The organism is Arthrobacter sp. P1_D12 (assembly GCF_056406175.1).
In genome coordinates this window covers 168993-398465 of record NZ_JBFUAR010000005.1, presented here as the reverse complement: position 1 = coordinate 398465, position 229473 = coordinate 168993, and the positions used below count along the sequence as shown (strand labels likewise).

215 protein-coding genes, 3 tRNA genes and 3 pseudogenes (2 of these 221 running past the window's edge) are annotated in these 229473 nt (G+C 66.0%); 76 read left to right on the top strand and 145 right to left on the bottom strand.

Going from position 1 to position 229473, the window contains the following annotated elements; translation table 11 throughout:
- From AC1DZV_RS06340 to sigE, 3 genes are all read right to left on the bottom strand, one after another.
- Positions 1–16: the start of a twin-arginine translocase TatA/TatE family subunit gene (locus tag AC1DZV_RS06340; RefSeq protein WP_028275671.1), read on the bottom strand. 380 nt of this gene lie to the left of the window's left edge; 16 of the gene's 396 nt are visible here — the first part of the coding sequence; its start codon is at positions 14–16; its stop codon lies off the left edge, out of view.
- An 81-nt stretch (positions 17–97) separates the two neighbouring features.
- Positions 98–1393, bottom strand: coding sequence for a hypothetical protein (locus tag AC1DZV_RS06335; protein ID WP_476953249.1), 1296 nt, complete (start codon positions 1391–1393; stop codon positions 98–100).
- Positions 1394–1497: 104 nt separating this feature from the next.
- Entirely contained in the window at positions 1498–2151 is a 654-nt protein-coding gene (gene sigE / locus AC1DZV_RS06330) for an RNA polymerase sigma factor SigE (protein ID WP_028275673.1), read from the bottom strand.
- A gap of 272 nt (positions 2152–2423) precedes the next feature.
- Between sigE and AC1DZV_RS06325 the strand changes: the two genes are divergently transcribed.
- Positions 2424–3056: an O-methyltransferase gene (locus tag AC1DZV_RS06325; RefSeq protein WP_018773821.1), complete on the top strand. Its 633-nt coding sequence runs from the start codon at positions 2424–2426 to the stop codon at positions 3054–3056.
- Between the two features lie 110 nt (positions 3057–3166).
- On the opposite strand, the gene AC1DZV_RS06320 is transcribed toward AC1DZV_RS06325, so the two are convergent.
- From AC1DZV_RS06320 to AC1DZV_RS06305, 4 genes are all read right to left on the bottom strand, one after another.
- A complete protein-coding gene (locus AC1DZV_RS06320; RefSeq protein WP_079550332.1) occupies positions 3167–3334 on the bottom strand; it encodes a DUF3117 domain-containing protein in 168 nt (55 codons plus the stop codon).
- A 253-nt stretch (positions 3335–3587) separates the two neighbouring features.
- Positions 3588–4889, bottom strand: a complete 1302-nt coding sequence (locus AC1DZV_RS06315) for a hypothetical protein (protein ID WP_476953268.1) — start codon at positions 4887–4889, stop codon at positions 3588–3590.
- Positions 4890–4990: 101 nt separating this feature from the next.
- Positions 4991–5347 carry a DivIVA domain-containing protein gene (locus AC1DZV_RS06310; RefSeq protein WP_476950010.1) on the bottom strand — a complete coding sequence of 119 codons (357 nt, stop codon included), beginning with the start codon at positions 5345–5347 and terminating at the stop codon, positions 4991–4993.
- 48 nt (positions 5348–5395) lie between these two features.
- Positions 5396–6295 carry an LOG family protein gene (locus AC1DZV_RS06305; protein WP_028275677.1) on the bottom strand — a complete coding sequence of 300 codons (900 nt, stop codon included), beginning with the start codon at positions 6293–6295 and terminating at the stop codon, positions 5396–5398.
- Positions 6296–6502: 207 nt separating this feature from the next.
- On the opposite strand from AC1DZV_RS06305, the gene AC1DZV_RS06300 reads away from it, so the two are divergent.
- From AC1DZV_RS06300 to AC1DZV_RS06285, 4 genes and pseudogenes are all read left to right on the top strand, one after another.
- A complete protein-coding gene (locus tag AC1DZV_RS06300) occupies positions 6503–7258 on the top strand; it encodes an amino acid ABC transporter ATP-binding protein (protein ID WP_028275678.1) in 756 nt (251 codons plus the stop codon).
- A gap of 58 nt (positions 7259–7316) precedes the next feature.
- Positions 7317–8109, top strand: a pseudogene (locus tag AC1DZV_RS06295) (glutamate ABC transporter substrate-binding protein); the annotation flags it as partial.
- Positions 8110–8192: 83 nt separating this feature from the next.
- Complete coding sequence (locus tag AC1DZV_RS06290) at positions 8193–8843, top strand: amino acid ABC transporter permease (RefSeq protein ID WP_476953267.1); 651 nt, start codon at positions 8193–8195, stop codon at positions 8841–8843.
- Positions 8840–9676, top strand: coding sequence for an amino acid ABC transporter permease (locus AC1DZV_RS06285; RefSeq protein ID WP_028275681.1), 837 nt, complete (start codon positions 8840–8842; stop codon positions 9674–9676). Before AC1DZV_RS06290 ends, AC1DZV_RS06285 begins: the two co-directional genes overlap by 4 nt.
- A gap of 105 nt (positions 9677–9781) precedes the next feature.
- Here AC1DZV_RS06285 and dapE read toward each other — a convergent pair whose 3' ends face one another.
- Positions 9782–10879: a succinyl-diaminopimelate desuccinylase gene (dapE, locus tag AC1DZV_RS06280; RefSeq protein WP_243181144.1), complete on the bottom strand. Its 1098-nt coding sequence runs from the start codon at positions 10877–10879 to the stop codon at positions 9782–9784.
- 209 nt (positions 10880–11088) lie between these two features.
- On the opposite strand from dapE, the gene dapD reads away from it, so the two are divergent.
- Both dapD and AC1DZV_RS06270 read left to right on the top strand, forming a co-directional pair.
- The gene (gene dapD, locus AC1DZV_RS06275) at positions 11089–12123 is read left to right on the top strand and encodes a 2,3,4,5-tetrahydropyridine-2,6-dicarboxylate N-succinyltransferase (RefSeq protein WP_476950012.1); all 1035 of its coding nucleotides are present in this window, start codon (positions 11089–11091) and stop codon (positions 12121–12123) included.
- Positions 12124–12234: 111 nt separating this feature from the next.
- Positions 12235–13086, top strand: a complete 852-nt coding sequence (locus tag AC1DZV_RS06270; RefSeq protein WP_476953248.1) for a hypothetical protein — start codon at positions 12235–12237, stop codon at positions 13084–13086.
- Positions 13087–13151: 65 nt separating this feature from the next.
- Here AC1DZV_RS06270 and AC1DZV_RS06265 read toward each other — a convergent pair whose 3' ends face one another.
- The 5 genes from AC1DZV_RS06265 to fdxA all read right to left on the bottom strand — a co-directional run bounded on the left by AC1DZV_RS06265 (position 13152) and on the right by fdxA (position 17504).
- Positions 13152–13763, bottom strand: coding sequence for a hypothetical protein (locus tag AC1DZV_RS06265; protein WP_028275685.1), 612 nt, complete (start codon positions 13761–13763; stop codon positions 13152–13154).
- A 47-nt stretch (positions 13764–13810) separates the two neighbouring features.
- Positions 13811–14458 carry a TetR/AcrR family transcriptional regulator gene (locus AC1DZV_RS06260; RefSeq protein WP_476953266.1) on the bottom strand — a complete coding sequence of 216 codons (648 nt, stop codon included), beginning with the start codon at positions 14456–14458 and terminating at the stop codon, positions 13811–13813.
- Between the two features lie 46 nt (positions 14459–14504).
- Positions 14505–15788: a citrate synthase gene (locus tag AC1DZV_RS06255; RefSeq protein ID WP_028275687.1), complete on the bottom strand. Its 1284-nt coding sequence runs from the start codon at positions 15786–15788 to the stop codon at positions 14505–14507.
- Positions 15789–16022: 234 nt separating this feature from the next.
- Entirely contained in the window at positions 16023–17165 is a 1143-nt protein-coding gene (gene dapC / locus AC1DZV_RS06250) for a succinyldiaminopimelate transaminase (RefSeq protein WP_476953247.1), read from the bottom strand.
- A gap of 12 nt (positions 17166–17177) precedes the next feature.
- Positions 17178–17504, bottom strand: coding sequence for a ferredoxin (gene fdxA, locus AC1DZV_RS06245; RefSeq protein WP_028275689.1), 327 nt, complete (start codon positions 17502–17504; stop codon positions 17178–17180).
- A 150-nt stretch (positions 17505–17654) separates the two neighbouring features.
- On the opposite strand from fdxA, the gene AC1DZV_RS06240 reads away from it, so the two are divergent.
- Positions 17655–17903: a putative acetyltransferase gene (locus AC1DZV_RS06240; RefSeq protein ID WP_043434852.1), complete on the top strand. Its 249-nt coding sequence runs from the start codon at positions 17655–17657 to the stop codon at positions 17901–17903.
- Positions 17904–18396: 493 nt separating this feature from the next.
- On the opposite strand, the gene AC1DZV_RS06235 is transcribed toward AC1DZV_RS06240, so the two are convergent.
- From AC1DZV_RS06235 to typA, 3 genes are all read right to left on the bottom strand, one after another.
- Positions 18397–19206, bottom strand: coding sequence for a type IV toxin-antitoxin system AbiEi family antitoxin domain-containing protein (locus AC1DZV_RS06235; RefSeq protein ID WP_476950015.1), 810 nt, complete (start codon positions 19204–19206; stop codon positions 18397–18399).
- Positions 19207–19437: 231 nt separating this feature from the next.
- The gene (locus AC1DZV_RS06230; RefSeq protein ID WP_476950016.1) at positions 19438–19824 is read right to left on the bottom strand and encodes a hypothetical protein; all 387 of its coding nucleotides are present in this window, start codon (positions 19822–19824) and stop codon (positions 19438–19440) included.
- Positions 19825–19851: 27 nt separating this feature from the next.
- Positions 19852–21780: a translational GTPase TypA gene (gene typA, locus AC1DZV_RS06225; RefSeq protein WP_079550304.1), complete on the bottom strand. Its 1929-nt coding sequence runs from the start codon at positions 21778–21780 to the stop codon at positions 19852–19854.
- Positions 21781–22062: 282 nt separating this feature from the next.
- On the opposite strand from typA, the gene AC1DZV_RS06220 reads away from it, so the two are divergent.
- Positions 22063–22980, top strand: coding sequence for an SGNH/GDSL hydrolase family protein (locus AC1DZV_RS06220; protein ID WP_476953246.1), 918 nt, complete (start codon positions 22063–22065; stop codon positions 22978–22980).
- Between the two features lie 158 nt (positions 22981–23138).
- Here the strand turns inward: AC1DZV_RS06220 and AC1DZV_RS06215 are convergent, their stop codons facing one another.
- The 5 genes from AC1DZV_RS06215 to AC1DZV_RS06195 all read right to left on the bottom strand — a co-directional run bounded on the left by AC1DZV_RS06215 (position 23139) and on the right by AC1DZV_RS06195 (position 30785).
- Positions 23139–24860 carry an ABC transporter ATP-binding protein gene (locus AC1DZV_RS06215; protein ID WP_476953245.1) on the bottom strand — a complete coding sequence of 574 codons (1722 nt, stop codon included), beginning with the start codon at positions 24858–24860 and terminating at the stop codon, positions 23139–23141.
- Between the two features lie 11 nt (positions 24861–24871).
- Complete coding sequence (locus tag AC1DZV_RS06210) at positions 24872–25870, bottom strand: ABC transporter permease (protein ID WP_476953244.1); 999 nt, start codon at positions 25868–25870, stop codon at positions 24872–24874.
- A complete protein-coding gene (locus AC1DZV_RS06205; protein ID WP_018773796.1) occupies positions 25860–26789 on the bottom strand; it encodes an ABC transporter permease in 930 nt (309 codons plus the stop codon). The genes AC1DZV_RS06210 and AC1DZV_RS06205 overlap by 11 nt, the downstream gene beginning before the upstream one ends.
- 223 nt (positions 26790–27012) lie before the next feature.
- Complete coding sequence (locus AC1DZV_RS06200) at positions 27013–28653, bottom strand: peptide ABC transporter substrate-binding protein (protein WP_028275696.1); 1641 nt, start codon at positions 28651–28653, stop codon at positions 27013–27015.
- Between the two features lie 305 nt (positions 28654–28958).
- On the bottom strand, positions 28959–30785 hold the full coding sequence (locus AC1DZV_RS06195; RefSeq protein ID WP_028275697.1) for an ABC transporter ATP-binding protein: 1827 nt from the start codon (positions 30783–30785) through the stop codon (positions 28959–28961).
- A gap of 78 nt (positions 30786–30863) precedes the next feature.
- Here AC1DZV_RS06195 and AC1DZV_RS06190 point away from each other — a divergent pair, with 78 nt between their 5' ends.
- A complete protein-coding gene (locus AC1DZV_RS06190) occupies positions 30864–31493 on the top strand; it encodes a PH domain-containing protein (protein WP_028275698.1) in 630 nt (209 codons plus the stop codon).
- A gap of 24 nt (positions 31494–31517) precedes the next feature.
- Here AC1DZV_RS06190 and AC1DZV_RS06185 read toward each other — a convergent pair whose 3' ends face one another.
- From AC1DZV_RS06185 to AC1DZV_RS06160, 6 genes are all read right to left on the bottom strand, one after another.
- A complete protein-coding gene (locus AC1DZV_RS06185) occupies positions 31518–32636 on the bottom strand; it encodes an ABC transporter permease (protein WP_028275699.1) in 1119 nt (372 codons plus the stop codon).
- Between the two features lie 26 nt (positions 32637–32662).
- A complete protein-coding gene (locus tag AC1DZV_RS06180; protein ID WP_476953243.1) occupies positions 32663–34204 on the bottom strand; it encodes an ABC transporter permease in 1542 nt (513 codons plus the stop codon).
- Positions 34205–34383: 179 nt separating this feature from the next.
- A complete protein-coding gene (locus AC1DZV_RS06175) occupies positions 34384–36165 on the bottom strand; it encodes an ABC transporter family substrate-binding protein (RefSeq protein ID WP_028275701.1) in 1782 nt (593 codons plus the stop codon).
- Between the two features lie 426 nt (positions 36166–36591).
- Positions 36592–37296: a class I SAM-dependent methyltransferase gene (locus AC1DZV_RS06170; protein WP_028275702.1), complete on the bottom strand. Its 705-nt coding sequence runs from the start codon at positions 37294–37296 to the stop codon at positions 36592–36594.
- 119 nt (positions 37297–37415) lie between these two features.
- A complete protein-coding gene (locus AC1DZV_RS06165) occupies positions 37416–37847 on the bottom strand; it encodes a hypothetical protein (RefSeq protein WP_476953242.1) in 432 nt (143 codons plus the stop codon).
- 1182 nt (positions 37848–39029) lie between these two features.
- Entirely contained in the window at positions 39030–39650 is a 621-nt protein-coding gene (locus AC1DZV_RS06160) for a hypothetical protein (protein WP_476953241.1), read from the bottom strand.
- 261 nt (positions 39651–39911) lie between these two features.
- Here AC1DZV_RS06160 and fdh point away from each other — a divergent pair, with 261 nt between their 5' ends.
- From fdh to nrfD, 3 genes are read left to right on the top strand one after another with little or no spacing between them, the layout of a single operon-like run.
- On the top strand, positions 39912–43199 hold the full coding sequence (fdh, locus tag AC1DZV_RS06155) for a formate dehydrogenase (protein ID WP_476950022.1): 3288 nt from the start codon (positions 39912–39914) through the stop codon (positions 43197–43199).
- Complete coding sequence (locus AC1DZV_RS06150; RefSeq protein WP_476953240.1) at positions 43200–44210, top strand: 4Fe-4S dicluster domain-containing protein; 1011 nt, start codon at positions 43200–43202, stop codon at positions 44208–44210.
- On the top strand, positions 44207–45298 hold the full coding sequence (nrfD, locus tag AC1DZV_RS06145) for an NrfD/PsrC family molybdoenzyme membrane anchor subunit (RefSeq protein ID WP_243180963.1): 1092 nt from the start codon (positions 44207–44209) through the stop codon (positions 45296–45298). The genes AC1DZV_RS06150 and nrfD overlap by 4 nt, the downstream gene beginning before the upstream one ends.
- A gap of 17 nt (positions 45299–45315) precedes the next feature.
- Here the strand turns inward: nrfD and selD are convergent, their stop codons facing one another.
- Positions 45316–46341: a selenide, water dikinase SelD gene (gene selD / locus AC1DZV_RS06140; RefSeq protein ID WP_476953239.1), complete on the bottom strand. Its 1026-nt coding sequence runs from the start codon at positions 46339–46341 to the stop codon at positions 45316–45318.
- Positions 46342–46385: 44 nt separating this feature from the next.
- On the opposite strand from selD, the gene AC1DZV_RS06135 reads away from it, so the two are divergent.
- From AC1DZV_RS06135 to selB, 3 genes are all read left to right on the top strand, one after another.
- Positions 46386–46480 (top strand) — tRNA-Sec (locus tag AC1DZV_RS06135).
- Between the two features lie 35 nt (positions 46481–46515).
- Positions 46516–47847 carry an L-seryl-tRNA(Sec) selenium transferase gene (selA, locus tag AC1DZV_RS06130; protein WP_476953238.1) on the top strand — a complete coding sequence of 444 codons (1332 nt, stop codon included), beginning with the start codon at positions 46516–46518 and terminating at the stop codon, positions 47845–47847.
- A gap of 3 nt (positions 47848–47850) precedes the next feature.
- Positions 47851–49647: a selenocysteine-specific translation elongation factor gene (selB, locus tag AC1DZV_RS06125; RefSeq protein WP_476953237.1), complete on the top strand. Its 1797-nt coding sequence runs from the start codon at positions 47851–47853 to the stop codon at positions 49645–49647.
- A 48-nt stretch (positions 49648–49695) separates the two neighbouring features.
- Here selB and ychF read toward each other — a convergent pair whose 3' ends face one another.
- The gene (gene ychF, locus AC1DZV_RS06120) at positions 49696–50781 is read right to left on the bottom strand and encodes a redox-regulated ATPase YchF (RefSeq protein ID WP_028275710.1); all 1086 of its coding nucleotides are present in this window, start codon (positions 50779–50781) and stop codon (positions 49696–49698) included.
- Positions 50782–51001: 220 nt separating this feature from the next.
- Between ychF and AC1DZV_RS06115 the strand changes: the two genes are divergently transcribed.
- The gene (locus AC1DZV_RS06115) at positions 51002–52240 is read left to right on the top strand and encodes a DNA recombination protein RmuC (protein ID WP_028275711.1); all 1239 of its coding nucleotides are present in this window, start codon (positions 51002–51004) and stop codon (positions 52238–52240) included.
- A 94-nt stretch (positions 52241–52334) separates the two neighbouring features.
- Here the strand turns inward: AC1DZV_RS06115 and AC1DZV_RS06110 are convergent, their stop codons facing one another.
- Both AC1DZV_RS06110 and AC1DZV_RS06105 read right to left on the bottom strand, forming a co-directional pair.
- A complete protein-coding gene (locus AC1DZV_RS06110; protein WP_476953236.1) occupies positions 52335–53423 on the bottom strand; it encodes a 4-hydroxy-3-methylbut-2-enyl diphosphate reductase in 1089 nt (362 codons plus the stop codon).
- Positions 53424–53432: 9 nt separating this feature from the next.
- Positions 53433–54293, bottom strand: coding sequence for a hypothetical protein (locus tag AC1DZV_RS06105; protein WP_028275713.1), 861 nt, complete (start codon positions 54291–54293; stop codon positions 53433–53435).
- Between the two features lie 254 nt (positions 54294–54547).
- Here AC1DZV_RS06105 and xseA point away from each other — a divergent pair, with 254 nt between their 5' ends.
- Both xseA and AC1DZV_RS06095 read left to right on the top strand, forming a co-directional pair.
- The gene (gene xseA / locus AC1DZV_RS06100) at positions 54548–55834 is read left to right on the top strand and encodes an exodeoxyribonuclease VII large subunit (RefSeq protein ID WP_476953235.1); all 1287 of its coding nucleotides are present in this window, start codon (positions 54548–54550) and stop codon (positions 55832–55834) included.
- Positions 55835–55972: 138 nt separating this feature from the next.
- Positions 55973–56203, top strand: coding sequence for an exodeoxyribonuclease VII small subunit (locus AC1DZV_RS06095; protein WP_018773784.1), 231 nt, complete (start codon positions 55973–55975; stop codon positions 56201–56203).
- 36 nt (positions 56204–56239) lie between these two features.
- On the opposite strand, the gene AC1DZV_RS06090 is transcribed toward AC1DZV_RS06095, so the two are convergent.
- The 9 genes from AC1DZV_RS06090 to AC1DZV_RS06050 form a co-directional block, all read right to left on the bottom strand.
- Positions 56240–57094, bottom strand: coding sequence for a polyphosphate kinase 2 family protein (locus tag AC1DZV_RS06090; protein WP_476950026.1), 855 nt, complete (start codon positions 57092–57094; stop codon positions 56240–56242).
- A 70-nt stretch (positions 57095–57164) separates the two neighbouring features.
- On the bottom strand, positions 57165–58385 hold the full coding sequence (locus tag AC1DZV_RS06085; RefSeq protein ID WP_079550274.1) for a pyridoxal phosphate-dependent aminotransferase: 1221 nt from the start codon (positions 58383–58385) through the stop codon (positions 57165–57167).
- Between the two features lie 87 nt (positions 58386–58472).
- Positions 58473–59438, bottom strand: a complete 966-nt coding sequence (locus AC1DZV_RS06080) for an ABC transporter substrate-binding protein (protein ID WP_028275717.1) — start codon at positions 59436–59438, stop codon at positions 58473–58475.
- Positions 59435–60181: an ABC transporter permease gene (locus AC1DZV_RS06075; RefSeq protein ID WP_476953234.1), complete on the bottom strand. Its 747-nt coding sequence runs from the start codon at positions 60179–60181 to the stop codon at positions 59435–59437. The genes AC1DZV_RS06080 and AC1DZV_RS06075 overlap by 4 nt, the downstream gene beginning before the upstream one ends.
- Complete coding sequence (locus AC1DZV_RS06070; protein ID WP_476950028.1) at positions 60178–60918, bottom strand: ABC transporter permease; 741 nt, start codon at positions 60916–60918, stop codon at positions 60178–60180. The genes AC1DZV_RS06075 and AC1DZV_RS06070 overlap by 4 nt, the downstream gene beginning before the upstream one ends.
- A complete protein-coding gene (locus AC1DZV_RS06065) occupies positions 60918–62021 on the bottom strand; it encodes an ABC transporter ATP-binding protein (protein ID WP_476950029.1) in 1104 nt (367 codons plus the stop codon). Before AC1DZV_RS06065 ends, AC1DZV_RS06070 begins: the two co-directional genes overlap by 1 nt.
- A 224-nt stretch (positions 62022–62245) precedes the next feature.
- Positions 62246–63412, bottom strand: a complete 1167-nt coding sequence (gene rsgA / locus AC1DZV_RS06060; RefSeq protein ID WP_476953233.1) for a ribosome small subunit-dependent GTPase A — start codon at positions 63410–63412, stop codon at positions 62246–62248.
- Between the two features lie 355 nt (positions 63413–63767).
- Positions 63768–64223 carry an NUDIX hydrolase gene (locus tag AC1DZV_RS06055; RefSeq protein WP_028275721.1) on the bottom strand — a complete coding sequence of 152 codons (456 nt, stop codon included), beginning with the start codon at positions 64221–64223 and terminating at the stop codon, positions 63768–63770.
- A gap of 34 nt (positions 64224–64257) precedes the next feature.
- Positions 64258–65211 (bottom strand): N-acetylglucosamine kinase, encoded by a 954-nt coding sequence (locus AC1DZV_RS06050; RefSeq protein ID WP_476950031.1) that lies wholly within the window; start codon positions 65209–65211, stop codon positions 64258–64260.
- A gap of 36 nt (positions 65212–65247) precedes the next feature.
- Here AC1DZV_RS06050 and AC1DZV_RS06045 point away from each other — a divergent pair, with 36 nt between their 5' ends.
- Positions 65248–66294, top strand: a complete 1047-nt coding sequence (locus AC1DZV_RS06045; RefSeq protein ID WP_476953232.1) for a nitronate monooxygenase — start codon at positions 65248–65250, stop codon at positions 66292–66294.
- 158 nt (positions 66295–66452) lie between these two features.
- On the opposite strand, the gene AC1DZV_RS06040 is transcribed toward AC1DZV_RS06045, so the two are convergent.
- On the bottom strand, positions 66453–67475 hold the full coding sequence (locus AC1DZV_RS06040) for a LysR family transcriptional regulator (protein ID WP_476953231.1): 1023 nt from the start codon (positions 67473–67475) through the stop codon (positions 66453–66455).
- A 90-nt stretch (positions 67476–67565) separates the two neighbouring features.
- Here AC1DZV_RS06040 and AC1DZV_RS06035 point away from each other — a divergent pair.
- Positions 67566–68639: pseudogene (locus AC1DZV_RS06035) on the top strand (MFS transporter); the annotation flags it as partial.
- 90 nt (positions 68640–68729) lie between these two features.
- Here the strand turns inward: AC1DZV_RS06035 and AC1DZV_RS06030 are convergent.
- The gene (locus tag AC1DZV_RS06030) at positions 68730–69893 is read right to left on the bottom strand and encodes a trans-sulfuration enzyme family protein (protein WP_476953230.1); all 1164 of its coding nucleotides are present in this window, start codon (positions 69891–69893) and stop codon (positions 68730–68732) included.
- A gap of 133 nt (positions 69894–70026) precedes the next feature.
- Here AC1DZV_RS06030 and AC1DZV_RS06025 point away from each other — a divergent pair, with 133 nt between their 5' ends.
- On the top strand, positions 70027–70524 hold the full coding sequence (locus AC1DZV_RS06025) for an Lrp/AsnC family transcriptional regulator (protein ID WP_018773770.1): 498 nt from the start codon (positions 70027–70029) through the stop codon (positions 70522–70524).
- 48 nt (positions 70525–70572) lie between these two features.
- On the opposite strand, the gene AC1DZV_RS06020 is transcribed toward AC1DZV_RS06025, so the two are convergent.
- Positions 70573–71811 (bottom strand): MFS transporter, encoded by a 1239-nt coding sequence (locus AC1DZV_RS06020; protein WP_079550251.1) that lies wholly within the window; start codon positions 71809–71811, stop codon positions 70573–70575.
- 176 nt (positions 71812–71987) lie between these two features.
- Between AC1DZV_RS06020 and AC1DZV_RS06015 the strand changes: the two genes are divergently transcribed.
- Both AC1DZV_RS06015 and corA read left to right on the top strand, forming a co-directional pair.
- Positions 71988–72527 carry an Lrp/AsnC family transcriptional regulator gene (locus AC1DZV_RS06015; RefSeq protein ID WP_476953229.1) on the top strand — a complete coding sequence of 180 codons (540 nt, stop codon included), beginning with the start codon at positions 71988–71990 and terminating at the stop codon, positions 72525–72527.
- Positions 72528–72534: 7 nt separating this feature from the next.
- A complete protein-coding gene (gene corA / locus AC1DZV_RS06010) occupies positions 72535–73530 on the top strand; it encodes a magnesium/cobalt transporter CorA (protein ID WP_028275725.1) in 996 nt (331 codons plus the stop codon).
- Here the strand turns inward: corA and AC1DZV_RS06005 are convergent.
- From AC1DZV_RS06005 to AC1DZV_RS05985, 5 genes are all read right to left on the bottom strand, one after another.
- Positions 73527–73850 carry a hypothetical protein gene (locus AC1DZV_RS06005; RefSeq protein ID WP_028275726.1) on the bottom strand — a complete coding sequence of 108 codons (324 nt, stop codon included), beginning with the start codon at positions 73848–73850 and terminating at the stop codon, positions 73527–73529. The two genes, corA and AC1DZV_RS06005, sit on opposite strands and share 4 nt — an antisense overlap.
- Positions 73851–73920: 70 nt before the next feature.
- On the bottom strand, positions 73921–74211 hold the full coding sequence (locus tag AC1DZV_RS06000; protein WP_476953228.1) for a hypothetical protein: 291 nt from the start codon (positions 74209–74211) through the stop codon (positions 73921–73923).
- A 510-nt stretch (positions 74212–74721) separates the two neighbouring features.
- Positions 74722–76314: an ABC-F family ATP-binding cassette domain-containing protein gene (locus AC1DZV_RS05995; protein ID WP_476953227.1), complete on the bottom strand. Its 1593-nt coding sequence runs from the start codon at positions 76312–76314 to the stop codon at positions 74722–74724.
- Positions 76311–76781, bottom strand: a complete 471-nt coding sequence (locus AC1DZV_RS05990) for a GatB/YqeY domain-containing protein (RefSeq protein ID WP_476953226.1) — start codon at positions 76779–76781, stop codon at positions 76311–76313. Before AC1DZV_RS05990 ends, AC1DZV_RS05995 begins: the two co-directional genes overlap by 4 nt.
- A 25-nt stretch (positions 76782–76806) precedes the next feature.
- A complete protein-coding gene (locus AC1DZV_RS05985; RefSeq protein WP_476953225.1) occupies positions 76807–77175 on the bottom strand; it encodes a hypothetical protein in 369 nt (122 codons plus the stop codon).
- A gap of 252 nt (positions 77176–77427) precedes the next feature.
- On the opposite strand from AC1DZV_RS05985, the gene AC1DZV_RS05980 reads away from it, so the two are divergent.
- A complete protein-coding gene (locus tag AC1DZV_RS05980) occupies positions 77428–77943 on the top strand; it encodes a hypothetical protein (RefSeq protein ID WP_476950042.1) in 516 nt (171 codons plus the stop codon).
- Here the strand turns inward: AC1DZV_RS05980 and AC1DZV_RS05975 are convergent.
- The 6 genes from AC1DZV_RS05975 to galU all read right to left on the bottom strand — a co-directional run bounded on the left by AC1DZV_RS05975 (position 77940) and on the right by galU (position 82442).
- The gene (locus AC1DZV_RS05975; RefSeq protein WP_476953224.1) at positions 77940–78566 is read right to left on the bottom strand and encodes an N-acetyltransferase family protein; all 627 of its coding nucleotides are present in this window, start codon (positions 78564–78566) and stop codon (positions 77940–77942) included. The genes AC1DZV_RS05980 and AC1DZV_RS05975 overlap by 4 nt on opposite strands.
- Positions 78567–78716: 150 nt before the next feature.
- Positions 78717–78789 (bottom strand) — tRNA-Ala (locus AC1DZV_RS05970).
- Positions 78790–78835: 46 nt separating this feature from the next.
- Entirely contained in the window at positions 78836–79648 is an 813-nt protein-coding gene (locus AC1DZV_RS05965; RefSeq protein ID WP_476953223.1) for an SDR family oxidoreductase, read from the bottom strand.
- 108 nt (positions 79649–79756) lie between these two features.
- Positions 79757–80755 (bottom strand): hypothetical protein, encoded by a 999-nt coding sequence (locus AC1DZV_RS05960; RefSeq protein WP_476953265.1) that lies wholly within the window; start codon positions 80753–80755, stop codon positions 79757–79759.
- A 143-nt stretch (positions 80756–80898) separates the two neighbouring features.
- Complete coding sequence (locus AC1DZV_RS05955) at positions 80899–81519, bottom strand: GNAT family N-acetyltransferase (RefSeq protein WP_476953222.1); 621 nt, start codon at positions 81517–81519, stop codon at positions 80899–80901.
- 5 nt (positions 81520–81524) lie between these two features.
- Positions 81525–82442 (bottom strand): UTP--glucose-1-phosphate uridylyltransferase GalU, encoded by a 918-nt coding sequence (galU, locus tag AC1DZV_RS05950; RefSeq protein WP_476953221.1) that lies wholly within the window; start codon positions 82440–82442, stop codon positions 81525–81527.
- Between the two features lie 104 nt (positions 82443–82546).
- Between galU and AC1DZV_RS05945 the strand changes: the two genes are divergently transcribed.
- Both AC1DZV_RS05945 and AC1DZV_RS05940 read left to right on the top strand, forming a co-directional pair.
- A complete protein-coding gene (locus AC1DZV_RS05945) occupies positions 82547–83197 on the top strand; it encodes a 5-formyltetrahydrofolate cyclo-ligase (protein WP_476950047.1) in 651 nt (216 codons plus the stop codon).
- A gap of 139 nt (positions 83198–83336) precedes the next feature.
- A complete protein-coding gene (locus tag AC1DZV_RS05940; protein ID WP_476950048.1) occupies positions 83337–83591 on the top strand; it encodes an FmdB family zinc ribbon protein in 255 nt (84 codons plus the stop codon).
- On the opposite strand, the gene AC1DZV_RS05935 is transcribed toward AC1DZV_RS05940, so the two are convergent.
- Positions 83588–83722 (bottom strand): hypothetical protein, encoded by a 135-nt coding sequence (locus AC1DZV_RS05935; protein WP_476953220.1) that lies wholly within the window; start codon positions 83720–83722, stop codon positions 83588–83590. The genes AC1DZV_RS05940 and AC1DZV_RS05935 overlap by 4 nt on opposite strands.
- Here AC1DZV_RS05935 and AC1DZV_RS05930 point away from each other — a divergent pair.
- Positions 83721–84620, top strand: a complete 900-nt coding sequence (locus tag AC1DZV_RS05930; protein WP_476953219.1) for an RcpC/CpaB family pilus assembly protein — start codon at positions 83721–83723, stop codon at positions 84618–84620. The two genes, AC1DZV_RS05935 and AC1DZV_RS05930, sit on opposite strands and share 2 nt — an antisense overlap.
- 92 nt (positions 84621–84712) lie before the next feature.
- Here AC1DZV_RS05930 and AC1DZV_RS05925 read toward each other — a convergent pair whose 3' ends face one another.
- From AC1DZV_RS05925 to AC1DZV_RS05895, 7 genes are all read right to left on the bottom strand, one after another.
- Positions 84713–89026 carry an AAA family ATPase gene (locus AC1DZV_RS05925; protein ID WP_476953218.1) on the bottom strand — a complete coding sequence of 1438 codons (4314 nt, stop codon included), beginning with the start codon at positions 89024–89026 and terminating at the stop codon, positions 84713–84715.
- A gap of 308 nt (positions 89027–89334) precedes the next feature.
- The gene (guaA, locus tag AC1DZV_RS05920) at positions 89335–90924 is read right to left on the bottom strand and encodes a glutamine-hydrolyzing GMP synthase (RefSeq protein ID WP_476950051.1); all 1590 of its coding nucleotides are present in this window, start codon (positions 90922–90924) and stop codon (positions 89335–89337) included.
- A 178-nt stretch (positions 90925–91102) separates the two neighbouring features.
- A complete protein-coding gene (locus tag AC1DZV_RS05915) occupies positions 91103–91612 on the bottom strand; it encodes a DUF3817 domain-containing protein (protein ID WP_028275738.1) in 510 nt (169 codons plus the stop codon).
- A complete protein-coding gene (locus AC1DZV_RS05910) occupies positions 91609–92526 on the bottom strand; it encodes an SURF1 family protein (protein WP_476953217.1) in 918 nt (305 codons plus the stop codon). Before AC1DZV_RS05910 ends, AC1DZV_RS05915 begins: the two co-directional genes overlap by 4 nt.
- 243 nt (positions 92527–92769) lie before the next feature.
- Positions 92770–93258 (bottom strand): PTS sugar transporter subunit IIA, encoded by a 489-nt coding sequence (locus AC1DZV_RS05905; RefSeq protein WP_018773745.1) that lies wholly within the window; start codon positions 93256–93258, stop codon positions 92770–92772.
- A gap of 89 nt (positions 93259–93347) precedes the next feature.
- Positions 93348–95099 carry a glycerol-3-phosphate dehydrogenase/oxidase gene (locus tag AC1DZV_RS05900; RefSeq protein WP_028275740.1) on the bottom strand — a complete coding sequence of 584 codons (1752 nt, stop codon included), beginning with the start codon at positions 95097–95099 and terminating at the stop codon, positions 93348–93350.
- A gap of 92 nt (positions 95100–95191) precedes the next feature.
- The gene (locus AC1DZV_RS05895) at positions 95192–96328 is read right to left on the bottom strand and encodes a GuaB3 family IMP dehydrogenase-related protein (protein ID WP_476953216.1); all 1137 of its coding nucleotides are present in this window, start codon (positions 96326–96328) and stop codon (positions 95192–95194) included.
- Between the two features lie 54 nt (positions 96329–96382).
- Here AC1DZV_RS05895 and AC1DZV_RS05890 point away from each other — a divergent pair, with 54 nt between their 5' ends.
- Positions 96383–97015: a hypothetical protein gene (locus tag AC1DZV_RS05890; RefSeq protein WP_476953215.1), complete on the top strand. Its 633-nt coding sequence runs from the start codon at positions 96383–96385 to the stop codon at positions 97013–97015.
- On the opposite strand, the gene AC1DZV_RS05885 is transcribed toward AC1DZV_RS05890, so the two are convergent.
- From AC1DZV_RS05885 to AC1DZV_RS05875, 3 genes are all read right to left on the bottom strand, one after another.
- Entirely contained in the window at positions 97002–98852 is a 1851-nt protein-coding gene (locus tag AC1DZV_RS05885; RefSeq protein ID WP_476953214.1) for an ABC transporter ATP-binding protein, read from the bottom strand. The genes AC1DZV_RS05890 and AC1DZV_RS05885 overlap by 14 nt on opposite strands.
- 33 nt (positions 98853–98885) lie before the next feature.
- Positions 98886–100397 carry an IMP dehydrogenase gene (guaB, locus tag AC1DZV_RS05880; protein ID WP_018773740.1) on the bottom strand — a complete coding sequence of 504 codons (1512 nt, stop codon included), beginning with the start codon at positions 100395–100397 and terminating at the stop codon, positions 98886–98888.
- 274 nt (positions 100398–100671) lie between these two features.
- Complete coding sequence (locus AC1DZV_RS05875; RefSeq protein ID WP_476953213.1) at positions 100672–102756, bottom strand: acyltransferase family protein; 2085 nt, start codon at positions 102754–102756, stop codon at positions 100672–100674.
- Between the two features lie 204 nt (positions 102757–102960).
- Between AC1DZV_RS05875 and AC1DZV_RS05870 the strand changes: the two genes are divergently transcribed.
- The gene (locus AC1DZV_RS05870) at positions 102961–103929 is read left to right on the top strand and encodes a DUF389 domain-containing protein (protein ID WP_476953212.1); all 969 of its coding nucleotides are present in this window, start codon (positions 102961–102963) and stop codon (positions 103927–103929) included.
- A gap of 171 nt (positions 103930–104100) precedes the next feature.
- Here the strand turns inward: AC1DZV_RS05870 and groL are convergent, their stop codons facing one another.
- The 3 genes from groL to AC1DZV_RS05855 all read right to left on the bottom strand — a co-directional run bounded on the left by groL (position 104101) and on the right by AC1DZV_RS05855 (position 106989).
- Positions 104101–105711 carry a chaperonin GroEL gene (gene groL, locus AC1DZV_RS05865; protein WP_476950057.1) on the bottom strand — a complete coding sequence of 537 codons (1611 nt, stop codon included), beginning with the start codon at positions 105709–105711 and terminating at the stop codon, positions 104101–104103.
- A gap of 80 nt (positions 105712–105791) precedes the next feature.
- Positions 105792–106088 (bottom strand): co-chaperone GroES, encoded by a 297-nt coding sequence (gene groES, locus AC1DZV_RS05860; protein WP_028275747.1) that lies wholly within the window; start codon positions 106086–106088, stop codon positions 105792–105794.
- Between the two features lie 466 nt (positions 106089–106554).
- On the bottom strand, positions 106555–106989 hold the full coding sequence (locus AC1DZV_RS05855; RefSeq protein WP_476953211.1) for a hypothetical protein: 435 nt from the start codon (positions 106987–106989) through the stop codon (positions 106555–106557).
- 66 nt (positions 106990–107055) lie between these two features.
- Here AC1DZV_RS05855 and AC1DZV_RS05850 point away from each other — a divergent pair, with 66 nt between their 5' ends.
- Positions 107056–108285 (top strand): class I SAM-dependent methyltransferase, encoded by a 1230-nt coding sequence (locus AC1DZV_RS05850; RefSeq protein WP_476953210.1) that lies wholly within the window; start codon positions 107056–107058, stop codon positions 108283–108285.
- A gap of 78 nt (positions 108286–108363) precedes the next feature.
- Here AC1DZV_RS05850 and AC1DZV_RS05845 read toward each other — a convergent pair whose 3' ends face one another.
- The gene (locus tag AC1DZV_RS05845) at positions 108364–109197 is read right to left on the bottom strand and encodes a shikimate 5-dehydrogenase (protein WP_476950060.1); all 834 of its coding nucleotides are present in this window, start codon (positions 109195–109197) and stop codon (positions 108364–108366) included.
- A 309-nt stretch (positions 109198–109506) separates the two neighbouring features.
- Between AC1DZV_RS05845 and AC1DZV_RS05840 the strand changes: the two genes are divergently transcribed.
- On the top strand, positions 109507–110658 hold the full coding sequence (locus tag AC1DZV_RS05840; RefSeq protein ID WP_028275751.1) for a glutamate--cysteine ligase: 1152 nt from the start codon (positions 109507–109509) through the stop codon (positions 110656–110658).
- Between the two features lie 84 nt (positions 110659–110742).
- Here the strand turns inward: AC1DZV_RS05840 and tsaD are convergent, their stop codons facing one another.
- The 6 genes from tsaD to AC1DZV_RS05810 form a co-directional block, all read right to left on the bottom strand.
- The gene (tsaD, locus tag AC1DZV_RS05835; RefSeq protein WP_476943773.1) at positions 110743–111843 is read right to left on the bottom strand and encodes a tRNA (adenosine(37)-N6)-threonylcarbamoyltransferase complex transferase subunit TsaD; all 1101 of its coding nucleotides are present in this window, start codon (positions 111841–111843) and stop codon (positions 110743–110745) included.
- Positions 111840–112304 (bottom strand): ribosomal protein S18-alanine N-acetyltransferase, encoded by a 465-nt coding sequence (gene rimI / locus AC1DZV_RS05830; RefSeq protein ID WP_476953264.1) that lies wholly within the window; start codon positions 112302–112304, stop codon positions 111840–111842. The genes tsaD and rimI overlap by 4 nt, the downstream gene beginning before the upstream one ends.
- A 47-nt stretch (positions 112305–112351) precedes the next feature.
- Positions 112352–113023, bottom strand: a complete 672-nt coding sequence (gene tsaB, locus AC1DZV_RS05825; protein WP_028275754.1) for a tRNA (adenosine(37)-N6)-threonylcarbamoyltransferase complex dimerization subunit type 1 TsaB — start codon at positions 113021–113023, stop codon at positions 112352–112354.
- Positions 113023–113649 carry a tRNA (adenosine(37)-N6)-threonylcarbamoyltransferase complex ATPase subunit type 1 TsaE gene (gene tsaE / locus AC1DZV_RS05820; protein WP_476953209.1) on the bottom strand — a complete coding sequence of 209 codons (627 nt, stop codon included), beginning with the start codon at positions 113647–113649 and terminating at the stop codon, positions 113023–113025. Before tsaE ends, tsaB begins: the two co-directional genes overlap by 1 nt.
- Positions 113646–114866 carry an alanine racemase gene (alr, locus tag AC1DZV_RS05815; RefSeq protein ID WP_476953208.1) on the bottom strand — a complete coding sequence of 407 codons (1221 nt, stop codon included), beginning with the start codon at positions 114864–114866 and terminating at the stop codon, positions 113646–113648. Before alr ends, tsaE begins: the two co-directional genes overlap by 4 nt.
- A 416-nt stretch (positions 114867–115282) precedes the next feature.
- A complete protein-coding gene (locus AC1DZV_RS05810) occupies positions 115283–116374 on the bottom strand; it encodes a carbohydrate kinase family protein (protein ID WP_476950064.1) in 1092 nt (363 codons plus the stop codon).
- Between the two features lie 93 nt (positions 116375–116467).
- Between AC1DZV_RS05810 and AC1DZV_RS05805 the strand changes: the two genes are divergently transcribed.
- Positions 116468–117907: a family 4 glycosyl hydrolase gene (locus tag AC1DZV_RS05805; protein ID WP_476953207.1), complete on the top strand. Its 1440-nt coding sequence runs from the start codon at positions 116468–116470 to the stop codon at positions 117905–117907.
- Positions 117908–117967: 60 nt separating this feature from the next.
- On the opposite strand, the gene AC1DZV_RS05800 is transcribed toward AC1DZV_RS05805, so the two are convergent.
- Positions 117968–118495, bottom strand: coding sequence for an N-acetyltransferase family protein (locus AC1DZV_RS05800; protein ID WP_476953206.1), 528 nt, complete (start codon positions 118493–118495; stop codon positions 117968–117970).
- 131 nt (positions 118496–118626) lie between these two features.
- Between AC1DZV_RS05800 and mshA the strand changes: the two genes are divergently transcribed.
- The 3 genes from mshA to AC1DZV_RS05785 all read left to right on the top strand — a co-directional run bounded on the left by mshA (position 118627) and on the right by AC1DZV_RS05785 (position 122834).
- Positions 118627–119892, top strand: coding sequence for a D-inositol-3-phosphate glycosyltransferase (gene mshA / locus AC1DZV_RS05795; RefSeq protein ID WP_243181048.1), 1266 nt, complete (start codon positions 118627–118629; stop codon positions 119890–119892).
- An 89-nt stretch (positions 119893–119981) separates the two neighbouring features.
- Entirely contained in the window at positions 119982–121694 is a 1713-nt protein-coding gene (locus AC1DZV_RS05790; RefSeq protein ID WP_476950068.1) for a formate--tetrahydrofolate ligase, read from the top strand.
- A 255-nt stretch (positions 121695–121949) separates the two neighbouring features.
- On the top strand, positions 121950–122834 hold the full coding sequence (locus tag AC1DZV_RS05785; protein ID WP_476953205.1) for an endonuclease domain-containing protein: 885 nt from the start codon (positions 121950–121952) through the stop codon (positions 122832–122834).
- A 179-nt stretch (positions 122835–123013) separates the two neighbouring features.
- On the opposite strand, the gene AC1DZV_RS05780 is transcribed toward AC1DZV_RS05785, so the two are convergent.
- The 8 genes from AC1DZV_RS05780 to glmS form a co-directional block, all read right to left on the bottom strand.
- Positions 123014–124099, bottom strand: a complete 1086-nt coding sequence (locus tag AC1DZV_RS05780) for an inositol-3-phosphate synthase (protein WP_018773719.1) — start codon at positions 124097–124099, stop codon at positions 123014–123016.
- Positions 124100–124274: 175 nt separating this feature from the next.
- The gene (gene mgrA / locus AC1DZV_RS05775; protein WP_476953204.1) at positions 124275–125315 is read right to left on the bottom strand and encodes an L-glyceraldehyde 3-phosphate reductase; all 1041 of its coding nucleotides are present in this window, start codon (positions 125313–125315) and stop codon (positions 124275–124277) included.
- A 15-nt stretch (positions 125316–125330) separates the two neighbouring features.
- Positions 125331–127136 carry a malto-oligosyltrehalose trehalohydrolase gene (gene treZ, locus AC1DZV_RS05770; protein WP_476953203.1) on the bottom strand — a complete coding sequence of 602 codons (1806 nt, stop codon included), beginning with the start codon at positions 127134–127136 and terminating at the stop codon, positions 125331–125333.
- Positions 127137–127187: 51 nt separating this feature from the next.
- The gene (treY, locus tag AC1DZV_RS05765; RefSeq protein ID WP_476953202.1) at positions 127188–129512 is read right to left on the bottom strand and encodes a malto-oligosyltrehalose synthase; all 2325 of its coding nucleotides are present in this window, start codon (positions 129510–129512) and stop codon (positions 127188–127190) included.
- Positions 129509–131866, bottom strand: a complete 2358-nt coding sequence (gene glgX, locus AC1DZV_RS05760; protein ID WP_476950073.1) for a glycogen debranching protein GlgX — start codon at positions 131864–131866, stop codon at positions 129509–129511. The genes treY and glgX overlap by 4 nt, the downstream gene beginning before the upstream one ends.
- Before the next feature lie 91 nt (positions 131867–131957).
- Positions 131958–133496 (bottom strand): NAD(P)H-hydrate epimerase, encoded by a 1539-nt coding sequence (locus tag AC1DZV_RS05755; protein WP_476953201.1) that lies wholly within the window; start codon positions 133494–133496, stop codon positions 131958–131960.
- Positions 133497–133564: 68 nt separating this feature from the next.
- Positions 133565–133912: a holo-ACP synthase gene (locus tag AC1DZV_RS05750; RefSeq protein WP_018773713.1), complete on the bottom strand. Its 348-nt coding sequence runs from the start codon at positions 133910–133912 to the stop codon at positions 133565–133567.
- Between the two features lie 4 nt (positions 133913–133916).
- Positions 133917–135809: a glutamine--fructose-6-phosphate transaminase (isomerizing) gene (gene glmS, locus AC1DZV_RS05745; RefSeq protein WP_476950075.1), complete on the bottom strand. Its 1893-nt coding sequence runs from the start codon at positions 135807–135809 to the stop codon at positions 133917–133919.
- A gap of 145 nt (positions 135810–135954) precedes the next feature.
- Between glmS and coaA the strand changes: the two genes are divergently transcribed.
- The 5 genes and pseudogenes from coaA (at position 135955) to AC1DZV_RS05720 (ending at position 141339) form a co-directional block, all read left to right on the top strand.
- Positions 135955–136920 carry a type I pantothenate kinase gene (gene coaA, locus AC1DZV_RS05740; protein WP_476950076.1) on the top strand — a complete coding sequence of 322 codons (966 nt, stop codon included), beginning with the start codon at positions 135955–135957 and terminating at the stop codon, positions 136918–136920.
- A gap of 5 nt (positions 136921–136925) precedes the next feature.
- Complete coding sequence (locus AC1DZV_RS05735) at positions 136926–137834, top strand: M15 family metallopeptidase (protein ID WP_476953200.1); 909 nt, start codon at positions 136926–136928, stop codon at positions 137832–137834.
- Between the two features lie 65 nt (positions 137835–137899).
- A complete protein-coding gene (locus tag AC1DZV_RS05730) occupies positions 137900–139828 on the top strand; it encodes a hypothetical protein (protein ID WP_476953199.1) in 1929 nt (642 codons plus the stop codon).
- 59 nt (positions 139829–139887) lie between these two features.
- Positions 139888–140175, top strand: a pseudogene (locus AC1DZV_RS05725) (IS1380 family transposase); the annotation flags it as partial.
- Between the two features lie 501 nt (positions 140176–140676).
- The gene (locus AC1DZV_RS05720) at positions 140677–141339 is read left to right on the top strand and encodes a methyltransferase family protein (protein ID WP_476953198.1); all 663 of its coding nucleotides are present in this window, start codon (positions 140677–140679) and stop codon (positions 141337–141339) included.
- A gap of 154 nt (positions 141340–141493) precedes the next feature.
- Here the strand turns inward: AC1DZV_RS05720 and glmM are convergent, their stop codons facing one another.
- The 3 genes from glmM to rplM form a co-directional block, all read right to left on the bottom strand.
- Positions 141494–142855, bottom strand: coding sequence for a phosphoglucosamine mutase (gene glmM / locus AC1DZV_RS05715; RefSeq protein ID WP_476953197.1), 1362 nt, complete (start codon positions 142853–142855; stop codon positions 141494–141496).
- Between the two features lie 113 nt (positions 142856–142968).
- On the bottom strand, positions 142969–143478 hold the full coding sequence (rpsI, locus tag AC1DZV_RS05710) for a 30S ribosomal protein S9 (protein ID WP_018773707.1): 510 nt from the start codon (positions 143476–143478) through the stop codon (positions 142969–142971).
- Positions 143479–143514: 36 nt separating this feature from the next.
- Positions 143515–143958: a 50S ribosomal protein L13 gene (gene rplM, locus AC1DZV_RS05705; protein ID WP_015937805.1), complete on the bottom strand. Its 444-nt coding sequence runs from the start codon at positions 143956–143958 to the stop codon at positions 143515–143517.
- Between the two features lie 321 nt (positions 143959–144279).
- Between rplM and AC1DZV_RS05700 the strand changes: the two genes are divergently transcribed.
- The 19 genes from AC1DZV_RS05700 to AC1DZV_RS05610 all read left to right on the top strand — a co-directional run bounded on the left by AC1DZV_RS05700 (position 144280) and on the right by AC1DZV_RS05610 (position 160347).
- The gene (locus tag AC1DZV_RS05700; RefSeq protein ID WP_476953196.1) at positions 144280–145008 is read left to right on the top strand and encodes a prepilin peptidase; all 729 of its coding nucleotides are present in this window, start codon (positions 144280–144282) and stop codon (positions 145006–145008) included.
- Between the two features lie 269 nt (positions 145009–145277).
- Positions 145278–145481 carry a Flp family type IVb pilin gene (locus tag AC1DZV_RS05695; protein ID WP_476953195.1) on the top strand — a complete coding sequence of 68 codons (204 nt, stop codon included), beginning with the start codon at positions 145278–145280 and terminating at the stop codon, positions 145479–145481.
- Between the two features lie 99 nt (positions 145482–145580).
- Complete coding sequence (locus AC1DZV_RS05690; RefSeq protein ID WP_476953194.1) at positions 145581–145784, top strand: Flp family type IVb pilin; 204 nt, start codon at positions 145581–145583, stop codon at positions 145782–145784.
- A complete protein-coding gene (locus AC1DZV_RS05685) occupies positions 145784–146206 on the top strand; it encodes a TadE/TadG family type IV pilus assembly protein (protein WP_476953193.1) in 423 nt (140 codons plus the stop codon). Before AC1DZV_RS05690 ends, AC1DZV_RS05685 begins: the two co-directional genes overlap by 1 nt.
- Positions 146194–147192 (top strand): pilus assembly protein TadG-related protein, encoded by a 999-nt coding sequence (locus AC1DZV_RS05680; protein WP_476953192.1) that lies wholly within the window; start codon positions 146194–146196, stop codon positions 147190–147192. The genes AC1DZV_RS05685 and AC1DZV_RS05680 overlap by 13 nt, the downstream gene beginning before the upstream one ends.
- 58 nt (positions 147193–147250) lie before the next feature.
- Complete coding sequence (gene cpaB / locus AC1DZV_RS05675; RefSeq protein WP_476953263.1) at positions 147251–147976, top strand: Flp pilus assembly protein CpaB; 726 nt, start codon at positions 147251–147253, stop codon at positions 147974–147976.
- The gene (locus AC1DZV_RS05670) at positions 147973–149169 is read left to right on the top strand and encodes a CpaE/TadZ family protein (RefSeq protein WP_476953191.1); all 1197 of its coding nucleotides are present in this window, start codon (positions 147973–147975) and stop codon (positions 149167–149169) included. Before cpaB (AC1DZV_RS05675) ends, AC1DZV_RS05670 begins: the two co-directional genes overlap by 4 nt.
- An 83-nt stretch (positions 149170–149252) precedes the next feature.
- On the top strand, positions 149253–150602 hold the full coding sequence (locus AC1DZV_RS05665) for a CpaF family protein (RefSeq protein WP_476953262.1): 1350 nt from the start codon (positions 149253–149255) through the stop codon (positions 150600–150602).
- Positions 150599–151546 carry a type II secretion system F family protein gene (locus tag AC1DZV_RS05660; protein ID WP_476953190.1) on the top strand — a complete coding sequence of 316 codons (948 nt, stop codon included), beginning with the start codon at positions 150599–150601 and terminating at the stop codon, positions 151544–151546. The genes AC1DZV_RS05665 and AC1DZV_RS05660 overlap by 4 nt, the downstream gene beginning before the upstream one ends.
- A gap of 11 nt (positions 151547–151557) precedes the next feature.
- The gene (locus tag AC1DZV_RS05655; RefSeq protein ID WP_476953189.1) at positions 151558–152445 is read left to right on the top strand and encodes a type II secretion system F family protein; all 888 of its coding nucleotides are present in this window, start codon (positions 151558–151560) and stop codon (positions 152443–152445) included.
- A 257-nt stretch (positions 152446–152702) separates the two neighbouring features.
- Positions 152703–152912 carry a Flp family type IVb pilin gene (locus AC1DZV_RS05650; RefSeq protein WP_476953188.1) on the top strand — a complete coding sequence of 70 codons (210 nt, stop codon included), beginning with the start codon at positions 152703–152705 and terminating at the stop codon, positions 152910–152912.
- Between the two features lie 123 nt (positions 152913–153035).
- Complete coding sequence (locus AC1DZV_RS05645) at positions 153036–153410, top strand: TadE family protein (RefSeq protein WP_476953187.1); 375 nt, start codon at positions 153036–153038, stop codon at positions 153408–153410.
- A complete protein-coding gene (locus AC1DZV_RS05640; protein ID WP_476953186.1) occupies positions 153398–154429 on the top strand; it encodes a pilus assembly protein TadG-related protein in 1032 nt (343 codons plus the stop codon). The genes AC1DZV_RS05645 and AC1DZV_RS05640 overlap by 13 nt, the downstream gene beginning before the upstream one ends.
- A gap of 43 nt (positions 154430–154472) precedes the next feature.
- Positions 154473–155240, top strand: a complete 768-nt coding sequence (cpaB, locus tag AC1DZV_RS05635) for a Flp pilus assembly protein CpaB (RefSeq protein WP_476953185.1) — start codon at positions 154473–154475, stop codon at positions 155238–155240.
- Positions 155237–156430, top strand: a complete 1194-nt coding sequence (locus AC1DZV_RS05630; RefSeq protein WP_476953184.1) for a CpaE/TadZ family protein — start codon at positions 155237–155239, stop codon at positions 156428–156430. The genes cpaB (AC1DZV_RS05635) and AC1DZV_RS05630 overlap by 4 nt, the downstream gene beginning before the upstream one ends.
- Positions 156431–156570: 140 nt before the next feature.
- Positions 156571–157920 carry a CpaF family protein gene (locus tag AC1DZV_RS05625; RefSeq protein ID WP_476953261.1) on the top strand — a complete coding sequence of 450 codons (1350 nt, stop codon included), beginning with the start codon at positions 156571–156573 and terminating at the stop codon, positions 157918–157920.
- Positions 157921–157927: 7 nt separating this feature from the next.
- On the top strand, positions 157928–158863 hold the full coding sequence (locus tag AC1DZV_RS05620; RefSeq protein ID WP_476953183.1) for a type II secretion system F family protein: 936 nt from the start codon (positions 157928–157930) through the stop codon (positions 158861–158863).
- A gap of 7 nt (positions 158864–158870) precedes the next feature.
- Positions 158871–159755, top strand: coding sequence for a type II secretion system F family protein (locus AC1DZV_RS05615; RefSeq protein ID WP_476953182.1), 885 nt, complete (start codon positions 158871–158873; stop codon positions 159753–159755).
- 130 nt (positions 159756–159885) lie between these two features.
- The gene (locus AC1DZV_RS05610) at positions 159886–160347 is read left to right on the top strand and encodes an Hpt domain-containing protein (RefSeq protein ID WP_476953181.1); all 462 of its coding nucleotides are present in this window, start codon (positions 159886–159888) and stop codon (positions 160345–160347) included.
- On the opposite strand, the gene AC1DZV_RS05605 is transcribed toward AC1DZV_RS05610, so the two are convergent.
- On the bottom strand, positions 160344–161114 hold the full coding sequence (locus AC1DZV_RS05605) for a response regulator transcription factor (protein WP_476950098.1): 771 nt from the start codon (positions 161112–161114) through the stop codon (positions 160344–160346). The two genes, AC1DZV_RS05610 and AC1DZV_RS05605, sit on opposite strands and share 4 nt — an antisense overlap.
- A gap of 209 nt (positions 161115–161323) precedes the next feature.
- Between AC1DZV_RS05605 and AC1DZV_RS05600 the strand changes: the two genes are divergently transcribed.
- Complete coding sequence (locus AC1DZV_RS05600) at positions 161324–162646, top strand: sensor histidine kinase (RefSeq protein WP_476952383.1); 1323 nt, start codon at positions 161324–161326, stop codon at positions 162644–162646.
- A 19-nt stretch (positions 162647–162665) separates the two neighbouring features.
- On the opposite strand, the gene truA is transcribed toward AC1DZV_RS05600, so the two are convergent.
- The 31 genes from truA to rpsJ all read right to left on the bottom strand — a co-directional run bounded on the left by truA (position 162666) and on the right by rpsJ (position 181475).
- The gene (truA, locus tag AC1DZV_RS05595) at positions 162666–163556 is read right to left on the bottom strand and encodes a tRNA pseudouridine(38-40) synthase TruA (RefSeq protein ID WP_243181084.1); all 891 of its coding nucleotides are present in this window, start codon (positions 163554–163556) and stop codon (positions 162666–162668) included.
- Positions 163557–163587: 31 nt separating this feature from the next.
- Positions 163588–164175: a 50S ribosomal protein L17 gene (rplQ, locus tag AC1DZV_RS05590; RefSeq protein WP_476953180.1), complete on the bottom strand. Its 588-nt coding sequence runs from the start codon at positions 164173–164175 to the stop codon at positions 163588–163590.
- A gap of 76 nt (positions 164176–164251) precedes the next feature.
- Entirely contained in the window at positions 164252–165262 is a 1011-nt protein-coding gene (locus tag AC1DZV_RS05585) for a DNA-directed RNA polymerase subunit alpha (RefSeq protein WP_018773683.1), read from the bottom strand.
- 133 nt (positions 165263–165395) lie between these two features.
- Positions 165396–165797, bottom strand: coding sequence for a 30S ribosomal protein S11 (gene rpsK / locus AC1DZV_RS05580; RefSeq protein WP_018773682.1), 402 nt, complete (start codon positions 165795–165797; stop codon positions 165396–165398).
- Positions 165798–165897: 100 nt separating this feature from the next.
- Positions 165898–166272, bottom strand: coding sequence for a 30S ribosomal protein S13 (rpsM, locus tag AC1DZV_RS05575; protein WP_028275004.1), 375 nt, complete (start codon positions 166270–166272; stop codon positions 165898–165900).
- A gap of 174 nt (positions 166273–166446) precedes the next feature.
- On the bottom strand, positions 166447–166560 hold the full coding sequence (gene rpmJ, locus AC1DZV_RS05570; protein WP_009358722.1) for a 50S ribosomal protein L36: 114 nt from the start codon (positions 166558–166560) through the stop codon (positions 166447–166449).
- A gap of 69 nt (positions 166561–166629) precedes the next feature.
- The gene (gene infA / locus AC1DZV_RS05565; protein WP_009358723.1) at positions 166630–166851 is read right to left on the bottom strand and encodes a translation initiation factor IF-1; all 222 of its coding nucleotides are present in this window, start codon (positions 166849–166851) and stop codon (positions 166630–166632) included.
- Positions 166852–167039: 188 nt separating this feature from the next.
- Positions 167040–168128: a P1 family peptidase gene (locus tag AC1DZV_RS05560; protein WP_476950101.1), complete on the bottom strand. Its 1089-nt coding sequence runs from the start codon at positions 168126–168128 to the stop codon at positions 167040–167042.
- A gap of 119 nt (positions 168129–168247) precedes the next feature.
- A complete protein-coding gene (map, locus tag AC1DZV_RS05555) occupies positions 168248–169075 on the bottom strand; it encodes a type I methionyl aminopeptidase (RefSeq protein ID WP_243181086.1) in 828 nt (275 codons plus the stop codon).
- A 246-nt stretch (positions 169076–169321) separates the two neighbouring features.
- Positions 169322–169891 carry an adenylate kinase gene (locus AC1DZV_RS05550; protein ID WP_476950162.1) on the bottom strand — a complete coding sequence of 190 codons (570 nt, stop codon included), beginning with the start codon at positions 169889–169891 and terminating at the stop codon, positions 169322–169324.
- 5 nt (positions 169892–169896) lie between these two features.
- Positions 169897–171207 (bottom strand): preprotein translocase subunit SecY, encoded by a 1311-nt coding sequence (gene secY, locus AC1DZV_RS05545; RefSeq protein WP_026266474.1) that lies wholly within the window; start codon positions 171205–171207, stop codon positions 169897–169899.
- Between the two features lie 187 nt (positions 171208–171394).
- Positions 171395–171886 (bottom strand): 50S ribosomal protein L15, encoded by a 492-nt coding sequence (gene rplO / locus AC1DZV_RS05540; protein ID WP_018773677.1) that lies wholly within the window; start codon positions 171884–171886, stop codon positions 171395–171397.
- Complete coding sequence (rpmD, locus tag AC1DZV_RS05535; RefSeq protein ID WP_160664304.1) at positions 171887–172093, bottom strand: 50S ribosomal protein L30; 207 nt, start codon at positions 172091–172093, stop codon at positions 171887–171889. It abuts the gene before it with no gap.
- Between the two features lie 3 nt (positions 172094–172096).
- On the bottom strand, positions 172097–172777 hold the full coding sequence (gene rpsE / locus AC1DZV_RS05530; RefSeq protein WP_173403037.1) for a 30S ribosomal protein S5: 681 nt from the start codon (positions 172775–172777) through the stop codon (positions 172097–172099).
- Positions 172778–172803: 26 nt separating this feature from the next.
- A complete protein-coding gene (gene rplR, locus AC1DZV_RS05525; RefSeq protein WP_018773674.1) occupies positions 172804–173187 on the bottom strand; it encodes a 50S ribosomal protein L18 in 384 nt (127 codons plus the stop codon).
- 2 nt (positions 173188–173189) lie between these two features.
- Positions 173190–173726 (bottom strand): 50S ribosomal protein L6, encoded by a 537-nt coding sequence (gene rplF / locus AC1DZV_RS05520; RefSeq protein WP_011692797.1) that lies wholly within the window; start codon positions 173724–173726, stop codon positions 173190–173192.
- 18 nt (positions 173727–173744) lie between these two features.
- Positions 173745–174143: a 30S ribosomal protein S8 gene (gene rpsH / locus AC1DZV_RS05515; protein WP_018773673.1), complete on the bottom strand. Its 399-nt coding sequence runs from the start codon at positions 174141–174143 to the stop codon at positions 173745–173747.
- 96 nt (positions 174144–174239) lie between these two features.
- Positions 174240–174821, bottom strand: a complete 582-nt coding sequence (rplE, locus tag AC1DZV_RS05510) for a 50S ribosomal protein L5 (protein WP_018773672.1) — start codon at positions 174819–174821, stop codon at positions 174240–174242.
- Positions 174821–175180, bottom strand: coding sequence for a 50S ribosomal protein L24 (gene rplX / locus AC1DZV_RS05505; protein WP_028275000.1), 360 nt, complete (start codon positions 175178–175180; stop codon positions 174821–174823). The genes rplE and rplX overlap by 1 nt, the downstream gene beginning before the upstream one ends.
- 3 nt (positions 175181–175183) lie before the next feature.
- Positions 175184–175552: a 50S ribosomal protein L14 gene (rplN, locus tag AC1DZV_RS05500; RefSeq protein ID WP_003803789.1), complete on the bottom strand. Its 369-nt coding sequence runs from the start codon at positions 175550–175552 to the stop codon at positions 175184–175186.
- Positions 175553–176107: 555 nt separating this feature from the next.
- On the bottom strand, positions 176108–176416 hold the full coding sequence (gene rpsQ, locus AC1DZV_RS05495; RefSeq protein WP_018773670.1) for a 30S ribosomal protein S17: 309 nt from the start codon (positions 176414–176416) through the stop codon (positions 176108–176110).
- Positions 176413–176742, bottom strand: coding sequence for a 50S ribosomal protein L29 (gene rpmC, locus AC1DZV_RS05490; RefSeq protein ID WP_018773669.1), 330 nt, complete (start codon positions 176740–176742; stop codon positions 176413–176415). The genes rpsQ and rpmC overlap by 4 nt, the downstream gene beginning before the upstream one ends.
- Positions 176743–176744: 2 nt before the next feature.
- The gene (rplP, locus tag AC1DZV_RS05485) at positions 176745–177161 is read right to left on the bottom strand and encodes a 50S ribosomal protein L16 (protein ID WP_018773668.1); all 417 of its coding nucleotides are present in this window, start codon (positions 177159–177161) and stop codon (positions 176745–176747) included.
- A complete protein-coding gene (rpsC, locus tag AC1DZV_RS05480; protein WP_028275116.1) occupies positions 177162–178004 on the bottom strand; it encodes a 30S ribosomal protein S3 in 843 nt (280 codons plus the stop codon).
- Positions 178005–178370 carry a 50S ribosomal protein L22 gene (gene rplV, locus AC1DZV_RS05475; RefSeq protein ID WP_003803798.1) on the bottom strand — a complete coding sequence of 122 codons (366 nt, stop codon included), beginning with the start codon at positions 178368–178370 and terminating at the stop codon, positions 178005–178007.
- A gap of 38 nt (positions 178371–178408) precedes the next feature.
- Positions 178409–178690, bottom strand: a complete 282-nt coding sequence (gene rpsS / locus AC1DZV_RS05470) for a 30S ribosomal protein S19 (RefSeq protein ID WP_018773666.1) — start codon at positions 178688–178690, stop codon at positions 178409–178411.
- A 12-nt stretch (positions 178691–178702) separates the two neighbouring features.
- Positions 178703–179542, bottom strand: a complete 840-nt coding sequence (rplB, locus tag AC1DZV_RS05465) for a 50S ribosomal protein L2 (protein ID WP_026266473.1) — start codon at positions 179540–179542, stop codon at positions 178703–178705.
- A 29-nt stretch (positions 179543–179571) separates the two neighbouring features.
- Positions 179572–179877: a 50S ribosomal protein L23 gene (rplW, locus tag AC1DZV_RS05460; RefSeq protein WP_018773664.1), complete on the bottom strand. Its 306-nt coding sequence runs from the start codon at positions 179875–179877 to the stop codon at positions 179572–179574.
- The gene (gene rplD / locus AC1DZV_RS05455; protein ID WP_028275117.1) at positions 179874–180494 is read right to left on the bottom strand and encodes a 50S ribosomal protein L4; all 621 of its coding nucleotides are present in this window, start codon (positions 180492–180494) and stop codon (positions 179874–179876) included. The genes rplW and rplD overlap by 4 nt, the downstream gene beginning before the upstream one ends.
- 4 nt (positions 180495–180498) lie before the next feature.
- Positions 180499–181149 carry a 50S ribosomal protein L3 gene (rplC, locus tag AC1DZV_RS05450; protein ID WP_003803812.1) on the bottom strand — a complete coding sequence of 217 codons (651 nt, stop codon included), beginning with the start codon at positions 181147–181149 and terminating at the stop codon, positions 180499–180501.
- Between the two features lie 17 nt (positions 181150–181166).
- Positions 181167–181475, bottom strand: coding sequence for a 30S ribosomal protein S10 (gene rpsJ, locus AC1DZV_RS05445; RefSeq protein WP_003803825.1), 309 nt, complete (start codon positions 181473–181475; stop codon positions 181167–181169).
- A 503-nt stretch (positions 181476–181978) separates the two neighbouring features.
- Here rpsJ and AC1DZV_RS05440 point away from each other — a divergent pair.
- Positions 181979–183403 (top strand): GH1 family beta-glucosidase, encoded by a 1425-nt coding sequence (locus AC1DZV_RS05440; protein ID WP_476950103.1) that lies wholly within the window; start codon positions 181979–181981, stop codon positions 183401–183403.
- 16 nt (positions 183404–183419) lie between these two features.
- Here AC1DZV_RS05440 and AC1DZV_RS05435 read toward each other — a convergent pair whose 3' ends face one another.
- The 7 genes from AC1DZV_RS05435 to rpoB form a co-directional block, all read right to left on the bottom strand.
- Entirely contained in the window at positions 183420–183545 is a 126-nt protein-coding gene (locus AC1DZV_RS05435; protein ID WP_256860042.1) for a hypothetical protein, read from the bottom strand.
- A 144-nt stretch (positions 183546–183689) separates the two neighbouring features.
- On the bottom strand, positions 183690–184880 hold the full coding sequence (gene tuf / locus AC1DZV_RS05430) for an elongation factor Tu (RefSeq protein WP_018773660.1): 1191 nt from the start codon (positions 184878–184880) through the stop codon (positions 183690–183692).
- Positions 184881–185148: 268 nt separating this feature from the next.
- Positions 185149–187212: an elongation factor G gene (gene fusA / locus AC1DZV_RS05425; RefSeq protein ID WP_476953179.1), complete on the bottom strand. Its 2064-nt coding sequence runs from the start codon at positions 187210–187212 to the stop codon at positions 185149–185151.
- A 40-nt stretch (positions 187213–187252) separates the two neighbouring features.
- On the bottom strand, positions 187253–187723 hold the full coding sequence (rpsG, locus tag AC1DZV_RS05420; RefSeq protein ID WP_011692813.1) for a 30S ribosomal protein S7: 471 nt from the start codon (positions 187721–187723) through the stop codon (positions 187253–187255).
- Between the two features lies 1 nt (position 187724).
- Entirely contained in the window at positions 187725–188099 is a 375-nt protein-coding gene (gene rpsL, locus AC1DZV_RS05415) for a 30S ribosomal protein S12 (RefSeq protein WP_018773658.1), read from the bottom strand.
- Positions 188100–188497: 398 nt separating this feature from the next.
- Positions 188498–192397 (bottom strand): DNA-directed RNA polymerase subunit beta', encoded by a 3900-nt coding sequence (locus AC1DZV_RS05410; RefSeq protein ID WP_028275120.1) that lies wholly within the window; start codon positions 192395–192397, stop codon positions 188498–188500.
- A gap of 120 nt (positions 192398–192517) precedes the next feature.
- A complete protein-coding gene (gene rpoB, locus AC1DZV_RS05405) occupies positions 192518–196033 on the bottom strand; it encodes a DNA-directed RNA polymerase subunit beta (protein WP_028275121.1) in 3516 nt (1171 codons plus the stop codon).
- 454 nt (positions 196034–196487) lie between these two features.
- Here rpoB and AC1DZV_RS05400 point away from each other — a divergent pair, with 454 nt between their 5' ends.
- Together AC1DZV_RS05400 and AC1DZV_RS05395 are read left to right on the top strand one after the other, a co-directional pair.
- Positions 196488–197687, top strand: a complete 1200-nt coding sequence (locus tag AC1DZV_RS05400; protein WP_476950104.1) for an acetyl-CoA C-acetyltransferase — start codon at positions 196488–196490, stop codon at positions 197685–197687.
- 90 nt (positions 197688–197777) lie between these two features.
- Positions 197778–198263: an aminoacyl-tRNA deacylase gene (locus AC1DZV_RS05395; RefSeq protein ID WP_223913811.1), complete on the top strand. Its 486-nt coding sequence runs from the start codon at positions 197778–197780 to the stop codon at positions 198261–198263.
- Positions 198264–198358: 95 nt separating this feature from the next.
- Here AC1DZV_RS05395 and AC1DZV_RS05390 read toward each other — a convergent pair whose 3' ends face one another.
- The 10 genes from AC1DZV_RS05390 to AC1DZV_RS05345 all read right to left on the bottom strand — a co-directional run bounded on the left by AC1DZV_RS05390 (position 198359) and on the right by AC1DZV_RS05345 (position 207308).
- Positions 198359–200209 carry a bifunctional metallophosphatase/5'-nucleotidase gene (locus AC1DZV_RS05390; protein WP_476950105.1) on the bottom strand — a complete coding sequence of 617 codons (1851 nt, stop codon included), beginning with the start codon at positions 200207–200209 and terminating at the stop codon, positions 198359–198361.
- Positions 200210–200450: 241 nt separating this feature from the next.
- Entirely contained in the window at positions 200451–200822 is a 372-nt protein-coding gene (gene rplL / locus AC1DZV_RS05385) for a 50S ribosomal protein L7/L12 (protein ID WP_028276543.1), read from the bottom strand.
- Positions 200823–200899: 77 nt separating this feature from the next.
- On the bottom strand, positions 200900–201493 hold the full coding sequence (gene rplJ / locus AC1DZV_RS05380; protein WP_028276542.1) for a 50S ribosomal protein L10: 594 nt from the start codon (positions 201491–201493) through the stop codon (positions 200900–200902).
- Between the two features lie 363 nt (positions 201494–201856).
- The gene (locus AC1DZV_RS05375; RefSeq protein WP_476950106.1) at positions 201857–202966 is read right to left on the bottom strand and encodes a GNAT family N-acetyltransferase; all 1110 of its coding nucleotides are present in this window, start codon (positions 202964–202966) and stop codon (positions 201857–201859) included.
- A gap of 167 nt (positions 202967–203133) precedes the next feature.
- Positions 203134–204273, bottom strand: coding sequence for a GNAT family N-acetyltransferase (locus tag AC1DZV_RS05370; protein ID WP_476953178.1), 1140 nt, complete (start codon positions 204271–204273; stop codon positions 203134–203136).
- 175 nt (positions 204274–204448) lie between these two features.
- Positions 204449–205156, bottom strand: a complete 708-nt coding sequence (gene rplA / locus AC1DZV_RS05365; protein ID WP_091251962.1) for a 50S ribosomal protein L1 — start codon at positions 205154–205156, stop codon at positions 204449–204451.
- 183 nt (positions 205157–205339) lie between these two features.
- A complete protein-coding gene (rplK, locus tag AC1DZV_RS05360) occupies positions 205340–205771 on the bottom strand; it encodes a 50S ribosomal protein L11 (protein ID WP_018773647.1) in 432 nt (143 codons plus the stop codon).
- Between the two features lie 129 nt (positions 205772–205900).
- The gene (gene nusG / locus AC1DZV_RS05355) at positions 205901–206758 is read right to left on the bottom strand and encodes a transcription termination/antitermination protein NusG (protein ID WP_476950108.1); all 858 of its coding nucleotides are present in this window, start codon (positions 206756–206758) and stop codon (positions 205901–205903) included.
- Positions 206759–206871: 113 nt separating this feature from the next.
- Positions 206872–207156: a preprotein translocase subunit SecE gene (gene secE / locus AC1DZV_RS05350; RefSeq protein ID WP_028276538.1), complete on the bottom strand. Its 285-nt coding sequence runs from the start codon at positions 207154–207156 to the stop codon at positions 206872–206874.
- A 79-nt stretch (positions 207157–207235) separates the two neighbouring features.
- Positions 207236–207308, bottom strand: a tRNA-Trp gene (locus AC1DZV_RS05345).
- A 277-nt stretch (positions 207309–207585) separates the two neighbouring features.
- Here AC1DZV_RS05345 and AC1DZV_RS05340 point away from each other — a divergent pair.
- On the top strand, positions 207586–208803 hold the full coding sequence (locus AC1DZV_RS05340; protein WP_476953177.1) for a pyridoxal phosphate-dependent aminotransferase: 1218 nt from the start codon (positions 207586–207588) through the stop codon (positions 208801–208803).
- A gap of 293 nt (positions 208804–209096) precedes the next feature.
- Here AC1DZV_RS05340 and AC1DZV_RS05335 read toward each other — a convergent pair whose 3' ends face one another.
- Entirely contained in the window at positions 209097–209783 is a 687-nt protein-coding gene (locus tag AC1DZV_RS05335; RefSeq protein WP_476950109.1) for a LuxR C-terminal-related transcriptional regulator, read from the bottom strand.
- Positions 209780–211162, bottom strand: a complete 1383-nt coding sequence (locus tag AC1DZV_RS05330; RefSeq protein ID WP_476950110.1) for an ATP-binding protein — start codon at positions 211160–211162, stop codon at positions 209780–209782. Before AC1DZV_RS05330 ends, AC1DZV_RS05335 begins: the two co-directional genes overlap by 4 nt.
- Before the next feature lie 124 nt (positions 211163–211286).
- Here AC1DZV_RS05330 and AC1DZV_RS05325 point away from each other — a divergent pair, with 124 nt between their 5' ends.
- The 5 genes from AC1DZV_RS05325 (at position 211287) to AC1DZV_RS05305 (ending at position 215517) form a co-directional block, all read left to right on the top strand.
- Positions 211287–212906 (top strand): PspC domain-containing protein, encoded by a 1620-nt coding sequence (locus AC1DZV_RS05325; RefSeq protein WP_476953176.1) that lies wholly within the window; start codon positions 211287–211289, stop codon positions 212904–212906.
- 1 nt (position 212907) lies between these two features.
- On the top strand, positions 212908–213171 hold the full coding sequence (locus AC1DZV_RS05320) for a hypothetical protein (protein WP_028276533.1): 264 nt from the start codon (positions 212908–212910) through the stop codon (positions 213169–213171).
- Between the two features lie 3 nt (positions 213172–213174).
- Positions 213175–213429 carry a PspC domain-containing protein gene (locus tag AC1DZV_RS05315; protein ID WP_476953175.1) on the top strand — a complete coding sequence of 85 codons (255 nt, stop codon included), beginning with the start codon at positions 213175–213177 and terminating at the stop codon, positions 213427–213429.
- Between the two features lie 229 nt (positions 213430–213658).
- A complete protein-coding gene (locus tag AC1DZV_RS05310) occupies positions 213659–214684 on the top strand; it encodes a 6-phosphofructokinase (RefSeq protein ID WP_476944005.1) in 1026 nt (341 codons plus the stop codon).
- A 122-nt stretch (positions 214685–214806) separates the two neighbouring features.
- Positions 214807–215517, top strand: coding sequence for a GNAT family N-acetyltransferase (locus AC1DZV_RS05305; RefSeq protein ID WP_028276531.1), 711 nt, complete (start codon positions 214807–214809; stop codon positions 215515–215517).
- Between the two features lie 16 nt (positions 215518–215533).
- Here AC1DZV_RS05305 and AC1DZV_RS05300 read toward each other — a convergent pair whose 3' ends face one another.
- The 7 genes from AC1DZV_RS05300 to AC1DZV_RS05270 all read right to left on the bottom strand — a co-directional run bounded on the left by AC1DZV_RS05300 (position 215534) and on the right by AC1DZV_RS05270 (position 221800).
- Positions 215534–217096 (bottom strand): MFS transporter, encoded by a 1563-nt coding sequence (locus tag AC1DZV_RS05300; protein WP_476950113.1) that lies wholly within the window; start codon positions 217094–217096, stop codon positions 215534–215536.
- Between the two features lie 83 nt (positions 217097–217179).
- Positions 217180–217743 (bottom strand): PadR family transcriptional regulator, encoded by a 564-nt coding sequence (locus tag AC1DZV_RS05295; RefSeq protein ID WP_476950114.1) that lies wholly within the window; start codon positions 217741–217743, stop codon positions 217180–217182.
- Positions 217744–217883: 140 nt separating this feature from the next.
- The gene (locus AC1DZV_RS05290) at positions 217884–218297 is read right to left on the bottom strand and encodes an ankyrin repeat domain-containing protein (RefSeq protein WP_476950115.1); all 414 of its coding nucleotides are present in this window, start codon (positions 218295–218297) and stop codon (positions 217884–217886) included.
- A complete protein-coding gene (gene ygfZ, locus AC1DZV_RS05285; protein ID WP_476953174.1) occupies positions 218294–219376 on the bottom strand; it encodes a CAF17-like 4Fe-4S cluster assembly/insertion protein YgfZ in 1083 nt (360 codons plus the stop codon). Before ygfZ ends, AC1DZV_RS05290 begins: the two co-directional genes overlap by 4 nt.
- 101 nt (positions 219377–219477) lie before the next feature.
- Complete coding sequence (locus tag AC1DZV_RS05280) at positions 219478–220230, bottom strand: flavodoxin family protein (RefSeq protein ID WP_476950117.1); 753 nt, start codon at positions 220228–220230, stop codon at positions 219478–219480.
- 53 nt (positions 220231–220283) lie between these two features.
- Complete coding sequence (locus AC1DZV_RS05275; RefSeq protein ID WP_476953173.1) at positions 220284–220898, bottom strand: nitrobindin family protein; 615 nt, start codon at positions 220896–220898, stop codon at positions 220284–220286.
- 167 nt (positions 220899–221065) lie between these two features.
- Positions 221066–221800 (bottom strand): permease, encoded by a 735-nt coding sequence (locus AC1DZV_RS05270; RefSeq protein ID WP_476950119.1) that lies wholly within the window; start codon positions 221798–221800, stop codon positions 221066–221068.
- Between the two features lie 243 nt (positions 221801–222043).
- Here AC1DZV_RS05270 and AC1DZV_RS05265 point away from each other — a divergent pair, with 243 nt between their 5' ends.
- The 6 genes from AC1DZV_RS05265 to AC1DZV_RS05240 form a co-directional block, all read left to right on the top strand.
- Positions 222044–222742: a winged helix-turn-helix transcriptional regulator gene (locus AC1DZV_RS05265; protein WP_028276526.1), complete on the top strand. Its 699-nt coding sequence runs from the start codon at positions 222044–222046 to the stop codon at positions 222740–222742.
- A 292-nt stretch (positions 222743–223034) separates the two neighbouring features.
- A complete protein-coding gene (gene mshD / locus AC1DZV_RS05260) occupies positions 223035–224057 on the top strand; it encodes a mycothiol synthase (RefSeq protein ID WP_476953172.1) in 1023 nt (340 codons plus the stop codon).
- A gap of 89 nt (positions 224058–224146) precedes the next feature.
- Complete coding sequence (locus AC1DZV_RS05255) at positions 224147–226411, top strand: RNA degradosome polyphosphate kinase (RefSeq protein ID WP_028276525.1); 2265 nt, start codon at positions 224147–224149, stop codon at positions 226409–226411.
- An 11-nt stretch (positions 226412–226422) separates the two neighbouring features.
- Complete coding sequence (locus AC1DZV_RS05250) at positions 226423–227400, top strand: NUDIX hydrolase (protein WP_243181103.1); 978 nt, start codon at positions 226423–226425, stop codon at positions 227398–227400.
- A 66-nt stretch (positions 227401–227466) separates the two neighbouring features.
- Positions 227467–229125: a hypothetical protein gene (locus AC1DZV_RS05245; protein ID WP_476953171.1), complete on the top strand. Its 1659-nt coding sequence runs from the start codon at positions 227467–227469 to the stop codon at positions 229123–229125.
- Positions 229122–229473 carry the 5' portion of a GntR family transcriptional regulator gene (locus AC1DZV_RS05240; RefSeq protein ID WP_476953170.1) on the top strand. 50 nt of this gene lie beyond the right edge of the window, so the window shows 352 of its 402 coding nt (coding positions 1–352); the start codon lies at positions 229122–229124; its stop codon lies beyond the right edge, outside the window. Before AC1DZV_RS05245 ends, AC1DZV_RS05240 begins: the two co-directional genes overlap by 4 nt.

Here is a 229473-nt window from a genome sequence, read left to right as displayed (position 1 = left end):
CATTGATTCCAAGCACTTTAGGAAGGTTACCCTCTCGCTCGGGCTGGCGACGATTCCGCGAAGTCCGTATGCCGGCCATGTCCGGCCCGTCCCTGCCTCACGGTGCCAGGTGCTCCAGGATTCGGCTCAATCCACGTTCGATCCGTTCCGGAATTCCGTTGTGCGAGGCCGGCACGGGAGTGCCACTGCTGACCCGGGTCAGCGCGGCAACGCCGTCGTCCGCCTGCTCGGCCGGCAGGTCAGAAATGTACGTGTATGTCGCCGCCGACGTCTGGTAGATGGCCCGGTAGGGCGGGGCGGGGTTTACCCAAAGAAAGCCATTTCCGGGTTCGGGGGCGGCCGACGGCGTGCCGGCCTTGGCCGGGATGAAGCCGTCTGCCACGGCGGTGTGTCCGGTCAGCACGTTGATGGGCGAAACTTCGGCCCGTGCGGGTGCGGGGGGCGCCGCGGGCGCCCGCGTCGAGGCGTGCTGCTCAAGGACCGTGGCGAAGTGCCGGCCATCCGTGAGGCGAAGTTCCAGGACCTCGTCCCCGGAGATGACGCCGGCGCGGGCCCAGATGAGGTGGAATCCGAGCTCGTGCAGCTCCGGACATGTCCATCCTTGCGAGCGGAACGCGGCAAGCTCGCCGGTGTTCAGCGTCCCGTCAGGGGTGAAGTCGGGCTCGCCGCCGAGGCCGAACGCGACACGGGGCCCGGTTCCCTCAGCGCCGGGGACGCCGGATCCGCTGGCGTCGAACAGCTCCGTTGCACCGAGCGGCTCACCGCTGGCGGGCAGCCCGGGGGCATCCGGGTGGGCGAGGGTGGCAGTCTCTGCACCCTCGGCGGGGACCGCGTCGTCGCCTCCCATGACGTACGCGGTGCCGGTCATGAGGGCCAAGGCGGCGACGGCTCCGCCGACAGCAAGTACCGGCAGGCGCGGGCCGCGGCGGCGGGCGCCGTGTGGACCCGCGGCGACGGCGCGACCGGCGACCGGCCCCGCCGTCCTTGGCCCACCCGTCGCGGGGTGTTCTGCATGGAACCGGTCCGAGGGCCACGGACGATGGCCGGCCCCGGCGGCGTCAGCCGCGCCCGGCCTTTCCGCTGCGTCCAATACTTCCGCTGTGACGGCCGGGTCGGGGCGTTCCGCCATGGCCCGTTCCGGAGCTGAAGGTGCCGAAGGTGTAGGAGCTGAAGGTGCCGGAGCTGCAGGCGCCGGAGCTGCCGGGGCTGTTTGTTCCCGCTCCGCTTCGGCGGTCCGTTCCGACGCCGCCCGTTCCGCGGCCAGCTGACCGGTCCGTGCCAGGAGCCGTGCAGTCAGGTCCTCACTGGCCTCGGGCACGGCGGCGCCGCGGAGCTTCTCGAGGTACTGGCGTTCGCGCTGTTGCCGGGCGCGGCATTCGGCACATGCTTCCACGTGGTCGTGGCGGCCGGCGGCCCATTTCCGGGTAGCCCCGGGCCCGCACCAGAACCTGCAGCCTGGTGCTCCCAGTAAACGTCTCAGCAGACCCATTGACCGGTTCAGAGGAGGCCGGCGATGCGCGGCATCTTGAGCCGCGGCTTGAGGGACTGCTTGGCCGGTTGCGCCGGGCGCGGGTCGCGATGCGCGAGCTTTTCACGGAGTATTGTCCGGCCGCGGTGAATCCGGGACCGGACGGTCCCGAGTTTGATGTCCAGCGCGGCGGCGACCTCGTCGTAGGAGAGCCCTTCAAGGTCGCACAGCACGACGGCGGCGCGGAAGTCAGGCGGAAGTTCCTCGAGCGCTGCCTGGACATCGACGTCGAGGTTGTTGAATTCGAAGCTTTGCTCCGGCCCGGGCTCCCGGCCCGGCAGCCGCGACTCGGCGTCGTCGGCCAAAGCGTCAAAGCGGATCCGGCTCTTGCGACGGGCCTGGTCCAGGAACAGGTTGGTGGTGATCCGGTGCAGCCAGCCATCGAGCGTGCCGGGCTTGAAGTTCTCGAGTGAACGGAAGACCCGGACGAACACCTCCTGGGTGAGGTCCTCGGCGTCGTACTTGTTTCCGGTCAGCCGGTACGCAAGGCGGTAGACCTTGGCGGAGTGGTTCGTCACCACTTCCTCCCAGGTCGGCCGGACCCATTCGGCTTCCGCCGCGGTCCGGGACTGGCCGGTTGAATCTGTTGCCTCAGTTGCCGGGACAGGTGCCAGAATCGACATCGTCCACTCCCCTCGTGGATGGTACCTACGCCTGAATTGTGCCTGCTTGCACAGGTTCCTGCACCATTCATTCGACGCCGATCACCACGCGGATGAGCGGATACCCATCATTTCAAAATAAGCTGGGAATTTCCTGATCCACCGCGGTCTTCCGCCGAAGGCAGAACGACCCCCTCCGGCCGGGGCCACGGTGCTGCCGCCTCCGCGTCCCGTCCCGCCGGACACAGTACGCTGTAGGGAACACTCCCCTGCCGCCCAGAAAGCGATATCCCATGAGCGCCGATAAGTCCACGAGCTGGTCCTATGCAGAAGATCTGCCTGCCGAGGATGAGGTCCTGTTGCACGCGCGCGAACGGTCCTTCGAGCTTGGCGTGACCCCGATCGGCCCCGGCGTGGGCGCCGTGCTGACGGTGCTGGCGGCGGCGTCCAAGGCACAGACCGCCGTGGAGATCGGCACCGGCGCAGGCGTGTCCGGCGTGTGCATCCTGCGCGGGCTGGGTCCGCAGGCTGTCCTGACCACTATCGACGTCGACGTCGAACACCTCAAGGCAGCGCGCGAAGCGTTCCAGGAGGCCGGCAGCCCGGCCAACCGCACCCGCACCATTTCTGGCCGGGCCGGGGATGTCCTGCCGCGGCTTACGGACGGCGCCTATGACCTCGTCTTCATTGACGCGGACAAACCGAACTACCCCAGCTACGTCGAACAGGCCGTGCGGCTGCTCAAATCCGGCGGGCTGCTAATCGTCAATGATGCCCTCGACAAGGACCGGGTCGCGAACCCGGCCGCCCGGGAAGCCACCACCGTGGTGTTGCGCCAGATCGGCAAGTCCATCCGCGACGACGACCGTCTTGCCTCCGCCATGCTGCCCACCGGAGACGGCCTGCTGATCGCGGTGAAGAAGTAGCAGCCAGGATTCACTAGCCCGGGTGCAAGGGGCGGGTACTGACAGCAAAGGGCGGGGTCCGCAGCCTGTTGGCCGGGACCCCGCCCTGTTGCGAAGCTCTTGGCGTGACGCTATTCGGTGACGCCGACGAGGCATTCCTTGAGGTTTGTCGCCTCAGCGGCATTGAGTTCGACTACAAGCCGCCCCCCGCCTTCGAGCGGAACACGCATGATCAGGCTTCGTCCCTCTTTCGTCACTTCCATAGGGCCGTCGCCGGTGCGTGGTTTCATTGCCGCCATAAGGAATATCCCCTCCATTAGTCCCTGACATACCAGCCCGGCCGGGCTGCGTCCGCTTGGCCAATCAAGCCGTCCGGCAGCGCTCCAGGAGGCTGCCGTGACCGGCAAACTCACAAATAAACCGCTTACAAACTGTGTGCTTCTTGTCCTTGCTTATCCTCTATTATCGCGTAACAATGCGCCCGTAGCTAATCGTTGGACTTTCCAGCGCGTCCCGCCAGGCCGGGCCGGCGCCGCGAAATGGTGCTGTGCGTCACGGCGGGTAGTCCCCTCCGCCCGGCAGTTGCGCCCACGCCCACAGCCACACAATCCAGACGATCTGCAGCAGCACGAACATGACCACCACGGTGCCCCGGTAGGCGCGGGAACGCGAGAGAAGGGCGGCGCTGAGGGCGAGCGGGAACAGCGGCAGCAGCATCCTGAACGTGCTGGTCTGGGGGTGCAGGAAGACCAGCAGGTAGCCCATATAGCAGCAGCACCAGAGCCTCAGCTCGGTGCCCAGGGCGACGACCGGCCGGGACATCATCAGCAGCGTGAACGCGGCAACGAACACGAAGGGAGCCAGCACGCCGAGCGTCGGCCCGAACAGCATAATGCCGGCGTCGAACCATGGCTTGAACGGCACCAGGTCATCGCCCCGCCATGCGGTTTCGGTCTTGGTGTAGGCGCCCGGATCGCCAGTTGCGGCCCAGGCGATGGCAGGCCACAGCAGCGCACCGATGCCGCTGACGGCGGTGAGCCCGCCCAATGACCACAGCTCGGCGACGCCGTCCCGGCGTTGCACTGTGACGCCCTGTGTCGCGGGGCTCTGATTCGCGGAGTGTTGCGCCGTGGGGGATTGCGCGGTACGGGATTGCGCCGTGCGGATTTGCGCTGTGCGGGTTTGCGCTGTGCGGGTTTGCGCTGTGCGGGTTTGCGCGGTGAGGTGCTGCCAGAAACGGTAGAGCAGCAACAGGCCCATCATCGCCGCAAACGGAACCCCCGTGGGCCGGGAAAGGCACATCAGGACCACAACGGGCATCGCCCACAGGTACCGGCGCTCCATGACAAGCAGCAGCGCGGCGCCGAGGAGCAGCAGGTTGAGGGATTCGGCGTAGGGCACCTGCAGCACCGGCGCCACCGGGAAAGCCGCCAGGAACACGGTCCCCCAGAGCGCCGTGCGGTGCGTGGCCCGGTGCCGGAAAATTCTGTACGCCACGAGGGCTGCACCCACTCCGGACACCAGGGCGATGGCCGTCAGGGACCACGCCGGGCCCGTGCCTGTCAGGCCGGACACCACCCGGCCCAGCACGGGAAACAGGGGGTAGAAGGCCCACGTGTTCTCCTGGACGGTGCCGGCGTCGTCGGTCGGCAGAAGCGCCGGATACCCCGCCTGCAGCGCTTGGGCGTACCAGCGGGCATCCCAGATGTTGATGAAGTCCCAATAGTCGGGCTTGGCGGGAAACCACGGATTCACGCCCTGGTGCAGGGCGGCGGCCATGAAGATGCAGGCGCTGACCAGCCTCGCGGCGATGTAGAGTCCGGCCACCTGCGCCCACCAGGGCCACCGCGCCATCCCGGCGCCCGCGGCGGCGATGCGGCTCCACAGGGCCGCGTTCAACCCCTGGGGCTTCCGGGCCCCAGGCGCCGCGACGGTCTCCGGGTCTTCCACGCGGCTCACGGACGCTCTTCGGTCGGCGGACGGAGGCGCTCCAGTTCCTCCCCAAGTGCCTCGATCTCCTGGTCCTTGGCGACGATCTGCTCCCGCAGGTCATCCAGGACCTGATCCACCTGGTCCATCCGGTAGCCGCGGAGTCCGACGGCGAAGCGCAGACGGTCAATGTCCGCCGCGGCCGCACGCTCGGGCAGCAGGACCGGCGGCAGGGATGCGACCGGCTCGTCGAAACCGTCGTCAAAAGAACCGCCCGCACCGCCGTCCCGGCGGCGACGGAAGATTTTCGTTGCCAGGCCGGTGCCCAGGAGGACGGCGACGCCGATCAGCACAATCGCCAGGAAAACCAGGAAGAGACTCACTAGACCATCGTGCCAGAAGCCGGACGCCGGAGCGCTCAGGCCGACGGATCAGCCCCGCGTTCCCTTGATGTCCGCCGTGCCGGTCCCGTTGGTGGAGCCGCCATTCGGGTTCCGGTGGCGGGCGGCGCCTTCCACGACCAGCTCGACCGCCCGCGCGGGGTCGTCCACCACCTGCACGAGGTCCAGGTCCTCAGCCGAGACCATTCCCTCCGCAACGAGGGTGTCCCGGACCCACTCGAGCATGGGGCTCCAGAAAGCGGTTCCCACCAGGACGATCGGGAAGGAAGTGACCTTGCGGGTTTGGACCAGGACCATGGCTTCGAAGAGCTCATCCAGGGTGCCGAGGCCGCCGGGGAGCACGATGAAGCCTTGGGCGTACTTGACGAACATGGTCTTGCGGGCGAAGAAGTACCGGAAGTTGATACCCAGGTCCACCCACTGGTTCATGCCCTGCTCGAAGGGCAGTTCGATTCCGAGCCCCACGGAGACGCCGTTGCCCTGCACGGCGCCCATGTTGGCGGCCTCCATCGAGCCGGGGCCGCCGCCCGTAATCACGGCCAGTCCGGCCTCGGCCAGCCGGCGTCCGACCTCGACGCCGAGTTCGTAGTACGGGCTCCCCGGCACGGTGCGGGCGGAACCGAAGACGCTGACTGCCGGACCGAGATCGGCCAGCGCGCCGAATCCTTCCACGAACTCGCTCTGGATCCGCAGCACGCGCCAGGGGTCGGTGTGGACGAACTGTCCCGGCCCTTTGGTGTCCAGCAAGGTCTGGTCGGACATCGTGACCTTGGCGGCCTTGCGGCGCAGCTCCAGCGGACCCTTGTGGCGGATTCCGTTGGGCGCCGGTGTGCTCCGGGCCTCCCGGGCCGGCTTTCCGGCGGGGTTCTGTTCCGGGTTCTGCTCGAGGTTTTGCTTGGGGCCGTGCTGCGGATCGGTACTCATGCCCATAGGCTAGCGCGGAACTCGGCCGCCGCCGCGTCGGCGCGTCGGCGCCGCACGGCCGCAAGCGCCTGCCGAGGCCGTTCGCCGAGGTCAACGGCGAATGTCCGACGCAGTCCGGCAAGGGACCTGACGTGCAGGTATCTCTTGAATCACGATCTGCACCAAAATGAGTGATTGCCGTCATATCTGGTCAATCTTCGCTAGATTCGTACTATGACTACTCAAGTGCCCGGCGATGCCCTCGTCTCCCTGAAGGCCGTGAACAAGCATTACGGCCAGCTGCACGTCCTGAAGGACATCAACCTGAACGTCCGCAAGGGTGAAGTTGTTGTTGTCATCGGCCCCTCGGGTTCCGGCAAGTCGACGCTCTGCCGCGCCATCAACCGCCTCGAGACCATCGACGACGGCGACATCAAGATCGATGGCAAGGAACTGCCCGAGGAGGGCAAGGAACTGGCCAAGCTGCGCGCCGACGTCGGCATGGTCTTCCAGTCGTTCAATCTGTTCGCCCACAAGACCATTCTGGAAAACGTCACCCTCGGCCCCATCAAGGTCAAGGGCGTTGCCAAGTCCGAGGCCGACAAGGACGCCATGGCCCTCCTGGAGCGGGTCGGCGTCGGGCATCAGGCCCCGAAACTTCCGGCCCAGCTCTCCGGCGGCCAACAGCAGCGCGTTGCCATCGCCCGCGCCCTGGCCATGAAGCCCAAGGTGATGCTCTTCGATGAGCCCACCTCGGCACTTGACCCGGAAATGATCAACGAGGTCCTGGACGTCATGGTCCAGCTCGCCAAGGAGGGGATGACCATGATCGTGGTCACCCACGAGATGGGCTTCGCCCGCAAGGCGGCCGACCGCGTCGTGTTCATGGCCGACGGCCAGATCGTTGAGGACGCGACCCCCGAGGAATTCTTCAACAACCCCAAGAGCAGCCGGGCCAAGGATTTCCTGTCCAAGCTGCTGACACACTGACCGACTACGTTTTCGCACCCTGGCTGCCGGACGGCGGCCGCCCAATGAAAGGAATGTCATGATGGCATTTTTGACCCGAAGGAAATCCCTTCTGGTTGCCGCTTCCGCAGCACTGGCACTCAGCCTGAGCGCCTGTGGCGGCAGCTCCTCCACTACCACCAACCCGCCCGTGGCCGAGAAGCCGAGCTTTCCTGCCGATTCCACCATGGCCAAGCTTGCATCCGCGGGCAAGATCACCATCGGCACCAAGTTCGACCAGCCGCTCTTCGGCCAGAAGGGCCTCGACGGCAAGCCCGTCGGCTTCGACGTCGAAATCGGCAAGCTGATGGCTGCCAAGCTGGGCATTCCCGCCGACAAGATCGAGTGGGTCGAAACTGTCTCCGCCAACCGCGAGCAGTTCCTCAAGCAGGGCAAGGTGGACATGATCGTCGCCACCTACACCATCAACGACAAGCGCAAGGCTGAAGTCGACTTCGCTGGACCGTACTACGAGGCCGGACAGGCGCTCATGGTGAACAAGGACAACAACTCCATCACCAAGCCCGAAGACGTCAAGGGCAAGAACGTCTGCTCCGTGACCGGCTCCACGCCAGCCTCGACGATCGTGGAGAAGTACGGAGCCGTCCTGGTTCCGGCCGCGACCTACTCAGCCTGCCTGGAACCGCTGCGGAACCACCAGGTTGAAGCCGTCACCACCGACAACGTCATCCTGGCCGGTTTCGTGTCCAAGGAACCGGACGCCTTCAAGCTGGCATCGGATCAGACCTTCACTAAGGAGCCCTACGGCATCGGCCTGAAGAAGGACGACACCGCCTTCCGCACGTGGGTCAATGACCAGCTGGAGGCCTCCGACAAGGCCGCGGATTTTCCGCGGCCCGACGGCCGCCACTCCCGTCTTTCGCCTGGAATCCCCTCAACGCAGCTGAAGGAACTTATGGACGTCATCATTGAAAACCTCCCCCAGTATTGGGACGGTTTTCTCCGAACCCTTTTCCTGTCCCTGATCTCGGGGATTATCGCCTTGGTCTTCGGCACCATCCTGGCTGCCGCCCGTGTCTCGCCCGTCGCCGCGCTGCGTGGCTTCAGCATGACGTACGTCGAGATCGTCCGGAACACCCCGCTGACCATCGCGTTCTTCTTCGCAGCAGTGGTTCTGCCCCGCCTCGGCGTCACGTTCCAGCAGTTCGAGGTCGCCGCCATCATCGCCCTGAGCGCCTACACCTCGGCCTTCATTGCCGAGGCAGTGCGCTCCGGCGTCAACAGTGTCCCGGTGGGCCAGGCGGAGGCCGCCCGCAGCATCGGCATGCAGTTCACCCAGGTGCTCTCGCTGATCATCCTGCCGCAGGCCCTGCGCACCGTGATCCCGCCGTTGATCAACATTCTGATCGCCCTGGTCAAGAACTCTTCTGTGGCCGGCGCGTTCTATGTGTTGGAACTGTTCGGCCAGGGCAAGCAGCTGGCCAATGCCAACGGCGACGCCGTCATGTGGGTTCTGGTCGGCATCGCATTCTTCTACCTGCTGATAACCATCCCGCTTGGCTTCCTCGCCAGCGTCGTTGAACGAAAGGTGGCGATCGCACGATGAGCTCCGTTCTCTATGACGTCCCCGGCCCCAAAGCCCGCCGGGTCTCGCTGATCGGCTCCATCATCGGCGTGATCGTGATCGGCGGCCTCCTCGTCCTGGCCGTCATGACCCTGGCCCAGCAGGGAATCTTCGACCCCAAACGCTGGGCGGTCTTCCAGCTTCCCGAGGTCTGGGCCCTGATCGCCGCCGGCATCGGCGCCACGCTGGCCGCCGCGGCCGTGTCGGCCGTGATTGCCTTCCCGCTGGGCCTGCTCCTGTGCCTGATGCGCATCTCGGACAACGCCTGGATCCGGGTGCCCACCCGGATCGTGCTGGAATTCCTGCGCGGCATGCCCGTTGTGCTCATGATGCTGTTCGTGCTGCTCGTCTTTGCCACGAGCTCGTTCATCGCCGTCGTGGCCGGCCTGGTCCTTTACAACTCGGCGATTTTCGCCGAGATCATCCGCGCCGGCGTCCAGTCGCTGCCCAAGGGCCAGCGTGAGGCCGGCCTGGCGATCGGCCTGACGAGCTTCCAGTGCCGGCTGACCATCGAGCTGCCGCAGGCCATCCGGCGCATGCTGCCGTCCTTGGTCGCGCAGCTCGTGGTGCTGCTGAAGGACACGTCTCTCGGCTACATCGTCGCCTACGGCGAGCTGCTCCGGGCCGTGCAGGTCATGGCGGACTTCCTGGGTCCGCAGTACCTGTTCCCGGTGTTCTTCGTGGCCGCGGCCATCTACATCGCGATCGACCTGGCGGTCTCCCGCCTGGCCATCTGGCTCGAACGCCGCGGCTCCAAGCGCGCCGCCGGCGGCGTGGCGCACGTGCCGGTCGCCGGTATTCCGGCCGCCAAGTAAGCCGTCCCACCCACAAAGGGTCCGGAACCTCACGGAGGTTCCGGACCCTTTGTCCGTTACTTGTGTCCTGGGCGTTGGTTCCTGGGCGTTGCTTCCTAGGCTTTGCTAGGCGCTCAGCCAGGTCCGCAGCGCCCGCAGGCATTCGCGGATGGCGTCCGCTTCGACGTGTTCGTTGTCCTTGTGCGCCAGCAGAGCATCGCCGGGTCCAAAGTTCACCGCGGGGATGCCCAGTTCACTGAAGCGTGCGACGTCGGTCCAGCCGTACTTGGGCTTCGGCTCCGCGCCGACGGCGGCGACGAAGGACGCCGCCGCGGGGTGGTTCAGGCCCGGCCGCGCGCCGGCCGCGCTGTCGGTGCGCACCACGTCGAATCCGTCCAGCAGTTCGCGCACGACGGCTTCGGCTCCGTCCGGGGTCTTGTCCGGCGCGAAGCGGTAGTTGATTTCCACGACGCACTTGTCCGGGATGACGTTTCCGGCCGTGCCGCCGTGGATCTTCACGGCGTTGAGGCTTTCGCGGTAGTCCAGGCCGTCAACCGTCACGGTCTGCGGCTCATACGCCGCCAACCGGGCCAGGACCGGGGCCGCGGCGTGGATGGCATTGCTGCCCATCCAGGCCCGGGCCGAGTGGGCAGCCTCGCCGTTCGTGGTCACTTCGAAGCGGCTGGTGCCGTTGCAGCCGCCCTCCACCGTCCCGTCGGTCGGCTCGAGCAGGATCGCGAAGTCCCCGCCGAGCAGGGAGCCGTGATTGCGCACCAGACGGCCCAGGCCGCTCTTCACGGCCTCGACCTCCTCGTGGTCGTAGAAGACGAACGTGACGTCCTTGCCTGGTTCCGCCCCGCCGTCGAACATGGTGGCCGCCAGCGCCAGCTGCACGGCGACGCCGCCCTTCATGTCAGTGGCGCCGCGGCCGTAGAGGATCCCCTCTCCCGGGGCCCCGGAGGGCCAATACGCCGGCACGGTCCCCAGCGAGCCCTCGGTGGTGGGCAACGGCACGGTGTCCAGGTGGCCGGCCAGGATGACGCGCTCGGCCCGGCCCAGGTTGGTGCGGGCGATGATCGAATCGCCGTCGCGGACCAGCTCCAGCTGCGGCAGCTGGCGGAGGGCATGCTCCACGGCGTCGGCCAGGACCCCCTCGTTGCCGGAGACGCTGTTGATGTCGATCAGGGCGGCCGTGAGCAGGGCGACGTCCTGGCGGAGGTCCAGATGGACCGGTGTGCGGACAGGGACGCTGGCGGTGGCACTGGCAGGGGTGCGCGGGTTCGTGGGGGTCACCGTTCCACCTTATCTGTTGCCTCCCCGTCCCACCTGAGTCGCTGCCGGGGCCGTTCCCAGGCGTCAAGTGGCCCCTGCAGCGTGCCAATCGGGTTGTCATGAGTTTCAGGGCCCGAGGGGCCTCTCGTTAGACTTGGGCCATGACTGAAACTGCTGCTTCCGCTGTGCCCGCCGACGCCGGCTCCGACGCTCGTTCTGACGCCCGCTCTGCCTATGGCTACGGGGTGGCCACCGTGTCCACCCGCAACGGTGACGCCACCGTGCTGGACGTGTGGTTTCCGGCGCCGGCGCTCGGAGTCGCCGCGAAGCACCTGCATGACGTGGAGAACGCGGACCAGTCGCTGATCGACATCGCCGCCAGCGGCACTGACCCGGACCGGGGCACCGAGCAGATAGTTGTCTTTGCCCAGATCAACCTGGACGCGGCACCCGCGGACACGGCGGACGCCTACCTTCGCCTGCACCTGCTCTCCCACCGGCTCGTCCAGCCCAACACCATCAACCTTGACGGCATCTTCGGCAAGCTTCCCAACGTGGTGTGGACCAACTTCGGCCCCGCAGCCGTGGAGGACTTCGAGCTGACACGGGCGCGCCTGCGCAAGCGCGGCGCCGTCACGGTGTTCGGCGTGGACAAGTTCCCGCGCATGGTGGACTACGTCGTTCCCTCCGGCGTCCGGATCGCCGACGCCGACCGGGTCCGGCTCGGCGCGCACCTGGCCGAAGGCACCACGGTCATGCACGAGGGCTTCGTGAACTTCAATGCCGGAACCCTGGGTACCTCCATGGTCGAGGGCCGGATCTCGGCCGGCGTCGTCACCGGCGACGGGTCCGACGTCGGCGGCGGGGCCTCGATCATGGGAACCCTCTCCGGCGGCGGCAAGGAAAAGATCTCCCTCGGCGAGCGGGTCCTCCTCGGCGCCAATTCCGGGGTGGGCATCAGCATCGGTGACGACTCGGTGGTGGAGGCAGGCCTCTACGTCACCGCCGGCACCCGTGTGCGCGTGATCGGCCCCAAGGACGCCGACGGCGAAGACACCAGCCGGATCGTCAAGGCCGTGGACCTTTCCGGCGTTCCGAACCTGCTCTTCCGCCGCAATTCCACCACTGGTGAGGTAGAGGTCCTCCCCCGCAAGGGCCAGACGGTGGAGCTCAACGAGGCCCTGCACGCCAACTGACCGCACCGGCTGGTACGGTATGGCGGGCGGCGAAGACCGCGCCGGCGGGGCCGACCCGCCCCGACGAAAAAGCCGATGACGCAGCCCGCAGGGGCCTGAGGGAGTATTTTCGTGGCACGACGAGGGAGCTGGCGGCGCCGGATCGTCCTTCTGCTGACCCTTGCGATGGTCGCGGGCGGCATCTACACCGCGGTGGCGTTCCTGCAGCGGTCGGAGACGTTGATCACCGAACGCTGCACGGCCACGGGCAGCGGAGGCGATGACCTCTCCACCGACCAGGCGGCCAACGCTGCCCTCATCACAGCCGTCGCGGTCCGGCGGGGACTTCCGGCCCGGGCCGCCAGCATCGCGCTGGCCACCTCGATGCAGGAATCCAAACTGCGCAACATCGGCCATGGCGACCAGGCCGGTCCCGACTCCCGCGGACTCTTCCAGCAGCGGCCGTCCCAGGGCTGGGGCACCACGGCGCAGGTGATGGACCCGTACCACGCCAGCAATGCGTTCTACGATGCGCTCGTCGAGGTTTCCGGGTACGAGTCGCTCGATATCACCGTTGCCGCCCAGCGCGTCCAGCGCTCGGCGTACCCGGAGGCCTACGCCCAGCATGAGGTGATGGCCCGCGCCTTCGCTTCCGCCCTGAGCGGGCAGACGCCCGCGGGCCTGGACTGCTCGCTGCGCTCCCCCGATGCCGCCGGGAATCCTGCCGCCGTCACCGCAGGGCTGACCGCTGCGCTCGGGGACGTGACGGCGTCCACCGACGGCCGGACCCTGCTCGTGGAGGCCGAAGGAAGCCAGGCCTGGGCCGTGGGCCAGTGGGCCGTGGCCAACGCCAAGGAGCTCGAAATCACCAGCGTGGAGGTCGACGGCCGCGCCTGGAACCGGCAGTCCCGCGACGGCTGGCAGCCGGCCCAAGTCCCGGCCGGCCAGGTCAGGGTAACCGTCGCAGACGCCCCCGGCACCTGACCGCTACCGGGGTCAGCCGCCGCCGGGTCAGCCGCGCTAACGGGGTCAGCCGCAACCGGGCGGGCTCAGACGAGGAGATCGACCACTGGCTGCACGTAGCTGCGGAACAGCTCCGGCTGGGACAACAGCTCGTGGCTCATGATGATCTTGTCGGGCTCGAGATACCAGGCCCGCGGCTCCGCAAGCGGGAGCTCGATGATCGTAAGGCCGAAATCCTTTGAAGCCCGTCCCACGTCCAGCAGGCGGTCCTCCACCATGTCGGCCAGCAGCTCGTTGTTGCCGTTGGCTTCGCGCTCCGCCTCGAGGGTCCCGTATTCCGCGAGGCGTTCCCGGGCCCACGTCAAAGCGGCCCCGAAGTGGGCCTGCAGCACGCGCCGGAGGGCCGGCGAATTGCTGAACGCACGGAAGCCCGGCGGGGAGAGCTCGGGGGACATTTCCGGGTGGTCTTTCAGCAGCTGTTCCCACCAGGCCTCCCATTCGGTCTTGAGCGCAGCCGGGCCGCCAACCTCGGCGATCAGGTGGGAGTGGTCCGAGGCGCGGATCTTCGGTGCCGCATGGCAGAGCGCCGGGTGTCCCGCGGTGTCCAAACCGGCGGCGTCACGAACGTAGAGGGCAATGAGCATGGGACCAGAAGTATCCATCGTGATCCGCCAGCCTGGTCCGCCGGTGTGGTGCATCCAATTGCCTCCTTGGCAAGACGTACGATCTCAGTCTATTCCTGTTGTTATGAGGCGTTAACGGCTGGCTGCCCGGCCGCCAGCCGTCGGTTCAGGCCCTCCAGGTGGGCTTCGAGCACATCCCTGCACATCACGGCCGTCATCCACTCGGGCTGCAGGAGGGCGTGCATCGTCAGACCGTCCAGGACTGCCAGCAGCAGTTCCGCTTCGGTGACGAGCACCTGCTGGTCGAGGCCGGCCGCGTGGTCGGCGTCAACGCCTTCAGCCTCGGCCAGGCCCAGGATGAGCCCGCCCACGACGGCGGCCACCGCCCGGTGGCTGCGGTCGGCCTCGGCGGCCAGGAACGGCCTTGTCCGGGCGGCATTCTTGAAGGCCATCCAGACGCAGGCATCAACCGCCCGTTGCTCGTCAAGTGGAAGAAACTCACCCAGCAGTGCCAGGACGGCCGCATGCTGCTCCCCCGACGCCGGCGGCGCATCGCCCAGCAGGGAGTCCGCGTCGGTGAGGCGGCCGACGATTCGGTCCACCACCACGGCGAACGCGTGGGTCAACAGCTCGTCGCTGCTGGCGAAATAGTGCCGCACCGAGCCGACGGCCAGCTGCGCTTCATCAGCAACTTCCCGCAGCGAGGCCCGCTCGAGGCCATCCGTTGCGATGATCCTGAAGACTGCGTCAACTATTTCCTGGCGCCGGATGACGGCGTCGTACTGTCTATCGCGCGCGCCGTGGCCGGCGGGCCGGCTACAGCGAGGGGTAGTTGCGTTCCGGTTCGCCGACGTAAAGCTGGCGCGGGCGGCCGATCTTCGTGTTCGGATCGCTGATCATCTCGCGCCACTGGGCGATCCAGCCCGGCAGGCGCCCGATGGCGAACAGCACGGTGAACATCTTCTCCGGGAAACCCATGGCCTTGTAGATCAGGCCGGTGTAGAAGTCCACGTTGGGGTAGAGCTTGCGCTGGATGAAGTAGTCATCGCCCAGGGCTTTCTCTTCAAGGCGCATGGCGATGTCGAGGAGCTCGTCGTTTCCGCCGAGCTTGCTCAGGACCTCGTGGGCCGTGGCCTTGATGATCTTGGCGCGCGGGTCGTAGTTCTTGTAGACGCGGTGCCCGAAGCCCATGAGGCGGACGCCGTCTTCCTTGTTCTTGACCTTCTCCATGTAGTCCTCAGGCTTGATGCCGTCGGCCTGGATCTGGCGCAGCATCTTCAGGACGGCCTCGTTGGCACCGCCGTGGGCGGGGCCGAAGAGGGCGTTGATGCCGGCGGAGACGGAGGCGAACAGGTTCGCGTTCGAGGAACCGACCAGGCGGACGGTCGACGTCGAACAGTTCTGCTCGTGGTCGGCGTGCAGGATCAGGAGCAGGTCCAGGGCCTTCGCGATGACCGGGTCCACCTCGTACTGCTCGGCCGGCAGACCAAAGCTCAGGCGCAGGAAGTTCTCCACCAGGTTCATCGAGTTGTCCGGGTACAGCATGGGCTGCCCGATCGACTTCTTGTGGGCGTAGGCGGCGATGACCGGCATCTTGGCCATGAGGCGGATGGTGGACACCTCCACCTGCTCGGCGTTGAACGGATCCAGCGAGTCCTGGTAGAACGTCGACAGCGCCGACACGGCCGAGGACAGCACCGGCATCGGGTGGGCGTCACGGGGGAAGCCGCTGAAGAAGCCCTTGAGCTCTTCGTGCAGCAGGGTGTGGTGGCGGATCCGCTGGTCGAAGGACTCCAGCTCGGTGGGGGTCGGCAGGTTGCCGTAGATCAGCAGGTAGGAGACTTCCAGGAAGCTCGAGTGCTGGGCCAGCTGCTCGATCGGGTAGCCGCGGTAGCGCAGGATGCCGGCGTCACCATCGATGTAGGTGATGGCCGAGGTGGTGGCCGCGGTGTTCATGAAACCGGGGTCGAAGGCGACGGCGCCGGTCTGCTTCAGCAGCTTGGAAACGTCGTAGCCTTCGTTCCCTTCTACAACCTTGATGCGCGGGAGTTCGAGTTCGCCGCCGGCATGGCGCAGGGTTGCGCTGGTGGTTTCAGTCATGGAGTCTCCTCATGAGGCATCGGGGCCTCTGTCGAAAGCTGGTCCAACATCTGGTGAAGCTGCCCGCGGATCCTGTGCGGACAGGATTTCCAAAGGCTGCGCTGCCTTCTTGTGGAAAGCCACCATTGATCGTCTGTTAAAAAGTACCTTCACTTCGCGGGTGGCACTAATCCGGGGGGCCCGCAAAAGGCCAAAAACACGCCACATGTGGCACGCGTCACAGCATTGTTACGCTTACGGGTCCAGCCGCGCGACGGCGGCGTCGATCCTTTCGTCGCTGGCGGTCAGCGCCACCCGGATGAACCCGTTGCCGGCGTCGCCGTAGAAGACCCCGGGGCCGACGACGATTCCGCGGTCCGCGAGCCGGCCCACGGTGTCCCACGTCGCCTCGCCGGCGGTGGCCCACAGATAAAGCCCCGCCCTCGATTCATGGATTGTCAGGCCGAAACCCTCCAGCGCGGGCACGATCCGTTCCCGCCGGCCCCGGTACAGGTCCTTCTGGGCCTGGACGTGGGCGTCGTCGCCGAGGGCCACGCGCATGGCTTCCTGGACCGGATAGGGCACAATCATCCCGGCGTGCTTGCGGCTGTTGACCAGGTTCGCCATGATCACCGGATCACCGGCGACAAATGCCGCCCGGTAACCGGCCACGTTGGACTGCTTGCTCAGCGAATAGACGGCGAGCAGGCCATCGTGGGAGCCTTCTGCGACCTGCGGATCCAGGACGCTCGGGACCGGGGCGCCGCCACGCTGGACGTCCCACTCCCCCCAGCCGAGCTCGGCGTAGCATTCATCGGACGCGACGACGGCGCCGAGCTCGCGGGCCTGCCGGACGATCCGCCGCAGCGACGCGATGTCCCGGACGCTGCCGGTGGGGTTGGCCGGTGAATTGACCCAGACCAGGCGCACGCGGGCCCGGGTGCCGGCGTCGAGCTCGTCGAGGTCGTCCGCGGCGACCTGCTCCGCGCCGGCGAAGGTGGCCCCGATGTCATAGGTGGGGTACGCAACCGTGGGCCGGACGACGACGTCGCCCGGCTTCAGGCCGAGCAGGAACGGCAGCCACGCGACGAGTTCCTTGGAACCCACCGTTGGCATCACATTCTGCGGGTCGAGCCCGGGGACGCCGCGCCGGCGCGCAAACCAGCCGGCGATGGCTTCGCGCAGGGCCGGCGTCCCGTGCACCGTGGGATAGCCGGGGGCGTCCGCGGCGGCGCGCAGCGCGTCCTGGATGAGGGCCGGCGTCGCGTCCACCGGGGTTCCGATGGAAAGGTTGACGGCTCCTGCCGGGTGCCTGGCTGCCGTGGCGAGATACGGCGCCATGGCCTCCCACGGGTAATCGGGCAGGCTCAGGCCGAAGGTGCGCACCGCGGATGTCACCGTAGCGCCGTCCTAGTTCTCTTGGTTCTGCGGCGGCAGGGCGGCGATCATGGGGTGGTCGGTGTGGGTGTTCCCAACCTTCGCGGCGCCGCCCGGGGACCCGAGTTCGTCGAAGAACTCGACGTTGGCCTTGTAGTAGTCGGCCCATTCTTCGGGGGTGTCGTCCTCGTAGTAGATCGCCTCCACGGGGCAGACCGGCTCACAGGCACCGCAGTCCACGCACTCGTCGGGGTGGATGTACAGGGAACGCTCACCCTCGTAAATGCAATCGACGGGGCACTCCTCAATACATGCCTTGTCTTTGACATCTACACACGGCTGCGCGATTACGTACGTCACGTCCCTGGCCTCTCCACGTTGGTTCCGGCGACCGGCCGGATGATTTCCAGGCCCTGAGCCGGGCTGCTGACTTCTGAGCCTATTATCTCCCAGCCTGTTCCCGCGAACCTAGCCGGACGTCACACATGCTCCGCGTCTTACGATGATCTGATGAGCTCGCCTTTGCCCTTGCCCCAGCAGTTCCTCTCCTCAGCCCCGCTCGGCACCCGCGTTGTGGTCCGGTACAGGATCGAGGGCGGCCTGACGGATGCCCTCGGCGAGCTCGTGGAACGCGCCGACGGCGTATGCACCGTCCGCACCCGCCGCTCCGACGTCGTCATTGCCCTCCCCCTTGTCGTTGCGGCCAAGGAAGTCCCGCCGCCCCCGCCGCGCCGCGCCCCACGGGTGCAGGAGCCCTGACGGGCGGTTCCGGGGTGGGCGCGTCGGTGGTAGCACCCAGGGGACATGCCCTCCGCACCGCCCGACCAATGGACATGCCCTCCCCTGGCTGGCCAAACCACGCACATGCCCAACCCCGCCCACGGCGACCAATGGACATGCCCTCCCGACTTGGTCAACCACGCACATGCCCAACCCCACCCCCGGCCACCAATGGACATGCCCTCTCCTTGCCTCAGGAGATGGACAATTCGGAGCCTTGCTCATCGCCGCCACCCAGCGCGGGACATGTCCAGTGGTGAATCGACGGAACAAGGGACATGTCCAGTGGTAAACCAACAGAACAAGGGACATGTGCAGGGATAACCAACGGAACAAGGGACATGTCCAGCGGTGCATCGAAAGAGCACGGGACAATTTCCGCGGTGGCTGGGCGCGGTGCAGGATCAGAGTGCAGGACCACAGTGCCGAACCGTATCGCAAGGGCGAACGAAGCTGGACGTGGAGTCTGACTCTAGGCGGCCGCAGACAGCCGGTTCAGGGCGTCGCGGACCATGGTGATGAAATCCTCGGGGTGGTCCCTCAGCAGCGGGTACGTCACAACAAGAGTCGGGATTCCCCGGCGCGTGGTGACGTTCCAACGCCGCCGGTCTTCCTCGAAGCTGGCCCGGTCCATGTGGAATCCCGCCCCGTCGGTCTCGATGCCGAGACGGCCGTCGACCATCAGGTCCAGGTGTCCCATCCCTGGAACGTTGACCTGCGATTCAACATGGAAACCGGCCCGTCGCAGCAGGAACCGGGCCAGGCACTCAATGAGCGACTGTGACTGCGGGACAATCGCCGACACGATCCGACGCTCCCGGGTGTCGTTCCGGCCATCGAGCCGCTGACGCAACGAGCCCAGCGGGAGTCCCTTCAGCACGACGGCGGATTCGGCGATGATCAGCCCGTGAGGTTCGGGTAGGCAGCGCAAGCATTGGATGACCGTGCCCAGGAGTGTCGGCGGCGCGGGCGCCCGGTGGCAGACGAAGCCCTGGTAGCTCCTGCTGTGGGTGAGGGCAACGTGCGGCTGGGCCGGGGCTTCAAGGACCCACAGCCCGCTGAAGTGTGCCGCGGTGATGCACGCCGGTTCCGCCGGAAGCGAGCGTATGGCGATCAGGTGCTCGTCTGCACCGGGCAACGCATAGACGCCGCGGGCCACCCGGGACACGGCTCCCGAGGCCATCGCGGACTTGAGCTGAAAATCGGAGACACCCGCGGCGGCAATGTATTTGGCGCGGGCGACGCCGTCGTAATTCGAGAGCACCTGGATGATGTTGGCCATTCACCCATGGTGGAGCCGCACTCTGCGCCCTGGAAGTCGGATCCCGCACTATGTGGAAAACTGCACCGGCCGGCTGGGGGGCGGAGCCGGACAGGTCCGACCATAAGGGCGGGGCATGTCCCGCGCACCAGCCCGGGGCCGGACATAATGCCATTGCGCCCACTCGAGCGATCAAAAAATGGGCATGTCCCGTGGGGAGCCGGGACAGGGCTGTCCGGTCCTGGCCCGTCGTCACCGGTCCTGGCCGGTCGGCCTCCTGTAGCGCCGGCACAAGGCGAGCATGGCCACGGTGATGCCTGCGATGCCAAAGACCCAGATATTGCCCGCGGCGTCGCCGATGACCAGGCGCTTGCCCGCTTCCAGGGTGGACCACCAGCCAATCAGCGCGTAGCAGAGGACTCCGCAAGCCGCCGTCGGGGTGACAGAACGGAATGCCGCCCCCAGCCACAGCTGAACCGAGCCCAGCAGCACGAGCGCAGCGATGGCGCCCCACGGGACGTCCACTCCGCCCAGGACCAGATCGTGGCGGTGCAGGGCGGTGCCGGCCAGGGCAACAAAAAGAGCTGCCGGCACGGCGGCGGCAATGCCGCCTGCCGTACCGGCAGCTCTCTTAATCACGTTGTGGCTGAAGCCCGGAGACCGGGATCAGACCTTGGCGCGGGCGCGGTTGGCCTTGGCACGCTCGTTGGTGTCCAGGATGACCTTGCGGATGCGGATTGAATCCGGGGTAACCTCAACGCACTCGTCTTCGCGGGCGAATTCGAGGGACTCTTCGAGGGTCAGGTCGCGCGGGGGCGTCAGGTTCTCGAAGGTGTCCGAGGAAGCTGCACGCATGTTGGTGAGCTTCTTTTCCTTCGTGATGTTCACGTCCATGTCGTCGGCGCGGGAGTTCTCGCCCACGATCATGCCCTCGTACACCTCGGAGGTGGGCTTGACGAAGAAGGATCCGCGTTCCTGCAGGTTGATCATGGCGAACGGAGTCACAACACCGGCGCGGTCGGCGATCATCGAACCGTTGGTGCGGTATTCGATGGGGCCGGCCCACGGCTCGTAGCCTTCGGAGATGGAGGCGGCGATGCCGGCACCGCGGGTGTCCGTGAGGAACTTGGTGCGGAACCCGATCAGGCCGCGGGCCGGAACGATGAACTCCATGCGGCACCAGCCGGTGCCGTGGTTGGCCATGTTGGTCATGCGGCCCTTGCGGGCGGCCATCAGCTGGGTGACGGCGCCGAGGTACTCTTCGGGCACGTCGATGGTCATGTGTTCCATCGGCTCGTGGACCTTGCCGTCGACGGTCTTGGTAACCACCTGCGGCTTGCCGACGGTCAGCTCAAAGCCTTCGCGGCGCATCTGCTCGACCAGGATGGCCAGTGCAAGCTCGCCACGGCCCTGGACTTCCCAGGCGTCGGGACGCTCGGTGGGGAGAACCTTGATGGAGACGTTACCGATCAGTTCCTTGTCGAGGCGGTCCTTGACCTGGCGGGCCGTGACCTTGGCGCCCTTAACCTTGCCGGCCAGCGGCGAGGTGTTGATACCGATGGTCATGGAGATGGCCGGGTCGTCAACAGTGATCAGCGGCAGCGGCTGCGGGTTCTCGGCGTCGGTCAGGGTCTCACCGATGGTGATCTCCTCAATGCCGGCGACGGCGACGATCTCGCCCGGGCCAGCGGACTCAGCCGGGACGCGGTCCAGTGCCTTGGTCGCGAGAAGTTCGGTGATCTTGACGTTTTTGAGCTCGCCATTGGCGCGTGCCCAAGCCACGGTCTGGCCCTTGCGCAGGGTGCCGTTGTAGATGCGCAGCAGCGCCAGGCGGCCCAGGAACGGTGAGGCGTCCAGGTTGGTGACGTGTGCCTGCAGGACACCGTTCGGGTTGTAGGTCGGAGCCGGGATGTGCTCGATGATGGCCCGGAAGAGCGGCTCGAGGTCTTCGTTTTCCGGGGCGCTGCCGTCGGCGGGCTGCTCGAGGGAGGCGCGGCCGACCTTGGCGGCGGCGTAAACAACCGGCACGTTCAGGATCTTGTCCAGGTCGAGGTCCGGAACTTCGTCGGCGAGGTCGGAGGCCAGGCCCAGGAGCAGGTCCATGGATTCGTGGACAACTTCTTCGATCCGCGCGTCGGGGCGGTCGGTCTTGTTGACCAGGAGAATCACCGGCAGGTGCGCGGCGAGGGCCTTGCGCAGCACGAAGCGGGTCTGGGGCAGCGGGCCCTCAGAGGCATCAACGAGGAGGACGACGCCGTCGACCATGGACAGGCCGCGCTCCACCTCGCCACCGAAGTCGGCGTGGCCGGGGGTGTCGATGACGTTGATGGTGATGGTTTCGCCGTTGGAGGACGGTCCGTTGTAGGCGACCGTGGTGTTCTTGGCCAGGATGGTGATGCCCTTTTCGCGTTCCAGGTCACCGGAGTCCATGACGCGGTCTTCGAGGTGGTTGTGCTCGGCAAAGGAGTTGGTCTGCTTGAGCATGGCGTCGACCAGCGTGGTCTTGCCGTGGTCAACGTGGGCCACGATCGCGACGTTGCGCAGGTCACTGCGCGATGCAGTGGCTACCGCGGTGTTGGTGGTGGTTTCAGACATGCGTTATTGCTCGATTCAGTGGTGAAGTCAGCTGTGGTATCGCGACATTTCCAACCGGAACGCACGACAGATAAGTCCCTTTGGCACAGGGCACCTACTACCATTCTAAACGCTAGGTCATTTATTGGCCTAAAATGCGAATCGGTGACCAGCATCCGCGCTGTCGCCAGAGCAGGACGGGCGCACGGATGTGGTCTATTACGTGTGAGTAAAGTCACTGGATTTTCCAGCGCCCATGCACCATCATTGCTCTGATAGCAGCAAGCAAGCCCGGAGACATTCATGCGAAACGCCTCGGCCCTGTCCCGCTTCGTCGCAATGATGATCGCCACCGGAGTGGTTCTTGGCGGCTGCGGACAGACCTCTCATTCACCTGCGCCCGACGCGGGCTCTTCCAACGCTGGATCATCAGAGGCGGGAACTGTGGGCATGCCGCTGACCGGCGGCGGGGCCGGAGCGGCCGTCGGCGCAGGAATGCCGGTCGCGGCCGGGTCCGCGGCGAAGACGCGCATCGGGTCCACCATCGACCCCGCCGCTCTGCCGAGCGGCTCGACCTACCGCAATCCTGCAAACGGCCGCAACGAGATCATCGTCAAGGACACCAGCAATGTCGCCGTGTTGATTGGCGACTCGCAATCGGAACCTTCCTACGGCTGGCCCAGGCAAGGTCTGGCCGCGGCTGGGTACAAAGTCTTCTTCTGTGGCCGGGGCGGCACCGGTTTCGTGGCGTCCAACGGCAGGACCGGCAACTACATCGACGCGCTTCAGCGCGGGGACTGGAAACTCCCGTACGGCACTCCTCCCCTGGTGGTGATCGAAGGCGGCGGGAACGATGCCGCACGCGGCGCCTCCGACGCGCAGATCGTCTCCAACTCGGAACGGCTGATCGCCAGCATCCAGCAGCGTTACCCCGCCGCCCGGATACTCATGGTCGGCACACTCGGGCGCGGCGCCCACTACGGCGGAGGACGCCGGAGCGAGGTGGACGCGCTTTTGGGACGGGTGGCGGACCAGCAGGGGCTGTCTTTCGTCAGCGCGGGCGACTGGCTCACCCGGTACAACCTGACGGGCTCGATGGCCGACCGGGTCCACCTGACCCGGCAGGGCCACGCGGCCTTGGGCGCCGTTTTCGGCCAGAGGCTGCAGTCCCTGGGGTTTGACTACGCCGACCCCAGCATGCTCGCCGGCTTGTCCCACTAACGCAGGCTTGTCCCACCGCCGCTGGCACCGCCAGCGCGCGGGCCACAGCACAACAAAGGAGCCGGTGTCCGCCCCGGAGGGAGGACACCGGCTCCTGTACTGCCAGCTGCTAAGCGCTGCTGGCGGCGGACTTCTTCAGGCCCTCAGGAAGCGGCCGCTCAGGCCACGTCCATTTCCGGCGGCAGCATGAGGCCGGCGCCGGGGATGGCGTTGAGCAGCGCCCGGGTGTAGTCCTGCTGCGGCGACTCGAAGACGTCGTCCGTCGAGCCTGTTTCCACCAGCTTGCCCTTCTCCATGACGCACACGCGGTCGGCGATCTGCCGGACCACTGCGAGGTCGTGGGTGATGAACAGGTAGGTCAGGCCGAGCCGGGACTGCAGTTCGGCGAGCAGGTTCAGCACCTGCGCCTGCACCAGCACATCCAGTGCCGAGACGGCCTCGTCGCAGATGATCACCTCGGGGTCCAGGGCCAGGGCGCGGGCGATCGCGACCCGCTGGCGCTGGCCGCCGGAGAGCTCGTTGGGGTACCGCTGCATGGTGGACTGCGGCAGCGCCACCTGGTCCAGCAGTTCCCGCACCTTCTTCTCGCGGCTGGCCTTGTCACCGATCTTGTGGGTCCGCAGCGGTTCCTCGATGGTCCGGAAGATGTTGTACATCGGATCCAGGGAACCGTACGGGTCCTGGAAGATCGGCTGTACCCGGCGCCTGAAGGCGAAGAGCTCCTTGTTGTTCAGCGTGGAGGTGTCCACGCCGTCGAAGATGATCTTGCCGGAGGTCGGCGTCAGGAGGTTCAGGACCATCTGCGCCACCGTGGACTTGCCGGAACCCGACTCCCCCACGATCGCCGTCGTCGTTCCCCGCTTGACGTTGAAGGAGATGTCGTCGACGGCGGTGAAGTCCGTGGACTTGCCCAGGCCGGAACGCAGCTTGAAGACCTTCCTGAGGTTCTGGATCTGCAGGACGTCGTCGGACTTGGCCGGCTCAACCACGCCGGTCTCGCTCGGGGCGAGCATGTCGTCGGTTTCCACGCCGAGTTCCTTGGCTGCCTGGATGCGCCGGGACGCCAGCGACGGCGCCGAGGCGACCAGCCGCTGGGTGTACGGGTGCTGCGGGTTCTGCAGCAGCTCCAGCGAGGGCCCGGACTCGACAACCTGGCCGCGGTACATGACCACCACCTGGTCGGCACGCTCGGCGGCGAGGCCGAGGTCGTGCGTGATCAGCAGCACCGCGGTGCCCAGTTCCGTGGTCATCTTGTCCAGGTGATCGAGGATCTGGCGCTGCACGGTCACGTCGAGCGCCGAGGTCGGCTCGTCCGCGATGAGCAGGCGCGGCTGGCAGGCGAGCCCGATCGCGATCAGCGCGCGCTGGCGCATGCCGCCGGAGAACTCGTGGGGGTACTGCTTGGCGCGGCTTCCGGCGTCGGGCAGCCCGGCCTGGGACAGGACCTTGGCGACGTCGTCGGGGCCGCTCGGGAGTCCGTTGGCCTTCAGCGTCTCGCGGACCTGGTCGCCGATCTTCCACACCGGGTTGAGGTTGGACATCGGGTCCTGCGGGACCATTCCGATGCTGTTGCCGCGCAGTTCGATCATCCGCTTTTCGCTGGCGTTGGAGATGTCCTCGCCATCGAACAGGATCTGGCCCGCCGCGACCCGCCCGTTGCCCGGGAGCAGGCCGATAGCAGCCAGCGCGGTGGTGGACTTGCCGGAGCCCGACTCGCCCACAATCGCTACGGTTTCGCCCGGCATGACGGTGAGATGGGCGTTGCGGACGGCGTTGACCTCGCCGTTGCTGGTGGTGAACCCGATGGCCAGGTCCTTGATTTCAAGCAGCGGGCGCTCAGTGGCGTACTCAGCTTCCTGGAAGTCAACAGAGGCGCTCATGGTGTCCCCTTTCATCGCTTGCGGGCTTTGGGATCGAGGGCATCACGCAGGGCGTCGCCCAGCATGATGAAGCTCAGGACGGTGATGGACAGCGCGATGGCCGGGTAGAGCAGCGGCATCGGGTTGGACCGGAGCGAGGCCTGCGCCGCCTGGATGTCGTTGCCCCAGGACATGACGCTGGGCGGCAGCCCGATGCCCAGGAAGGACAGCGTGGATTCGGCCACGATGAACGTGCCGAGGGAGATGGTGGCCACGACGATGATCGGGGCCAGCGAGTTCGGCATCACGTGACGCATGAGGGCGCCGAACTTCGAGACGCCCAGCGACCGGGCGGCCGTGACGAAGTCGGCGTTCCGGACCTCAATGACGGCGCCGCGGGTAATGCGGGCAATCTGCGGCCAGCCGAAGATGACCAGAATGAGCACGAGGGTCCACACGGTCTTGTTCGTCCGGAACATCGGCAGCTGCATCATCACGATCGCGCCCAGGATCAGGGGCAGGGCGAAGAAGATGTCATTGATGCGGGCCAGGACCGAGTCGATCCAGCCGCCGTAATAGCCGGCGACGGCACCCAGGATGCCGCCGATCAGCAGCACTCCGATGGTGGTGAAGAGGCCCACCGTCACCGAGGACCGCGTGCCGAAGATGACACGGGCGTAGACGTCGCAGCCCTGCTGGGTGAAGCCCAGCAGGTGGCCCGCGGCGGGGCCCGCGTCGGAGTTGGCCAACTGGCAGGCCTCCGACGTGGGGTCGATCTGCGAGAACATTCCCGGGAAGACGGAGACCGCGACGACCACCAGGATCAGGAACGCGGAGATGAGGAAGAGCGGCTGCTTGCGCAGGTTCTTCCAGGCCTCGCCCCACAGGCTCAGCGGTGCGGCTTCGTCCTTGACCCGGTCCGTTACCTGGAGCGGGGTCTCGGAGACATCGGCCACGAAGTGCTCGGTCCGGCGGGCCGGGCGGCGGGAATCGGCGTGCCGTGCGGTGGTGGTGGTGTAATCAGGAGTCATAACGGATCCTCGGGTCAAGCCAGCCGTAAAGCAGGTCAACGAGCAGGTTGGACAGGCAGTAGATCAGCACCAGGACGGTGACGATCGAGACCACCGTGGGCCCTTCGCCGGACAGCACGGCCCGGTAGAGCCGGTTGCCTACGCCCGGGACGTTGAAGATGCCTTCAGTGACGATTGCGCCGCCCATCAAGGCACCGAGATCGGCGCCCAGGAACGTAATGACGGGAATCAGGGAGTTGCGCAGGATGTGCACGCGGACCACCTGGAACCGGGAGAGGCCCTTGGCGGTGGCGGTGCGGACGTAGTCGGCGTTCATGTTTTCGATGACGGACGTGCGGGTCAGGCGCAGGACATAGGCGAACGATCCCAGTCCCAGCACGATCGCCGGCAGGATGAGGTCCGGGATGGTCGCCGCGGAGCTGACGGTCGGCTTGGCCCAGCCGAGCTGGACTCCGATGGTGAACTGCAGCAGGAAGCCCAGGACGAAGATCGGGATGCCGATCACAACCAGGGACGCGACCAGGACCGTGGCGTCAAAGAGCTTGCCCTTGCGCAGGCCGGCGATAAGGCCGAAGACGATGCCGAAAAAGGCCTCGAAGATCAGCGCCATGATGGCCAGCCGCGCCGTGACGGGGAAGACCTCGCCGAGCACGGCGGCGATAGGGCGTCCGGAGAAGTCCTGGCCGAGATCAAACGTGAAGATGCTCTTGAGGTAAAGCAGGTATTGCATCCAGAACGGCTGGTCCAGGTGGTACTGCATGCGCAGCTTGGCTGCGACCGCCTCGTTCACCGGCTTGTCGCCGAACAGGGCCACGATGGGGTCACCGGGCAGGCTGAAGACCAGGAAATAGACCAGCAGTGTTGCGCCCAGGAAGACGGGAATCAGTTGCAGGAAACGCTTGAGGATGTATGTCGACATCAGCGAGTCACACCCTCGTTGGCAGGCATCCTGTCCAGGGATGCGGCGGAGTTGTTCATCAAAGAACCTTTTCACTATGGATGCAGGCCGGCGCCGGTTTGCTCACGGCGGCAGGGCTGCGAAAAGTTCGCCCGAAAGAGCCGGGCACCAAGAAAATAAATGGAGGGGAAACACGACGACGGCGGAGGCCCCAGTATGGGCGGCCCCCGCCGTCGTTTTGTTGTTACTTACCGGTTACGTTGTAGTACAGCGGGACGCCGTCCCAGCCGTAGTCGACGTTGGAGACCTTGTCGCTCCAGCCGCCCTGGGCAACCTGGTACCACAGGGGGATGGCCGGCAGATCCGTCAGGAGGATCTCCTGGGCCTTGTTCATGGCCTTGTTGCCGTCGCTGACCGAGGCGGCGTTCAGGCCGTCGGAGATGGCCTTGTCGAACGTCGGGTTGGCGTAGCTGGCGTCGTTGGAGCCGGCACCGGTCTTGTAGATCGGGCCGAGGAAGTTGTACAGCGACGGGTAGTCTGCCTGCCAGCCGGCACGGATGGAGCCGGTGAGGGTCTTGGCGGTGGCGTCGTTGCGGGCTTCCTTGAAGGTGGCGTACGGCTTGCCTTCAACCTTGATGCCGAGCGTGTTCTTGAGCTGGTTGACTACTGCCTCAACCCAGGCCTTGTGTCCGCCCTTGTCGGCGTTGTAGGCAATGGTGAACGTCTTGTTCGCGTCCCACTTCTGGATGGCGTCGGCCTTGGCCCAGGCTTCCTTGGCCTTGTCGGCGTTGAAAGTCAGGTTCTCGGCTCCGGCGATCGAGTCGCTGTAGCCGTCAAGCACGGGGGCCGTGAAGTCCTTGGCGGGCTGGCGTGCGCCGTTGAAGATCACCTTGGTGATCTCTTCGCGGTTGATCGCCATGGAGATCGCCTGGCGGCGGAGCTTGCCGGCCTCGCCGCTCCATTCCGGCAGGTATTCCGGGATGGCGATGGTCTGGTTGCCGGCGTACGGCTTGTTGATGGTGCGGTCGCCGAGGTCAGACTTGAAGTTCTTCAGCGCGCTGGTCGGGATGGTCTGCAGGATGTCCAGGTTGTTGGACATCAGGTCCTGGTACGCCGAGTCGTCGTTCTGGTAGATCTTGAACGTTACGCCGGCGTTCTTGGCCTTGCGCGGGCCGTTGTAGTCCGGGTTCGGAACGAGCTGGATCTGCACGTTGTGCTGCCAGCCGCCGTCCGCGAGCTTGTACGGACCATTGCCGACCGGCTTCTCGCCGAAGCCCTTCGGGTCCTTCAGGGCACCGGAGGGAACCGGAACAAACGCGGTGTAGCCAAGGCGAAGCGGCCAGTCAGATTCCGGCTGCTTCAGTTCGACGGTGAACGTCTGGTCGTCAACGACCTTCAGGCCGGACATGGTCTCAACCTTGGAGCCTTCTGCGCTGGCTTCGTCGTAGCCCTTGATGCTTTCGAAGAAGCCACCGCTGAGCTGGGCGTTCTTGGCTGCGGCGCCGAAGTTCCAGGAATCGACGAAGGACTTGGCCGTGATGGCCTCGCCGTTCGTGAACTTCTGGCCCTTCTTGACCTTGATGGTGAAGTGCTGGCCGTCCTTGCCCTCGATGGACTCGGCGAGTTCGTTGACCGGCTTGCCGCTGGGGTCGTAGCTGACCAGACCCGCGAAGATCATGTCGATGACCTTGCCACCGCCGACTTCGTTGGTGTCGGCGGGCATGAGGGGACGCTGGGGTTCGGAGCCGTCGGCGAGGATCACTTTGCTGGTGTCGCCGCCGGTACTGCCGCTACCGGTCGCGGAGCCGCTGGCACCGCATCCGGTCAGGGCGAGGGCGGCGATAGCCACCATGCCCAGTGCTTTGGAAGTGCGCGAAAAACGCATTCCGCCTCCTATGAGTTGTGGGAGTTCGTGAGGGAAAAACTTATGCTTCCCCGTAAGCAGGCACAGGGGTATCCCCTGTGACGTGGCCTACATATGGAAGTAGCCTAGCCCTAAACCGTCCAAATGTTGGAACTCTGTTGCCAAACCGTGATCCGACAATCTCATGACGATTAACGTCAAGTGGAGGGTATTTCAAGTCACACGCTACTGACTGGTAGTATTCGCCCGCAGTGTGACCTGGGTTACTCGCGCTTAACTGGAATCTGCCGGTTTTCGGCCCCGTTCCAGCCCCCTCGGGGTAAGCCTCAGCTGGCCCCTGACAGCAGCTGCGCGCGCAGTTCGCGGCGCTCTCGCTGCCTGTCCGGATCCGGCAGCGGAACCGCCGCCAAAAGCCGCTGGGTGTAGGGCTCCTGGGGATTGCGGAGGATCTGGTCGCGGGTCCCCTGCTCCACGATCCTGCCGCGCTGCATGACACAGATCCGGTCCGCGAGCACGTCCACCACCGCGAGGTCATGGGTGACGAAGAGGCAGGCGAACCCCAGTTCCTTCTGCAGGTTCTGGAACAGATCGAGCACCTTGGCCTGGACTGAGACGTCGAGGGCGGAGGTGGGCTCGTCGGCGACCATCAGCTTGGGCTTGAGCGAGAGGGCCCGCGCGATCCCCACGCGCTGCTTCTGCCCGCCGGAGAGCTCGTGCGGGTAGCGGTTGCGGTAGTCGCGCGGCAGCTCGACCTGGTCCAGCAGCGCCTCAATCCGCCGCTGCAGGTCGGCGCCCTTTGCGGCCCGTGCCAGGAACATCGGCTCCCCGATGCTTTCCCCGATGGGTAGCCTGGGGTTCAGGGACGACGACGGATCCTGGAACACCATGCCGACATGCCGGCGCATCTCGTGGAGCTGCCGGCCGTTCCTCTTGGCTGCTGAAATGTCCTGCCCGACTACCCGCATAGTGCCTGCCGCCACCGGCAGCAGGCCGACGGCGGCCCGGCCGATGGTGGTCTTTCCGGAGCCCGACTCGCCGACGAGACCGACCACCTGGCCGGGATAGATGACCAGGTTGGCCCCTTCCACGGCACGGAAGGCCGGCACCCGGCCCTGCTTTGGGTACTCGATGGCGACATCGGTGAGCTCCAGGACCGGCTCGCCCTTCGGCTTGGCCGCTTCGGCCGCGGCCAAGGCGGCGGCGTTTTCGCGCTCCCGCCGGATCAGCTCGTCTTCCGGAATGGAGAGGATCTCGACGTGGGTCGCGGCGGCGAGGGCGGCGGTGACGTCCACGTCCGCCGTGGAATCCGCGCCACCCTGACCCAGGTGCGGGACCGCAGCCAGCAGCGCCTTGGTGTACTCGTGCTGCGGGTTGTGGAAGATCTGCGCTGCCGTGCCCGTCTCCACGATCAGGCCCTTGCGCATGACGGCGATCCGGTCGGCGAGGTCGGCCACCACTCCCATGTCGTGGGTGATGAGCACAATGGCACTGTCCAGTTTGTTCCGCAGGTTGCGCATGAGGTCAAGGATTTCGGCCTGGACGGTCACGTCGAGGGCCGTGGTCGGCTCATCGGCAATGAGCAGCTTCGGGTCGCAGGAGAGCGACTGGGCGATCATGGCGCGCTGGCGCTGGCCGCCGGAAAGCTGGTGCGGGTAGGACCGGAAGGCCTTCTCCGGATCCGGCAGTTCGACAAGTTCCAGCATGCGCAGGGCCCGGAGCCGGGCTTCTTCCGGGGAAACTTCGTTGTGCAGACGCACAGTTTCAACAATCTGCGACCCCACGGTGTACACCGGGTTCAGGGCCGTCATCGGCTCCTGGAAGATCACCGCGACGTCCTTGCCGCGCACCGCGCGGATATTGGCCTCATTGCTCCCCAGCAGCTCACGGCCGGCGAGCTTGACACTTCCTGTCACACGGCTGTTACTGGGCAGCAGACCCAGCAGCGCCATTGAACTGGCGCTCTTTCCGGAGCCGGACTCCCCCACGATGGCGAGTACTTCGCCGGCCCGGACCTCGTAGTTCAGGCCGATCGCTGCCGGGACCCATTTCTTGTCCACGCCGAAATCCACGCTGAGATCCCGGACCTCCAGGACAGTTTCGCCTTTGCCAGGCACAGGTGACGCCGGCGGATCGAGGGTGATGAAGTCAGTCATGTTGGGCTATCCTTCCGCCCGGGCCGCCGGTGCACCGGGGATTAGTGCTGCGGCTCGGAATACTGAATTATTGGGGGCATGAGCTCTACGCCGCACGCCGGAAATGTTGAAGTCTTCAAAGCACGAACCAACAAGTGGTTCGCGTTGCTGTCCTGGGCGGTGGCCGCGTTCGGTGTCGTGGTCACGGTCGTCATGGCGGGTCCGGGGGCGCTGGGCGGCATCGCCCCGCTGGCCTTCATTGCCTTCATGGGCTGGCAACTGTTCTGGATGCCGTCCGTTGTAGTCCACGATGCCGGTGTCACTCTGGAGAATCCGTTCCGCTCGATCGAGGTGCCGTGGGCAGCGCTGGTGCACGTCGATACCCGTTTTGCACTGACGCTGGTCACCGCCCGGAAGAGCTACACCTCCTGGGCCGCGCCCGCCCCCGGTATCTGGGGCGGCCGCCATGCCCGCCCGGAGGACCTCCACGGCCTGCCGGCAACCACTTACGGTCCCGGCAAGTCGGTCCGTCCGGGAGATCTGAAGACCACGGACTCCGGCCAGGCTGCCATGATGGTGCGGGCGCGGTGGCATGACCTCGTGGAAGGCGGGCAGCTCGCCGCAGGCGACGCCGCCAGCACCGCGGCAACGGTGACAGTCCGCTGGGTGGCGATTGGCGCCGTCGTACTGCTCCTGGCGGCAAGCTACCTGGCGATTACCGCCGGTTAGAGCGGTCGTGCAGGGGGCCGGCATCTACTGGCCCCGTGTTCCGTCAGACGGCCCGTCGTTGCGGGGATCCTCAGGCGCCGAGGCGCCAAGTCCGGTGACGGTACCTGCCTGCACCGCGGCACCCCCATGATCGGCCGCCTTCTTGGCATTGAACTTCTTCTGCCGTGGGTCAAAGGCGTCCCTCAGGCCGTCGCCGATGAAGTTGATGCTGAGGCAGATGAGCACAATGAACATGCCCGGGAACCAGAAGAGCCAGGGCCGTGTGGCGAAAGCCTGCTGGTTCTGGGAGATGAGCAGGCCCAGTGACGTGTCCGGGGCCTTGACGCCGACGCCGAGGTAGCTCAGCGCCGTCTCGGTGAGGATCGCGGCGGACATGGTCAGGGTCACGTTCACGATCAGCACGCCGACAGCGTTGGGCAGGATGTGCTTGAAGATGATCCTGGCGTTGCTGGCGCCGGAAATCCGGGCCGCATCCACGAACTCGCGTTCGCGCAGGGACAGGAATTCGCCGCGCATCAGCCGGGCCAGGGCGACCCAGCTGATCAGGCCCAGGAAGATCCCGAGGGCCAGAACGCCGTTGGTGCTGGCGAAGGAGGCGAACCAGCTCCCCTGGTCCCGGCGGCCGGCGAGGGCGGCCATGACGGCGGCCAGCAACAGGGCCGGAATGATGATGATGACGTCGGTCAGGCGCATCAGGATGGCCTCGGACCAGCCGCGGAAGTAGCCGGAGATGGCACCGACCACGACGCCGATCAGGCCGGCGATGAGGCCGATCACGATCATGATGGTGATGGACTGCTGCGCGCCGCGCATGGTCATGGCGAAGAGGTCGCGGCCGATCCGGTCCTGGCCGAACGGATGTTCGCCCCAGGCCAGCGGCCACAGCGAGGAGGTGGGCGCGCCGCCGTTGACCAGTGGCGAGACTTGCGTGTGGGAGTACTTCCACCAGCCGGGGATTCCCAGGTAGCCCACCGAGGTGAAGGCCAGGATGAAAATGAAGGCGAACACCACGAGGCCGATAATGGCGCCGGAGTGTCCGAGGAAACGCTTCCGGACGATCTGGCCCTGGCTGAGGCCCTTGGCCTCAAGGACCGGCTCAACGCCGGCCGCGGCTGATATCCGCGAGGCTTCGTCTTCGGCCATGATTACTTCCTGCTGACTTGGCTGGCTCATGCTTTTACCCTTACGCGCGGATCCAGTGCGGAGTAGGCGAGGTCCGCGATGAGGTTGAAGACCATGGCCGTGATGGCCACGCAGATGAAGACGCCCATGACCGGGTTGGGATCGGTGTGCGCGATCCCGTCCAGGAACAGGAAGCCCATGCCGCGGACCGAGAAGACGGTTTCGGTGATGACGGCACCGCCGATCAGCGCCCCAATGTCGAAGGCCACGATCGTGGCGATCGGGATCAGGGCGTTGCGGAAGGCGTGGCGCATGATGACGGTCCGCTCGCTCAGACCTTTGGCCCGGGCCGTGCGGATGTAGTCCATGTTCATGATTTCGAGCATCGAGGCCCTGGTGAAGCGGGTGTAGCTGGCAAGTGAAATGAGGATCAGGGCCAGGGTGGGCAGGATCAGGTGGGTGAAGGAGTCAAGGCTCAGGACCCAGAAGTCGCCCTGGATGTTCGGCGTGCTGGCACCGATGGTGGCGATCGGCCGGCCGCGCACACGGCTGTTGTTGAAGTAGCTGGGCCACGCCTGCATGTACCGGTCCAGCAGGATCAGGAAGCCGACCAGGAACGAGGTGATGGCTGCCGCCCGCATGGACTGCCCGCGGTCGTAGCCCCCCACCAGGTAGCCGATGCCCATGCCGATCAGGACGAAGGCGACCGCCAGGAGCACGATCATCAGGAATGTGGCCTCATTGAGCAGCGGCGGAAGGAGGAAGTAGAGCACGACCCCGACGCCGACGGCGATGAGGGCCGACTGCAGGGCCTTGCGGTTTTTCAGCCCGGCGGAGAGCAGGGTCACGGCGAACGCGATGCCGACACCGGCAATGGCGATGACCACGGGGCCAAGGCCCGGGGTCTTGAACCATTCGGTGGCGGAGAAGTAAATGAGCACCGCGGTGACGAAGGCGAAGGCGACGGCGCCGGCCAGCAGCCGGCGCCGCATGGTGCCGCCCGCCGCGACGGCTGTCACTGCGCCGACGACGACGCCGATCCCGAGGGCCGCGGGCAGCGGCACGTCGGGGTTGCGCAGGAAGTCGTTGAAGCCGATGGCGCCGAATTCCTTGAGCAGGACGGCGACCCAGAAGATCGGCAGTGAGAAGAACAGGAAGGCCATGAACGTCACGCCGTAATCCAGGGTGCTGTACTGCCGCAGGGCGGTGACGATGCCCAGGGTGATGCCGATCAGGATGGCGAGCACCGTTGCCGCGGTGACGAGGGTCAGGGTCTGGACGAGCGCGAAGCCGAGGGCTTCGGTGATGGGCTGACCGGCGATGTTTTTCCCGAGGTCACAGGAGTTGGCGAACGGAACGAGGCACTGGACAGCGCCGCCGAACCATTTGAAGTACCGCAGCGGGGCCGGGGTGTCCAGCTGCAAGAGCTCGGTCCTCGCGTCCATGAGCTGCTGCTTCTGGGGTGTGGGGTTGGCGCGGAATTCCTCGAGGGGATCGCCGGACGCCGCTGTCAGGAGATATACGAGGTAGGACGCACCGAGAAGGATGAGGGCGGCAGTCACGAGCCGCCGGAAGATGTAGGTCACCATTGGAATAGAACCTCGGAATTCGGGCCCAGGGATTGCCCGGACCGGTCGCGGAGTTTGGCCGGTTCCCGCCGATGTGGCGGCGGGACCACGGCATCGTCAGGGATGTCGCCAGAAAGGCGCCGGGACCGAAGAAGCTGTGGTCCCGACGCCTTTCCAGCAGTGTTACTTGGGGTCGCGGGCTACTTCTGTGCCCATTCCCAGAAGTTCCACCAAACGCCGGTCTGGTTCGGCATGTACTTCACACCGGTGATGCGGTCGCTGTACGCGTCCACGCCAACCGACTGGAACAGCGGCAGGCCGTAGGCCGAATCCCAGATCATCTTGTCGATCTGCGCAACGAGGCCGTCCTGCTTGCTCTTGTCGGTGGTGACAATCAGTTCGTCCATCAGCTTGTCGGCTGCGGGGTCGCTGAACTGGTTGAAGTTGGAGTCGTTGCCGGACTTGAAGATCTGCGGAACGCCGGACACGCCGACACCCGAGTTGCTCCAGCCGAAGATGGTGGCATCGTAGCTGCCGTCACCGAGGGCCTTGCCCCAGTCAGACTTGCCGAGGCCGCCGTCGACGATCTTGAAGCCGGCCTTGGTGGCGGACTCGCTGATCAGGGAGAAAGCGTCAACACGGTTGGGGTTGTCCTTGTTGTACATGATGCGAACTTCGGGGGTGGCGCCGTTGAGGAGCTTCTTGGCACCCTCGATGTCCACACCCTGGTAGGCGGAGGAACCATTGTTCTTGGCCGAGTCGGCGTACGGGGCCTGGTCCGGAACGAAGAGCTGGGAGTCAAGCGGTGCAGCCTTCGGATCCAGCTTCTTGACGATCTTGTCGACGATGTCCGCACGCGGGACGGCCTTCATGAAAGCCTCGCGGACGTTCTTGTCGGCAAACGGGCCGGAGTAGTTCAGGTCGATGTGGTCGTACGCGAGCTGGTTGCCGACGTCGACCGTCACGCCCTGGCTTTCGAGTGCCTTGAGCTGCTCCACGGTGTCCGCGGATGCCTGCGGGGCGATGATGTCCGCCTCGCCGTTCTTGAGAGCCTGGACCTGGGCGGGTGCCTCACCGATGTAGCGGACGGTGATTTCGTCCAGATTGGCTTCCGGTCCCCAGTTGTAGTCCTTGTTCTTGACCATGGTCAGGGACTGGTCCTGGTTGATGCTCTTGACGAGGAACGGGCCATTGGAGAGGTACAGGCTCGGATCGGCCGGCAGGGTCTTGGTGTCAAAGCCGGTGTTCCACATGTCCGCCATAGCCTTGAGCTGGGCGTTCGCCGGCTTGGGGGCCTTGGAATCGCCGCGGGGCATGCCCTTCAGCAGGTCAATGAACGCCTTGGTGTCCGCCAGGCCTGCCTTCTTGGCCAGGACGTGGGCGGGGATGTCAATACCGGGGCCGCCGAGGGCGATTTCCCAGTCCGCGAAGGGCTTGGAGTACTTCAGCGTCATGCTGCGGCCGTCGTCACCGAGTTCCGGGAAGTCGGTGAGGGCGATACCGGTGGGGTCACCGGCGTAGGAGAAGTAGGACGTTCCGGTCTTACCTTCCGCGTCGGCGTCGTTGTAGTAACCGGAGAAGGCGGCCCACTGCAGCACAAGGTCGGCTGCGGTAACAGGAGTGCCGTCGGACCACTTCACGCCGTCGTTGATGGTGTACTTCACCGTCAGCGGATCGTCAGAGACCTTTTCCATCTTGCCGAACTTCTCATTGCGGACAACGTTGAGCTTGTTGTCGATGTAGAAGAAGCCCGAGTGCGTGGCGTAGCTGACCTTCGAGTTGATGTCAGTGTTTCCATCGGCCGTGTTCGGGTTGAACGTGTTAAACGCGTTGACCTCTACTACGGTTGCCGATCCGCCTTGCTTGCTTGCTGCCGCCGCAGTGGTCGGGGTTGTCCCGCCGCTGTTGCCCGCGCAGGCGCTGAGGGCGATGGCAGCTGCTGCCGCCACGCCCACTGCTTTGGAAATACGACCCAAGCGCATTCCGCCTCCTTGTTTCTGTGGTGTGGGTGAGACCGGCGCCGAAGGCGCCAGACAGACGTCCACACTCCCCCAGCGGCAGTGTGGCCCGTCTCACATGGCATGAAGCGTAACCCCAAAGACCGTTTGGAGCCACCAAAGTTGACTCACCGTAAAGTTCGTTATGGAGCTGCAACATTGGGCAGGTTCCGCAGGGCCAGCTTTCCCACAAAACGTTGACGCGGCGTAACAAAAGGATAAAAGCGCCGCACACGGGAAAAGCCCCGATCCGAGAATCGGGGCTCCTCCAGTTAATCCTTAATTACTTGGCAGAATTACCGCGCTGCCGGGCGGCGAAGAGCCTCCTTCTCATCAGTTGACCATCGCGACAGGTCGTTGGCGTGAACTTGGGACGGCGGCGGCTCGTGTCCTCACGTCCCTCAGCTGCCATCAGCCGGCTTCGAGGACAAAGAAGATAAAGGACAGGAATGCTGTCTTCTCGCCGGTGAGGATGCGCGGCGGAAGGAGTTCGTGCGGCGTGTCTGGAGATGGCCCTGGTTCGCTCACGGTGGCGACGCGGTATCCCGCCGATGTGAAGGCGTTGATCATCGCGTGAAGTGGTCGGTGCCAGAAAGTCAGAACCGCAGGCACGCCATCGAACTCGTAATCCTCCGAGTACTGCCGGATGGCGAAGTAGTCCTCGGCTGGTTGGGTGATCACGCTGACCGTGGGGTGGTTGACCGACAGGATCAGACGACCGCCCGGCTTCAGCACACGCCGCAGTTCGGCAAGCGGCGCTGACCAGTCCTCCAGGTAGTGCAGGACCAAGGACGAGACAACGTCGTCGAAGGAGCCATCCGCGAAAGGGAGCGGCTTGCTGAGGTCGGCCAAGTATAGATCCGCGGTTGCGCCCAGTCGCAGTCTTGCAAATTCGAGCATCGCAGGACTGGAATCGAAGCCGGTCATGATCGCGCCCTTCGCGCTCAGTGCCGCGGACAGGGGCCCGGAGCCGCACCCTGCATCCAGGACCCGGTGGCCGTCGACGTCGCCGGCGAGGTCAATCATCGCCGGCCGCTCGTAGTAGGCGTTGAGGAGGCTAGACTCGTTTTCCGCCGAGTAGCTCCCGGCAAAACTGTCATAATGGTCGGCTTTCACGGATCCTCGCTCTCTCGGGTAAACGCTCATGGTCAGTATGGTCGGCCCGATCCTAACAACCTGGCCGTAAAGCCCGTAAGCATCGCCCGTTGATAACAGATTCGGTTTCGTTCGTTGGATCAACGCGGTTGGTCTGTTCTGATGGTCGAAATGATTACCGTGAGCCAGAACGCCTGCGTCGATGGTTTATTGTCGGCGGGTGCAGCAAGACTGAGAACGTGAAGATTGTCCTGATACCGCCTCTGCTCTGCTCTTCCCTCGCTTACGCCCCGGTGATCGATACCGTCTGGACGCGCGGGCAAGTCACTTTGGCCGACACCCGGCAAGACGACACCATTGCGGCCATGGCCGAACGGATCCTCCGCGGGAACGTCGGCGACATTGCTGTTCTCGGAACAAGCATGGGAGGGTACGTCGCCGCCCTCGAAGTCATCCGACAAGCGCCAGATCGCGTCACCGCTCTCGCACTCGTAAGCACGTCCGCCCGAGCCGACTCCGCGGAGCAGCTCCAAGCGCGGGCGCGCCAGTCCGTGCTCGTTGAAGGCGGGCATTTCGAAAAGCGCTGCCCACGGCCCGGTTCACCGTCGTCGAGGGTGCCGGCCACTTCCTGTTCCACGAGCAGCCCGCCGCCGCACGGGACGCCGTTAGCTCCTGGCTTGAGTCCGCCTCATAACCAACCGTCCGTGAAGCCCTCACCCGCTCGCAAAAGCGATAGCCGCCAAGAACACGTGTTCTTAGCGGCTATCGCTTTTGGCCTCAAGCAGATCAGAAACTAGACGTTGAAGCGGAACTCCACGACGTTCCGTAACGAATAAACGTCTCCGCCACCAGCGGTGCACGGTCGAGGACCTGTGGATTCAGGCCGCCGTTGGCAACCGCTGGCCCGCGATCTTTCCGCAACCCGCCCGCAGCATAGAACACAAGTCTGCTTTGAACTCCCTGCGCGGCCCTCGTCACACCGCTGCGCAGGTGGTCGGCCAGACGGGTGAACGACTCGGATGTGTTCGGGTGACCCAGCTGGCGCAGCTCGTCCGCGACAACGTCGGCATGCTCAGCGGCGCGGCGATCCTAGCCCGACGGCTTCCTTGGACGGGGCCTGGATGGGTCGGGCCACCACCAGCGATGTCGCGATCGGCGCTCAGCCCTGCGTTGGGCCGCGTCCAGATAGTCCTCGCGCGCCGCATCAAAGACCTCGTGAGGAAGACTCAGCGTTGCACGGCTCAACTGGCGTCCTACCAGCAGATCGCTGATTGCCCCCGGGATCTCCCGCATCCCCCGAGCACCTTTCACGGACCGCCTGAGCTGCACGCCCTGCTCCGTGAGCCGCATCCCCCACGATGAGTCGACCTCAGCAAGGCTGGAACCGACCAGGACCGCTATTGCCGTCTCTACCCGTTCCCGGGAAGGGACGTCGGCCTGCAGCATGTCCCACCCCGGCAGCAGCGCACGGAGCGACGAGGAGCGCCTCCCATCATGCAGCAGGGTCACGAGTGTTGCAGCGTCATCCATGTCTATGCGGTCCACGCCGTTCAGGCTAGCGCACTCCGAGCCGCCACCGCCTCGGGAACAATCACCGTCTCGGAAGAACGTTAAGTTCCCCAACACTTCGACCGAGGATTCCCGGGAGGTACCGGAGCTGACTCAGACGTTAAAGCGGAACTCCACCACGTTCCGTCGCAGAATAACCTCTTCTCCAAGCGGCGGGGAGCCAGCGGGCAGCTGAGCTTGCTGCCTTAGCTGACTCTCCCTCCAGGGGTGCGGGCCCGCAGGGTCGTCCTGTGTCGGTTGGATGCACGGGCAGACTGGACGATCACGACGGTGGCCGCGGCCACAACTCCTACGAACGCCAGGCCCGCAGCGATTCTCGTCGCCCGCCGGGACATGGTGGCCGGGTTGACAGGCTCGGGGGCACCCGCGGGAGCTTCGATGACGGGCACGTCCCAATCGTTCCCGGAGGGGAAGATTCCGGGCGGAAGCTCTTCCGCCCGAAGTTCGCGGCGGGCCGCGAGGCGGTTCCGGACTTCCTGATTCGGAGCGGGCACGACGGCGTCTGCTGCGATCGCAGTGGGGAAATCAAGGAGGTAGGGCTCACCATAGAACGCTGAAGAGGCGACGGATTCTAACCACGTGGCCGGCGGTTCCGCAACGCCGCGCGCGGCGAAGGCGGACCGCAGGCTTTCTAGGATCTCGGCGAGGCTTTTGCCTTCGGAGTCCTTGCTGGCCTCGAAAATAGCAAGTTGAAGCTGCAGCTTCACATCCGCAGCAGGGTCCTTAACGGTGGGGTCCTGCCCGGTAGGGTCCACGGTGAGTGGCGCAGCATTCACGGCCCCGGCCTTGCTTGGGTCAGTGTTCATGGGCTTCCTTTCATCGTGGTTTCCCGTCCCTGGTCCCGGGTGACAGCTACCAGAAATTCTAAAGCGGTGTGGCGGTCAGCGTTATCCGCAGTCGCACTCGTTGCGTCCTCCGAGCGGCATTCTCTGTCTGCATTCCCAATAATCGACATAACAAACGGGAAGAAGCTGGCAGGGGGTCCGTTGCGGAAACCATGACACTCGTTCCTCCACAGTCAGTACCCGCCCCTGTTCCCCGGGGCCCTGATTGGGTAGGCTCCTTTCATGGCACGACGCAGTTTTCTTCAGTGGCCGGTCGTCCGGCAGTTGAGTACGGGCGACCTCTTGGGCCGCGGTCCGGCGGTGACATCCCCGCAGACCAGGGCCATTACTCCACGGACGGTCACCGCTGACCGCGTGGTGCAGAGCGTGTGCCCGTATTGCGCCGTGGGCTGCGGACAGCTGGTCTACGTCAAGGACGAAAAGGTCGTTCAAATCGAGGGCGATCCGGATTCGCCAATATCCCGCGGCCGCTTGTGCCCCAAGGGCTCTGCCAGTGAACAGTTGGTCAACTCGCCAGGCCGTCAAACCGGTGTGCTTTACCGTGCGCCGCGCTCCACCCAGTGGCAGCACCTGGACCTGGCCACCGCCGTCGACATGGTGGCGGACCGCTTCATCGAGACCCGCCGCAGGACGTGGCAGCAAGAAGACGGGGAAGGCAGGCTGCTTCGCCGCACGATGGGGATTGCTTCGCTGGGCGGGGCAACACTCGATAACGAAGAGAACTACCTGATCAAGAAACTCTTCACGGCTGCCGGTGCGGTACAGATCGAGAACCAAGCCCGCATTTGACACTCCTCCACGGTTCCCAGTTTGGGAGCCTCGTTTGGGCGCGGTGGTGCGACGCAATCACTGCAGGACATGGCCAATGCCGACTGCATCGTCATTCAGGGCTCCAACATGGCCGAATGCCACCCGGTGGGATACCAGTGGGTTGCGGAGGCTAAGGCACGCGGAGCTAAGGTCATCCACGTCGATCCCCGCTTCACGCGTACCTCCGCCGTCGCGGACAAGCACATTCCGATCCGGGCCGGCTCTGACGTCGTCCTTCTGGGGGCCCTGATTAACTACGTCATCACCAATGACCTCTGGTTCAAGGAGTACGTCGGCGCGTACACCAATGCGGCGACGCTGGTGCATGCGGACTACCGCGATGCCGAGGACCTGGGCGGCCTGTTCTCCGGTTTCGATCCGGAAAAAAGGGCGTACGACACGTCGTCCTGGGCGTACGCGGAACAAGGTGAGGGCGCGATTCATGAGCCCGGGCCCAGCCGCGAACACGGCGCCGAAGCGTCCGCCCGTGCTGCCGCCGACACCTTCGGCAGTGGCGGGCCGCCGCTGGAGCATGCCGAAGTTCAGCGGGACGACACCCTGCAAGACCCCCGGACGGTCTTCCAGATCGTCAAGCGGCATTATGCCCGGTACACCCCGGAGATGGTCCGGGACATGTGCGGCATCAAAGTGGCGGATTTCGAGTATCTTGCCCGCAGCATCACGGAAAACTCGGGACGCGACCGGACTACCTGCTTTGCCTACGCGGTGGGTTGGACTCAGCATTCCTTGGGAGCGCAGTTCATCCGGGCCGCGGCGATCCTTCAGCTATTGCTGGGAAACGTGGGGCGCCCCGGCGGCGGGATCATGGCCCTTCGCGGCCATGCCAGCATCCAGGGGTCCACCGACATCCCCACATTGTTCAACCTGCTACCCGGCTACCTGCCGATGCCCAGTGCCGGCCGCCACGACAGCCTCAGTGAATATCTGGCAGCCGTCGGGTCAAAACAGCAAAAGGGCTTTTGGGCCGACGCCGACGCCTACACCGTCAGCCTGCTGAAGGCCTGGTGGGGTGAAGCCGCGACCGCGGACAACGACTGGGCCTATGATTACCTTCCGCGGCTGACGGGGGCGCACGGCACATATGAGACCACTATGAGCATGCTCAAGGACGAGGTGGAGGGCTACTTCATCCTTGGACAGAACCCCGCAGTGGGCTCGGCCAACGGCCGGCTGCAACGGCTTGGCATGTCCCATCTGAAGTGGCTGGTGGTGCGTGACCTGAACATGATCGAGTCGGCCACCTGGTGGAAGGACGGCCCGGAGATCGAATCCGGCGAACTGCGCACCGAGGACATCGAGACCGAAGTCTTCTTCCTGCCCGCAGCCACCCATGTGGAGAAAGCCGGCTCGTTCACGCAGACCCAGCGTCTGCTGCAGTGGCGGCACCAGGCGGTGGCACCGCCCGGGGAGTGCCAGAGCGAACTGCAGTTCTTCTTCGAGCTAGGCCAACGGATCCGGGCGAAGCTGGCTGGCTCCGAGGACGAGCGGGACCGTCCGCTGCTCGACCTGACCTGGGACTATCCCACGGATGAGCACGGCGATCCGGATGCCGAGGCTGTGCTTGCGGAGATCAACGGCCGCCAACTGGCTGGACCGGACGCCGGTAAGCCCCTCTCCGCCTACACCGAACTTCGCGCCGACGGTTCCACGGCCGCTGGCTGTTGGATCTACACCGGTGTTTACGCTGGTGGCTCCAACCACGCTGCCAACCGTAAGCCTGGTCAGGAACAAGGGCCCGTGGCTTCGGAATGGGGCTGGGCATGGCCGGCCAACCGCCGGGTCCTCTACAACCGTGCGTCCGCGGATCCCGCCGGTAAGCCGTGGAGCGAGCGGAAGAAATACATCTGGTGGGACCAGGAGCAAGGAAAGTGGGTCGGCGACGACGTTCCCGATTTCCCGGTGGACCGGGCTCCGGGAAGCCAGCCCGACCCGGCCCTCGGCGGCCCTGCAGCCCTTAGCGGAGATGACCCCTTCATCATGCAGGCCGACGGCAAGGGCTGGCTGTTCGCCCCGAAGGGCCTTGTGGATGGGCCCCTTCCCACCCACTACGAGGCTCAGGAATCCCCCGTGGCCAACGCGCTCTACCCGCAGCAGCAGAGTCCGGCGCGGTTGGTGTTCCCGCACGCGGGCAACTTCAGTGCGCCAAGTGCCGGCACTCCCGGCGCCGACGTGTACCCGTACGTCTTCACCACGTACCGGCTTACTGAGCATCACACCGCCGGCGGGATGAGCCGCTGGCTTCCTTACTTGTCCGAATTGCAGCCGGAGATGTTCTGTGAGGTTTCGCCTGAACTGGCTGCCGAGCGGGGGCTTGAGCCCTACGGGTGGGCCACCATTATTTCGCCCCGCTCGGCCATAGAGGCGAAGGTGCTCATCACTGACCGGCTGAAACCCCTGGCCGTGGGCGGTCACACCGTGCACCAGATCGGGCTGCCCTACCACTGGGGCGTGGGCAGTAACGCCGTCGTCAGTGGCGACGCCGCCAATGACCTGCTTGGCGTGACGCTGGACCCCAACGTCCAGATCCAGGAGTCCAAGGTCGCCTCCTGCGATATCCGCCCGGGCCGCCGGCCGCGCGGGCAGGAACTGCGGGCAATGGTCGCCGCCTATCAGGCGCGGGCGGGACTGACCGCCGAGACCGGCAACCGCGCCATTACCAATCCGATGTTGGAGGACTAGATGGGCCAGCTGTCCGGACCGACCGACCCCACCGCCGATGCCCACTGGGAGCACAGCCATCCGCGGAAGGGCTTTTTCACCGACACCTCGATCTGCATCGGGTGCAAGGCCTGCGAGGTTGCCTGCAAGGAGTGGAACCATAACCCGCAGGACGGCAATCTGGAGCTGCTCGGGTCGTCCTACGACAACACCGGGGCGCTGGGCGCCAGCACTTGGCGTCATGTGGCGTTCATCGAGCAAGGTCAGGACCGCATTGTGGAGGCACGGGAATCAGGCCGCGCCCTGGTGAGCCTGGGCATGCCGCGTATTGGTCCGCCGGCCACGGCATCGCCAGCTGCGACGGACCTGGCCGAGGCCGACATCACGCCCCCGGACACGGCAGACTTCAGGTGGTTGATGTCCTCCGACGTTTGCAAGCACTGCACGCACGCCGGGTGCCTCGATGTGTGCCCCACCGGAGCGCTTTTCCGCACCGAATTCGGCACCGTGGTGGTACAGGATGACGTCTGCAACGGCTGTGGAACCTGCGTCGCCGGATGTCCTTTCGGCGTCATCGAGCGCCGCGCCGATGGCTCGGTCAAGGTGGCCACCAGCAGGAACGACCAGCACGCCAAGCATCCCGCCGTCCCCAATGCGGGCATCGCTCAGAAGTGCACGCTGTGCTACGACCGGCTGGTCGCGGATGAGACCCCCGCGTGCGCCAAAGCGTGCCCTACGACGTCTATCAAGTTCGGCGACCATGACGACATGGTGGAGACGGCCAGGGAACGCGTTTCCAGCCTGCACGCGCAAGGTCTGACGGAGGCAAGGCTCTACGGTGCGAACGAAAACGACGGCGTCGGCGGAACCGGATCAGTCTTCCTGCTCCTCGACGAACCCGAGGTCTACGGACTTCCGCCGGACCCACGGGTACCCACGGCCGACCTTCCGCAGATGTACCGAAGGGCCGGCATGGCAGTAGCGGGCATGGCCGCGGCAGTTGCAGTGGCATTCCTGGGAGGGCGTGCATGACCCTCTCAGAGTTCGACAGCTTCCGGCCATCGGAACCCGCCCGCCGTCGCCGGCGGGAGGGCAAACGAGGACCGGGCCGCCGCCCGGCCAATGGCGACGGCTCCCGGGAAATGCCCATGGTTCCCGAGCCGGAATTCAGCTCGTATTACGGCCGTCCGGTTGTAAAGCCGGCACCCTGGGGTAATGATGTGGCCGCGTACCTGTTCCTGGGCGGCGTTGCCGCCGGCTCGGCTTTGCTCGGACTCGGCGGCCAGTTGAGCGGGCGGCCGACGCTGCGCCGTAACGCGCGTTTGAGCGCTTTGGCAGCGGTAAGTGCCGGGGCTGTTGCGCTTGTGAAGGACCTCGGCAGGCCGGAGCGCTTTCTGCATATGCTGCGGACCTTCAAGGTCACTTCGCCGATGAGTGTGGGCTCGTGGATCCTCAGCGCCTTCAGCGCAGGCGCGGGGGTCTCGGCGGTGGCGGAGATCGACCGGATGAGCGGATCCCGGCTTCCGCTGGGCCCGTTGCGGAGCGTGCTGCGGGCTGTCGAGGGACCGGCCGGCTTCGAGGCCGCCGTCTTTGCCGGACCTCTGGCGGCTTACACGGCAGTGCTGCTCGGAGACACCGCCACACCGACGTGGAACGCTGCCCACGAGGAACTGCCGTTCGTCTTCGTAAGTTCGGCAGCCCTCGCTTCTGCCGGGCTCGCCATGGTCACCACGCCGGTGCGCGAAACGGGGCCGGCCCGGAAGCTCGCCGTGCTCGGCGTCTTAGGTGAGGTGGTTGCCATGAAAGTCATGAAACAACGGATGGACCCGGTGGCGGCGGAACCCCTACACCAGGGCAAGGCGGGCGCCATGCTGAAATGGAGCGAGCGTTTGGCGGTCGCCGGCGGGCTGGGAACACTGCTGGGCGGCCGACACCGCGGAGCGGCTGCGGCCTCCGGACTCGCGTTGCTGACCGCGTCCGCCCTGACGCGTTTTGGTGTATTTGAGGCGGGCCTCGCCTCGGCCAGAGATCCGCGGTACACCATCGAACCGCAGAAGACGCGGCTCGCCGCCCGCCGTGCGGCCGGAATCACCGACGACGCGATCACCACCGGCGGCTGAAGACGAATGGCCGGGTTTCAGCGGATCTCGATGCCCTGGCCCGCGATGGTGTGTCCGATGACTGGATGGCCCGGCAATTCACCGACGACGAGTAGCCCGCCGGAGGTCTGTGCATCGGCGAGCAGGAGAAGATCGTCCTCCGTGACGCCCGCGGCGGCACGCAGGTAGGGCCGCACCCAGTCCAGGTTGCGCCGCGTTCCGCCGGAGACAAACCCATCGCGCAACGCTTCCCGGGCGCCGTCGACGTGCGGCACCGCTTTCCGGTCCACCACTGCCCCGACCCCGGAGGCCCGGCACATCTTGTACAGGTGTCCGAGCAAGCCAAAGCCCGTCACGTCCGTGGCTGCCCGCACACCGGCCGCCACCGCATCCTCGGCGGCGTCGCGGTTCAGGCGCGTCATCGTCTTTACTGCTTCGGTGAACACTTCGCCGGTCTGCTTGTGACGGTTGTTGAGCAGTCCGACGCCGATCGGTTTGGTGAGCGTGATGGGCAGCCCGGGCCGGGCGGCGTCGTTCCGCAGCAATCGGTCGGGGTGGACGACGCCGGTGACCGCCATGCCGTACTTCGGTTCCGGATCGTCGATAGTGTGTCCGCCTATGACCGGGCACCCTGCCTCGGCGGCCACGCTCAGGCCACCGCGGAGTACCTCGGTCATCAATTCCAGCGGCAGTACGCCACGGGGCCAGCCGACGAGGTTAATCGCCATAATCGGGCGCCCGCCCATCGCGTAAATGTCGGAGAGCGCATTGGCGGCGGCGATCCGGCCCCAATCGAAGGCGTCGTCTACCACGGGGGTGAAAAAGTCAGCGGTGGACAATATGGCCAGGTCCCCACGGACCAGAACGGCGGCTGCGTCGTCGCCGCTGTCAAGCCCGACCAGCACATCGGCGCCGGGCTGGCCGGTGAGTCCGCGTACCGCTTCTTCGAGTTCGCCGGGCGGAATCTTGCACGCGCAGCCGCCACCGTGGGCATAGCCGGTGAGCCGGAGAGTTCCGGCAGCACCGGTACCGAGTTGCTGGACTGGCGTCTGGGCCTCGTTCACCCGCCTAGCGTACTCCTTCAGGCAACCCTGCTATATTGAGCCCCGGTGGCGTCCGGGTCCTGGTGGGCCCCCCGGTCTTCAAAACCGGTGCGGCCGAGCATCTCGGCCTGGCGGGTTCGATTCCCGTCCGCCACCGCCAACTTCCGGCCCGAGCGCCGCGAGCAGAGGAGGGCTGTGGACCCGGTCGATCCCCGGCGCCTGATTCCGCGCACCGATGACCTGCTGGCTCTGCCGACCGTCTCCAAGGCCCGGAGCAGGCTGAACGAGCGCGTCATCCGCGACCTCGTTCGTCAAATCCAGGATCAGGCACGGCGTGGTGAGCTCCCGCCCGGACAAGTGGAAGGAACACTGATCGCCGCCGTAGCCGACCGCACGGCGACGACCCTTCGTCCGGTGCTCAACGCAACCGGCGTCATCGTCCATACCAACCTCGGCCGTGCTCCACTTTCTGAAGACGCGGTGGAAGCTGTTATCGCGGCCAGCGGCTACGTTGACGTGGAGCTCGACTTGGCAACCGGCAGCCGGAGCGGGCGCGGCGCCGGCGCGCGCGCTGCATTACTCGCCGCCTGTCCCGCGGCTGAGGATGCGCTGGTGGTGAACAACGGCGCCGCAGCGCTGGTGTTGGCCACGACTGCCTTGGCCGCCGGCCGGGAGGTGGTGGTGAGCCGCGGGGAACTGGTCGAGATCGGTGCCGGCTTCAGGCTGACCGACTTAATGGAGTCGACGGGGGCGAAGCTACGCGAGGTAGGTACGACCAACCGCACCCACCTACACGACTACGCCGGTGCTCTGGGGTCGAACACCGGGTGCGTACTCAAGGTCCATCCCAGCAACTTCCGGGTCGACGGATTTACCTCCACTGTCCCGTTGCACGAAATCAGCCCGCTGACCGTCGCCCACGGGGTACCTCTGGTGGCCGACCTGGGCAGCGGGCTCTTGTCGCCCGACCCTTTCCTGCCGGAGGAGCCGGACGCCGCCTCCGCCTTGGTGAGCGGAGCCGACGTCGTGATCGCCAGCGGTGACAAGCTACTCGGCGGCCCACAGGCTGGCTTGCTGCTGGGCCGCAAGGAAATCATCACGCGGTTGGCCCGCCACCCGCTCGCCCGTGCGGTCCGGGCTGACAAACTCGCCCTTGCCGCCTTGGAAGCCACGCTGGCGGGCGGCCCGCCACCGGTTGTCCGGGCCCTGCACGCCGACGCCGGGCACTTGCGGCGCCGCACGGACCGGCTCGCCCGGGAACTCGACGTGCCCGTGGTGTCCCATGACGGTCGGGTAGGTGGCGGCGGCGCCCCGGGAGTGCCTCTGCCGGGATGGGCACTACGGCTCCCAGAGGGACTCGCAGGACTTTTGCGCACCGGTGATCCGGCTGTGCTGCCACGCGTCAACGATGGCTCGTGCCTGATCGATCTGCGCTGCATCGCCCCGGCGGATGACGACAGGATTCTCGACGCGATACGGAAAGCGCTGGCAGCCTTCAAGGCCGCGGACGCAGGCGGGGTGGGCTGAGGAGTGTACGTCGTAGCCACCGCCGGGCACGTCGATTCCGGCAAAAGCACCCTAGTTCGCGCCCTCACCGGCATGGAGCCGGACCGTTGGGAGGAAGAACGGCGCCGCGGGCTGACCATCGACCTAGGTTACGCCTGGACCACGTTCCCGTCCGGACAGAATGTAGCGTTCGTCGACGTACCGGGCCACGAACGCTTCCTGGGAAACATGCTTGCCGGAATCGGACCGGCCCCGGTGGTCTGCTTCGTCGTCGCCGCGGACGAGGGTTGGCAGGCGCAGTCAAGTGATCACCGGGATGCCGTCGCTGCGCTTGGAATAGAACACGGCGTGGTCGTGCTAAGCCGTGCGGACCGGGCGTCCAGCCGTCGGATCGCGGACGTGCTCTCGCGGACCCGCACGGAGCTGGCCGGCACGGGCCTGAGGGAAGCCCCCGCAGTTGCCGTATCCGCTATTGACGGTACCGGTCTGGCCGACCTGCGTTCAGCACTCGACGGCGTCCTGGCCCGCGTGCCCGCCCCCGCCACCTCAGGGCGGGTCCGGTTGTGGGTTGACCGCTCGTTCACGATTTCCGGTTCGGGAACGGTAGTGACCGGAACGCTGGCGGCAGGAACACTCGAACGGGGTGACCGGCTCCAGCTGCTCAGCCACGACGGTTCCCGGGCCGTGGTGGTCCGCGGTTTGCAAAGCAGGGACACCGCCTTTGCGTCCGTGCAGCCCGTCAGCCGGGTGGCGTTGAACCTACGGGACGTTGCCGCCACGGACATCCGCCGGGGAGATGCGCTGCTGACCCCGGACGCGTGGCCCACGACCGGCGTCGTCGGTATTCAGCGCACGACAGGGGTGGCCTATACGGCTGTGCCCGAACAGCTCATGGTGCACGTTGGCACCGCGTCCGTGCCTGCCCGTTTACGGCCATTCGGCGCGGATCACGCCCGGCTCGTCCTTGACAGGCAACTGCCCCTCGTTCTCGGCGACCGGCTGGTGCTGCGCGACCCCGGAAGCCGGTCAGTGCTGGGTGGGGCGCGTATCCTCGACGCCGATCCGCCTTCCCTGCGGCGGCGGGGCGACGGCGCCCGCTGGGCGGAGCGGCTTTCCGGCCTCGACCCCGCCGGCGACGTGCTCGGTGAAGTCGCCGCCCGCGGAGCAGTTCGGGCAGAACACCTTCACCGGCTGGGGCTGTTGCCCGGTCCCGAGACGGCCGCGCCCCCGGAGGTCCAGGTCATCGGTGATTGGTGGGTGCATGCGCCTGTCCTCGAGGCATGGCAGGAACGGCTGCGCGCCGCGGTCCAGGCATTGCAGGAACGTGACCCGCTGGCCGCCGGAATGTCCTTGGGCGCGGCGCGGGACCTACTGCAGTTGCCCGAGGAGAGGCTGCTGTCCCACGTCATCCGCGGCGCACGGCTGGAAGCGGAGGGCGGCCACGTCCGGCTGCCTGGCAGCCGAGATTCTCTCGGCGCCGCAGAGCCAGCGATCGCCGAGGTGGAGCGCACGCTGACCGCACATCCGTTTCACGCCCCCGAAGCCCAGGAGTTGGCCGCACTGGGCTTGGGCGCCCGCGAGCTCGCGGCGGCGGAGCGCACCGGGCGTCTGCTGCGGTTGCGCGATGGGGTGGTTCTACTGCCGACGGCCCCCGCCCTTGCGATGCGCCTACTGGCCGGTCTGGAGCAGCCCTTCACCACGAGCCAAGCGCGCCAGACTCTGGGCACGACCCGTCGAGTCGCAGTCCCGTTGCTTGAACATCTGGACTCTCGCGGCTGGACCCGGCGCCTTGATGCCGGTCACCGGACCGTGGCGCGTTGAGCCGCACTTTCTAGCCCCGCGCCTCTAAGGCCTCAGAGAGGTCAGGAACTAGACGTTGAAGCGGAATTCAACGACGTCGCCGTCGGCCATGATGTATTCCTTGCCTTCGATCCGGACCTTGCCACGGGCCTTCGCCTCGGCCATGGAACCGGCCTCGATCAGGTCATCGAAGGAGACGACCTCGGCCTTGATGAAACCGCGCTGGAAATCGGAGTGGATCACGCCGGCCGCCTGCGGGGCGGTGTCGCCCTGGCGGATGGTCCACGCGCGGGTTTCCTTGGGGCCGGCCGTCAGGTAGGTCTGCAGTCCGAGGGTGTGGAAGCCGACGCGGGCCAGCTGGTCCAGCCCGGATTCATCCTGGCCGTTCATTTCCAGCATCTCGCGGGCTTCTGCCTCGTCGAGCTCCACCAGGTCGGACTCGAGCTTGGCGTCCAGGAAGATGGCGTCGGCAGGGGCCACGAGGGCACGCAGTTCCGCCTGCTTCTCCGGGCTGCCGAGGATTCCCTCGTCGGAGTTGAAGACATAGATGAAAGGCTTGGCCGTGAGCAGGCCGAGTTCCTTGAGGTGCTCCATCTCCAGCTTGTCGCTCTTGATGGAAGAGAAGATGGTGTCGCCGCGTTCCAGCACTGCCTGCGCCGCCAGGATGGCCGCCAGCTCTGCCGCCTCCCGCTTCTTGATCTTGACTTCTTTTTCGATCCGCGGGATGGCCTTTTCGATGGTCTGCAGATCGGCCAGGATCAGCTCGGTGTTGATCGTCTCCATGTCGGAGCTGGGATCGACCTTGCCGTCGACGTGGATGACGTCCGGGTCATCGAACACGCGGACAACCTGCGCGATGGCCTCGGCCTCGCGGATGTTGGCGAGGAACTGGTTGCCGAGGCCCTCGCCCTCGGAGGCGCCCTTGACGATGCCGGCGATGTCCACGAAGGACACGGCGGCGGGCAGCAGGCGGGCGGAGCCGAAGATGCCGGCCAGCTTTTCAAGCCGGGCATCCGGCAGGTTCACGACGCCGATGTTGGGCTCGATCGTGGCGAACGGATAGTTCGCCGCGAGGACCTGGTTTCGGGTCAGTGCGTTGAAAAGGGTTGATTTGCCGACGTTGGGCAGTCCGACGATGCCAATAGTAAGAGCCACGAGCATATATTCTACCCGCACCAGCGGCCGGCCGTTGCTGCGGGCCCGTGGCTACACCTGTGGGGCGGCAGGGTGCCGGCGCGGGCGCGGGGCGGTGTGGGGGCGGTCGCGGGGCGATGTCGGGGTGTTGCGGCGGGTACATCCCACGGTGTCCCGGGATGTTCCGGGTGTTCCGGGCGTCGAAACCAAAACTGTCACAGGGGCATGCCACAGTGAAGGCATGGAAGCTTTTTCACTGATTCTCGCCCTGCTCATGCTGCTTACGGGCGCCGTCACGGGCGCCGCCGTCGTCTATGTCCTGCTGCGCCGGCGCTACCTGGCCGTGGAACAGGACTTCGACGGCGTGTCAGCCCGGCTGTCCGACGTCAGCGCCCAGTTCGCCGCCGCCGACGCCGAGAGGCGCCTGCTCGCGGCCCAGAACCGCGAGCTCGGCGAGTCCCGGAACCATGACGGCAGTGTGCTCCGTGCGCTGGCGCCCGTGGCGGAAAAGCTCACCGCCGTGCAGCAGCAGGTATCCCTGCTCGAACGCGACCGGCTGGAGCAGTACGGCCAACTGGCCCAGCAACTGCAGGAGGCCCGCCTGTCCGATGAGCAGCTGCTGCGGTCCACGCATGCGCTGGAGTCCGCCCTGCGCTCCAACAGCGCCCGCGGCCAGTGGGGCGAGGTCCAGCTGCGCCGGGTGGTCGAGGCGGCAGGCATGCTGCGGCACGTGGACTTCCACGAACAGCTCCACAGCGGGCAGGCCCACAGCTCCGGCACGGACGGCAGCCTCCGGCCCGACCTCGTGGTGCAGCTGCCCGGCGACAAGCAGCTGGTGGTCGACGCAAAGGTCCCTCTGGCGTCGTACCTTGCCGCCCAGGACCTCGGCGCCGCCCAGGCAGGCCAGCAGTCCTCGCAGCTGCCCGGCAGCCAGCAGGCGCACCTCGCCGCCCATGCCAAGGCCCTAAAGGCCCATGTGGACGCGCTGGGCAGCAAGAAGTACTGGGACATCCCAGGCAACTCTCCGGAGCTGGTGGTCTGCTTCCTGCCGGCGGAATCGATCCTGGCCGCCGCCCTCACAGCCGACCCGGCCCTGCTGGACTACGCACTGGCCAAGAACGTCGTCCTGGCCTCCCCCGGGACCCTGCTGGCGGTGCTGAAGTCGGTGGCGTTCACGTGGCGGCAGGACGTGTTGACGGACAGCGCCCGGGAACTCTTCGAGCTCGCCCGGCAGCTCTACGACCGGATGGGCACGCTCGGCGAGAACGTCACCAAGCTGGGGTCCTCGCTGAAGACCTCGGTTGAGCGGTACAACTCCATGGTCGGGACCCTTGAGGCCCGCGTCCTGCCCACCGCGAGGAAACTCAACGCCCTGGAAACCGCCGGACTGGCCACTCCCCCCGCCGTCGAAGTCACACCGCGGGCAGTCGCAGCCCCGGAACTTCAGTCCCGTGACGAGTCAGAAGAGTCCGCGGCCTAGGTGCACTGCGCCTAGGTCTCAGCGCCCAAGGACTGTCCAGTACCAAGGACTGTTCGGTGCCCAGGACTGTCCAGTGCTTTGGACTGTTCGGGGCCTAGGACTGTTCGGGGCGGGTGCCGCGGCCGCCGAGGACGCGGGTGACGTCGCCGGCCTGCTTCAGGGTGGCCCGGAGCTCCTTCGGCAGGGAGAACAGGAGGTCTTCCTCGGCCGTGACGACTTCCTCGACCGATCCGTAGCCGTAGTCGGCGAGGAGCCGCAGCACGTCCTTGACGAGGACTTCCGGGACGGAGGCCCCCGACGTCACGCCCACCGTGGCGACGCCCTCAAACCACGTCTCGTCAACCTCATTGGCGAAGTCGACCCGGTAGGAGGCCTTGGCGCCGTATTCCAGTGCCACCTCCACGAGGCGGACGGAGTTTGAGGAGTTGGCGGAACCCACCACGATCACCAGATCCGCCTGGGGCGAGATCTTCTTGATGGCCACCTGGCGGTTGGTGGTGGCGTAGCAGATGTCGTCGCTGGGCGGGTCCTGCAGGGTGGGGAACCGCTGCTTGAGCAGGCGTACGGTCTCCATGGTTTCGTCCACGCTGAGGGTGGTCTGCGAGAGCCAGATGACCTTCTCCGGGTCGCGGACCGTGACCTTGTCGACCTCGTGCGGGCCGTTGATGATCTGGATGTGTTCGGGGGCCTCGCCGGCGGTGCCTTCGACTTCCTCATGGCCGTCGTGGCCGATCAACAGGATGTCGAAGTCATCCTTGGCGAACCGGACGGCTTCGCGGTGCACCTTGGTGACCAGCGGACAGGTCGCGTCAATGGTGCGCAGGCCGCGGTCCTCGGCGGACTGGACGACGGCCGGCGAGACTCCGTGCGCGGAAAAGATGACGAGGGCGCCTTCCGGGACCTCGTCGGTTTCATCGACGAAGATGGCGCCCTTTTCCTCCAGTGAGCTGACCACATGGACGTTGTGCACGATCTGCTTGCGGACGTAGACCGGCGGGCCGTAGTGTTCCAGGGCCTTTTCCACCGCGATGACTGCACGGTCCACGCCGGCACAGTAGCCGCGCGGGGCTGCCAGAAGGACCTTTTTGGGACCGGCGACCGGGGCCGCGGCCAGGACGTCTTCCGGTGAACGCCGCCTGCGCGGAACGGATGGCATCGGAACGGAGACAGCGGTGGTGGTCATGCTCCCATGCTACCGGTGTTCAATCCTGCCCCGTTTGCGCCCGCCGGCGACCCGGACAGCCACTCCCGTGGCTACCAGTGCCGCTCCCGCGACGGCAGCAGCGACGATCCACTGGCCGAAGCTGGCAGAGCACGCCGCGACGAACTCGTTCTTGAACAGCTCCGCCACATCGTTACCGCTCGAGGTCCCGGCGACCGCGGCGCCGGCGGCGTCGCTGGCCAGCTTCCACACCCCCGCGAGCACCAGCGTTCCAACGCCCATCCCGACCAGCACGGTCCACCGGCGTCGGGCCGCAACGAACGCCAGAATGAAGGCGATGGCCGAGCCGACGGCAACGGCGTAGCCCATCGGGGCGTAGACGGTAACGCGTTCGATCATCTGGCGCTGGTCGGACTGCCCGATATGGATCAGCACCTGGCCGGGCGCCTCCAGCGGAAGGGTGGTCGCCGCAGTGACCTGCTTGGCCACCAGCCCGGCAAGCGGCGCGACATCCAGGGTGAGCGAGGACGTGCCGTCAACCTCCGGCGGCAGCGTGCTGGGGTCCGCGAACGTGAGGCGGTGGCTCCTGCGCAGGGTTTCAGCCCAGGCGTCGGGGTAGCCGGGCAGTCCCGTCAGCGAGCGCGCCGCGCTGTCCAGGACCGGCCGGGCCAGCTCCGTGAAGGCTTCGGGAATGCCGGCGCTGGCGGCCAGTCCGTCGACGGCGGCCGCGGCCAGCCGCTGCTGGAACGCCGGGTCCTTGCCCAGCGGCGCGGTCAGGGCAACGAAGCCCTCTTCCTGGACGATGTTCTGGTCCACCCACATGGCTGGAACGGCGACGGCTGCCATCAGGAGCCCGATGAGGACGGCGACGGCAGAGACAAAAGTGCGCAAGGGATTCCTAGGAGGTTGATGGCATCCCTCCCATCCTAGGGCGGGGCCGGGCGCGGCCATAAAGTCGGACCCCGGTGGTGAGCTATGGATAGAGTTGACAGAGACAACTTCCGGCTGCCGGCCGGCCCACCCGCCGGGAAGCGGGCCGCCGGCAGTCCCGGTGTAAGGACATGCAGTAACCGGCACGCAGCAAAGGACACGCACACATATGCACAAGGCACTCCACCAGGCACTTCCGGCCATGGAGCCCACGCATGCCTGAGGACGCGGCGGCAGCAACCACGCTACCGGCCACCGCGGCCCAAACCAGTCCGGACAACCCCTGGCCGCTGCAGTTGCTGTCCCAGAAGCTCAAGATGCATATCGACCGCGCGCCCTCGGCGTGGGTTGAGGGGCAGGTAATCGAGCTCAACCGGCGTGGCAGCAACGCCTACCTGACACTGCGGGACATCGACGCCGAAATCTCGCTGCCGGCATCGGTCTGGACCACAGTGCTGGACCGCCAGGCCGCCCCGCTCGAACGCGGTTCCCGGGTTGTAGCCCTGATCAAGGCCGAATTTTGGCTCAAGACGGGCCGGCTGAACATGTCCGTGAAGGACATCCGGCCCGTGGGCCTCGGCGACCTCCTGGCCAGGATCGAGCGGCTGCGCCAGGCCCTCGCCACCGAAGGACTCTTTGCCGATTCCCGCAAAAAGCGGCTTCCCCTGCTCCCGCACCGGATCGGCCTGATCACCGGCCGCGACTCTGACGCCAAGAAGGATGTGCTGCGCAATGCCGCCCTGCGCTGGCCGGCCGTCGAATTCGAGATCCGCGAAGTAGCGGTCCAGGGGAACACCGCCGTAGCCCAGATGATCGCGGCCTTGCGGGAACTCGACGCCCACCCCGTGGTCGACGTCATCGTCATCGCCCGCGGCGGGGGCGCCCTCGAGGACCTGTTGCCGTTCAGCAGCGAGGAGCTCATCCGGGCCGTCGCTGACGCGTCCACCCCCGTGGTGAGCGCGATCGGGCACGAAGCGGACCGGCCTATCCTCGATGACGTCGCAGACCTCAGGGCATCAACGCCCACCGACGCCGCGAAGAGGATAGTTCCCGACGTCGCCGAGGAGCTTGTCAGGGTCCGGCAGGCACGGGACCAGCTCCGTCGCGGAGTCACCCGGCTCGTTGAACGCGAGGGCGACCGGCTGGCCTCCCTGCGTTCGCGCCCCGTGCTGCTCTCCCCCGACGTCATGATCAGCCAGCGCCACGAGGACGTCGAACGGCTCAAGGTCCGCTCGCACTCGGCGATCAGCGCCGCCGTCGTGCGGGCAGCGGACCAACTGGTCCACCTCAAGGCGCAGGTGCGTGCACTCTCGCCGCAAAAGACACTGGATCGCGGCTACGCGGTGGTCCAGCTCGCCGGCGCCGGAAACGCCCCCGCAGCGCACCGGGACGTTGTGCGCCATCCGTCCCAGGCGCCCGCCGGCACGGACCTCACGGTTCGGGTGGCCGGCGGCCGGTTCACCGCCCAATCCACCGGCGGCCAGGAACCGGCCGAGGAATAACCCAGGCGGACGGTCGTGGCCACACGGCCACCCGTCAGCGCCAACACGGCCACCCGTCAGCGCCCCGAACAGGCACCACGGTCAGCACCACAGACAGCGTCACCGCGGCACAAACCGCGACAACCAAGGAGCACCCACATGGCAGCAGAACCCAACCCGAACGCCGACATCGAGGCCCTCAGCTACGAGGACGCCCGCGAGCAGCTGGTCGCCGTGGTGGGCAAGCTGGAGGCCGGCGGCGCAAGCCTGGAGGAATCGCTCGCGCTGTGGGAACGCGGCGAAGCGCTGGCCAAGCGCTGCGAACAGTGGCTGGAAGGCGCCCGCAAGCGGCTCGCCGCCGCCCGGGACCAGGCCGCGGACAAGAACTAGGCACCGGCACGCCGCGGCGGGCCGGTTCCCTCCGTATTAGGAGCGTTCGACCAGATCCCGTTCCAGATCGACGTCGAACTCCGGATCCGGCCACTGCAGCTTCAGCCCTTCCAGGGCGTCCAGCATCAGCTGCTGCACCGCGATGCGGGCGTACCACTTCTTGTTGGCCGGCACGACGTACCAGGGCGCGATGTCAGTGGCCGTCTTCTCGAACGCCTCCTGGTACGCATCCATGTAGTCGCCCCAGAAGGCGCGCTCCTTGAGGTCGGTGCTGCTGTACTTCCACACCTTGGTTTCGTCATCCAGCCTGGCGAGCAGCCGGTCCTTCTGCTCGTCCCGGCTGATGTTGAGCATGACCTTGACCACCGTGGTCCCGGCTGCCGCCTGCCTTGCCTCGAATTCGTTGATGGCCTTGTAGCGCCGCTCCAGTTCCTCGGGGCTTGCCCAGCGGTGGACCCGGTGAATCAGGACGTCCTCGTAATGCGAGCGGTCAAAAACGCCCACCATCCCGGCCGCCGGCACTGCCTTCTCGATCCGCCAGAGGAAATCGTAGGATTTCTCCTCCGGGGTCGGCGCCTTGAAGGACTTGAGCTGGACACCCTGCGGGTCCATCTGGCCCATGACGTGGTTGACGATCCCGCCCTTGCCTGCGGTATCCATCGCCTGCAGGACCAGCAGGACGCGCTTGGTGCCGCCGAACCGGGATTCGGCGAAAAGCTGCTCCTGCAGGGTGGTCAGCTTGCCATCGAGCTCTGCCAGGAGCGCCTCGCCGTCGGATTTCCCGCCGGGGTAGCCCGGGGTGGAGTCCGGGTCGCAGTCCTTCAGCTTGAATTTTTTTCCGACCAGCAGCGTCTCGGCGGGGTGCCGCTCGAACATCACAGCATCTGTCATGGAAAGCCTCTTTCCAGTTTCGTGCAGCCGCTGCACGGGCGAGTCCCCGAACTCCGCTGCTGACCGAAGCCTAGTTCCCCTTGTACCGGCTCAGGAAGTCCGCCATGCGGTTGATTGCTTCTTCGAGGTCCTTGACGTTAGGCAGCGTCACCATCCGGAAGTGGTCCGGACGGACCCAGTTGAACGCCCTGCCGTGGGACAGAAGAATCTTCTGCTCGCGGAGCAGGTCCAGGACAAATTTCTCGTCGTCGCGGATGTGATAGACCTCGGGGTCCAGCTTCGGGAACAGATACATGGCCCCGCGGGCCTGCTGGGTGCTGACGCCCGGGATGGCGTTGAGCATGTCATAGGCCTTGTTCCGCTGTTCCAGGAGGCGCCCGCCGGGCAGGATCAGGTCGTTGATGCTCTGGTAACCGCCGAGGGCGGTCTGGATGGCGTGCTGGGCCGGCACATTGGCGCAGAGGCGCATGTTGGCCAGCAGGTTGATGCCCTCGAGGTAGTCCGCGGCGGCCTTTTTCGGCCCGGAGATGGCCATCCAGCCGGCCCGGAAGCCGCAGACCCGGTAGGCCTTGGAGAGCCCGCTGAAGGTCAGGCACAGGACATCGTCGCCGGTGAGCGAGGCGAGGTTTACGTGTACCGCGTCCTCGTAGAGGATCTTCTCGTAGATTTCGTCGGCGAAGAGCACCAGGCCGTGTTTTTCCGCGAGGGCGACGATCTTCTTCAGCGTCGCCTTCGGGTACACCGCACCTGTCGGGTTGTTCGGGTTGATGACCACGATGCCCTTGGTGCGCGGCGTGATCTTCGCTTCCATGTCCTCGAGGTCGGGCTGCCAGCCGGATTCCTCGTCGCAGAGGTAGTGCACGGGCTTCCCGCCGGCCAGGGCAACCGAGGCCGTCCACAGCGGGTAGTCCGGGGTGGGGATGAGGACCTCATCGCCGTCGTCGAGCAGGGCCATGAGCGACATTGTGATCAGTTCGCTGACGCCATTGCCGAGGTAGATGTCATCCACGTGGATGTTCTGGATCCCGCGGGTCTGGTAGTACTGCGAGACGGCGGTGCGGGCCGAAAAAATGCCGCGCGAGTCGCTGTAGCCCTGGGCATGCGGCAGGTGGCGGATCATGTCCACCAGGATCGCGTCCGGCGCTTCAAACCCGAAGGGGGCCGGGTTTCCGATGTTCAGTTTGAGGATGCGATGACCCTCCGCCTCCATCTGCTGGGCGGCCTGAAGAATCGGTCCACGGATGTCGTAAAGGACATTATGAAGCTTGGTGGACTGCTTGAATTCTGCCATTCATCAAATATGCCATATGGAGGATGTTCTTCCGCTGAGACATGACTCACACGCGGGGGCCGCAGTAACAACAACGACGCCGGTGGTCTACTGCTGGGCGAGGCCCTTTTCCTTCAGCCACGCGTCGGCGGCATCTTTCGGGTTCTGCTTCTGGCTGCCGCTGACGGCACGGTTGAGGTTGATGAGGTCTTCCGTGGTGAGGACCTTGGACACGTTGTTGAGGGCTTCCTTCGCCTTGTCCGTCATCTTGGCCGTGTTGTAGAGCGGCAGCACCTGCTGGGCGATGAAGTTGTTCTTCGGATCCTCCAGCACCACGAGGTCGTTGTCCGGGATGGACGGGGTGGTGGTGTAGATGTCCGCGACCTGGACCTGGTCCGAGAGCAGCGCCTTGAGCGTGACGGCGCCGCCGCCGTCGCTGAACGGCTCGAGTTTCTTGGGCACGCAGTTGTAGTTCTTCGCCAGGCCCGGCAGGCCGTAGGCGCGCTCGGCGAAGGTCGCCGGGGCGCCGATGACGAGATCGCCGCAGACCTTCGCCATGTCTTCGATGGACTTCAGCTGGTGCTTCTCGGCCGTGGCCTTGGTGACCACCATGGCGTCCTTGTCCTCAGCCTTGGAGGCATCGAGCACGGCCAGGCCCTGCGGGAGCTTGGTCGGGAGTGCCTTGGCGATGTCCTCGGCGGAGACCTCGGTGGCGTCCTTGTTTACATACAGCAGCAGGTTGCCGCTGTAGTCGGGAACAACGTCCACTGAGCCGTCCTGGACTGCTTTGATGTAGACCTCGCGCGAGCCGATGTTCGGCTTGGTGCTGGCGGTGACGCCCGCGGCGTTCAGGGCGCCGGCGTAGACCTCGGCGAGGATCTGGCTCTCGGGGAAATCAGCCGACCCGATCACCAGGGCACCGCCGGAACCGGAGGCGGCACCGCTGCTGGCCGGGGCCGAGCTCAGCGGGTTTGATGAGCCTCCGCAGGCGGACAGGGCCATGGCCAGGCCGACGCCGACGGCCAGGCCGCCGAATGCGCGCCGGCCCAGGCCTCGTTGGCGGGATTCCTTCATGACGTACCTCCTTGAACAACAGTCTCCGCGATCACGGGGTCTGTGAGATCAACCGCAGCCTGCTGGCTGCGGTTCGGCTTGGATGAGGCGCCCCGTGACAGGAACAGCCTCTGAATTAGGGCGAGGATAAGGTCGATGCTGATGGCAAGGGCGGCGATCAGCAGCGAGCCTCCCAGCATTTGCGGGAAGTCGGAGAGCACGAGCCCGTCGAACAGATAACGGCCCAGGCCGCCCAGGTTGATGTAGGCGACCACGGAAACGGTGGCGATCACCTGGAGCACCCCGGTCCGGAACCCGCCGTACATCACCGGCAGCGCGTTCGGGAATTCCGCCCGGAACAGGACCTGCCACTCGGTCATGCCCATGGCGCGGGCGGCATCCACTACGTTGCGGTCGACGCTGGAGATTCCGGCGTAGGTGCCGGCGAGCAGCGGCGGCACGGTCAGGATCACGAGCGCCCAAATCGGCGGCATCAGCCCGATGCCCGCGAGCAGGACGAACAAGGTGAGCAAGCCGAGGGTGGGCAGGGCGCGCAGCGCGCCCGCGACTGACACGATCGCAACCCGCCCGCGACCGGTATGCCCGACGAACAGGCCGATCGGGACGGCGATGGCGATGGCGATCACCATCACCAGGCCCGTGTAGAACAGGTGTTCGGCCAGGCGCACCGGGATTCCGGCGCTGCCGGACCAGTTCTCCGGATCGCTGAGCCAGGCAAAGGTGTCCGTGACGACGTTATTCACGCGTTTCCCCCTCCGGTCTTGGGACGCGAAAACCGCATCGCCGCCGCGGCGGGGCCAGTCCTGTCCGGGCCGGCGCCCGAACCGGTGCCGCCACCCGTGGCCGCCGCGGCACGGGTCCAGGGCGTCAGCAGCCGTTCAAGCAGCACCAGGACGGCGTCCATCAGCAGCGCCAGGAGAAGGATGGCGATGATGCCCACCACCACTTCGGTGACGAAGTCACGCTGGAGGCCGGAGGTGAAGAGCATTCCGAGGTTGCCGATGCCGAGCAGTGCCGCGACGCTGACCAGCGAGATATTGCTGACCGAGACCACGCGCAGCCCGGCGAACAGCACCGGCAAGGACAGCGGCAGGTCGATCTGCATGAAGCGGGCGAAGGGTTTGAACCCCATGGCGACGGCGGCCTGCCGCAGGTCCTCGTCCACCGAGTCGAAGGCATCCAGCGTGGCGCGCACCAGCAGGGCGATGGCGTAGATGGTCAGGGCCACCACCACGTTGACCGGATCCAGGATCCGGGTCCCGAGGATGGTCGGCAGGATGATGAAAAGCGCCAGCGAGGGGATCGTGTACAGCAACGAGGACCCGGTGAGCACCACGGACCGGAGCCCGCGGCTCTGCCGGGCGAGCTGGGCCAGCGGAACGGCTATAAGGACCCCGAACACCATCGGCAGGATGGCCAGGATGAGGTGCTGGCCGGCGAGGCTGAAGACTTCCGCCCTGTTGGCCAGGAACCACTCCATCAGAGCCCTCCGTGCCGGACGTTGCGGTCTGACTCGATGACGGCGAGGACTTCGGCGGCCCCGATGACTCCGGCCACCCGGCCGTCGTCGTCCACGGCAACGCCAAGGCCCGAAGGTGAGGACAGGGCCGCGTCCAGTGCCCGGCGGAGCGTGTCCCCCTTCCGGAACAGGGAGCCGCCGGGAACCATCGCCGGGGCGGTTCCGGCGGCGCTGCGGGGCCCGGCCCAGCCCAGGGGCCGGAGAGCGTCGTCGACCACCAGCTGCCATTCATCGGAGCCGCCCTCAGCCCTGAGCTGATCGGGCGTGAGAGTGGGGACGGGGTGGATGGTGACACCGTCGGAGGGGCTGAACGCAAGGTGCCGGAACCCGCGGTCACGGCCCACGAAGGAGGCCACGAACTCGTTCGCCGGGGCCCGCAGGATCTCCGCCGGGGCCGCGTACTGCGCCAGCTTGCCGCCGACGGCGAACACGGCCACTTTGTCGCCCAGGACGGTGGCCTCGTCGATGTCGTGGGTGACGAATACGATCGTCTTGGCCAGGTCATGCTGGAGCCGGAGGAGCTCCTTCTGGAGTTCATCGCGGACCACCGGGTCCACGGCGCTGAAGGGCTCGTCCATGAGCAGCACCGGAGGATCGGCCGCGAGTGCCCGGGCCACGCCTACGCGCTGCTGCTGTCCGCCCGAGAGCTGGGACGGGTACCGCTTGCCGAGCGAAGAGGCCAGCCCGACGACGTCGAGCAGTTCCTGGGCGCGCTTGCGGGCGTCGGCTTTGGACACGCCGTTGAGCCGGGGAACGGTGGCGATGTTGTCCAGCACGGAGCGGTGCGGCATCAACCCGGAGGACTGCATGACGTACCCCATGGACCGCCGCAGCTGCGCGGCAGGGATTGAAGTGACATCGGCCCCGTCCACGGTGATGACGCCGGACGTGGGCTCCACCATGCGGTTGATCATCCGCAGGGACGTGGTCTTACCGCAGCCGGAGGGTCCGACGAAGACAGTGATGGCGCCCTTATCGATGGACATGGTCAGCCCGTCAACGGCGGCCTGACCGCCCTGGTACTGCTTGGTGACGTTCTGGAACTCGATCATGGCTTCGGCCATTTCCGGGCTTACCTAACTGTTGGCGGCAACATTGGTCGGGCCAGCGCACTGTTCGTCAGTGCTGGCCATAAAGCAGTTAGCTCATAGACTAACCAGCACCCCGGACTATGTCAGCGGCGCGGGGCTCCCATAAGGCTTCGGAAGCACAACGATTTTGGATGGGTGGTGCCCCGGAAATCCTTCCGGCGCACCACCGCCGCCCTTGTCCCACCCGGCGGTGTGCTTCAGCGGGGCCACCGCGCACCCTTCGCGCCACTGTTTTTTCTGCTGTTTCCGCCCTGGCGGTCCTTTCCGCCGCCGTGGGCGTTCTCGTGGTTGTCCCGTTCGGCCGACCGCTGGCTCTTGCCCGCTACGGCGATCTTCTGGTGCCATTCGCGCTGGTAGGCGCGCCGCGCGGCCGCGTCGTGGCGGCGCGCCAGCGCGGCGAGTTCGCGTTGCAGCTTCAGGTAGCTGGCCCACCGGCGGTCCTCCAGGACGCCGTCGGCGAGCGCCGCCTGCACGGCACAGCCGGGCTCCCGGCCGTGCGCGCAGTCCGAGAAGCGGCAGTGCTCGAAGAGCTCTTCGAGGTCGCCGAACATCTCCTCCATTCCTCCCTCGGCGTCGAAGACCCCGAAGCCGCGCACCCCCGGCGTGTCCATCAGGACGGCGCCGCCGGGCAGGGGAACGAGCGCGCGCGACGTGGTGGTGTGCCTGCCCTTGCCGTCGCCCGCCCGCACTGCCCCCGTCTCCCGGGCCGGGACGCCGGCGAGGGCATTGATGAGCGTGGATTTTCCGGCGCCAGAGGGCCCCAGCAGCACCAGCGTGCCGCCGGGCGGCAGATGGCCCAGCACTTCATCGAGGCCATCGCCGTTCTCGGCAGAGGTGGTGACGACGTCGACACCGGCTGCCTGGCGCACGACCGTCGCCACGACGTCGTCCGCGAGGTCCGCGATGTCCGCCTTCGTGATGATCACGAGCGGCGTGGCACCGGAGTCCCACGCCGCAACCAGGGTCCGTTCGAGCCGGTTGTGCGTGAGCGGACGATCCACCGGAACGACGATCCCGACGACGTCCATGTTGGCGCCAAGGACCTGCGCCTGGGACGAGGCCTCGAAGGCACGCTTGCGGCTCAGCTCCGAGTGGCGGGGCAGGATGCCCACGATGGCGGGCTCCCCCGCCGCGTTCGGACCCAGCCAAACCCAGTCCCCGGTGGCGGGAAGCTCCCCGCCGCGCGGGTAGGGCAGGTGGGCGGTTCCGCCGCCCTCAGCCACCAGGACGAGGTTGCGGTCCACCCGGATGACGCGGCCCGGGCGGTCGCCTCCCGGCACCGGCTGGGCCGCGAACCGATCGGCGACGCCGGCCGTGTAGCCGTAGAGGACAGGACCTTCGGGGCCAGCCTCATCGGAGGGCACGGCCGTATGAGGCACAGATGAATGAGCCACAGATGAATGAGGTTCGGATGAATTGGTAATGAGGGCGCTGCCGGCGCCCCGGGATGCAGGATGAATGGTCAACGAAAACCCTTTGGTGGGGCCCCGTGGTGCGGCGCATTGCGGGCTGCGGCGGTTTGGATGCCGCGCGCGGAGACTAGCGCTCGATGGCTAGGCTGCGCCGTGGGACGGGGCAGGAGTAATGACATGGCGTGTATCGGTGCGCTGCGCGCTCAGAAATATCGCATTCATTGCTTCCACCTCCCCGTCGATTGCCGGCCTGCTGCGGCCGGCGGTTTCTACAGGATAGCCATGGTGCCCGTGCCTGGCCAGCGGTTTAGCCGGAAAGTTTTCCGTTCAGCGGCCGCTCACGGTACAGACGCAGCCCGGCATCCACGAGCGAGACCCGGTTCAGCTGCGCCACCTCATCCAGCGGAATCCAGGCCGCGTGGGTGGTGCTGCCGTTCACTTCGTGACGCAGTTCCCCGCCCGTGATCGTCGCCTCGTAGACCAGCCGGAGCGACTGGAAGTCCCGTACGCCGCCGTCGAGCCGGACTTCGGAGGGCCAGTGCCCGACGTCGATCCCCAGCATGGCGCCGACCTCGGCGTCGTAACCGGTTTCCTCGTGGATCTCGCGGCGGCACCCGTCCACCGGGTGTTCGGCCAGGTCCAGGCCGCCGCCGGGCAGCGTCCAGCCCTCGCGGCCGTCCTGCTTCCAGTACGCCAGGAGGATCCCGGCGTCGCGGATGATGACGGCGTAGGCCGCGGGCCGGGTGTCGAATTGCATGCTCATCCCCCCAGCGTAGTGGCCGGCGGATCGCCCCCGACTACTCCTGTTCCGCCACCAGCTGCAGCACCCCGAAGACCGGCTCCTGCGCCAGGACCCGGACATCGGTGATCCCCGCGGCGGCCAGTGCCGTGCGGAACGACTCCTGCAGCCTCGGCACGTTCATGCCGAGTCCGCCGCCCAGGATGACAGGGCCCTCGATGCCGAGCTGCCGGACGGTCTGCGCGGCGAGGTCGGCGAGGTCGCGCCCGGCCTGTTCCATGAGGGCCCGGCTCGGCGCATGCCCTGCGACTGCAGCCTCCACCACGAGCCGGGCCTGCTGGGCCCAGAACCGGCGCCCGGTCTCGGGCGAGTGGAACATGGCGATCAGCTTGTTGGGGTCATCCACCCCGCAGGATGCCAGCAGGGCCGTGCTGAGTTCGTCCGGTTCCAGCCCCTGGTTCATCCGGCGCAGGCTGTGGCGGACGGCCTCCCGGCCCAGCCAGTAGCCGCTGCCTTCGTCGCCGAGCAGGTAGCCCCAGCCACCGGCCCGGGCCTCCTCGCCGCGGCCATTCTTGCCCCACGCGGCCGATCCGGTGCCGGCGATGACGGCGACGCCGGTGCTGGCGCCGCCTGCGGCGAGCAGCAGCCGGGAGTCGTGGACCACCGTGATCCGGGCGCCGGGTACGTGCGGGGCAATCAGTGCCGCGAGCGCCGCGGCGTCGTCATCGGTGTCGATGCCGCCGGCTCCGGCGTAGACCTGGGCGACGTCTCCCCCGCCGATCCTGGCGAAGAGTTCCGCCAGGTTCAAGGCGGCTTCCTCGGGGCTGACGTTCTGGACATTGGAGCTACCCACCGATTCATCGGCCACGGGCGCGCCGCCTTCGAACCTGACGCCCCGGGTTTTGGTGCCGCCGATGTCCAGGCCGATCACGGCACCCGTCGTCGCCTTGGCAGATGGCGTGGTGGAAGATGGAACGGAGTCCGCCGCCGGCGGCGTGTCAGTGTTAGTCACTGGAACAGGTTACTGAATCGCTGCAAGGAGCCCGCAATGCCCCACGATCTTGTCGGCACACCCGTCATCGCGGCGCCCATGGCCGGAGGCACCTCCACAGCGGCCTTCGTCGAGGCCGTGCACCGCGCAGGCGGGCTGGGCTTCCTCGCGGCAGGCTACAAGAGCGTGGCGGCCATGCAGGCGGAAATCAGCACCCTCCGGGAGTCCGGCGCCCGGTTCGGCATGAATGTATTTGTGCCGGATCCGGCCCAACTGCCGCCCTCCGCGGCGGTGCTGGCGGAGCTCGAGGATTACCGGCTTCAGCTGCGCACCGACGCCCGGCGCTACGGCGTGGAGCTTCCGCAGTTGCGTCTCGACGATGACGACGAATGGCAGGGAAAGATCGATGCCCTTCTCTCAGACCCCGTGGAGCTGGTCAGTTTCGCTTTCGGGCTGCCCGGCCCGGACGTCGTTCGGGCCCTGCAGCGGGCGGGATCGGCGGTACTGGCCACTGTCACCACCGCGGCCGAGGCCGTGCAGGCGGCCGGGCAAGGCGTTGACGCCCTCGTCGTGCAGCACACGAGCGCCGGCGGACACAGCGCGGCGTTCCTCCCGTCCCCGGCGCAGCCGGCTTACGCGGCGCAGCCGGGCGGCACAACGGCGCAGCTGCTCGCCGAGGTACGGTCCGCCGTCGACCTCCCGCTGGTGGCTGCGGGCGGCATCATGGATGCGGCCGGGCTGGACGCCGTGCTGCGTGCCGGGGCCGTCGCAGCCCAGCTCGGCACCGCGTTTCTCCGCACTGACCAAAGCGGCGCCAAGCAGTTGCATAAAGATGCCCTGGCCGATCCGCATTTCACCCGAACCCGGCTGACGCGCGCCTTCACCGGCCGGCAGGCACGGGCCCTGGAGAACGAATTCGTCCGCGACCACCCCGAGGCGCCGGAGGCCTACCCTGCCGTCCACCACCTCACGGCGCCCATCCGGGCCGCGGCCACCGCAGCCGGCGACGCGGAACGCCTGAACCTGTGGGCGGGCACGGGCTGGCAGAAGGCACACGCCGGACCCGTGGCCGGCGTCGTGCACGGGCTGCTCGCCGGCCGCTGACCGCAGCCGACCCCGTCCGGACACCGTCAGGACCCCGAAGTCGCCGGAAACGTGCCAAACCGCCGTCACCTTACGGCGACCTCGGGGCCAACCGGCGACCTGAGCGCACCAGCTCCAGCCCCGGCGCACCTGCCCCGGCGCTCCGGCCCCGGCCAGGTTCAGCCTGCCGAGCGTTCGCGCACGAAGCCTGCCAGGAGCGCCGGACCGTCGCGGAGCACGAATTCGCGGAACAAGCGCACGGGATCGGGCTCGGCATCGGCCACGGCATTCCGCGAAACCGGCTCCCGCCACGCGAGGCCGATCTCGCGGAACGCCAGGTCTGAATCCAGGGGAATCTCCACCCAGCCCGGTCCGCCATCGTCGGATTCGGTGCCCCGCGACGGATGGTGGCTGTTTTGTGCGGCTCTGCCGGGTGCGGAGCCCCCGGGCGGCAGGATGCTGACGCCGAGTCCGGCCGAGACGAGGCCGCGGACGGTGTGCGAGTCCTGGCTCTCGAAGGCAATGCGCGGGCGGAACCCCGCCTCGCGGAACAACGCGTCGGTCAGCGAGCGCATGCCGTAGCCGGACCCCATCGCCACGAAGGGCTCCTGCCGGATCTCGGCAACTTTGGCCCGACGGCGGCCGGCCAGGGCATGCCGGTGGTGGACCACCAGGCGCAACGGTTCGCGGTACAGCGCGGCCGAACCGATTCGCTTGCTGGGTGTGGCAACGGGTGCCGTGAGCGCCACGTCGGCGGAGCCCGCGGCCAGTTCCGCGAGGCAGCCGTCCCGTGCACCCTGGCTGAGGTCAAAAGCAGTCTGCGGGTGCCTGCTCCGGAACGCACTGATGAGCAGCGGCAGCATTGCCTCGCCGAAGGTGTGCTGGAACGACACGGCGATCCGGCCGCGGACCACCTCCGACTCGTGCCTGACGCTGTCAAGCCCCGTCTGGAATTCGGCCAGGGCGGCCTCGATGTGGGGCATGAGCGCCTTCGCCGCGGGCGTCAACCGCACGCCCCGGCCGTCCCGGATCAGCAGCTCCGTCCCCACGATGGCGCTGGCCCGCGCAATGGCACGGCTCACGGTCGACTGCGGCAGGCCCAGGAGCTCGGCCGTCTCGGTAATGTGCTCCGTCCGCCCCAGTTCCGCCAGCAGCGGCAGCAGGGGCAGCAGCTGCACGAGCTGCCTGTGTTCGACGTCCATGTTACCCTCCAGCACTGATCCATATTTGCTATCTATTCTATGGAAATCATGCATTGGAAGCATCCCTCGGGCAGGCTTTAGCCTAAAGGCATGCCACGCATTTCCGCACCCACCGGCACCGGCCCACGCCCCGCGGCCAAGGACGCAGCTGATTCTGCAGCCAATCTTGCAGCTAACGCTGCCGCATGGGCGGGCCATCCGAAGGGCTCCACGGCCTACCGCCGGATCCTCGCCGGGCTTGCCTTTGCCGGCGTCGCAACTTTCGCGCAGCTTTACTCCACCCAGGCGGTGCTCCCGCTGCTGGCGGCGGATCTTCGCGTCTCGGCCGCCGAGGCCGCGCTGACCATCTCCCTGGCGACGGTGGGGCTGGCCTTGACGGTGCTCCCGTGGTCCTTCCTGGCCGACCGGATCGGCCGCGTCCGGGCAATGATGTGGGGCATATCCGCGGCCACCGTCCTGGGCCTGCTGGTCCCACTGGCCCCCAGCTTCCCTGTACTGCTGTCCCTGCGGATGCTGGAGGGAATGGCCCTCGGCGGCATCCCGGCGATCGCCATCGCGTATCTCAACGAGGAAGTCAACAAGGCACACGCCGCGCTCGCCGCCGGGAGCTATGTCGCCGGGACCACCCTGGGCGGCCTGGCCGGCCGGCTGGTCGCCGGGCCTGCGGGCGAACTGTGGGGCTGGCGGGCCGCGGCCCTGGCGGTTTCCGTTCTGGCCACCGGAGCGGCAGTACTGTTCCTGGTTCTGGTGCCCCGGGCCAAGGGCTTCACCGCCGCGGCCGCGGGCGGCTTTCGCGGGGCCTTTCGCACGCTGGCCGGCCATGGCCGCAATCCCCGGCTCCTGGCCCTGTACGTCCAGGCATTCCTGCTCATGGGCGGTTTCGTGGCCGTCTACAACTACCTCGGATTCCGGCTCTCAGGGGAACCGTTCAGCCTGCCCGCGACCGCGATCAGCCTGATCTTCCTGGCCTACCTCTCCGGAACCGTCTCGGCGCGCTGGGCAGCGGGCCTGACGTCGAGGTTCGGCCGGCGCACCGTCCTGATCGCCGGCACCGCACTGATGGCAGGCGGCCTGGCCCTGACGCTCACGGAACAGCTGGCCGCGATCCTGGCGGGATTGCTGCTGTTCACGGGCGGCTTCTTCGCGGCACACAGCATCGGCTCCGAATCACCGCCGTCGCGCATCCCGCGCCGGTGCCCGCAACCGGCACCGCGGCCGCCGGCAGGGTCACGGCATCGGGCTCGGACCCGCGGGCTACCGCGTAGCCTCGATCGCCTGCACGAGGTCGGCGACGATGTCGGCCGGGTCCTCCAGCCCCACCGAGATCCGCAGCAGGTTCGCGTGCGGCTTGGCCGCGGCTTCGACCGGCCGGTGGGTCAGGCCCGCCGGGTGCTGGATGAGGGTATCGATCCCGCCGAGGGACACGGCGTGGGTGATCATGCCGACGGCGGCCGGGATCCGCTCGGCGTGCTCGGCGCTGGCGAGCTCGAAGGCCATGAGCGATCCCGGCCCGGACATCTGTGTGCCCACCAGGCCCTGCGGGTCGCATTCGGCCAGTCCCGGGTAGTAAACCCGCCTCACGAGCCCGTGCCCTGCCAGCGCAACAGCGACTTTTTCGGCGCCGGCCTGCTGGGCGCGGACCCGGACCGGGAGCGTTGCCAGCCCGCGGTGCAGCAGGTACGCCGGCCACGGGGTCAGGATGCCGCCGGTCACGGCCCGGATCTGGCGCAGGCGCACCGCCCATTCAGAGCCTGCGGCCACCACGCCACCCATGGCGTCCCCGTGGCCGCCCAAGAACTTCGTGGCGCTGTGCAGCACCATGGCCGCGCCGTGCTTGAAGGGTTGCTGCAGTACCGGGCTGGCGAACGTGTTGTCCACCAGGAGCGGCACACCGTCGGCGGCGGCTGCCACGCGGGCGATGTCCACCAGCTCGAGGGTCGGGTTGGCCGGCGTCTCGAGGATCACCAGGCCGGTGTCCGGCCGGAGTGCGGCGCCGACGCCCTCCGGCGTCGTGAAGGTGACCTCGTTGCCAAGGACGCCGGAGGCCAAGAGGTAGTCGCTGCCGCCGTACAGCGGACGCACGGCGACAACGTGCTTCTTGCCCGCGGCCACAACCGCGAGGAGCACCGCGCTCAGCGCCGCCATTCCGGTGGCAAAGGCGACAGACTCGGGCGTGCCTTCCAGGACAGCGACGCCTTCCTCAAAGCGAGCCACCGTGGGGTTCCACAGCCGCTGGTAGACCGTGCTTTGCCCCTCCACATGTGAGCCGCCGGTGGCCATGTGCTCGTAGGCAAGGCCTCCGTCGTGCACGGACGGCAGGGGCGCCGTCGTGGACAGATCGATGGGCACCGCGTGGACGCCCAGTTCCGTGAGCCCGCTCCGGCCTGCGTGGACCGCCAATGAATCTTGAGAAAGCACCCTAGCTCCTTACGAATATTCACCATTGAATTCCGCAAGTATCTGGCAATAATTCGCGCTTTTGTAGGGGTTCTGAATGGAACTGTCGGATAACGCCGTTTATGATGAACGGAGAACACTACTAGGAGGATCCGTGAGCAGCACTGCGAAGAATGTTCGGCCGGGAGCCAGCGAACCGCTGGACGCGATCGACGAGCGCCTGCTCGCTGCCCTCGTCGCGGACGCCCGCATCTCGAACAAACAGCTGGCAGAGCTCGTGGGGATCGCGCCGTCAACCGCGCTGATGCGCACCCGCGCGCTGTCCGAGCGCGGCATCATCGAGGGCTTCGAGGCCAATCTGAGCCTGTCCGCGATCGGGCGTTCGGTCCAGGCCCTCATTGCGGTACGGCTCCGGGCCCATGACCGCGAGCAGATCGACCGTTTCACTGCCCGGGTGCCCAAACTGCCGGCAGTGCTCTCGACGTTCCACACGTCCGGGTCGGTGGACTACCTGCTGCACATCGCCGTCGCCACCACCGAGGACCTCCGTGACTGGGTTCTGGACAACCTGGCCACCGACCCCGTGGTGGGCCACACCGAAACCACGCTGGTCTTCGACCACATCCAGGGCAACCACGGCCCGCTGCCCTAACAGGCCCGGCAGACGCAGTTAGACCCTGCGCAGATAGACCCGGCGCAGTTAGACCCGGCGCAGGGCGCTTCGCAGCGTTACGGCCGCCAGCGTCAGTGCGGCGGCGGCGCACACCGTGACGAAACCGGCGACCGCGCTCTGCAGCCCGACGATCCCGGCTGCGAGCCCCAACCCGATCACCGGGAAGGCGCTGCCAAGGTACGTGATCACATAGACGGTGCTGATGATCTGGGCGTGCCGGGCAGCTTCCACCCTGCCGGCAACGTCGTTGAACACGGTCCGGAAGGCCACGCCCTGCCCCACGCCGGCAGTGATGCTGGCCAGAATCAGCAGCCACGGGCTGCTCCAGGCGGCGGCCGCGGCGATCAGCAGGACGGAGACGCCCAGGACGGCCAGGCCGGCGGACACGGCAAACCGTCCCCGGATGGCCAGCAGCTGGCTCAGGGCTGAGGATCCCAGCGTCAGCCCTGCCAGCAGGCCGATCAGCGGCCGCGAATCGGCGTGGACAATCTGGGCGAAATAGCCGGGGGCGAGCGAGAGGCAGAAGCCAAAAACGGTGAAGCTCAGGAAGCCCACGGACGACGCCAGCCAGAAGGCGCCGCGCGCGTCGCTGGAGACCGAAGGCCGCCGCGGTGCCAGGACCCGCAGGGTCTGGGGACCGGCGTGCAGGCTGATGGCCGGCCGCGCCTTGAGCAGGTACAGGGGCACCAGCACCGCGGCGAGAACGATGGAGTGCAGGTAGTACGGCGTCGACGTCGGGCCCGGCAGGAGGGACAGCATCCCGCCGATTGCGGGGCCGGCCGCCACCCCGCCGGCGGAGGCCAGGAGCGTGAACCGTGAGGCCCACTCCGGCCGGCTGGGCAGCAGCTCGCGCAGGGCAGCCGAGCTGGCCCCGGTGGCGAGCGCGACGGCGACGCCCTGCAGGGCGCGCCCGGCGGAGAGCGCCACGAGGTTGCCCGCGGTGGCGAAGACAAAGCCGCCGGCCAGGCCCACCAGCACTGCCAGCACGAGGGCGGCGCGGCGGCCGATGTGGTCGGACCAGTGGCCGGCGAGGACGAGGGTGGCCACGAGCGCCAGGACGTAGGCAGAGAACGCCACCGTGACATCGAGCGCGGTGATTCCGAGTTTTGCCTGCAACAGCGGGTACAGCGGCGTCGCAAGATTTGCGCCGACGAGCAGCGTGAAGATCACCACCCCTGCCATCACGAGCCGTGCGGTGGTGGAGGCGTCCCAGCCCCAGCGGTCAGCTGTGGCCGGGCGCATGCGGAGTTCGCTAAAGACTGTCATGGCCGTGCCCTTGCAAAGTGCAGGCCGGGCTTTCCCTGTTGTGGGGGAACCGCCCGGCCCGGTTGAAAGTTTGGTATGTACAGAATGCAATACCAGTGATCGGCATGGCCAAAAATTGTGTCAAAATTGAGCAAAACAGTCATTCTCTGGCTGTCCAAGTGAACCGGAGTGATGATTTGAACAGTCTGGACCCCACCGACCTGAAGATTCTGCTGGAGCTGATCCGGGATCCGCGGATCCAGATCGGCGAGCTCAGTGACGCCCTGGGCATCGCCCGGAACACTGCCCAGTCGCGCGTGCGGCGCATGCTGCGCTCCGGTGTGCTGCACGACGGCGGCCGTGAAATCGATCTGGAGGCGGTGGGGTACGACGTCGTCGCGTTCGTGACGATCGAGGTCAACCATCGGGAACTCGACGGCGTCGTGGGGGCCCTGCGGCTGATCGCCCAGGTCCTGGAAGTGCACGAGATCTCCGGGCGCGGCGACGTCTGGTGCCGGGTGGTGGCGACGGATACGCACAATCTCCAGGCGGCACTCCGGTCGATCCTTCGGGTCAAGGGGGTCATCCGCACCGAGACCGTCCTGGCGCTGCACACCCATATCCCGTACCGGACCGAACCGCTGATCAGCCGGCTCGCCCAAGGCAACGCGCTGGCTCCCGGCCGGTCCGCGTCGCGGCGGTCCGGGTCCGCCGAATTCCAGATGGACAAAGGATAATGTCCCGGTGACTATCATCGACAACGCCGTCTACGTTGACGGCATCCGCAGCGCCGAGCCGCGGAACCTCGAGCAGACTTTCGAGACCCTGACCGAGCACGGGGGCATGGCCTGGATCGGCCTGTACCGGCCGACCACTGAGGAAATGGCGGCCGTGGCGGCAGAATTCAACCTGCACGGGCTGGCGGTGGAGGACGCGATCTCTGCCCATCAGCGCCCCAAACTGGAACGCTACGACGACAACCTGTTCACTGTGCTCCGGCCCGCCCGGTACCTGGACGAGACCGAAACCGTGGAGTTCGGCGAGCTCCACGTCTTCACGGGGCGCAACTTCGTGGTCACCGTCAGGCACGCCGAGACGAAAGTAGTGGGCCAGGTCCGGCGCCGGATGGAGGGCCGGCCCGATCTGCTGCGCCACGGGCCCGAGGCCGTCCTGTACGCACTCATGGACCAGGTGGTGGATGACTACGGTCCCGTGGTGGCCGGGCTGGAAAACGACATCGACGAGATCGAGGACCAGCTCTTCAGCGGCGACCCCCTGGTGTCCCGGAGGATCTACGAGCTCGCCCGGGAAGTCATCCATTTCCAGCGCGCCATCCACCCGCTCCCGGCAATGATGCAACAGCTCCGCCGGGGCTTCGAGAAGTACCGGGTGGACATTGAACTGCAGCACAGCCTGCGCGACGTCGAGGACCACGTGGAGCGGCTGATTTCCCGCGCCGATTCGTTCCGTGACCTGCTGCAGAATGCGCTCACCCTGGACGGAACCCTGACCGCCAACCGCCAGAACGAGGCCAGCGCGGAACAAAACGAACAGGTCAAGAAGATCTCGTCGTGGGCCGCGATCTTCTTCGCTCCGACATTTGTGGCCGGGCTGTATGGCATGAACTTCGACAACATGCCGGAGCTGCACTGGACGCTTGGCTACCCGATGGCAATCGCGCTCATGGCCGGCACGGCGGCGCTGATGTACGCCATCTTCAAGAAGAAGGGCTGGCTCTAGCCGGACGCGCGGCGGTGCCGGACCTGGACCATGAGCCGTCGGAACGCCAGGACGAAGACGACCTCGATGAGCACCATCAGCCCGAGCAGCAGCCACTTCCCGCTGCCGATGAAAACGATGGCCCCGGTGAGGACCAGAATGCTCCCGAGCGCCAGGGAGTAGACGGCAAATCCGAGGGCTACCCTGGCGCTGCGGACGCCGGTGCGGAAGCCGAAGCCCTGCGGTTCCCCACCGGGGTACCCCGCAACCCGGTCCGGACCGGCGGGCTGGAGTTTGTCGAACTCCTCCCACGGGTCGCGGTCCTGCTGCTGATTGGTCATGGTTCCATTATCTCGCGGACCCGGCGTGATCGCTGTCAAGACCGGCCGGCGCGGCACGGTGTTCGGCGGCCTAGGTCTGGCTGGCCGCGCGGTGCTCGGCGGCGTTGGCCTGGCCGGCCGCACGGTGTTCAGCGGCGTTGGCATGGCCGGCGGCGCGGTGCTCGGCGGCGTTCCGGTGTGCCCATCCGCTGTTGCCGTTCGAGGCGTGGGACGCGTCGGCTTCCGGCGCGTCGGCCGAATCCTTCGCATCGTCTTCGGCGGGCGCCGGGGCCGGAGCAGCGGGGGCCGGGGCGGCAGGCTCCTGCGCGTCCGCGACCTCTTCCGCGCCCTGGTCGTCCGCGTTCTGGTCGTCCGCGTCCACCTCTGTGCCCTGATCGCCTGCGCCCTGGTCGTCCGCCTCCTGGTCATCCGACTTAGCCGGATCGCCCGATGCAGACGGTTCAGACGAATCAGACGATTCGTGATCGCGGCTTCCTCGGCGGCGGCTTCCTGGTCGCCCACTGCCGGAGTCTCCGACCCGCCCGACTCGGCCGGGTCAGAGGTTTCGGTGCCGGTCGCCGTCATGGTTGACGCCGGGTCAGCCGGGAGATTGGTGGTCGCGGTGGCCGCCGCTGCGCCGGCCCCGCCAGTGACGACGACGGAGGCCACTACTACTGCCTTGCCTGTGGTGCCCAGAGCACTGAGCCAGCCGATGATTCCTGCCACGGGAGAATCCTTTCACGGCGGATATGAGACCGCTGCCGTCCCCCCGGTCGGCAGCCAGCGCCACGCYACCGCTCGGAAACAACCAATTGTCGGCCCTTTAGCCGCTCATTCCACATCCTGAGCCAATGCTGGGCAAACACTGGGGCTCGGGGCAATCACCACGCCCTTAGGCCGCGCGTACGTCGACGTCGCCGGGTTCTGCGCCGTCGGTTCCGAAGACCAGCTGACGGGTGGCGATCTTCTCGGTGAAGAAGCGGTCGTGGCTGACCACGACGACCGCGCCGGGGAAGTGGAGCAGTGCCCGCTCCATCACCTGGGTGCTGGACATGTCCAGGTGGTTGGTGGGCTCGTCCAAGAGCAGCACCGAGGCCCCGGACAGCAGGCACTGGGCCATGGCGACGCGGGCTTTCTGTCCGCCGGAGAGGTTCCCGATCTTCTGTTTGAGGTCGGCCTCGGAGAACTGGAACATGGCGAGGAACCTGTTGACGGACTTCTTCGTGGCGCTGAAGGCCAGGCTGTCCGGCAGCGCGTTGACCGCGTGCGAAACGGTGTCGGCGTCGTCGAGCTCTTCCAGCATTTTGTTGTAGGAAACAAAACCCGGCCCCTTCGCCCAGACCACTTCACCGGAATCCGCCGGTTCCTCCCCGGTCAGCACTTTCAGCAGCGTGGACTTGCCGCTGCCGTTGGAGCCCAGGACCACAATCCTGTTGCCGCGGCGGATCTCAAAGCTCAGGTCTTCGAACAGGACCTTGTCGCCATAGGACTTGCCCAGTCCTTCGACCCGGCAGAGGACATCCTTCACGTGCAGCCCGCCGTAGATCTCGGTGACGATCTGGTCCACGGGACGTGGTGTCCGCGCTTTCTTGATCTTGGCCAGCTGGTTCCCCAACCCGCGGCTGGCGGCCTTGGCGGCCTCCCTGCGGTCGGCGATGCCCTCCGCTTCAAAAGCGAGGAGCTCTGACTCATGGACGAACTGCGCCTCGAGCGTCTTGAGCCGGAACTGCTTCTGGACCACGTACTCGGCGAAGTTTCCGGGGTACTCGTGCAGGTGGAAGTTTTCCACCTCGATGATCCGGGTGACCACCGCATCAAGGAACCTCCTGTCGTGCGAGACGATGATCGCGGCGCCGCGGTAGTCGCGGAACCAGTTTTCGAGCCATTCGACACCGGCGACGTCGAGGTAGTTGGTGGGTTCATCCAGCAGCAGGACGTCCGGGCCCTCCAACAGGATCTTGGCCAGGGCGGCGCGGTTGCGCCACCCGCCGGAGAGTTCGTCAATCGCGCACGTGCGGTGGGCGTCGCTAAACCCCAGCGTGGTCAGGACTGTGTCGATGCGCCGCTGGTAATCCCATCCGTCGAGGCGGTCCATGTCCTCGAACAGCTCGGCCTGGCGCCGGATCAGCCGGTCCAGCTCCGCCTCGGCCGGGTCAGCCGCAATGGCGGCGTCGATGGCTGCCAGCTCGGCCTCGGCAGCCTTGATCTCGACAAACAGTCCGTCAAGGACCGCAAGGATGGTTGCCTCACCGTCGAGCTCGGAAAACTGGGAGAAGTACCCCACCCTGGTTCCCTGCTCCACGGTGACCGTTCCCGTATCCGGGGAGACCTGGTCCAGGACGAGCTTGAGAATGGAGGTCTTCCCGGAGCCGTTCTTGCCGATCAGGCCCACCCGGTCCCCGGGCTCCAGACGGAAGAACGCCTCGCGGAGGATCTGTATGTTGTCGAAGCGGACGCTGACGTCGTGCAGCCGGACCAGGCTCACTGCTGCGCGAGACGGTTGCGGACGATTTCGCTGACGGCCTTGCCGTCAAAACGTCCGGCCACCGTGGCGGTGACGGGCTTCATCACTGCCCCCAGCTGACGCATGGACAGCTCGACGCCGTCGGCCTTGAGCGCGGCGATGACCTCGTCCACGATCGTCTCGACTTCCGCCGCGGTCAGTGGCTTGGGCAGGTAGGCCTCGATCACCTCGGCCTCGGCGATCTCGGCCGCTGCGCGCTCGGCTTCGCCGGCCTCGGTGTAGATGCGGGCCGTGTCGCGGCGTTTGGCGGCTTCCTTTTGCAGGAGTGCGGTCACCTGTGCGTCGTCCAGCACGATTGGCGTCTTGCCCGATTTCTCCCGGGTTTCGATCTCGCCCAGGACGTTGCGCACGGTGGTCAGGGCAACCTTGTTGCGGTCCTTCATGTGGCTCACGACGTCGGCGTGCAGGCGTTCTTTCAGGGTGGTCATAGTTCTCCTCGTGTTGTTAACAAGGCTAGCGGCAGAACCCGTTGGCCCCGATCGCCGAGATGATCCGCTGGGCGTCGTCGTCCGGGAGGGCGGGGACGTCCCCGCTGAACTCCGTCTTTGCGGCAGCGATGAGTTGGTCCGCCGTCGATTGCCCCAGCAGTCGGCCGCACAGGCGGCGGGCCTTGTCGATTGCCTGGTCGTCTGGCAGGCGGGGGTTGATCTTGGCCAGCGCGGCCAGCAGGGCTTCCTGCTGGGCAGGGTCAGGCTTGGGCAGCGACGCCGGCAGGCCCGCCGCAGGGGTCCCGGCGGACGGTTCGGGGCTCGGGGAGGCGGAACAGGCCGCGGTCAGCAGAAGAGACAGCAGGGCCAGGGCGATCGGGGTGGTGTTCTTCATCGGTGGTGGCCTTGTCTGCGCTGGATGTCTATCTTTGATGCCTGCGCTGGATTCGGCTGCTTTGCCGCTGGATTGCACGATGGTCTTGCCGCCCGGATTGCTGCGCCGGCGCGGCCACGGCGCCGTTCACGCAGGTTCACACCATCTCATGAAATCACTGGTGTTCCGAACCGGTGACCGGTCGGGAGCGCCGAACCCGCCGCGGCCGCCACGCCGCCTGCCACTGTCCGGGCCGCGGCTTAGGCTGGTCGCATGCCGCCAACACCTGCCCCGTCTCCGGTTCCGGTTGAAGTCCTCCTCCACACAGGTCCGGCCGAGTGGTGGCAGATCGTTGCCGCGCTTGCCCCTGTTGCTGTACTTGTAGCGGCAGCCGTGGGAGCGTTCATGGCCTGGCGGACTCTGCGCCAGAAGGCCGTCGCCGACGACCGGGCCGAGTGGTGGAAACGGACCCAATGGGCGCTGGACCGTGCCCTGGACGAGGACGGGGACAGCAAAGCCCTGGGGCTGGCAGCGCTGGATGTGCTCGCCCGCAGCGAGTTGGCCCGCAACGAGGAGCTTGAGCTTCTGGACATCGCGTGGGAGTCCGTGAACGGGGCCGGGGAAAGCACAGTCAACGGGCAGCACGTCGCTGCGCAGATTACCGGCCCGGCGGCCCTCTCGCATCACCGGGTTCGGGTCGCCGCCGCCAGGCTGCGCGTCAGACTGGACGACCGGCTCGGCCGCACGACCCCTCCCGGCACCGCGGCCCTGGCCAAGGAAGCGCTCTAGCCGCGGCCGGCGCTGCCCTCGAGTGGGAGCACCAGGATGACGGCCGCGCAGACGCACCCGGCGCCGCAGAGGGGGCAGAGGTAGCCGGCTGCCTGCTGGTCGTCCGCCCAGAAGGCGGGGATCGTGGCCACCTGCGCAAAACCGGCCCGCTCCAGCATCCCCAGGGAAGAGTGCTGTGGATCGGCCGAGACCCAGGACGCGGACACGACATCGTGGCAGCCGCGGGCCTTCAGAAAGTCCAGGCTGGCCGCGATCATGATCGAGCCGACGCCCGTCCCCCTGGCTGCGGGCGCGACGACGACGGACTTCAGCTCCCCAACCCGGCGGCCGTCCAGGCCGGCGTCGACTCCGGTGATGCGCAGGCGGTCCTGCAGTACGGCGTGGGACGCACGGTCCAGGACGCGGGCGGTTGCCGCGCCCAGGAGCCCGCCGCCCCGGCCGCGGGCACGGATAAGGACTCCCCCGCCATCGGCTGAGAGTTGCGCCAGAGCTGATGGCTGAGTGAAACCGGAGCCGAGAGATTCGTTGAGCGCTGCCGCTTCGCTGGCCACGGCCGGTCCCGGTGTGCCGACGTGCAGGGCGACGTTCGACGCCGCCCGGGTCCCGATCGCTGCGGCTCCCATGTTTGCTCCTCGTCGGCGGGCATCAGTCGGCGGGCATTAGTACGCACCATCGCATCGCCCCGGAACCGGGCAGGGACGCCGAGGGCGGCCGGCAATGTCTTTTCACGCACACATTCTCGCACTCAAAGGTTCAAAAACCCTTGAAATCTGTGGAGCTAAGGAGATTCGAACTCCTGACCTCTTCGATGCGAACGAAGCGCTCTACCAACTGAGCTATAGCCCCGAAGCAACGCCGGTCCTGACGGAACGGCGTTGCCGGTGTCCCTAGGCTACAAACTATCTGCGCTGTTTTCCAGCCAGCCGCGGAAAGTCTCGGTGCCGTGTCGCGCTTCCGGCACCAGGTTCAACCCCTCGCGCAGGTAGCGGCCCATCGCTCCGGGCAGTGGGAAGCGCACGAGTTGACCCTTTGCGCGGGTGGCTCGCTGCCATTCCCGGGCAAAGTCGACCATGTCTTTGGATTCCGGGCCGCCGAGGTTCAGTACCCGGTGCCGCGGGCCCGCGGCTGGAACGGGCGCCGGTTCAACGGCGGTCTCCAGCAGCACCGCGGCTGCGTCGGCCGGCGATACCGGCTGAAACCTGGCACCTCTGACCACGGGGATGATCCGCAGCTTTGAGCCGGCGCCGAACATCATCGCGAGCAATGAGTGGAACTGGGTGGCCCGGACCACCACGGTCTCGAGTCCGGACAGCTCGTAGGCGTGTTCTTTGGCAGCTTTCGACCGGTAGAAGGAGGAGTTGCTGCGATCGCAGTTCACGATGGACAGCATGACGGCCCTGGCCGTTCCCGCGTCCTGTGCAGCGGCCAGAAGCAGCGCACCGCCGTCGGCGAAGTTCTTGCGCGCCTTCCCGGCGCGTCCTTCCAGGCAATCGATCACGACGTCGGCGCCGGCCAAGGCGGCCGCTATCCCCTCTCCCGTCGTGACGTCCGCGCGGAAGTATTCCGCGCCCCGGATGTTGCCGGCGGCGCCGGCCCCTGGCGGGTTGCGGCTAAGGACGGCCACGGCGTGCCCGGCGTCGACGGCCAGGCGCACCACTTCTCGGCCCACTTGCCCGGTTCCACCGGCAACGCAGATCCTTGTCATGACCCGAGGCTACCGCAGCGAAGCCCGCCGGCGACGCTGCGGGGAAATGGAAAACCCCGGGCCGCCATCGCTGGCTGCCCGGGGTAATCTCCGGAAGGACTGGTCGGATCAGGCGCGGCGCCGCTGGAGGACGTCATCCAGGTTGCTCAAGGCGCTCTGGGCCTTGCTGAGCTGCTTCGACTCAGAATCGTCGGCGGTCTGCGGATCGGACGCCGCCGGTCGCGCCGAGGCCTGTTTGAGAGACGGTTTCCCTACGGCCTTCGGCGCCTCGGGAAGGTCGAGGGGCATTGGGGCTGCACGTTCGGCCTTCGGCGCTTCGACGTAGGTGGGCTTGGGAACCTCGACGGGCTCCCAGCTCGCGCCCTCCGCTACTGCACCCGTGTCGGCTGCCATGGCCGCCGAGGCATCCCCAGAGGCGACGGCTTCAGCGAGGGCGGCCTGGCGGAGTTCCAGTGCGGTCAGCGGCTTCGGCGCGGGCTCGGGCGTGTCGCGGCCCGCTTCGGCGTCGAAGAGCGGGCTTTCCGGCCGGGCAGCGGGACGTCCGTCGGGAAGGGAGGGGGTCAGTTCGGGCACGGACGGCCGCGCAGGGGTGCGTTCCGGGCTGCCCATGGCTTCACGGAATGCAGCGTTGATCTTCCGCCGGCGATCGCGGACGGCAAGACGGCGAAGCAGCGCCACTGCGGCGAAGGCGCCCAAGAGGGCGGTCACCGGCAGCCAGCCTGAACCGATGCCGAAAAGTCGAAGGACTCCGGACACCACTGCCGTGAGGAGCGCCAGGAGCCCGGCTACCGCCAGCACCAGCCGCCCCCAACGAATCCGGAACGCCGGGGAGCCCGCCGCAGCAATCGGGCTCACCCGAGGGGTCGCCGCTTTGCCCGCCCCGGGCCCAGGTGTGCCGCCGGCAGGGTCTGCGCGCTGTGTGCTGATCATGGGTTTCTCCTGCTGCGCCGCCATTTTCATAACCTTCCCCGCATGTGGATCTGCTGGTTCCATGTCAATGACATCCGCCAGGAATTCGCCTGCAGGCTGCAGCTGGTGGCGTCCGTTCCGGAGAACGTAAGGCGCCACCCACACGATCCAGAGCGCAACAGCAATGACAAGGATCACAGAGCTGCTAAGAGGGAAGTCCACACTCAAAACCGTATGAGGTATATGGGGTGCTGCCCCGCATTGTCAGGGGTGTGTCGCGCACGCAGCGGCGACTGGCCGGCGTCGGGGCGTCGTGGCTGGTCAGGCGGCTATCACGGGCATCAGGACTGGCGGGTTCTCAGCCACCGCGCGAGAAGGCCTTCCGGCACTTCCTCAGCCGTGAGCGCGAAGGTCCGGTGGTCTGCCCATTCACCGTTGATGTGCAGGAACCGGGGCCGGAATCCCTCGTCACGAAACCCGAGTTTCTCCACCACGCGCAGGCTCGGCGCGTTCTCCGGCCTGATGTTGATCTCCATGCGGTGCAGGCCAAGGGTGCCGAAGCAATAGTCGGTCGCCATGGCCACGGCGGTCGGGGCGATCCCCCGGCCGGCCCGTTCCTTGTCGACCCAATAGCCAAGCGTCGCCATCATGGCCGACCCCCAGACGATCGAGGACACCGTCAGCTGCCCCACGATCACCGGAGCCTGATGGCCTGGAGTCCATTCCGCGATTACGAACGGCAAGGCCGTGGCCTGCGCGGCCTGCGCCTTGAGCGAGCGCACCATTTGCCGGTAGTCCGGCAGGCCGCCGCCGGGGACCGGGTTCGATGCCTCCCAGGGGGCCAGCCACTCGCAGTTGCGGGACCTGAGCGCTGTCCATTCCTTGCGGTCCCGGTACCGGATCGGGCGCAACAGGATATCGCCGCTCTCCAAGGTCACCGGCCAGGTGAAGCTGCCCCCCACGGGAGTTATTTGGCGAGGCTGGGGGCCAGGCTGGACGCGAAGCCGGGCAGCCATTCGCGCAGGCCCGGGCCGAGGTCCTCACTGTCGCAGGCGAGCTGGACACAGGCCTTGAGGTAGCTGAGCTTGTCGCCGGTGTCGTAGCGACGGCCGCGGAAGATGACGCCGTACACGCCGTAGCCCTCGCCGGTGCCGGCCGAGAGTTCCTGCAGGGCGTCCGTGAGCTGGATTTCCCCGCCGCGGCCGGGCGCGGTGCGCTCCAGCACTTCAAAGACGGCCGAGTGCAACACGTAGCGGCCAATCACGGCCAGGTTGGACGGGGCGTCCGCGACATCGGGCTTCTCCACGAGCTGGTTGATGCGGACGTAGTCCTCACCGCCGATTGCCTCGACGTCCGCGCAGCCGTAGGCACTGATCTGGGACGGGTCCACCTCGATCAGAGCGACCACCGACCCGCCGGTCTTGGCCTGGACCTCGATCATGGTGCTGAGGAGCTCATCGCGGGCGTCAATGAGGTCATCTCCCAGGAGGACGGCGAACGGCTCCTGCCCGACGTGTTGCTTGGCCCGGAGGACGGCGTGGCCGAGGCCCATGGGATCGCCCTGGCGGACGTAGTGGATGTCACCGAGGTTGCTGGCGGCCTGGATGGATTCGAGCTTCGCAGTGTCACCCTTCGCCTTCAGGGTGGACTCCAGCGCGGGGACGCGGTCGAAGTGGTCCTCCAACGCCCGCTTGTTGCGGCCAGTGATCATCAGGATGTCGTTCAGGCCGACATTCACGGCCTCCTCGACGACGTACTGGATGGCCGGCTTGTCAACGACAGGCAGCATTTCCTTGGGCATGGCCTTTGTGGCCGGGAGAAACCTGGTACCAAGGCCCGCGGCGGGGATAACGGCCTTGCGGACGGAAGCGATGGGTGTATTCACACGACTAATCTAACGGAGGGACCAATCATTGCGTAATCATTATGCGAACCGCCTGCCGGGCCCCCCGGTGCAGCGCGGCCGCAAGAGGCAGAGGACGGGCCAAGATGGCGTCAAAAGATGAAATTCGATCCAGCCACAGGGCGGCGCGTTCTGCACTCCCGCTGGCCGCACAGGACACCGCCGCGGCGGGCATCGCCAGCCATGGGCTCGAGTGGGCCTCCGGGCTTGGCCGCGGCCGCCAGGGCACCTTCGCTGCGTACCTCGGGGTGGGCGCCGAACCGCCCACACTGCCACTGCTGACTGCCCTGGTCGAGGCCGGGCACAAGGTGCTGCTGCCCGTTTGCGAACCCGACATCGAGCTCAGCTGGGTTTACTGGACTCCCCAGTCCGGGTTTGTCCGCAGCCGGTACGCGCCTATCCAGGAGCCTGTCGGAGAGCGACACGGTACCGAAGTCATGCGGGACGCCACCGCAATCTTCCTGCCGGCCACCGCGGTGGATTTCTCGGGCAACCGAATCGGGCAAGGCGGCGGCTACTACGACAAGTTCCTTGCCGCCCTGGCTGCCATGTCCTCCGCGCCCGACGGGGCGGTGGACATGGCAGCCGACGCTGTCACGTTGCCGACTGCCGCCGTCGTCTATGACACGGAGGTGCTGCCCGCAGGCAGCATCCCCGCGGAGTCGTTCGACCGGAAAGTCGACACGGCGCTGACCCCGGGCGGGATCATCCGGCTCGGCCGATCCCGGGCCGCCTGATCCGGGTTCCTTCCAAGGTGATAGAATTGGCACTCAGGCCCTGCGACTGCCAAAGACGGAACAGGTCGATAGACATATCGGCGGTGATCCGGACTCGGCGGCACGGGACCTGCTCGTTTGCCCCTGAGGAGGATTTCCAGTGCCCACGTATGCATACGCCTGCAAGGACTGCAGCCACGCCTTCGAGATCGTGCAGTCGTTCAGCGACAACTCCTTGACGTCCTGCCCCGAGTGCCAGGGCACGCTGCGCAAGAAGTTCAACAGCGTCGGCGTAGTGTTCAAGGGCTCCGGCTTCTACCGGACCGATTCGCGCGACACCAAGGGCAGCACGGTTTCCCCGGCTCCTGCAGCTCCCGCGGCCACCCCCGCGCCCGCCGCCGCCGCCGCCAGCTAAGGCACCTGCCGGGTTGGCGCCGGCCGCCGGCTGATGCTGGGCACTGCCCGGCGCTGGCCGCTGTTGCCGTTGTCCACATAGGACGTTCCGCGGCTGCCGCCGCTCTGCGCGGATCCGTAGCGTGGCGGCATGGAACTTTTCCTCACCGCGGTTTCCCCGCCTTCGTTTAAGACGGCTGCCCCGGCGGCGTCCGGGCCGTCTTCCGCGCCTTCGTTCAGGCCGTTCCGCGCCGCAATGCCTGAAGCGGGCACCGGCCGCTGGTCCCGTACCGGGATCCGCCCCGCAAGCCTTCCTGCCGCCACGTTTTCCGCCGCACGCCTCCCGTTCCGGAGTCGGATCGGTCCCGCGAAACCCCGCCGGCGTCCGCCCCGCGGCCGTCCGTCGTGGCGCCGCCTGCGCAGCTGGCTGAACCGGAACCGGCGGCTGATCGCGGCTCTCCTGTTCTGCATCCCCGCCGGACTGACAGTTCAGCAACTGGCTCCAGCGCCGACTGACACTGTCGCAGCCTTCGCCGCCGCGGCCGATCTGCCCGCTGGAAAGTCCCTGGAACCCGGCGATCTCAGCAGGATCAGCGTGCCACGCGGCCTTATTCCTGCGGGCAGCCCCGGCAGCGAGACCGCCTTCGAGGGAAAACAGCTGGCCGCACCGTTGCGCCAGGGACAGCTCCTCACCGACGCCCAGATCCTGGGACCGGGCCTGCTCGCCGGAAGCCCACGCGGCTCCGCGGCCGTGCCGCTGAGGATGGCAGATCCGGCCTCCATCCAACTCGTCTCCCCCGGGCAGCTCGTCAATGTGGTGCTGACTGCCGGCAACGGCATGGAACAACCCGGCGAAAGCCAAATCCTGGCCGAAGCCGTGCCAGTGCTCTGGACGTCGGCGCAGGGCGGCAAGGCCAGCCCCTGGCCCGCTACTGCGGAGACTGACGGGCTGGTGGTGGTGGCAGCGACCGCCGAGCAGGCCCGAAGGCTGGCGGGCGCGTCGACCCAGGGCAAATTGTTTTTCGTGCTTGTGGCGTCACCGCCGGGCTAGCTGTCCAGCCAGCAGGGCGTTCCCGCCGGGCCAGTGGCCGGGCGGTTTGCGCCGACGCAGGCCGCGCCCGCAGGCTCCGAGCTTGGGGCCCGTCAGCCCCAGTGCGGAGGCTTCTGTTCCTGGAGCCAGGCGTCGTGATCGTAATTATCAGGCTGGTCACCCCAACGCCGGGGGTCGTCTTCCGCCGCCTTGTTCGGCAGCACACCCTCCGGAACGGTGGCCTGTGCCTCGGAGCGGCGGGACGTCTCCTTCGCGGCCTCCTGGTCCGGCCCGTCGCCGGGCGATTCCCCGGTCGTTTCGCCGGACTTCGGCCCAGCGGTGTCGGCCGCGGCGCCGGTCGATTCACCGGTCTTCGGCCCCGCGGTGTCGGCCGTGGCCCCCGCCACGCCGGCTTCGCGGGCGCCGGTGTCGCCGGTCTTGGCGGCGTCGTTCGTGTTGTCGGTGTCGCCGGTCTTGCCGGTGTTGCTGGTGATGCCGTCCGCACTCATGCCGCCGGCCTCCTTACTGCCTGTATCGCCTGTCATTGCGGATGCTGGTGCCTGCCGGCGGAATTCTTGGCCGGCAGTTTCGTGGCCGCGGAATACCTGTCCCGAGGGTTCGGCCGCCACGTGGTGCTCGGCGGCCCGCGCCTCGTCGATCGCCAGGTGCTCAATGCCGTCGTCGAAGAACCCGGGCGATGTCCGCAACCGGCTGGACACGGCGGGCTTCTCCAACCCGAGGTAGCCGCCAATCCGGTCGGCGCAGGCCGAGGGGTCGGTGAAGACCTCTATGGTCCACAGGGGCATGTACCGCCAGCCAAGCCGCTCCAGGAGTTGCGGCCGGAGCCTGCTCCGTTCCCGGACGCTCATCCGCCGGTAGTGGCTGGTGCCATCCGACTCGATCGCCACCGGACGGGGAATCTCCGCATCGTCCTGGCCGATCGTGGTCATCGGATCGGCGGCCGCCACCATGTTCAGGACGCCGTCGTACTGGTGCCACACCCGTGCCCCGCGGGCCCGGAGCCGGTCTCCCAGGTCGGCCACGAGCGGATCGGCACCGAGCGCCTGCTCGCTGGCCGCTGCCCGGGAGGCGGGGCTGCCAAGGTCCGTGTTGCCCGCGATCTCACGGTCCAGGAGTTCGTAGAAGTCCACGGCGCCGTGGCTGAGGCGGCTGACGTCAAGGTCTTCGGGCCGGAAGCAGCTGAGCACGTGCAGGGACCGGCGGGCACGCGTCATCGCCAGGGCGAATTTTGCTCGGCCACCTTCGGCGGAAAGCGGCCCGAGGCTGTGGAGGGTGCGCCCATGCGGGGTGCGCCCATAGCCCGGGGAAAAAATGACGTGGTCGCGGACCAGGCCCTGGGCCCGTTCCAGATCCACCACGCGGAAGGACTCATCCCCCGCACTGAAAAAGCTGCCCAGCATGGGGTGGTTGGGCAGCTGCGCCCTGATGGCCTCGCCGATCCGGGCGGCATGTCGTAGGCTGCCGGTCACCACGGCCAGCGACGTCCGGGGGCGGAGCCGGGCGTGCTCGAAGACCAGCTCCACCGCACGGTTGACCTCGGCAACAACCGATTCGACGCCGTCATGGTCAGCGCTGGGCAGCCCCGTGCCGTCAGGGAGGTACTCCACGCTGAGGGTACGGTCCAGCCCTGTGGCGGATTGACCCTCCGGGAGGCGGGTGAGTTCCCCGCCGTAAAAACCCTTGCTGAGCTGGCGCACCAGGTCTTCATCGACCGCACGGTACACGGTCCTCAGGTTCCAGACCGGAAGCACGGCAGAGAGTGCCCGGTACGAGCTCTCAACGCTTTGGTAGGAGCTCTCCCCCGCGGCGAGCCGTTCGACACCCACGGTAAACGTCCGGGGGCTGGCGATCTGTTCGTCGCCGAAGGCGATGACCTGCCGGGACCGGGCGATTGCCGGGAGGACGGCCTGCAACGAGGTCGTCTCGGCGTCGAGGATCACGACGGCATCGAAAGTCTGCTCGATCGGCAGCAGGCCCGTCATGAGGTAGGGGCTGACGGAGCACACCGGCACCAGTGTGGGCAGCAGCTCCTGCGCCTGGCCGCTCAGGGCTGCCAGGGTCACCCGGCCGTCCTTCAGCAGGCTGCGCAACAGCTCGGCCTGGCGGGGGTACGCCGAGATGGCAGTGCGCCAGCGCTCGGACAGGTTCCAGCGCAGCCGGGCAGCGCCGCTGGCGATATGGGCGTTGTCCGCGAGACGGTACTCCGCCTCAAGCTGGCGCAGGGCGTCGCCGTCGGACATGGCGAGGTAGTCATCGCCGCTGATCATGGCCTCCAGGGCCGACTGCCACCAGGCCAGCTCGAGTTCGGCGGTCACCGAACCCTCCGGGACCTCGCGCTCGGCAAGGTCGGCGAGAAGCTCGCCCAGGCCGTGCTCTCGCATGCTTTCGACGAGCAGCGTGCGCTCCGGAAGGGTTTCAAGGGTCGCGGTGTCGGCGACTAGCCTCCGCACCCGGGGCAGGAGTTCGTCGTAGGGTGCGCGGTCCAAGTCGCCGCCGGCGGCGGTGTGCTTGACAGCCTGGCCCAGTTCAGCCAGTTCCGCTGCGAGCTCCCGGTAAAGGCCGGTGATTTCAGCCAGCCCGGACGGCACGGCAGGGTGCCGCTGCGTGGTCGCGTAGCCGGACCAGGCGGCGCGCTGTTCCTGCACGAGGACCAGGGAGCTGTGCAGGTCCGCGATGTGCACGCCGGGCCGGACGTACTCCTTGGCCACGCGGCGCAGGCGTGAGCGCTGCATGGACGGCATTTCGATCCCGCGTTCCCGGCGCCAGGCAGAGGACGCGGTGGCCGAGATCAGGTCGTGGACGGGCCGGTCAAAGATGTCGGGAGTGAACTTGTCCAGGCTTTCGCGGACGGCCACGAGAAGTTCGATCTGCTCGCCCCATTCGGCGAAGGTCCGGCCGAGCCGGATCTCTGCGTGTTCCGCCACAGCATCCATGCGCCCGCGCAGCAACGGCAGTTTTTCCGAAACGGACTGGGCAACGCCTTGCGCTTCCTGCGTCTCCTTGCGGGTCAGCAGGCGCGCGCCGTGCCAGGGGCTGGTGGTCGACGCGCGGCTGAAGCTGCCGAGCTCGGCGGCGCGGCGGAGCCGGCCCGCGAGCTCCTCGCGGTCCCGGATATTGTCCAGCACGCTGCGCTTGAGCCGGACGGTCGTCGCCGGTGCCGGCTGGATGGAGGTCAGCTCGGCAAGGGACTGCATGGCCTCATACGGCGAGCAACCCCAGCGCGCCCGTACGTTGTGCAGGGAGGCTACGTGGTCCATGAGGGCGTGGCGGTGCCCGGTCAGTGTGGCGTGCAGGTTGCTCAGTTGCGGCTGCAGCGACTTCTCGTTGCGGACGATCGCCCGCACCAGCTGGCCCTTCAGCTGCAGGGGGCTGGCGCTGCCTGTCAGCTGCAAGAGGACCGAATCCAGGCCCAGGCCATCCAACTGCCCGGAGATCTCGGCGAGGCTGGCCCGCCTGTCGCCAACCACCAGGACGGACTTGCCCTCGTCCACCAGGGCGCCGATGGTGTTGATGACGGTCTGGGTCTGGCCCGTGCCCGGCGGGCTGCTGACCACCAGCGAGTCGCCCGCCCGGACGGCGTCGACCACATACTGCTGGTCCGTGTCGGCGTCGAGCAGCAGAAGCTCGTCGGCGGGGTCACGGTCGTCCGTGCTGGGGAAGCGGCCGGGTTCCAGCGCAGGCACGTCGACCAGTTCGCCGGAACCGGACCGAGCCAGCGCGGTGACCAGTGGGTTGTTCTGGTTGATCCAAGGGTCATCGAGGTTGCCGGAGAGGTCGGCGAAGGTGGAGACGAGCAGGTTGTGTTCGACCTCCGCACCGTGAATCGGCTGGACCAGGGTGCCCAGGCGGTCCAGAACGGGCTGCGGGTCGTAACGTGCCGTGCTGTACGCCATCCGCGTCACCGCGTTGACGTCGAAAACGATCCCGTGGACGGTCTTGAGGTGCCGGACCAGCGCCGGGTTGATCTGCGCCTGTTCGGTGAGCTGCAGCTCGTAGTCGTCCTCGCCGGGGCGCACCGTGAGGGAAATGGCGGTGAGCATGACCGGGGCCGAGATCCGTTGCGGCTTACCGCCGACGGCGGAGGTCCAGACGACCGTGCCGGCGGAGAAATATCCCGCGTCGATGCCGCGGTCATTGGCGAGTTCGAAAATCTTGGAGCGCAGGTTGCGCGATGCCCTGGCCGCGACAACGAATTGCTGGCGGTCGCGGATCAGGGTCGAGAGCCGGGTGCGCCGCCCTGCCATCAGCTGGGCGAGCCCCGAGGGATGGGCATGAGTCAGGTCAATTGAGCCTTCGGGCGTCTTGGTGAAGCGCAGCATGGTATCTGCACCGGTGACGGGCTTGAGCCCCGACAGCCATTTCCTGAACTCCTCGGAGCCCTCGGGGTGGCCCTGACCAACTGACACTGCTGCCTTCTTTTCTGTGCTCGACTTCTCTGTGCCGGACCGCGGCGGGCTCGACTCTGGCGGGTTCGTCGTATCAACGCTCGTCTGTGTTGCGTCCGCGCTTTCCCTGGCCGCATCTTGTGTGCTCGCGGTTGCCAGGCTCGCGCGGGACGCCTTGGACCATACCGGCATGCTTTCGAGGGTAGCCCGAATCCCCCGCAGGTGCGGGGCCGCAACACTGGGCGGTGCGAAATTCAGGCTGAATTGTCAGAAACATTGTCAGGAACAAAATGAAATGGCCGGCCTCGAAAGGCCGGCCACTCAGATTGCTATTCCCACTCGATGGTTCCCGGCGGCTTGCTGGTCACATCGAGCACCACGCGGTTGACACCTTCCACCTCGTTGGTGATCCGGTTGGAAATCCGGGCCAGGAGATCGTAGGGCAGCCGCGACCAGTCGGCGGTCATGGCGTCCTCGGAGGACACGGGGCGCAGGACAATCGGGTGTCCGTAAGTGCGGCCATCGCCCTGGACGCCCACGCTGCGGACGTCCGCCAGCAGCACCACGGGCATCTGCCACACTTCGTCATCCAGTCCGGCCGCGGTCAGCTCGGCGCGGGCGATCGCGTCGGCCTTGCGGAGCAGGTCCAGGCGTTCCTTGGTGACATCGCCGACAATCCGGATGCCGAGGCCCGGGCCGGGGAAGGGCTGGCGTCCGACGATTTCCTGCGGCAGGCCGAGCTGGGCACCGACCGCTCGGACCTCGTCCTTGAACAGGGCGCGCAGCGGTTCAACAAGTTCAAACTGCAGGTCTTCGGGGAGCCCGCCCACGTTGTGGTGGCTCTTGATGTTGGCCGCACCTTCGCCGCCGCCGGATTCGACGACGTCGGGGTACAGGGTGCCTTGGACGAGGAACTTGATTTTTTCCCCGTGCGCCGCTGCCTCGGCGATGATCGCCAGTTCGGCTTCCTCGAAGGCTCGGATGAATTCGCGGCCGATGATCTTACGTTTGGTCTCGGGATCGCTGACGCCGGCAAGGGCGCTCAGAAAGCGCTCCTGCTCGTTGGCGACGTAGAGCTTGACGCCGGTGGCGGCCACAAAGTCGCGTTCGACCTGTTCTGCTTCGCCCTCGCGCAACAGCCCGTGGTCCACGAAGACGCAGGTCAGCTGGTCGCCGACGGCGCGCTGTACCAGGGCGGCGGCCACAGCCGAGTCGACGCCGCCGGAGAGGCCGCAGATGACCCGGGCGTCGCCGATCTGGTCACGGATCCGCTGGACCTGCTCTTCCAGAATGTTGCCGGTGGTCCAGTTCGGTTCCAGCCCGGCGCCCTTGAAGAGGAAGTTTTCCAGGACCTGCTGGCCGTAGGCCGAGTGCTTGACTTCGGGGTGCCACTGGACGCCATAGAGATGCTTGTCCTCATTGGCGAACGCCGCGACGTCGGCACCTGCCGTCGTCGCCAGGACCTCAAAGCCCTCCGGGGCTTCGTGGACGGAGTCGCCGTGGCTCATCCAGGTGCTCTGGTGCTGGGGCATGCCGGCCAGGATGGAGCGGCCCTCGCCGAGGGTGGTGGTCTCGGTGGCGCCGTATTCGCGCAGGCCCGTCTGGGCCACCTTGCCGCCGAGGGCGTTGGCCATGGCCTGGAAGCCGTAGCAGATGCCGAAGACCGGGACGCCGGCCTCGAAGAGGTCGGCACCGACGCTGGGGGCGCCGTCGGCGTAGACGCTCGAGGGCCCTCCCGAGAGGATGATCGCGGCGGGGTTCTTGGCCAGCAGCTGCTCGGTGCTGTACGTATGCGGAACCACTTCCGAATACACATTTGCTTCCCGGACGCGGCGGGCAATCAGCTGCGCGTACTGGGCACCGTAGTCAACAACCAGAACCGGCCTGTGGGACGTCTGGGATGCAGTGGGAGTAGTCACCCCACTAGCCTACTTTGCGCCGCTGCCCGCCCGCACATTGAGAAGCCCGTGCGGGCCCGAATCGCGGGCCGAGGTAAGCGAACTCACATGCCCGACGCCCGCTGCCGGCGTCGTGTCACTGTTCCGGAAGGCACTGCTCTGGAAGGCACTGATCAGGAAGGCGCGGGTCAGAAGGGGATCAGTACCGCTGGGGCGCCTGCGGGTTTGCTGCGAGTTCGGCCTCGACCTCGGCGTGGAACTTCTTCTCGACGAAGAAGGACAGGAACGGCACGACGCCACCCAGGGCCATAACCACCAGCTTGGTGAACGGCCAGCGCATGAGCGACCACAGCCGGAAGTTGGAAATCAGGTACACGACGTACATCCAGCCGTGCACGATCAGGACCGTGATGGAGAGGTTGACGCCCCCGATCACCCCTGGCGGCTCGGCGTCGGCGAATCCGAGGCCGAACGGCTGGCCAGTGACGGCGTTGGTGCCGCCGGCGAAGAGGTACTGACCGAAGCCGTACCTGGCGATCAGTTCGGCGCAGAGCAGCAGCAGCATCGTGCCCGTCAGGTAGGCGAGCACCTTGTAGAACTTCAGGGCGGACCGGATTTGGGCCTCGGTGCCGCCGAAGCGACGCTTCTTCCCGGCTTTCCCCGTGCCGTTGGTGGACTGCGGCTGGATGGCGGGCTGGGGCTCGATCATGATTGCACTCTCGGGTCTGTGGGTTGGGGGGCTGTGGGATGGGAGTCGGTGGGCGCCTGGGCCCCCTGGTGGTGGGCCGCGTTGAGATGGGCACCGTGGCGGTCGGTTGGGGGCTCTTCCCCGGACGTTTCCTCGTCGAGCGCGTCTTCGAGGTCACGGCGGTAGTCGTCCTTGACGAGCCGCCACCAGATGAACAACGCGAAACCGGCGAAGACCACCCATTCCACGGAATAGAAGAGGTTGAGCCAGTTGACCTGCTGCGCGGGCGGCTGCGGGCCGATCCGGAGGGGCCTGACGTCGCCGCCCGCAGCGGCGGCCCCGACGTCGGTGCCGCCGGCCAGTTCGGTGGTCGCTGCGACAAAGCCCGGGTAGCTGCTGACGTTCCAGTCGTTGATAAGTTCGGCAACCGAGACGGCGCTGGCGCGGCCGGGTCCGGGATCCGTCCGCGGGAGCGGGGACTCAGACGGCAACAGCCGCCCGGTCAGTTCGATGGTGCCCGACGGCGGCGCCACGGCGTCCGCGGGATCCGCGACCCAGCCGCGTGCGACCGGAATCCAGGTCTGCGGTGTGGCCCCGCCGCCTTTCAGGGCCGGGGAATCCTTGACGGCGAAGGCCGCTACGATCCAGTAGCCCTTCGCACCGTCATTGAGCCGGCCGGGGACGAGGACCTGCTTCTGGGGGTCGTAGCTGCCGGTGGCGGAGACCATCTGGTCAGCCACGGATCCGGGGAAGAACCCACCCGGCTGCAGGACCGAGGTGAGCTGCCGCGTTTGCTCCGTTGTGGTGGAGAGCGGGGCTTCGGCCTGCGTTGAACGGCCGAATTGCCACTGGCTGAGCAGCACAAAGACCCCGGAAATGGCGATCGCGAACACCAGTCCGGCGATCCAGCGGGGTTTGAGGGCAGTTTTCAGCACCCCTTAAAGGTACTTCGTCCCTGTGTAGAACAGCGAAACGGGCCGTCGAAGGGGTCTGCCCCTAGAGTGGGGCAGCCGGGTCCCTGCGTGGCGACGGAGTCGACACGAAAGGGCCTGCCCCTAGAGTGGGGCAGCCGGGTCCCTGCGTGGCGACGGAGTCGACACGAAAGGGCCCGCCCCTAGAGTGGGGCAGCCGGGTCCCTGCGTGGCGACGGAGTCGACACGAAAGGGCCTGCCCCAATTTCAGTGGTCGAAGAACACCAGGCTGGAATTGATCAGTTCGGCGATCACTTCGGCGTCGTAGGCGCGGCGGAGCGATTCGCGGAAGGACTCTTTCGACAGTGAGCGTGCCAGCGTCGCGAGCACTTCGAGGTGATCGGAAAAGGAGCTCGCCGGGGTGGCGATGAGCAGAATCACTGTGGCCGGGCCGTCGGCCGCGCCGAAGTCCAGCGCCCTGCCGTACTTCGTGATGCCGACCGCGATGGATGTCTGTGACACGAGCTCGCTGCGGGCGTGCGGCAGACCGACACCGCCGGGCAGGCCGGTGGCGAGCTGGTGCTCCCGGGCATTGACCTGCTTGAGGAAGCCCTCGAGATCGGAGATACGTCCGGCAGCATGCATGCGTTCCGCGAGCTGGGAAGTGGCGTCGAGCTTGTCCGTGGCGTCCATTTCAAGGATCACCATCTCGGGTGTGGTGAGCTCGGCGTCGTACCGGTCCAGTGGTTCCGCCAAGAGATGTCCCTTCGAAGTGGCGTCAGTGACGCCGGCCGGCAGTCCAATGACTAGCGTTGTAATCCTGCGCTGCCGGCCGGCGCTGAGTCTTAGCGCAGGGGCACAATGTCCTCCACGCCCAGCCGTGCGGCGTCGGCGGATTCGTCGTCCGGCTGCTGTTGGCTCAGGCGCTCGGCATCAACCCGGGCCAGATAGTGCTTGATTTCGCCCTCGCGCTGCGCATCACTCCAGCCGAGAACGTCTCCCATTAGTTTAGCGACTACCGGAGCGGCGGACACACCGCGGTCCCACGCTTCAATCGAAATCCGGGTGCGGCGGGTCAGGACGTCCTGGACGTGCCGGGCGCCCTCGTGCGTGGCCGCGTAGACGGCTTCGGCAGCCAGGTAGTCGTCAGCGCCCGGCAACGGTTCGGCCAGTTCCGGGCTGTCGGCGATGAGCGCCAGCACCTCCGGCGTCATGGCACCGTAGCGGTTGAGGAGATGTTCGATCCGGGCAACGTGGACGCCTGTCTCCTCCGCCATCCGGTTCCGCTGGTTCCACGCGGCCTTGAAACCGCTCGCCCCCAGCAACGGGACGGACTCCGTGCAGCTGGCCGGGACCCGCTCGTCCATGCTGCGCGTCGCCTCGTCGACCGCGTCCTTGGCCATGACCCGGTAGGTGGTCCATTTACCGCCCGCCACCACCACGAGGCCCGGCACGGGGTGGGCCACCACGTGTTCGCGGGAGAGCTTCGCGGTGGAATCGCTTTCCCCGGCCAGCAGCGGCCGCAGCCCCGCGTAGACGCCCTCGACGTCCTCGCGGGTCAGAGGGCGCTTGAGGACCTTGTTGACGTGCTCGAGCAGGTAGTCGATGTCCTTGCTGGAGGCCGCGGGGTGGGCCTTGTCGAGGTGCCAGTCGGTGTCAGTGGTCCCGATGATCCAGTGCCTGCCCCAGGGGATTACGAACAGCACGGATTTCTCGGTCCGCAGGATCAGCCCCACCGTGGACTGGATCCGGTCGCGGGGCACCACGAGGTGGATGCCCTTGGACGCCCGCACCTTGAGCTGCCCGCGGTCTGTCACCATGGCCTGGGTCTCGTCGGTCCAGACTCCGGTGGCGTTGATGACCTGCTTGGCCCGGATTTTGAAGCTGGAGCCGTCCTCGTGGTTGACTACCTTGGCGCCGACCACGCGCTCGCCCTCGCGCACGAAGTCCACAACCGACATCTGGTTGACCGCGTGGGCGCCGTAGTGCGCCGCGGTCCGCACGAGGTTGGCGACGTACTTGGCGTCGTCGACCTGGCCGTCGTAGTAGCGGATGGATCCGACGAAGGCGTCGTCCTTGAGGCTGGGGGCGGCGCGCAGGGTCCCGCGCCGGGACAGGTGCTTGTGGAAGGGGACGCCGCGGCTGTGCCCGCCGGTGATGGACATCGCGTCGTACAGGGCGATTCCGGCGCCGACATAGGGCCGCTCCAGGAACGGTTTGTGGAGCGGGTAAAGGAACGGGACCGGCCGGGCCAGGTGCGGCGCCAGGACGGAGAGAATGAGGCCGCGCTCATGCAGTGCCTCTTTGACCAGGCCGAAGTCGAGCATTTCGAGGTAACGGAGGCCACCGTGGATGAGCTTCGAGGACCGCGACGACGTGCCCGCGGCCCAGTCGTTCGCCTCGACGATGCCCACACTGAGCCCGCGGGTGACGGCGTCGAGGGCGGCGCCGGCACCCACGATGCCTCCGCCCACGATCAGGATGTCGAGCTCTTTGCCGGGGGCGGTGCTGCCCCTGAGCACAGTGATTGAAGCCTCGCGAGCCGCTGGCCCGAGGGCACCTCCGGCCTCGGCAGAACCGCCGGGAAAACTGTTCATGTCACGCCTCCATCCGGATCAAACCTCGTAGGGCACCAGACTACGTCCAAGTTTCCCGGATGGGCAGGGCCCTCAACGGCCCGCGCGCGGTTTCAGTTGCCGGCGTACGGCGAGACGACGACGTCGACGCGCTGGAATTCCTTCAGGTCCGAGTAGCCGGTGGTCGCCATTGAACGGCGCAGCGCGCCGACGAGGTTGGAGGTGCCGTTGGTGTGGTGGCCGGGCCCGAACAGGACCTCTTCGAGCGGCCCGACCGTTCCCACGTTGACCCTGTCGCCGCGGGGCAGTTCGAGGTGGTGGGCTTCCTGGCCCCAGTGCCAGCCCTTGCCGGGGGCTTCGTCGGCGCGGGCCAGGGCGCTGCCCAGCATCACGGCGTCGGCGCCCATGGCAATGGCTTTGACGATGTCGCCGGAGGCTCCCATGCCGCCGTCAGCGATCACATGGACGTAGCGTCCGCCGGACTCGTCCATGTAGTCACGGCGGGCCGCCGCGACATCGGAGATCGCGGAGGCCATGGGCGAGTGGATGCCCAGGGCGCGGCGGGTGGTGGTGGTGGCTCCGCCGCCGAATCCGACCAGCACGCCGGCGGCGCCGGTGCGCATCAGGTGCAGGGCCGGGGTGTAGCCGGCCGCCCCGCCGACGATCACGGGGACGTCGAGTTCGTAGATGAACTGCTTGAGGTTCAGCGGCTCGTGGTCCTTGGAGACGTGCTCGGCCGAGACAGTGGTCCCGCGGATGACGAAGATGTCGACGCCGGCGGCCACCACGGTCTTGTAGTGTTCCTGCGTGCGCTGCGGGGTCAGGGAGCCGGCCACCGTGACGCCGGCGGCGCGGATCTCGGCGAGGCGGGAGGTGATCAGCTCGGGCTGGATCGGCGCCTGGTAGAGGTCCTGCATGCGCCGGGTGACGGCCGGGCTGTTGGTCTCGTCAGCCAGGCCCGCGATTTCGTCCAGTACGGACTGCGGGTTCTCGTACCGGGTCCACAGGCCTTCGAGGTCGAGCACACCGAGTCCGCCGAGGCGGCCCAGGGCGATGACGGTCTCCGGCGACATGGCCGAATCCATCGGCGCCGCGATGACCGGCATGTCGAACTTGTAGGCATCGATCTGCCAGGAGACGGAGACGTCCTTGGGGTCACGGGTGCGCCGGTTGGGGACGATCGCAATGTCATCCAGGGAGTAGGCACGACGCCCACGCTTGCCTCGGCCAATCTCAATCTCGTAAGTCACTGCTCTAGGTTATCCCAGCGGACGCGGGGCGCCGCTTCGGCGTACTGTGGCGTCATGCTTTGGCGTAACGGACAGCGTTGGATCTTCGACGGACACATTGCCGGGCTCGGCACGGGATCGGGCCTGCGCGCGGTGGTGGGCGTGTGGACGCAGTCCCCGTTCGGGTCCTTCACCGACGCGATGGTCCAGCTGCCCTCCGGCCACCGGATCCTGCTGGCACCGAGCGTCGAGGCCGCCGATTTCATCAGCGCGGTCTATAACTTCGACGAGACCTGCATCGTGCCACTGGCATCAGAGCATGGGGTGGGGCAGCTCGCCGTCGACGCCGGGCCGCTGCGGATCCGCGCCCGGCTCGGGTCCCGCACCCGGCTGGGCGCCGTGGCGCGGCTGGTCCCCCGGGCTCTGGCGGTGCATCCGCGCTGGCTGCGTGCGGTCAGCCCTGTTGCGGGCAGGATCCTCCCCGGCGTGCGCACTGCGGGCACGGCCAAGGGCGGCCGGCGGGAATACTACGGGGTCACCGATCTGCACCGCATCGACGCCGCGACCGTCAGCTGGGACGGCGCCGACGCCGGCCCGCTCGCCGCCGTCCGCCCCGCCGTCGGCTTCGGTTTCAGCAGCGTCCCGCCCGAACCCAGCCTGGCCCGGGTGCGGACGACCATCGAGGGCGCTCCGCTTACTCGCCGCTGACGTTCTCGGTGTCCGGGACGGTGAGCTGGGACTCGAACATCCGGAAGTACCGGCCGCGGCGCGCCACAAGTTCCCTGTGGGTGCCTTGTTCCACGATGCGGCCTTCCTCGAGCATGTAGACCACATCGGCCTTCTCGATCGTGGCCAGGCGGTGGCTGATGGCGATGATGGTGCTGCTGCGGTCAGCGAAGAGCCGCGTGAAGATCCGGTGTTCCGCCAGCGCGTCGATGGCCGACGTCGGCTCGTCCATCACCATGAACGATGCGCCGCGGTAGAAGTTCCGGGCCATCGCCAGCCGCTGCCACTGCCCGCCGGAAAGGCCGGAGCCCTTCCGCCCGCGCGGGTCCTCCATCCAGTTGCTGACGTGGTTGTCCAGGCCGTTGGGCAGTTTGTTGATGAATTCGAGGGCCTCGGCATCCGCGGCGGAGCGCCGGACCCGTCCGTCGTCGCGGGGCGAATCGACGTCGCCAAAGAAGATGTTTTCCGCCGCGGTGGCGAATTCATACTTCAGGAACTCCTGGCTGAGCACCGCCAGGTGCCGGTGCCAGGAGGTGACGTCGACGGCGGCGAGGTCCACGCCGTCGAGCATCACCTGCCCGGAGTCGGGACTGTACAGCCCGGCCAGGATACGGATCAGGGTGGACTTGCCGGCCCCGTTCTCCCCCACGATCGCGATGTGCTGGCCCTGCCTGATGGTCATCGAAATGCCGCGGATCACCTCCAGTTCGCTGCCGGTGTACGTGAAGCGGATGTCCCGCAGTTCCACCGTCTTCGGCGCCTGCAGCAGCGGCGGGGCGTGGCCGGACGGCACGGGCAGGGCCATGAAGAGCTCGTAGTCCGTGAGGTTCGCCAGGTCCTCGTCGATCGAGCTCAGTGAGGAGACGAGGCTGTTGGCGGTCGAGAGGGCGCGGCTGACAATCTGCTGGACATAGAGGAACTGCCCCACCGGCTGGGCCCGGGCGATGATCTGGCCCACCACCCAGATCAGCGAGACCACCTCGGCGCCGTACTGCAGGGCATCGGCCGCGAGCTGTTTGGGGATGTAGCGCTTCTGGAAGTCCAGCCGGCGCTTTTCATCCGCGTCCCGCAGCCGGGAGCGCAGGCCCATCAGGTAGCCGACAATCCCGTAAAGCCGCATCTCGGCGATGTGCTGCGGTCGCAGGAGGTTGGTTTCGATCATCCTGCGCTGCCGGCGCGAATCGACCTGGGTGTTCCAGTGCGCGATCTGTTCGCGGGAGAGCTTGAACTGCAGGTAGACGCTGGGGACGATCGCAACCAGGACGATCACGGCGATCCACCAGCTGACCAGCAGCAGCGCGCCGATCGCCAGCAGCACGGAGACGAGCTGGGTGAAAATGGCGGCGATCCGGTCCAGGACGCGGGCGTAGGAGTCGGAGAAACGCTTCGCCCGGTCGTACAGGTCCACGGTCTCTTTGTCGTCGTAGCGCCAGAAGTCCAGGGTCAGGAAGCGCTCGTACATCAGGTCACCGACGATCGCGCCGACCCGGAAACTCATGAGCTGCTGGATGTAGCGGTCCACGCTGCTGAACGACCCCCAGAAGAGCCCGAGTGCCGCGGTGATGATGACGTACACGACGGCCTGCGCGCCGGCGTCGGCGTCCCCCGCGTAGGCGGCAGCCAGCGCCGTGGTGGTCAGGGCGGCGAAGTACGTCGTGACCAGCGGCAGCAGTGCCGAGATCAGCGAGCCCAGGACCTTCATGACGACGGCGGCGGGCGAGGCCCGGAAGCTCACCCGCAGCACTTGTGCCACGGCGCGGGCGTAGGGCTTGAGCGCGAGCTTGCGTTTGGGCGCGCGTGCCGGCAGAAGTTCGGACATGCCTCCAGCCCCCCACCCGGTTCGGACGGGGTCTTAGCGCGACCCGTAGTTCGGGGCTTCGACCGTCATCTGGATGTCGTGCGGGTGAGACTCCTTGAGCCCGGCCGCGGTGATGCGCACGAACTTGCCGCGTGCCTTCAGCTCGGCCACGGTCGGGGCGCCGGTGTAGAACATGGTCTGGCGGAGCCCGCCGACCAGCTGGTACGCCACCGATGACAGCGGACCGCGGTACGCGACCCGGCCCTCGATGCCTTCCGGGATGAGCTTGTCATCGCCGGAGACGTCGGCCTGGAAGTAGCGGTCCTTGGAGTAGGAGGTGTTCTTGCCGCGGGTCTGCATGGCGCCGAGGGAGCCCATGCCGCGGTAGCTCTTGAACTGCTTGCCGTTGACGAAAATCAGGTCGCCCGGGGATTCGTCGCAACCGGCCAGGAGCGAGCCGAGCATCACGGTGTCGGCGCCGGCGACGAGCGCCTTGCCGATGTCACCGGAGTACTGCAGGCCGCCATCGGCGATCAGCGGGACGCCGGCCGGGATGGCGGCCTTCGCCGACTCGTAAATGGCCGTGATCTGCGGGACGCCGACGCCGGCCACCACACGGGTGGTGCAGATGGACCCGGGACCGACGCCGACCTTGATGCCGTCGGCACCGGCGTCGATCAGGGCCTGGGCGCCTTCGCGGGTGGCGGCCTGGCCGCCGATGATGTCCACGTGCGCGGCAACGGGATCGGACTTGAGCCGGCGGATCATTTCCAGCACACCCTGGGAGTGGCCGTTCGCGGTGTCCACGAAGAGGGCATCCACACCGGCGTCGATCAGCGCCATGGCGCGTTCCCAGCCGTCGCCGAAGAAGCCGATCGCCGCGCCGACGCGCAGGCGGCCTTCATCGTCCTTGGTGGCGAGCGGGTACTGCTCGGCCTTGGTGAAGTCCTTCGTGGTGATCAGGCCCTTGAGCCGGCCCTGCTCGTCAACGAGCGGGAGCTTCTCGATCTTGTTCGTGGCCAGCTTGTGCGAGGCTTCCTCGCGGCTGATGCCGACGTGTCCGGTCACGAGCGGCATCTTGGTCATGACATCGCTGACCAGCCGCAGCGGGAAGTCGGATTCGGGCACGAAGCGGGTGTCGCGGTTGGTGACGATGCCCAGCAGCCTGTTGCCCTCGTCCACGACCGGCAGGCCGGAGACGCGGTAGCGTGCGCAGATTTCGTCCAGCTCGGCCAGCGTGGCCTCGGGGCCGATGGTCAGGGGGTTGGTGATCATGCCGGATTCGCTGCGCTTGACCCGGTCCACCTGGTCGGCCTGGTCGGCGATGGAGAGGTTGCGGTGCACGACGCCAAGACCGCCCTGGCGGGCCATGGCGATGGCCATCCGGGACTCCGTCACGGTATCCATCGCGGCGGAGAGCAACGGGGTCTGGACCGTGATGCGCTTGGAGATCCGGGACGACGTGTCCGCTTCCGAGGGGATCACGTCGGTGTGGCCGGGCAGGAGCAGGACGTCGTCGTACGTCAGGCCGATGAAGCCGAAGGGATCGTGTTCGGGCTGGGTCATGAGTGCGCCTCTTACCTTGGGTTACGGGGTCACGGGTAGGGGTTGCAACAGATGACCAGCCCGTCATTACGGGTCTGGCCTGTGCAGAAGGTCATGCAGAAGGTTCGTGCAGATGATTCGTGCAGAAGTCCTCAATAAATAGTAGAACCTTGGCGGCGATAGCCATATTCCGGGCGGTAACGTCCGGTTTCATTGTGAGCCGCCCCATGCCCGGACGGCTCCGCCGGCCGGCCGGGCCTGCCGGGCCTGTGGGCGTCGGACGGTGGGCGCCGGCCTACTTCCAGCCGGTGGCGGCGAGCAGCCGCCGTTCGAACATGGGGATCATGGTCTGGACGTACGTCTTGGTCAGGTGGTTGTCGTCCTTGTAGACGTACACGTTGCCGACCACCGCGGGGCATGTTCCGTTGGCGCAGATGAAATCGCTCATGTCCATGAGGTGCAGCCTGGGCACCTGGCCGCGGTAGGCGTCCAGCGGCGAGGACCCCGCGAGCGATTCCTGCTCCGGCACGTTGCACTCCGAGGCATCCGGGCCGTACTTCTGGACGCACTCGGGCATATTGATGGTGAAGCGGGGGTTGTCGCGGATGCCCACCACGTCCATGCCGGCGTCGGTGAAGGGCTTGATGCCCGCCAAATACTCAGGCACTTCGGTCTCGAACGGCGCTTCCTTGTGGGTCAGGGACGCAACCGTGAAAACGGCGTCGGGGCGGTGGTCCAGGACGTACTGCGCGCTGGCCCGGTTGAAGGCGTTGCAGTCCGCGTCCCGCACCGGGGACTCCCCACCGAAGCGGCAGTTGCCCTTCAGGAGGGTGACAACTTCCCAGCCGTGGCTTTTCGCGATGGGGCCCAGCGCCGCCATGTACTGCTGGGCATGGGAGTCACCGAGCACCACGATCCGTTTGGTGACCTTGTCCGGCTTGTTGTTCTGCAGGCACCCCTGAAGCAGGGGGTCGCTGGGGACGTTGGCGTCCGTGCACAGCCCGTCGATGTCGGCCCACTCGTTCTTCATCGCCGCCGGCGCGGGGATGATCTTGGCTTCCGGCGTGGGCTTGCCGGCGTTTTCCGGTGCCAGGGCGGCCGCGCCGGGGGTCAGTTCCTTGGGCTGGGAGGCCGCCTCGGCTTCGTCGGCCAGAAGCTGGCTCTGCCACACGGCGACGGGACCCGCCAGCAGGGCACCACAGGCGGCGATCACGACGGCGGTCCGCCAGGCGCGGCGCTTGGGCCAGTGCCATTCGCGCAGCGGCTTCTCGACGAAGCGGGTGGTGAGCACGGCCAGGACGAGGGACGCGGCAACGATGCACAGCCCCTGGAACAGGTTGGGCGCCGTGATGCCCGCCCCGGCGAGGGCCAGGACCAGCAGCGGCCAGTGCCAGAGGTAGAGCGCGTAGGAGTTATCCCCCAGCGCCACCAGGGGTTTCCAGGTCAGGAAGCGGTCAACCCCGAAGCGGCTGCCGCTTTGACCGGCGGTGATGATCGCGGCGGCGGCCAGCGTGGGCCACAGCGCGATGAATCCGGGGAACGAACGGTCCACGGTCAGCAGGAGCCCGCAGGAGAGCATGGCCACGAGGCCGGCCCAGCCGAGCACGTCGCGCAGCACCCTGCCCGGTTTCAGGTACGGCAGGGCGAGGGCCAGGAGCGAGCCGAGCGCGAACTCCCAGAGCCGAGCGCCGGTATCAAAGTAGGCGTGGGCCTGGTTCGTTGCGGTCTGCTGGATCGAGTAGGCCAGGGACACGGCGAAGATGGCGCCGAAGGCCGCGGCCAGCAGGGAGCGGTAACGCAGCAGGACGTGGTCCTGGCCGGTCCGGCGGCGGAGGAGGCGGGAAAGAAGTGCGGTGCCGGCAAAGACGAGCGGCCAGAGCACGAACACCTGGCCCTGGATTGAGAGTGACCAGAAGTGCTGGAGCGGGCTCGCGCCCGAATGGTCCTGGGCGTAGTAGTCCACGGCGCTGTCCGCCAGGAGCCAGTTCTGCCGGTACAGCAGGGAGGCCCAGGCCTGCTCAAGGACGTCGGGCCAGCGGCTTTGCGGCAGGATGGCCCAGGTGCCGGCGAGGACGCCGAGAACCACCACGACGACGGCGGGCAGCAGGCGCTTGAGCAGATGCAGCCAGTGGCTGAGCAGCCGCAGCGGCGCGCCGCTTTCGACTTTCCGCGTGAAGCTGAGTGTCATCAGGAAGGCTGAAATGAGGAGGAAGATGTCCACGCCGCCGGAGACCCGGCCCAACCACACGTGGTACGTGACCACCATGAGGACCGCGAGGGCGCGAAGGCCCTGGACTTCGGGGCGGTAGCTTGTTTTTCGGGTCGCCGGAGAACCTGCATCCGCCCGTGGCGGGGTGACGGTGGTTCGCTCGTTCGACACAAAGATCCCTTCCGGCCGGTTTCCAAAACACCAATGTTACCGAATTCCAAAACACCAATGTTACCGAAACGTAACTTTCTTTGCCAATCACACGGGCCGGCGGTGTCCTTCACACGCCTGGCCGGCGGCGCACCCAGGGTGCCGGCCGGCGCCGTCGGCCGCGGGGCGGAAGTTAGGCTGGTAGGAGTCTGAGGAGGCCGCCAAGTGATCGTGCAGGTGCGCATTTGTGTTCCGGGTGAATTGTCCGGAGTTGTTCTCGAAAGTTGTACAAACCACGTCGGCGTCTCGGAAGTGGCGCTCGCGAAGGCCTCTTCCGTCACGCCGCCCGGGGACGTTATCGAGGTCTTGCTGGCCCGGGAATCCGTGGAGGGGCTCGTGGAGAAGCTGCACGCCCTCGATGTCCAGCAGCGGGGATCGATTACGGTCATCGCACCGGACCTTGTGCTCTCGGACCGCGCCGACAGGGCGGAGGCGGAGGCTCCAGGAGAGGGCGCGGACGCCGTGATCTGGGATGAGGTGTCGCGGCAGACCGGCGAGGATTCGCGCCTGACGTGGAGTTTCCTGGCGTTCCTGGTCCTCGCGACCCAGCTGGCGGCCATCGGCATCGTGACGGACTCCACCATTGCGATCGTCGGCGCCATGGCAGTGGGCCCGGAGTTCGGCCCGCTGGCTGCCCTGGCCGTTGCCCTGGTCCGGCGCCAGCGGCGGCTCGGACGTGACGCGGCCCTGGCCCTCGGCGTTGGTTTTCCCGTCGCGATGCTGGCCGCCGCGCTGACCGCGTGGCTCTCCGTGCCACTCGGGCTGTTCCCCGCAGACGCGCTGGACCACGGTTCAGCGGTTGAATTCATTTACCACCCCGGCCCTTATTCCCTGATCGTCGCCGTCCTCGCCGGGACAGCCGGGATGCTGTCGGTCATCAGCCGGCGCTCGGCGGCGCTGATCGGGGTGTTCATCTCCGTCACCACGGTGCCGGCAGCCGGGTTCGTGGCCGTGGCACTGGTCCTGGGCGAGTACCAGAAGGCAGCCGGCTCTGCCCTGCAACTGTTCCTGAACCTGCTCGGAATCGTCGTGGCCGCCGTCGGCGTCCTGCTGTTTTACCGGCTGGTGACCAAGCGACTGGCGCCGGACACCGCCCGCAAGCTGCGGCGCAGGGCGGACCGCTCCCAGCACTGACACACGGGCGCCGCAGGTATCGGCCACGGCCCACGGCGCCCCGAGTCCGCCGGAAATGCCGGGATCTTCGTGGCCGAATCCGAGCAAACCTGCGGCCAAAAGCGCGACGAAACCCCTAACGAAAAAAGGGACGGCCCGGCAGATGCCGGACCGTCCCCCTGCGGGCAGAGCCTAGTGCTTGTGCCCTGCGTGCTCGTCTTCGTCAGCCGGCTTTTCCACCACGAGGGTTTCCGTGGTGAGGACCAGTGCCGCGATGGAGGCCGCGTTGCGCAGAGCCGCACGCGTCACCTTGACCGGGTCGATCACGCCAGCGGCGATCAGGTCTTCGTATTCGCCGGACTTTGCGTTGAAGCCCTGGTTCACGGCGGATTCGGCGACCTTGGCAACGACGACGTAGCCGTCGAAGCCGGCGTTCTGGGCGATCCAGCGCAGCGGCTGGGTCAGGGCGCGGCGGACAATGCCGACGGCGGCAGCCGCGTCACCTTCGAGGGCCTGGACGGCAGCGTCCTCGTCGAGCGCCTTCAGCGCGTGGATGAGGGCGGAGCCGCCGCCGGCCACGATGCCCTCTTCGAGGGCAGCGCGGGTGGAGGACACGGCGTCCTCGATGCGGTGCTTCTTTTCCTTCAGCTCAACCTCGGTGGCAGCGCCGACCTTGATCACGCCGATGCCGCCGGCCAGCTTGGCCAGGCGTTCCTGCAGCTTTTCCTTGTCCCAGTCCGAATCGGTGCGGGTCAGCTCGGCGCGCAGCTGGGCAACACGGGCGGCGACGTCCTCGGCCGAACCGGCGCCGTCGACGATCGTGGTGTTGTCCTTGGTGACCGTGATGCGGCGCGCGGTGCCGAGCACCTCAAGGCCAACGGTGTCCAGGCTCAGGCCCAGCTCCGCGGAGACAACCTGCGCACCGGTGAGGGTCGCGATGTCCTGCAGCATGGCCTTGCGGCGGTCACCGAAGCCCGGAGCCTTGACGGCGACCACGTTCAGCGTGCCGCGGATGCGGTTGACGATCAGCGTGGACAGGGCCTCGCCCTCGACGTCTTCGGCGATGATGAAGAGCGGCTTGGAGCTCTGCAGCGCCTTTTCCAGCAGCGGCAGGAAATCCTGCACCGAGGAGATCTTGCCCTGGTTGATCAGGATCAGTGCGTCCTCGAGGACGGCCTCCTGGCGCTCCGCGTCAGTGACGAAGTACGGGGACAGGTAGCCCTTGTCGAACTGCATGCCCTCGGTCAGGACCAGCTCGGTCTGCGTGGTGGAGGACTCCTCGATGGTGATCACACCATCCTTGCCGACCTTGCCAAACGCCTCGGCCAGGAGCTCGCCGACCTCGTCGCTCTGGGCGGAGATTGCGGCCACGTTGGCGACCTGCGTGCCTTCAACCGGGCGCGCGTTCTGCAGCAGGCGGGCGGCGACGGCCTCGACGGAAACCTCGATGCCGCGCTTGATTTCGCCCGGTGCGGCGCCTGCCGCTACGTTGCGCAGGCCTTCCTTGACCAGGGCCTGGGCCAGGACGGTGGCGGTGGTGGTGCCGTCGCCGGCAACATCGTTGGTCTTGGTGGCGACCTCCTTGGCGAGCTGCGCGCCAAGGTTCTCGTAGGGGTCGTCCAGCTCGACTTCACGGGCGATCGTTACACCATCGTTGGTGATCGTGGGGGCGCCCCACTTCTTGTCCAGCACAACGTTGCGGCCGCGCGGGCCCAGCGTGACCTTGACGGTGTTGGCGAGCTTATCGATGCCGGCTTCAAGCGACCGGCGGGCAGCGTCGTTAAACGCAAGCTGCTTTGCCATGGTTTTGTCCTTTCAAGACAGAACCCCGCGCAACTGATCCGTTCATTGCGAAGGATCGGCTGCGCGGGGGTCCAAGAGAGTTACTTTACGACGATCGCCAGAACGTCGCGGGCGGAGAGTACGAGGTACTCGGTGCCGCCGGTCTTGACTTCGGTTCCGCCGTACTTGGAGTAGATGACGACGTCGCCGACGGCAACGTCAACGGGAACGCGGTTGCCGTTGTCATCGAAGCGGCCGGGGCCTACTGCAACAACTTCGCCTTCCTGCGGCTTCTCCTGCGCGGAGTCCGGGATAACCAGGCCGGAAGCCGTGGTCTGCTCGGCTTCGAGCGGGCGGACAACAATACGATCCTCAAGAGGCTTAATAGAGACCGACACTCGGACCTCTCCTTTTCGTCAGCAAATTCGTGGACTATGAAGCGGTGATGCCAAGGCGCACAGACCGTCGTCGCGGTGCCGGCAGCGTGCCTGGCGGAACGCGCTTCATGTGTTAGCACCCTCCTAGGGAGAGTGCTAATGACGACTCTATGTAAATGGTTAGCACTCGGTCAAGGCGAGTGCCAGAAATTCGTTCCGGGTGAACATTTCCCCGTAGGAGGACATGCCCATTTTTTGTTGCGGCCAGAGGACACTTGGGCATCGTGCTCACTGCCCGCGCTGAGCAATGGACTTGCCCATCATGCGTGGGCTGCCGGGGAGGACATGCCCAACGGGTGCGGGCAGCCCGGGAGGACATGTCCCTTCGTGGCGCAGGAGGCTGGGCATGTCCCGCGGCCTGTGGTCGTTGGCCGTTTGGCGGTGCGGTGCGCGCCCACCAGCGCCCTTTAGCCTGCCTACTCGCTGGCTACTGGTCTGCGAGGTCGTCGAAGTCCACGTCCTCGCCGTCGTCTTCGTCCGTGTTCTGGCCTTCGTCATTCCGGTGCCGGAACGACAGCACGGCGCCGGCGGCGGCCAGCAGAATGCCGGCGATGAGGAAGATGATGCCGCCGAGCCGGGCCGCGGCATAGGTCTCGCGGATGGCCCTGGCCTCGTCCGTGGCGTCCTGGACGTTCTTGCCGCCGACGGAATACACGGTGGCGTTGAAGGAATCGAGGAAGAAGATAATCACCAAAAGTGCGACGGACACGACGGCGATCACCGCGCCGGCAATCAGCGCCGGTTTTGCGTAGCGGGCCAGTCCCTGCGGGCGCCGGCGCCCCGGCCCGGCGTCGTCGTTGCCAACCGTGTCCTGCCCGGCCGTGTCCGCTGAGATGCTGTCGCCTGTGCCGCTGTCTTCCATGCCATCAAGCCTAGCCCCCGCCGTCCGGTCACAGCGCGCCCGCGGACCTCAACTACGCTGGATGGCATGACTGACGCACCGCAGGAACATATTGCCCCGATCCTCACCCCCGAGGGCTGGGAGCTGCTGGCGTCGTTGGGCCCGTACCGCGAGGACGAGGCCTTCCGCCTCACGGCGTCGCTGCGCAAGGCCGGCCACTCCCCCGAGCTGGTCTCGGCCGTGCTCACCCAGTCCCGGCTGCGGACCAAGGCCGAGGCGAAGTTCGGCGAATTCGCCCGGCAGATGATTTTCACGAAGGCCGGCCTGGAACAGGCCACCCGGCTCACGGTGGCGGCACGGCACGCGCAGCGGTTCGCGGAGGCCGGGATCGGCCACGTCGCGGATCTCGGCTGCGGGCTCGGGGCGGACTCCATGGCCCTGGCCTCCCTGGACCTGGTGGTCACCGCCGTGGAAATTGATGAGGCCACGGCCGCCTGCGCCACGATGAACCTGATCCCGTTCCGCAATGCCACGGTGGTCCATTCCGATGCAACGTCGGTTTCGCTCGAGGGGGTCGACGGCGTCTGGCTCGACCCGGCCCGGCGCACGACGTCCACCTCGGGTACCAAACGGATCTGGGATCCGGAGGATTTCTCCCCGCCGCTGTCCTTCGTGGAGTCACTCGCAGGCTCCGGCCGCGCCGTCGGCGTGAAGATGGGACCGGGCATGCCGCACGATTCCGTGCCGGCCGGCTGCGAGGCGCAGTGGGTCTCCGTGGGCGGGGACGTGACCGAGGTGGCCCTGTGGTTCAACGCGGTGCGGCGTCCCGGGGTGCGGCGCGCAGCCCTCGTGCTCGGCCCCCTTGGTTCCGCTGAGCTCACCAGCGGCGAGGACTTCGGTGCCGGCCCGGTGGCGCCCGTGGGACCCGTGGAGGGGTACCTGTACGAGCCTGACGGCGCGGTAATCCGCGCCGGCCTGGTGGCCGACGTCGCCCTCCGACTGGGCGGGCACCTCGTGGACGAGCACATCGCCTACATCTGCGCCCCGGAGCTGCATGACACCCCGTTCGCCAAGGCGTACAGGGTCCTGGAGGTGATGCCGTTCAACGTCAAGGCACTCAAGGCCTGGGTCAAGGATCAAGGCATCGGGGTCCTGGACATCAAGAAGCGCGGTATGGCTGTCACACCCGAAGAGCTGCGCAAGCAACTCCTGCCCGGCGGCGGCGCAAAGCACAAGGACAAGGACAAGAAAGCAGCCACCCTGGTCCTCACCAGGATCGGCGAGGACCGGGTGGCCGTCTCAGTGGAGCCCGTCTAGCCCCGCCAGCGGGATCCCACCGGCGCAGTGCCCCGCCGCCGGATCTCAGCGAAGCGGCCGGGCAACTGGGCTGTCGCGCTACTGGGCCCGCGTGAAGTCCTCGGCTGACCGGATTTGCTCGTCGGTCGGCCGGACGCCGGTGTACAGCACGAACTGCTCGAGCGCCTGGATGGTGGCGACCTCGGCTCCGGTGATCACGGTCTTGCCGGCCGCGCGGCCGGCCTTGATCAGCGGTGTCTCGGCCGGGAGCGCGACGACGTCGAACACCACTTTGGCGGCGTCGATGGCCTCCTGCGGGAAGGGCAGCGCGGCGGCGTCCGGGCCTCCGGCCATCCCGATGGGGGTGACGTTGATGAGCATGTCCGCCGTGCCGGTACCGGACGCCGCAGAGCCAAGGTCCGGGCGCCAGGCGAAGCCGTACTGTTCGGCCAGGGCGCGGCCGGGGCCCTCGTTGCGGGCCACGACGGTCACGTCCTTGAACCCGGCATCCCGCAGCGCGGCCACGGTGGCCTTGGCCATGCCGCCGGCGCCCAGGACCAGCACCGAGTAGTCCGTGGGGACTGCATTGCTCTGCAGGAGCTGCTCAATTGCGGTGTAGTCGGTGTTGTACGCCGTGAGCCGGCCGCCGTCGTTGACGATGGTGTTGACCGAGTCGATGGCCTTCGCCGACGGGTCCATGACGTCAACGAGGGCGATCACGTCCTCCTTGTAAGGCATGGACACGGCGCAGCCGCGGATGCCGAGGCCGCGCACCCCGGCGATCGCCTGGGCGAGGTCGGTGGGGGCAAAGGCCTTGTAGATCCAGTTCAGGCCCAGCTGTTCGTACAGGTGGTTGTGGAAGCGCGTCCCGTTGTTGCTGGGCCGGGCCGAGAGCGAGATACACAGGGTCATGTCTTTGTTCAGAATGGGCACAGCTCCATTAAACGCCAGGATCGCTCCGGCTACCCGCAGCCCAACGCGCAACCGCGCGCGCCGTCGCTGACCAGCGATGTTGTGAATACACTCACGCACCAGCGGCAACTTTGACACCGTCCCGGGGCCGCCCCTGCACTAGACTTGGACCACCCGTAGCCCTGCCGGCCGCCCGGCCGGCGCACTGGTGTGTGGGAAATTGCACGTGACACCGCCGGTGCCATGTCCAGAGGCATGTCCGAGGATGTTTGCCAGCGCATTTCCCCGCCAGGACCACGGCCAGCGACAGCAAAACAGTGAAGGGACCACATGAAGATCGAGTTCGCTTCATCAAGGCAGTCGACTCTTGGCGTGGAATGGGAGCTGGCGCTCGTCGACGCCGAGACCGGTGAGCTGGCCTCCGTGGCGAACCAGGTGCTGCGCGGCGTCGCGGCCCGGCATCCCGAACTCAATGAGGACGACGAGCACCCGCACATCAAGCAGGAGCTGCTGCTGAACACCGTGGAGCTCGTCACCGGCATCTGCACCACCGTCGCGGAGGCCAAGGCGGACCTGAGCAGCTCGCTCGCGGCTGTCCGGGACGTGACCGATCCGATGGGGGTGGAGATCTTTTGCGCCGGGAGTCACCCCTTCAGCCCGCCCCAGCTGCAGCCCGTCACGGACAAGGCACGCTACGCCAAGCTCATTGACCGGACCCAGTGGTGGGGCCGGCAGATGGTCATTTACGGCGTCCATGTGCACGTCGGACTGGACAGCCGGGACAAGGTCCTTCCGGTGCTGGACGGCCTGGTCAATTACTTCCCGCATTTCCAGGCGCTCTCCGCGTCCAGCCCGTTTTGGGGCGGCGAGGACACCGGATACGCCTCGCACCGCGCCCTCATGTTCCAGCAGCTGCCCACCGCCGGGCTGCCGTTCCAGTTCGCCAGCTGGGAGGACTACGAGTCCTACGTCCAGGACATGTTCACCACAGGTGTGATTGACACGCTCTCCGAGATCCGGTGGGACATCCGCCCCGTTCCGGCGCTTGGCACCATCGAGATGCGCATTTGCGACGGCCTGGCCACCCTCGAGGACGTCGGGGCGATCGCGGCACTGACGCAGTGCCTTGTCGACGAATTTTCCACCACGCTGGAAAACGGTGGCACCATTCCCACGATGCCCCCGTGGCATGTGCAGGAAAACAAGTGGCGCGCGGCCCGGTACGGCCTGGACGCGATCATCATCCTCGACGCCGACGGCAACGAGCAGCTCGTAACGGAGCACCTGCGCGAGACGCTCAAGCGGCTTGAGCCGGTGGCGGCGAAGCTGGGCTGCAGCGCCGAACTGGCCGACGTCGAGAAGATCATCGAGCGCGGCGCCGGCTACCAGCGGCAGCGCCGGGTCGCCGCCGAGCACGGCGGGGACCTGCGCGCCGTCGTCCTGGACCTGGTCAAGCAGATGCGCCAGGGCCCGGACGCCTAGCTCCGGCGCCCAACAGCCGCCACGCGGGCGGCCGGAGCCCCAGGCCGTCCTAGCTCCACGCGGACGAACCCTCAGGCTGTGGCCTCAGGCGGAGACGGTCGTGACCGGCATTGAGGAATCCGGGGCAAAGCCGATCCCGCTCGGTTGCACGCCGGCCATCACCAGTTGCGCCCCGAGCGCGGCCACCATGGCGCCGTTGTCCGTGCACAGCGGCAGCGGCGGCACCGTCAGCCGGATGCCGGCCGCACTGCAGCGTTGTTCGGTGAGCTGGCGCAGCCGCGAGTTGGCGGCGACCCCGCCACCCAGGAGGACCTCCGTGATGCCGTTTTCACGGCAGGCGAGCACCGCCTTGGCGGTGATGACATCCACCACGGCTTCCTGGAAGGCCGCGGCGATGTCTGCCACGGGCACCTCCTCGCCGCGGGCCTCGAACTGCTCCACGCAGCGGGCGACGGCGGTCTTGAGCCCGCTGAAGGACCAGTCGTAGCGGTGCGGTCCGGGTTCCTCGGCGGTCCCCATGTACTTGGGCTGTGTGAGCCCGCGCGGGAACCGGATGGCTTTGGCGTTGCCCGTGCGCGCGAGCTTGTCGATGGCCGGGCCGCCCGGGTAGCCCAGGCCCAGGAGCCGTGCCACCTTGTCATACGCTTCGCCGGCGGCGTCATCGATCGTGGAGCCCAGCAGCTCGACGTCGTCCGTGATGCTCCGGATCCGCAGGATCTCGGTATGGCCGCCGGAGACCAGGAGCGCGCCCATATTCTCCGGCAGGGCGTGCGGCGTTGTTTGTGGCGACGGCGCGCCGGCGCCCTGCTGCAGGAGCCCGACGCCGACATGCGCCACCAGGTGGTTGATGGCGTAGAGCGGTTTGCCGGTGGCGACGGCGAGCGCCTTGGCCGCGCATACCCCCACCATGAGGGCACCTGCCAGGCCCGGCCCTGAGGTGACGGCGATCGCGTCGATGTCCGCGAGCGTCACTCCCGCCTCCGCGAGGGCCTCCTCGAGGGTGGGGACGAACGCGTCGAGGTGGGCGCGGGAGGCGATCTCGGGGATCACGCCGCCGAAGCGGACGTGTTCATCCATGGAGGACGAGACGGTGTTCGTCAGCAGGGTGGTTCCCCGGACGATGCCGACGCCGGTTTCGTCGCAGGAGGACTCGATGCCGAGCACGAGCGGCTGGGTGCGGTTCATGGTCGGCCTGCTTCCGTTGGCTGGGGTCTGAGTTCGCGGGGCAGCTGGAGCCGCATGATCAGGGCGTCGACGCCGTCTCGGTAGTAGCGGGGCCGGACGTGGATCTGTTCGAAGCCGAAGCGCAGGTAGAGCTGCTGGGCCCGGGGGTTGTCCGCCCTGACCTCGAGCAGCACGTCCTGGGCGTGCCGGCGCCGGCTTTCCGCGATCAGCTCAGTGAGCAGGGCAGAGCCGATGCCCTTGCCTTCCTGCTCGGGCACCACGGCGATGGTCTGGACGTCTGAGATCGGTTCGATGCACATGAGCCCGGCATAGCCCACGATCCCGCCGTGCACCTCCGCCACGAGGTAGCGGCGGGTATCCACCTGCGCCAGCTCGTCGTGGAACATCTGCAGCGGCCAGGCATCCATGGGAAAGAGCCGGAGTTCCAGGGCGTGGATGGCGGGGATGTCCGCGGCGTCCATGTCCCGCAGGGTGACCCCGCCGGGCAGCCGGACGGCTCGCTCCGCGCTCACAGGGCACGCTTCCGGGGTCCGGGCACTTGGGCGTCGGATTCGCGCAGGTACAGGGGGGTGGAGTCCAGGAGCTGTTCCCCCGCGGAGAGCCGGGCGAGTGCGAACTGGCCGAGCGAGAGGGCCTCCGGCTGGCGGGTGCTGAATTCCGCGACCGCCTTGACTGCGTCGGAGTAGATTCCTGCCCCGGCACCGTAGACGGGCAGATCCGGCAGGTCCGCGGCGAATCCCACGTGCGGGCCGTCCTCCAGATGCGGCAGCTGGGCATCGGAGAGGGTGTACCGGGCCCAGTACACTTCCTTGCGGCGCGCATCGGTGGCGACAATGAACTCCGCTGCCGAGTCGGTGGATTCGGCTACTTCCAGGGCGATGGCGTCCAGGCTCATGACGCCGTACAGCGGCTTGCCCCAGACAAAAGCGAGGGTGCGCGCCGTGACGATCCCGGAGCGCAGCCCCGTGAACGGGCCGGGGCCGACGCCGGTGACGATAGCGTCGACGTCGTGCCCGCTGACGCCGGCCTCAGCCAGGAGCCCGTCGATCCCCGGGGCCAGGACCTCCGCGTGGGTGCGCGTGTCCTCGGTGGCGAAGCTGGCGAGCACGGATTCCGGCGCATCATCGGAGACCAGGGCGGCGCTGGCGACAGCTGAAGTGTCGATGGCGAGGATCAGCATCAGGGATTCCGTTCCGGGCTCTGGGGCGTGGTCCCGGGCAGGGGCTCGGCGCCGGGCAGCGTCGGGGCTTCGGCCCAGCGCGGGCCGAAGCCGCGGATGACGACGGTCCGCGGTTCGTCGTCGTCGTCAGTGTCGAAATCCAGAACGGGACTGGCGCCGGTTTCGGCTGGGGTTTCGGGGGTTTCGGCGGAAGCGGCGGCGCCTCCGCGGGTGCGGTGGAGTTCGACCTCCAGCCGGCTGTCGCTGAGGTGCTCAACCCTGCCGCGGCCCCACTCGACCACCGTCACGGCGCTGTCCAAGGTGTTTTCAAGATCGATGTCGTCGATTTCAGCGGCCGACTCCAGTCGGTAGGCATCCACATGCACCAGGTCCGGTCCGCCCGGCCGGGGTCCTCCGGGGAGGTTGGGGTGGATGCGCACCAGGACAAAGGTCGGCGAGATGATGCCGGCCCGCACTCCCAGGCCCTCCCCCAGCCCCTGCGTGAACGTGGTTTTGCCGGCACCCAGTTCGCCGGTCAGGACCAGCAGATCGCCGGTCTCCAGCACGGTGCCGAGGGCCGCGGCGAGCGCATGCGTCTGCGCCGCCGTGTGGACCTCAAGGCTCCGTTCCCACGCGGGCGCGCTCACGGCCGCTCTTCGCCGGTGGAGGGCTCTTCGTTCAGGTAGCGGCGCGGCACGCGGGGGCTGATCCTGGTGACGATCTCGTAGTTGTTGGTACCGGCGGCCTTGGCCCAGTCATCGGCTGTGGGTCCGCCGTCGGCGCCGTCGCCAAACAGCACTGCCTCGGCGCCGAGGATGCTCGGGCCTCCGGCCGCCACGTGGCGGGGTCCGAGGTCGATCACCATCTGGTCCATCGCAATTCGCCCCACTACCGGATAGTTCACGCCCTCGACCCGGACGGGGCCACCGGTGGCGATGCGCGGCACGCCATCGGCGTAGCCCAGTGGGATGAGCCCGAGGGTGCTGACGCCGTCCGTGCGGTAGTTCAGCCCGTAGGAAACGCCCTGCCCGGCGGGCACGTCCTTGCAGTGCGAGACCACCGTGCGGACCGTCATGGCCGGGCGCAGCCCGAGCTCCGCCGGGCTTTGCCCTTCGAAGGGTGACAGCCCGTACAGGCCCAGCCCCACGCGGACGAGGTCAAAGTGGGTGTCCGGCCGGGAGAGGGTGGCCGGGGTGTTGGCGAGGTGGCGGACCTCGGGGTCCACGCCGGCGTCCTGGGCGACGGCGAGGACCTGGCGGAACGCGGCGAGCTGCTCGTCGGTTTCGGGCCGATCGGGTTCGTCGGCGACGGCCAGGTGGGAGAAGATTCCCACGACCCGGAGCAGGCCCTGGTCCTGGTGTTCCATGGCTTCGCCGACCAGGCTGTCCCAGGCATCGACGGTGGCGCCGTTGCGGCCGAGCCCGGTGTCGACCTTCAGGTGGACGCGGGCGGGCCGTTCCTGCTCGCGGGCCGCGGCCACGATCCGGTCCAGTTCCCAGCCCGAGCAGCCTATGTCGATTCCTGCGGCCACTGCGGCGGCGAAGTTGCTGTCCGGGGTGTGCAGCCAGGCCAGCAGCGGCGCCTCGATCCCGGCGGCGCGCAGGGCGAGGGCCTCGGAGATGTGGGCGACGCCAATCCAGCTAGCCCCCGCGCCGAGGGCCGCGCGGGCCACCTGGACGGCGCCGTGCCCGTAGGCGTCGGCCTTGACCACAGCCATGACCTGCGCGGGTGAGGCCACTGCTGCGATGCGGCGGACGTTGTGCCGGATGGCGTCGAGATCGATTACGGCTGAGCGCTCCTCAGCGTGGGCCGGCACTGCCGCCGAACCGGGCAGGAGATCGCCTGTTGCTGCTTGGTAAGTCACCTAACGATTCTAGGCGCGGTGCTGCGGGCCGAATAATCGGCCGGCCCGGCCACCGCTGGACATGCCCATTCCTCCCCGCGGGACATGCTCATTTTTCACACTCAAGGACGCGCACAACGGGTCCATGCCCGAGCCCCGGCCCCASCGGAGGACATGCCCASTGGTGGCACGAATCCGGCCGCACCCACCGCGGGACATGCTCATTTTTCACACTCAAGGCCGTGCACAACGGGTCCATGCCCGAGCCCCGGCCCCAGCGGAGGACATGCCCASTGGTGSCACGRATCCGGCCGCACCCACCGCGGGACATGCTCATTTTTCACACTCAAGGCCGTGCACAACGGGTCCATGCCCGAGCCCCGGCCCCACCGGAGGACATGCCCACTGGTGGCACGAATCCGGCCGCGCCGGCCCGTCTATGCGTCGGACTGGTGCGCGATGGTCGCCGTCGCGCGCCGCTGCGCCTCGGGCGGGACGTCGTGCAGGATCTCTTCCAGGAAGCGGTAGCGGCGAAGCCATTGGCTGCTTTGCCGTTCCTTCCGGGCATTGGCCCGCTGCCACCAGTCGGCAATGTCGCCCCAGCCGGGCGCGGCCAGCGAGCCGCCCACCTCCTGGACGGCCAGTGCGGCGCACAGATTGGCAAAGCGGAGACGGTCTCCCAGCGGCCAGCCGGCCAGGGAGCCGACAATGAAGGCCGCACCGAAACAGTCACCGGCGCCGGTGGGATCGTAGGCCCGGACCGGCAGGGAGGGGACCCACTCCTCCTCCCCCGTTTCCGAATCCACGGCCATGGATCCCTGGGCGCCGAGGGTGACCACCGCCACCGGAACCCGGTCCGCAAGCGAGTACAGGGCGGACCAGGGGTCGTCGCAGCCCGTGAAGTTCATGGCCTCGTGCTGGTTCGGCATGAAAGCGTGGAAATACTTCAGGTTGTCCAGCCGGGTCGAGGACCACGCGCCGGTGGGGTCCCAGCCGACATCGCCGAACAGCTGGACGCCGTTCTTGTGCGCGTCGACTGCCCACGGTTCGAGTTCCTCCCCCAGCTCCGCGACGGCTGCGAGCGCCGGCGGCGGGCATCCGACCAGCTCGGTGGAGGTCACCGGCGCCGGGTGCCCGTGCGTCACCATGGACCGGTCCTTCTCCACGCTCAAGGACACTGTGACGGGCGAATGCCAGCCTGGAACACGCCGGGACAGGGACAGGTCCACGTGTTCCTGGGCGGCCAGAATCTTCCAGTTGTAGTCACCGTAGCCGTCATCGCCGAACACGGCGGCAAGGCCGGTCCGCAGTCCCAGCCGGGAGGCGGCGATGGCCTGATTGGCGACGCCCCCGGGGCAGCTGCCCATCCCGTCGCTCCAGATTTCCGTGCCGGGCTGCGGCGCGTGGGGAAGCCCGGTGAAGATGATGTCCTGGAACACGGTCCCGGTCAGGAGCAGGTCGAATCCGTCCGCGGCCGGGCTGCGGACGGCAGAGAGCGGATCAAATCGCCGCGCCGGGGTCGCGTCCATATACGGCACATTACGCCGTACCGCCGTCGAGGGATACCAGGGGAAAGCGGGGCCCAAACCGGCGGGGAACAAGGTGGGGAATAGACTGTCCGCATGCGGCTCACGATCGCCGGCGGAGGCGGCTTCCGCGTCCCCCTGGTCTACCGGGCGCTCTCTGCCGGGCCTTTCGCGGGGCTGGTGCGGGAGCTGGTGCTCTACGACGTCGACCCCGCCAGGCTGGCGGCCATCGAGGCGGTCCTGGCCTCCCTCGCCCGGCAGGGCCCGCCGGGTTCCAGCCTGCCGGGTTCCGGCCCGCAGATCCGTGCCGTGTCCTCGCTCCCCGAGGCCCTGGACGGCGCCGACATGGTCTTCGCCGCCATCCGGCCCGGCGGCACCGCCGGCCGGTCCGCCGACGAGCGGATTGCCCTGGACCTCGGACTCCTGGGCCAGGAAACCACCGGCGCCGGCGGGATCTCCTACGCGCTTCGCTCCATTCCGCCGATGCTGCGGCTCGCCGAGGAAATGCGGAGCCGCTGCCCCGGGGCGTGGCTGCTCAACTTCACCAACCCCGCGGGCATGGTGACGGAGGCCCTGGTCCCCGTGCTGGGCCCCAGGGTGATCGGGATTTGCGACTCCGCCAGCGGCCTGGTGCACCGCGCGGCGCGGGCCGCCGGCGTCGCGCTGCCCGAGGGCACGCTCGACGGCGTGGGCTACTACGGCCTGAACCACCTCGGCTGGCTGTACCGGCTGGGGGCCGGGGGCAGGGACGCCCTCCCGGCACTGCTCGCGAACTCTGCGGCGCTGTCGGAATTCGAGGAAGGCCGGCTGTTCTCCCCCGGGTTGCTGGCCAGCCTTGGCTGCCTGCCGAATGAATATCTTTTCTACTACTACGACACCATTCGTGCGGTGGCCGGCATGCGCGCCGCAGGTCAGACCCGGGGGGAATCGATCGCCCGGCAGCAGGCCGAGCTCTATCCCCGGCTGGCCGCCGCCGGAGCCGAGGCTTTTGCGCTGTGGGAGGGCGCCCGCCGGTCCCGCGAGGAGGGCTACCTCGCGGAGGCCCGCACCTCGGGCGAACGCCGCGACGAGACCGACCTCGCCGGCGGCGGCTACGAGCGGGTGGCACTGGCGGCCATGCGCGCCCTCTCCGGCGGCGGCGCGGCGGACCTGATCCTCAACACACGCAACGCCGTCACCACCGTTGGGTCCGCCGACCCGGAAGCGGGCGGCGCCGGGTCCGGAGCACAGGTGGTGCCGGCTGTCCCGGGGCTGCCGGCCGACGCCGTCGTCGAAGTTCCGTGCCGGGTGACGCCCGACGGCGCCAGGCCGGTCCCGCAGGACCGTCCGGGACCGGCCCAACTGGAGCTGCTGCGCCGCGTCAAGGACGTCGAACGGCTCGTGGTGGAGGCGGCGACGACCGGCCGGCGGGAGGCGGCCCTCGCCGCGTTCGCCAGGCATCCGCTCGTGGATTCGGATGTCCTCGCCGGCCAACTGCTGGCCGGCTATGAAGCAGCCTTCCCGGAGCTGGGCCGCCTCTGGCACAGCGGGCCGTAGCTGCCCGTGGGCCTTAACGGCCCGCCAACATCAGCGTCCCGCGGCACCGGGCCGGCAACCCTAGAGCTTTCGGTACATCACGTGCAGGCCCACGTAGCCCAGTTCAGGGTGGTTGAACGCCTCGGGAATGGTCGCAAGCACCTCGAAGCCCATCGATTTCCACGCGGCCACGGCCCGGACATTGCTTTCCACCACGGCGTTGAACTGCATGGCCCGGAAACCGGCGTCGCGCGCGGCGTCGAGCGAATAGGCGCAGAGGGCCCGGGCCAGTCCGCGGCCTGCCTGGGCCGGGTGGACCATGTAGCCCGCGTTCGCCACATGGCTGCCGCCGCCGCCCTGGTTGGGGTGCAGCTCGCCGGTGCCAAGAACCGCGCCGGTGTCGGAGGCTACCGCGACGAACGTCCGGCCCGGCGCCAGCTTGAACCAGCGTGCGCGGGCCTCGTCCTCGGCCGTGTCCCGGTCCCAGGTAAAAGTCTCCCCGGACCGGACGACGGGTTCCAGGATCGCCCAGATGCCCGGCCAGTCCTCCGGGCCAGCCTCCCGGATGGTCCAGCCGGCTGCAGGTTCTTGTCCTGTCGTAGTGTTCACAGCGGCCACGTTAGCAGCACGCCCCGGTCTGCGGACCGAGCCTGCGGTCCCGTGAACCGGCCGGCACTTCAGGAGTAATGTTTTATCGACATGCATTGGGCAGAAAGAAATGGGCAGAGGAAAGGGGAACCGTGTCGCTGATCCGCCGCGTCGCTTTCCTCTCCCTGCACACCTCGCCCATGGAACAGCCCGGCTCCGGTGACGCCGGCGGCATGAACGTGTACGTCCGGGCGCTGGCCGCCGCCCTCGCCGAGACCGGCGTGGAAGTGGAGATCTTCACCCGGTCCACCTCGGCCACCCAGCCCGCCGTCGAACACCCGTCCCCGGGCGTGTGCGTGCACAACGTCCTCGCCGGCCCGCCCCGGAAGCTGCCCAAGGAGGAACTTCCGGGGCTGCTGCACAGCATGGTCGCCGAGATCAACCGGATCCGCCAGCTCCAGCCGCACGGCCGGTATGACGTCATCCATTCCCACTACTGGGTCTCCGGGGTGGCCGGACTGGAGCTCGCGGAGCTGTGGCGGCTGCCCCTCGTCCACACCATGCACACGATGGCGAAGGTCAAGAACCAGCTCCTCGAGTCCGGCGAACAGCCCGAGCCGCGGCGGCGTGAGGACGGCGAGCACCGGATTGTCGACGGCGCCACCCGGCTGATCGCCAATACCGGCACCGAAGCGGCCGAACTCGTCTCGCACTACAACGCCGACATCGACCACATCGACGTCGCGCCGCCCGGCGTGGACCTGGCCGTCTTCACGCCGGCCTTCAGGAACCGGGCCAGGGCCCAGCACGGCATCGCCCCGGGCAAGTTCCATCTGCTGTTCGCGGGCCGGATCCAGCGGCTCAAGGGCCCGCAGATCCTGATCAAGGCGGCGGCGCTCCTGCGCTCCCGGCGCCCGGACATCGACCTGCAGCTGACCATCCTGGGGGCCGTCAGCGGCGCCAAGGACTTCAACCTCAAGACGCTGATCAGCGCCGCCGGAATGGACGACGTCGCCACCCACCACCCGCCGGTGAACGCCCCGGAACTGGCCGGCTGGTACCGGTCCGCCGACGTCGTGGTCATGCCCTCCTACAGCGAGTCCTTCGGCCTGGTGGCGCTGGAGGCGCAGGCCTGCGGGACGCCGGTCCTCGCCACGAAAGTCGGCGGCCTCTCCCGCGCCGTCCAGGACGGACGGACCGGGATGCTGATCGAGGGCCACAAGGCCAGCGACTGGGCGGACGCCCTCGAGTCGCTCTTCGACGACACCCAAACCCGCACCGACATGGGGCGCGCCGCCGCGATCCATGCCCAGGAGTTCGGCTGGCAACGCACCGCCGCGATTACGCTGGAGAGCTACCACACCGCCGTGAGCCAGTATTTTGGAAGCCTGACCATCCCGGTGGGCCACACACCCTGAACCGGATCCACCCCCTCCGCCCGCTCCAACCCCGGCCGGCAACACCGGACCGGGACAAACCCGCCGACGCCACGAGCCGAAGGACAACGATGTCTGAGACCACCACTGCCGGGAACAACGTCCCCAGCGACCTGGAAATTGCCCAGCGGGCAGTCATGAAGCCGATCGGGGAGATTGCGGCGGCCGCCGGCATCACCCCGGACGCGCTGGAACTCTACGGACCTTACAAGGCCAAGATCGACCCTGCGAAGCTGACCGTTCCGGCGGGAGCCCCCGTGCGCGCGCCCGGCAAGGTGGTGCTGGTCTCCGCGATGTCGCCCACCCCCGCCGGCGAAGGCAAATCCACCACGACGGTGGGGCTCGCGGATTCCCTGGCCCGGGCCGGGCACAGCGTGATGATCGCGCTGCGCGAACCCTCGCTCGGCCCCATCCTGGGCATGAAGGGCGGCGCGACCGGCGGCGGCTACTCCCAGGTGCTGCCGATGGACCAGATCAACTTGCACTTCACGGGCGATTTCCACGCCATCACCTCGGCGAACAACGCCCTCATGGCACTCGTGGACAACCACATCTTCCAAGGCAACGAGCTCAACATCGATCCGCGCCGGATGACGTTCAAGCGCGTCCTGGACATGAACGACCGGTCCCTCCGGGAGGTAGTAATCGGTCTCGGCGGGCCTGCCCAGGGCACGCCGCGGCAGGACGGCTTCGACATCACCGTGGCCTCGGAGATCATGGCCGTGTTCTGCCTCGCCACGGACCTGAACGATCTGCGCGACCGGCTCGGCCGGATCACGTTCGGCTACACCTACGACCGCCGGCCCGTCACCGTGGCCGACCTCGGCGTCCAGGGCGCCCTGACCATGCTGCTCAAGGACGCGATCAAACCCAACCTCGTGCAGACCATCGCCGGCACCCCGGCGCTGGTGCACGGCGGGCCCTTCGCCAACATCGCCCACGGCTGCAACTCCCTCATCGCCACGCAGACGGCCCGCCGCCTTGCGGACATCGTCATCACCGAGGCGGGGTTCGGCGCGGACCTCGGCGCCGAAAAGTACATGGACATTAAGGCGCGGATGGCCGACGTCGCCCCGTCCGGCGTCGTCCTCGTGGCCACCGTCCGGGCGCTCAAGATGCACGGCGGCGTGCCGAAAGACCTGCTCAAGGAGCCCAACGTGGAGGCGCTGGCCGCCGGCGTCGCCAACCTGCGGCGCCACATCCGCAACGTCGAGAAGTTCGGCATCACCCCGGTTGTGGCGGTCAACAAATTCGCCACGGACACCGCTGAGGAGCTGGACTGGCTGCTTCAGTGGTGCGCCGCAGAGGGAGTCCAGGCCGCGGTGGCCGATGTGTGGGGCCGCGGCGGTGGCGGCGACGGTGGCGACGAGCTCGCGGCGAAGGTGGCGGCCGCGATCGAGGCCCCGCACGGCTTCCGGCACCTGTACCCGCTGGAGATGTCCGTGGAGGACAAGATCCGGACCATCGTGCAGGAGATCTACGGCGCCGACGGCGTGGACTTCTCCGTGCCCGCGCTCAAACGGCTGGCCGAGATCGAGAAGAACGGCTGGTCCGGGATGCCGGTGTGCATGGCGAAGACCCAGTACTCCTTCACCGACGACGCCACCCGGCTCGGCGCGCCCAAGGGCTTTACCATCCACGTCCGGGATCTCATCCCCAAGACCGGCGCGGGCTTCATCGTGGCCCTCACCGGCGCCGTGATGACCATGCCGGGCCTGCCCAAGGTGCCGGCAGCGATGCGGATGGACGTCGACGACGCCGGCAACCCGGTCGGCCTCTTCTAAACGCCTCTGACGCTCCCTCACATCCTGCATCCCCCCAACCAACGATCCCTCAGGTCCGGCAACTCCCCAACCGACGCTCCCTCAGGTCCGGCGTGGCGCTTGACCCTGCCGCCGCGGGCCGATCCGGGACATCTGTGGATAACTCCTGCGCGGCTCTCCAAATAGGTTCAAAATGCCAGCATGGAAAAGCCTACGAAGCTTCCCGGTCCACTCAGCGCAGCACCCTTTACCATCGCGGATGCAAGGTCCTTGGGAGTGCCGAGAACCAGACTCAGGCACTCCGACGTAATTCACATCAGCCGGGGTCTTTACCGGCCCACGGATTGGGACTTCGAACTGGAGGCGGCGGCCCGTGCGTTGGCCGCAGCGTCGCCCGGCGCCTGGATCTCCCACGTCACCGCTGCCAGGCTCCGATGCCAGATATTGCCTCCCTGGCTATCGGACTCGGAGGAGCTGCACCTGAGCAAGGCGCGGGCGCTCCCGGAGGTCCGGCGCAAAGGCGTACTCGGACACACGGTTCTTGCGTTGGAGGGCGAGGTCGAGACAGTGGACGGGATCCGGATCGGCACGCGCTCCCGGACGTGGCTCGACCTCGCCCTGCGGTTGAGCCTGCCGGCGTTGGTCTGCATGGGTGACGAGCTGGTGCGGATTCCCCGACTGGGGTTGGAAGGGCGTAGCGATCCCTTTGCGACCATCGATGAGCTGCGTTGGATGGTGGGCCGTCACCCGAATCTGCAGGGAATCGTCCGCGCCCGTGCCGCTCTGGACTTGATGCGCGTGGGCTCGGATTCAGCGCCGGAGACATTGCTGCGGCTAGCGATGTGCGACGCCGGACTCCCGGAACCGGAACTGCAGCTCCCGCTGCGCCCGGACAGTCCTGCCACGCCGACGGCGGACCTTGGGTATCGCCGTCGGCGGCTGGCGGTTCAGTACGACGGCGGGCACCACCTGGTCCCCGCACAGATCTTCAGCGACCGCCGCCGTGACACGGCCTTCGAGGCAGCGGGATGGACAGTGCTCGTCCTGACAAAAGATGACCTCGCGGATGGCTTCTCCGGCGTAGTCACCAAGATGAAGCGAATCCTCCGCACCTCATACCTCAGCCCGCCGGCCGCAGCTGGCTTTTCCAGCGCAATCTGAGGCAGCAAGCCGCCGATGTCTGCAAGACGTGAGGGAGGATCGGGTCGGTATCGACCAAAAGTGAGGGAGCATCCCCGGACCCAATCCGAAAACGACGACGCTCCCCCACCATTGGTGAGGGAGCGTCGGGTTGGAACAGGCCAAACGTGAGGGAGCGTCCGGGAGGGTGGGGAAGGCGGTTAGCGCTCCAGGTCGCCGCGGATGAAGGCCTCGACCTTTTCACGGGCGAGGTCGTCGTTGAACTGCTCCGGCGGGGACTTCATGAAGTAGCTCGACGCCGAGACCAGTGGGCCACCGATGCCGCGGTCCAGGCCGATCTTGGCGGCACGGATGGCGTCGATGATCACGCCGGCGGAGTTGGGCGAGTCCCAGACTTCGAGCTTGTATTCCAGGGACACCGGGGCGTCGCCGAAGTTACGGCCCTCGAGGCGGACGAAGGCCCACTTGCGGTCATCGAGCCACTGGACGTAGTCGGACGGGCCGATGTGGACGTCCTTGGCGGCGAGCTCGGCCTCGACGTTGGAGGTGACGGCCTGGGTCTTGGAGATCTTCTTGGACTCCAGGCGGTCGCGCTCGAGCATGTTCTTGAAGTCCATGTTGCCGCCGACGTTCAGCTGGTACGTGCGGTCCAGGGTGACGCCGCGGTCCTCGAACAGCTTGGCCATGACGCGGTGCGTGATGGTGGCACCGATCTGGCTCTTGATGTCATCGCCCACGATCGGCACGCCCGCGGCGGTGAACTTGTCCGCCCACTCCTTGGTGCCGGCCAGGAAGACCGGCAGGGCGTTGACGAACGCCACGCCCGCATCGATCGCGCACTGGGCGTAGAACTCGGCGGCCTGCTGGGAGCCGACCGGCAGGTAGCAGACCATGACGTCAACCTGGGCGTCCTTGAGGGCCTGGACGACGTCGACCGGCTCCTCCGGGGACTGCTCGATGGTCTCGAGGTAGTACTTGCCCAGGCCGTCCAGGGTGTGGCCGCGCTGGACCGTGACGCCGGTCGGCGGGACATCGGCAATCTTGATGGTGTTGTTTTCGCTGGCCAGGATGGCGTCGGACAGGTCCTGCCCCACCTTCTTGCCGTCGACGTCGAACGCAGCAACGAACTGGACGTCGCCGACGTGGTACTGGCCGAACTCCACGTGCATCAGGCCCGGGATCGTGGCCTTGGGGTCGGCATCTTTGTAGTACTGGACGCCCTGGACCAGCGAAGCGGCGCAGTTACCTACGCCGACGATTGCAACACGAATCGGATGTGAAGACACGGAACTCCTTTTGAGAAACAAGGGTGACCGGCGCGGCCGCACTCTGATGTACAGCATCAGTTGTGCGGGCGGCAGGCGGACACGACGCCGTAAGGCGCCCTTAGTAGTCTAGTCAACGCCGCCGGGGCCGCGGTTGTTCCCCGGCGGCCCCGGCGCTTGTGTTAACTGCGGGTGCCTACGACTTCTGGGCCCACAGGTTGATGTTTGATTCGACGGCGAATTCATCGATCGCGTCGATCTCGTCGGCCGTGAAATCCAGGTTGTTGATCGCAGACAAGGTGTCCTCAAGCTGCCGGACGCTGGACGCGCCCACCAGTGCGGACGTGACCGATGAGCCCTTGCCCTGCTCGCGCAGGATCCAGGCGATGGCCAGCTGCGCGAGCGTCTGCCCGCGGCCTTCGGCGATCCGGTTGAGCCCGCGCACCCGGTCCAGCTTCTCCTCGGTGATCATGGATTCGCCCAGGGACTTGTGCTGGGCGGCCCGGGAGTCGGCCGGAATGCCCTTCAGGTAGCGGTCGGTGAGCATACCCTGGGCCAGCGGCGAGAACGCAATGGACCCGGCGCCCACCTGCTCCAGCGCCTCGAAGAGGTTGGGGCTGCCGTTCTCGGTCCAGCGGTTGAGCATGGAGTAGCTGGGCTGGTGGATCAGCAGCGGGGTGCCCAGTTCCTTGAGGATCCGTGCGGCCTCGAGGGTCTGTTCCGGGGTGTAGGACGAAATGCCTGCGTAGAGCGCCTTGCCGGAGCGCACGGCCTGGTCCAGGGCGCCCATGGTTTCTTCCATCGGCGTTTCGGGGTCCGGGCGGTGGCTGTAGAAGATGTCCACATAGTCCAGGCCCATCCGGCCCAGCGACTGGTCCAGGCTGGCCAGCAGGTACTTGCGGGAGCCAAAGTTGCCGTACGGGCCCGGCCACATGTCGTAGCCGGCCTTGCTGGAGATGATCAGCTCGTCGCGGTACGGCTTGAAGTCGTCCTTGAAGTGGCGGCCGAAGTTGGTCTCGGCGCTGCCGTAGGGCGGGCCGTAGTTGTTGGCGAGGTCGAAGTGGGTGACGCCCAGGTCGAAGGCGCGGCGCAGGATGGCGCGCTGGATTTCGAACGGCTTGTCGTCGCCGAAGTTGTGCCACAGGCCCAGTGAGATGGCCGGGAGTTTCAGGCCGCTGCGCCCCACGCGGCGGTAGGGCATGGAGTCGTAGCGGGTATCAGCTGCCAAATATGTCATACGTCATATCCTGCCTTAGTGGGTGAGTACCGCGGCGCTGTGGCCGGGTAGATGCAGTGGTGTGGCCGGCGCCGCGCCGCCAGCAGCGGGTTCCGCGCCGGAAGCCGGGTCCAGCCGGACGCCGTCGTCGGTTGCCAGGGCCAGGGCCGCCCCGCGGACCGGGACCCGCCGCGCCTCGGCGGAAAAGTTCATCGCCACCTCGGTGCGGCCGCGGCGCAGCAGCAGCCAGCCCTCGTCCTCGCTGACGTCGACGGCGGTGTCCTCGAAGCCGGGTTCAGTCAGGTCCGGCGTGGTGCGGCGCAGCGCGATGAGTGCCCGGTACAGCTCCAGGAGGCGGGCGTGGTCCCCTCCCGAGGCCTCGGCCCAGTCCAGTTTGGACCGGGTGAAAGTCTCTGGATCCTGCGGGTCGGGGACGACGGCGGGGTCCCAGCCCATGCGCTCGAACTCCCTGATCCGGCCCTCGGCCGTCGCCTTGCCCAGCTCCGGTTCCGGGTGGGAGGTGAAGAACTGCCACGGGGTGGTGGCCCCGTATTCCTCGCCCATGAACAGCATGGGCGTGAACGGCGAGGTCAGGGTGGCGACGGCGGCGAGCGCGAGCGGCCCGTAGCCCAGGGTCTGGGACAGCCTGTCCCCGGTGGCACGGTTGCCGATCTGGTCGTGGTTCTGGCTGCACACCACCAGCGCGGCCGGGTGGACCTGTGCCGGGTCGATGGGCCGGCCGTGGTGGCGGGCGCGGAAGCTGGAGTAGCTGCCGTCGTGGAAGAACCCACGCTCCAGGACCTTGGCCAGCGCCCCGAGCGAGTCGAAGTCGGCGTAGTAGCCGGTGGTTTCGCCGCTGACGTTGACGTGGACGGCGTGGTGGAAGTCATCGCTCCACTGCCCGGCCAGCCCGTACCCGTTGGTGTCCCGCGGGTAGAGCAGGCGCGGGTTGTTCAGGTCCGATTCCGCGATCATCGTGGCCGGGCGTCCGGTCTCGGCGGCGATTTCGTCGGCGAGGGCGCCGAAGTCCTCCAGCAGGTGCACGGCGCGCTCGTCCTTGAAGGCGTGCACGGCGTCCAGGCGCAGGCCGTCCACGTGGTAATCGCGCAGCCACATCGCGGCGTTGTCCAGGATGTAGCGGCGCACCTCGTCCGACTCCGGGCCGTCCAGGTTAACCGAGTCGCCCCAAGTGTTGCCCTCCCCCGATTTCAGGTAGGGCCCGAAGCGGGGAAGATAGTTGCCGCTGGGGCCGAGGTGGTTGTAGACGACGTCCTGGATGACGCCCAGGCCGGCGGCGTGGGCGGCGTCCACGAAGCGCTGGTACGCGTCGGGCCCGCCGTAGCCTTCGTGCACGGTGTACCAAAGGACACCGTCGTAGCCCCAGTTGTGGGTGCCGTTGAACCCGTTGACCGGCAGCAGCTCGACGAAGTCGATGCCCAGCTCCGCCAGGTACGCCAGCTTCCCTGCCGCGGCGTCCAGTGTTCCCTCCGGCGTGAAGGTGCCCACATGGAGTTCGTAGATGACGGCGCCCTTGAGCTCCCGCCCCGCCCACTGGCCGTCAGCCCACTGGTGGCGTCCGGCGTCGAACGTGCGGGAGAGCGCGTGCACGCCTGCGGGCTGGCGGCGGGACCGCGGGTCCGGCAGCGGGGTGGGATCCCCGTCCACCAGGTAGCCGTAGTCCACGTCCCCGTCGGCGGGCGCCCCGGCGGCGCTCCACCAGCCGGGCGCCTCCGCGCCGCGGCGGGTCATGTCGTACTTCCGGCCGTCAGCGAGGAGCGTGACGGCCTGCGCTTCCGGTGCCCAGAGATCGAAGCGGTCGCTTCCGTGTGCAGGCAAGGTCATGGCATTCTTCCGTTCCCCATGTCGGTACTATTCCCCATATCGAAGGTCTGCTTAGGCGGTGGGCACCAGGAGGGCCACGGGGTAGTCCCGCAGGATCTCCCCCACCGCCACGGTGCCCGGACCGTGTGTGGCACCGGTCAGTTCATCGGCCATGGCCGCGGCGAGCTCGACGGTCGTGTCCTGCCAGCCGCCGCGCTGCTCCAGGCCGCGGGGCAGCCGGGTGGCGAGCGTCAGCGCGCCCGGGGCTGCGGGAGTCCCGCGGTCAAAGGCGAGCAGGTGCGCTGCGGCGGCGCCCGTGGCGGTGACCGGGGTGTACCCGGTGAACAGCTCCGGCCTGTCCCGGCGCAGCCGCAGGGCCCGCGAGGTGACGAGGAGTTTCGCTGCCTCGTCCAGGAACGACGCCGGACGCTCACCGGCGTCGAGCGCGGCGAGGGCGCGCCGGCGGGCACCGAAGTCGAACGGCCGCCGGTTGTCCGGATCGGTCAGCGAGCGGTCCCAGAATTCGGTGCCCTGGTATACGTCCGGCACCCCGGGCATGGTGAGCTGCACGAGCTTGGCGCCCAGGGAATTGGCGGCCCCGTAGGGCTCCAGCAGGGCCACGAGGGATTCCAGTTCGGCGGTCACCTCCGGGGTGTCGAAGGCGGCGTCCACGGCGGCTGCAAGCTTCGCCTCGAAGGCCTCGTCCGGATCGATCCAGTTGGTCGAGTTTCCGGCCTCCCGGGCGGCTTTTTGCGCGTAGGACTGCAGCCGGTCGCGGTCTGCTGGCCAGGCGCCTGCGACGGCCTGCCACAGCAGGTTGGCCAGCGGGCCGTCCGGCAGCGGCGCCAGCTTCTGCAGCCGTTGCAGGGATGCCTGCCATTCCGGTGCGAGCTCGGCCAGGACCGAGATCCGGGCCCGGGTGTCCTCGCTGCGCTTCGTGTCGTGGGTGCTGAGGGTGGTCATGGACAACGGCAGCTCGGCCTGGCGCCGGGCCATCCGGGTGTGGAATTCCTCCGGTGCCACGGCGAACTCGGTGGGGTCGGCGCCGACTTCGGTCAGGGTGCCCAGCCGCGTGTAGCGGAAGAACGCGGTGTCTTCCACGCCCTTGGCCATGACCATCCCGGAGGTCTGCTGGAAGCGCATGCCGAGTTCGGCCTGCGCGTCGAGCAGCAGCGGCAGCAGCACGCCGACGGCGCCTTCCAGTTCGGGGCGGCGGCGGACCGCGAGTTCGCCTGCCTCCTTCAGGACGTCAGCACCCTCCGGAAGGTAGCTGCGGTAGACCGGGAACGCGGCGATGATCTCGGACAGTGCGTCCGCCGCGGCTTCCTGGCCCAGTCCTGCCGCGGCAGGGACCAGCCGAGTTAGCCGGAGCATTTCCGAGTGCAGGATTCCGTCCGTGATCCGGCGTTTGGTGCCGCGGATCATGTCCTCGTAGTCGGCAGCGCCGCCGCGCAGTTCGGCGTCGAGCGCGTCAAGCGGGCCCTGGCCCGCGGCGTCGACGAACACCCGGTCCACGTCAGCGAGGGCGTCGTAGCCGGTGGTGCCCTCGCACTCGAAGCCGGCGGGCAGGGCCTCGCCCGGTTCCAGGATCTTCTCGATCAGCAGGTAGCTGCCGCCCGTGGCCTCCCGCAGCCGGTGCAGGTATCCCTCCGGATCGGCGAGGCCGTCCGGGTGGTCGATCCGCAGTCCGTCGACGAGTCCTTCCCGGAACCAGCGCACAACCTCCGCGTGGGCTTCATCGAAGACCTCGGGGATCTCCACCCGGATCCCGGCCAGGCTGTTGACGGCAAAGAACCGGCGGTAGTTCAGGTCCGTGTCGGCCCGGCGCCAGCCGATCAGTTCGTAGTGCTGACGGTCGTGGACCTCGCGGGGATCGTCGGCAGTGGAGTCACCTGCGGTATACGTGCCCTCTGCAAGCGGAAACCGGTGGTCGTAGTACCGCAGTTCCCCGTCCTTGATTTCCAGCGCGTCGACGTCGGAGTCGTCCCCCAGCACCGGGATCCGTACCCGGCCGCCGCCGAAGTCCCAGTCGACGTCGAACGCCTGCGCGTAGCGGGACTGCTGCCCCTCCTTCAGGAGCGACCACCACCATGGGTTCTGGGCCGGGGTCGCGACGCCGACGTGGTTGGGCACGATGTCGACCAGCACGCCCATGCCGGCCTCCCGCGCGGCGGCCGACGCCGCCAGCAGGCCGTCCGCGCCGCCCCGGTCCGGATCAATGGCGGAGGGATCGGTGACGTCGTAGCCGTGGTCCGAGCCGCGCTCCGCCGTGAGGATCGGCGAGAGGTAGATCCAGTCCACGCCCAGCGACTTCAGGTACGGCACGGCCTGCGCGGCGTCCTGCAGCGTAAACCCGGGCCGGATCTGCAGCCGGTACGTCGAGACGGGGGTTCTCATTTAGCTCGGCCCTTCGGCGTCTTCGGCTTGTCGGCCCCCGTCTTTTTTGAGGCGGAGGCTTTCGCGGAGCCCTTGGAGGCGCCGGAGGCCGGGGCCGGGTCCGCCGGAGCCGGGTCCGCCGGAGCTTCCGGTGCCGGGACCGCCGGAGCTTCCGGTGCCGGGGCCGCAGAACCGGCACCCGTAGAGTCCTCGTGCTCGGCCATCGCGGCGAGGGAGGCTGCCGCGGAGTAGTCCACTTCCACCTCGGGGCCGGAGTGAGCCCGGAGCACCACCATCGACTTTGCCGCCAGCTTCAGCACGGACCCGGCTTTCAGCGGCGCCTCAGTGTCCGCCTGGTCCGCGGTGTCCACCAGCACGTCCCAGAACCGTGAGTACTCCTCGGCCGGCAGGGCGAAGTCCACGTCGTCGTCGTGGGCGTTGAAGCCGAGCAGGAAACTGTCGTCGGTGATCCGGCGTCCGCGGGAGTCCTGTTCCTGGATGCCGTGGCCGTTGTAGAACACACCGATGGTCCGGCCGAAGCCGCTGCCCCAGTCCTCCGGGAGCATTCCGGTGCCGTCGGTCTTCAGCCAGACGATGTCCGGCAGTTTCTCGCCCTCACCGCGGACCACCGGGCGGCCGTCGAAGAAGCGGCTGCGCCGGAACGTCGGGTGGTCGTGCCGGATCTTGTTGACGACGGCGGTGAACTCCACCAGCGGCTGGTCCATCGCGTCCCAGTGGATCCAGCTCAGCTCGGAGTCCTGGCAGTAGGTGTTGTTGTTGCCCTGCTGGGTGCGGCCGAGCTCGTCGCCGTGCAGGAGCATCGGGACGCCCTGGGAGAGCAGCAGGGTGGCGATGAAGTTGCGCTGCTGGCGGGCGCGGAGGGTCAGGACCTGGTCGTTGTCCGTGTCCCCTTCCTCGCCGCAGTTCCAGGAGCGGTTGTGGGATTCGCCGTCGTTGTTGCCTTCGCCGTTGGCGTCGTTGTGCTTCTCGTTGTAGGACACGAGGTCGCGCATGGTAAAGCCGTCGTGCGCCGTGACGAAGTTGATCGAGGCCACCGGGCGCCGGGCGGAGCTTTCGTAGAGGTCCGCGGAACCGGTCAGGCGGGAGGCGAATTCGCCCAGGGTCGAGGGCTCGCCGCGCCAGAAGTCGCGGACCGTGTCGCGGTATTTGCCGTTCCACTCGGTCCACTGGGGCGGGAAGTTGCCCACCTGGTAGCCGCCCGGGCCGATGTCCCACGGCTCGGCGATCAGCTTGACCTGGGAGACGATCGGGTCCTGCTGGATGAGTTCGAAGAAGGTGGACAGCTTGTCCACGTCGTAGAACTCGCGGGCCAAGGTGGAGGCGAGGTCGAAGCGGAAGCCGTCGACGTGCATTTCCGTCACCCAGTAGCGCAGGGAGTCCATCAGCAGCTGAAGGGAGTGCGGGTGCCGGACATTGAGGGAGTTACCGGTGCCGGTGTAGTCCATGTAGTGCTTCAGGTCATCGTCCACCAGCCGGTAGTAGGCCTGGTTGTCGATGCCCTTGAAGGACAGCGTGGGGCCGAGGTGGTTGCCTTCAGCCGTGTGGTTGTACACCACGTCCAGGATCACTTCGATGCCGGCCTTGTGCAGCTCGCGGACCATGGCCTTGAATTCCTGCACCTGGTGCCCGACGTCGCCGGAGGAACTGTAGGTGTTTTGCGGCGCGAAGAAGCCGATCGTGTTGTAGCCCCAGTAGTTGTTGAGGCCCTTCTCCTCGAGCGTGCCGTCGTTGACGAACTGGTGGACGGGCATGAGCTCGATCGCGGTGACGCCGAGCTTCTTCAGGTGCTCAATCACGGCCGGGTGCGACACGCCGGCATAGGTGCCGCGCTGCTCCTCGGGAATTTCCGGGTGGAGCTCGGTCAGGCCCTTGACGTGCGCCTCGTAAATGACCGACTGGTGGTAGGGGATCCGCAACTGGCGGTCGCCGTCCCACTCGAAGAACGGGTTGATGACGACGCCGTGCATGGTGTGCGGGGCAGAGTCGCTGTCATTGCGCGAGTCGGGGTCGCCGAATTCGTAGGTGAAGAGCGCCGGATCCCAGTCGATCTGGCCCTGGACGGCCTTGGCGTAGGGGTCCATCAGCAGCTTGTTCGGGTTGAAGCGGTTGCCGTGTTCGGGTTCGTACGGGCCGTGGACCCGGTAGCCGTACTTCTGTCCGGGCTGGACCTGCGGCAGGTAGCAGTGCCACACGTAGCCGTCCACTTCGGTCAGTTCGATCCGGGTTTCTGTGAGGTCGTCAGCGAGGAGGCACAGTTCCACCCGCTCGGCGCGCTCGCTGAACAGGGCAAAGTTGGTGCCAGTGCCGTCAAAAGTGGCTCCCAGCGGGTAAGCCGATCCGGGCCAGACTTCCATATGTACTCCTCGTGCGGAACGAATATTCTCTAGACAGACTACTTGTAAGTAGGGTTAGTATTTGCCCGGGCGCTCGCGGCGCCCCCGTTTGTTACAGCTCCCGCATCACCTCCGGAACGGCACGCGCGATGGCCGTTGCTGTCACCGGCCCCCCGCGGGAAGCCCGGACTCCGGCAAGTCCGTGGATGCTGGCTGCCATCGCCGCGATTGCCGCCCATCTGGCGTCGGGGTCGATGTCATGTGCACCGAAGCGCCCGACGTCGGCGCCCAACTGGGCCAGCAGTGCGCCGATGATTCCGGCCAGGACGTCGCCGCTGCCTGCCGTGGCGAGCCAGGGCGTGCCTTCGGACTGGCTGTAGAAGTCCTGGAAAGGGGAGGCCACAAGGGTCGTGGCGCCCTTGAGCAGCACGGTGGCTTCGGTCAGGCCCGCCGCTCGCCGCACTGCGCTGAGGGTGGACGCTTCCACGGCGGAGCGGTCCAGCGCAGCCCCGAGGCGCTGAAGCAATGCCGACAGTTCGCCGGCGTGGGGTGTCAGGATCACTTGCGGGGCCAGCACATCAGGCAGGGCGGGCAACGCGCCGGCGTCGGCGATCGTCGGCAGGCCCGAGTCTGCGGCGTCGCGGGCGCGCTGCAGCTGCTCCTCGTCGGCGTCATCCAGTCCGGAGCCAACGAGCCAGGCCTGAACGTGCGTGTCGGCCACTGCGCCGGCGCTGCACACCACTTCGGGGCAGGAACGGCGGACCAGGTCGGCGACGTTCGACGGCCCCAGGTAACGCACCATTCCGGCGCCGGCTGCCMGGGCGCCCTGGCAGGCCAGCACCGCGGCGCCGGGATAAGCGCCGGAGCCCGCGACCACCCCCAGCACCCCCCGGGAGTACTTGTGCGCCCGCCGCTGCGGGCGTGGCAGGAGGGCGGACAGGTCTGCGGCCTCAAGCCGTCGCAAGGACGGCCATGGCAGCGCCTGCTCGATTCCGATCGGTACCACCCGGATGGCGCCCGCGAAGTCCGCGCCCGGATCCGCCAGCAGGCCGGCCTTGGCGGCCCCAAAGGTCACCGTCATGTCGGCCACCAGCACCGGCGCGTGCGCCTCCCCCGTGTCCGCGTCTACCCCGCTGGGGACATCGCAGGCCACCAACAAAGGGGAACGGGAGCCTGGCCGGGAACGCTCCAGGGCCGCGACCAGTTCGGCGGCCGGTCCGCGCAGCCCGCCCTGGGCTCCGGTCCCGAGGACTGCGTCGATCACGACGTCGGTGCTGCCGGCCAGCGCGGCGAGTTCGGCGGCGTTGTCCCCGGTGAGGGCCACGGCACGCCCGCCGGCCTTCCGGAACGCCGCCAGCCCGGCGTCGTGGGCCGCGCCCGCGGTGAGCACCGCCGTCGTGCGCATGCCGCGGCGGGCCAGCAGCGCGGCGGCGAAGAGCCCGTCTCCGCCGTTGTTGCCCTTGCCCGCCAGCACGGTCACGCTGGAGCCGTATAGCCGCTGCCCGCGGCTCCGCAGTTCGCGGATCACGGCGTTGGCGAGGCCGTACGCGGCCCGCTGCATAAGAACAGCGCCCGCACCTGAGCCCAGTGTGTCGTCGAGAAATGGCTTTTCGGCCTCACGCACTTGGGTTCCGGTGTAGGCGCTGATCATGGTTTCAGTCCATTCGCGGTCGCTGGGTAATGCTTGGCGCTGGGGCCGGTTCTGCCTGGACGGCCGTCTCAGCCTTCGGCGACAACCGTCGCCGTGGCGATCCCGCCGTCGTGGCTCATGGACAAGTGCCAGCGCTTGACGCCCTTGGACTCCGCCACGGCCAGTACGGTGCCTTTGACCTGGACGGTGGGGCCGTTCTGGTCCAGCCCAATCCAGCAGTCCTGCCAGTTCATGCCAGCCGGCGCCCCCAGCACCTTGGCCACGGCCTCCTTCGCGGCAAACCTCGCGGCGAGCGACCGCGTGTTCAGTTCCCGCTCGGCGGGGACGAACAGCCTGTCGCGCAGCCCGGGGGTGCGCTCGAGCTGGCGCCCGAACCGCTCAATGTCTACGACGTCAACGCCTATGCCAACAATCATGGCGTTATTCTACGGTCACGCTCTTGGCCAGGTTGCGTGGCTGGTCCACGTCGTAACCCTTGGCCGAGGCGAGTGCGAGGGCGAAGATCTGCAGCGGAACCGTTGCGAGCAGCGGCGCCAGGAGCGTGGGGGTCTCCGGGATGTAGAAGACGTGCTCGGCGTAGGCCTTCACCGCTTCATCCCCCTCTTCCGCGATCACGATCGTCCGGGCGCCGCGGGCGCGGACTTCCTGGATGTTGGAGACCACCTTGGAGTGCAGCGAGTCGCGGCCGCGCGGGGACGGGACCACCACGAAGACGGGCTGGCCTTCCTCGATCAGGGCGATCGGGCCGTGCTTGAGCTCGCCGGCGGCAAACCCCTCGGCGTGGATGTACGCGAGCTCCTTGAGCTTCAGCGCGCCCTCCATCGCCACCGGGAAGCCGACGTGGCGACCCAGGAACAGCACGGACTTGGCCTCGGCCATGGAGACGCCGAGTTCCTTGATCTGGGCCTCGTTGTCGAGGATGTGCTGGATCTTGGTGGGAATCTTGCCCAGGTCGGCCAGGATGTCCTTGATTTCGCCCTGGAACTTATTGCCGCGCAGCTGTGCCAAATAAAGGCCCAGCAGGTAGGCGGCCGTGATCTGAGCCAGGAACGCCTTGGTCGAGGCCACCGCAATCTCCGGTCCGGCGTGCGTGTAGAGCACGGCGTCCGATTCTCGCGGGATGGTGGAGCCGTTGGTGTTGCAGATGGAGACCGTCTTGGCGCCCTGTTCCTTGGCGTAGCGGACCGCCATGAGGGTGTCCATGGTCTCGCCGGACTGGGAGATGGAGACAATCAGCGTGTTCTCGTCCACGATCGGATCCCGGTAGCGGAATTCGTGCGAGAGTTCGACTTCGGTGGGTATCCGGCACCAGTGCTCAATGGCGTATTTGGCAACCTGCCCGGCGTAGGCGGAGGTGCCACACGCGAGGACGATGATCTTGTTGACGTTCTTGAGCAGCTGCGGATCAACGCGGAGCTCATCAAGAGTCAGCTTGCCGTGGATGTCGGAGCGGCCCAGCAGAGTCTGGAGCACGGCGTCCGGCTGGTCGTGGATTTCCTTTTCCATGAAGGACGGGAAGCCGCCCTTCTCCGCGGAGGCAGGGTCCCAGTTGACATGGTATTCCTTGCCCTCGGCGGGGGCGCCGTAAAAGTCCGTGATTTCCACCGAGTCGGCGGTGATGGTGACGATCTGGTCCTGGCCAAGTTCGACAGCGCGCCGCGTGTAGTCGATGAAGCCGGAGACGTCGGAGCCGAGGAAGTTCTCGCCCTCGCCGAGGCCGACGACGAGCGGGGAGTTCCGGCGGGCCGCGACCACTACGTCAGGCTGGTCGGCGTGAACGGCGAGGAGCGTGAAAGCTCCTTCGAGCCGCTGGCAGGCAAGCTGCATGGCCAGGGTGAGGCCACCGTTGCTTGCGTCACCGCCGAGCTGGTTCCGGTAGATGTCCCCGAGCAGGGCGGCCGCCACTTCAGTGTCGGTCTCGGACTCGAAGGTGACTCCCTTGCCCACGAGTTCCAGCTTCAGCTCGGCGAAGTTCTCGATGATGCCGTTGTGGATCAGGGCCAGCTTACCGCCGTCGGACAGGTGCGGGTGCGCGTTCTGGTCCGTCGGGCCGCCGTGCGTGGCCCAGCGCGTATGGCCGATTCCCGTGAGGGATGCCGGCAGCGGACGGGTGTCCAGCTCCGCAATGAGGTTGCTGAGTTTGCCCGACTTCTTCCGGGAAGAAATGGTGCCGTCGGCAACCACCGCAATACCCGCGGAGTCGTAGCCCCGGTACTCCAGGCGCCGCAATCCCTCAAGGACAACGTCCAAGGCATTGTGTCCAGCATTTACCCGGCCATCTGAGTGGCCCACATATCCAACGATTCCACACATGGTCATAAGCCTAGCGGGTTTCCGGGAGGGAGGACGTGTGGCGGCGGGGCGTGAAGGCCCCTGCGCGGGGCAGTGAAGTGCCTGCCCCGGCTCCCACCGGCCAGTCCATTTCGCTCTCGGCGTTGTGAAGGGCAGAATCTCTAGGGTGACTTTGCAACGCAATGAAGCGAACGGGGAAGGTGTCTCCCCGTTCGTGGAGCTGGACCGGCAGACCTGGTCCCGGCTCGCTGCCCAGATGGAGCAGCCCCTCAATGAAGAGGACGTGTTCCGCCTTCGCGGCCTCGGGGACCCCCTCGACATCAAGGAAGTGCGCGAGGTCTACCTGCCGCTGTCCCGACTCCTGCACCTCTATGTCGAAGCGGCGGGCCAGCTTCACGCGGCCACCACCACCTTCCTCGGTGAAAGGACCCAGCGCACGCCGTTCGTGATCGGCGTGGCCGGGTCGGTGGCCGTAGGCAAGTCCACCATCGCCCGCGTCCTGCGCGAAATGCTCCGGCGCTGGCCCGGCACCCCCAACGTGGAGCTCATCACCACGGACGGATTCCTCTACCCGCTCGCCGAGCTCAAGCGCCGGCAGCTGCTCGAGCGCAAGGGTTTTCCGGAATCCTACGACCGCCGCGCCCTGCTGCGCTTCGTAAGCGAGATCAAGGGCGGCGCCGAGGAGGTCCGGGCCCCCTGGTATTCCCACGTCACCTATGACATCGTCCCCGGCAAGGAAGTGGTGGTGCGCCGCCCGGATGTGCTGATAGTCGAGGGACTGAACGTCCTGGCTCCGGCCCGGCCGCGGCAGGACGGCAGGCAGGGCCTGGCCCTGAGCGACTTCTTCGATTTCTCCATCTACGTGGACGCGAAGACCTCTTATATCGAGGAGTGGTACGTGGACCGGTTCCGCAAACTTCGCACCACGGCCTTCGCCCAACCGGAATCGTACTTCCACCGTTACGCAACACTCTCCGATGCCGAGGCCGAACAGACCGCCCGTGAGATCTGGAAGCGCATCAACGAGCCCAACCTCGAGGAAAACGTCCTCCCGACCCGGGGCCGCGCGCAGCTGGTCCTGACCAAGGACGCGGACCACTCCATCCGCCGGATGCTACTGAGGAAGGTCTAGCACAGATGTGCTACGACGACGCGGACGGGACAGCGGGACGGCAAGAGGCCGGCCCGGAATCGCCGAGCCGCCGGGCCTTCAACCGCCTCCTGCTGGCGGGCACCGGCCTGGCGGCCCTGTCCGCCTGCACCCCGGCCCAGTCCTATACGCCGTCCGGCACGCCAGGGTCGACTCCCGGCCTGACACCGGGCATGGACGGTGGGACGCCGACAAGCAGCCCATCGGCGACGCCGACGCCGACGCCCGCGACGTCGTCGACTGTCCCGCCTTCGGCGTCGGCACGCCCGCCATCGGCCGCGGCGCCAGGACCGCAACATTCCCTCTCGGATCCCAGCAGCCCGTGGGTGATCGTCAACAAGCACCGGCCGCTCTCCCCCGCCACCTTTGTGCCGCCGGATCTGGTCCGGCCGGCCGTGCGGCTGGCCACCTCGGGCGAGGCGGCACTGCTGAACAGTACGACGGCGGCCGCTGCGGAGAAGATGTTCGCGGCGGCGGCTGCGGAGGGCGTCATCATGACCCTGGCCAGCGGCTACCGTTCGTTCGCCACGCAGACGGCAACCTACGGGAGTTACGTCAATTCCCGGGGACGGGCCGAGGCCGACACCGCTTCCGCCCGGCCCGGCTACTCCGAACATCAGACGGGCTGGGCGTTCGACATTGGCGATGGCAGCGGCGCAGACGCCTTTACCCCACAGTTCAAGGACCGGCCGGCGGCGATCTGGGCCAAGGCGAACGCCCACCGCTTCGGCTTCGTGGTCCGCTACCCGTGGATGCTGCACCAAATCACCGGCTACTTCTACGAGCCATGGCATCTGCGCTTCATCGGCGCCAAGGCGGCCACGGACATGTCCGCCCGCGGGATCGGCACGCTGGAACAGTACTTCGGCCTGGAGGCCGCCCCCGCCTACCGGTAAGAACGGGCCCAAGGCGCCCCTTGGACCTTCCAGCTCAGGCCGTGTAGTCCGTGTACATTGTCCGCATGGGGGACAGCCGAGGGACCAGGGATCAGGACGAAATCGACGGCATCGTGGAGCGGATCGCTGTCATGGCCAGGGAGGACCCGCGCACGCCCACCGGCGGGGCGGAGAAGCAGGCGGACAGCCTGCAGGCGGCGCTGGACTTTCTGCCACAGCTTAGGCTCCGAACACTCCGGGCCTTGGAGCATTTCGTCAGCAGCCCGGAGGGCCTGGCAGCTGCTGTCGTTCTGAACCGCGGACGGCCGGTTGGCATTGGCGTTGCCAACTTCGTGGTCAGGTTCTGTTCCCCGCCGTCGTTCTATGGTCCTAGAAGAACTTCCGCTTCCATTGATGCTGACCTGTTGAATCTGGTGAGTTTCAACAGGATGAGGGATGCTCACGGCGACACGATGCTCGACAAGTGCCTGGCGGACGTAAAGAGAATCTTCGGCCTCCAACCAGAGGACGCCTTGGCAGACCAAGGCTTTGCGAAGTACGGAGTCCATGGCGCTTCCCGCGTACTCGATATCGCGGTGTCGGTGGCAACGCTGCAACTGAGCAAAACCGCGGCGCATATATCACCACAATTGGGTTATGCCGGGATGGACGCCTTTGCGGATGCCAAGGACGATTGCCACTGCATGAGCGCCGCATTCGCCCGCTGGATCTTAAAGAAAGACCCCTCCCCTGCCAAGGTCGCTGCCCTGGCCGCCAACGGTCGGTTGGCCAAGTATGGGATATCACCGGCCGACCTGGACCCGGAGAAGCTTCGGGCGGAACTCACCAAGCTGGATGTTGACGCGTTGGCCGGATCCCTGCCGGACATTGACGCTGAAAATTCTCAAGCGGGAGACGCCGGCAGTGGACCCTCGGACAGCCACCCGGGGCGCCGGTCCGATCTATCAGACCTCGACGACGGCGCGATGGGAAGTTTCGTCGTCAAAATCCCGCTGACTGCACGCAATCCCGCTACAATCGGTGACGCCTACGAGAAACACATTACGCGTCGCGAATCCGACCTCATCGTCCGACGGCTGAGGGCCGTGAGCTGGGTTGCCTGTCCACTCGCCGTAGTCGCCATTTCCTTCTGGATGGCGGGGCCGGCCGTGGCGGAACTACTGGGAGGACCCGCAGTCAGCGCGTGGAAAGGACTGGCTGTATTTGTCCTTGCCGAGGCGCTGGGCGGATGCCTGATCGCCATGGGCATCTCCTCCTGGCTGGATCTTCGGGTCAGCGGGTTTTTTCTTGTGGCCCGCGAGCTCAGCCGTTACACGGTCCTGCAGGGCCGGCGCGACGAGGAATTTCTCCAAGCCTTGCGTGTTCTTCGTCCCGGCCTGTTTGACACCTCGGCGACGGCGGGTCTGCCACGGCGGTTCACTGTCTGTTTCGACAAGGAAGGAGCAATGCTGGTCGGAGGCCGCACACAGCCGTTCGTCGTCGCCTCATTTCACTGGCTGCATGTGCGCCAGATTCTGGCCGAACCGCCGGTCCGCGGGCGCCCATTCAAGCGAGGCAGCGGTCAGCGCGTGGTTCTCTTGATCCGGCATGGCGGGACGCACGTGAGGCTGGCATTCCCGCTCGAACGCGCCAAGGTTGCCTGGACCACACGAACATTCCTGGAATCCGACCCGGTAAAAGCTGCGCTGGCACTCCTCCAGGGGATGCGCGATCTCAGCTCGATTGAAGGCCCGGGTATCTCCCGGCAAGGGATGCGAAAGATGACCCCTGAGATTGAGGAACGCATGCACTTGTTGTTGCGTCAGGATGCAGTGCTGGAAGGCACGGACTATGAAAACGCGGCGTTGGAATACGAAGCCCGGCAGCGGCCCGCGCTTGCACCCGCAGCTTCGGCCTTCCTCCGCAACCGCCGGCTCCAGATCAACCGCGGGGTGGTCGTCGTGGCGCTCCTCTGCGCGGCCGGCCCGTGGTTCCTCATGATGGTTCTGCGGTAAGACTCCGAAAATAGTGGTTTTCGAGACCGTTATTTGTCGAGCAAAGGAGCGCCCTTTTGATCCAAAAGTCTACCCGTGCTTGTCCGTCCGTTCCGGTCACTTTCAGCGGCCAGTCGCTGATCTCCAATGCGGGGTCACGGTCCTCACGAGCTTCATGGATGCCCTGGGTTTCGGCAGGCTGTGCGGGGACAGGCTTGGACAGCTTGTTCCCTCCGGCGCGGCATCGCTCCGGCAGACTACTCGGATCCCCGGCCGCGGTGCTCGCTGCCGGAGGCGAACATGCCTAGGAGCTGTACATCCTGCGTTCCTCTTCCGGGGTCTTCGGTCAGCTGCCCGCGAACGGTTCGCCCCCTTCGTCGCCCCCGGTGACGACGGTGCCGGCAACGGTTCTGGGAAAATCCTCGACGCGGTCTGCGGCCCGGCAGCGCTGGGGGACACCCTTATGATCGAACGTTGAACCGCTGTCAGCGGCACGCCGATCTCAACCTGCCGTATCTCGGTTAGCAAGGTCTTGGTGCGGGTCCCGTTACTGCGGTTCAGCCCGGCGTGCCGACCCTGGATCTACCCCGCGTTCAGATGCTCCAGTTCCTCGTTCCGCAATGTCTAAACGGCATTCTGATCTGCTTCTCTGCGCAGCGGCGCGCTCAAGGGTGAGACAGACGACTCGGATACAGCACTCATGTGCACTACAACGTCTGACTGCGCTCGGCCCTAAGGCGCGTCTCGCCCTGATAATGCCCGGAGGCCTACTAGGCTCATTGCACCGCCACCTCAACCGGGGAAGCCGCCGAATAACCACCGCGGATTTCACGGGACGGGTCTGCAACTCTCTGGAAGGCAATTTTTCGATGAAACTACGTGCGCTGTTGAGGTCAATTGACGTTGAGCGGGTAATTCTGGTCCCAGTCATGGCGCTTTTGTTGTTGTGTGCGATTATCGCGCTATTTTCGGGTGGAAATAACTCATCGTCTTCTGTTCTCGTCGCTGCACTGTACCTGAGCTACCAGGTACTCATGACCATCTTCTATGTCATGGTGGTCATCTTCCTTCTCACGAGGAACCCTGCAAGTGCCCGGAGCGGACGGATTGCGCCCACGGTCGCTGCCTACTTGGGGACCTTCCTGCCTTTCCTCTTTGCGTTTGCTGGCGGTTCGGAAGTTTCCGAGGGATTTGCTTTGTTTGCGGTGGGGCTCATGACTCTGGGAATGTCGTTCACTGTCTACTCACTGATCACGCTGGGTAAAAGTTTCGGCGTGGAACCCCAAGTGAGAACGCTCGTGCAGCACGGTCCTTACCGGCTCATCCGTAACCCACTTTACGTCGGAGAGATGGTGACTCTGACCGGCGCAGTATGCTTCGAACCCACGTTGCTGAAGACGGCAATTCTCTTGACGCTGGGCGCAATCCAGGCATACCGCGCAGCCCAGGAGGAGCAGCTACTGGAGGCGAACTTGCCCCAATATGCAGCTTACAAGCTGCGAACTAAGAGATTTGTGCCCGGCGTGTTCTGACCATGTCGCTGCAAGAGGCAAGTGGCGGCATCCACACTTAGCATGATCCTGTCGCCCCATCCCCACCCCGCTCACGGAGCTCTCCTTGTGGCTACCTTCCCGGGGAAGCCCCATGTCAGCAACTCCCGCCTCGCACTAGTGTCGCGAGCGCGTATCAGTCAACCATGAGCTGCAGGGCCAACTCGGTCCGGACCACCTGGGCCAGCCGCTCCGCGACATCCTGCGCGGTCTCGTGGTCTGCGGCCTCCACCATCACCCGCACCACCGGTTCGGTGCCGGAGGGACGCAAGAGGACGCGGCCGGTGTCGCCGAGTTCGGCTTCGGCAACGGACACCGCCTGCGCCACCACCGAATCGCCCTTGACCCGGGCACGGTCCACGCCCTTGACGTTAATGAGGACCTGGGGCAGCTTGGTCATCACCGTGGAAAGCTCCTTGAGCGGACGCCCGGTGAGGGCCACCTGGGCTGCAATCTGCAGGCCAGTCAGCACGCCGTCGCCGGTGGTGGCGTGGTCGGCAAAAATTACGTGCCCGGACTGCTCGCCGCCGAGGCTGAAGCCGCCGTTGCGCATTTCCTCGAGGACGTAGCGATCCCCCACACCGGTCTCACGCAGGCTGATCCCGGCGTCGCGCAGGGCGAGCTTCAGGCCGAGGTTGCTCATGACGGTGGCCACAAGGACATCGTCCCTGAGCTTTCCGGAGGCCTTGAGAGCGACGGCCAAGATGGCCATGATCTGGTCACCATCGACCTCGTTGCCTTCGTGGTCCACGGCAAGGCAACGGTCGGCATCGCCGTCGTGGGCAATACCGAGGTCCGCCCCGTGCTCCAGGACGGCTCGCTTGAGCGGGCCAAGGTGGGTGGAGCCGACGCCTTCGTTGATGTTGAGTCCGTCCGGTTCGGCGCCAATGACGACCACGTTGGCGCCGGCGTCCTTGAACACCTGCGGGGAACAGCCGCTGGCTGCGCCGTGGGCGCAGTCGAGCACCACCTTCAGCCCGTCCAGGCGGTGCGGAAGCGTGCCAAGCAGGTGCACGATGTAGCGGTCCTCGGCGTCGGAGAAGCGCTGTATCCGACCCACCTCAGCGCCGACGGGCCGGAAGGGCTCCTTGCCGAGCTGCGCTTCAATGGCGTCCTCGACGTCGTCGGGCAGCTTCTGGCCGCCACGGGCGAAGAACTTAATGCCGTTGTCCGGCGCGGGGTTGTGGGAGGCGGAGATCATGACGCCGAAGTCTGCATCGAGGTCCGCCACGAGGTAGGCCGCAGCCGGGGTGGGGAGCACGCCGGCGTCGTAGACGTCGATTCCCGAGCTTGAGAGGCCGGCCTCCACGGCGGCCGCGATGAACTCGCCACTTGCCCGGGGGTCGCGTGCAACCACGGCGATCGGCCGCTTCCCGGTCGTATTGCGGTCATGGCCAAGTACGACGGCGGCAGCCTGAGCCAGCTGCAACGCGAGCTCGGCGGTCAGCAGCCCGTTCGCCAAGCCCCGGACTCCATCGGTTCCAAATAATCTAGACATCGACCCAAGCTTAGTCGATGGCCCGGGCAAGTCCCGCTTTAACGGCGAAAGCCCGCCCCGCCGAGTGGCGGAACGGGCTTTCGGGCAAACGCCAGAAGCGCTTGGAAGCGGGATTAGCGCTTGGAGTACTGCTGAGCCTTGCGGGCCTTCTTGAGACCGGCCTTCTTGCGCTCAATCACGCGAGCGTCGCGGCGCAGGTAACCGGCCTTCTTCAGGGTGGCGCGGTTGTTCTCGGTGTCGATCTCGTTCAGTGAACGGGCGATGCCGAGGCGCAGGGCACCGGCCTGGCCGGAAATACCGCCACCGTGGATGCGGGCGATGACGTCGTAGGCGCCGTCAAGATCGAGGATCTTGAAGGGCTCGTTGACGTCCTGCTGGTGCAGCTTGTTCGGGAAGTAGTTCGCCAGCTCGCGGCCGTTGATGGTCCACTTGCCGGAGCCCGGCACAACGCGAACGCGTGCAACGGCTTCCTTACGACGGCCAACTGCAGCGCCGGCAACGGTCAGAGCCGGGCGTTCCTTCTTCGGCGCAGCTGCTTCCGCAGCACCGCTCTCCGAGGTGTAGCTGGTCAGGTTTTCCTCAGCCTCAACGGCTTCGGTGGTCAGTTCTTCGTTCTGAGCCACGATTCTCCTTGATAAAAAGTTGGTTGGTGGCCAGGACTACTGGGCGACCTGGGTGATTTCGAAAGTCTTGGGCTGCTGGGCGGCGTGGGGGTGCTCTGCACCGCGGTATACCTTCAGCTTGCCCAGCTGCTGTGCAGCGAGGGAGTTCTTCGGGAGCATGCCCTTGATAGCCTTCTCCACGGCGCGAACCGGGTTGGACTCAAGCAGCTCCGCGTAGTTGACGGAGGTCAGGCCGCCCGGGTAGCCGGAGTGGCGGTATGCGCGCTTCTGCTCCAGCTTGGCGCCGGTGAGGGCAACCTTTTCAGCGTTGATGATGATGACGAAGTCGCCCATGTCCATGTGGGACGCGAAGGTGGCCTTGTGCTTGCCGCGCAGCAGGATTGCGGTCTGGCTCGCGAGACGACCAAGGACAACGTCGGTGGCGTCAATGACGTGCCACTGGCGGTTGATATCGCCGGGCTTCGGGGTATACGTACGCACGGTGTTTGCCTCGTTCTTGTTCTGGCGTTCTTGTTTTAGGCGTCACTCTTACGGTGCACCTACTATCTATGCGCTACCGGAACAGAGGTGAGGGCTCCATGTAACCAGTCATCCTGAGGTCTCGAATGTGCACGTTGAGTAGCTATCCTGCAACCGGATTCTCAAGCGGGCACGCACCATCGAGATAGGACACGCACAACGACTACCAAGAATAGCCGACGGCGGCCTGTTGGGTCAAAATGGGGTGTCCGGATGCATCCTGTCTGCTCTCCGTCTCGCCAGACAGCCCCGTGCCGGCCCGTCGCATCCCTTGGAGGAACCGTGTCCGATCCCGCCGCCGCCGGCACCATCTCCCTGCTGCTTTCACAGCCGACCCTGCTTTCACAGCCGGCCGGATCGCTCACCGGAGTCGCCTTCATTGCCTTCATAGCCAGTGTTGGTCTCGCCGGCGCATGCCTGTCTCTGCTGGCCGAGTTCCTCATTCAGCGCACGCTCCCCCGCCTGGGCGGACCCTTGACGGCACGCATGAGGCTTACGACGGCGGCGGCCACCTTCGCGCTGTCCGCACTGCTGGCCTGGCGCTTCGGGCTCACTCCCGAGCTCCCCGCGTACGTCCTGCTGGCGGTGGCCGGCGTCCATCTGGCGCGGATCGACCTCCAGCACCACCTTTTGCCCAACCGGATGGTTCTTCCCCTGCTGGGGGCCGGAATTGTGCTGCTCGGGGCCGCTGCGGGGGTGTCCGGCGAGGCAGGTAGCCTGCTGCGCGGGGTGGCCGGCGCCTTAATTTTGTTCGTCTTGTATCTATTTCTTGCCCTGACCAGCCGAAACGGCCTCGGTATGGGCGACGTGAAGCTCGCGGCACCACTTGGGCTGTACTTGGGCTACCTAGGCTGGACTCATTTGTTCTACGGCGGGGCCCTCGGGTTCGTAGCAGGTGGCGTCGCTCCCCTGCTCCTGGTCCTCAAAAACCGAGGAAACAAGCCGAAAGAAGTGCCTTTCGGGCCCGCGATGCTGGCGGCCGCCCTGGCTGTGATCCTGCTCCTTGGCTAGGTAGCAACCACCCCTCCACGTGCGTGGCTTTAAGCAAGCCAGCTTACCAAACCAAGTAATTGGACCCCAGCCCTACTTGGAAACTGAGTACACCCCCGCCTGAGGGCACGTGATACCCATTTTTTCCTTTAAAAAGTCGAGTATCGAACATCATTGCCGCGCCGTTTGTGCCCGTGCAAATGTTGTCCCAACGAAGCTCCAGCAAGTAATTATTTGGGAATTTGCCGGAGGTTCGTTCACCACTCACACTCTGGAAAAGGATAAATAAAATGACTGGTCTCATGGTCTCAATGCTCGCTTTTGTTGCCGGCGTCAAGGACAAGCTCGAATCTGAAAAGGGCGCCACCGCAGTGGAATACGGCCTCATGGTCGCCCTCATCGCCGTCGCCATCATTGGCACGGTCACTGCACTTGGCGGCGGACTCAACCAGCTGTTCACTCAGATCAGGAACTCCTTCCCTGCCGCCCCCTAAGTTTTGCCGGAGTCGAGGCCCAGGCACGGGGTGGAGGCGGAGGAACAGCGGTTCCTCGGTTTTCCACCCCCCTGGGCCTTTCCAATACAAGGAGGGGCTGTGCAGGATCACGAAAGGGGGGCGAACATGTTAATCTTTCGGGCGCCAAAGCGCCGTCATACCGTGTTATCAGGTCAAGCCGGCGCCACGACCGCCGAGTACGCGCTACTTGTAGGCTTCATCGCCACCGTCATAGTTGGAGTGGTCGGCTTGATTGGCCTGCAACTAATTCCGGGATTTCAAAACGCACTGGCCGGCCTGTAATGCGAAAATCAAAACCGGCCCCCACTGTTCGCAAGTTCAGAGAAAAGGGCGCAGTTGCCGTTGAGTTCGCTCTTATTCTTCCCATTTTCCTGGCGCTTATTTTCGGCATAGTGGAATACGGCAGAGCCTTCAGTATCCAGGTTTCCATGGCAGAGGGTGCCCGCGAAGCGGCGCGGTACACGGCGATCCACTACAAGGATGCCGGGGTCTTGGCGGCGGCAAAGCAAAAGGCAATCGATGCGGCACCCATCGCCGACTTGCAGCCCGGAGAGATCACCATCAGTACCTGCGGGCCAAATCTGGACGCCGTCGTCTTAATCACAGCCAACACCGCGTACCTGACGGGATTGCCGACGCTGCTTCCCTTCCTCCCGGACTTTATGAGCATTTCAGCAAAGGGGGTCATGCGATGCGGAGGTTAGCCAGGAGGCCGGCGGTTGACAACAACGAAAACGAACGGGGTGTAATTGCTCCGCTCACGGCCCTACTCATGGTAGTCCTCATGGGATTCGGAGCTCTTGCCGTCGACGTCGGTGCAATGTACTCGGAGAGAGCACAGCTGCAGAACGGCGCTGACTCAGCAGCACTCGCAATCGCGCAGGCCTGCGAAAAAGTTGCATCTACGGCGCCATGCGCCGCCGATCAAAGAGCCCAGGCTGCTCCGTTCGCAAACGGCAACGCCCTCGACGGTTCAAGCAATGTCGTTTCGGCAACGGTTGCGACAACCAGCACTATCGGCACCGTGGACGTTACAACGGAGACGCCCGCCGGCGCGGGTGGGGAGCACTTTTCTCTTTATCTGGCCCGCGTTCTCGGAATCAACTCCGTGGAAATCCGCGCATCGGCCCAGGCACGATGGTTCTTTCCGACCAAGGGGCGCACCATTCTGCCGCTTGTTTTTTCGCCCTGCGAGTTCGTCGATGACGGCCAGCCGCACAAGATCCTGATCCAGGGCGGCGGGCAAGACTGCAACGGGCTTAATCCGTCGAATCAAGCCTACCAAGGTGGATTCGCGTGGCTCCTGCCGAACGGTACGGAACCGTGCGAAGTCAATGCGGAGATCGGGGTCTGGAGCAACGGCAGCACCGGCGCCGCCGTTCCAAACGGATGTATGGCTTTATTCGAAACTTCGAGTCTGGCGGGAACAACGGTCGCACTTCCCGTGTACTCGATCACCAATGGCCTTCAAGGCAGTAACGCCAAATACATGATCTCCAAGTGGGCGGGCTTCAAGATCCTCGCCTGGAATCTGACGGGCCAGGCAAAATACGACCCTGCCGGCGTCTTCCAAGGCAGCCAAAAGGGAATCTACGGGACGTTCGTCGGGTACGCGGCAGATCCGGGAGTTTTCACTGGTACGTCGTCCACACCAACCGGCACCGTTTTTGGCATCGAACTCACGAATTAATCCATTCGAAGGGGACTGAAAATTGAAAACACGCCTACTGGGAGGCATCGTCGCATTCGTGCTGGCAATAGTTGGCACAGTCTTACTGGTCTCATACGTTTCAGCATCGGAGGCGAGGGCCCAAAAGGACCTGCAGCCGGTTGAGGTACTCGTTGTTCAAGAACAGGTTGCGAAGGGCGCTGATCTCGAAAAGGTCAGGAGCGCAGTGAAGTTGACCTCGCTACCTTCGGCCTCGGTGCCAAACGGCGCCCTCAAGAGCCTGGAAGGCTTGAACGGGAGGGTCGCCGCAGTGGATCTGCTGCCAGGCGAAGCACTGCTGGGGGCCCGGCTGGCTGAACCTGAAAGCCTGTCCGCGCCAGGCTCAGTTCCGGTTCCGAAGGGAATGCAGGAGATCTCGGTTCAGTTGGAAGCCCAGAGGGTGGTCGGCGGGCGCATCGCAGCCGGCGACACCGTGGGCATCGTCGTCCTATTCGACAAGGGAGCCGTGAAAGACGCACCGGCCGTCGAGTCCGGGCAGCAGATTTTTCACAAAGTCTTGGTAACGAGCGTCCAGCGTTCCCTCGCGAAAACTGCTGGAGCGGCTACGGAAGGTACCGCAACTGAGGAGCAGGCCAATACGGAATTGCCCACCGGTCAGTTGATCGTAACCTTTGCCCGCAATGATACCGATGCCGCGAAGATCGCGTTCGGGGCCAACTTCGGAACCTTGTGGCTGACCAAAGAACCCGCTTCCGCAACCCAAGGCGCCCCGTTCGTTGTCAAGAAGCCGGAGCTCTACCGATGAGCAGATTCGTAGCCATCACAGCAGACCCCGACTTCGAAGCCCGTGCCAGGCAAGCGGCATCCCGTCTGCGCGGAACGTTCCACGGAATCGTGGCCAACTTCCTACCGCCGGGCCCGGACGACGTCCTCCGCATGCTCTCCGGCGATCTCGTCGAAGTCATCCTGCTGGGACCGGGCCTCCCGGTGGATGACTCCCTGAGGCTCGCCAGTCTCTTCGACCTCCAGTACCCGGAGATCAGCGTAGTGCTGGTGACCGCCAGTGATTCCAGTGTTGCCTTGCCTGCCATGCGGGCGGGCATCAGGGACCTCCTGGAACCTGGCGCCGACGTAGACGCCATCCACATCATGCTTGAACGAGCCAGCCTTGCAGCTGCGGGACGCCGGCGCGGCCTCGGGAACAGCGTCGAACCGCTCAGTGGAAACGGAAGAATTATCGCCGTCATGTCGCCGAAAGGCGGTGTGGGGAAAACCACCGTCACCACCAACCTCGCGGTCGGACTCGCAAAATTGGCTCCCATGGGCGTTGTGGTGGTCGATCTGGACCTGCAGTTCGGGGACGTGGCGTCCGGACTTAAGCTTGAGCCGGAGAAGACAATCGCGGATGCCGTCAAAGGGGCGGCCGCCGGCGACAGCCTGGTGCTCAAGTCCTACCTCACGCTGCATCCGTCAGGCATCTACGCACTGTGTGCGCCCCTGAATCCCATGGAAGCGGATCAAATAACTGGGGAACAGGTTTCCAGGCTACTTGTGCAGCTGGCCAGCGAATTCAAATATGTGGTGGTGGACACCGCTCCGGGACTCGGCGAACACGTTCTCGCGACCCTTGAAGAAGCCACGGACGGCTTGTGGGTTTGCGGCATGGACATACCGAGCATCAAGGGCCTCCGGACGGGATTTTCACTCCTGACAGAGCTCGGTCTGCTACCCCCCAACCGGCATTTGGTGCTCAACTTCGGCGATCGCCGAAGCGGCCTGACGCTTCAGGACGTCGAGGCCACAGTCGGATGCCCAGTGGATGTGGTGCTCCCCCGGTCACATGCAGTGCCTTATTCGACGAACAAGGGGATACCCCTGCTACAGGAGACCTCAAGGGATTCCGTGGCAAAGGGCCTGCGAAAGCTCGTCGAGCGGTTTGACCCGAATTGGGAGCAGCGGCCACACAAGAAACTTCACCGAAGGGCGGTAGTCCAATGACACTTGCAGATCGTTTTGAAGCCGTCCGCGGTCAGGCAGGCCAGCAGACAGTTACCCGTAAGACTGAGATCCCGTGGTCAGGAATGGCACAGAACGAGTCAGCCTGGAATGAACCAGCCGTCAAGGATCACAGCGCTGAAGCCAACGACGCTTTGTCAGCGGTAAAGGACCGCGCCGGCGCGGCGCTGTATGAGCGCATGGGAAGCCGGATCGCGGATTCCTCGCTGGATGAAGCTGAGTTGCACGACTACGCCAAAACCGAATTGCGCACCATTATCGATGCGGATGAGATTCCGCTCTCCTCAGGCGAACGGCAGCGTCTGGTTCAGGAGATCCTCGATGATGTCATTGGCCTCGGCCCGCTACAGAAATTCCTTGCTGATGACGCGGTGACGGAAGTAATGGTCAACGGCCCGGACAAGATCTATGTGGAACGCGGCGGCAAACTCTTCCTGACCAGCTCCCGCTTCACGTCCGAGGAGCACTTGCGGCGGATTATCGAGCGGATAGTCACCAAGGTAGGGAGAAGAATCGACGAATCGTCTCCCCTTGTGGATGCTCGCCTTTCCGACGGGTCGCGTGTCAACGCAATCATCCCGCCCTTGGCCGTCAACGGATCGTCGCTGACCATCCGAAAATTCGGCCAGGTGCCGCTTGCTGTCAACGATCTCATAGGGTTTGGCACGATCTCCCCTGAGATGGCCGAACTTTTGAATGCCTGCGTCCACGCCCGCCTCAACATCATCGTTTCCGGAGGCACCGGGACGGGCAAGACGACCCTGCTTAATGTCTTGTCTTCCTTTATTCCCGCCGATGAGCGAATCGTCACGATAGAGGACGCCGTCGAGCTTCAACTGCAGCAGGAACATGTTGTCAGGCTTGAAAGCCGTCCTAGGAACATCGAAGGCAAGGGCGAGATCAGCATCCGAGATCTTGTCCGAAACTCCTTGCGCATGCGCCCGGACAGAATCGTCATTGGCGAAGTCCGCGGCGGCGAGTCGCTGGACATGCTTCAGGCCATGAACACCGGCCATGACGGTTCGATCTCGACCGTGCACGCGAACACCCCTCGGGATGCCATCGCGAGACTCGAGACGCTGGTCCTCATGGCCGGGATGGACCTTCCCCTGAGGGCGATCCGCGAGCAGATCGCCTCGGCGGTAAACCTCATTGTGCACATTTCGCGCCTGCGGGACGGAACGAGGCGAGTCACGCACGTCACGGAAGTCCAGGGGATGGAAGGCGACGTCGTTACGCTTCAAGACGCTTTCATGTTCGACTACAGCGCGGGGATGGACGCGAACGGCCGGTTTTTGGGACGGCCGATTCCCACCGGTGTCAGACCGCGCTTTGTGGATCATTTCGCGGAATTGGGCATTACCCTTTCCCCGTCCGTCTTCGGGAATTCGCCGATCGGCGGTGGTTACCGGTGACCGGCGACAGCCCGCTTCTGTTGTTTCTGGGGGTTCTGCTTTGCTTTGCCTCGCTGGTGTTCGTCTTTGTCGTGGCACTTCGTGGGCGGGAATCCAATATCGATTTGTCGCGCAGGAGACCTGGTGTTGCGGAGCAACCGTCGGTCCTCACCCGGGTTGCGACATCAGCATCTTCCTTTGTCGACCAAAATGTCAGCCGGAATGCCGGCATAGGTTCCGCCAACTCGTTGGAGGAAGCAGGGCTGCGCATGCGCCAGGCAGACTACATTCTCCTGCTCGGATGCATCGCCGTGACGGCGGGGGTCGCCGGCTATGTTTTGGCGGGTCTCGGACTGTCGCTGCTTTGCGTACTGTTGACGCCCATTGGCGGCATGCTGTTCCTGAACGTTAGGGCTAGCAACCGTCGCGCGAAGTTCGAATCGCAGCTTGGAGACACCCTGCAGATGCTCTCCGGCGGACTGCGGGCTGGACACAGTCTGCTTCGAGCCGTGGACGCTGTTGCGCGGGAGTCAGATGTGCCGACGTCGGAGGAATTCGCACGGCTGGTCAACGAGACCAGGCTCGGGCGGGATCTGAAAGAATCCATGGCCGACTCGGCTCGACGAATGAGAAGCGAGGATTTCGACTGGACGGCCCAAGCGATTGAGATTCACCGGGAAGTCGGCGGTGACCTAGCCGAAGTGCTCGACCACGTAGGCGAGACCATCCGCGAACGGATGCAGATCAAAGGCCAAGTGAAATCTCTCAGCGCCGAGGGCAAGCTATCAGCCTACATCCTCATCGCTTTGCCGGTAGGGATTTTCTTGTTCCTTAGCTTCTCGAACCCAGGCTACCTCGGCGTCCTTTACACCAATGTGATCGGCTGGATCATGCTCGGGGTCGCAGTTGTGCTGCTGGCTCTCGGGTCCTTTTGGCTAAGCCGTGTCGTCAAGATCAAGTTCTAGGGGGAACAAGCATGAGCGTAATGGCCTGGTTCATCGTGGCAATCATCGTTGTTCCTTGTTCGGCAATGGTTTGGGCACTGATCTCCGTCGACCGAACAGGCTTGGCTGCCGTCCGCAGCAATCTGGGACTAAGTAAGGGAGTATCAGCGGACGCCCCGGGTGGGGTCGACACTCCAAAGTTCGCGCGGTTGGGCCAGCGTTTGGCTCCGAAGGGATATCCAGCATGGCTGGACAAATTACTCGCCAAGGCGGGAAGGCCAGCGAAAATGCCGCTGGAGCGGCTTCTGGTGGTCAAACCAGCGCTCGCCTTGGTGGCCGGTCTTTTGGGGATCTTGTATGTCGCCAAAACACCCACGGGCACAACGATTCTGTTGGCGTTGTTCGTGACGGTGCTTGCGTACTTCGTTCCCGACCTGCTTCTGCACTCCCAGGGTTCGAAGCGGCAGGAAGCCATCGAGCTTGAGCTGCCCAGCACCCTGGACCAAATGCTGATTTCGGTTGAGGCCGGACTCGGCTTTGAATCGGCAATGGCGCGCGCGGGCCAGAATGGAAACGGCCCGCTCGCCGCGGAACTCCTCCGGACCCTGCAAGACATGCAAGTCGGCCGGAGCCGCCGGGAAGCATACCTCGCGATGGCGGACCGCACCGCAGCGCCAGACCTGCGGAGCTTCGTGCGGGCCATTGTCCAGGCTGATGTGTACGGCATCGCCATCGCCGGCGTCCTTCGGACGCAGGCCAAGCAAATGAGAATCAAGAGACGGCAGCGTGCTGAGGAGAAGGCGATGAAGCTTCCCATCAAGGTGCTGTTCCCCCTCATGCTTTGCATCCTGCCCGTACTCTTCATCGTCATCATCGGACCTGCTGTCATCAACATCATCGCGGCCTTCTCCAATATGTAGGAGAAACCAAAGAGGCGAACATAGCGCCCCAATGACAGGACCCCCTCGGCGCCCAGAGCCGAGGGGGTCCGTCATGTGTCCCGGCTTATGCCTCCGCAGTTCAATCGCAGCATTCACGCAGAAAATGTACAGAAAATGTGCAGTTTGGGAAGCCTTAGCACAGGTTGTGGCAAGCAGCGTAACTTTTGACGAATCGCGTTGCTAGTTTTCTGGCAGAGCTGGTGCAGGACCAGCCACCGACTCGCTCAGGAGCTCACGTGCTTTCACTCATTGCAACCCTTCAGACCCTCGGCTTCGCCGCTAAGGACCGCCTTCGCGGCGAGAAAGGCGCAACGGCTGTCGAATACGGCATCATGGTCGCCCTCATCGCCGTAGCCATCATCGTCGCCGTCACTGCGCTGGGTGGCCAGTTGAGCGACCTCTTCGATAACATCACGACTCGGCTGACTCCCCCGGCGGCCGGGTAGCACCCGGCTCTAATTCGGGACATACCGATCGGTGCGGTGAAGGGTGGCATTCCTTCACCGCACCGTTCGTCGCGTCCACCCCCTAGGCAGCCACCGTTCAATCCGAAGAAGAGGTCGCCACACATGCGCGAGGGCAGGGAACACGGAGCTGTCGCCGTGGAGTTCGCGCTTTTGGCGCCCGTACTGATCATGCTGCTGCTCGGCATCATGGAATTCGGCCGCGCCTACAACGCGCAGGTCACGCTCTCAAGTGCCGCCCGCGAAGGCGTGCGGGTCATGGCAATCGGTAACAACCCCACGGCGGCCCGCGCGGCGGCCAAGAATGCCGCCACAGGGCTACAACCCGGGCTGACAGACGCAAGCTTCACCATCAGCCCGGCTAGCTGCATCACAGGTCAACAAGTGACCTTCAAGATCACTTACACCCTCTCCACCATTACGCGCATCGCTGGACCGTTCCCGATGGAGGGCCAAGGAGTCATGCTATGCGGCGGCTAGGTGAAGTCCCCCCGCCCAGGGACGATGAGCGCGGGGCCATCAGCATCCTCGTCGCCGTTCTCATGGTGACGCTGCTGGGCTTCGCCGCCCTCGCCGTCGACGTCGGGATGCTCTATGCGGAACGGACCCAGCTCCGAAACGGGGCGGATGCCGCCGCTCTTGCCATCGCTCAGAAATGCGCCCGCAACATCAACGATATCGATTGCGCTGACACATCCCCGCTGGCACGAAACCTGGCAAACGGAAACGCTGGCGACGGCGCAAGCAACATAGCGTCTTTCGTTGTAGACAAGGCAACGGGCACAGTAAAAGTGCGAGCCGGGGCGCAGCAAGCCGGGCAGTCGCCCAACCGCGTTTCCCTTTTCTTCGCCCGGGCGTTTGGGATCAATGACGCCGCTGTGACCGCCGACGCCACCGTGCAGTGGGGCCGCCCAGTGGCGGGTCCGACGGCGTTCCCCATCGCCTTCTCCGTTTGCCAGGTGAAGGACCACGTCGACGGCGGATTGCAGCTTCTGGTGAGCCATGGCAGCAAAGGCGAGCCGAGCTGCAATTATGGACCGTCCGGAGCCGTCGTTCCGGGTGGCTTCGGCTGGCTACTGCGCCCCTCGGGTACCTGTGCCGGAATCGTTAACGCCGCAGATTGGGCCCCCGGCGATCCAGGCAACAGCTATCCCGGCGTATGCGATGATCAGTTGCGGGCTTGGGCTGCCGACATCACAGCCGGAAAGAACGTGACTGTACTGCTCCCGATCTTCGATCAGGTGGCCGGTACGGGAGCCAGCACCAGCTACAAACTCGTTTCTTTTGCAGCTTTCCTGGTCAAGGGGTGGAGTTTCAACGGCAATACGTTTCCCCGCACTTTTCACAACAAGGCTCCTGACGTCCCGTTGGGATTGGCTTGCGACGGGAGCTGCACTGGGGTCATCGGCAGCTTCGTCCACTACGTCTCCCTCGATAAGGCCTACACCTACGGGACACCGGAGGACTTCGGTGCCGGCGTCGTCAAGCTCACGCAATGATTCCTCAGCACCACAGATACGTTAACCAGGTCGGGAGCAGTTCTTGAAGTCACGCTTATTGGCCGGTATCGCCGCCGTGGTCCTGGCCCTCGTCGGAGCTGTCCTGGTGGTGTCCTACGCCAGCGGTGCGGACGAGCGAGCCGTCAAGGCCCTCAAGCCTGTGGATGTACTCGTGGTGGCGAAGCCCGTCCCGGCGGGCACCGCCGTGGAAAGCCTCCTGCCCTTCCTGACCGCCCAGAAGCTTCCGGGCACCGCCGTGGCCAAGTCCGCGCTGCATAGCCTCGAAGGCTTGGCCGGGACGGTCACCGCCGTCGAGCTGCTTCCGGGTGAGCAACTTCTCTCGGAACGACTGACCGCGCCGGAAACCCTGCAGTCCAGCGGATCCGTGCCAGTGCCGGAGGGGCTTCAGGAGATCTCTTTCCAACTGGATCCCCAGCGAGTTGTCGGCGGACGGCTCACGGCCGGAGACCACATCGGCATCTTCATCTCGTTGAAAGATGGCGGCATCGAGGCGACGCCGGACAAGGAGACGACTCAGCTGACCCTCCACAAGGTCCTGGTGACGGCCGTGCAGCGGGCTGCCAGCGCCGCCCCGTCTCCCGAGCCCACAGAAGGCGGATCCGGCGCCCCGGTCGAGGATACGTCGCTGCCAACCGGTTCGTTGCTGTTGACAGTAGCGGTGAGCGACGTGAATGCGACCAAGATCGTTTACGGCTCCGAATTCGGCACGCTCTGGCTGAGCAAGGAGCCGGTCACTGCCAAGGACAGTGGCCGGCCTGGAATCATGACGAAACCGGAGGTCTACAAATGAGCCGTTTTGTACTGATCACACCCAATGCCGACTTCGATTCCCGCGTGCGTCTGGCCCTGGCCGGAAGCCTACCGGGCGGTCTGCAGACCTTCGCCTTCGTCAATCCTGCAGATCCCGAAGAGTTGTTCGCGAAGCTTGACCAGCAGCGTCCMGAGGTCCTAATTCTTGGACCAGATGTACCCGTCGATGATGCCCTGCGTTTGGCCACGATCTTTGACGTTCAGCTTTCCGAGCTCAGCGTTATCCTTGTGGGTGAACCGGATCCCGATTTCTTACTGCTGGCCATGCGCGCCGGCATCCGAGATATTCTCAGCCCACACGCCGACGCTGCCCAGATCCGGGTCATGCTCGAACGAGCATGCCAGTCCTTTGCCAGCAAGAACAGGTCCGCCGCCGTTCAGCTACCGGACGCCCCGAAAGGTCTGGTGATCGGCATCTTCTCGCCCAAAGGCGGAGTAGGCAAAACCACAATTGCCACCAACATCGCCATCGGGTTGGGGCAGGTGGCCCCGATGAGCGTTGTCATCGTGGATCTGGACCTCCAGTTCGGAGACGTCGCCTCGGGGTTGTACCTCCGCCCGGAGCACAGCGTGACCGACGCTGTTTCCCCCGCGGCGAGCCACGATTCGCTGGTACTTAAGGCATTCCTGACCGTGCACCCGGGCAATATCTATGCTCTCTGCGCACCCAGGAGCCCCGAAGAAGCGGACAACATCACACCCGAGCAGGTGACGCGCCTGCTCGGGCAGCTCGCGGAACAGTTCCAATATGTCATCGTGGATACGGCCCCCGGTTTGCCGGAGGTGGGCTTGGCTGCCATGGAGCAATGCACGGACATTGTCTGGGTGACCGCCATGGACGTTCCCAGCATCCGGGGACTGAGATCCGGCCTCGAAATCCTCCGGCGCTTGGACCTTCAGCCGGAGACGCGTCATGTGGTCCTCAACATGGCAGACTCCAAGTCCGGCCTCAGCGTCCAGGACGTTGAGGCGACCATAGGTGCGCCCGTTGATATCAGCATTCCCCGTTCCAAGGCTGTGGCTTTCTCCACGAACAGGGGCATACCGCTACTCCAGGAGAGTCGCAAGGACCCGGCCGTCAAGGGGCTGCGGCAGCTGGTTGAACGGTTCGATCCGGCGTGGCGTGCCAGGGCAAAGAAAAAACTGCACCGCAGAGTGGTGGTCCAGTGAAACTCTCTGAACGGCTCGCCGCTGCTGAGGACGGGTCCGCTGCCGCCTCTAGACCCGCTCCGGAGTCCATTCCAGCAACCCGTGCCTCACCACCTCGAAGACTCACGGCCCCCGCGACCGCGGAACGCCAGCGCACGCCTATCGCAGCCCCCAGTTTTGAAGAGCGCGCAGACGCACACCGGCCCTTTGGCCAGCAGCCGGTGGATGTCTTCGCGGCACTTAAGCAGCGCGCCGCGACCGCCCTGTTTGAGCGCATGGGTGCGCGTTTCAACGATTCCGCCATCAAGGAAGATGATTTGCGCTCCTCCGCCCGGGAAGAACTCACCCGTATCATCGACGCGGAACAGGTCCCACTGTCAGGAGAGGAACGCCTCCGGCTGGTCCAGGACGTGGCGGACGATGTGCTGGGTTACGGACCGCTGCAGCGGCTCCTCGATGATTCCGCGGTGACGGAGATCATGGTCAATGGCATGGACCAGATCTACGTTGAGCGTCACGGCAAGCTCACGCTCACCGAGTCCCGATTCAGTTCCGAAGACCACTTGCGCAAGGTGATCGAGCGCATTGTCTCCAAGGTGGGACGCCGCATCGATGAATCGTCCCCTCTCGTGGATGCACGCCTGGAAGACGGTTCCCGCGTAAACGCCGTCATTCCGCCGCTTGCGGTGGGCGGCTCCTCGCTTACCATCCGAAAATTCAGCAAAGTTCCGCTCACGGTCCAAAACCTCATCGAGTTCGGCACCCTGACACCTGAGATGGCGGAGCTCCTCAATGCCTGTGTCAAGGCAAAGCTCAACATCATCGTCTCTGGCGGTACCGGCACCGGCAAGACCACACTGCTCAACGTGCTCTCATCGTTTCTCCCACATGACGAGCGCATCGTGACGATCGAGGACGCCGTCGAACTCCAAATCCAGCAGCGCCACGTCGTGCGGCTGGAAAGTCGACCGCCCAATACTGAAGGCAAGGGCGAGGTCACCATCCGTGAGCTGCTGCGGAACTCTCTGCGTATGCGCCCGGACCGCATCGTGGTGGGCGAGGTCCGCGGCGGCGAATCGTTGGACATGTTGCAGGCAATGAACACGGGCCATGACGGCTCGCTGTCCACGGTGCACTCAAACTCGCCACGGGACGCCGTCGCTCGTCTGGAAACCCTGGTCCTGATGGCGGGAATGGACCTGCCGCTCCGCGCCATCCGGGAGCAGATCGCCTCCGCCGTCAATCTCATCATCCAGATCTCCCGACTGCGCGACGGCACCCGCCGCATCACCCATGTCACCGAGGTGCAGGGCATGGAAGGGGACATCGTCACCCTGCAGGACGCCTTCGTCTTCGACTACTCGGCCGGTGTGGACGCGCACGGTCGTTTCCTCGGCAAGCCCGTCCCCACCGGGATCCGTCCGCGGTTCATCGACCGCTTCGAGGATTTTGGCATCCATGTCTCACCGGGTGTGTTTGCCGCTCCCTTGGTGCCGACCGGAAGGCCGTGAGCCGACCTTGACCATATTGCCCATTGGCGTTGGCCTGTTCTCGTCTGCCCTGTTCGTGCTCGGTTTCGTCTTGCTCGCCCCTCGAAGGGCACGTGTGCCGCTGGACCGGCGCCAACCCGCTCAGAACCAGCCGGACTCGCAGCTGACCCGGTTTGCCGGCTCGGCGGTCCATCTCGTCGACGGATACTTCGCACAGCGAAAAGTGCGGCTCTTCAGCAGGGAAGCACTGGAAAACGCGGGCCTGCGGATGGGGCAGTCCGACTTCTTTGTGCTGGTGCTGGCTGGCGCCTTCGTCGGTGCATTGGCAGGCTTCGTAGTCGCGGGCCCGTTGTTGGCAGTCCTGTTCGTGCTGCTGGCGCCGTTGGCGGGGCACCTCGTGATCGGCTACCTCACGAGCAAACGCCGTATCATGTTTGACCAGCAACTCGGCGACACACTTCAGTTACTCTCCGGCGGCCTCAGGGCCGGCCACAGCATCCTACGCGCCATTGACGCGGCCGCAGTTGAATCGCAAAGTCCCACTGCGGAAGAGATGCGCAGGATCATCACTGAAACGAGCCTCGGCCGGGATCTCCAGTCATCCCTCTCCGATGCAGCAGAACGGATGCGGAGCGACGACTTTGTCTGGATAGCCCAGGCCATCCAAATAAACCGGGAAGTGGGCGGGAACCTGGCCGAAGTCCTGGACCAGGTGGGCGAAACCATCCGCGAGCGCAGCGAAATCAAGGGTCACATCAAGTCCTTGGCTGCCGAGGGAAAGTTCTCCGCGTACATCCTGATGGCGATGCCGTTCGGCATTGTAGCGATGCTCATGCTGGCTAACCCAGCCTATATGAACTCCATGTTCACCCACCTGCTGGGTTGGATCATGATTGGCGCGTCCTTCATCATGATGACCATCGGCGGTTTGTGGATGCGCAAAATCATCGATCTGAAGTTTTGAGGTACCCATGGACCCCTCGGTACTGCTCGCCCTGCTCCTGGTCTCCCTGCCGCTCGGGTATCTCGTCTGGTCAGCGCTCTCCGTCGATCGAAAGTCCCACCGGGCCATCCGCGAGCTGCTCGCAGCAGGGGCGGAGACCGCTGAGTTCACCGAGGCACAGCGGACGACGCTGCTGGAGCGGATCGGTTACCGTCTGACGCCGGTCGGATATGTCCACAAACTCGATAAGCTGCTTTCCCTAGCTGGCCGCCCCACGTCCCTTCCTCTCGGACGTGTGCTGGCGGCCAAGCCCCTGCTGGGCCTGGCCGGTGCCGTGCTGGGGTTCTACCTCAGCGCCACAGGTTCCACACCCATCATTAAGCTGGTGGGCCTCTTAGTGGTTCTGCTGGGCTATTTCATCCCCGATCTGATGCTCTACAGCAAGGGGCAGGAGCGCCAGACGGCCATGCAGCTGGAACTGGCCAACACCCTTGACCAGATGCTCATCTCCGTGGAAGCTGGGCTGGGCTTCGAAGGAGCCATGGCGCGCGCCGGCGAGAACGGCAAGGGTCCCCTCGCCGAGGAACTCGTCCGAACGCTGCAGGACATGCAGGTCGGCCGGAGCCGCCGCGAGTCCTACCTGGCCCTCGCGGAGCGGACCAGCATCCCGGAGCTGCGCAGCTTTGTCCAAGCCGTTGTGCAGGCGGATACCTACGGTATCGCAATCAGTAGGGTCCTCCGGATCCAAGCCAAGGTAATGCGGGTCAAGCGGCGGCAGCGGGCCGAGGAGAAGGCGATGAAGCTCCCGGTCATGATCCTGTTCCCGCTGCTGTTCTTCATCTTTCCCGTGCTCTTTATTGCCATCCTTGGCCCAGCCATCATCAACGCGATAGACACCTTCAGCGGCGGATAGCTGCATGAGGGCACCTGAGGAGTCCGAACTACAGGGCAGAACCCGGGAATGCACCCGAAAAGCCACAATTTTGCCACAGGAAACTCCGGAGTTGGAAACACGGAGCCGGCGCAGCAAGTAGCGTGGGCACATGTCTTTCCAAGGTACGCCAGACGACGGCGATTCAAATACCGGTTCCTCCGCCGACAGCACCACGCCTGGTTCCGGCGCGGCCCCAAAGGCGACCGTACAAGTTGTGAGCCCGATCGTGGACCCGTCCGCCCTCAAGGAACTCGAATCACAGCTGGACAGCCCTGCCGTGGCCAAAGGATTCGCGAGGGACTATGCAAGGATGTGGGACCAGCGCTATCAATCCCTGGCGACGTCCCTTGATAGCGGTGACGAGACCGCAGCACTGGACGCAATCCTGAGCTTGAAGACGTCCTCTGCGATGGTCGGCGGCGTCCGTCTGGCCGAGCTAGCCAGAGAGCTTGAGGACGCCATTCGCACCCACGACGCACACCTCGCGCGGTTGCTCCTGCGGGAAGTCGCGGAGAGTGGAAACCACACCGTGGACGAACTGCAGCTCAGGCACAACCTCCGGGATAGCTAGTCCGCGGCCGGCGTGAGGCGGTACCCAACGCCACGGACGGTCTGGAGCCAGCGGGGTTGCAGCGGATCCTCCCGCAGCTTGCGACGCAGGTTGCCGATGTGTACTTCGACGGCACGCTCATCGGACTCACTGATATAGGCATCCGCGCTGTAGTGCTGACCCCGCACTACCCGCACCAGATCAGTCTTCGACCGGACGGCACCTGCCCCTTTCAACAGGGCATGCAGGAGATCGAATTCACTGCGCGTGAGGCTGGCAGGAATGCCATCCACGGTGACCGAACGGGTGTGCGGGTTCAGTATCAGGCCGTTGTGCCGTAATTCCGAATCGTGGGTCAGGTCAAGTGCCTTCGACGGAACCGTTTCCGGGTCCGCGGGCTTGGCCTCCGGGCCGTCCTGCCGAGGCCGGCGCATCATCGCAGCTATCCGGGCTCGGAGCTCGCGCGGCCGGAACGGTTTGGTCATGAAATCATCGGCACCGGTATGCAGTGCGGTCAGAGTGTCCAACTCGTCCGTCCTCGCCGTCAGCATGACCACGTAGGCATCGCTGAACTGTCGAATTCGGCGTAGGACTTCAAAGCCGTCAATATCGTTGAGGCCAACGTCCAAGGTGACAACGTTGGCCTTCTGATTCCGCACGACCTCGACCCCCTCGCGACCGCTCGCTGCGCCGTGGACGTCAAATCCCGCCTGGCTCAATACCGCTTCCACGAGATGACGCACATCGTCATCGTCCTCCACAACTACGGCGACTCCCAAGTCAGTCATGGTCCCCCTCACATCTGATGCGCCACCTACCCCCATAGCGGCCGCGTCGCTACTGCTGTGCAATCATGATTCGCCAGCATTGCTAGAGTACCTACGCTATAGCGCCAACGACCGTTTAGGCACAGTCGCGGCAATATATTTTCGTAACTTGTCAAGTTAACGTGACGAATGCTGTTAAATAAGAGTAGCGAGGAAGGGGCGCGGCTTCATTGAGTAAACAGCACCTGGTCCGGAACCCGGCAGGTTACTTTGCGGCTTTCCCGCCGCGTGTGCAGGTTGCCCTATGCCAGCTTCCGCTCACACTGGCGATGACGGCTGTGGCGCTTGCAGCGCCCGGGGGCTGGCCCGGCCTCTTCGAGACTGGCCTGTGCCGGGCTGCCTTTGCGCTCCTTCTGGCCCTCCTCCTGGCCTGCCTTCTGGTGCCCTGGCATCGGTTCGGGCCCTATGCTCCGCTCGCCATCCCCGTGCTCGACTTAGCCGCGATCTGCCTCGTCCGCAGTGGCAGCGTCGAAGGCCTGCCCGATCTCGGCATCTTGGCCGTCCTTCCGGTCCTCTGGGTCACGGCCTCCCGTTTGTCCGGTCCGGCCATCGTCTCGATCAGCTTCTTCGGGCCCCTGCTGACCGGCCTGCCGTGGTTGCTCAACGGCGGCTCAACCCCGGACCGAATCGCGGCCGCCGTTCTCCTGCCATTCATCACATTGGCAGTGGCCATCGCCCTGCGGGTTACGCGGCAACAGTTGACTGGGCGCCTGGCAACCCAACTCCACGCCGGCTGCGAACGCGAACGACTGCTCAATGACGAAGTGTCCGGCCTGATCGATGCCCTGGCGGCCAAGGACGACGTGCTTTCCACCGTCTCCCACGAGTTCCGGACCCCCTTGACATCGATTATCGGCAATTTGGATCTAGCCCTCAGCGACTCGGAACATTTGTCCGCTCAGGCCCTCCGCCGCCTCGAGGTTGCGCAACGAAACGCCGAACGACTCCTCGCCCTTGTCTCGGATCTGCTGATGTCCGCCAACTCGGCTGTCCATGTCCATCCCCTGCGGACCGACCTGGCGAGCCTCGTGGAGGCGAGCCTGGGTTCGGCTCACGCACACGCCCAGGCTTCCCAGGTCACGCTCTCGATGGAGGTGCCGGCGCCGCTATGGGCGCACGTAGACCCGCTCCGGATCAGCCAGGCGCTGGATAACCTCATTTCCAACGCCATCAAATATTCCCCCAATGGCGGCAATGTGCGCGTCTCCGCCAGCACCGAGGGAGACCGGGTGCTGCTGCACGTGGAAGATGACGGATTGGGGATGACAGCCGCCGACGCAGAACGAGTCTTCACACGGTTCTTCCGAAGCCCTGCGGTGCGGGACGGTTCCATCCCCGGGGCCGGGCTCGGGTTGTCGATCACGAAGGCGATCGTGGAGCGCCATGGCGGCTCCATTTCCTGCAACACCCTCCTCGGATCCGGAAGCACCTTCACGCTGGAGCTCCCTGCGAAAGGCACCGCGCCGGCTTACTCGCAGCCGGCGTTCCCATAGCCGCGTTCCAGGTCTGGATTTAGGCCCGCAGTGCCCGCGTCAGTTCGGCCCGGGCCAGCATGCCGCTCTCTGTCGGGTAGGCCACTTCCTCGAGCACCAGCGGGTGCGGGGCTGCGAGCACGGAGCGGGCGTCGCGCTGCCGGGCGAGGAGCCGCTCGTAGAGCCATTCCGGGGCCTCTTCGCCCTCCCCCACGTACAACGCCGAGCCCACCAGGGAGCGGACCATGTTGTGGCAGAACGCGTCAGCCTGAACGGTGACGACAATGACGCCGTCGGTGCCGCGCGCGAATTCGAAGCGCTGCAGTTCACGGATGGTCGTGGCCCCCTCGCGGGGCTTGCAGTACGAGCGGAAGTCCTGCAGGCCCAGCAGCGGCGCGGCGCCCTCGTTGAGGAGACCGACGTCCAGCGGAACCTTGTGCCACAGGGTCGAGGCGCGTCCCAGTGGGTCCCACAGCGCGGGGCCGTCCGCGATCCGGTAGGAATAGCGGCGCCAGAGGGCGGAGAACCGGGCATCGAAGCCAACGGGTGCCACGCTCACCCGGTGCACCTCGATGGCGCCGCTGAGGTCGCCCAGGCCACGGCTCAAGGCACCGCGGATGCGGCGGAGCAGGGCGACGGCGGGATCCAGTTCGGCGCCCCGGTTCAGGCCCAGCCACTCCGCCTCGCTGAGGTCCAGGTGGACCACCTGGCCGCGGGCGTGCACCCCGGCGTCGGTGCGCCCGGCAACCGTGACCCGGACGGGGCGGCGGATCAGCAGCGCGAGGGCCTCCTCCAGGACGCCCTGGACGGTGCGCAGTCCCGGCTGCACGGCCCACCCGCTGAACGGGCCGCCGTCGTACGCCACATCCAGCCGGATACGCAAAAACCCGCCGCCCCCCAAGACGGGGGCAGCGGGTTTGAGCTCGTTCATAGACTTAAGTCTATAAGAAAGACTTAGCGAATTACTTCGCGTCCTTCTCGGACTCAGCGGCTGCTTCCTCAGCGGCCGGAGCCTCTTCGGTAGCGGCTTCGGTCTCAGCGACCGGAGCCTCTTCGGTCTCAGCAGCCTCTTCGGTCTCGGCAACCGGAGCTGCTTCGGCCTTTTCGGCGTCCTTCTTGTCGGCATCCTTCTTGTCAGCGTCGCGCTGGGCAGCAGAAGTAGCCTCGGCTACCACGGCCTGCTTTGCGGAAACCGGCTCGAGAACCAGTTCGATGACAGCCATGGGAGCGTTGTCGCCCTTGCGGTTGCCGATCTTGGTGATGCGGGTGTAGCCGCCATCGCGGTTTTCCACTGCCTGTGCAATGTCGGTGAACAGCTCGTGGACGACGCCCTTGTTGCTGATCAGGCCGAGTACACGACGGCGGGACGCGAGGTCGCCACGCTTGGCGAAAGTCACCAGGCGCTCGGCGTACGGCTTCAGGCGCTTGGCCTTGGTCACCGTGGTGGTGATCCGTTTGTGCTCGAAAAGTGCGGCGGACAGGTTCGCGAGCATAAGACGCTCGTGAGCCGCTCCGCCTCCGAGGCGCGGACCCTTAGCGGGGGTAGGCATTATAGTTTCTCCTCATTGGAAGCCGTTGGGCTGCGCACACCAGGGTGCATCCAGCCAGCCGGCCAAGATCTGTTGGTTAGAGCTCGTCGTCGCTGAACGCGGCGTCGTCCTCTTCGATGGCTGCGGCACGTGCTGCGAGATCGAAACCGGGAGGGGAGTCCTTGAGGGACAGGCCCAGTTCGACCAGCTTGGCCTTGACCTCATCGATGGACTTCGCGCCGAAGTTGCGGATGTCCATGAGGTCAGCCTCGGAGCGGGCAACGAGTTCACCCACGGTGTGGATGCCCTCACGCTTGAGGCAGTTGTAGGAACGGACCGTCAGGTCCAGATCCTCGATCGGCAGTGCCATGTCGGCTGCCAGGGCAGCGTCCGTCGGCGACGGACCGATCTCGATACCTTCAGCTGCGGTGTTCAGCTCGCGGGCCAGACCGAACAGTTCCACCAGGGTGGTACCTGCCGAAGCAACGGCGTCGCGCGGGGCGATTGCCTGCTTGGTCTCGACGTCGACAATGAGCTTGTCGAAGTCCGTGCGCTGCTCAACACGGGTAGCTTCCACGCGGAAAGTAACCTTCAGGACCGGCGAGTAGATCGAGTCGACCGGGATGCGGCCGATCTCGGAGTCGCCGGACTTGTTCTGAGCTGCCGAAACGTAGCCGCGACCGCGCTCGATGGTCAGTTCGAGTTCGAACTTGCCCTTCGAGTTCAGCGTGGCAATGTGCAGATCCGGGTTGTGGAATTCGACGCCGGCCGGCGGAGCGATGTCCGCGGCGGTGACGACTCCCGGTCCCTGCTTGCGCAGGTAAGCAACAACCGGCTCGTCGTGCTCGGAGGAAACCGACAGGTTCTTGATGTTCAGGATGATCTCGGTGACATCTTCCTTGACACCCGGAACCGTGGTGAACTCGTGCAGCACGCCATCGATCCGGATGCTCGTTACAGAGGCACCGGGGATGGAGGAGAGCAGGGTACGGCGGAGGGAGTTTCCGAGGGTGTAACCAAAGCCCGGCTCCAGCGGTTCGATGATGAACCGTGAGCGGTTTTCGGAGACGACCTCTTCGGAGAGGGTGGGGCGCTGTGCAATGAGCACTTAGGTTTCCTTTCGGCGAGCATCCGCTATATGACGCAACACAGGTGGTGGAAAGATCGGTCTGAAGACTTAMCGCGGCCGGGCCTGCCCGGACCGGTGAGGGTCCGGGCAAGCTCCTGGGCGCTGGAAAGCCTTAGACGCGGCGGCGCTTCGGCGGACGGCAGCCGTTGTGGGCGCTGGGGGTGACGTCCTGGATGGAGCCAACCTCGAGGCCAGCGGCCTGCAGCGAGCGGATGGCGGTTTCGCGTCCGGAACCCGGTCCCTTGACGAACACGTCAACCTTGCGCATGCCGTGCTCCTGTGCACGCTTTGCGGCGGCTTCGGCGGCCATCTGGGCAGCGAACGGGGTGGACTTACGCGAGCCCTTGAAGCCAACCTCACCGGACGAAGCCCAGGAGATGACAGCACCGTTCGGGTCCGTGATGGACACGATGGTGTTGTTAAAGGTGCTCTTGATGTGCGCCTGGCCCAGCGCGATATTCTTCTTGTCCTTCTTACGCGGCTTGCGAACCGCGCCACGAGTCTTCGGGGGCATTTTTTCTCCTACAGAAAGTTATTGGGGGAAAGCCTACGCTTGGCCCACACTTGCCGGGTTCCCAGAAATCGCGTAAGCGATCCTAGGGGGCAACTGGGGTTTAGCGGGCCTTCTTCTTGCCTGCGACGGTGCGCTTCGGACCCTTGCGGGTACGCGCGTTCGTCTTCGTACGCTGACCGCGTACGGGCAGGCCCTTGCGGTGGCGAATACCTTCGTAGCTGCCGATTTCAACCTTGCGGCGGATATCAGCGGCCACTTCGCGGCGAAGGTCACCCTCAACCTTGTAGTTGCCTTCAATGTAGTCACGCAGCTCAACCAGCTGTGCGTCGGTCAGGTCCTTGACCCGAACGTCTGCACTGATGCCGGTAGCAGCCAGGGTTTCGTGTGCACGGGTCTTGCCCACGCCGTAGATGTAAGTAAGCGCAATTTCCAACCGCTTTTCGCGGGGAATGTCTACGCCAGCGAGACGAGCCATATTGGCAGTACTCCTTGTATAAACCGGAGGTCGTAGGCAGTACACCCGCACTTACAGTGCGGCCCCAGCCTCCGACCGGGGGTTAGCTGTCCGGGCTCAATACGTCCCAGTTCAGCTTGTGCTGCCTTTATTTACTTGCGTGGGTTAGCAACCCAGGATTTCCTGTGAAGGAAATTAGCCCTGGCGCTGCTTGTGGCGCGGGTTCTCGCAGATCACCATGACCCGGCCATTACGGCGGATCACTTTGCACTTTTCGCAGATCTGCTTGACGCTCGGCTTGACCTTCATGGCGTTCCTTTGCGTGTTGCAGTTGGTCAGCTGGACCGGCCCTCGGCTGTCGCCCTGGCCGCCCAGTGTTTACTTGTAGCGGTAGACGATACGACCACGTGTCAGGTCGTAAGGGCTCAGCTCCACCACTACGCGGTCCTCGGGGAGGATCCTGATGTAGTGCTGGCGCATCTTTCCAGAGATGTGTGCCAGAACGATGTGCTTGTTGGTGAGCTCAACGCGAAACATCGCATTGGGCAGCGCCTCGGTCACAACGCCCTCGATCTCAATGACCCCGTCCTTCTTGGCCATACCCTCCGCTAACTGTTGTTGCCGCAGCCTCCCGGTTTGCACCGGTCATGACCGCGGACGTTTTTGATTGATTGGCTGGTGCCACCCGACCCCAAAAGGGCACAACGGGGCAGACAACCAACAGACAACACTACGCCATCGCGGCCCGATTGTTAAATCCAAAGTTAAATCCGCCCATCGTAGCGCACTCAGCGTCCGTACGCACCTAGCGTCCCGGCCGCCGTCGTCACTGCCTCTGCCCGCGAGATCCCGTCGAGGATGGCCAGCCGGACGACGTCGGCGGCCGCGCTCTGCAGGGTAATGAGGCTGATCTGCCGGGCCGCCGGGGTGCTGCGGTCAAGCGCGACGGCGCCCGTCGCCAGGGCGAACACGGTATCGCCGTCGGCGAGGGTGTGGCTTGGATTCAAAGCCCGGGCCAGGCCGGCATGGGCCGCGGAGGCGGTGCGTTTGCAGTCCGCCTTGTCCAGGACGGCGTCGGTGGCGACGACGACGAGCGTGGTGTTGAGCGGCGGCGCCGGCTCGGGGACCTGCGCGGCTTTCTCCACAACAGGCGAAACCCTCTGCGTGCTCGCTCGTTCCTCCCCACCGGCCCCCTCGCCTCGCAAGCTCGGTGAGGGAACCCCGCCGGCGTGGCCCCCGCTTAGACGCACGCTGCCGGGTTCCCCCTGTTGCGGCGATGAGCCAAAAGGTAGCCCCAGCGCATTGACTACCGCTATGGCTCCTACCACCACCGGCCCGTCTTTGGAGATGTTGTTTAGGGTGAGGGAGGCTGTGCCCACTCCCCCTTTGTACTGTCCCCGGCCGATTGCCGCTCCTGTGCCGGCGCCGACGTTGCCGCGTTCGACGTCGTGCCCTTCCGGCTGCCCGGCGGCGGCGGCCGTCGCCGCGTAGCCCATCGCCTCTCCGGGGCGGGCGGAGAAATCGCCGCCGCGGCCCAGGTCGAAGATCGCGGCCGCCGGCACGATCGGAACAAGCCCGCCGGGGACCGGGAAGCCTCGGCCGTTCTCCTCGCACCAGCGCATGGCGCCGCCCGCGGCTGCGAGGCCAAAGGCGCTGCCCCCGGTCAGGACCACGGCGTCCACGGTCTGGGACAGCGTGGTGGGATCCAGTGAGTCCGTCTCATGCGTCGCGGGCCCGCCGCCCCGGACGTCGACCGAGCCGACGGTGCCCGGCGGCGGGAGAACCACAGTCACTCCGCTCAGCCAGCCGTCGCCGGACTTCTGGACTTGCCCCACCCGGATCCCGGCCACGTCTGTGATGGCTCCCGTTGCTCCCATGGCTCCATTGTGCGCCCCCGCTGACCCGCGACACGCAAAATCCCTGGCGCTATGAGTCTTCCGTCGCCAGGGATTTTGCGCGTCGCCAGAAAACTCGCGAGTCGCCTTGTAGTTCGGGCCTAGGGAATCGGGACGGGCACCACACCGAGCGGCGCCAGTTTCGCCGCTCCCCCATCAGGTGCCGAGAGGACCCAGATCCCCTTCTCGTGCACAGCGACCGAGTGCTCCCACTGGCAGGAGCGCTTGCCATCCGTGGTGACGACGGTCCAGTCGTCGTCCAGGATTGCGGTCTCGATGCTGCCCCGGACCAGCATGGGCTCGATTGCGAGGCACAGCCCCGGGCGGATCTTCGGCCCGCGGTGGCCGGTGCGGTAGTTCAGCACGTCCGGAGCCATGTGCATCTCGGAGCCGATTCCGTGCCCTACATAGTCCTCCAGGATGCCCAGCGGTTTGCCCGGCACGGAGGAGACGTAGTCGTCCACGGCGTTGCCGATATCGCCCACGAATTTCCCGGTGGCCAGGGCTGCGATGCCACGCCACATGGCCTCCTCGGTAACCTCGGAGAGGCGAACGTCTTCGGGATCGGCGGTGCCGACAACCACGGTCCGCGCCGAATCGGAGTGCCAGCCGTCCACGATCGCGCCGCCGTCGATCGAGATGATGTCGCCGTCCGCCAGAACCCGGCCGCCGGGGATGCCGTGCACCACCTCTTCGTTCACCGAGGTGCAGATCGTGGCCGGAAACCCGTGGTAGCCGAGGAAGTTGGACTTGGCGCCGGCGTCCTGGAGCACGGCGGCGAAGACTTCGTCCAGCCGGGCAGTGGTGACGCCGGGGGCCGCGGCGGCCACCGCTGCATCCAGTGCCCGGCTCAGGACCAGTCCGGCCTCGTGCATCGTGCGCATCTGGGCGTTGGTCTTGTATTCAATGCGTGCCTGGCCGAATGCCATCGCTACCTCAAAATTTTCTCTCGCGGTCCGGGCGGGCTGGATCCCGGGCCTCCACCATGGGTCATCAACCCAAGTCTTCAAGCTCTATTCTCCCGTACCGGTTCAACGGTTCGGAACGGGCCCGCTGCGGGGCCACCCAACGCCGAAGGGCGCGTCCCGTACCCGATGGTACGGAACGCGCCCTTCTGCACTGCGTCTCTGTTCTGCGTCAGCCGCAATGAGCATGCGTGGATCAGGGGGTGAGGATCAGGCGGCCTGGGCCGACTTGATCGCTTCCATGACGCGCTCGGTGACTTCGTCGATGGCACCGATGCCGTCCACCTGGGTCAGGATGCCGCGTTCGGCATACTTGGCCACCACCGGTTCGGTCTGCTCGTGGTACAGGTCCAGCCGGTGACGGATAACGCCTTCGTTGTCGTCGCTGCGGCCAGTTTCCTTGGCACGGCCCAGGAGGCGGTTAACCAGCTCCTCGTCGTCAGCAGTGAGCTGGAGCACGACGTCGAGCTTCTGGTCAGCGCCGGCGAGGATGTCTTCGAGGTAGTCCACCTGCGCGGTGGTGCGCGGGTACCCGTCGAGCAGGAAGCCTGCCTCGACGTCGTCCTCGTTGAGGCGGTCGCGCACCATCTTGTTGGTGACGCTGTCCGGGACGAAGTCGCCGGCGTCCATGTACTTCTTGGCTTCGACGCCGAGCGGAGTCTCACCCTTGACGTTGGCGCGGAAGATGTCTCCGGTGGAGATCGCAACGACGCCGAGGCGTTCTGAAATGCGTTCCGCCTGCGTTCCCTTGCCGGACCCGGGAGGTCCGATAATCAACATTCTCGTCATCGCAAAAGCCCTTCGTAGTGACGTTGCTGTAGTTGCGCATCAATCTGCTTCACGGTCTCCAGACCGACGCCCACCATGATCAGGATCGAGGTGCCGCCGAACGGGAAGTTCTGGTTCGCGTTGATCAGGACCAGTGCAACCAGCGGGATCAATGCCACGAAGCCGAGGTAGAAGGCGCCGGGCAGGGTGATCCGGGATAGGACGTACTGAAGATAGTCCGCGGTCGGCTTGCCGGCGCGGATGCCCGGAATGAAGCCACCGTACTTCTTCATGTTGTCCGAGACCTCTTCGGGGTTGAAAGTAATCGCAACATAGAAGTAGGTGAAAAACACAATCATGGCGAAATACAGTGCCATATAGATCGGGTGGTCGCCCTTGGTGAGGTTGTTGTTGATCCACTCAACCCAGGGCTGTACCGGCTCGCCGGCCTTGGGCTGGTTGAACTGTGAGATCAGCCCCGGCAGGTAGAGCATGGACGAGGCGAAGATGACGGGCACGACGCCGGCCATGTTCACCTTGATGGGGATGTAGGTGCTGGTTCCGCCGACCGTGCGGCGGCCGATCATCCGCTTGGCGTACTGCACCGGGATCCGGCGCTGGGACTGCTCCACGAAGACCACAAGCGCCACGGTGAGCAGGCCGATGATCAGGACCAGGAAGAACGTGCCGGGACCCTGGGCCTTCCAGATCGCACCGAGCGAGCCGGGGAAGCCTGCGGCGATGGACGTGAAGATCAGCAGGGACATGCCGTTGCCGACGCCTTTTTCCGTCACGAGCTCGCCCATCCACATGATCAGGCCGGTGCCGGCCGTGAGCGTGATGATGATCAGGACCGTGGTGACGATCGAGCTGTCCGGGATGATGGGCAGCTGGCAGTTAGGCAGCAGCTGGCCGGAGCGTGCCAGCGACACCAGTGTCGTGGCATTGAGCAGGCCGAGTGCGATCGTGAGGTAACGGGTGTACTGGGTCAGTTTCGACTGCCCGGACGCGCCCTCCTCGTACAGCTGCTGGAAGCGGGGAATGACCACCCGGAGCAGCTGGACGATGATGCTGGCGGTGATGTACGGCATGATGCCGAGGGCAAAGATGGACACCTGCAGCAATGCACCGCCGCTGAACAGGTTGACGAGCTGGTAGATCCCGCCCGAGGTCTGACCGTTCTGCAAGCATTGCTGGACATTCTGGTAGCTCACACCAGGCGAGGGGATGAAGGCACCCAAGCGGAAGATTGTGATGATTCCCAGCGTGAACAACAACTTGCGTCGCAGATCAGGCGTGCGAAAGGCCCGGCCAAATGCGCTAAGCAAGCGTCCTCCTGAGTAATAAGTAAAGTCGTGTGAGACAGGTCAAATAAACCCAACAACCGAGTCTAACGGGTGGATGCGCCCCGCGAACAATCGGCGGGGCCCGGAAAATGAAAAAAACTCCCGGCACCGGGGGCCTGAGCCCCTGGTACCGGGAGTTTCAACAACGGGCAACTGCCCCGCCGCCTCGTTAGAGGGCGGTGGTGCTACCGCCTGCTGCAGCAATCTTGTCAGCAGCGCTGGCCGAGAATGCGTGGACGGTGACGTCAACCTTGACGGTGATGTCGCCGGTGCCCAGCACCTTGACGGGCTGGTTCTTGCGAACGGCACCCTTTTCGACCAGGTTCTCCACGGTGACAGCGCCACCTTCCGGGAACAGCTCGTTGAGCTTGTCCAGGTTTACCACCTGGTACTCAACCCGGAACGGGTTCTTGAAGCCGCGCAGCTTCGGCAGGCGCATGTGCAGCGGCAGCTGGCCGCCGGCAAAGCCAGCCTTGATCTGGTAGCGGGCCTTCGTACCCTTGGTACCGCGACCAGCGGTCTTACCCTTGGAACCTTCACCACGACCAACACGGGTCTTGGCGGTCTTGGCACCCGGGGCGGGACGCAGGTGGTGAACCTTCAGTGCGTTCTGCTTCTCAGCGGCGCCCTGTGCCTTTTCGGCGGTGTTCTTCTCTGCCATTTACTTCGCCTCCTCTACCTTTACCAGGTGCGGAACCGTGTTGAGCATCCCGACGGTCACGGCGTCGGCGGTGCGGACAACGGTGTGTCCGATCCGCTTCAGGCCGAGGGACCGCAGGGTGTCGCGCTGGTTCTGCTTGCCGCCAATGGCGGACTTGATCTGAGTGATCTCCAACTGTGCGTCGGAGACAAGCACGTTCTTAGCCATGACTCAGACACCTGCCTTCTGGTTCAGGAGCGCCTTGACCATTGCCGGCGGGGCGATCTCGTCGAGCGGGAGGCCGCGGCGTGCTGCCACTGCTGCCGGCTCTTCGAGGCGCTTCAGCGCGTCAACGGTCGCGTGAACGATGTTGATGGCGTTGGAAGAACCGAGCGACTTGGAGAGGATGTCGTGGATGCCCACGCACTCCAGTACTGCACGGACCGGGCCACCGGCGATAACACCGGTACCGGCGGAAGCCGGGCGCAGCATGACGACGCCTGCGGCGGCCTCACCCTGAACGCGGTGCGGGATGGTGCTGCCGATGCGGGGAACGCGGAAGAAGGACTTCTTGGCCTCTTCAACGCCCTTCGCGATAGCGGCAGGAACTTCCTTTGCCTTGCCGTAGCCGACGCCGACCATGCCGTTGCCGTCACCGACGACGACGAGGGCGGTGAAGCTGAAGCGACGACCACCCTTGACGACCTTGGAAACGCGGTTGATGGTTACAACGCGCTCTACGAACTGGCTCTTCTCGGCCTCGCGGCCGCCGTCACGGCCACCACGGCCGCCACGGTCGCCACGGCCCTGGCCGCGGTCGCCACGCTCGCCACGACGAGCGCCACCACGGCGGTCGTCAGTGGTAGCAGGCGCAGCGGTCTCAGTTGCCGGAGCAGCTACAGCTTCAGTCACCTGAATGTCCTTTTCGTTATTTTCGGTCACAGTGCCAGCCCACCTTCACGTGCGCCGTCAGCGACGGCGGCGATCCGGCCGTGGTACTTGTTACCACCGCGGTCGAAGACAACTGCTTCGATACCGGCAGCCTTGGCACGCTCGGCGACCAGTTCGCCAACGCGCTTGGCCTTGGCGGTCTTGTCACCGTCGAATGCACGAAGGTCGGCTTCCAGTGTGGAGGCGCTTGCCACGGTCAGGCCCTTGGTGTCATCGACAACCTGGACGAATACGTGACGTGCGGAGCGGTTGACGACCAGACGCGGGCGTACAGCCGTACCGGAGATGCGCTTGCGGATACGAAGCTGGCGGCGGCTGCGCTGGGCAGACTTGCTCTTGTTCGTACGCTTCTTGTTAATTGCGATCGCCATGGTTACTTACCAGCCTTTCCGACCTTGCGGCGGATGACTTCGCCTGCGTAACGGATGCCCTTGCCCTTGTAGGGGTCCGGCTTCCGCAGCTTGCGAATGTTGGCAGCAACCTCGCCGACCTGCTGCTTGGAGATACCTGAAACAGAGAGCTTGGTCGGGGTCTCAACTGCAAAGGTGATGCCGTTCGGTGCCGAGACGTTGACCGGGTGGCTGTAGCCCAGAGCGAACTCCAGGTCAGAACCCTTGGCCTGGACGCGGTAACCGGTACCGACAATCTCAAGCTTCTTCTCGTAGCCTGCGGTGACACCCTGGATCATGTTGGCGATCAGGGTGCGGGTCAGGCCGTGCAGCGAACGTGAGGCGCGCTCGTCGTTCGGGCGGGCGACAGTCAGGGTGCCATCTTCCAGGGAAACCTCGATCGGGCTGGCCACAGTGTGGCTCAGCTCGCCTTTGGAACCCTTGACGCTGACGACAGAGCCGTCAACCTTGACCTCAACGCCGGCAGGAACGGTGATGGGGAGACGTCCAATACGTGACATTATTCTCTTCCTTTCCCGTTACCAGACGTAAGCGAGGACTTCGCCGCCCACGCCCTTCTTGCCGGCCTGCTTGTCAGTCAAGAGGCCGGAAGAGGTGGACAGGATTGCGACACCCAGGCCACCGAGCACGTGCGGCAGGTTGGTGGACTTTGCGTAAACGCGCAGTCCCGGCTTGGAAATACGACGAACGCCAGCGATTGAACGCTCGCGGTTCGGACCGAACTTGAGCTCGAGGGTCAGCTTCTTGCCAACCTCAGCGTCTTCTTCTTTCCAGGAGGCGATGTAACCTTCAGCCTTCAGGATGTCGGCAACGCGTGCCTTGAGCTTGCTGTACGGCATGGTCACGGAATCGTGGTATGCCGAGTTAGCGTTGCGCAGACGCGTAAGCATGTCTGCGACGGGATCTGTCATTGTCATGTGGGCTCTTGCCCTTCCTCATAACGGTTTCCGCCGTGCTCTTTGTCCCGAACAGAATTCGGAAAGGAGCGCGGGCGGACCTTTTACGTAGCTAGATTAGTCTTCGGTCTTGAACGGGAAGCCAAGCGCCTTCAGCAGCGCGCGGCCTTCGTCGTCGGTCTTGGCAGTGGTCACGACGGTGATGTCCATACCGCGAACGCGGTCAATGGAATCCTGGTCGATCTCGTGGAACATAACCTGCTCGGTCAGACCGAAGGTGTAGTTGCCGTTGCCATCGAACTGCTTGCCGCTGAGGCCACGGAAGTCGCGGATACGCGGCAGGGCCAGCGTGACCAGACGGTCCAGGAATTCCCACATGCGGTCCCCACGCAGAGTTGCGTGTGCACCGATCGGCATGCCTTCGCGCAGCTTGAACTGTGCGATCGACTTGCGGGCCTTGGTTACCTGCGGCTTCTGGCCGGTGATCAGGGTCAGATCGCGGACAGCGCCGTCGATCAGCTTGGAGTCCTTGGCGGCATCTCCAACACCCATGTTCACAACGACCTTCACCAGGCGGGGAACCTGGTTGACGTTCTGGTACTTGAATTCCTCAGTCAGCGTGTTCTTGATGGAATCGGCGTACTTGGTCTTCAGACGAGGAACGATCTTGCTTGCCGGAGTCTCGAGAGTCTCAGTCATTAGATGTCCTTCCCTGAGCTCTTGGCCACGCGGACGCGCACGTCACGCTTCACGCCATCGCGCTCAACGGTCTCGGTGCGGAAACCGACGCGGGTGGGCTTCTTGGTGGACGGGTCAACCAGAGCCACGTTGGAGATGTGGATCGAAGCCTCGACGACCTCGATGCCACCGGTCTTGGTGCCGCGCTGCGACTGACCGACCTTGGTGTGCTTGGTTACGCGGTTGATGCCTTCAACCAACACGCGGTTGGTCTCCGGGTATACGCGCAGAACCTTGCCCTGCTTACCCTTGTCGCCGCCGCGCTCAGCCTTGGCGCCAGTGATGACCTGAACGAGGTCACCCTTTTTGATCTTAGCCATGGACTAGAGCACCTCCGGAGCCAGAGAAACGATCTTCATGAACTTCTTGTCGCGAAGTTCACGACCAACCGGTCCGAAGATACGGGTACCGCGGGGGTCACCGTCGTTCTTCAGGATGACGGCTGCGTTCTCGTCAAACTTGATGTAGGAACCATCCGCACGGCGGCGTTCCTTCTTGGTACGGACGATGACAGCCTTGACGACGTCGCCCTTCTTTACGTTGCCGCCCGGAATTGCGTCCTTGACGGTAGCGACGATTACGTCGCCAATGCCTGCGTAGCGACGGCCAGATCCACCGAGAACGCGAATGGTAAGGATTTCCTTAGCACCCGTGTTGTCGGCGACCTTGAGTCGCGACTCCTGCTGAATCACTATTTACTCCTTGCGTCGCGCTGGTTCTCAGACCGAAAATCTTCCTACGGAATGAGCCTTGCGGAACGGTTGATCGGGGTGTCTCTTGACCTGCCTGGATTTTGCCAGACCAGGCCTAAACGCCCGTGCCAAAAACATTTGCTTCCCAGGCGGTTCTCGACGAGTCGGAGCGCAAGGGGGCACTATGCCGTGGCACGATTGTTTACGAGGTTGATGACGGCGCGCAAAAGGCGCCATACAAACTCAAAATCTTAGCACGTTTTGGGCGTATCCCCATATCACAGCCATGCAGCCTGCACACCCCTCCCCCGCAGCCGCGACGCCGTTACGCCGTTACGGCGGACAAGCTTGGGCCCGCCCGCCGCCGCGCATCCTGGGAACCCGGCCCCCGGGGTCGTAAGCCCCCCAAAGGCTGCTCTGCCTGACCGAGCACGGTAAACGGCTGCCGCCGGTCTCAGGCTGCCGGCTGCGGCGGCTGCGGGCAACGCAGAAGCCCTCGTTCCCCCAAAGGGGAACGAGGGCTTCTGCTGTATCACCAGACACGAGGTGCAGGTGTTACTTGGCCTTCTCGAGGATCTCGACCAGACGCCACCGCTTGGTAGCGGACAGCGGGCGGGTCTCGGCGAGGAGCACGAGGTCGCCGATGCCGGCGCTGTTCTCTTCGTCGTGAGCCTTGATCTTGGCGTTGCGGCGGATGACCTTGCCGTAGAGGGCGTGCTTCACGCGGTCTTCGACCTGGACAGTGATGGTCTTTTCCATCTTGTCCGAGACGACGTAGCCGCGCTTCGTCTTACGGTAACCGCGCTCGTCAGCCTTGGCTGCGTCGGAAACAGTTTCCGTCACGTTCTCGTCCTTTTCACTCACTTGGCATCCTCCTCGGATTCAACCGTTTCAGCTTTCTCAGCCTTCTTGGTTGCAGCCTTCTTGGACTTCTTCTCTTCCTTGGCTTCCACAACCGGTGCGGCAACCTCGGCACGAATGCCGAGCTCGCGCTCACGGAGAACGGTGTAGATGCGGGCGATGTCCTTCTTTACCGCGCGCAGACGACCGTGGTTCTCCAGCTGACCGGTGGCGGACTGGAAACGCAGGTTGAACAGCTCTTCCTTGGCCTTGCGGAGTTCTTCAACGAGACGCTCGTTGTCGAAACCGTCCAGCTGTGCGGATGCAAGTTCCTTGGATCCTACTGCCATTTCTACTCACCACCTTCGCGACGCACAATGCGTGCCTTCAACGGCAGCTTGTGGATTGCCAGGCGCAGGGCCTCGCGAGCTACCTCTTCACTGACACCGGAGAGTTCGAAGAGAACCCGGCCCGGCTTGACGTTTGAGACCCACCATTCCGGAGAACCCTTACCGGAACCCATGCGGGTTTCGGCCGGCTTCTTCGTCAGCGGACGGTCCGGGTAAATGTTGATCCAGACCTTTCCGCCACGCTTGATGTGGCGGGTCATCGCGATACGGGCAGATTCGATCTGACGGTTCGTGACGTAGGCCGGGCTCAGCGCCTGGATGCCCCACTCACCGAAGGAGACCTGGGTGCCGCCCGTAGCAGCGCCGGAACGACCCGGGTGGTGCTGCTTACGGTGCTTGACTCGACGTGGGATAAGCATTTAAGCCTGTCCTCCTTCTACTGACTGTGCCGTGCCTGCGGCACCGGCTTCGACAGCCGGAGCTTCGGCGGCAGGTGCTGCCTCGGCTGCGGGGCGGTCGGGACGACGGCGGCGGTCACCACGGTCGGCGCCACCCGGGCGGCCCGGGCGGTCGCCGGCACGGCCACGGGACGGAGCAGCAGCTGCCTGCTGAGCCAGTTCCTTGGCAGTGACGTCGCCCTTGTAGATCCAGACCTTCACGCCGATGCGGCCGAAGGTGGTCTTGGCCTCGTAGAAGCCGTAGTCGATGTTCGCACGCAGGGTGTGCAGGGGCACACGGCCTTCGCGGTAGAACTCCGAGCGGGACATTTCTGCGCCGCCCAGTCGACCCGAGCAAGCGATCCGGATGCCCTTGGCACCGGCGCGCTGTGCGGACTGCATGGCCTTCTTCATCGCACGGCGGAATGCCACACGGGAAGTCAGCTGCTCAGCAACGCCCTGGGCAACAAGCTGGGCTTCCATCTCGGGGTTCTTGACCTCGAGGATGTTCAGCTGAACCTGCTTGCCCGTGAGCTTCTCAAGCTCGCCGCGGATGCGGTCTGCTTCAGCGCCGCGGCGGCCGATGACGATGCCCGGACGTGCCGTGTGGATATCCACGCGGACACGGTCGCGGGTGCGCTCGATTTCGACCTTGGCGATACCGGCGCGCTCCATGCCCGTGGACATGAGCTGACGGATACGGATGTCTTCGCGAACGAAGTCCTTGTACCGCTGGCCGGCCTTGGTGCTGTCGGCGAACCAGTGCGATACGTGATCGGTGGTGATGCCGAGTCGGAACCCGTGCGGGTTAACTTTCTGTCCCACTTAGCGAGCCTCCTCTTTCTCCGGGGTAGCGACTACCACGGTGATGTGGCTCGTGCGCTTCTTGATCTGAAATGCACGACCCTGGGCTCGCGGCTGGAACCGCTTCATGGTCGGGCCTTCATCAACAAACGCTTCGCTGATGATGAGGTCACCTTCGTCAAACGCCACGCCGTCGCGGTCCGCGAGGACCCGGGCGTTGGAGATTGCCGACTGAACTACCTTGAATACCGGCTCCGAAGCTGCCTGGGGGGCAAACTTCAGAATTGCCAGAGCCTCATTCGCTTGCTTACCACGAACAAGGTTGACGACGCGCCGGGCCTTCATAGGCGTTACGCGGATGTGACGCGCAATTGCCTTGGCTTCCATTGCTTTCCTTCTCTCGTCTTTGACGTAAGTGCAGGCGCCTAGCGGCGCTTGCCCTTACGGTCGTCCTTGACATGGCCGCGGAATGTCCGCGTGGGAGCGAATTCGCCGAGCTTGTGCCCGACCATCGACTCAGTGACAAACACGGGGATGTGCTTGCGTCCGTCGTGTACGGCGATCGTGTGGCCGAGCATGTCGGGGACGATCATCGAACGGCGGGACCAGGTCTTGATGACGTTCTTGGTGCCCTTTTCGTTTTCCCTGGCTACCTTTACAAAGAGGTGCTGGTCAACGAAAGGACCTTTTTTCAGGCTGCGTGGCATGTGTCCAGGCTCCTATCGCTTGTTCTTGCCAGTACGACGGCGACGAACAATAAGCTTGTCGCTCTCTTTGTTGGGACGGCGGGTGCGGCCTTCGCGCTTACCGTTCGGGTTGACGGGGTGACGTCCACCGGACGTCTTACCCTCGCCACCACCGTGGGGGTGGTCAACCGGGTTCATGGCGACACCACGGACGGTCGGGCGAACGCCCTTCCACCGCATACGGCCGGCCTTACCCCAGTTGATGTTCGACTGCTCGGCGTTGCCGACCTCGCCGACGGTTGCGCGGCAGCGCACGTCAACGTTGCGGATTTCGCCGGAAGGCAGACGCAGCTGGGCGAAGCGGCCTTCCTTTGCAACGAGCTGGATCGATGCGCCGGCGGAGCGGCCCATCTTGGCGCCGCCACCCGGACGCAGTTCGACTGCGTGGATTACGGTACCGACCGGGATGTTGCGCAGCGGAAGGTTGTTGCCGGGCTTGATGTCAGCGTCGGCGCCGGCCTCTACGAAGTCGCCCTGGGACAGCTTGTTCGGGGCGATGATGTAACGCTTGGTGCCATCAACGTAGTGCAGGAGGGCGATCCGAGCCGTGCGGTTCGGGTCGTACTCGATTTCGGCAACGCGGGCGTTGACGCCGTCCTTGTCGTGGCGACGGAAGTCGATCAGACGGTACTGGCGCTTGTGTCCACCACCCTTGTGACGGGTCGTGATCTTACCGGAGTTGTTACGGCCACCCTTTTTCGGGAGGGGACGTACCAACGACTTTTCCGGCGTCGACCGCGTGATTTCAGTGAAGTCCGCTACGCTCGAGCCGCGACGGCCCGGGGTAGTCGGCTTGTATTTACGGATTCCCATAATTTATTTCCTCGTTAAAGTGGTCTCCGCTATGAAAGCGGACCGCCGAAGATGTCGATAGTGCCTTCTTTGAGGCTCACAATTGCACGCTTGGTGTTCTTGCGGGTACCCCAGCCGAATTTGGTGCGCTTGCGCTTACCGGCACGGTTGATGGTGTTGATCGATTCGACCTTGACGGAGAAAATCTTCTCCACGGCCAGCTTGATCTCGGTCTTGTTCGAGCGGGGGTCCACCAGGAAGGTGTACTTGCCCTCGTCGATCAGGCCGTAGCTCTTTTCCGAGACAACGGGTGCAAGCACGACGTCGCGCGGGTCTTTGATGGTGGCTGCACTCACTTGGCATCCTCCTCGTTCTTTGCAACCTTGTCAGCAACGAATGCTTCGTAGGCAGCCTTGGTGAAGACTACGTCGTCGGAAACGAGAACGTCGTAGGTGTTCAGCTGGTCTGCGTACAGAACGTGAACTTCCTCGAGGTTGCGCACGGACAGTGCAGCAACATCGTTGGCGCGCTCAATGACAACGAGCAGGTTCTTGCGCTCGGAAACTCCGCGCAGGGTTGCCAGTGCTTCCTTGGAGGACGGCGTGGAGCCGGCAACCAGGTCAGCAACGACGTGGACGCGGCCGTTGCGGGCGCGGTCCGAGAGTGCGCCGCGCAGTGCAGCAGCAATCATCTTCTTGGGGGTGCGCTGGCTGTAGTCACGCGGCGTGGGGCCGTGGACAACGCCACCACCGGTCATGTGAGGAGCACGGATGGAACCCTGACGGGCGCGGCCGGTGCCCTTCTGCTTGAACGGCTTGCGACCTGCACCGGAAACCTCGGCGCGGGTCTTGGTCTTGTGGGTACCCTGGCGAGCAGCAGCGAGCTGGGCAACGACGACCTGGTGCAGCAGCGGCACGTTGGTCTGTACGTCGAAGATCTCTGCAGGCAGGTCAACCTTGACAGTGCTAGTCATTGAACTAGGCTCCCTTCACGGCGGTGCGTACGAGTACGACCTGGCCGCGGGCGCCGGGAACGGCGCCCTTGATCAGGAGCAGCGACTTCTCGACGTCAACCGCGTGGACCGTGAGGTTCAGCGTGGTGTGACGAACGGCGCCCATGCGGCCGGCCATTTTCATGCCCTTGAAGACGCGGCTCGGGGTGGATGCGCCACCGATAGAACCGGGCTTACGGTGGTTCTTGTGGGCACCGTGGGAAGCTCCAACGCCGTGGAAGCCGTGACGCTTCATAACACCGGCGAAGCCCTTACCCTTGGTGGTGCCAACGACGTCGATCTTCTGGCCGGCTTCGAAGAGCTCTACGGAGAGCTCCTGGCCCAGCTCGTAAGAGTCAGCATCTGCAGTGCGCAGTTCTACGACGTGGCGGCGAGGCGTGACGCCTGCCTTTTCAAAGTGACCAGCCAGCGGCTTGGTGACCTTGCGGGGATCGATCTGGCCGTAGCCGATCTGAACGGCGACATAGCCATCAGTTTCTGCGTTGCGCAGCTGCGTGATGACGTTCGAGTCAGCCTGGACCACAGTGACGGGGATGAGCTTGTTGTTCTCGTCCCAGACCTGGGTCATGCCGAGCTTCGTGCCCAGCAGGCCCTTTACGTTACGGGTTGCGGTCATAGTCTCTCAGCACCTCCCTACAGCTTGATTTCGATGTTCACGTCGGCCGGCAGGTCGAGACGCATGAGCGAATCAACAGCCTTGGGCGTGGGGTCGATGATGTCGATAAGACGCTTGTGCGTGCGCATTTCGAAGTGCTCGCGGCTGTCCTTGTACTTGTGCGGAGAGCGAATAACGCAGTAAACGTTCTTCTCCGTCGGCAGCGGCACGGGGCCAACTACAGTTGCGCCTGCGCGCGTGACCGTCTCAACGATCTTCCGTGCTGAAACGTCAATGACCTCGTGGTCATATGACTTCAGCCGGATGCGGATTTTTTGTCCCGCCATGTCGCCTGACTCTCTTTCAGTCTGTGCTTCCCCTGATTAGGGCTGCCCTGTTCACTTACTAGTTGTATGGCTGCCGAAGCATTTGAAGTCGTGACTACCACCCGCCGCACAAGCTGAATCCGGAATGATCCGGGTTCCTCAACCTGCCGACGCAACCGACCCCCGCGGTCGGGCGTGTCGCATGTTTTCACACGTACGAGTCCGCAATTCCATGGGGAGTGGGTTATGTTTGGTCTCTCACTTGGACCCTGGCATCCGGCATTATCCGGATCGGGACGCGAAAGAGCGCTTGAACAACTCATCTAGTATGCCGGAATTTACGGGCAGAAGCGAATCAGCCCCTTTGCACGGCCGTGCAGCCACAGTACTGCAATCGCAGCGGTGCAATCACTGCACTGCAAGCGCAGCCGTGCAGCCGGGCAGGCAACGTACTGCAATCGCCGTATTGCAATCACTGCCGGAGGGCCATTGTCCTGAATCGCCGGCGAATGGATGATAGGGGCATGACTGTGCAGGACTCTGTAGCAGTTCAGGCCCTCGCCGCACGCCTGAGCCCCGGATTCACCCTGGGTGTTTCCTCCGCGGCCTTCCAGATCGAGGGCAGCCTCGCCGCCGGCGGCCGCGGGCCCTCCGGCTGGGACGCCTTTGCCGAAAAGCCCGGCAACATCCTGCATGGGCACTCTCCAGCCGTGGCCTGCGACCACTACAACCGCGCCGAGGAAGACATCGAACTGATGCGCGATCTCGGGATCGATTCCTACCGCTTTTCGATCTCGTGGCCGCGGGTCCAGCCCGAGGGCAGCGGCCGCTTCAATGCGGCCGGCCTGGACTTCTACGACCGCCTGATCGACCGGCTCCTCGCCGCCGGCATCTCCCCCATGGCCACTCTCTACCACTGGGATACGCCGCTGCCCCTCGAGCACCGGGGCGGCTGGATGAACCGTTCGACGGCGGAACGGTTCGCCGAGTACAGCGCGGCCGCCGGCAAGCGGTTCGGCGACCGCGTGGCGCAGTGGGTGACGCTGAACGAGCCCGCCTCGGTTACCCTGAACGGCTACGCCCTGGGCGTGCACGCGCCCGGCCGCGGCCTGCTCTTCGATGCCCTGCCGTCGGTTCGGCATCAGCTCCTGGGGCACGGGCTGGCGGTTCAGGCGCTGCGCGCGCAGGGCGTCGCAGGCGCCGTCGGCGTCGCGAACCTGCATTCCCCCGTCCGGCCTGCTTCCGGTTCGCCAACAGACAGGATGCTTGCCAGGGTGTTCGACTTCGTGCTGAACCGGCTCTACGCTGACCCGATCCTTCTGGGCCGCTTTCCCCGGCTGCCGCTGATCGCCCGGCCGTGGTTCCGTTCAATGCGGAGCATCAGCGACGCGGACCTGGACACGATCCACCAGCCGCTGGATTTCTACGGCCTGAACTATTACTACCCCGTGAAGGTGGCCACGGGTCGCGGCGTCGACAGCCCCTCGGCAACCGCGGAGGCGATGCTGAAAGTCCCGTTCCACATGGCCGCGTTCCCGGAGTATGAACGCACAGGATTCGGCTGGCCGGTCGCTCCGGACCACCTGGGGATCCTGCTCCGGGAGCTGAAGGACCGGTACGGGTCCTCGCTGCCGCCGCTCTACATCACCGAGAGCGGGGCGAGCTTCCCCGAACCGGACCACGTCACCGGCCCCATTCCCGATGCCGGCCGGATCAGCTATCTCGCCGCACACCTGAGCCAGGCGGTGGAGGCCACCTCCCCCGGGGGCGTGGCCCACGACGTCGAACTGCTCGGCTATTACGTCTGGACGCTGATGGACAACTTCGAATGGGCGGCCGGCTACTCGCAGCGCTTCGGCCTGGTGCACGTCGATTTCACGAGCCTCAAGCGCACGCCGAAAGACTCGTACTACTGGTACCAGGCCCTCGCGCGGGCACGCCGGGCCTGAGCCCGCCCGGCCCGTGCTACTGGTTGCGGTTGGACCTATTGATGCGCTTGGCGCGCTCGATCTCCTGGCGGAAGTGCCTCTTCGCCCAAAAGAACGCGACGACGACCGCGGCGGCGATCAGCAGAAAAATGAACCAGCCCATGGTGAGCTCCCTTCCCTTCCTGCAAAGGTATCAGGAACTTAAAAGGAACAGCCCCGCTGCAAGTGCAGCGGGGCTGTTCCCGATCCTCTGGTCAGCTGCCAGACGGCTGGCTGATCAGGGGCAAAGCATCAGATCGGCAAGTAATTACTTGATGATCTTGGTGACGCGTCCTGAACCAACGGTGCGGCCGCCTTCGCGGATAGCGAAGCCGAGGCCCTCTTCCATTGCGATCGGCTGGATGAGCGCAACGGTCATCTCAGTGTTGTCGCCGGGCATAACCATTTCCGTGCCTTCCGGCAGGGTGATAACGCCGGTTACGTCCGTGGTGCGGAAGTAGAACTGCGGGCGGTAGTTGGAGTAGAACGGGTTGTGACGTCCGCCTTCGTCCTTGGAGAGGATGTAGACGTTAGCCTCGAAGTCGGTGTGCGGGGTGATGGAACCCGGCTTGACGACAACCTGGCCACGCTCGACATCGTCGCGCTTCAGACCGCGGAGCAGGAGGCCACAGTTCTCGCCGGCCCATGCTTCGTCGAGCTGCTTGTGGAACATCTCGATACCGGTAACCGTGGTCTTCTGGACCGGGCGGATGCCGACGATCTCGACCTCGGAGTTGATGGCGAGGGTTCCACGCTCGGCGCGGCCCGTAACAACGGTGCCACGGCCGGTGATCGTGAAGACATCTTCGATCGGCATCAGGAAGGGCTTGTCACGGTCACGTACGGGGTCCGGAACGGACTCGTCGACAGCAGCCATGAGGTCCTCAACGGACTTGACCCAGACGGGGTCGCCTTCGAGAGCCTTCAGGCCGGAAACGCGAACAACCGGAGCCTCGTCGCCATCGAAGCCCTGCGAGCTGAGCAGCTCGCGAACTTCCATTTCAACGAGGTCGAGGAGCTCTTCGTCGTCAACCATGTCAGCCTTGTTCAGCGCGACCAGCAGGTAGGGAACGCCAACCTGGCGGGCGAGCAGAACGTGCTCGCGGGTCTGAGCCATCGGGCCGTCAGTGGCGGCAACCACGAGGATTGCACCGTCCATCTGAGCAGCGCCGGTGATCATGTTCTTGATGTAGTCAGCGTGACCCGGAGCGTCTACGTGTGCGTAGTGGCGCTTCTCGGTCTGGTACTCAACGTGGGAGATGTTGATGGTAATGCCGCGCTGACGCTCTTCGGGAGCAGAGTCAATCGACGCGAAGTCACGCTTCTCGTTGAGAGTCGGGTACTTGTCGTACAGCACCTTGGAAATGGCGGCCGTCAGCGTCGTCTTACCGTGGTCAACGTGACCAATGGTACCGATGTTAACGTGCGGCTTAGTCCGCTCGAACTTTGCCTTTGCCACAGGTTCCTCCTAGAACGTTTTCAAATTGACTTACCCTTCGGCCGCGCTTGTCGCGGCAGAAACTCCAGTAAGTCTACTTGGGGGGCTTTGGATTGATGAAATTGCAGATTCAGGTACTAATGCTAGTGCCTAGAGCCTGTTCGTGCAGGCGGCCGAACTCCGGCCTGGCCGGACTACAGCTGACCGGAGTCCGGCCACTTGCACCAGATGTGTCTCCGCTGGCGGAGACGCACCCGAGTTTTCTTGTTGCTGCGAGGCGTCCTGGGGACTACTCGCCGCGGTTCTTCTGGATGATCTCGTCGGCGACTGCCTTCGGGACCTCGGCGTAGCTGTTGAACGTCATGGAGTACACAGCGCGGCCCTGGGTCTTCGAGCGCAGGTCACCGATGTAGCCGAACATGCCGGACAGCGGGACGTGTGCGCGAATAACCTTGACGCCCTGGGCATCTTCCATGGACTGCATCTGGCCACGGCGGGAGTTGAGGTCACCGATAACTTCACCCATGTATTCCTCAGGGGTGCGGACCTCGACATCCATCAGCGGTTCGAGCAGGACAGGGTTCGCCTTGCGTGCGGCTTCCTTGAAAGCCATACGGCCGGCGATCTTGAACGCCATTTCCGAGGAGTCAACATCGTGGTAAGCGCCGTCAATCAGCGTCGCCTTGATGCCGACAACCGGGTAACCGGCCAGGACGCCGTCGTTAAGCGCGTCCTGGATGCCGGCGTCGACCGACGGGATGTACTCGCGCGGAACGCGGCCACCGGTGACCTTGTTCTCGAACTCGTACAGCTCGCCACCTGAGGTGTCCAGCGGCTCGATCGCGATCTGGATCTTTGCGAACTGGCCGGAACCACCGGTCTGCTTCTTGTGCGTGTAGTCGTGACGCTCTACAGCACGCTTGATGGTTTCGCGGTAAGCAACCTGCGGCTTGCCAACGTTTGCCTCGACCTTGAATTCGCGGCGCATGCGGTCCACCAGGATGTCCAGGTGGAGCTCGCCCATGCCGGCGATGATGGTCTGGCCGGTGTCCTCGTTGAGGGAGACCTGGAAGGTCGGGTCCTCAGCGGAGAGCTTCTGGATGGCCGTGGAGAGCTTCTCCTGGTCACCCTTCGTGTTCGGCTCGATCGCAACCGAGATCACGGGCTCCGGGAAGCTCATGGACTCGAGGACAATCTGGTTGGCCGGATCGCACAGGGTGTCGCCCGTCGTGGTGTCCTTGAGGCCGATCGCTGCGTAGATGTGGCCGGCGGTAGCGCCGTCGACGGGCATTTCCTTGTTGGCGTGCATCTGGAACAGCTTGCCGATGCGCTCCTTCTTGCCCTTGGTGGAGTTGACCACCTGCGAGCCTGCTTCCACGTGACCGGAGTACACGCGGACGAAGGTCAGCTGGCCGAAGAAGGGGTGCGCGGCGATCTTGAACGCCAGTGCGGAGAAGGGCTCTTCAGAGGAGGGCTTACGGGTAAGCTCCTTCTCTTCATCGCGAGGATCGTGACCGATCATCGGCGGGACGTCGAGCGGGTTCGGCAGGTAGTCCACCACAGCGTCGAGCATGGGCTGAACGCCGCGGTTCTTGAATGCAGAACCACAGAAGACCGGGTAGATCTCAGAGTTGATCGTCATCTTGCGGATGCCGGCCTTGAGCTCATCGATGCTGATCTCTTCGCCCTCAAGGTACTTCTCCATGAGTTCCTCGGAGGACTCGGCAACGGTCTCAATGAGGGTTGCGCGGTACTCTTCGGCCTTCGCCTGGAGGTCAGCCGGGATCTCGCGGATCTCGTACTTGGCACCCATGGTGACGTCACCCTTGGCGTCGCCGGGCCAGACCAGCGAACGCATGTAAAGGAGGTCCACGACGCCGATGAAGTCGTTCTCGGCGCCGATCGGCAGCTGCATGACGAGCGGCTTGGCACCGAGGCGGCTGATGATGGTGTCGACGGTGAAGTAGAAGTCAGCGCCGAGCTTGTCCATCTTGTTGACGAAGCAGATGCGCGGAACGTTGTACTTGTCAGCCTGGCGCCAAACAGTCTCGGACTGCGGCTCCACGCCTTCCTTGCCGTCGAACACGGCGACTGCGCCGTCGAGGACGCGCAGGGACCGCTCAACCTCGACCGTGAAGTCAACGTGGCCGGGGGTGTCGATGATGTTGATCTGGTTGTTTTCCCAGAAGCAGGTCACGGCGGCAGACGTGATGGTGATGCCGCGTTCCTTTTCCTGTTCCATCCAGTCAGTCGTCGAAGCGCCGTCGTGCGTTTCGCCGATCTTGTGGTTCACACCCGTGTAGAACAGGATGCGCTCGGTAGTAGTGGTCTTGCCGGCATCGATGTGGGCCATGATCCGCCGGCTCAGTCGAGCCGGCGGCGTCCGGGAAGTATTACCAGCGGTAGTGTGCGAAGGCCTTGTTGGACTCGGCCATCTTGTGGGTGTCTTCGCGACGCTTCACAGCGGCACCGAGACCGTTCGAGGCATCCAGGATTTCGTTCTGGAGGCGCTCGGTCATGGTCTTTTCGCGGCGGGCCTTGGAGTAGCCAACCAGCCAGCGGAGGGCGAGGGCCGTGGAACGGCCCGGCTTGACCTCAACGGGAACCTGGTACGTGGCGCCACCAACACGGCGGGAGCGGACCTCAAGCGAAGGCTTGACGTTCTCCATGGCCTTCTTGAGGGCTGCAACGGGGTCGCCGCCGGACTTGGCGCGAGCACCCTCGAGGGCACCGTAAACGATGCGCTCTGCGGTGGACTTCTTGCCGTCAACCAGCACCTTGTTGATGAGCTGGGTGACCAGCGGGGAGCCGTAAACGGGATCTAGAACTAGCGGCCGCTTGGGGGCCGGACCCTTGCGAGGCATATTACTTCTTCTCCATCTTTGCGCCGTAGCGGCTGCGAGCCTGCTTACGGTTCTTGACACCCTGGGTATCGAGGGCGCCACGGACGATCTTGTAGCGGACACCCGGAAGGTCCTTCACGCGGCCGCCGCGGACGAGCACAATGGAGTGCTCCTGCAGGTTGTGGCCCACACCGGGGATGTATGCGGTCACTTCAATGCCGCCGTTGAGGCGCACGCGAGCAACCTTACGCAGAGCCGAGTTCGGCTTCTTCGGGGTCGTCGTGTAAACGCGGGTGCAAACACCGCGGCGCATCGGGCTGCCGTTAAGCGCGGGAGCCTTGGTCTTTTTGACCTTAGGCGTGCGGCCCTTGCGGACCAGCTGGTTAATCGTAGGCACTCTCGTGTTCTCCGTTTTATCCGGAGCGGCCGTTGGCGGCCGCTCTCTTGTCGCTGCGCCTCGCCGCCCGAGCTTTGAAGTTCTCTCCAGAGCAGCTGAGGCGAAGCCTTAATAGTCGGACCGCACGCCGGGGTCCAAGGACTTTCGACCCGAACTGCCCCTAGGCATGCGAAAATGTGGCATACGTTGCACAAGAACCCTGCAAACCGGAAACGTCGTCCTGGTTGAACCTTTCAGCTGCAAGCTGTCTGACTCAAACCGGCGCACTCATCCACTGCCACAATAACAATTAGTCTCAAGTCTAACACGGACGGGTCCCAGCCCTTAATCGGCGGGGCTTACCACTGGAAAGGCCCCGCCCCCACCGAGGTGGGAACGGGGCCTGTCAGTCACTCAGCTCAGCGGAAGTCGCTGCCGAGATCGTAGTCATCCAGCGGGATGGCGTGGAACTCGGGAGCTCCGTCGCCGCCCAGCGAGTCGTAGGAGAAGTCACTGAATGCGCTGGGGCCGGTGAACAGGTTGGCCTTTGCTTCTTCAGTGGGTTCCACGGTGACCTCGGTGTAGCGCGGGAGACCCGTGCCGGCCGGGATGAGCTTACCGATGATGACATTTTCCTTGAGGCCGAGCAGCGGATCGCTCTTGCCTTCCATGGCCGCCTGCGTCAGGACGCGGGTGGTCTCCTGGAAGGAAGCTGCGGACAGCCAGGACTCGGTCGCCAGGGACGCCTTGGTGATGCCCATGAGCTCGGGACGGCCGGATGCCGGCGTCTTGCCCTCGGACACAACGCGGCGGTTGGCCTCTTCGAAACGGCTGCGTTCGGCGAGCTCGCCGGGCAGCAGATCCGATTCGCCGGACTCGATGACCGTGACGCGGCGCAGCATCTGGCGGACGATAACCTCGACGTGCTTGTCGTGGATACCGATGCCCTGGCTGCGGTACACACCCTGGACTTCGTCCACCAGGAACTTCTGCGCGGCACGGGGACCCATGATGCGCAGCACCTGCTTGGGGTCGACCGGGCCGTTGATGAGCTTCTGGCCAACGCTGACGTGATCGCCGTCTTCGATGAGAAGACGTGAACGGCGCAGCACCGGGTACGCGATCTCTTCAGATCCGTCATCCGGGGTGATGACCAGGCGCATCTGGCGCTCGGACTCTTCGATGGTGATGCGGCCGGCTGCTTCAGCAATCGGTGCGACACCCTTCGGAGTACGGGCTTCGAAGAGCTCCTGGATACGGGGCAGACCCTGGGTGATGTCGTCGCCACCGCTGGCGGAAACAGCACCACCGGTGTGGAACGTACGCATGGTCAGCTGGGTACCCGGCTCACCGATGGACTGCGCGGCAATAATGCCCACGGCCTCACCGATGTCGACGGTCTTGCCAGTGGCCAGCGAACGGCCGTAGCACAGGGCGCAGGTGCCGACGCTGGACTCACAGGTGAGTACGGAGCGGACCTTGACCTCGGTGATGCCGGCTGCGAACAGTTCGGCAATGACGACGTCGCCGCAGTCGGTGCCTGCAGCTGCCAGGACCTTGCCCTTGGAGTCGACGACGTCGACGGCCAGGGTGCGGGCGTAGGCGCTGTTCTCGACGTTCTCGTCCAGGACGAGGACGCCGTTGGCGTCGGCCACCGCGATGGCCGTCATCAGGCCGCGCTCGGTACCGCAGTCCTCTTCGCGGACAATGACGTCCTGCGACACGTCCACCAGACGACGGGTCAGGTAACCCGAGTTGGCGGTACGCAGGGCGGTGTCAGCCAGACCCTTACGGGCACCGTGCGTGGCGATGAAGTATTCCAGCACCGAGAGGCCCTCGCGGTAGGAGGACTTGATCGGACGCGGGATGATTTCACCCTTAGGGTTGGCCACCAGGCCACGGATACCCGCGATCTGACGGACCTGCATCCAGTTACCACGTGCGCCCGAGGACACCATGCGGTTGATCGTGTTCATCGGGGACAGGCTGTCACGCATCGCCTGGGCGATCTCGTTCGTTGCCTTGTTCCAGATCTCGATCAGTTCCTGGCGACGCTCGTCGTCGTCGATCAGACCCTTGTCGTACTGGCCCTGGATCTTGGCGGCCATGGTCTCGTAACCTGCGAGGATCCGCGGCTTGTCCGTGGGCACCTCGATGTCGGAGATGGCAACGGTCACGCCGGAGCGGGTGGCCCAGTAGAAACCGGCATCCTTCAGGTTGTCCAGCGTTGCCGCCGTGATCACCTTCGGGTAGCGCTCGGCGAGGTCGTTGACGATCGTGGACAGCTCACCCTTGTCGGCAACGTTCTCAACCCACGGGTAGTCCGCGGGCAGCGTCTGGTTGAAGATGACCTGGCCGAGGGAGGTCTCGACCAGTGTGGTCTGACCGGGCTCCCAGCCCTCCGGGGCTTCCCAGCCGGCGTAGGGCACGAAGCCCTCGAGCCGGATCTTGACCTTGGAGTTCAGGTGCAGCTCGTGGAGGTCGTAGGCCATGATGGCTTCCGCGACCGAGGAGAAGATCCGGCCTTCGCCAGCTGAACCGACACGCTTGGTGGTCAGGTGGTAGAGACCGATGATCATATCCTGCGACGGCAGGGTCACCGGGCGGCCGTCAGACGGCTTCAGGATGTTGTTCGAGGAGAGCATCAGGATGCGGGCCTCGGCCTGGGCTTCGGGGCTCAGCGGCAGGTGGACTGCCATCTGGTCGCCGTCGAAGTCGGCGTTGAACGCGCCACAAACCAGCGGGTGCAGCTGGATTGCCTTGCCTTCAACAAGCTGCGGCTCGAACGCCTGGATGCCGAGACGGTGCAGGGTAGGTGCACGGTTCAGCAACACGGGGTGCTCGGTGATGATCTCTTCGAGGACGTCCCAGACCTGCGGACGGTAACGCTCCACCATGCGCTTGGCCGACTTGATGTTCTGGGCGTGGTTGAGGTCCACCAGGCGCTTCATCACGAACGGCTTGAAGAGCTCCAGGGCCATCTGCTTGGGCAGACCACACTGGTGCAGCTTCAGCTGCGGGCCGACGACGATGACCGAACGGCCGGAGTAGTCGACGCGCTTGCCGAGGAGGTTCTGGCGGAAACGGCCCTGCTTGCCCTTGAGCATGTCGCTCAGGGACTTCAGCGGACGGTTGCCCGGTCCGGTGACCGGACGGCCGCGGCGGCCGTTGTCGAAGAGGCTGTCAACAGCTTCCTGAAGCATGCGCTTCTCGTTGTTGACGATGATCTCCGGAGCACCGAGGTCAAGCAGGCGCTTGAGGCGGTTGTTGCGGTTGATCACGCGGCGGTAGAGGTCGTTGAGGTCGGAGGTCGCGAAGCGGCCACCGTCCAGCTGGACCATCGGGCGCAGTTCCGGCGGGATCACCGGGACGGCGTCCAGCACCATGCCGAGCGGGCTGTTGTTGGTCGTCAGGAACGCGTTGACCACCTTGAGCCGCTTCAGGGCGCGGGTCTTGCGCTGGCCCTTGCCGTTGGCGATGATGTCGCGCAGCATGTCCGACTCGGCCTGCATGTCGAAGTTCTCAAGACGCTTCTTGATGGCCTCGGCACCCATGGAGCCTTCGAAGTACATGCCGTAGCGGTCGCGCAGTTCGCGGTACAGGCCTTCGTCACCTTCGAGGTCTGCGACCTTGAGGTTCTTGAAGCGGTCCCAGACCTGCTCGAGGCGCTCGATTTCGGCGTCGGCACGCTTGCGGACGTTCGCCATCTGGCGGTCAGCGGAGTCGCGGGCCTTCTTCTTGTCGGCAGCCTTCGCGCCTTCGCCTTCGAGACGGGCAAGCTCGTTCTCAAGGTCGCGGGCGATCGTGGCGATGTCCGAGTCGCGGTTGTCGATCAGCTGCTTCTTCTCGATGTCGTGCTCAACCTGGAGGTTGGGCAGTTCTTCGTGGCGGCTGTCGGCGTCGACGCTCGTGATCATGTAGGCGGCGAAGTAGATGACCTTTTCGAGGTCCTTCGGTGCCAGGTCAAGGAGGTAGCCCAGGCGGGAGGGCACGCCCTTGAAGTACCAGATGTGCGTGACCGGGGCGGCGAGCTCGATGTGGCCCATGCGCTCACGGCGGACCTTGGCGCGGGTGACCTCAACGCCACACCGCTCGCAGATGATGCCCTTGAAGCGCACGCGCTTGTACTTGCCGCAGTAGCATTCCCAGTCGCGGGACGGGCCGAAGATCTTCTCGCAGAAGAGGCCGTCCTTCTCGGGCTTGAGCGTGCGGTAGTTGATGGTTTCCGGCTTCTTAACCTCGCCGTACGACCAGCCACGGATGTCTTCCGCGGTGGCGAGGCCGATCTGCATGAGGCCGAAGGAGGATTCGCTGGACATATGGTCCCTGTTCTCTCTTGTTCTCTAAATTCTGAAGTCTTGGGTTACGGGAAGAGGGAGGTGATGCACCGGGAAAAGTCAGCGCGGCCGGGCCGCCTGCTTTTCCCGGTGCCCCACCTGCTAAACCTCTTCTACGGAACTGGGCTCTGCACGAGACAGATCGATGCCCAGTTCTTCCGCAGCCGTGAAGACTGCGTCATCAGAGTCACGCATTTCAATTGTGGTTCCGTCCGTGGAAAGCACTTCCACGTTCAGGCACAGCGACTGCATTTCCTTGATCAAGACCTTGAAGGACTCAGGAACGCCCGGCTCGGGGATGTTCTCGCCCTTGACGATGGCTTCGTAGACCTTCACACGACCGTGGATATCATCCGACTTGATCGTCAGCAGTTCCTGGAGCGTGTACGCGGCGCCGTAAGCCTCGAGCGCCCACACTTCCATTTCACCGAAGCGCTGGCCACCGAACTGTGCCTTACCACCCAGCGGCTGCTGCGTGATCATGGAGTACGGGCCGGTGGAGCGGGCGTGGATCTTGTCGTCCACCAGGTGGTGGAGCTTCAGGATGTACATGTAGCCGACCGAGATCGGATCCGGGAACGGCTCGCCGGAGCGGCCGTCGAACAGACGGGTCTTGCCGGAGGAGTTGATCAGGCGGTCGCCGTCGCGGGTGACGTTGGTGGAATCGAGCAGGCCCGTGATTTCCTCTTCACGCGCACCGTCGAAGACCGGCGTCGCCACAGTGGTCTGGCCACTCTCGCGCGGCAGGTTCGGCAACTGCTTGACCCACTCGGGCTCGCCCTCGATCTTCCAGCCGGTCTTGGCAACCCAGCCGAGGTGCGTTTCCAGCACCTGGCCGACGTTCATGCGGCCCGGAACACCCAGCGGGTTCAGGACGATATCAACGGGGGTGCCGTCGGCAAGGAAGGGCATGTCCTCGATCGGAAGGATCTTGGAGATAACACCCTTGTTGCCGTGGCGGCCGGCGAGCTTGTCGCCGTCGGTGATCTTGCGCTTGGCAGCGACGTAGACGCGCACCAGCTGGTTGACGCCCGGGGGCAGCTCGTCGTCGTTGTCGCGGTCGAAGACGCGGACACCGATCACGGTGCCGGACTCGCCGTGCGGCACCTTCAGGGAGGTGTCGCGCACTTCGCGGGACTTCTCACCGAAGATGGCGCGCAGCAGGCGCTCTTCCGGGGTCAGCTCGGTCTCGCCCTTGGGGGTGACCTTACCGACCAGGATGTCGCCGGCCTCAACCTCGGCACCGATGTGGATGATGCCGCGCTCGTCCAGGCCCGCCAGGACTTCCTCAGACACGTTCGGGATGTCACGGGTGATTTCCTCGGCACCAAGCTTGGTGTCGCGGGCATCGATCTCGTGCTCCTCGATGTGGATCGAGGACAGGACGTCCTCGGCCACGATGCGCTGGGACAGGATGATGGCATCCTCGAAGTTGTGGCCTTCCCATGACATGAATGCCACGAGCAGGTTCTTACCGAGGGCGAGCTCGCCCTGGTCCGTTGCCGGGCCGTCAGCGATGATGCCGCCGACCTCCAGGCGCTGGCCTTCGCTTACCAGGACACGGTGGTTGTAGCAGTTGCCCTGGTTGGAACGGGCGAACTTGTTGATGCGGTAGTTGGTTTCCGTACCGTCGTCGTTGAGCATGATGACCAGCTCAGCGGAGACCTCGGTAACCACACCGGCCTTCTTGGCGATGACAACGTCACCGGCGTCGACGGCTGCGGCGCGCTCCATGCCGGTACCGACGAACGGTGCCTCGGAACGGACCAGCGGCACGGCCTGGCGCTGCATGTTGGCACCCATGAGTGCACGGTTGGCATCGTCATGCTCGAGGAACGGGATCAAGGCGGTAGCCACGGACACCATCTGGCGCGGGGAAACGTCCATGAACTCGACGTCGGCGGCGGGAACCAGCACAGGCTCGCCTCCACCACCGCGGGCACGGACCAGGACGGTCTCTTCCGCGAAACGCTTGTTCTCGTCGAGCGGTGCGTTGGCCTGTGCGATCAGGACCTCGGCTTCGTCGTCGGCCGTGAGGTACTTGACCTCATCGGAGACGACACCCTCGGCGACAAGGCGGTACGGGGTTTCGATGAAACCGAACGGGTTGATGCGTCCGTAGGAAGCCAGCGAACCGATCAGACCAATGTTCGGGCCTTCAGGAGTTTCGATGGGGCACATACGTCCGTAGTGGGACGGGTGCACGTCACGAACTTCCATGCCGGCACGGTCACGGGACAGACCACCCGGGCCAAGCGCGGACAGGCGGCGCTTGTGGGTCAGACCCGAGAGCGGGTTGTTCTGGTCCATGAACTGGGACAGCTGGGAAGTTCCGAAGAACTCCTTGATGGCTGCCACGACGGGACGGATGTTGATCAGGGTCTGCGGCGTGATGGCCTCGACGTCCTGGGTCGTCATGCGTTCGCGGACAACGCGCTCCATGCGGGACAGGCCGGTGCGGACCTGGTTCTCGATGAGCTCGCCGACGGCGCGGATGCGGCGGTTGCCGAAGTGGTCGATGTCATCGATCTCGACGCGAAGCTCGTGGTCCTGGCCGTCACGCTTGCCCATGAGGGTCTTCTCACCGGCGTGCAGCGCAACCAGGAACTTGATCATGGCCACGATGTCTTCGACGTGCAGGACCGAAGCTTCCTTGTCGCCAAGGGAGCGGTCGATGCCAAGCTTGCGGTTGATCTTGTAACGGCCGACCTTGGCCAGATCGTAGCGCTTGGAGTTGAAGTACAGGTTGTCCAGCAGGGACTGGGCAGCCTCAACCGTGGGCGGCTCGCCCGGTCGCAGCTTCCGGTAGATGTCCAGCAACGCGTCTTCGCGGGTCTCGGTGGCGTCCTTCTCCAGCGTGGCGCGCATGGAGTCGTACTGGCCGAATTCCTCGAGGATCTGGCCTTCGGTCCAGCCGAGGGCCTTCAGCAGCACGGTGACGGACTGCTTGCGCTTGCGGTCAAGACGGACGCCGACCTGGTCGCGCTTGTCGATTTCGAGCTCGAACCAGGCGCCGCGGGAGGGGATGATCTTCGCGGTGAAGATGTCCTTGTCGCTGGTCTTGTCGGCGGTGCGCTCAAAGTAGGCGCCCGGCGAGCGGACCAGCTGGGAGACGACGACACGCTCGGTGCCGTTGACGACGAAGGTGCCCTTCTCGGTCATCAGCGGGAAGTCACCCATGAACACGGTCTGCTGCTTGATTTCGCCCGTGTTGTTGTTCATGAATTCGGCCTTGACGTACAGCGGAGCCGAGTACGTTGCGTCCCGGTCCTTGCACTCAGCCATGGTGTATTTGGGGTCAGCGAACTCCGGCTCGGAGAAGCTCAGGGACATGGTGCCCTGGAAGTCTTCGATCGGGGAGATCTCTTCGAAGATGTCGGACAGACCCGAGGAGGTGGCGACGCTGAGGTCGCCTTCTTCGACGGCCTTCGCAACGCGCGCCTGCCAGCGTTCGTTCCCGACCAGCCAGTCAAAGCTGTCGGTTTGCAGGGCGAGCAGATTCGGAACATCAAGGGGTTCGTGAATCTTTGCGAATGAGAGCCGGCGGGTTGCACCGTCGGTGCTGTCGGCATTGATAGCGGTAGCGTTGTTTACATTAGAGGTGCTCGAGGCGACCAAGAGGGATCCTTCCACAGACCTTCAGGCGTTGTCAGATCTCCCCCGTTATGCACTCTGCAGAATGACTCCGCAGCGCTACCAGTCCGGTTCCGCTATATGACCCGGGACCCGCGCTGTCCATAGCTGGTGCACGTGGTAGACGGCACATTGATGGAACAGCTGTCAGGCTAAGCCCACCGCTATATGAAGGCTGAAGGTAAACAGGGAAGACGCAAATATCTACGATACGGCAAAGCAACCTACTTGTCTACCCCACTTCCGGCGGGATTGCAAGCACGAAGTTTGGCGGAATTTTCCCTGACTCCTGGCGGAGCCATTCGCAAGCTGCCCCGGGCAGCGCCCGGGGCGAGCGGGTCAGCAGCCGGGACCGCAGCCCAGACCGGGGCCGAATGGATAGGTGACGGGGCTCACGATAACGTAGACATAAGTCGAAAGAAGATCGGAAGAAAACACCATGAGCAATCCTGCAGACAACAACGATGTTGTCATTCTCGCCGCAGCCCGCACCCCCCAGGGGCGCCTGAACGGGCAGCTGGCCAGCTTCACCGCCGTCGAGCTCGGCACCCACGCCATCCGCGCGGCCCTCGCCGCCAGCGGCGTCAAGGCCGACCAGGTGGACAGCGTGATCATGGGCCAGGTCCTGCAGGCCGGAGCGGGCCAGAACCCTGCGCGCCAGAGCGCCATCGGCGCCGGCATCGGCTGGAACGTGCCGACGGTGACCATCAACAAGGTCTGCCTCTCGGGCCTCACCGCCGTGATCGACGCCGCCCGGATGATCCGCAGCGGGGACGCCACGGTGGTGGTCGCCGGCGGCCAGGAGTCCATGACCCGCGCACCTCACGTGCTGCCCGGTTCCCGGCAGGGCTGGGCGTACGGCACGGTCCAGGCCCTGGACGTGGCCGCGCACGACGGCCTGACCGACGCCTTCGACGGGCAGTCCATGGGACTGTCGACCGAGAGCAAGAACCTGACCCTCGGCATTGACCGGGCCTCCCAGGACGAGGTGGCGGCCCAGTCGCACCAGCGTGCCGCCCGGGCCGCGAAGGACGGCGTCTTCGACAACGAGATCGCCCCGATGAGCGTCAAGCAGCGCAAGGGCGATCCGATCGCCGTCACCGCCGACGAGGGCATCCGGCCCGACACGACCGTCGAATCGCTGGCCGGACTGCGCGCGGCGTTCGTCACGGACGGAACCATCACCGCCGGCAACTCCTCTCCCCTGTCCGACGGCGCTGCCGCCCTGGTGCTGAGCAGCCGGAAGTTCGCCGAGGACAACGGCCTCGAGTATCTGGCGGTGGTCGGCAAGCCGGGCCAGGTTGCGGGGCCGGACAACTCGCTGCATTCCCAGCCGTCGAACGCCATCAAGAACGCCCTGGACAAAGCCGGCTGGTCCGCCGCGGACCTCGACTTCATCGAAATCAACGAGGCTTTCGGTTCTGTCGCGGTGCAGTCCCTGAAGGATCTCAACTATCCGCCGGAGCAGTGCAACATCCACGGCGGGGCCATCGCCCTGGGCCACCCGATCGGGGCCTCCGGGGCCCGGCTGGCCCTGCACGCGGCCCACGAACTCAAGCGCCGGGGTACCGGCAAGGCGGCCGTGTCCCTGTGCGGCGGCGGCGGCCAGGGCGAAGCGCTGCTGCTGTACCGCGACTAAATCCGGTAACCGGCGGGCGGGGCGGGCCCGGACCACAGGGCGGCCGGGCGGACCGGGAACCGCCGCCAGGAGTCAGGAAGGTTTGACGCGATGCCAGAGCAGAAAACAACCAGCGGCCGCGAACGGTTCCTCGCCGACGCCGCGGCGCGGGGGCTGGACGTGGAGATCGTCGAACGCCTCGCCGCCCGCAGCCTAGAGGAGGCGGCCGGTATCCTCGGGATCCGGCCCGCGGATATCGTGAAGTCGCTCGTGGTCAAGCACAAGGACGGCAGTTTCCTGTTCGCACTGGTCCCCGGCGACCGGCAGATTTCCTGGCCCAAGCTGCGGGCGCTGCTGGGCGTCAACAAGCTCTCGCTGCCGGCGGCGGATACGGCTTTCGAGGCGACCGGGTACGAGCGCGGGACCATCACGCCGCTCGGCAGCATCCGCCCCTGGCCCGTCTACGCCGACCAGACCATCACGGGCCGTCGGATCTCCATGGGCGCCGGGGAACATGGCTACAGCGCATTCGTGGACGCGGATGCCCTGACGGCGGCCTTGGGCGCCGTCGTCGCAGATATCACTGAACCCAACTAGCCCGCCCGGGTTAACAGCAACGCGGGGTCGCTTCCGGCCCATCCCGACCGCCGGGATGGGCGCAAAGTGACCCCGCGTTGTTGTATCGGCGGGGGCTAAGCCGTGACCGTCAGTGGCGTCCCGTTGACGGTGAGCCGCCAGTTGGCCTGGCTGAACACGGCGATGTCCAGGGTTCCGCGGTCCACGACATAGTCGATGATGCGCTGCCGGATCTCCTGCTGGCTGTTCGAGAGCACCGGCGCGCTCTTCACGGCCGGGAAGTTGCCTCCGCCGCTCTGCCGGTAGTTGTTGATGGCCAAAGCAAATTCCTGCTCGGGCGCCAGCGGCTGGCCGCCGTAGCTGAGCTTGGCGATCCGGTCCCCCGCCGGCCGGGCGAGGTCGATCTCATAGTTCAGCGGCGCGTCCAGTCCGTAGACGACGTCGTAGTTGTAGTCGGGCGTGCCGTTCGGGGCCGTAGCCGTCACAGCGTTGGTGACCTCCTGGGCCCTGGCCGTGGTGGCGGTCACCGGTTTGAAGTACTGGGCGGACCACTCCAGGTATGCCTTGACCTGCGCGCCGGTGACCTTGATGGCGAGCAGCGTGTTGTCGAAGATGTACAGGCCTGCGACATCGCGGATGGTCAGCGGCCCGGCCTTGACGTCCACAGCACGGGAGAACGCCGCCGCAATGGACAATACGGGCAGCCCTGCGGCGGGAGTGTTGGCCAGCTCGGCCTTGACTGTGCTGGCCTGGACGTAATTAATGGCATCGATCGCGGCGGAGTCCTCCCAGCAGGCGGTGGCCGTGCTGAGCGGCGCCGTGGAAGTTCCGATGACCTCGTTGACGTAGTTCACCGTGGCCTCGTGCCCGGCCTGAACGGCCCGGACGACGGCGGGATCGGGGTCGACGGTCTTGGCGTCCAAAAGGAGCGAATGCGCCGCGGTGACGGTCCACTGCCCTTTTTCCTTGACGAGTTCGAGGTCCATGACGGAGACGCGCATGCCCCACTTGAGCGGCTCGGTCAGGAGCACCTGCTTGCCCGTGGCCTTGTTCGTGACGAAGCGCTCGGGGATCTCCAGGTGGGCGTGCCCGACGAGGATGGCGTCGATGCCCGGGACTTCCTCTGCCAGCTGGGTGGACGCGTTCTCGGGAAAGGGCAGGGCGTCACCGTAGGAGGACCCTGGAGTCGCCCCCGAATGGCTCGTGACGATCACGACGTCGGCCCCGGCCGCTTTCACCTGCGGGATGACGGTTCTGGCCTCTTCTACGATGCCGTTGAAATCGAGCTTGCCCTGGACGTTGTCCCGGTCCCAGAGTGCGCAGCCCGGCGTCACCAGGCCGACGAGGCCGACCGTCAGCCAGCCGCTGTCCGTCTTGATCCGCTTCAGGACGTAGGGGGTGAAGGCTCGCCCGCCCGCCACGGCGTCGTGCACATTGGCGCCCAACAGCGGGAAGTTTAGCTGCCGCTCCCAGGTGCGCAGAAGCCCAATGCCGTAGTTGAACTCGTGGTTGCCCAGCCCCACGGCGTCGTAGCCGATCGCGTTCATGGCCAGCGCCATGGGGTGTTTCACGGTTGCCGAGATGGGGTTGATCTTGGCGAAGTAGTAGGCCAGGGGCGTGCCCTGGATGGTGTCGCCGGCGTCGATGGTCAGGGTGCTGGCCGCGCCGCGCTCGGCGCGCATGGCGTTGATCAGGGTCGCGGCCTGGGCAATCCCGATCTTGTTCCCGGCGGCGTCGGCATAGGGGACGTTCTTGAAGTAGTCCCAGTTGAAGACGTTGTTGTGCAGATCCGTGGTGCCGAGCACCGTCAGGGTGAACTGATTCTTGGCAGTCGCCCTGCCACTGGCTTCGCCGGGGACGGCCTGCGCCGCCGGGGCTCCGGCCAGCGCGGCGGCGGCCGCGCCGCCGCCCACGAGGGCTGCGGCGAGCATGGCGCGGCGGGAGGGGGAAGTGTTCGGGTCCGTCATTGTGGGTGAACTCCTGAGCGTTGGGGGCCGGTGGGCACAAATCCAAAGTCTAGGGTCGCGCCATCAAGTGCGACAGGGGTATCAGAAAAACTTTGCCGAATCCTTGGGTACCGTTCACCGGCGCCGGCTGCCGGCCCGGGCGGTTCGGGTTTCCGGTCCGGGAACGCAGGAAACCCCGCCCACTGAGTGGACGGGGTTTCCTGTGAGCAGTGCGGACCGCGATGGATCCGGACGGCGGGTGTTACTTGAGGGTGACGCGGGCGCCAGCTTCTTCGAGCTGAGCCTTGGCCTTCTCGGCAGCTTCCTTGGTGGCGCCTTCGAGAACAGCCTTGGGTGCGCTGTCAACCAGGTCCTTGGCTTCCTTGAGGCCCAGGGAGGTGATGGCGCGAACTTCCTTGATCACTGCGATCTTCTTGTCGCCAGCAGCTTCGAGGATGACGTCGAAGTCAGTCTTCTCTTCAGCTTCTTCTGCAGCAGCGGCGGGGCCGGCAACGGCAACGGCAGCAGCAGTAACTTCGAAGGTCTCTTCGAAGAGCTTGACGAACTCGGAGAGCTCGATGATGGTCAGTTCCTTGAAAGCTTCAATGAGCTCTTCGTTGGTGAGCTTCGCCATGGTGTGGCGTCCTTCCTATAGTGGTGCGCGGCGGCCCTGAGGCTCGCTGTGGCACCGGAGTCTTATGGAGAAGAGGACTAGTTCTCTTCGGGGGCTGCGGCTTCGGCCGGTGCTTCGGCCTCGGCTGCTGCATCTGCTGCGGGAGCTTCTTCAGCGGCGGGTGCTTCGGCTGCTGCCGGGGCACCGTTCTCTTCTTCAAGCTTGAGGCGCAGTGCGTCGATGATGCGTACAGCAGCGGCAGCAGGAGCCTTGAGGATCCCTGCAACCTTGGCGAGCTGCAGCTCACGGGACTCGAGTGCTGCCAGGGCAGCAACTTCGCTGGCGTTCAGTGCCTTGCCCTCGAAGTAACCGGTCTTGATGACCAGCTGCTTGTTGGCCTTGGCAAAATCCGTCAGGCTCTTGGCAGCTGCAACTGCGTCACCCTTGATGAACGCGATTGCAGTGGGGCCGGCGAGCTGACCGTCGAATGCTTCGACACCAGCTTCCTTGGCTGCAATGGCGGTCAGGGTGTTCTTGACGACCGAGAACTTGGTTTCCTGGCCGAGAGAGACACGCAGCTGCTTGAGCTGTGCAACGGTGAGCCCGCGGTATTCGGTCAGGACAGCGGCGTTCGATTCCTTGAAATCGTTAGTGATCTCAGCTACTGCTGAAACCTTGCTAGGCGTTGCCATAACCCTCCTTCCGGGGATAGTGCCGGTATGTCCGGGTCCCCGCTCAAAAGAGCTAAAAACTAAAAAACGCCCCGCGCAGATGCACGGGGCTTGTCTCGACGCGGTCCATGACCGCGGAGCTTTGCTTCGTTCACCTGCGCCGGCCGCCCTATGTTCAGGGTCCTTCGTCCGGAAATCCACTGCGCTCTCCCGGCGCGACTGCAGAAGTGAGTCTTGCTTGGGAGAGTGGATTTCCAACAACCGACGGTCTTTGGTCCTCCAAGCTTACGGGACGCGGCGCGCGTGTTCCAAATCGGGCCCGGCGGGCAGGGGCAGCGCCGGACTTCAGCGAAAGACTTTAGCGCCCGACGTCGGCCCGGGACCTCAGCTGACAGCCGGTCCGAAGTTGGGGAGTTCTTTTTGCCAGAGACCCGTCACTCCCGCTGTCGTGAAGCCGAGCTGCTGGTTGACCTTCAACAAGTAGCGGTTCTCCGGGGCGTTCCACGTGTACAGGACCCGGGCGTCCGGGAACTGTTCGCTGAGCCGTTCCATATTGGCGACCTTGATCAGCAGCCCGAGCTTGTTGCCGCGGTGTTCCTGCAGCACCACCGTGTCGTCCTGGAAGACGACGTCCGGGCGCAGGGCCAGGACACTGATGGTGGTCAGGCCCACGAGCGTTCCGCTGGCGACGTGCTCGACGGCGGTGACCACCGTCCGGCGGCCCTGGGCTATGGTGACTTCCTCCGCTTCCCGGAGGATGCCGCCGTCGAACACCATTTCCTGGGCATCCGGCCCCGGCACTTCGTCCTCGCCTGCCTGGTTTTCCAGCGCGGCGACGGCCTCGAGCCACTGGTCAGGACACCGGTCCGTCCAGTGGTGCAGACGGTAGCGGCCGGCATTGGCTTCCTCGGCCTCGGCCTCGAGGTCGGCGACGAGCTTGGTGTCCAGCGGCAACGCACAGGAGCTGAACTGCTCGATGTGCTGCAGGGTGTAGCCGGTGTGGCGGGCAAATTCCACGTCACGGCTGCCCAACGGGACGAACCCGACGCCGCTGCCGGGCACGAGCTGTTCGGCCTCCGGGTCCGTCAGGGTTGATCCCGGGTGGTTGGTGTCGATCAGGATCGTGTGGCGGCCCTCGTCCCGGGCGAAATGTTCGGCGGCCGCCAGCAGCTGCCTCCCCACGCCCTGGCGCCGGAATTCCGGCAGGATGTCGAGCGTGAATTCGGCGAGATCGAGGTTGTCCACGAGCGGCAGGGCGATGTCCGCCGTCCCGACAATCACGCCGTCGATCTTGGCGACGAGGATCACCTGGCGTTCGTAGGGGTCCGCCATCTCAAGCAGCTTTTCCTGCGGCGCGTAGGCGAGGTCGTCGGTGCCCCAGGTCTGCATCCGGACCCTGCGCCCCACCTCGATCGCGGCGAGAAAGTCGGCGGCATCGGGCGCGTCAAGGGAATCGGGGATCCACAGCTGCTCAATCCGTACATCGTTTGCCATAGAGGGCATCTTCCCAGCCGTTGTGCCACCCACCATCGGTACGGCCCGGCTCAAACCGGGCTTTCAACCGCCAGCATATGCTGGTTTGGGCCGCTGTTCCATTGGTGACGCCGGGCAGTTTCCGCTCCAGCCGGCGCCCGGCAGCTTCTGCCCCAGCCGGCGCCCGGTCAGTTCCGGATCTCATTGCCGGTGGCTGCGCCCGCGGCGGCAGCGGTCCGCTGCCACTCGCCGTCGTAGCCGGCCGGCTTGAAGCCCAGTGCGATGTTGATGCCGAGCATGTGGTCGTTTTCGGCGGCGTTGTACGTCAGGACGCGCCGGACCGCGGGGTACGACTCCCGCAGCAGGCGCAGGTTGCGGATCTTGATGAGCATGCCAAGCCGGTGGCCGCGGTGGCCCACCGCGACGAGGGTGTCGTCCTGGTTGGCCAGCCATGGCTTGTCGGCTGTTGTCTGCAGGACGGTATAGGCGGCCAGTTCGCCGCTGGCCCGGTGCCGTGCCGCCACCACAAGGGAGGACTGGCCGGCGCGCCGCCAGGTGTCCTCGACGTGGCGGACCCGGGCGACGTCCCAGATTTCCGGCTCGTAGCTCAGCGCTCCGGAGGGGGCGTCGGTGCTCATGCGGGACATGAGCACCGCGAGCTGGGCGGCATGTTCCTCCGGGCAGGAGTCGGTCCAGTGCAGCAGTTCATAGTCCCCCGCGCGGGCCAGGGCGTCCCGTTCCAGGGCGTCGAGGTCCGCGGCGGGCGGTACGTCGAGCGAACTGAACCGTTCCACCTGCTCCAGGCGGTAGCCGGCTTTTCCGGCGAAACGGACACCCGGCGCGCCGGCGGGCAGCGCTCCGGTCCCCGTGGCGGGCTTGATGAGGTTGGTGCCATCGACGTCGAAATCGGCCGGGTGCTCGGTGAATGTCTGCAGGATGGTCCGCCCGTCGGCGGCGGCCAGCGCCTCGGCGTGCACCAGCAGTGCCCAGCCGATCCCCCGCCCGGCGAAGTCATCCAGGACGCCCACGTGCAGCAGCGCACTGCCCAGATTCTCCTGCAGTTCACAGCGGACCCAGGAGTTGGCCACCATGAGCCCGTCGACGCGGACGAAGAAGAGCCGCAGCCGGGTGTACGCCGTGTCCCGCCAGTACTGCAGGCGGGCCGCCGCGGACGATGCCCGGTCCAGGTTGCCCCAGGTCTGCCGGATGAGCTCATCGCAGAGTTCCATGAATTCGAGGAACTCCGCCGTGTCAGCGGCATGGGTGTCAGCGGCATCAAGGCTGGCGGGCAGGGAGAGTTCCTCGATGAGGTACGACGGCGTAGTCACCGGGACAGCCTAACCGGCAAGTCCGGCGGCACCAAGGGCCCCGGATGCCAAGCGTTTTGTACGCCGCGGGGTCCCGGCGCAGGACGGCAAAAGGCCGCCCCGCAGTTGGCGGGACGGCCTTTGGCTGGAACCGGCGACGTCAGCGAAGCCGGCGGTTCCGTGGATCCGGTGAGGACTAGACCTCGGTCAGGACCTTGGTGACGTTGGGGTCAACCGAGATGCCCGGGCCGAACGTGGTGGCCACGGTGGCCTTCTGGATGTAGCGGCCCTTGGAAGCGGACGGCTTGAGGCGGAGGACCTCTTCCAGTGCGGCTGCGTAGTTCTCGGCCAGCTTGATGGCGTCGAACGAAACCTTGCCGATGATGAAGTGCAGGTTCGAGTGCTTGTCGACGCGGAAGTCGATCTTGCCGCCCTTGATGTCGTTGACGGCCTTGGCGACGTCAGCGGTCACGGTGCCGGTCTTCGGGTTCGGCATCAGGTTACGCGGACCCAGGACCTTACCGAGGCGGCCAACCTTGCCCATGAGGTCAGGGGTGGCGACGGCGGCGTCGAAGTCGGTCCAGCCGGCGGCGATCTTTTCGATCAGGTCATCGGAACCAACGAAGTCGGCGCCGGCCGCGATTGCAGCCTCAGCCTTGTCGCCCGTTGCGAAGACGAGGACGCGGGCGACCTTACCGGTGCCGTGCGGCAGGTTGACGGTGCCGCGGACCATCTGGTCGGCCTTACGCGGGTCAACGCCGAGGCGGAAAGCGACCTCAACGGTGGCGTCGAACTTGGACGGGTTGGTGTCCTTGGCGAGCGTCACTGCCTCGAACGGCGCGTAGAACTTCTCCGCGTCGATCTTGGCCGCGGCTGCCTCATATGCTTTGCTGCGCTTTGCCATGCTGCTTATTTCTCCTTGTGCAGTTGTGGTCTGCGGACCGCGCTGGGCCCTGCCACAGGCGGCATTCCGGCTGGTGTATCCGTTCCGGAATTCCGCTGTTCATTGTTTAGGTGGTGCCGGCTGGCCGGCGGTGCTGACGGCGTCGTGACCGGTTTCCCGATCCCGGCGCATCAGCGGGGGGAATTAACCCTCGACGGTGATACCCATGGAGCGGGCGGTGCCGGCGATGATCTTCGCTGCGCCTTCGAGGCTGGTGGCGTTGAGGTCTTCCATCTTGGTGGTGGCGATCTCGTTGACCTGGGCCTGGGTCAGCTTGGCAACCTTGACGGTGTGCGGGGTAGCCGAACCCTTGGCGACGCCTGCAGCCTTTTTGATGAGCTCTGCAGCCGGCGGGGTCTTGGTGATGAACGTGAAGGAACGGTCCTCGTAGACCGTGATTTCCACGGGGATAACGTTGCCGCGCTGGGCTTCCGTCGCAGCGTTGTACGCCTTGCAGAATTCCATGATGTTGACACCGTGCTGGCCGAGCGCAGGACCGATCGGCGGGGCCGGGTTAGCGGCACCTGCCTGGATCTGCAGCTTGATGAGGCCGGTGACCTTCTTCTTGGGAGCCAATGTAGGTCCTTCTCTCAAATACGTCCTGGGGCACAGGAGCGTGCCTCAGGTTGGTGGCCGCCATGGCAAGGCGGCCGGCCGCTCCGTGGCTGCTAAGCGGGCAGCCCGGGGCGAATTCTTAGGGAACAGCTAGATCTTGCTGACCTGGTTGAACGCCAGGGTGACCGGAGTCTCGCGCTCGAAGATGGACACCAGCACCACGAGGGTCTGGGAATCGATCTTGATCTCGGAGATCGTGGCGGGGAGGGTCTCGAACGGGCCTTCCTTGACGATGACCGACTCGCCAACCTCGAAGTCGACGTCGACCTGGGCGGCGGCGTGCTTGACCGGCTTGCCCTTCTCGGCCTGCTCTTCTTCGAAGACCGGCGCGAGCATGGAGAAGACCTCATCGAGGCGCAGCGGGACCGGGTTGTGGGCGTTGCCCACGAAGCCGGTGACACCGGGGGTGTGGCGGACGGCGCCCCAGGAAGCGTCGGTCAGGTCCATGCGAACCAGGACGTAACCGGGAATGCGGACACGGTTGATGACCTTGCGCTGGGCGTTCTTGATCTCAACGACTTCCTCCATCGGAACCTGGATTTCGAAGATGTAATCTTCCATGTCCAGGGTCTGGATGCGGGTCTCAAGGTTGGCCTTGACGCGGTTCTCGTAGCCTGCGTAGGAGTGAATGACGTACCAGTCACCCTCCTGGCGGCGCAGCTTGGCTTTGAACTCGTCCGCGGGGTCGACGTCGGCCTTAGCGGCCGCCGCTGCCAGCACGTCGGCGTCAGCCTCATCAGCGTCGGCGTCAGCCTCATCAGCGTCGGTGGCGTCGGCTGCAACTGCCTCGGCGTCGTCTGCCGCTTCTTCTTCCGTGGCTACGGCCTCGTCAGTGACGTCGGATTCGGGCGCAGCAGACACAGCCTCGGACTCTTCCGCGGCTTCCACCGCGGCGTCCTGGCTCTTATCCAGCTCAGTCTCAGTTACCTCGAGCTCCTGCTCAGACACTTGGTCTCCTGCTTCCTCATTGCCTAACATGCCTATTTAAATGACTCAATTCCGCACACCCCGCGGAATCTCCGGTTTCCCGGGGCATCCACGCAGTCTGCGGACCGGTCGCCTTAGCTGTCCGTGGGGCCGCTGCCGCCGAAGACCCAGCTGACCGCGGTCCCAAAGGCCAGGTCCAGCAAGGTGACGATCACCATCATGATGGTCACGAACACCAGTACCACGAGTGTGTAGTTGATCAGTTCTTTACGGGTCGGTGCGACGACCTTCTTCAGTTCGCCAATGACCTGGCGGATGAAGATCGCGATACGAGCGAAGAAGCCGGGCTTGGCGGCATTCTTGGCGGGGCGGCCTTTGGAGCTGCTGGCAGCTGTTTCGGTCACCTGGTCCTCACTCATCCTCGCAATGATCGGATACCCGGCTCTGAACTGAACCATGGTTGCTGCGCTGGTTCCGGATAATCCGGAACAGCATGCGCAGGGCAGACAGGACTCGAACCTGCAACCTGCGGTTTTGGAGACCGCTGCGCTACCAATTGCGCCACTACCCTTCGGGGATAAAAACCGCTCCGGCCGATGCGTCCCACAGGCTTCCCTGAGGCGCAGGCCATCATCGTGTTTTCAACACCGGAGAACCAGTCTACGCAACAACTGCGCCTACGTCGAACCGGCCCTCTTCCGGACCCCTGCGTGCCTGCGAAAACCAACTGACAGCCGTCAGTCACATTCGGGTTCAGGCACCCCGGGGGATCCGCTGAACAGCATAGAGTAGATTTCGTCGAATCCCATATCCAGCCTTCCAGCTGCAAGCGAAGAACGGACCCGCCCATGTCTGCTGCCCGCATTTCCCAGCGCATTTCCGCCATAGCCGAATCCGCCACTCTGGCCGTCGATGCCAAGGCGAAGGCGCTGAAGGCAGCCGGCCGTCCGGTCATTGGCTTCGGTGCCGGGGAACCCGACTTCCCGACCCCCGGTTACATTGTGCAGGCCGCCATCGAGGCCGCCAGCCAGCCGAAATACCACCGGTACTCCCCCGCCGGCGGGCTCCCCGAACTGAAGCAGGCCATCGCGGACAAGACCTTCCGGGATTCCGGCTACCAGGCGGCGGCGTCCCAGGTGCTGGTGACCAACGGCGGCAAGCAGGCCGTCTACAACACCTTCGCCACCCTGCTGGATCCGGGCGACGAGGTCATTGTTCCGACCCCGTTTTGGACCACGTACCCGGAGGCCATCCGGCTCGCCGGCGGCGTGCCGGTGGAGGTCTTCGCTGGCCCGGAGCAGGGCTACCTGGTCACCGTGGACCAGCTGGAAGCGGCCCTCACCGAGCGCACCAAGATCTTGCTCTTCGTCTCCCCTTCCAACCCCACCGGCGCCGTGTACTCGCCGGAGCAGGTCAAGGAGATCGGCCAGTGGGCAGCGTCCAAGGGCCTGTGGGTTGTCACCGACGAGATCTACGAACACCTGACCTACGACGGCGTGCCGTTCACCTCGATCGCCACCGCGGTGCCCGAGCTCGGCGACAAGGTGGTCATCCTCAACGGCGTCGCGAAGACCTATGCCATGACCGGCTGGCGCGTGGGCTGGATGATCGGGCCCGCGGACGTCATCAAGGCCGCCACCAACCTGCAGTCGCACGCGACGTCGAACGTCTCCAACATCCCCCAGGTCGCCGCCCTCGCGGCTGTGTCCGGGCCGCTGACCGCCGTCGATGAGATGAAGGTGGCATTTGACCGCCGCCGCAAGGCGATCGTCGCGGGTCTGAACGCGATTGACGGCGTTGACTGCCCGACGCCGAAGGGCGCGTTCTACGTGTACGCGGACGTCCGCGCGCTGCTGGGCAAGGAGTTCCCGTCTGCGAACGGCCCGGTGCGGCCGGCCACCTCTGCCGAACTCGCGGCGCTGATCCTGGACGAGGTCGAGGTGGCTGTGGTTCCCGGCGAGGCGTTCGGCCCGTCCGGCTACCTGCGCCTGTCCTATGCACTCGGCGACGACGACCTGGCCGCGGGCGTCGCCCGCCTGCAGGACTTCCTCGGCAAGGCAAAGTAGTAACCTACCAAACGCTCCCGCAGGTCCGGCACCATTCCTCCTGACGCTCCCGCAGGTCCTGCACCATTCCTCCTGACGCTCCCGCAGGTCCGGCACCATACCTACCCGACCTACCCGACGCTCCCGCAGAACCCGACGAGCGTCCGCCGCATTACCGCACGACCTGCGGGAGCGGCCACCCCAAAACCGCACCACCGCATCACCGCACCACCTGCGGAAGCGTCGGGCCTAAAAGCGCCTGAAGTGCGGGAGCGTCCGGGTTTTAGGCGCCGGACGTGCGGGAGCGTTTGTGGTTAAAGGAGGCGGCGCTCGGCGGCCCAGCGGGTCAGCTCGTGGCGGCTGGAGAGCTGGAGCTTGCGCAGCACGGCCGAGACGTGGGTTTCAACGGTCTTGATCGAGATGAACAGTTCTTTGGCCACCTCCTTGTAGCTGTAGCCGCGGGCGATAAGGCGCATCACCTCGAGTTCCCGCGCCGAGAGCCTGTCGAGCTCGTCGTCGGCGATGTCCGCGGGGGCCGTGCCGAACGCGTCCAGGACGAAGCCCGCCAGCCGGGGTGAGAAGACGGCGTCGCCGCCGGCCACGCGGCGGACGGCGCCGCTGATCTCCGCGCCGGAAATGGTCTTGGTGACATAGCCGCGCGCGCCGGCCCGGATCACGGACACCACATCTTCTGCCGCGTCGGAGACGCTCAGCGCCAGGAACCGCGTGGTGCCCAGCAGGGGCGCCGAGCCGGCCAGGACCTCGCGTCCGCCGCCACCCCGGCCGCCGGGAAGATGGACGTCAAGGAGCACGACGTCGGGGCGCTGGACTGCGATGACGGCGATTGCCTCCTCCACCGTTCCGGCCTCCCCGGCGACGACGATGTCCGGGTCCAGGTCCGCCTTCAATCCGGAGCGGAAGATGGCGTGGTCGTCCACGATCACCACGCGAATCGGTGCGGGGTTTCCTTGCACAGGGTTTCCCGATGTTGGGCTGGTCACGGTTTGGCCTCTCCGTTGGCGTTGTTGGCGGCGGCCGCGGCAGTTCCGGCGGAGGCGGCGGCGACGGGCAGCCGGAGCCGCACTTCGGTGCCGTCCTGGCTGCTGGTGATCGCGGCGGTGCCGCCGTGGCGGTTCATCCGGCCGATGATCGATTCCCTGACGCCGAGCCGGTCCTGGGGAACGGAATCCGGGTCGAAGCCCGGGCCCCGGTCCTTGACGAAAACTTCCGCTGCGGCGTCGGTGACTTCCAGGTACACGGACACGGCGCCGCCGCCGTGCCGGGAGGCGTTCAGCATGGCCTCTCGGGATGCCTGGACGAGGGCCTCGTGGCGTTGGGTCATGGCGCAGTCCCCCACGCTGACCACCTCGACGGCGTTCCCCAGGGCGTCCTCGACCTCGGCCGCAGCGGCCTTGATGCCGTCGGACAGCTGGCCGGATTCCTTGTCGGCGTCCCGGTACAGCCAGCCACGCAGCTCGCGCTCCTGCGCGCGGGCCAGCCTGATGACATCGTGCTCGTTGCCGGCCCGACGTTGGATCAGGGCGAGCGTCTGCAGCACGGAGTCATGGAGGTGGGCGGCGATCTCGGCACGCTCGGTGGCGCGGACCCGCCCCGCGCGCTCGGTTTCCAGGTCGCGCCAGAACTTCAGCCCCCACGGCAGGAGCACCAGGGCCACGCCGCCGAGCACGGCCACCGAGGCCAGGAGGGCGAGCCAGGTCTGTTCCCAGGACCCCGAGCCGGACACCATGACCAGCACGCCGGCCACGACGAGGGCGAGCCCGGCCGCGAGGCGGGCCCAGCCGCCGGCCTGGTTCGCTTTGGTCTTGTCCACGAGCCCCGCCCGGCGGGTCTCGTCCAGTTGCATCCAGGCGATCGCGGCGCCGCCCAGGATCGCCGCGACCGGGATCAGGGTACCCAGCGGCACGTCGACCCCCAGGAGCCGGGCGATCAGGATCCCGGCGGCCAGCAACAGGCCTGCGCCCAGCAGGATCTCCTTGCCAAAGGGCATGCCGGACACTTTGGACCGCCAGGATCCCGGCGCCGCCGTCGTTGGCGTTCCACTGGTTCCGGGGGCTCCCGGCATGCCGTGGGCGTCGGGCAGGTTTGCGACGCCTGGAGTGTCCGGGAAGCTCACTGCCGGAGCGATGGGCGACGCCGGGCGGCGGGCGTTGCGCCGGGCGCTTTCATCCGCCGTGGGGACCATGATCCAAAGCCAGGCGTAGAACGCCACCCCGGCCCCGCCGGCGAGCGCGGCCACTGCCATGCCGATCCTGACCATGCGCACCGGCCAGCCCAGGTGGGTGGCGAGGCCCGCGCACACGCCGGCAATCACGCGGTCGCTGCTGCGGACCAGCGGCGGTCGGGCGGGCGCGGTTGTCATGCCTCAATCCAAGCACGGATCGGGGTTTCCCGGACGCGTTTGAGGGCCCAACCGGGGGCCACTCAGGGACCGTTCAGGGTGTTCCCCAGTAGAGCCCGGCGCCGGGAACGGGAAGGATCGAAGTATGAACCCGCACACCCCGCACCCCGATGAGGGCCCGGCCTCCGCAGACCGGCCGGCCACGGATCTATCCCGCCCCGAACTTCCAGAACCGGAACGTCCAGAACCGGAACGTCCCGAACCCGAACGCCCCGCCGCAGACCTTCCGCACACGGAACGTCCCGACCCCGATCTTCCAGGCACGGGCCAGCCCGCTCCGGCCTTCTCCGGGCCGGGCGGCGCGCCGCCGGAGCCGCCGCGGCTTTACCCGCCCGGCGATCCGAATGGGCCGTTGCCCGGCAGGCAAACCCAGAATTTCTTCGACTGGATCCGCAGCCAGGGCATTTACCGCGGACGCGACCGCTGGATCGGCGGCGTGGCCAGCGGCATAGCCCACCGGCTCGGCGTCGATCCGCTGATTATCCGCGGCGTCCTGATCGTCCTGACTGTCTTCGCCGGAATCGGCGTTCTCGCCTACGGCCTGGCCTGGGCGTTGCTGCCCGAACACGACGGCCGCATTCACGTCCAGGAGGCCGCCGCAGGGCGGTGGACGGCCGGCATGACCGGCGCGCTCATCACCTCGGTCATTGGTTTCCCCAGCCTGGGCACCGGGGTCTGGGGCTGGGACCGCTTCGGCTTCGGTGCCTTCGTCTGGACCGTCTTCTGGGTGGGCGGCGCCATCTACCTCGTCTACTACCTGACCCAACGCAACAAGATCCGGGACGGGGCCACTGCCATGCCATCGCGTTACGACTCCGGCAGCCCGGCCGGCGCCGCGGCTTTTGCGGCTAGCCCCCGCACCGCCGCCGGGCCGCAATCAGCAGGCAGCTTCCCGCAGGGCGGCGGCCGGACATATGGCGACCCGGCTGACAGCTCTCGAGTCACCGGCACCGTACCGGACTGGGGTCCGCCCCCGCCGTCGGGACCCATTGCGTCCGGCCCCGTCCCGCCCGGCCTTGTTCCCCCAGACGGCTACGGACCGGGGTCCGGCGGCACACCGCCCGCACCGGCCGCGCGCAACCTTGGCCCGGGCGCTCCGGCGGTCGCCATCACCGTCGGCTCCGCCCTCCTGGTGGGCGGGGGCATCAAGGCCCTCGACGCCGCCAACGTGATCGATCTCGGCGATGCCGGCAACGCGCTCGTCTGGGCCTTCGGCGCGGCCATCCTGGGCCTCGGGATCCTGTTTGCAGGGCTGAGGGGTCGGACCTCCGGGATCCTGGGCTTCTTCGCAGTCGTGGCCCTGCTGATCGGCGCCATTTTCAGCGTGGTCCCGCACGGGGACCGGTTCCGCTTCCAGAACGCCGATTGGGCTCCGGCGAGCATTCAGCAGGCCCAAGGCGGCTTCGAGATCACCGGCGGCGCCGGAACCGTGGACCTGACCAAGCTGGCGCTGAATCCGCCCCTGGGCTCCGACGTCGTAGTTCCGATCGACGCGACAGCCAGCAACCTCACCGTCGTCATCCCCGCCACCGTTCCGGTGCACGTCCAGGCGGACATGACCATGGGCAACCTCCACGACGGCAACCAGGACCGCGGCGGTATGACGACGCAGCAAAGCGACTACAACACCGCGAAGCCGGGCGCCCGGCTGGTCCTGGAGATCTCCGGCACCGTCAGCAACGTGACCATCAAGGAAGGCAACTGACATGAGTAGCTATGACGATTCGCCGCTGGCCGACGCCGGGCACGACCCCGAAGCGGGTTCGCCCGCCCGGGTGGGCACAGTGGTCTGGGGACTGACAGTGGTGGCATTGGCCGCACTGATCATCATTTCCCGGCTCGGCCTCGTGGCCCTCAACGGCACCTATGTGCTGATCGGCCTGATGATTGGGGCCGGGGGCGCCCTGGTCGTGGGCGGCCTGGTCTCGGCGCGCAGGCGTGACAATAAGTCAACTACAGGGAAGTCTTGACCCATGGATAAATTCTTCGACACCATCCGGGGCCTCGGCCTGAAACGTGGTCCGCAGCGCTGGGTTGGCGGCGTTTGCGGCGGGGTTGCCGCCAAACTGAACGTTGATGTGGCCTATGTCCGAATCGCCTACCTGCTCCTGAGCCTGCTCCCTGGCCCGGCGTTCGTGGTCTACCTCGCGGCCTGGCTCTTCCTCCCGGACCAGCGCAACGCAATCGTCCTCGAAAGCTTCCTCTCGAAGCGTTCCTCCCGGCCCTGACATCCGTCACCGGCCGTCCAAGCACAGGCCGGCCAATCACAGGCCGGCCCGGCCCGGCGGCAATCTGCCCCGGTAGCTGCCCCGCACCACCAAAAGGGTGCCCCCGCCATCATGGCGGGGGCACCTTTGTAACCGTTTGTGTCCTGCCCCACACCCGCCACTAGACTCTAGGGTGAGCTCAGCGTGGCGCTCTGCCTGTACCCCTTCAAACCAGGATTTGAGCCAAGACATGAAAATTGGAATCCTCACCAGCGGCGGAGACTGCCCCGGCCTGAACGCCGTCATCCGTGGCGCCGTCCTCAAAGGAATCGCGGTCCACGGCCAGCAGTTCGTAGGATTCAAGGATGGCTGGCGCGGCGTTGTCGAGGGCGACATCGTGGAAATTCCCCGCACCATGGTCCGCGGCATCGCCAAGCAGGGCGGCACCATCCTGGGCACGTCCCGCACCAACCCGTTTGAGAACGGCGGCGGTCCCGACGTCATCAAAGCCAACATGGACCGGCTCGGGATCGACGCCATCATCGCCATCGGCGGCGAGGGCACCCTGGCCGCCGCAAAGCGGCTCACCGACGCCGGCCTCAAAATCGTGGGCGTGCCCAAGACGGTCGACAACGACCTCGATGCCACGGACTACACCTTCGGCTTCGATACGGCCGTGGAAATCGCCACCGAGGCAATCGACCGGCTGCGCACCACCGGAGAGTCCCACCACCGCTGCATGATTGCCGAAGTCATGGGACGGCATGTGGGCTGGATCGCCTTGCACGCCGGCATGGCTTCGGGCGCCCACGCCATCCTGATCCCGGAGCAGAAGGCCTCCATGGAACAGATCGCCGAATGGGTCGTCTCCGCCCACGACCGTGGACGCGCCCCGCTGCTTGTCGTCGCCGAGGGGTTTGTGCCCGAAGGCCAGGAATCCCCGCATTCGGAGCGCGGCCTCGACACCTTTGGCCGGCCCCGCCTCGGCGGCATCGCCGAAATGCTGGCCCCCGAACTGGAGGCACGCACCGGCATCGAGACCCGTGCGACGGTCCTTGGCCACATCCAGCGCGGTGGCGTCCCGACGGCATTCGACCGGGTCCTGGCCACACGTCTGGGCATGGCCGCCATCGATTCGGTGGTGGAAAAGCGCTGGGGCACCATGGTGTCGTTGCACGGCACGGATATTGTGCACGTCGGTTTCGACGCCGCACTCGGCAACCTCAAGTCCGTACCGCAGAGCCGCTACGACGAGGCCGCAGTCCTCTTCGGCTAAGCGGGACAACACCGGCGGGGTCCGGCTCGGCGCGGCCCGCAGGGAAGAGCCGGGCGGGCAGCGCCGCAGGGAAGAGCCGGGCGAGCAGCAGGACGCCCGGCCGCGGTGGGTAGGGTTGATTCATGACTCTTGAGCCAGGTTCCGCAGAAATTGTCCAGCTCGCATGGGCGCGCCGCCTGGGGTTCGACGACGGCGCCTTCGCGGCTGCCGCCGGCGTGAGGCTCACCCGGGCGGATGAGACAGCCCGGTCCCTGCAGTTCGTCCGCCTGTTCGGCAATTCCGCCCTGGTGGGCCCGCAGTGGGCGCTGGACGCCGCCGAGGGTCTCTCGGACGAGGAACTGGCCCAGCACGTGACGCTGCTGACCATCACCCGCGGGCACGGCGGCCACGGGCTCGGCGCCGCGGCACTCTTCTTCGCCGACGACCTCCCCCTGCAGCAGCCTGCCGGGGAGTTGACGGTCTCGCACGGGAACCCGGAAGCGATCGAACTGGAGACGTTCTGCCCGCCCGACGACGTCAACGAGGTGGGCCTCGCCGACCTGGAACACCGCTTCACCGTCCTGCATCTGGAAGACGGGCGGCGGACGCCGGTGGCCTGCGGGGCGTATGCGGAATGGGAAGGGCTCCTGGCCCATATGGGCGTGCTGGTCTCGCCCGAATGGCGGCGCCACGGCCTGGGCAAGCTGGCCGCCTCGGTAGCCGCCCACGAGGCCCTCGCCGCCGGGCTGACGCTGCAGTGGCGTTCAGAAGTCAGCAACAAGGGGTCGCTGGCGCTGGCCCGGAGCCTGGGATTTTCCGCGGGCGGCATCCAGACCAGCGTGCTGCTGGGCTGATCCGGATGCCGCCAGGCTAGCCCCGCTCCGCTGCGGCCCTGTCCGCGTCGGCTTCGTCCGCGTCCGCTTGGTCCGTGTCCGCTGCTGCGGCTGTGGCTGCGGCAGCATCTGGTTCGCCCCAGCCCTGGACCGGCTTGGGCTTGGCGAAGAACAGCGCCACGGCAGCACCGAGCAGGATGACCGCCGCCGGAAGCAGGATGGACTGGCCCATCGCCGTCGAGAACCCCTCATGAAGCTCCGCCGGCAGGGCCCCGCCGAAGCCCATCGGGCTGGCGTCTGCGCCTGCTCCGGGCCGGGCGGGGAGCTCGGCCGCCAGCCGCGACTGGATCAGGACGGCGATGGCGGCGCTGCCGAGCACGGCGCCGATCTGGCGGGTCGTGTTGTAGACACCTGAGCCGGCTCCCGCCTGCCGCGGCGGCAGGTTGCGTGTGACGGTGGAACTCAACGGCGCCCAGATGCCTGCATTGGCGAAGCCCAGCACTGCGCTCGGCAGCAGGAACAGCCAGATGGGGGTGTCCGGGTGCATGAGCAGGGCATTCCAGAACAGCGCCACGGACATCAGGACCAGGCCGGTCGCGGTGATGAATTTCGGGTTGACCTTGTCGATGATCCGGCCGACGACGGGGGCGAGGCCGCCCGAGATCAGCGCCATCGGCACCATCATGAGCGCCGACTGGGTCGGGGTCAGTCCGCGGACGATCTGGTAGTAGAAGATCAGCGGCAGGCTGAACGCGGTGACGGTGAAGCCCACCGTGGTGATCGCAATGTTGGCGAGCGAGAAGTTCCGGTCCTTGAATAGGGACAGGGGCAGCAGCGGTTCACCCGTGTTGAACTTCTGCCACAGGACGAAGACCACCAGCACGGCGATGCCGCTGATGATCAGGCCCCAGACGGTGATGGGGCCGGCGATGGTGCCCCAGTCGTACGTCGCGCCCTCCTGGATGCCGAAGACCAGGAGGAACAGGCCGAGGGCACTGAGCAGCACGCCGGGAATATCGAACTTGTGCGGGTGGGTGGTCAGCGACGGGACGAAACGCTGGGCGAGGATGAAACCGACAATCCCGACGGGAACGTTGATGAAGAAGATCCATTCCCAGCCGAGGCCGTCGACCAGCACGCCGCCCAGGATCGGGCCAACCAGCGTGGCGACGCCGGCCGTGGCACCCCAGATGCCCATGGCCGCTCCGCGGCGGTCCGGGGGGAAGATCCGGGTAATGACGGCCATGGTCTGCGGCGTCATCATGGCCGCGCCGAGGCCCTGGACCACACGGGCCGCGATGAGGATCTCGACGCTGCCGGACAGGCCGCACCACAGCGATGCCACGGTGAAGACGACGAGTCCGGAGAGGTAGAGCTTCTTCGGGCCGAAACGGTCCCCGAGCCGGCCCGTGATCAGCAGCGGCACGGCATAGGCGAGCAGGTAGGCGCTGGTGACCCAGATCACGGAGTTAATGTCAGTGTTGAGGCCCTCCATAATGCTGGGGTTGGCCACCGAGACGATGGTGGTGTCGATCAGGATCATGAAGAAGCCGATCACCAAGGACCAGAGTGCCGGCCATGGCCGGGCTACGTTTTCCATGCGGTTCCTTAGGGGCTGGTGTGAAACGGTGGATGGGCTGTGTGTGGGGGCGGCCGGGTCCCGGCCGCGGTCCTGCGCGGAGTTCACCACGGCAGTTCGCCGGAGCGGAGCTGGTCCTGAAGGCTGCGGATCCAGGCGATTTCGGCACGCAGCGTACTCTGCTGGAACTGGACATCGATCCAGTACTTGCGCTCCACGCCCTTCTTCGCGAGCAGTTCCTCGCTTGAGACCAGGAAGCCGAGATGTTCCTCCAACGCCTGAAGACGCCGGTCGAGGAGTTCCACGACGACGCCGGCGGGCAGGTTGTAGGCCTCGGAGATGGCCAGCGGGAAGGCCGGGTATTCGTTGACCGGGGCGGCGAGTATGTCCTGCAGCCACGCCGTGAACGCTTCGCGGCCCGCAGCCGAGATCGTGTAGGTGGTGCGCTCCGGACGGTTGCCTCCCCGGTCCGTTCCCGTGGCTGTGACCAGCCCCCGATCCTCGAGCCGCCCGACGGCGTGATAAAGCGTTCCTGGCCGGACCTTGACCAGCCGGTCCTCGTGCCGTGCGATCAGGAGCTGATACATCTCGTAGGGATGCATCGGTTCTTCCACGAGCAGGGAAAGTGCGGCGACACCCAGGGGTGTCAATGCGGTCGCCCGGGCCATGGTGCAGTCCTTCTCGGTTTAGCAGTGTTCTCTTCGGCCTAAACGGCAGTTACTCCACTAAAGATTATTCCACGTGGAGTATTTGAGGGCAATCCTCCCCAAACCCGGGCCGGCTGCGCCCCGGCCCCAGGCTCGATTGGTCAGCCGAGGAGGGCCAGGATCTCCGTCCGGGCGAACATCTGCGCGGCGGCCCGCGCGGTGGGGGTGCCGGCGTCCGGGTCGGCCCCGGCGTCCAGCAGTTCCCGGGCCACGTCCGTGTAGCCCTTGAAGACAGCACCGGCCAGGGGGGTCTGGCCTCGGTCGTTCGGCGTGTTGGCGTCGCCGCCGTGGTCCAGGATCAGCCGGACAGTGCCGGCGTGGCCGTGGTAGGCCGCCAGCATCACCAGGGAGTCGCCGGAGGAGGTGGTCAGTGTGGCCGGGGCGCCGGCAGCCAGGTAGCTGCCCAGCAGCGTGGAGTTTCCCTCGCGGGCGGCGTCGAAGAGCGCGTGCGCCAGTGCGAGTGTCTCGTCGTCGGGTGCGGCGCCCGGCTCGTTCACTGTGGACTCGCCGCTCATCGGGTGCCCCGCAGGAAGCCGGTCTGGCGTCCCACAACCTGGCCGGCGTCGGGGGCCACAATGACTTCCTGGGCCGCGGAGTACGGCTCGTCCCCGTCCACGACGGTCAGGACCTCGTCCGGGGCGACGGAGCGTTTGATCACGGCCAGGGCGACGGGGCCCATCTCGTAGTGCTGCGCCACGGAGGTCACGTTGCCCACTTTCCGCTCGCCCGCACGCACCTCGCTGCCGGCCGCGGGCAGGGTGTGCTGGGAACCGTCGAGCTGGAGGAACACGAGACGGCGCGGCGGGTGGCCCAGGTTGTGGACGCGCGCGATCGTCTCCTGGCCCTTGTAGCAGCCCTTGGCCAGGTGCACGGCAGTGCGGAGGAGGTCGAGCTCATGCGGGATGGTCTTGTCGTCCGTTTCCGCGCCCCAGCGGGGCCGCCACGCCGCAATCCGCAGCGCTTCGGAGGCCATGGTGCCGGCGAGGGCCCGGTCGCCCACGGTCGCGACCAGCTCGTCCGCCGGGACCAGGTACTCAAACCACGGCCGTTCCAGTCCTGGATGGGCGTCCTCGCCCACCACAGCGTAGGAGTAGCCGCCGGCGCCGACGTGCGGCCACGGGTCTTCCCAGGCCTGCAGCGCCTCCCATTCCGGGATGCGGTGTGTGGAGCCGAGTACCGCCCAGTCGGCGGAGACGTCCGCGATTTCGACCCGGAGCATGAATTTCATCTTGTTGAGCCATTCGGCGAGCGGGGACGCCTCGGCTGCCTCGACGATCAGCCAGGTCGTGGCGCCGTCGTCCACCACCCTGGCGTCAAATTCGATCCGGCCCTGCACGCTCAGCAACAGCAGTTCGGTGGACTGGCCAGGGGCCAGCGAAGTGAGCTGCTGGGAGGACAGCGTGTTGAGCCAGCTCAGGCGGTCCGGCCCGCTGACCGTCACCACACCGCGGTGCGAGAGATCGACGACGGCGGTGCCGGCGGCCAGCGCCCGCTGCTCCCGGAGCGGCTCGCCGTAGTGGGCGGCGACGCCGGCATCGGCGCCGCCGGCCTCAACCGCGGCCGGGCGCGACAACAGGGGGCTTTTGATAGTCATATTGAAAGGAACGTCCTTAGCTCTGTGCGTATTCCGGCCCCGGCAGGTTCCGGCCCCGGCAGGGACAATCTGGCTCCGCCGGACTGTGGGGCCGGCCGGTCCTAGCGGTATTCCGGATTTTCAAAGTCGAAACGGGTGCCCGCTTTCCAGGCATCGGGCAGGTTTCCGTAGGCGGGAATGCCGCCCGCATCCTTGAGCGTGCGCGCCAGGTGCAGCATGTTCCAGGTCATGAAGGTGGTGTTGCGGTTGGTGAAATCGCTCTCCGGCCCCCCGGACCCCTGGTCAAGGTAGCTCGGTCCCGGCCCGACGGGACCGATCCAGCCGGCGTCGGCCTGCGGCGGGATGGTGAAGCCGATGTGCTGGAGGCTGTACAGGACGTTCATGGCGCAATGCTTGATGCCGTCCTCATTGCCGGTGATGAGGCAGCCGCCCACCTTCGGATAGTAGGCCCACTGGCCCTTCGCGTTCAGCTGCCCGGAGTGGGCGTAGAGGCGCTCGATGAGCTTCTTGGTCTGCGAGGAGTTGTCCCCCAGCCAGATGGGCCCCGCGACGACGACGATGTCCGCTTCCTGGACGGCCGGGTAGAGTTCCGGCCACTCATCGGTGGCCCAGCCGTGTTCGCGCATGTCCGGATAGACCCCGCTGGCGATGTCGTGGTCCACCGTGCGGATCACGCGGGTGGTGACGCCTTGCTTCTCCATGATCCGGCGGCTGACCTCGATCAGGCCCTGGGTGTTGGACACGTCCGGGGACTTCTTGAGCGTACCGTTGAAGAACACGGCCTTGAGGTCGGCGTAGCTGGCGCTGCCGGGTGCTGTGCTGCCGGGTGCTGAGCTGGTGCCTGTGTCATTCACGGTATTTCTCCTCGGTCGATGGTGACAACGGAAAAATCAGTGAGACCGCGTAATTAGCCTACTTTGGCGAGGATGGCCGATGCGTGGGCCTCCAGGCCGCCGCCCGCCGTCGAATTCCTGCCAGTGGYCACGTCCCAGCGCCACAGCAGGTTTCCTTCCACCAGCCCGAAGATCCGGGTGGCCGCCGTGTACTCCTTGGAGTGGCTGCCGCGCATCACCATGTCGGTGCTGAGCTGGATCTGGGGGCCCTTGATCTGGCCGTAGTACAGCTCCGAAATCCCGCCGGGGTGGGCGATGGAGACCGAGATGTCGAAGCCGCCGTCGCTGTTGCGCAGGGCCTCCACCTCGTCGGCGCTCTTGAGCACCGGGACGATGTCCGCCGGGATCAGGCCGGGGCCGCCGTCCTCCTCACGCTGCTTACGCTCCAGCGCCCAGAAGCCGGTCTCGACGGTGAGGGGACGCAGTTTGGTGCCCTCGTCGTCGGTCAGCCAGCTCTCGGCGCGGTACTGCAGGTACGGCAGGCCGTTGTGCGTAAACGAGACGTGTTGCAGGAAGTGCTCGGAGTCCTCGTCTCCAGCCCCCAGCCGGCCGCTGCCCTCCCACTCACCAATGAGCCAGGACAGCGGAACGATTTCGGGGGTCAGATCAGTAGGGATTTCAATCGGCACAGCATCTACCTCTGGAGGCTACGGGGTCTGGAACGTGTTACTTCTGGCCTTTGAAGAGGCGGTACACGACAAAGCCGGCAAACCACGCCATGGACAGGCTGGCCACGCCAAGCAGGACAAGGAAAAAGATCTCATATGCAAGTACGGACATGATGCCATCCTAACGCCTAGTAGATGAGTAGTTTGTCTATGAAGTAGGCCAGTGAACCGACAGCAGAAACCGGCCCGAGCCCCATGCCCACGGCCGCCAAAACATTCAGGCCCTCACCGTTGAGGATGACGAGGCGGCGGAAACTCACCAGCACCGCCCCCACGACGACGCCGACGAGGGCCGCCGGCAGCACGGCGATGTCGGAGAAGACCAGGCCGGCGAGCGGCCCGGCAAGGCCGGCGCTCACGATGCCCAGCGGCGCCACGATCCGGTCCGGCCAGCGGATCAGCCCCGCCAGCAGCGCGATCGCCGAGCTGATGGCCGCCACGAGGATCATTTCTCGGACCCCGTTGAAGCGCGAACTCGCAATCCAGCCGGCGCCGAGGCAGGAGAGCAGGACACCCGCGCACGAGCCCAGGGTGGATTCGAGGCGCTGGGCCTGACCGGTGCCCCGGATCAGCTGCATGACGAAGATCGCAATGACCCCGACGGCCAAGAACGACGGCGTCCAGTCCAGGAAGCCCGGAGCCGGGAGATAGGTCGCAGCCACTGCCGACCCCACGCCGGGCAGGCCAATCAAGACCGCGAGCGTCTTCTTGGCGGGGATGCCGAGAAAGTAGGGCCAGCCGATACCGATGCCGGCGGCGGCGAGCGCCGCGACGGCGAGGAGGACCTCAGGCGAGGCATAGGCTCCGGCGACAATCGCCGCGAGACCGGCCAGGCCGATGATCCCGACGCTCCACGGCTTCACTGTCTGCTCGCCATCGGCAGACCCAGCATGGCCAGACCTTCGCTCACTGCGGACCCCAATTCGACTCGGCTCAATTTCGACGGGCCGCGGGCCCTGACGGTTCAATCCTGCCCTATGTGAACGGTATGTGTCGCAAAAGGAGGCGCCGGAGGTGACGGGACCATGGCCGGTATGGGGCCTTTAGGTATACTCAACATCAGCAACAAGACGCCCAACGATGCGCGGACACCCCTTGGAGGAACAATGTCGCACATCCTGCTATTGACGAACAGCACGGGAACATCCGTGGACGTCCTGCCTGCTCTGGAACTGCTGAACCACCGGGTGCATATCCTTCCGGCCGAGCCCACTGCCCTGCTCGAGACCGACCCCTGCGACATCGTCCTGCTCGATGCCCGCAAGGACCTGGTCGGCGCACGTTCCCTCACCCAGCTGCTCAAGGCCACCGGCCTCAGCGCCCCGTTGATGCTGATCCTCACCGAGGGCGGCATGGCCGCGGTCTCCTCGGCGTGGGCCGTGGACGACATCCTCCTGGAATCCGCGGGCCCGGCAGAAGTCGAGGCGAGGATCCGGCTCGGCGTCGCGCGCGCCGTTCCGGAGAAGGAGGACGTGCCGACCGAAATCCGGGCCGCCGGCGTCGTGATCGACGAGGCGAGCTACACCGCACGGGTCAACGGCGCCGCGCTCAACCTGACCTTCAAGGAATTTGAACTGTTGAAATACCTGGCCCAGCACCCCGGCCGGGTGTTCACCCGCCAGCAGCTGCTGACCGAAGTCTGGGGCTACGACTACTACGGCGGCACGCGCACCGTGGATGTCCACGTCCGGCGGCTGCGGGCCAAACTGGGCGCCGACCACGAGAACCTGATCAGCACCGTCCGCAACGTCGGCTACCGCCTGACCCTGGTCCGCCAGCCCGAGGACGAACTGACCGAAGCCTGAGCGCCACGGCCGCCACAACGCGGCGGCGCCGGTACGCAGGCACCGTACACAAGCACTGAACGCAGATCCAGAGTCCGGGGCCTTCTTGGTGCACCAAACCATCGGCACAAACTTCTCAGTATCTAGCAGTACTTCTCAGTGGAGGACATACGGGTCGAACGTATCGAGGCCACCCCAGTGGTGGATCCCCCTCGCATCTGGCTTAACGCCGGACGAGATAACGACTATACGCGGCCGTCCGCAGTTCGACAAAATCGGCCCCTGACCCCCATGCACCCGATAGCCTTGCACCATGAGCCCTGCGCACCCGGAAAACTGGCCCGTACACACTGAAAAAGGAACCGTGGACGCCGCGCTGCTGCGGGACGTCGCCGCCCTTGTCGCCGCGGCGGAAGAGTCCGACGGCAATCCGCCGCTGTCCGAACAGACGCTTGTCACGCTGCGCGCCGGCGATGCGGGCGAGCACTCGGTGCTTGCCCTGGCCCTCTATGCCCCGGACGACAAGTTGGATCCCGCGACGGCGCAGGACCTGGCCGGCGTCGCCGTCGTCATCGAGGAACCCGACGGCAGCGGCATCCTCGAGGTCGCCGTCCATCCCAGCTACCGCAACCAGGGCGTGGGCGACCGCCTGTTGGGCGAACTGAAGACCGTCCGCGGCTTCGCCGGCCTGAAAGCCTGGTCCCACGGAAACCACGAGGCCGCGGCCGACCTCGCAGCCCGCTACGGCTACGGCGCCGTGCGTGAGCTGTGGAAGATGCGGCTGATGACGGCGGCAGCGGCCCTGCCGGAGGCCCAACTCCCGGACGGCGTACAGGTCCGCACCTTCGTGCCCGGCCGGGATGAGGACGCCTGGCTGGCCGCAAACAAGGCCGCTTTCGCCCACCACCCGGAGCAAGGCAACATGACGCGGGCCGATCTGGACGCCCGGATGGCCGAACCGTGGTTTGATCCCGCGGGCTTCCTGCTGGCCGTCGACCCGGCGGACCGGCTCCTGGGATTCCATTGGACCAAGGTGCACCCCCGGCACGGCGACCACCCCGCAATGGGCGAGGTCTACGTGGTGGGCGTGACCCCCGATGCCCAGGGGTCCGGGCTCGGCAAGGCCCTCACGGTCGCCGGCATCAGGCATCTCCAGGGCCTGGGGCTCCGCGCCGTCATGCTCTACGTCGATGCCGACAACACCCCCGCCGTCGCCCTCTACCGCCGGCTCGGATTCACCCGCTGGGATGTCGATGTAATGTACGCGCCGCTGCCGCAGGAGCCAACACCGGCCGCCGCTCCCGCACCGGACGGCGTTAGTCAAGTCGGCGGATAACCGTCCCGGCCCGGGCCGAAACCTGGGGTCATCCGGCCATGATTGCTTGTAAGGTTGAAGCTACATCGCGCCAGCATTGAGGAGACACCATGCCACGGGATACCGCCCGGACATCCACGTCTGAACCAGCAACGCCGGAAAAGGGGGCGCGTCCGGTACGTGCCCGCTTTGGCTCCTCCGAAGTGCCGGCCTCGCGCGCCACGCAGGACCGGATCGATATTCCGGAGTTCGCGCCGAACCCGGAACCGGAAGGCGACATCCGCCCCGACCGGTTCCTGGACCGGGAACTGAGCTGGCTTGCGTTCAACGCGCGGGTCCTGGAATTGGCCGAGGACCCCAACCTGTACCTGCTGGAGCGGGTCAGCTTCCTGTCCATCTTCGCCTCCAACCTGGACGAGTTCTTCATGGTCCGGGTGGCCGGGCTGAAGCGGCGGATCGCCACGGGGCTCGCCGTCCCCTCTCCTGCCGGGCTAAGCCCCATGCAGGTCCTGGAGCAGATCGGCGAGGAGGCCCACCGGCTGCAGCAGCGCCACGCCCGGGTCTATGCAGAACAGATCCGTCCGGCGCTGGCCTACGAGCACATCCACCTGATGCACTGGGAGGAACTCGACTCGCAGGCCAAGGACCAGCTCAGCGCCATGTTCGCGGAAAAGGTTTTCCCGATCCTGACGCCGCTGGCCGTGGACCCGGCGCACCCGTTCCCCTACATCTCCGGGCTGTCCCTGAACCTTGCCGTGGTGGTCCGCAACCCGGTCAGCGACAAGGAGCTCTTCGCCCGTGTCAAGGTCCCTGACCAGCTCCCGCGCCTGATCTCCATCGACGGCGCCCGCGCCGGCTCCGTCCCCGGACGGGTGGCACGGTTCATCGCGCTCGAAGAAGTGATCGCCGTGCACCTGGACCAGCTGTTCGCCGGCATGGAGGTCCTGGAACACCACATTTTCCGCGTGACCCGCAACGAGGACGTCGAGGTCGAAGAGGACGACGCCGAAAACCTGCTGCAGGCCTTGGAGAAGGAACTCCTGCGCCGCCGGTTCGGCCCGCCCGTCCGCCTTGAGGTCACCAATGACATCAACCCGAACATCCGTGCCCTGCTGATCCGCGAGCTCGGCGTCGAGGAATCCGAGGTCTACTCCGTGCCGGCGCCGCTGGACCTGCGCGGACTCTCGGTGATTGCCGGGATCGACCGGGCGGACCTGCACTACCCCAAGCACGTCCCGCACACCTCGCGCTACCTCAACGAATCGGAAACGTCCAAGGCGGCCAACGTCTTTGCCGCCATGCGGCGACGGGACATCCTCCTGCACCACCCGTACGACTCCTTCTCCACGTCGGTCCAGGCGTTCCTGGAACAGGCAGCCGCGGATCCCAAAGTCCAGGCCATCAAGCAGACCCTGTACCGCACGTCCGGTGACTCCCCGATTGTCGATGCCCTGATCGACGCCGCCGAGGCCGGCAAGCAGGTCCTGGCGCTCGTGGAGATCAAGGCGCGCTTTGACGAGCAGGCGAACATCTCCTGGGCCCGGAAACTGGAACAGGCCGGCGTCCATGTGGTGTACGGCATCGTGGGGCTCAAGACCCACTGCAAGCTCTCCCTCGTGGTCCGCCAGGAAGTGGACGGCCTGCGCCGCTACTGCCACATCGGCACCGGCAACTACCACCCCCGCACGGCCCGCTACTACGAGGATCTGGGCCTGCTGACGGCGAACGAACAGGTCGGCGAAGACCTTTCGAAGCTGTTCAACCAGCTCTCCGGCTACGCGCCGAAGTCCACGTTCAAGAGGCTGCTCGTGGCGCCCCGCTCGGTCCGTTCCGGGCTGATCGACAGGATCGAAACCGAGATCAGGAACGCCCGGGCCGGCATCCCCGCCCGCGTCCAGATCAAGGTCAATTCGATGGTGGACGAGGCCATCATCGATTCCCTGTACCGCGCGTCCCAGGCCGGGGTGCAGGTGGATGTCATTGTCCGCGGCATCTGCTCCCTGCGGCCCGGCGTTCCGGGCCTGAGCGAGAACATCACGGTCCGCTCCGTGCTGGGCCGCTTCCTGGAACACTCCCGCGTCTTCGCCTTCGCCAATGCCGGCGACCCGGTGGTTTACATCGGCTCGGCCGACATGATGCACCGCAACCTCGACCGCCGGGTTGAAGCCCTCGTGCAGCTGACGAGCGGCGACGACACGAGCTACGTCCTGGACTTGCTCAACCGATACATGGTGCCCGAAACGGCGAGTTGGCATTTGGACAAGCAGGGCGAATGGACCCGCCACCACCTGGCGGAAGACGGCCAGGACCTCAAGGACGTCCAGTCCTGGCTGCTCGCCTCCCGCTCGCGCCAGCGCTCGACCAGCCTGCGGTAGGGATCGTGAGTGTGAGCAGCGATGCACTGGTTGCGGACCAGGCTGACCAACCCGGCGAAGAGGTTTCCGTCACGGCGGCGGGCGCCATCCCGTGGCGCCTCAATTCGGTTAACAAGGACCAGCTCGAGGTCCTGCTGATCCACCGTCCGCGGTATGACGACTGGTCGTGGCCGAAGGGCAAAATCGACGCCGGCGAGACCATCCCGGAATGCGCCGTGCGCGAGGTGGAGGAGGAGATCGGGCTCACCGCCCCCCTGGGGATCCCGCTCCCGCCCATCCACTACCACGTGGCGGCCGGGCTGAAGGTGGTCCACTACTGGGCGGTCGACGTCGACGGCGCCGCTTTGATCCCGGACGGCACGGAAGTCGACAGCGTCATGTGGTGCCCGCCCGAGAAGGCCGCCCGCCTCCTGAGCAACCCGAGCGACATCGAGCCGCTGCAGCACCTGGTGAACGCCCACGACCGCGGGGAGCTGGCGACCTGGCCGCTGCTGATCGTGCGCCACGCGAAGGCCAAGCCCCGCTCGTCCTGGTCCAAGGCCGAGGGCGACCGCCCGCTGGCCGCCACCGGCATGCGGCAGGCGCAGTCGGTGGGGCGGCTCCTGCAGGCGTGGAAGCCCGCGCGGATCGTTTCAAGCCCGTGGCTGCGGTGCGTGGCCACCATCGCACCCTACGCCAAGGCGGCCGACGCCAAGGTCAAGCTCAACGAGGCCCTCACCGAGCACCGGCACAGCCGCAGCCCGCACAAGACGGCAGCCGTTGTCGAGGGATTGTTCGACAAGCAGCGGGCCGTGGCGCTGTGTACGCACCGTCCGGCGCTGCCCACGGTCCTGAAGCAGCTCGCGAAGCACATGAACTCCCGGCTGCGGGACCTGCTGCCGTCCTCGGACCCGTTCCTGGCGCCGGGCGAGATCGTGGTCTGCCACGTCGCCCGCGGCAGCAAGAAAAAAGTGGTCGCGGTGGAGCGGTTCAAGCCGTTCGACGACTGAGGTCCTTGACCCCGGGGGGCCCCAAGCCTAGTTTGTATCAATAGCTTGATACATTACTGCTGAATCTTGGGGGATTCCGTGCCGGTCCTGTTGAACGTGCCGCCGATGCTGTTGCTCGGCCCGGCAATCGCCGCCCTGCTGGTGTATGCCGTTCTGCGGTGGGTGATCTGGGCTCCCGGGACCGGAACGTCGCCGCAGACAGTGTCGGAGCACGGGCTGTGGGTAGGTGTGATCGGCTGGCTCGCGAGCTCACTCCAGGGCGCCATGACCCTGGGCATCATCCCGGCCAATCCGTCAGCGTCCGCCGTGGTGGGCGCCGACTCGATCATCCCGGCGCTGGCATGGCCGGTCCTGGGCTGCCTGGGCGTGCATGCGCTGGGACAGGTCAGCTACCCGGGTCCGCGGCGAATGCGGCGGCAGGCCGTGCTGTCCGTACGGCGCATCAAAGACTTCCTGCCCCGCAGGCTGGCATTGACCACGGCTGCGATCTTCGTCTCGGCTGCCGCGGCCATCGCCCGGACTGCCACGCTGCCCGGGTTCGCGGCCGTGGCTCCCACTACGGTCAGCGACGGCGCGTACAGCTACTACAACAGCGGCGGCGACGGCCGTATCCCCGGACCGGAGGTGGCCGCCTGGCTCGGCGGCGCCCTGCTGGTGCTGGCCGTCGGCACGTGGCTGGTTTTGTGGCTGATCGCCCGCCGCCGACAGTTGGAGTCCCTTGACGCGGCGGACAACGCCGTACTGCGGACCATCGCGATGAACCGGCTGCTGCGCACAGTGTCCACAGTGGCTGCCGGGTTGGCAGTCATCGCGGGGAACTTCGCGGCCCGTCCCGATCCGGCCCAGCAAACGGGATCGTGGACGAACTTCGCCGGCCTCGCGGCGACCGTGGTCCTGCTCGTAATGTGGTGGTGGCGGCCGCCTCGGCTTGCTTCCGCCGGGCTGGGCGTCCGGAACCGGCCGGAACCAGGGATCGCCGCCGGCCGCCAGCACCCGGCCGCCAGGCTGGTCTCCTCACTTGGAGCGCTCCTGGGCCTCGCGGCCGCCGTGCCGCTGGTCGCCGGAGCCTTCCTCGCCCCCGTGATCATGGCGGCCGCCGGCTACGGACTTGCGGGACTCGTGGCCCTGATGGGCACCTGCGTCCTGCTGGTCATCGCCGGAGGCGAGCTGGTCCTGCAGCGCAACTACGGATCGCCGGAGGCGCCGCGCACCTGGCCCCGGCAACCGGTCAACGCCGCCCTGCTGACCACGGCTGTCCTGGCGCTGCTGGTCTTCCTGGCAGCCCTCGCCGTCACCGCCGCGGGGCGGGCCCTGATGGCCGAAGATCCCGGCTGGGTTCCGGTTGCGCTGCTCACGGCCGGGACCTGCGTTGCCGCCCTGCCGGGGTTCCTCCGGGCCCGGTCCCGCCAGGGCGTCCGCGACGCCCCGCGCGGTCTGGACGCCGCGCTGCGCGCCATCACTGTCCACCGCATCGTGCGGACCCTCGCCGCCACCCTCACGGCCCAGGCCGGTATCCTGCTGCTGACCGAGACCAACGCCTGGGCGGCGGTGTTCGGGTCGGACGCGTTCGGCGACGCCGTCGATCCGGCCGCCGGATCGTGGTGGCCCGCGACCCTGGCCGGCGCTGTCCTGGCCGCCAGCGCCGTGGTCATCGCCGTCATCCCCGTGGGCGGCCTGGCCCGGAAGACCCCGGCTCCCCTGCCGCGGAAGGAAGTCGCCGCGTGACGGCGGGCATCGCCATCAACCTGCGTACGCCAGTTCCCCCCTTCGAGCAGATCCGGACGCAGATCGCCTCCCTCATCAGCCTCGGGACGCTGGCAGCGGGAACCCGGCTGCCGACCGTCCGCAGCCTCGCGTCGGACTTAGGCCTCGCTGCCGGGACAGTCGCGCGGGCCTACAAGGAACTCGAACTGGCCGGACTGGTCGAAACCCGGCGGCGCAACGGCACGGTGGTCGCCGGCAGCCAGCCGATCCTGACCCCGCCCGCACCTCCCCCGGGCACGGTTCCGGTGGAGGTGATCGCCGCCGTCGACCGCTGCATTGCGGAAGGCCGCACTGCCGGGCTCGACGACG

Bases quoted from the DNA above. Each gene is read 5' to 3' on its own strand.
- rplR (WP_018773674.1), bottom strand. From the start codon at position 173,187: ATGGCGATCGCAATTAACAAGAAGCGTACGAACAAGAGCAAGTCTGCC.
- mshD (WP_476953172.1), top strand. From the start codon at position 223,035: ATGAGCCCTGCGCACCCGGAAAACTGGCCCGTACACACTGAAAAAGGA.
- rplD (WP_028275117.1), bottom strand. From the start codon at position 180,494: ATGACTAGCACTGTCAAGGTTGACCTGCCTGCAGAGATCTTCGACGTA.
- AC1DZV_RS05990 (WP_476953226.1), bottom strand. From the start codon at position 76,781: ATGACCACCCTGAAAGAACGCCTGCACGCCGACGTCGTGAGCCACATG.
- rplJ (WP_028276542.1), bottom strand. From the start codon at position 201,493: ATGGCAACGCCTAGCAAGGTTTCAGCAGTAGCTGAGATCACTAACGAT.
- AC1DZV_RS05410 (WP_028275120.1), bottom strand. From the start codon at position 192,397: ATGTCCAGCGAATCCTCCTTCGGCCTCATGCAGATCGGCCTCGCCACC.
- AC1DZV_RS05750 (WP_018773713.1), bottom strand. From the start codon at position 133,912: ATGATTGTTGGCATAGGCGTTGACGTCGTAGACATTGAGCGGTTCGGG.
- rplF (WP_011692797.1), bottom strand. From the start codon at position 173,726: ATGTCACGTATTGGACGTCTCCCCATCACCGTTCCTGCCGGCGTTGAG.
- AC1DZV_RS05320 (WP_028276533.1), top strand. From the start codon at position 212,908: ATGAGTAGCTATGACGATTCGCCGCTGGCCGACGCCGGGCACGACCCC.
- rpmD (WP_160664304.1), bottom strand. From the start codon at position 172,093: ATGGCTAAGAACGTGCTTGTCTCCGACGCACAGTTGGAGATCACTCAG.
- AC1DZV_RS06070 (WP_476950028.1), bottom strand. From the start codon at position 60,918: ATGGAGTGGTTCCTGGCCAACAGGGCGGAAGTCTTCAGCCTCGCCGGC.
- AC1DZV_RS06205 (WP_018773796.1), bottom strand. From the start codon at position 26,789: ATGTCGACATACATCCTCAAGCGTTTCCTGCAACTGATTCCCGTCTTC.
- AC1DZV_RS06085 (WP_079550274.1), bottom strand. From the start codon at position 58,385: ATGGCAGAATTCAAGCAGTCCACCAAGCTTCATAATGTCCTTTACGAC.
- AC1DZV_RS05685 (WP_476953193.1), top strand. From the start codon at position 145,784: ATGCGAAAATCAAAACCGGCCCCCACTGTTCGCAAGTTCAGAGAAAAG.
- rplC (WP_003803812.1), bottom strand. From the start codon at position 181,149: ATGACCGCAACCCGTAACGTAAAGGGCCTGCTGGGCACGAAGCTCGGC.
- AC1DZV_RS05945 (WP_476950047.1), top strand. From the start codon at position 82,547: ATGGCGTCAAAAGATGAAATTCGATCCAGCCACAGGGCGGCGCGTTCT.
- rplL (WP_028276543.1), bottom strand. From the start codon at position 200,822: ATGGCGAAGCTCACCAACGAAGAGCTCATTGAAGCTTTCAAGGAACTG.
- typA (WP_079550304.1), bottom strand. From the start codon at position 21,780: ATGTCTGAAACCACCACCAACACCGCGGTAGCCACTGCATCGCGCAGT.
- AC1DZV_RS05440 (WP_476950103.1), top strand. From the start codon at position 181,979: ATGACTGTGCAGGACTCTGTAGCAGTTCAGGCCCTCGCCGCACGCCTG.
- AC1DZV_RS05340 (WP_476953177.1), top strand. From the start codon at position 207,586: ATGTCTGCTGCCCGCATTTCCCAGCGCATTTCCGCCATAGCCGAATCC.
- AC1DZV_RS06185 (WP_028275699.1), bottom strand. From the start codon at position 32,636: ATGGCCGAAGACGAAGCCTCGCGGATATCAGCCGCGGCCGGCGTTGAG.
- rplQ (WP_476953180.1), bottom strand. From the start codon at position 164,175: ATGCCTACCCCCGCTAAGGGTCCGCGCCTCGGAGGCGGAGCGGCTCAC.
- AC1DZV_RS06110 (WP_476953236.1), bottom strand. From the start codon at position 53,423: ATGACCACCACCGCTGTCTCCGTTCCGATGCCATCCGTTCCGCGCAGG.
- AC1DZV_RS05255 (WP_028276525.1), top strand. From the start codon at position 224,147: ATGCCACGGGATACCGCCCGGACATCCACGTCTGAACCAGCAACGCCG.
- xseA (WP_476953235.1), top strand. From the start codon at position 54,548: ATGCCTGAGGACGCGGCGGCAGCAACCACGCTACCGGCCACCGCGGCC.
- treZ (WP_476953203.1), bottom strand. From the start codon at position 127,136: ATGACCTTGCCTGCACACGGAAGCGACCGCTTCGATCTCTGGGCACCG.
- AC1DZV_RS06150 (WP_476953240.1), top strand. From the start codon at position 43,200: ATGGGCCAGCTGTCCGGACCGACCGACCCCACCGCCGATGCCCACTGG.
- AC1DZV_RS05265 (WP_028276526.1), top strand. From the start codon at position 222,044: ATGTCGCACATCCTGCTATTGACGAACAGCACGGGAACATCCGTGGAC.
- rpsJ (WP_003803825.1), bottom strand. From the start codon at position 181,475: ATGGCGGGACAAAAAATCCGCATCCGGCTGAAGTCATATGACCACGAG.
- rpsM (WP_028275004.1), bottom strand. From the start codon at position 166,272: ATGGCTCGTCTCGCTGGCGTAGACATTCCCCGCGAAAAGCGGTTGGAA.
- AC1DZV_RS05610 (WP_476953181.1), top strand. From the start codon at position 159,886: ATGTCTTTCCAAGGTACGCCAGACGACGGCGATTCAAATACCGGTTCC.
- AC1DZV_RS05400 (WP_476950104.1), top strand. From the start codon at position 196,488: ATGAGCAATCCTGCAGACAACAACGATGTTGTCATTCTCGCCGCAGCC.
- infA (WP_009358723.1), bottom strand. From the start codon at position 166,851: ATGGCCAAGAAGGACGGGGTCATTGAGATCGAGGGCGTTGTGACCGAG.
- AC1DZV_RS05295 (WP_476950114.1), bottom strand. From the start codon at position 217,743: ATGGCCCGGGCGACCGCATTGACACCCCTGGGTGTCGCCGCACTTTCC.
- rimI (WP_476953264.1), bottom strand. From the start codon at position 112,304: ATGGACGCCGCGGACATCCCCGCCATCCACGCCCTGGAACTCCGGCTC.
- AC1DZV_RS06095 (WP_018773784.1), top strand. From the start codon at position 55,973: ATGGCAGCAGAACCCAACCCGAACGCCGACATCGAGGCCCTCAGCTAC.
- AC1DZV_RS05290 (WP_476950115.1), bottom strand. From the start codon at position 218,297: ATGAGCGGCGAGTCCACAGTGAACGAGCCGGGCGCCGCACCCGACGAC.
- rplP (WP_018773668.1), bottom strand. From the start codon at position 177,161: ATGCTTATCCCACGTCGAGTCAAGCACCGTAAGCAGCACCACCCGGGT.
- AC1DZV_RS06090 (WP_476950026.1), bottom strand. From the start codon at position 57,094: ATGACAGATGCTGTGATGTTCGAGCGGCACCCCGCCGAGACGCTGCTG.
- AC1DZV_RS05640 (WP_476953186.1), top strand. From the start codon at position 153,398: ATGCGGCGGCTAGGTGAAGTCCCCCCGCCCAGGGACGATGAGCGCGGG.
- glmS (WP_476950075.1), bottom strand. From the start codon at position 135,809: ATGTGTGGAATCGTTGGATATGTGGGCCACTCAGATGGCCGGGTAAAT.
- AC1DZV_RS05840 (WP_028275751.1), top strand. From the start codon at position 109,507: ATGAAGATCGAGTTCGCTTCATCAAGGCAGTCGACTCTTGGCGTGGAA.
- AC1DZV_RS06195 (WP_028275697.1), bottom strand. From the start codon at position 30,785: ATGACTGACTTCATCACCCTCGATCCGCCGGCGTCACCTGTGCCTGGC.
- groL (WP_476950057.1), bottom strand. From the start codon at position 105,711: ATGGCAAAGCAGCTTGCGTTTAACGACGCTGCCCGCCGGTCGCTTGAA.
- rpmJ (WP_009358722.1), bottom strand. From the start codon at position 166,560: ATGAAGGTCAAGCCGAGCGTCAAGCAGATCTGCGAAAAGTGCAAAGTG.
- AC1DZV_RS06165 (WP_476953242.1), bottom strand. From the start codon at position 37,847: ATGCCCGCCTTCAACGAGCACGGACTGGCGCGCCCGCGCTTGGAGCTG.
- AC1DZV_RS05645 (WP_476953187.1), top strand. From the start codon at position 153,036: ATGCGCGAGGGCAGGGAACACGGAGCTGTCGCCGTGGAGTTCGCGCTT.
- glgX (WP_476950073.1), bottom strand. From the start codon at position 131,866: ATGGAAGTCTGGCCCGGATCGGCTTACCCGCTGGGAGCCACTTTTGAC.
- AC1DZV_RS05435 (WP_256860042.1), bottom strand. From the start codon at position 183,545: ATGGGCTGGTTCATTTTTCTGCTGATCGCCGCCGCGGTCGTCGTCGCG.
- guaB (WP_018773740.1), bottom strand. From the start codon at position 100,397: ATGACCCAGCCCGAACACGATCCCTTCGGCTTCATCGGCCTGACGTAC.
- AC1DZV_RS06190 (WP_028275698.1), top strand. From the start codon at position 30,864: ATGAGCTCTACGCCGCACGCCGGAAATGTTGAAGTCTTCAAAGCACGA.
- AC1DZV_RS06320 (WP_079550332.1), bottom strand. From the start codon at position 3,334: ATGGCGGCAATGAAACCACGCACCGGCGACGGCCCTATGGAAGTGACG.
- AC1DZV_RS06005 (WP_028275726.1), bottom strand. From the start codon at position 73,850: ATGACCAATCAGCAGCAGGACCGCGACCCGTGGGAGGAGTTCGACAAA.
- tsaB (WP_028275754.1), bottom strand. From the start codon at position 113,023: ATGCTGATCCTCGCCATCGACACTTCAGCTGTCGCCAGCGCCGCCCTG.
- AC1DZV_RS05810 (WP_476950064.1), bottom strand. From the start codon at position 116,374: ATGGACGCGACCCCGGCGCGGCGATTTGATCCGCTCTCTGCCGTCCGC.
- AC1DZV_RS05885 (WP_476953214.1), bottom strand. From the start codon at position 98,852: ATGTCCGAACTTCTGCCGGCACGCGCGCCCAAACGCAAGCTCGCGCTC.
- AC1DZV_RS05980 (WP_476950042.1), top strand. From the start codon at position 77,428: ATGCCGCCAACACCTGCCCCGTCTCCGGTTCCGGTTGAAGTCCTCCTC.
- ygfZ (WP_476953174.1), bottom strand. From the start codon at position 219,376: ATGACTATCAAAAGCCCCCTGTTGTCGCGCCCGGCCGCGGTTGAGGCC.
- AC1DZV_RS05930 (WP_476953219.1), top strand. From the start codon at position 83,721: ATGGAACTTTTCCTCACCGCGGTTTCCCCGCCTTCGTTTAAGACGGCT.
- AC1DZV_RS06040 (WP_476953231.1), bottom strand. From the start codon at position 67,475: ATGGACGTCGAACACAGGCAGCTCGTGCAGCTGCTGCCCCTGCTGCCG.
- AC1DZV_RS05850 (WP_476953210.1), top strand. From the start codon at position 107,056: ATGACTGACGCACCGCAGGAACATATTGCCCCGATCCTCACCCCCGAG.
- AC1DZV_RS06305 (WP_028275677.1), bottom strand. From the start codon at position 6,295: ATGGGCATGAGTACCGATCCGCAGCACGGCCCCAAGCAAAACCTCGAG.
- AC1DZV_RS06285 (WP_028275681.1), top strand. From the start codon at position 8,840: ATGAGCTCCGTTCTCTATGACGTCCCCGGCCCCAAAGCCCGCCGGGTC.
- dapD (WP_476950012.1), top strand. From the start codon at position 11,089: ATGACTGAAACTGCTGCTTCCGCTGTGCCCGCCGACGCCGGCTCCGAC.
- rplB (WP_026266473.1), bottom strand. From the start codon at position 179,542: ATGGGAATCCGTAAATACAAGCCGACTACCCCGGGCCGTCGCGGCTCG.
- sigE (WP_028275673.1), bottom strand. From the start codon at position 2,151: ATGTCGATTCTGGCACCTGTCCCGGCAACTGAGGCAACAGATTCAACC.
- AC1DZV_RS05615 (WP_476953182.1), top strand. From the start codon at position 158,871: ATGGACCCCTCGGTACTGCTCGCCCTGCTCCTGGTCTCCCTGCCGCTC.
- AC1DZV_RS05605 (WP_476950098.1), bottom strand. From the start codon at position 161,114: ATGACTGACTTGGGAGTCGCCGTAGTTGTGGAGGACGATGACGATGTG.
- AC1DZV_RS06325 (WP_018773821.1), top strand. From the start codon at position 2,424: ATGAGCGCCGATAAGTCCACGAGCTGGTCCTATGCAGAAGATCTGCCT.
- AC1DZV_RS05330 (WP_476950110.1), bottom strand. From the start codon at position 211,162: ATGACAACCGCGCCCGCCCGACCGCCGCTGGTCCGCAGCAGCGACCGC.
- tsaD (WP_476943773.1), bottom strand. From the start codon at position 111,843: ATGAACCGCACCCAGCCGCTCGTGCTCGGCATCGAGTCCTCCTGCGAC.
- nrfD (WP_243180963.1), top strand. From the start codon at position 44,207: ATGACCCTCTCAGAGTTCGACAGCTTCCGGCCATCGGAACCCGCCCGC.
- rpsK (WP_018773682.1), bottom strand. From the start codon at position 165,797: ATGCCCCCGAAGACTCGTGGCGCGGTTCGCAAGCCGCGTAAGAAGGAC.
- secE (WP_028276538.1), bottom strand. From the start codon at position 207,156: ATGAGTGAGGACCAGGTGACCGAAACAGCTGCCAGCAGCTCCAAAGGC.
- AC1DZV_RS06020 (WP_079550251.1), bottom strand. From the start codon at position 71,811: ATGACAGTCTTTAGCGAACTCCGCATGCGCCCGGCCACAGCTGACCGC.
- AC1DZV_RS05935 (WP_476953220.1), bottom strand. From the start codon at position 83,722: ATGCCGCCACGCTACGGATCCGCGCAGAGCGGCGGCAGCCGCGGAACG.
- glmM (WP_476953197.1), bottom strand. From the start codon at position 142,855: ATGTCTAGATTATTTGGAACCGATGGAGTCCGGGGCTTGGCGAACGGG.
- AC1DZV_RS06210 (WP_476953244.1), bottom strand. From the start codon at position 25,870: ATGACTCCTGATTACACCACCACCACCGCACGGCACGCCGATTCCCGC.
- AC1DZV_RS05965 (WP_476953223.1), bottom strand. From the start codon at position 79,648: ATGACAAGGATCTGCGTTGCCGGTGGAACCGGGCAAGTGGGCCGAGAA.
- AC1DZV_RS06290 (WP_476953267.1), top strand. From the start codon at position 8,193: ATGGACGTCATCATTGAAAACCTCCCCCAGTATTGGGACGGTTTTCTC.
- AC1DZV_RS06175 (WP_028275701.1), bottom strand. From the start codon at position 36,165: ATGCGCTTGGGTCGTATTTCCAAAGCAGTGGGCGTGGCGGCAGCAGCT.
- AC1DZV_RS05975 (WP_476953224.1), bottom strand. From the start codon at position 78,566: ATGGGAGCCGCAGCGATCGGGACCCGGGCGGCGTCGAACGTCGCCCTG.
- AC1DZV_RS06235 (WP_476950015.1), bottom strand. From the start codon at position 19,206: ATGGCCAACATCATCCAGGTGCTCTCGAATTACGACGGCGTCGCCCGC.
- AC1DZV_RS05560 (WP_476950101.1), bottom strand. From the start codon at position 168,128: ATGGGAGCAACGGGAGCCATCACAGACGTGGCCGGGATCCGGGTGGGG.
- mgrA (WP_476953204.1), bottom strand. From the start codon at position 125,315: ATGACATATTTGGCAGCTGATACCCGCTACGACTCCATGCCCTACCGC.
- AC1DZV_RS05915 (WP_028275738.1), bottom strand. From the start codon at position 91,612: ATGATCGAGCCCCAGCCCGCCATCCAGCCGCAGTCCACCAACGGCACG.
- rpmC (WP_018773669.1), bottom strand. From the start codon at position 176,742: ATGGCAGTAGGATCCAAGGAACTTGCATCCGCACAGCTGGACGGTTTC.
- AC1DZV_RS06315 (WP_476953268.1), bottom strand. From the start codon at position 4,889: ATGGCGCGGTGGCCCTGGTGGGCGCAGGTGGCCGGACTCTACATCGCC.
- AC1DZV_RS05310 (WP_476944005.1), top strand. From the start codon at position 213,659: ATGAAAATTGGAATCCTCACCAGCGGCGGAGACTGCCCCGGCCTGAAC.
- AC1DZV_RS06115 (WP_028275711.1), top strand. From the start codon at position 51,002: ATGGAAGCTTTTTCACTGATTCTCGCCCTGCTCATGCTGCTTACGGGC.
- rpsH (WP_018773673.1), bottom strand. From the start codon at position 174,143: ATGACAATGACAGATCCCGTCGCAGACATGCTTACGCGTCTGCGCAAC.
- AC1DZV_RS05985 (WP_476953225.1), bottom strand. From the start codon at position 77,175: ATGAAGAACACCACCCCGATCGCCCTGGCCCTGCTGTCTCTTCTGCTG.
- AC1DZV_RS05670 (WP_476953191.1), top strand. From the start codon at position 147,973: ATGAGCAGATTCGTAGCCATCACAGCAGACCCCGACTTCGAAGCCCGT.
- AC1DZV_RS05395 (WP_223913811.1), top strand. From the start codon at position 197,778: ATGCCAGAGCAGAAAACAACCAGCGGCCGCGAACGGTTCCTCGCCGAC.
- AC1DZV_RS05720 (WP_476953198.1), top strand. From the start codon at position 140,677: ATGAAACTACGTGCGCTGTTGAGGTCAATTGACGTTGAGCGGGTAATT.
- AC1DZV_RS05900 (WP_028275740.1), bottom strand. From the start codon at position 95,099: ATGAACAGTTTTCCCGGCGGTTCTGCCGAGGCCGGAGGTGCCCTCGGG.
- AC1DZV_RS05305 (WP_028276531.1), top strand. From the start codon at position 214,807: ATGACTCTTGAGCCAGGTTCCGCAGAAATTGTCCAGCTCGCATGGGCG.
- AC1DZV_RS05855 (WP_476953211.1), bottom strand. From the start codon at position 106,989: ATGGAAGACAGCGGCACAGGCGACAGCATCTCAGCGGACACGGCCGGG.
- AC1DZV_RS06055 (WP_028275721.1), bottom strand. From the start codon at position 64,223: ATGAGCATGCAATTCGACACCCGGCCCGCGGCCTACGCCGTCATCATC.
- rplV (WP_003803798.1), bottom strand. From the start codon at position 178,370: ATGGAAGCCAAGGCAATTGCGCGTCACATCCGCGTAACGCCTATGAAG.
- AC1DZV_RS05790 (WP_476950068.1), top strand. From the start codon at position 119,982: ATGTCTGAGACCACCACTGCCGGGAACAACGTCCCCAGCGACCTGGAA.
- rplA (WP_091251962.1), bottom strand. From the start codon at position 205,156: ATGGCAAAGCGCAGCAAAGCATATGAGGCAGCCGCGGCCAAGATCGAC.
- fusA (WP_476953179.1), bottom strand. From the start codon at position 187,212: ATGGCCCACATCGATGCCGGCAAGACCACTACTACCGAGCGCATCCTG.
- AC1DZV_RS06200 (WP_028275696.1), bottom strand. From the start codon at position 28,653: ATGCGTTTTTCGCGCACTTCCAAAGCACTGGGCATGGTGGCTATCGCC.
- AC1DZV_RS05730 (WP_476953199.1), top strand. From the start codon at position 137,900: ATGGGGGACAGCCGAGGGACCAGGGATCAGGACGAAATCGACGGCATC.
- AC1DZV_RS05665 (WP_476953262.1), top strand. From the start codon at position 149,253: ATGGCACAGAACGAGTCAGCCTGGAATGAACCAGCCGTCAAGGATCAC.
- AC1DZV_RS06080 (WP_028275717.1), bottom strand. From the start codon at position 59,438: ATGAAGGAATCCCGCCAACGAGGCCTGGGCCGGCGCGCATTCGGCGGC.
- AC1DZV_RS06255 (WP_028275687.1), bottom strand. From the start codon at position 15,788: ATGACTGAAACCACCAGCGCAACCCTGCGCCATGCCGGCGGCGAACTC.
- AC1DZV_RS05805 (WP_476953207.1), top strand. From the start codon at position 116,468: ATGCGGCTCACGATCGCCGGCGGAGGCGGCTTCCGCGTCCCCCTGGTC.
- truA (WP_243181084.1), bottom strand. From the start codon at position 163,556: ATGAACGAGCTCAAACCCGCTGCCCCCGTCTTGGGGGGCGGCGGGTTT.
- rplE (WP_018773672.1), bottom strand. From the start codon at position 174,821: ATGACTGAGACTCTCGAGACTCCGGCAAGCAAGATCGTTCCTCGTCTG.
- AC1DZV_RS06045 (WP_476953232.1), top strand. From the start codon at position 65,248: ATGCCCCACGATCTTGTCGGCACACCCGTCATCGCGGCGCCCATGGCC.
- AC1DZV_RS06220 (WP_476953246.1), top strand. From the start codon at position 22,063: ATGCGAAACGCCTCGGCCCTGTCCCGCTTCGTCGCAATGATGATCGCC.
- AC1DZV_RS05735 (WP_476953200.1), top strand. From the start codon at position 136,926: ATGTGCTACGACGACGCGGACGGGACAGCGGGACGGCAAGAGGCCGGC.
- AC1DZV_RS05655 (WP_476953189.1), top strand. From the start codon at position 151,558: ATGAGCGTAATGGCCTGGTTCATCGTGGCAATCATCGTTGTTCCTTGT.
- AC1DZV_RS05315 (WP_476953175.1), top strand. From the start codon at position 213,175: ATGGATAAATTCTTCGACACCATCCGGGGCCTCGGCCTGAAACGTGGT.
- treY (WP_476953202.1), bottom strand. From the start codon at position 129,512: ATGAGAACCCCCGTCTCGACGTACCGGCTGCAGATCCGGCCCGGGTTT.
- map (WP_243181086.1), bottom strand. From the start codon at position 169,075: ATGGCATTCGGCCAGGCACGCATTGAATACAAGACCAACGCCCAGATG.
- AC1DZV_RS05550 (WP_476950162.1), bottom strand. From the start codon at position 169,891: ATGTTGATTATCGGACCTCCCGGGTCCGGCAAGGGAACGCAGGCGGAA.
- AC1DZV_RS05325 (WP_476953176.1), top strand. From the start codon at position 211,287: ATGAACCCGCACACCCCGCACCCCGATGAGGGCCCGGCCTCCGCAGAC.
- AC1DZV_RS05375 (WP_476950106.1), bottom strand. From the start codon at position 202,966: ATGGCAAACGATGTACGGATTGAGCAGCTGTGGATCCCCGATTCCCTT.
- rpsS (WP_018773666.1), bottom strand. From the start codon at position 178,690: ATGCCACGCAGCCTGAAAAAAGGTCCTTTCGTTGACCAGCACCTCTTT.
- AC1DZV_RS06240 (WP_043434852.1), top strand. From the start codon at position 17,655: ATGAGCTCGCCTTTGCCCTTGCCCCAGCAGTTCCTCTCCTCAGCCCCG.
- AC1DZV_RS05390 (WP_476950105.1), bottom strand. From the start codon at position 200,209: ATGACGGACCCGAACACTTCCCCCTCCCGCCGCGCCATGCTCGCCGCA.
- AC1DZV_RS05890 (WP_476953215.1), top strand. From the start codon at position 96,383: ATGCTTTGGCGTAACGGACAGCGTTGGATCTTCGACGGACACATTGCC.
- AC1DZV_RS06065 (WP_476950029.1), bottom strand. From the start codon at position 62,021: ATGGCCGAAGCCATGATCGAGTTCCAGAACGTCACCAAGCAGTACCAG.
- rpsG (WP_011692813.1), bottom strand. From the start codon at position 187,723: ATGCCTCGCAAGGGTCCGGCCCCCAAGCGGCCGCTAGTTCTAGATCCC.
- AC1DZV_RS06265 (WP_028275685.1), bottom strand. From the start codon at position 13,763: ATGCACCACACCGGCGGACCAGGCTGGCGGATCACGATGGATACTTCT.
- AC1DZV_RS05680 (WP_476953192.1), top strand. From the start codon at position 146,194: ATGCGGAGGTTAGCCAGGAGGCCGGCGGTTGACAACAACGAAAACGAA.
- AC1DZV_RS06160 (WP_476953241.1), bottom strand. From the start codon at position 39,650: ATGAACACTGACCCAAGCAAGGCCGGGGCCGTGAATGCTGCGCCACTC.
- AC1DZV_RS06300 (WP_028275678.1), top strand. From the start codon at position 6,503: ATGACTACTCAAGTGCCCGGCGATGCCCTCGTCTCCCTGAAGGCCGTG.
- AC1DZV_RS05695 (WP_476953195.1), top strand. From the start codon at position 145,278: ATGACTGGTCTCATGGTCTCAATGCTCGCTTTTGTTGCCGGCGTCAAG.
- AC1DZV_RS05300 (WP_476950113.1), bottom strand. From the start codon at position 217,096: ATGGAAAACGTAGCCCGGCCATGGCCGGCACTCTGGTCCTTGGTGATC.
- rplO (WP_018773677.1), bottom strand. From the start codon at position 171,886: ATGGCAGAGAAGAACACCGCCGAAAAGGCACAGGGCGCCGCTGAGAAG.
- rplX (WP_028275000.1), bottom strand. From the start codon at position 175,180: ATGGCTAAGATCAAAAAGGGTGACCTCGTTCAGGTCATCACTGGCGCC.
- AC1DZV_RS06180 (WP_476953243.1), bottom strand. From the start codon at position 34,204: ATGGTGACCTACATCTTCCGGCGGCTCGTGACTGCCGCCCTCATCCTT.
- AC1DZV_RS06215 (WP_476953245.1), bottom strand. From the start codon at position 24,860: ATGAGCGCCTCTGTTGACTTCCAGGAAGCTGAGTACGCCACTGAGCGC.